At 61.2% G+C, this 228,342-nt stretch carries 217 protein-coding genes, 1 tRNA gene, 2 pseudogenes and 2 riboswitches (2 of these 222 cut by a window edge); of the genes and pseudogenes, 88 read left to right on the plus strand and 132 right to left on the minus strand.

Annotated elements, in window-relative coordinates; all coding sequences use genetic code 11:
* The 10 genes from FHX10_RS22515 to soxR all read right to left on the minus strand — a co-directional run.
* Window positions 1–125 carry the beginning of an OFA family MFS transporter gene (locus FHX10_RS22515; RefSeq protein ID WP_028756023.1) on the minus strand. The gene continues 1,531 nt to the left of window position 1, outside the view, so only the first 125 of its 1,656 coding nucleotides appear in the window; its start codon is at window positions 123–125; the stop codon falls past the left edge of the window.
* Window positions 126–339: 214 nt separating this feature from the next.
* Window positions 340–576, minus strand: a complete 237-nt coding sequence (locus tag FHX10_RS22520) for a formate dehydrogenase subunit delta (RefSeq protein WP_028756024.1) — start codon at window positions 574–576, stop codon at window positions 340–342.
* Window positions 566–1,390, minus strand: a complete 825-nt coding sequence (fdhD, locus tag FHX10_RS22525; protein WP_028756025.1) for a formate dehydrogenase accessory sulfurtransferase FdhD — start codon at window positions 1,388–1,390, stop codon at window positions 566–568. Before fdhD ends, FHX10_RS22520 begins: the two co-directional genes overlap by 11 nt.
* A 37-nt stretch (window positions 1,391–1,427) precedes the next feature.
* Window positions 1,428–4,307: a formate dehydrogenase subunit alpha gene (gene fdhF, locus FHX10_RS22530; RefSeq protein WP_028756026.1), complete on the minus strand. Its 2,880-nt coding sequence runs from the start codon at window positions 4,305–4,307 to the stop codon at window positions 1,428–1,430.
* Window positions 4,308–4,364: 57 nt separating this feature from the next.
* Window positions 4,365–5,921, minus strand: a complete 1,557-nt coding sequence (locus FHX10_RS22535) for a formate dehydrogenase beta subunit (protein ID WP_028756027.1) — start codon at window positions 5,919–5,921, stop codon at window positions 4,365–4,367.
* On the minus strand, window positions 5,918–6,397 hold the full coding sequence (locus FHX10_RS22540; protein WP_028756028.1) for a formate dehydrogenase subunit gamma: 480 nt from the start codon (window positions 6,395–6,397) through the stop codon (window positions 5,918–5,920). The genes FHX10_RS22535 and FHX10_RS22540 overlap by 4 nt, the downstream gene beginning before the upstream one ends.
* A gap of 134 nt (window positions 6,398–6,531) precedes the next feature.
* Window positions 6,532–7,425: a LysR family transcriptional regulator gene (locus FHX10_RS22545; protein ID WP_028756029.1), complete on the minus strand. Its 894-nt coding sequence runs from the start codon at window positions 7,423–7,425 to the stop codon at window positions 6,532–6,534.
* 70 nt (window positions 7,426–7,495) lie between these two features.
* Complete coding sequence (locus FHX10_RS22550; RefSeq protein ID WP_028756030.1) at window positions 7,496–7,837, minus strand: ArsR/SmtB family transcription factor; 342 nt, start codon at window positions 7,835–7,837, stop codon at window positions 7,496–7,498.
* Between the two features lie 102 nt (window positions 7,838–7,939).
* Complete coding sequence (locus FHX10_RS22555; protein ID WP_174824499.1) at window positions 7,940–8,764, minus strand: SDR family NAD(P)-dependent oxidoreductase; 825 nt, start codon at window positions 8,762–8,764, stop codon at window positions 7,940–7,942.
* 79 nt (window positions 8,765–8,843) lie between these two features.
* Window positions 8,844–9,308 (minus strand): redox-sensitive transcriptional activator SoxR, encoded by a 465-nt coding sequence (gene soxR, locus FHX10_RS22560; RefSeq protein WP_028755831.1) that lies wholly within the window; start codon window positions 9,306–9,308, stop codon window positions 8,844–8,846.
* Window positions 9,309–9,391: 83 nt separating this feature from the next.
* Here soxR and FHX10_RS22565 point away from each other — a divergent pair, with 83 nt between their 5' ends.
* The 7 genes from FHX10_RS22565 (at window position 9,392) to FHX10_RS22595 (ending at window position 16,027) form a co-directional block, all read left to right on the plus strand.
* Window positions 9,392–9,967 (plus strand): NADPH-dependent FMN reductase, encoded by a 576-nt coding sequence (locus tag FHX10_RS22565; RefSeq protein WP_063473458.1) that lies wholly within the window; start codon window positions 9,392–9,394, stop codon window positions 9,965–9,967.
* Between the two features lie 188 nt (window positions 9,968–10,155).
* Window positions 10,156–10,269, plus strand: a riboswitch (TPP riboswitch).
* Complete coding sequence (locus tag FHX10_RS22570) at window positions 10,260–10,892, plus strand: YkoF family thiamine/hydroxymethylpyrimidine-binding protein (RefSeq protein ID WP_028755833.1); 633 nt, start codon at window positions 10,260–10,262, stop codon at window positions 10,890–10,892. It overlaps the preceding riboswitch by 10 nt.
* 90 nt (window positions 10,893–10,982) lie before the next feature.
* Entirely contained in the window at window positions 10,983–11,789 is an 807-nt protein-coding gene (locus FHX10_RS22575) for an ABC transporter permease (protein WP_063473457.1), read from the plus strand.
* Entirely contained in the window at window positions 11,786–12,586 is an 801-nt protein-coding gene (locus tag FHX10_RS22580) for an ABC transporter ATP-binding protein (protein WP_063473456.1), read from the plus strand. Before FHX10_RS22575 ends, FHX10_RS22580 begins: the two co-directional genes overlap by 4 nt.
* An 80-nt stretch (window positions 12,587–12,666) precedes the next feature.
* On the plus strand, window positions 12,667–13,677 hold the full coding sequence (locus FHX10_RS22585) for an ABC transporter substrate-binding protein (protein WP_047615541.1): 1,011 nt from the start codon (window positions 12,667–12,669) through the stop codon (window positions 13,675–13,677).
* Between the two features lie 224 nt (window positions 13,678–13,901).
* Complete coding sequence (locus FHX10_RS22590; RefSeq protein ID WP_028755837.1) at window positions 13,902–15,122, plus strand: acyltransferase family protein; 1,221 nt, start codon at window positions 13,902–13,904, stop codon at window positions 15,120–15,122.
* 167 nt (window positions 15,123–15,289) lie between these two features.
* The gene (locus FHX10_RS22595) at window positions 15,290–16,027 is read left to right on the plus strand and encodes a sugar transferase (RefSeq protein ID WP_028755838.1); all 738 of its coding nucleotides are present in this window, start codon (window positions 15,290–15,292) and stop codon (window positions 16,025–16,027) included.
* Between the two features lie 148 nt (window positions 16,028–16,175).
* Here the strand turns inward: FHX10_RS22595 and FHX10_RS22600 are convergent, their stop codons facing one another.
* From FHX10_RS22600 to FHX10_RS22660, 13 genes are all read right to left on the minus strand, one after another.
* Window positions 16,176–16,583 carry a F0F1 ATP synthase subunit epsilon gene (locus tag FHX10_RS22600; RefSeq protein ID WP_028755839.1) on the minus strand — a complete coding sequence of 136 codons (408 nt, stop codon included), beginning with the start codon at window positions 16,581–16,583 and terminating at the stop codon, window positions 16,176–16,178.
* Window positions 16,583–16,822, minus strand: a complete 240-nt coding sequence (locus FHX10_RS22605; protein WP_027682592.1) for a hypothetical protein — start codon at window positions 16,820–16,822, stop codon at window positions 16,583–16,585. The genes FHX10_RS22600 and FHX10_RS22605 overlap by 1 nt, the downstream gene beginning before the upstream one ends.
* Entirely contained in the window at window positions 16,822–18,258 is a 1,437-nt protein-coding gene (atpD, locus tag FHX10_RS22610; RefSeq protein WP_028755841.1) for a F0F1 ATP synthase subunit beta, read from the minus strand. The genes FHX10_RS22605 and atpD overlap by 1 nt, the downstream gene beginning before the upstream one ends.
* 23 nt (window positions 18,259–18,281) lie before the next feature.
* Window positions 18,282–19,166, minus strand: a complete 885-nt coding sequence (locus FHX10_RS22615; protein WP_063473455.1) for a F0F1 ATP synthase subunit gamma — start codon at window positions 19,164–19,166, stop codon at window positions 18,282–18,284.
* A gap of 28 nt (window positions 19,167–19,194) precedes the next feature.
* Window positions 19,195–20,724: a F0F1 ATP synthase subunit alpha gene (gene atpA / locus FHX10_RS22620; RefSeq protein ID WP_028755843.1), complete on the minus strand. Its 1,530-nt coding sequence runs from the start codon at window positions 20,722–20,724 to the stop codon at window positions 19,195–19,197.
* Window positions 20,724–21,290: a F0F1 ATP synthase subunit delta gene (locus FHX10_RS22625; RefSeq protein WP_028755844.1), complete on the minus strand. Its 567-nt coding sequence runs from the start codon at window positions 21,288–21,290 to the stop codon at window positions 20,724–20,726. Before FHX10_RS22625 ends, atpA begins: the two co-directional genes overlap by 1 nt.
* A 255-nt stretch (window positions 21,291–21,545) precedes the next feature.
* Window positions 21,546–21,935 (minus strand): DUF4345 family protein, encoded by a 390-nt coding sequence (locus tag FHX10_RS22630; protein WP_028755845.1) that lies wholly within the window; start codon window positions 21,933–21,935, stop codon window positions 21,546–21,548.
* A 78-nt stretch (window positions 21,936–22,013) separates the two neighbouring features.
* Entirely contained in the window at window positions 22,014–24,230 is a 2,217-nt protein-coding gene (locus tag FHX10_RS22635; RefSeq protein WP_028755846.1) for a primosomal protein N', read from the minus strand.
* Window positions 24,231–24,336: 106 nt separating this feature from the next.
* Entirely contained in the window at window positions 24,337–25,227 is an 891-nt protein-coding gene (locus tag FHX10_RS22640; RefSeq protein WP_047615555.1) for an ABC transporter ATP-binding protein, read from the minus strand.
* Window positions 25,224–26,258: an ABC transporter ATP-binding protein gene (locus FHX10_RS22645; RefSeq protein WP_028755848.1), complete on the minus strand. Its 1,035-nt coding sequence runs from the start codon at window positions 26,256–26,258 to the stop codon at window positions 25,224–25,226. Before FHX10_RS22645 ends, FHX10_RS22640 begins: the two co-directional genes overlap by 4 nt.
* A 4-nt stretch (window positions 26,259–26,262) precedes the next feature.
* Window positions 26,263–27,120 (minus strand): ABC transporter permease, encoded by an 858-nt coding sequence (locus tag FHX10_RS22650; protein WP_028755849.1) that lies wholly within the window; start codon window positions 27,118–27,120, stop codon window positions 26,263–26,265.
* A 6-nt stretch (window positions 27,121–27,126) separates the two neighbouring features.
* Window positions 27,127–28,131, minus strand: coding sequence for an ABC transporter permease (locus tag FHX10_RS22655; RefSeq protein ID WP_063473454.1), 1,005 nt, complete (start codon window positions 28,129–28,131; stop codon window positions 27,127–27,129).
* Window positions 28,132–28,198: 67 nt separating this feature from the next.
* Entirely contained in the window at window positions 28,199–30,100 is a 1,902-nt protein-coding gene (locus tag FHX10_RS22660; RefSeq protein ID WP_063473453.1) for an ABC transporter substrate-binding protein, read from the minus strand.
* 349 nt (window positions 30,101–30,449) lie between these two features.
* Between FHX10_RS22660 and FHX10_RS22665 the strand changes: the two genes are divergently transcribed.
* Window positions 30,450–32,075, plus strand: coding sequence for a GH39 family glycosyl hydrolase (locus FHX10_RS22665; RefSeq protein WP_063473452.1), 1,626 nt, complete (start codon window positions 30,450–30,452; stop codon window positions 32,073–32,075).
* A 59-nt stretch (window positions 32,076–32,134) separates the two neighbouring features.
* On the opposite strand, the gene FHX10_RS22670 is transcribed toward FHX10_RS22665, so the two are convergent.
* A complete protein-coding gene (locus tag FHX10_RS22670) occupies window positions 32,135–32,806 on the minus strand; it encodes a GntR family transcriptional regulator (RefSeq protein WP_028755853.1) in 672 nt (223 codons plus the stop codon).
* 28 nt (window positions 32,807–32,834) lie between these two features.
* Entirely contained in the window at window positions 32,835–33,860 is a 1,026-nt protein-coding gene (locus FHX10_RS22675; protein WP_063473451.1) for a Gfo/Idh/MocA family protein, read from the minus strand.
* 243 nt (window positions 33,861–34,103) lie between these two features.
* Here FHX10_RS22675 and FHX10_RS22680 point away from each other — a divergent pair, with 243 nt between their 5' ends.
* From FHX10_RS22680 to FHX10_RS22690, 3 genes are read left to right on the plus strand one after another with little or no spacing between them, the layout of a single operon-like run.
* Window positions 34,104–35,813, plus strand: coding sequence for an IlvD/Edd family dehydratase (locus FHX10_RS22680; protein WP_063473450.1), 1,710 nt, complete (start codon window positions 34,104–34,106; stop codon window positions 35,811–35,813).
* Entirely contained in the window at window positions 35,813–36,685 is an 873-nt protein-coding gene (locus FHX10_RS22685) for an amidohydrolase family protein (protein ID WP_063473461.1), read from the plus strand. Before FHX10_RS22680 ends, FHX10_RS22685 begins: the two co-directional genes overlap by 1 nt.
* A gap of 14 nt (window positions 36,686–36,699) precedes the next feature.
* A complete protein-coding gene (locus FHX10_RS22690; RefSeq protein ID WP_047615565.1) occupies window positions 36,700–37,632 on the plus strand; it encodes a dihydrodipicolinate synthase family protein in 933 nt (310 codons plus the stop codon).
* On the opposite strand, the gene FHX10_RS22695 is transcribed toward FHX10_RS22690, so the two are convergent.
* The gene (locus FHX10_RS22695) at window positions 37,613–38,077 is read right to left on the minus strand and encodes a GNAT family N-acetyltransferase (protein ID WP_063473449.1); all 465 of its coding nucleotides are present in this window, start codon (window positions 38,075–38,077) and stop codon (window positions 37,613–37,615) included. The genes FHX10_RS22690 and FHX10_RS22695 overlap by 20 nt on opposite strands.
* A 14-nt stretch (window positions 38,078–38,091) precedes the next feature.
* Window positions 38,092–39,042 (minus strand): GNAT family N-acetyltransferase, encoded by a 951-nt coding sequence (locus FHX10_RS22700; RefSeq protein WP_063473448.1) that lies wholly within the window; start codon window positions 39,040–39,042, stop codon window positions 38,092–38,094.
* 139 nt (window positions 39,043–39,181) lie between these two features.
* Here FHX10_RS22700 and FHX10_RS22705 point away from each other — a divergent pair, with 139 nt between their 5' ends.
* On the plus strand, window positions 39,182–40,117 hold the full coding sequence (locus FHX10_RS22705) for a tyrosine recombinase XerC (protein WP_047615569.1): 936 nt from the start codon (window positions 39,182–39,184) through the stop codon (window positions 40,115–40,117).
* 101 nt (window positions 40,118–40,218) lie between these two features.
* Window positions 40,219–41,295, plus strand: a complete 1,077-nt coding sequence (locus FHX10_RS22710; protein ID WP_063473447.1) for a TraB/GumN family protein — start codon at window positions 40,219–40,221, stop codon at window positions 41,293–41,295.
* 12 nt (window positions 41,296–41,307) lie between these two features.
* Here FHX10_RS22710 and FHX10_RS22715 read toward each other — a convergent pair whose 3' ends face one another.
* From FHX10_RS22715 to sdhC, 18 genes are all read right to left on the minus strand, one after another.
* Complete coding sequence (locus tag FHX10_RS22715) at window positions 41,308–41,808, minus strand: cytochrome b (RefSeq protein WP_047615571.1); 501 nt, start codon at window positions 41,806–41,808, stop codon at window positions 41,308–41,310.
* A 105-nt stretch (window positions 41,809–41,913) separates the two neighbouring features.
* On the minus strand, window positions 41,914–43,320 hold the full coding sequence (lpdA, locus tag FHX10_RS22720) for a dihydrolipoyl dehydrogenase (protein WP_047615572.1): 1,407 nt from the start codon (window positions 43,318–43,320) through the stop codon (window positions 41,914–41,916).
* A gap of 97 nt (window positions 43,321–43,417) precedes the next feature.
* On the minus strand, window positions 43,418–44,170 hold the full coding sequence (locus FHX10_RS22725; protein ID WP_063473446.1) for an SDR family oxidoreductase: 753 nt from the start codon (window positions 44,168–44,170) through the stop codon (window positions 43,418–43,420).
* Window positions 44,167–44,694: a hypothetical protein gene (locus FHX10_RS22730; RefSeq protein WP_063473445.1), complete on the minus strand. Its 528-nt coding sequence runs from the start codon at window positions 44,692–44,694 to the stop codon at window positions 44,167–44,169. Before FHX10_RS22730 ends, FHX10_RS22725 begins: the two co-directional genes overlap by 4 nt.
* Entirely contained in the window at window positions 44,691–45,440 is a 750-nt protein-coding gene (locus FHX10_RS22735) for a DUF4241 domain-containing protein (RefSeq protein WP_063473444.1), read from the minus strand. Before FHX10_RS22735 ends, FHX10_RS22730 begins: the two co-directional genes overlap by 4 nt.
* 13 nt (window positions 45,441–45,453) lie before the next feature.
* Window positions 45,454–46,716, minus strand: a complete 1,263-nt coding sequence (odhB, locus tag FHX10_RS22740) for a 2-oxoglutarate dehydrogenase complex dihydrolipoyllysine-residue succinyltransferase (RefSeq protein ID WP_047615577.1) — start codon at window positions 46,714–46,716, stop codon at window positions 45,454–45,456.
* Between the two features lie 39 nt (window positions 46,717–46,755).
* Complete coding sequence (locus FHX10_RS22745) at window positions 46,756–47,064, minus strand: YciI family protein (RefSeq protein WP_047615578.1); 309 nt, start codon at window positions 47,062–47,064, stop codon at window positions 46,756–46,758.
* A gap of 15 nt (window positions 47,065–47,079) precedes the next feature.
* A complete protein-coding gene (locus FHX10_RS22750) occupies window positions 47,080–50,064 on the minus strand; it encodes a 2-oxoglutarate dehydrogenase E1 component (RefSeq protein WP_063473907.1) in 2,985 nt (994 codons plus the stop codon).
* Window positions 50,065–50,236: 172 nt separating this feature from the next.
* Window positions 50,237–51,139 carry a succinate--CoA ligase subunit alpha gene (sucD, locus tag FHX10_RS22755; protein ID WP_063473779.1) on the minus strand — a complete coding sequence of 301 codons (903 nt, stop codon included), beginning with the start codon at window positions 51,137–51,139 and terminating at the stop codon, window positions 50,237–50,239.
* 13 nt (window positions 51,140–51,152) lie between these two features.
* Window positions 51,153–51,644: a DUF1579 family protein gene (locus FHX10_RS22760; RefSeq protein WP_063473780.1), complete on the minus strand. Its 492-nt coding sequence runs from the start codon at window positions 51,642–51,644 to the stop codon at window positions 51,153–51,155.
* Between the two features lie 8 nt (window positions 51,645–51,652).
* Window positions 51,653–52,846 (minus strand): ADP-forming succinate--CoA ligase subunit beta, encoded by a 1,194-nt coding sequence (sucC, locus tag FHX10_RS22765; protein WP_063473781.1) that lies wholly within the window; start codon window positions 52,844–52,846, stop codon window positions 51,653–51,655.
* Between the two features lie 34 nt (window positions 52,847–52,880).
* Window positions 52,881–53,843 carry a malate dehydrogenase gene (mdh, locus tag FHX10_RS22770; protein ID WP_007822364.1) on the minus strand — a complete coding sequence of 321 codons (963 nt, stop codon included), beginning with the start codon at window positions 53,841–53,843 and terminating at the stop codon, window positions 52,881–52,883.
* A 177-nt stretch (window positions 53,844–54,020) separates the two neighbouring features.
* A complete protein-coding gene (gene zapE / locus FHX10_RS22775) occupies window positions 54,021–55,184 on the minus strand; it encodes a cell division protein ZapE (protein WP_047615585.1) in 1,164 nt (387 codons plus the stop codon).
* Window positions 55,185–55,231: 47 nt separating this feature from the next.
* Window positions 55,232–55,750, minus strand: coding sequence for a protease inhibitor Inh/omp19 family protein (locus FHX10_RS22780; protein WP_063473782.1), 519 nt, complete (start codon window positions 55,748–55,750; stop codon window positions 55,232–55,234).
* Window positions 55,751–56,127: 377 nt separating this feature from the next.
* The gene (locus FHX10_RS22785) at window positions 56,128–56,907 is read right to left on the minus strand and encodes a succinate dehydrogenase iron-sulfur subunit (protein ID WP_003567268.1); all 780 of its coding nucleotides are present in this window, start codon (window positions 56,905–56,907) and stop codon (window positions 56,128–56,130) included.
* An 18-nt stretch (window positions 56,908–56,925) separates the two neighbouring features.
* Window positions 56,926–58,767, minus strand: a complete 1,842-nt coding sequence (sdhA, locus tag FHX10_RS22790; protein WP_047615587.1) for a succinate dehydrogenase flavoprotein subunit — start codon at window positions 58,765–58,767, stop codon at window positions 56,926–56,928.
* A gap of 7 nt (window positions 58,768–58,774) precedes the next feature.
* The gene (gene sdhD / locus FHX10_RS22795) at window positions 58,775–59,155 is read right to left on the minus strand and encodes a succinate dehydrogenase, hydrophobic membrane anchor protein (RefSeq protein WP_047615588.1); all 381 of its coding nucleotides are present in this window, start codon (window positions 59,153–59,155) and stop codon (window positions 58,775–58,777) included.
* 10 nt (window positions 59,156–59,165) lie between these two features.
* Window positions 59,166–59,561: a succinate dehydrogenase, cytochrome b556 subunit gene (sdhC, locus tag FHX10_RS22800; protein WP_047616030.1), complete on the minus strand. Its 396-nt coding sequence runs from the start codon at window positions 59,559–59,561 to the stop codon at window positions 59,166–59,168.
* A 315-nt stretch (window positions 59,562–59,876) separates the two neighbouring features.
* Between sdhC and FHX10_RS22805 the strand changes: the two genes are divergently transcribed.
* Window positions 59,877–60,371, plus strand: coding sequence for a hypothetical protein (locus FHX10_RS22805; RefSeq protein WP_047615589.1), 495 nt, complete (start codon window positions 59,877–59,879; stop codon window positions 60,369–60,371).
* Window positions 60,372–60,531: 160 nt separating this feature from the next.
* On the opposite strand, the gene FHX10_RS22810 is transcribed toward FHX10_RS22805, so the two are convergent.
* From FHX10_RS22810 to FHX10_RS22835, 6 genes are all read right to left on the minus strand, one after another.
* Window positions 60,532–60,885: a RidA family protein gene (locus FHX10_RS22810; protein WP_097543624.1), complete on the minus strand. Its 354-nt coding sequence runs from the start codon at window positions 60,883–60,885 to the stop codon at window positions 60,532–60,534.
* A gap of 175 nt (window positions 60,886–61,060) precedes the next feature.
* Window positions 61,061–61,930, minus strand: a complete 870-nt coding sequence (locus FHX10_RS22815; RefSeq protein ID WP_184390351.1) for a LysR family transcriptional regulator — start codon at window positions 61,928–61,930, stop codon at window positions 61,061–61,063.
* A 132-nt stretch (window positions 61,931–62,062) separates the two neighbouring features.
* The gene (locus FHX10_RS22820) at window positions 62,063–63,127 is read right to left on the minus strand and encodes an ABC transporter ATP-binding protein (RefSeq protein ID WP_063473783.1); all 1,065 of its coding nucleotides are present in this window, start codon (window positions 63,125–63,127) and stop codon (window positions 62,063–62,065) included.
* A gap of 10 nt (window positions 63,128–63,137) precedes the next feature.
* Window positions 63,138–63,977, minus strand: a complete 840-nt coding sequence (locus FHX10_RS22825; protein WP_047615593.1) for an ABC transporter permease — start codon at window positions 63,975–63,977, stop codon at window positions 63,138–63,140.
* The gene (locus tag FHX10_RS22830; RefSeq protein ID WP_063473784.1) at window positions 63,974–64,858 is read right to left on the minus strand and encodes an ABC transporter permease; all 885 of its coding nucleotides are present in this window, start codon (window positions 64,856–64,858) and stop codon (window positions 63,974–63,976) included. Before FHX10_RS22830 ends, FHX10_RS22825 begins: the two co-directional genes overlap by 4 nt.
* A gap of 93 nt (window positions 64,859–64,951) precedes the next feature.
* The gene (locus FHX10_RS22835; RefSeq protein ID WP_063473785.1) at window positions 64,952–66,028 is read right to left on the minus strand and encodes an extracellular solute-binding protein; all 1,077 of its coding nucleotides are present in this window, start codon (window positions 66,026–66,028) and stop codon (window positions 64,952–64,954) included.
* A gap of 260 nt (window positions 66,029–66,288) precedes the next feature.
* On the opposite strand from FHX10_RS22835, the gene speB reads away from it, so the two are divergent.
* The 5 genes from speB to FHX10_RS22860 all read left to right on the plus strand — a co-directional run bounded on the left by speB (window position 66,289) and on the right by FHX10_RS22860 (window position 70,815).
* Window positions 66,289–67,350: an agmatinase gene (gene speB, locus FHX10_RS22840; protein ID WP_063473786.1), complete on the plus strand. Its 1,062-nt coding sequence runs from the start codon at window positions 66,289–66,291 to the stop codon at window positions 67,348–67,350.
* 84 nt (window positions 67,351–67,434) lie between these two features.
* The gene (locus FHX10_RS22845) at window positions 67,435–68,232 is read left to right on the plus strand and encodes a transporter substrate-binding domain-containing protein (RefSeq protein ID WP_047615601.1); all 798 of its coding nucleotides are present in this window, start codon (window positions 67,435–67,437) and stop codon (window positions 68,230–68,232) included.
* Window positions 68,233–68,373: 141 nt separating this feature from the next.
* Window positions 68,374–69,042, plus strand: coding sequence for an amino acid ABC transporter permease (locus FHX10_RS22850; RefSeq protein ID WP_063473787.1), 669 nt, complete (start codon window positions 68,374–68,376; stop codon window positions 69,040–69,042).
* Window positions 69,039–69,686 (plus strand): amino acid ABC transporter permease, encoded by a 648-nt coding sequence (locus tag FHX10_RS22855; RefSeq protein WP_063473788.1) that lies wholly within the window; start codon window positions 69,039–69,041, stop codon window positions 69,684–69,686. The genes FHX10_RS22850 and FHX10_RS22855 overlap by 4 nt, the downstream gene beginning before the upstream one ends.
* A 157-nt stretch (window positions 69,687–69,843) precedes the next feature.
* Window positions 69,844–70,815: an ornithine cyclodeaminase family protein gene (locus FHX10_RS22860; RefSeq protein ID WP_063473789.1), complete on the plus strand. Its 972-nt coding sequence runs from the start codon at window positions 69,844–69,846 to the stop codon at window positions 70,813–70,815.
* Window positions 70,816–70,951: 136 nt separating this feature from the next.
* Here FHX10_RS22860 and FHX10_RS22865 read toward each other — a convergent pair whose 3' ends face one another.
* Complete coding sequence (locus FHX10_RS22865; protein WP_063473790.1) at window positions 70,952–71,635, minus strand: GntR family transcriptional regulator; 684 nt, start codon at window positions 71,633–71,635, stop codon at window positions 70,952–70,954.
* Between the two features lie 112 nt (window positions 71,636–71,747).
* On the opposite strand from FHX10_RS22865, the gene FHX10_RS22870 reads away from it, so the two are divergent.
* From FHX10_RS22870 to FHX10_RS22915, 10 genes and pseudogenes are all read left to right on the plus strand, one after another.
* Window positions 71,748–72,401, plus strand: coding sequence for a GntR family transcriptional regulator (locus FHX10_RS22870; RefSeq protein WP_176707326.1), 654 nt, complete (start codon window positions 71,748–71,750; stop codon window positions 72,399–72,401).
* Between the two features lie 115 nt (window positions 72,402–72,516).
* Window positions 72,517–73,353 (plus strand): ABC transporter substrate-binding protein, encoded by an 837-nt coding sequence (locus FHX10_RS22875; RefSeq protein WP_063473792.1) that lies wholly within the window; start codon window positions 72,517–72,519, stop codon window positions 73,351–73,353.
* 77 nt (window positions 73,354–73,430) lie between these two features.
* Window positions 73,431–74,123 carry an amino acid ABC transporter permease gene (locus tag FHX10_RS22880; protein WP_063473793.1) on the plus strand — a complete coding sequence of 231 codons (693 nt, stop codon included), beginning with the start codon at window positions 73,431–73,433 and terminating at the stop codon, window positions 74,121–74,123.
* A gap of 15 nt (window positions 74,124–74,138) precedes the next feature.
* Entirely contained in the window at window positions 74,139–75,029 is an 891-nt protein-coding gene (dapA, locus tag FHX10_RS22885) for a 4-hydroxy-tetrahydrodipicolinate synthase (protein ID WP_063473794.1), read from the plus strand.
* Window positions 75,026–77,974, plus strand: coding sequence for an FAD-dependent oxidoreductase (locus FHX10_RS22890; RefSeq protein ID WP_088930325.1), 2,949 nt, complete (start codon window positions 75,026–75,028; stop codon window positions 77,972–77,974). Before dapA ends, FHX10_RS22890 begins: the two co-directional genes overlap by 4 nt.
* On the plus strand, window positions 77,971–78,699 hold the full coding sequence (locus tag FHX10_RS22895) for an amino acid ABC transporter ATP-binding protein (RefSeq protein WP_063473796.1): 729 nt from the start codon (window positions 77,971–77,973) through the stop codon (window positions 78,697–78,699). Before FHX10_RS22890 ends, FHX10_RS22895 begins: the two co-directional genes overlap by 4 nt.
* Before the next feature lie 11 nt (window positions 78,700–78,710).
* A complete protein-coding gene (hydA, locus tag FHX10_RS22900; protein ID WP_063473797.1) occupies window positions 78,711–80,144 on the plus strand; it encodes a dihydropyrimidinase in 1,434 nt (477 codons plus the stop codon).
* Window positions 80,141–80,554, plus strand: coding sequence for a DUF3830 family protein (locus FHX10_RS22905; protein WP_063473798.1), 414 nt, complete (start codon window positions 80,141–80,143; stop codon window positions 80,552–80,554). The genes hydA and FHX10_RS22905 overlap by 4 nt, the downstream gene beginning before the upstream one ends.
* 476 nt (window positions 80,555–81,030) lie before the next feature.
* Window positions 81,031–81,201: pseudogene (locus FHX10_RS22910) on the plus strand (ornithine cyclodeaminase family protein); the annotation flags it as partial.
* Between the two features lie 163 nt (window positions 81,202–81,364).
* Window positions 81,365–83,167: an adenine deaminase gene (locus FHX10_RS22915; protein ID WP_063473799.1), complete on the plus strand. Its 1,803-nt coding sequence runs from the start codon at window positions 81,365–81,367 to the stop codon at window positions 83,165–83,167.
* An 83-nt stretch (window positions 83,168–83,250) separates the two neighbouring features.
* Here the strand turns inward: FHX10_RS22915 and FHX10_RS22920 are convergent, their stop codons facing one another.
* Genes FHX10_RS22920 through tsaD form a run of 5 tightly spaced genes read right to left on the minus strand, consistent with a single transcriptional unit; the run spans window position 83,251 to window position 86,745 of the window.
* Window positions 83,251–83,898 (minus strand): class I SAM-dependent methyltransferase, encoded by a 648-nt coding sequence (locus tag FHX10_RS22920; protein ID WP_063473800.1) that lies wholly within the window; start codon window positions 83,896–83,898, stop codon window positions 83,251–83,253.
* On the minus strand, window positions 83,895–84,326 hold the full coding sequence (locus FHX10_RS22925) for an EVE domain-containing protein (RefSeq protein WP_020051996.1): 432 nt from the start codon (window positions 84,324–84,326) through the stop codon (window positions 83,895–83,897). The genes FHX10_RS22920 and FHX10_RS22925 overlap by 4 nt, the downstream gene beginning before the upstream one ends.
* A 2-nt stretch (window positions 84,327–84,328) precedes the next feature.
* Entirely contained in the window at window positions 84,329–84,622 is a 294-nt protein-coding gene (locus FHX10_RS22930) for a YciI-like protein (protein WP_063473801.1), read from the minus strand.
* A 9-nt stretch (window positions 84,623–84,631) separates the two neighbouring features.
* Window positions 84,632–85,615 carry an NAD(P)H-dependent glycerol-3-phosphate dehydrogenase gene (locus FHX10_RS22935; protein WP_063473802.1) on the minus strand — a complete coding sequence of 328 codons (984 nt, stop codon included), beginning with the start codon at window positions 85,613–85,615 and terminating at the stop codon, window positions 84,632–84,634.
* Window positions 85,612–86,745, minus strand: a complete 1,134-nt coding sequence (gene tsaD / locus FHX10_RS22940) for a tRNA (adenosine(37)-N6)-threonylcarbamoyltransferase complex transferase subunit TsaD (RefSeq protein ID WP_063473803.1) — start codon at window positions 86,743–86,745, stop codon at window positions 85,612–85,614. The genes FHX10_RS22935 and tsaD overlap by 4 nt, the downstream gene beginning before the upstream one ends.
* Window positions 86,746–86,817: 72 nt before the next feature.
* Between tsaD and hemC the strand changes: the two genes are divergently transcribed.
* The 6 genes from hemC to FHX10_RS22970 all read left to right on the plus strand — a co-directional run bounded on the left by hemC (window position 86,818) and on the right by FHX10_RS22970 (window position 92,669).
* Window positions 86,818–87,747, plus strand: coding sequence for a hydroxymethylbilane synthase (hemC, locus tag FHX10_RS22945; protein ID WP_063473804.1), 930 nt, complete (start codon window positions 86,818–86,820; stop codon window positions 87,745–87,747).
* A gap of 8 nt (window positions 87,748–87,755) precedes the next feature.
* Complete coding sequence (locus FHX10_RS22950) at window positions 87,756–88,463, plus strand: uroporphyrinogen-III synthase (RefSeq protein WP_063473805.1); 708 nt, start codon at window positions 87,756–87,758, stop codon at window positions 88,461–88,463.
* Between the two features lie 68 nt (window positions 88,464–88,531).
* Window positions 88,532–89,803, plus strand: coding sequence for a COG4223 family protein (locus FHX10_RS22955; RefSeq protein WP_174824502.1), 1,272 nt, complete (start codon window positions 88,532–88,534; stop codon window positions 89,801–89,803).
* A gap of 4 nt (window positions 89,804–89,807) precedes the next feature.
* The gene (locus FHX10_RS22960) at window positions 89,808–91,424 is read left to right on the plus strand and encodes a heme biosynthesis protein HemY (protein WP_063473807.1); all 1,617 of its coding nucleotides are present in this window, start codon (window positions 89,808–89,810) and stop codon (window positions 91,422–91,424) included.
* A gap of 17 nt (window positions 91,425–91,441) precedes the next feature.
* Complete coding sequence (locus tag FHX10_RS22965) at window positions 91,442–91,927, plus strand: TerB family tellurite resistance protein (RefSeq protein WP_028757788.1); 486 nt, start codon at window positions 91,442–91,444, stop codon at window positions 91,925–91,927.
* Window positions 91,896–92,669 carry a glutamine amidotransferase gene (locus FHX10_RS22970; RefSeq protein ID WP_063473808.1) on the plus strand — a complete coding sequence of 258 codons (774 nt, stop codon included), beginning with the start codon at window positions 91,896–91,898 and terminating at the stop codon, window positions 92,667–92,669. The genes FHX10_RS22965 and FHX10_RS22970 overlap by 32 nt, the downstream gene beginning before the upstream one ends.
* Window positions 92,670–92,691: 22 nt before the next feature.
* On the opposite strand, the gene FHX10_RS22975 is transcribed toward FHX10_RS22970, so the two are convergent.
* Complete coding sequence (locus FHX10_RS22975; RefSeq protein WP_097543593.1) at window positions 92,692–93,927, minus strand: MFS transporter; 1,236 nt, start codon at window positions 93,925–93,927, stop codon at window positions 92,692–92,694.
* Between the two features lie 140 nt (window positions 93,928–94,067).
* Between FHX10_RS22975 and FHX10_RS22980 the strand changes: the two genes are divergently transcribed.
* Together FHX10_RS22980 and FHX10_RS22985 are read left to right on the plus strand one after the other, a co-directional pair.
* The gene (locus FHX10_RS22980) at window positions 94,068–94,358 is read left to right on the plus strand and encodes a YggT family protein (RefSeq protein ID WP_028757791.1); all 291 of its coding nucleotides are present in this window, start codon (window positions 94,068–94,070) and stop codon (window positions 94,356–94,358) included.
* Window positions 94,355–94,666, plus strand: a complete 312-nt coding sequence (locus FHX10_RS22985) for a DUF167 domain-containing protein (protein ID WP_028757792.1) — start codon at window positions 94,355–94,357, stop codon at window positions 94,664–94,666. Before FHX10_RS22980 ends, FHX10_RS22985 begins: the two co-directional genes overlap by 4 nt.
* Window positions 94,667–94,670: 4 nt before the next feature.
* On the opposite strand, the gene ppa is transcribed toward FHX10_RS22985, so the two are convergent.
* From ppa to FHX10_RS23005, 4 genes are all read right to left on the minus strand, one after another.
* Window positions 94,671–95,207 carry an inorganic diphosphatase gene (gene ppa, locus FHX10_RS22990; RefSeq protein ID WP_028757793.1) on the minus strand — a complete coding sequence of 179 codons (537 nt, stop codon included), beginning with the start codon at window positions 95,205–95,207 and terminating at the stop codon, window positions 94,671–94,673.
* Window positions 95,208–95,389: 182 nt separating this feature from the next.
* The gene (locus FHX10_RS22995) at window positions 95,390–95,896 is read right to left on the minus strand and encodes a GNAT family N-acetyltransferase (RefSeq protein WP_047615619.1); all 507 of its coding nucleotides are present in this window, start codon (window positions 95,894–95,896) and stop codon (window positions 95,390–95,392) included.
* A 205-nt stretch (window positions 95,897–96,101) separates the two neighbouring features.
* Window positions 96,102–97,922, minus strand: a complete 1,821-nt coding sequence (typA, locus tag FHX10_RS23000; protein WP_018243938.1) for a translational GTPase TypA — start codon at window positions 97,920–97,922, stop codon at window positions 96,102–96,104.
* 157 nt (window positions 97,923–98,079) lie between these two features.
* Entirely contained in the window at window positions 98,080–100,167 is a 2,088-nt protein-coding gene (locus FHX10_RS23005; protein WP_047615622.1) for a M3 family metallopeptidase, read from the minus strand.
* 229 nt (window positions 100,168–100,396) lie between these two features.
* Here FHX10_RS23005 and FHX10_RS23010 point away from each other — a divergent pair, with 229 nt between their 5' ends.
* The gene (locus FHX10_RS23010; RefSeq protein ID WP_028757796.1) at window positions 100,397–100,828 is read left to right on the plus strand and encodes a hypothetical protein; all 432 of its coding nucleotides are present in this window, start codon (window positions 100,397–100,399) and stop codon (window positions 100,826–100,828) included.
* Between the two features lie 126 nt (window positions 100,829–100,954).
* Here FHX10_RS23010 and FHX10_RS23015 read toward each other — a convergent pair whose 3' ends face one another.
* The 3 genes from FHX10_RS23015 to FHX10_RS23025 form a co-directional block, all read right to left on the minus strand.
* Window positions 100,955–101,596, minus strand: a complete 642-nt coding sequence (locus FHX10_RS23015) for a LysE family translocator (protein WP_028756608.1) — start codon at window positions 101,594–101,596, stop codon at window positions 100,955–100,957.
* Window positions 101,597–101,832: 236 nt separating this feature from the next.
* A complete protein-coding gene (locus tag FHX10_RS23020) occupies window positions 101,833–102,336 on the minus strand; it encodes an SRPBCC family protein (protein WP_028756607.1) in 504 nt (167 codons plus the stop codon).
* Window positions 102,320–102,676, minus strand: coding sequence for an ArsR/SmtB family transcription factor (locus FHX10_RS23025; protein ID WP_063473810.1), 357 nt, complete (start codon window positions 102,674–102,676; stop codon window positions 102,320–102,322). The genes FHX10_RS23020 and FHX10_RS23025 overlap by 17 nt, the downstream gene beginning before the upstream one ends.
* A gap of 315 nt (window positions 102,677–102,991) precedes the next feature.
* On the opposite strand from FHX10_RS23025, the pseudogene FHX10_RS35700 reads away from it, so the two are divergent.
* A pseudogene (locus FHX10_RS35700) lies at window positions 102,992–103,069 on the plus strand (IS3 family transposase); the annotation flags it as partial.
* A 67-nt stretch (window positions 103,070–103,136) separates the two neighbouring features.
* Here FHX10_RS35700 and FHX10_RS23030 read toward each other — a convergent pair.
* The gene (locus FHX10_RS23030) at window positions 103,137–104,360 is read right to left on the minus strand and encodes an argininosuccinate synthase (protein ID WP_063473811.1); all 1,224 of its coding nucleotides are present in this window, start codon (window positions 104,358–104,360) and stop codon (window positions 103,137–103,139) included.
* Window positions 104,361–104,537: 177 nt separating this feature from the next.
* Between FHX10_RS23030 and FHX10_RS23035 the strand changes: the two genes are divergently transcribed.
* Both FHX10_RS23035 and FHX10_RS23040 read left to right on the plus strand, forming a co-directional pair.
* Window positions 104,538–105,389 carry an SDR family NAD(P)-dependent oxidoreductase gene (locus FHX10_RS23035; protein ID WP_028756604.1) on the plus strand — a complete coding sequence of 284 codons (852 nt, stop codon included), beginning with the start codon at window positions 104,538–104,540 and terminating at the stop codon, window positions 105,387–105,389.
* A gap of 85 nt (window positions 105,390–105,474) precedes the next feature.
* Window positions 105,475–106,116 carry a LysE family translocator gene (locus FHX10_RS23040; protein ID WP_028756603.1) on the plus strand — a complete coding sequence of 214 codons (642 nt, stop codon included), beginning with the start codon at window positions 105,475–105,477 and terminating at the stop codon, window positions 106,114–106,116.
* 33 nt (window positions 106,117–106,149) lie between these two features.
* Here FHX10_RS23040 and FHX10_RS23045 read toward each other — a convergent pair whose 3' ends face one another.
* The 5 genes from FHX10_RS23045 to FHX10_RS23065 form a co-directional block, all read right to left on the minus strand.
* Window positions 106,150–106,944, minus strand: a complete 795-nt coding sequence (locus FHX10_RS23045; RefSeq protein ID WP_028756602.1) for an ABC transporter ATP-binding protein — start codon at window positions 106,942–106,944, stop codon at window positions 106,150–106,152.
* Window positions 106,941–107,819 (minus strand): ABC transporter permease, encoded by an 879-nt coding sequence (locus FHX10_RS23050; RefSeq protein ID WP_028756601.1) that lies wholly within the window; start codon window positions 107,817–107,819, stop codon window positions 106,941–106,943. Before FHX10_RS23050 ends, FHX10_RS23045 begins: the two co-directional genes overlap by 4 nt.
* A 122-nt stretch (window positions 107,820–107,941) precedes the next feature.
* Entirely contained in the window at window positions 107,942–108,895 is a 954-nt protein-coding gene (locus tag FHX10_RS23055; protein WP_028756600.1) for an ABC transporter substrate-binding protein, read from the minus strand.
* A 93-nt stretch (window positions 108,896–108,988) separates the two neighbouring features.
* On the minus strand, window positions 108,989–110,215 hold the full coding sequence (gene rlmN / locus FHX10_RS23060) for a 23S rRNA (adenine(2503)-C(2))-methyltransferase RlmN (RefSeq protein WP_028756599.1): 1,227 nt from the start codon (window positions 110,213–110,215) through the stop codon (window positions 108,989–108,991).
* A 348-nt stretch (window positions 110,216–110,563) separates the two neighbouring features.
* Complete coding sequence (locus tag FHX10_RS23065; RefSeq protein ID WP_028756598.1) at window positions 110,564–111,073, minus strand: invasion associated locus B family protein; 510 nt, start codon at window positions 111,071–111,073, stop codon at window positions 110,564–110,566.
* A 336-nt stretch (window positions 111,074–111,409) separates the two neighbouring features.
* On the opposite strand from FHX10_RS23065, the gene FHX10_RS23070 reads away from it, so the two are divergent.
* Window positions 111,410–111,970 (plus strand): sigma-70 family RNA polymerase sigma factor, encoded by a 561-nt coding sequence (locus FHX10_RS23070; protein ID WP_028756597.1) that lies wholly within the window; start codon window positions 111,410–111,412, stop codon window positions 111,968–111,970.
* A gap of 21 nt (window positions 111,971–111,991) precedes the next feature.
* Here FHX10_RS23070 and FHX10_RS23075 read toward each other — a convergent pair whose 3' ends face one another.
* Both FHX10_RS23075 and FHX10_RS23080 read right to left on the minus strand, forming a co-directional pair.
* Complete coding sequence (locus FHX10_RS23075; RefSeq protein WP_018072065.1) at window positions 111,992–112,384, minus strand: YkvA family protein; 393 nt, start codon at window positions 112,382–112,384, stop codon at window positions 111,992–111,994.
* 66 nt (window positions 112,385–112,450) lie between these two features.
* Window positions 112,451–112,756, minus strand: coding sequence for a 4a-hydroxytetrahydrobiopterin dehydratase (locus tag FHX10_RS23080; protein ID WP_028756595.1), 306 nt, complete (start codon window positions 112,754–112,756; stop codon window positions 112,451–112,453).
* Between the two features lie 35 nt (window positions 112,757–112,791).
* Here FHX10_RS23080 and FHX10_RS23085 point away from each other — a divergent pair, with 35 nt between their 5' ends.
* Complete coding sequence (locus tag FHX10_RS23085) at window positions 112,792–113,292, plus strand: low molecular weight protein-tyrosine-phosphatase (RefSeq protein ID WP_080759901.1); 501 nt, start codon at window positions 112,792–112,794, stop codon at window positions 113,290–113,292.
* Here FHX10_RS23085 and thpR read toward each other — a convergent pair.
* Both thpR and FHX10_RS23095 read right to left on the minus strand, forming a co-directional pair.
* Window positions 113,199–113,792, minus strand: a complete 594-nt coding sequence (thpR, locus tag FHX10_RS23090; protein WP_028756593.1) for an RNA 2',3'-cyclic phosphodiesterase — start codon at window positions 113,790–113,792, stop codon at window positions 113,199–113,201. The two genes, FHX10_RS23085 and thpR, sit on opposite strands and share 94 nt — an antisense overlap.
* A gap of 68 nt (window positions 113,793–113,860) precedes the next feature.
* A complete protein-coding gene (locus tag FHX10_RS23095) occupies window positions 113,861–114,505 on the minus strand; it encodes an arylesterase (RefSeq protein WP_063473813.1) in 645 nt (214 codons plus the stop codon).
* Between the two features lie 72 nt (window positions 114,506–114,577).
* On the opposite strand from FHX10_RS23095, the gene FHX10_RS23100 reads away from it, so the two are divergent.
* The 4 genes from FHX10_RS23100 (at window position 114,578) to FHX10_RS23115 (ending at window position 119,399) form a co-directional block, all read left to right on the plus strand.
* Complete coding sequence (locus FHX10_RS23100) at window positions 114,578–115,285, plus strand: ABC transporter ATP-binding protein (protein ID WP_028756591.1); 708 nt, start codon at window positions 114,578–114,580, stop codon at window positions 115,283–115,285.
* Window positions 115,282–117,825: an ABC transporter permease gene (locus FHX10_RS23105; RefSeq protein ID WP_063473814.1), complete on the plus strand. Its 2,544-nt coding sequence runs from the start codon at window positions 115,282–115,284 to the stop codon at window positions 117,823–117,825. Before FHX10_RS23100 ends, FHX10_RS23105 begins: the two co-directional genes overlap by 4 nt.
* A gap of 180 nt (window positions 117,826–118,005) precedes the next feature.
* Window positions 118,006–118,734, plus strand: coding sequence for a Bax inhibitor-1/YccA family protein (locus FHX10_RS23110; RefSeq protein WP_028758043.1), 729 nt, complete (start codon window positions 118,006–118,008; stop codon window positions 118,732–118,734).
* Window positions 118,735–118,841: 107 nt separating this feature from the next.
* On the plus strand, window positions 118,842–119,399 hold the full coding sequence (locus FHX10_RS23115; protein WP_183845235.1) for a GNAT family N-acetyltransferase: 558 nt from the start codon (window positions 118,842–118,844) through the stop codon (window positions 119,397–119,399).
* A gap of 6 nt (window positions 119,400–119,405) precedes the next feature.
* On the opposite strand, the gene FHX10_RS23120 is transcribed toward FHX10_RS23115, so the two are convergent.
* The 3 genes from FHX10_RS23120 to acnA all read right to left on the minus strand — a co-directional run bounded on the left by FHX10_RS23120 (window position 119,406) and on the right by acnA (window position 123,946).
* Complete coding sequence (locus tag FHX10_RS23120; RefSeq protein ID WP_003582910.1) at window positions 119,406–119,807, minus strand: DUF2794 domain-containing protein; 402 nt, start codon at window positions 119,805–119,807, stop codon at window positions 119,406–119,408.
* A gap of 383 nt (window positions 119,808–120,190) precedes the next feature.
* Window positions 120,191–120,931 carry a DUF1223 domain-containing protein gene (locus FHX10_RS23125; protein WP_028756587.1) on the minus strand — a complete coding sequence of 247 codons (741 nt, stop codon included), beginning with the start codon at window positions 120,929–120,931 and terminating at the stop codon, window positions 120,191–120,193.
* A gap of 324 nt (window positions 120,932–121,255) precedes the next feature.
* Entirely contained in the window at window positions 121,256–123,946 is a 2,691-nt protein-coding gene (gene acnA, locus FHX10_RS23130; protein WP_168333362.1) for an aconitate hydratase AcnA, read from the minus strand.
* Window positions 123,947–124,208: 262 nt separating this feature from the next.
* On the opposite strand from acnA, the gene ccmA reads away from it, so the two are divergent.
* From ccmA to FHX10_RS23155, 5 genes are read left to right on the plus strand one after another with little or no spacing between them, the layout of a single operon-like run.
* Window positions 124,209–124,856, plus strand: coding sequence for a heme ABC exporter ATP-binding protein CcmA (ccmA, locus tag FHX10_RS23135; protein WP_028756585.1), 648 nt, complete (start codon window positions 124,209–124,211; stop codon window positions 124,854–124,856).
* A gap of 52 nt (window positions 124,857–124,908) precedes the next feature.
* Window positions 124,909–125,568 carry a heme exporter protein CcmB gene (gene ccmB, locus FHX10_RS23140; RefSeq protein WP_028756584.1) on the plus strand — a complete coding sequence of 220 codons (660 nt, stop codon included), beginning with the start codon at window positions 124,909–124,911 and terminating at the stop codon, window positions 125,566–125,568.
* A gap of 48 nt (window positions 125,569–125,616) precedes the next feature.
* Window positions 125,617–126,378 carry a heme ABC transporter permease gene (locus FHX10_RS23145; RefSeq protein WP_063473908.1) on the plus strand — a complete coding sequence of 254 codons (762 nt, stop codon included), beginning with the start codon at window positions 125,617–125,619 and terminating at the stop codon, window positions 126,376–126,378.
* A gap of 3 nt (window positions 126,379–126,381) precedes the next feature.
* Window positions 126,382–126,549 (plus strand): heme exporter protein CcmD, encoded by a 168-nt coding sequence (gene ccmD, locus FHX10_RS23150; protein WP_028758040.1) that lies wholly within the window; start codon window positions 126,382–126,384, stop codon window positions 126,547–126,549.
* Window positions 126,546–127,154, plus strand: a complete 609-nt coding sequence (locus FHX10_RS23155) for a DsbE family thiol:disulfide interchange protein (RefSeq protein ID WP_047616047.1) — start codon at window positions 126,546–126,548, stop codon at window positions 127,152–127,154. The genes ccmD and FHX10_RS23155 overlap by 4 nt, the downstream gene beginning before the upstream one ends.
* Window positions 127,155–127,166: 12 nt before the next feature.
* On the opposite strand, the gene FHX10_RS23160 is transcribed toward FHX10_RS23155, so the two are convergent.
* The 6 genes from FHX10_RS23160 to FHX10_RS23185 all read right to left on the minus strand — a co-directional run bounded on the left by FHX10_RS23160 (window position 127,167) and on the right by FHX10_RS23185 (window position 132,535).
* A complete protein-coding gene (locus tag FHX10_RS23160; RefSeq protein WP_028756580.1) occupies window positions 127,167–127,754 on the minus strand; it encodes a DUF2585 domain-containing protein in 588 nt (195 codons plus the stop codon).
* A complete protein-coding gene (locus tag FHX10_RS23165) occupies window positions 127,751–128,395 on the minus strand; it encodes a septation protein A (RefSeq protein WP_047615640.1) in 645 nt (214 codons plus the stop codon). Before FHX10_RS23165 ends, FHX10_RS23160 begins: the two co-directional genes overlap by 4 nt.
* 78 nt (window positions 128,396–128,473) lie before the next feature.
* Window positions 128,474–130,039 carry a signal recognition particle-docking protein FtsY gene (ftsY, locus tag FHX10_RS23170; protein ID WP_063473816.1) on the minus strand — a complete coding sequence of 522 codons (1,566 nt, stop codon included), beginning with the start codon at window positions 130,037–130,039 and terminating at the stop codon, window positions 128,474–128,476.
* A 16-nt stretch (window positions 130,040–130,055) separates the two neighbouring features.
* The gene (gene mtaB, locus FHX10_RS23175) at window positions 130,056–131,330 is read right to left on the minus strand and encodes a tRNA (N(6)-L-threonylcarbamoyladenosine(37)-C(2))-methylthiotransferase MtaB (protein ID WP_183845234.1); all 1,275 of its coding nucleotides are present in this window, start codon (window positions 131,328–131,330) and stop codon (window positions 130,056–130,058) included.
* Window positions 131,327–132,232 carry a diaminopimelate epimerase gene (gene dapF / locus FHX10_RS23180; RefSeq protein ID WP_097631151.1) on the minus strand — a complete coding sequence of 302 codons (906 nt, stop codon included), beginning with the start codon at window positions 132,230–132,232 and terminating at the stop codon, window positions 131,327–131,329. Before dapF ends, mtaB begins: the two co-directional genes overlap by 4 nt.
* A 78-nt stretch (window positions 132,233–132,310) precedes the next feature.
* Window positions 132,311–132,535, minus strand: coding sequence for a hypothetical protein (locus FHX10_RS23185; protein WP_028756611.1), 225 nt, complete (start codon window positions 132,533–132,535; stop codon window positions 132,311–132,313).
* A 492-nt stretch (window positions 132,536–133,027) separates the two neighbouring features.
* Between FHX10_RS23185 and ffh the strand changes: the two genes are divergently transcribed.
* The 13 genes from ffh to FHX10_RS23245 all read left to right on the plus strand — a co-directional run bounded on the left by ffh (window position 133,028) and on the right by FHX10_RS23245 (window position 142,482).
* Window positions 133,028–134,611 carry a signal recognition particle protein gene (gene ffh, locus FHX10_RS23190; protein WP_028756610.1) on the plus strand — a complete coding sequence of 528 codons (1,584 nt, stop codon included), beginning with the start codon at window positions 133,028–133,030 and terminating at the stop codon, window positions 134,609–134,611.
* 16 nt (window positions 134,612–134,627) lie between these two features.
* Window positions 134,628–134,948: a chorismate mutase gene (locus FHX10_RS23195; protein ID WP_027682490.1), complete on the plus strand. Its 321-nt coding sequence runs from the start codon at window positions 134,628–134,630 to the stop codon at window positions 134,946–134,948.
* Window positions 134,949–134,997: 49 nt separating this feature from the next.
* Window positions 134,998–135,369 carry a 30S ribosomal protein S16 gene (gene rpsP, locus FHX10_RS23200; protein ID WP_028756609.1) on the plus strand — a complete coding sequence of 124 codons (372 nt, stop codon included), beginning with the start codon at window positions 134,998–135,000 and terminating at the stop codon, window positions 135,367–135,369.
* Between the two features lie 115 nt (window positions 135,370–135,484).
* Window positions 135,485–136,054, plus strand: coding sequence for a ribosome maturation factor RimM (gene rimM / locus FHX10_RS23205; RefSeq protein WP_028758033.1), 570 nt, complete (start codon window positions 135,485–135,487; stop codon window positions 136,052–136,054).
* A gap of 4 nt (window positions 136,055–136,058) precedes the next feature.
* On the plus strand, window positions 136,059–136,760 hold the full coding sequence (gene trmD / locus FHX10_RS23210) for a tRNA (guanosine(37)-N1)-methyltransferase TrmD (RefSeq protein WP_132574361.1): 702 nt from the start codon (window positions 136,059–136,061) through the stop codon (window positions 136,758–136,760).
* 214 nt (window positions 136,761–136,974) lie between these two features.
* On the plus strand, window positions 136,975–137,526 hold the full coding sequence (rplS, locus tag FHX10_RS23215; RefSeq protein WP_132574363.1) for a 50S ribosomal protein L19: 552 nt from the start codon (window positions 136,975–136,977) through the stop codon (window positions 137,524–137,526).
* 164 nt (window positions 137,527–137,690) lie between these two features.
* Window positions 137,691–138,488, plus strand: a complete 798-nt coding sequence (locus tag FHX10_RS23220; RefSeq protein WP_063473818.1) for a basic amino acid ABC transporter substrate-binding protein — start codon at window positions 137,691–137,693, stop codon at window positions 138,486–138,488.
* Window positions 138,489–138,509: 21 nt separating this feature from the next.
* The gene (locus FHX10_RS23225; protein WP_132574365.1) at window positions 138,510–139,322 is read left to right on the plus strand and encodes an amino acid ABC transporter permease; all 813 of its coding nucleotides are present in this window, start codon (window positions 138,510–138,512) and stop codon (window positions 139,320–139,322) included.
* A 70-nt stretch (window positions 139,323–139,392) separates the two neighbouring features.
* On the plus strand, window positions 139,393–139,758 hold the full coding sequence (locus FHX10_RS23230) for a hypothetical protein (protein WP_132574367.1): 366 nt from the start codon (window positions 139,393–139,395) through the stop codon (window positions 139,756–139,758).
* The gene (locus FHX10_RS23235; protein WP_132574369.1) at window positions 139,755–140,108 is read left to right on the plus strand and encodes a hypothetical protein; all 354 of its coding nucleotides are present in this window, start codon (window positions 139,755–139,757) and stop codon (window positions 140,106–140,108) included. Before FHX10_RS23230 ends, FHX10_RS23235 begins: the two co-directional genes overlap by 4 nt.
* Before the next feature lie 100 nt (window positions 140,109–140,208).
* Window positions 140,209–140,334 carry a hypothetical protein gene (locus FHX10_RS35490; RefSeq protein ID WP_281413926.1) on the plus strand — a complete coding sequence of 42 codons (126 nt, stop codon included), beginning with the start codon at window positions 140,209–140,211 and terminating at the stop codon, window positions 140,332–140,334.
* A gap of 72 nt (window positions 140,335–140,406) precedes the next feature.
* Window positions 140,407–141,816, plus strand: coding sequence for a 3-isopropylmalate dehydratase large subunit (leuC, locus tag FHX10_RS23240; protein WP_028757783.1), 1,410 nt, complete (start codon window positions 140,407–140,409; stop codon window positions 141,814–141,816).
* A gap of 312 nt (window positions 141,817–142,128) precedes the next feature.
* Window positions 142,129–142,482, plus strand: a complete 354-nt coding sequence (locus FHX10_RS23245) for a hypothetical protein (protein WP_047616056.1) — start codon at window positions 142,129–142,131, stop codon at window positions 142,480–142,482.
* Between the two features lie 81 nt (window positions 142,483–142,563).
* On the opposite strand, the gene FHX10_RS23250 is transcribed toward FHX10_RS23245, so the two are convergent.
* The gene (locus FHX10_RS23250; RefSeq protein ID WP_063473819.1) at window positions 142,564–143,394 is read right to left on the minus strand and encodes an aldo/keto reductase; all 831 of its coding nucleotides are present in this window, start codon (window positions 143,392–143,394) and stop codon (window positions 142,564–142,566) included.
* A 131-nt stretch (window positions 143,395–143,525) separates the two neighbouring features.
* Complete coding sequence (locus FHX10_RS23255) at window positions 143,526–144,047, minus strand: L,D-transpeptidase (protein ID WP_063473820.1); 522 nt, start codon at window positions 144,045–144,047, stop codon at window positions 143,526–143,528.
* Between the two features lie 166 nt (window positions 144,048–144,213).
* Between FHX10_RS23255 and FHX10_RS23260 the strand changes: the two genes are divergently transcribed.
* The gene (locus FHX10_RS23260) at window positions 144,214–144,897 is read left to right on the plus strand and encodes a response regulator transcription factor (protein WP_003582964.1); all 684 of its coding nucleotides are present in this window, start codon (window positions 144,214–144,216) and stop codon (window positions 144,895–144,897) included.
* Window positions 144,898–144,994: 97 nt separating this feature from the next.
* On the plus strand, window positions 144,995–145,450 hold the full coding sequence (locus FHX10_RS23265) for a cyclic nucleotide-binding domain-containing protein (protein ID WP_028757779.1): 456 nt from the start codon (window positions 144,995–144,997) through the stop codon (window positions 145,448–145,450).
* 33 nt (window positions 145,451–145,483) lie between these two features.
* Here FHX10_RS23265 and FHX10_RS23270 read toward each other — a convergent pair whose 3' ends face one another.
* The 6 genes from FHX10_RS23270 to tesB all read right to left on the minus strand — a co-directional run bounded on the left by FHX10_RS23270 (window position 145,484) and on the right by tesB (window position 153,100).
* Window positions 145,484–146,287: an exodeoxyribonuclease III gene (locus FHX10_RS23270; protein ID WP_028757778.1), complete on the minus strand. Its 804-nt coding sequence runs from the start codon at window positions 146,285–146,287 to the stop codon at window positions 145,484–145,486.
* A gap of 133 nt (window positions 146,288–146,420) precedes the next feature.
* A complete protein-coding gene (locus tag FHX10_RS23275; RefSeq protein WP_028757777.1) occupies window positions 146,421–147,089 on the minus strand; it encodes an outer membrane lipoprotein carrier protein LolA in 669 nt (222 codons plus the stop codon).
* 139 nt (window positions 147,090–147,228) lie between these two features.
* On the minus strand, window positions 147,229–149,919 hold the full coding sequence (locus tag FHX10_RS23280) for a DNA translocase FtsK (protein WP_028757776.1): 2,691 nt from the start codon (window positions 149,917–149,919) through the stop codon (window positions 147,229–147,231).
* 280 nt (window positions 149,920–150,199) lie between these two features.
* Window positions 150,200–151,627 carry an ammonium transporter gene (locus FHX10_RS23285; protein WP_028757775.1) on the minus strand — a complete coding sequence of 476 codons (1,428 nt, stop codon included), beginning with the start codon at window positions 151,625–151,627 and terminating at the stop codon, window positions 150,200–150,202.
* A gap of 27 nt (window positions 151,628–151,654) precedes the next feature.
* A complete protein-coding gene (locus FHX10_RS23290) occupies window positions 151,655–152,005 on the minus strand; it encodes a P-II family nitrogen regulator (protein ID WP_003543684.1) in 351 nt (116 codons plus the stop codon).
* 210 nt (window positions 152,006–152,215) lie between these two features.
* The gene (gene tesB, locus FHX10_RS23295) at window positions 152,216–153,100 is read right to left on the minus strand and encodes an acyl-CoA thioesterase II (RefSeq protein WP_047615662.1); all 885 of its coding nucleotides are present in this window, start codon (window positions 153,098–153,100) and stop codon (window positions 152,216–152,218) included.
* A gap of 84 nt (window positions 153,101–153,184) precedes the next feature.
* Here tesB and FHX10_RS23300 point away from each other — a divergent pair, with 84 nt between their 5' ends.
* Complete coding sequence (locus tag FHX10_RS23300) at window positions 153,185–154,399, plus strand: ubiquinone biosynthesis hydroxylase (protein WP_047615665.1); 1,215 nt, start codon at window positions 153,185–153,187, stop codon at window positions 154,397–154,399.
* Window positions 154,400–154,480: 81 nt separating this feature from the next.
* Here FHX10_RS23300 and FHX10_RS23305 read toward each other — a convergent pair whose 3' ends face one another.
* The 4 genes from FHX10_RS23305 to FHX10_RS23320 all read right to left on the minus strand — a co-directional run bounded on the left by FHX10_RS23305 (window position 154,481) and on the right by FHX10_RS23320 (window position 157,179).
* Complete coding sequence (locus tag FHX10_RS23305; RefSeq protein WP_003589705.1) at window positions 154,481–154,669, minus strand: Trm112 family protein; 189 nt, start codon at window positions 154,667–154,669, stop codon at window positions 154,481–154,483.
* A gap of 9 nt (window positions 154,670–154,678) precedes the next feature.
* A complete protein-coding gene (locus tag FHX10_RS23310) occupies window positions 154,679–155,365 on the minus strand; it encodes an LON peptidase substrate-binding domain-containing protein (RefSeq protein WP_025554693.1) in 687 nt (228 codons plus the stop codon).
* A gap of 169 nt (window positions 155,366–155,534) precedes the next feature.
* Entirely contained in the window at window positions 155,535–156,509 is a 975-nt protein-coding gene (gene trxA, locus FHX10_RS23315) for a thioredoxin (RefSeq protein WP_184390353.1), read from the minus strand.
* Between the two features lie 160 nt (window positions 156,510–156,669).
* Window positions 156,670–157,179, minus strand: coding sequence for a prolyl-tRNA synthetase associated domain-containing protein (locus FHX10_RS23320; protein WP_025554689.1), 510 nt, complete (start codon window positions 157,177–157,179; stop codon window positions 156,670–156,672).
* 256 nt (window positions 157,180–157,435) lie between these two features.
* Here FHX10_RS23320 and FHX10_RS23325 point away from each other — a divergent pair.
* Window positions 157,436–157,510 (plus strand) — tRNA-Gly (locus FHX10_RS23325).
* A 194-nt stretch (window positions 157,511–157,704) separates the two neighbouring features.
* A complete protein-coding gene (locus FHX10_RS23330) occupies window positions 157,705–158,262 on the plus strand; it encodes a DUF3489 domain-containing protein (RefSeq protein ID WP_210294452.1) in 558 nt (185 codons plus the stop codon).
* Between the two features lie 229 nt (window positions 158,263–158,491).
* Here the strand turns inward: FHX10_RS23330 and FHX10_RS23335 are convergent, their stop codons facing one another.
* The 4 genes from FHX10_RS23335 to FHX10_RS23350 all read right to left on the minus strand — a co-directional run bounded on the left by FHX10_RS23335 (window position 158,492) and on the right by FHX10_RS23350 (window position 164,760).
* Window positions 158,492–159,532 (minus strand): hypothetical protein, encoded by a 1,041-nt coding sequence (locus tag FHX10_RS23335; protein WP_184390355.1) that lies wholly within the window; start codon window positions 159,530–159,532, stop codon window positions 158,492–158,494.
* The gene (locus FHX10_RS23340; protein WP_184390358.1) at window positions 159,532–160,269 is read right to left on the minus strand and encodes a lysozyme; all 738 of its coding nucleotides are present in this window, start codon (window positions 160,267–160,269) and stop codon (window positions 159,532–159,534) included. Before FHX10_RS23340 ends, FHX10_RS23335 begins: the two co-directional genes overlap by 1 nt.
* Before the next feature lie 2,081 nt (window positions 160,270–162,350).
* Window positions 162,351–164,162 (minus strand): AAA family ATPase, encoded by a 1,812-nt coding sequence (locus FHX10_RS35615; RefSeq protein ID WP_184390360.1) that lies wholly within the window; start codon window positions 164,160–164,162, stop codon window positions 162,351–162,353.
* A 217-nt stretch (window positions 164,163–164,379) separates the two neighbouring features.
* Window positions 164,380–164,760 (minus strand): HEPN domain-containing protein, encoded by a 381-nt coding sequence (locus FHX10_RS23350; RefSeq protein WP_246781254.1) that lies wholly within the window; start codon window positions 164,758–164,760, stop codon window positions 164,380–164,382.
* Between FHX10_RS23350 and FHX10_RS23355 the strand changes: the two genes are divergently transcribed.
* Complete coding sequence (locus tag FHX10_RS23355; RefSeq protein WP_184390365.1) at window positions 164,739–165,170, plus strand: sigma factor-like helix-turn-helix DNA-binding protein; 432 nt, start codon at window positions 164,739–164,741, stop codon at window positions 165,168–165,170. The genes FHX10_RS23350 and FHX10_RS23355 overlap by 22 nt on opposite strands.
* Window positions 165,171–165,294: 124 nt before the next feature.
* On the opposite strand, the gene FHX10_RS23360 is transcribed toward FHX10_RS23355, so the two are convergent.
* Together FHX10_RS23360 and FHX10_RS23365 are read right to left on the minus strand one after the other, a co-directional pair.
* On the minus strand, window positions 165,295–166,626 hold the full coding sequence (locus tag FHX10_RS23360) for an ATP-dependent helicase (RefSeq protein WP_184390368.1): 1,332 nt from the start codon (window positions 166,624–166,626) through the stop codon (window positions 165,295–165,297).
* A complete protein-coding gene (locus FHX10_RS23365) occupies window positions 166,623–168,455 on the minus strand; it encodes an ATP-dependent endonuclease (RefSeq protein ID WP_184390370.1) in 1,833 nt (610 codons plus the stop codon). Before FHX10_RS23365 ends, FHX10_RS23360 begins: the two co-directional genes overlap by 4 nt.
* A gap of 439 nt (window positions 168,456–168,894) precedes the next feature.
* Between FHX10_RS23365 and FHX10_RS23370 the strand changes: the two genes are divergently transcribed.
* The 10 genes from FHX10_RS23370 to FHX10_RS23415 all read left to right on the plus strand — a co-directional run bounded on the left by FHX10_RS23370 (window position 168,895) and on the right by FHX10_RS23415 (window position 181,875).
* Window positions 168,895–169,431, plus strand: coding sequence for a hypothetical protein (locus tag FHX10_RS23370; protein WP_184390372.1), 537 nt, complete (start codon window positions 168,895–168,897; stop codon window positions 169,429–169,431).
* Window positions 169,432–170,002: 571 nt separating this feature from the next.
* A complete protein-coding gene (locus FHX10_RS23375) occupies window positions 170,003–171,445 on the plus strand; it encodes a M81 family metallopeptidase (RefSeq protein WP_184390375.1) in 1,443 nt (480 codons plus the stop codon).
* Between the two features lie 200 nt (window positions 171,446–171,645).
* A complete protein-coding gene (locus tag FHX10_RS23380; protein ID WP_184390378.1) occupies window positions 171,646–172,377 on the plus strand; it encodes a FadR/GntR family transcriptional regulator in 732 nt (243 codons plus the stop codon).
* A 90-nt stretch (window positions 172,378–172,467) separates the two neighbouring features.
* Window positions 172,468–173,976, plus strand: a complete 1,509-nt coding sequence (locus FHX10_RS23385; RefSeq protein WP_184390381.1) for an ABC transporter substrate-binding protein — start codon at window positions 172,468–172,470, stop codon at window positions 173,974–173,976.
* 63 nt (window positions 173,977–174,039) lie between these two features.
* Complete coding sequence (locus FHX10_RS23390; RefSeq protein WP_025554961.1) at window positions 174,040–174,987, plus strand: ABC transporter permease; 948 nt, start codon at window positions 174,040–174,042, stop codon at window positions 174,985–174,987.
* The gene (locus FHX10_RS23395) at window positions 174,984–175,859 is read left to right on the plus strand and encodes an ABC transporter permease (protein WP_047615675.1); all 876 of its coding nucleotides are present in this window, start codon (window positions 174,984–174,986) and stop codon (window positions 175,857–175,859) included. The genes FHX10_RS23390 and FHX10_RS23395 overlap by 4 nt, the downstream gene beginning before the upstream one ends.
* 21 nt (window positions 175,860–175,880) lie before the next feature.
* Window positions 175,881–177,665, plus strand: coding sequence for a gamma-glutamyltransferase family protein (locus FHX10_RS23400; RefSeq protein ID WP_097595959.1), 1,785 nt, complete (start codon window positions 175,881–175,883; stop codon window positions 177,663–177,665).
* Window positions 177,666–177,667: 2 nt separating this feature from the next.
* The gene (locus FHX10_RS23405; RefSeq protein ID WP_184390383.1) at window positions 177,668–178,423 is read left to right on the plus strand and encodes a DUF1028 domain-containing protein; all 756 of its coding nucleotides are present in this window, start codon (window positions 177,668–177,670) and stop codon (window positions 178,421–178,423) included.
* 24 nt (window positions 178,424–178,447) lie between these two features.
* Window positions 178,448–180,286 (plus strand): ABC transporter ATP-binding protein, encoded by a 1,839-nt coding sequence (locus FHX10_RS23410; protein WP_184390386.1) that lies wholly within the window; start codon window positions 178,448–178,450, stop codon window positions 180,284–180,286.
* Between the two features lie 254 nt (window positions 180,287–180,540).
* On the plus strand, window positions 180,541–181,875 hold the full coding sequence (locus FHX10_RS23415) for a glucoamylase family protein (protein WP_047615682.1): 1,335 nt from the start codon (window positions 180,541–180,543) through the stop codon (window positions 181,873–181,875).
* Window positions 181,876–181,974: 99 nt separating this feature from the next.
* Here the strand turns inward: FHX10_RS23415 and FHX10_RS23420 are convergent, their stop codons facing one another.
* From FHX10_RS23420 to FHX10_RS23445, 6 genes are all read right to left on the minus strand, one after another.
* Entirely contained in the window at window positions 181,975–183,012 is a 1,038-nt protein-coding gene (locus FHX10_RS23420) for an ABC transporter ATP-binding protein (RefSeq protein ID WP_184390389.1), read from the minus strand.
* Window positions 183,009–184,676: an ABC transporter permease gene (locus FHX10_RS23425; RefSeq protein WP_063473828.1), complete on the minus strand. Its 1,668-nt coding sequence runs from the start codon at window positions 184,674–184,676 to the stop codon at window positions 183,009–183,011. The genes FHX10_RS23420 and FHX10_RS23425 overlap by 4 nt, the downstream gene beginning before the upstream one ends.
* Before the next feature lie 63 nt (window positions 184,677–184,739).
* Window positions 184,740–185,756 (minus strand): iron ABC transporter substrate-binding protein, encoded by a 1,017-nt coding sequence (locus tag FHX10_RS23430; protein ID WP_028757756.1) that lies wholly within the window; start codon window positions 185,754–185,756, stop codon window positions 184,740–184,742.
* 202 nt (window positions 185,757–185,958) lie between these two features.
* Window positions 185,959–187,497: an aldehyde dehydrogenase family protein gene (locus tag FHX10_RS23435; protein ID WP_063473829.1), complete on the minus strand. Its 1,539-nt coding sequence runs from the start codon at window positions 187,495–187,497 to the stop codon at window positions 185,959–185,961.
* Between the two features lie 25 nt (window positions 187,498–187,522).
* Entirely contained in the window at window positions 187,523–188,806 is a 1,284-nt protein-coding gene (locus tag FHX10_RS23440) for an NAD(P)/FAD-dependent oxidoreductase (protein ID WP_063473830.1), read from the minus strand.
* A 67-nt stretch (window positions 188,807–188,873) separates the two neighbouring features.
* A complete protein-coding gene (locus FHX10_RS23445) occupies window positions 188,874–190,307 on the minus strand; it encodes a VOC family protein (RefSeq protein WP_063473831.1) in 1,434 nt (477 codons plus the stop codon).
* Between the two features lie 84 nt (window positions 190,308–190,391).
* Here FHX10_RS23445 and FHX10_RS23450 point away from each other — a divergent pair, with 84 nt between their 5' ends.
* The 3 genes from FHX10_RS23450 (at window position 190,392) to FHX10_RS23460 (ending at window position 192,929) form a co-directional block, all read left to right on the plus strand.
* A complete protein-coding gene (locus FHX10_RS23450; protein ID WP_063473832.1) occupies window positions 190,392–191,300 on the plus strand; it encodes a LysR family transcriptional regulator in 909 nt (302 codons plus the stop codon).
* 68 nt (window positions 191,301–191,368) lie between these two features.
* Entirely contained in the window at window positions 191,369–191,605 is a 237-nt protein-coding gene (locus FHX10_RS23455) for an Lrp/AsnC ligand binding domain-containing protein (protein ID WP_003543721.1), read from the plus strand.
* 145 nt (window positions 191,606–191,750) lie between these two features.
* Window positions 191,751–192,929, plus strand: coding sequence for a glycosyltransferase family 4 protein (locus FHX10_RS23460; RefSeq protein ID WP_047616077.1), 1,179 nt, complete (start codon window positions 191,751–191,753; stop codon window positions 192,927–192,929).
* 13 nt (window positions 192,930–192,942) lie between these two features.
* Here the strand turns inward: FHX10_RS23460 and FHX10_RS23465 are convergent, their stop codons facing one another.
* The 9 genes from FHX10_RS23465 to epmA all read right to left on the minus strand — a co-directional run bounded on the left by FHX10_RS23465 (window position 192,943) and on the right by epmA (window position 205,902).
* Window positions 192,943–196,254 (minus strand): oligosaccharide flippase family protein, encoded by a 3,312-nt coding sequence (locus tag FHX10_RS23465; RefSeq protein WP_063473909.1) that lies wholly within the window; start codon window positions 196,252–196,254, stop codon window positions 192,943–192,945.
* Window positions 196,255–196,444: 190 nt separating this feature from the next.
* Entirely contained in the window at window positions 196,445–197,623 is a 1,179-nt protein-coding gene (locus FHX10_RS23470) for a glycosyltransferase family 4 protein (RefSeq protein ID WP_063473833.1), read from the minus strand.
* A gap of 94 nt (window positions 197,624–197,717) precedes the next feature.
* Entirely contained in the window at window positions 197,718–200,192 is a 2,475-nt protein-coding gene (locus FHX10_RS23475) for a glycoside hydrolase family 2 protein (RefSeq protein WP_063473834.1), read from the minus strand.
* Window positions 200,193–200,208: 16 nt separating this feature from the next.
* On the minus strand, window positions 200,209–201,171 hold the full coding sequence (locus tag FHX10_RS23480; RefSeq protein ID WP_063473910.1) for a DUF1839 family protein: 963 nt from the start codon (window positions 201,169–201,171) through the stop codon (window positions 200,209–200,211).
* 8 nt (window positions 201,172–201,179) lie between these two features.
* A complete protein-coding gene (locus FHX10_RS23485; protein WP_063473835.1) occupies window positions 201,180–202,088 on the minus strand; it encodes an amino acid--[acyl-carrier-protein] ligase in 909 nt (302 codons plus the stop codon).
* Window positions 202,089–202,093: 5 nt separating this feature from the next.
* A complete protein-coding gene (locus tag FHX10_RS23490) occupies window positions 202,094–203,275 on the minus strand; it encodes an acyl-CoA dehydrogenase family protein (protein ID WP_047615710.1) in 1,182 nt (393 codons plus the stop codon).
* Complete coding sequence (locus tag FHX10_RS23495; RefSeq protein WP_028757744.1) at window positions 203,275–203,526, minus strand: acyl carrier protein; 252 nt, start codon at window positions 203,524–203,526, stop codon at window positions 203,275–203,277. The genes FHX10_RS23490 and FHX10_RS23495 overlap by 1 nt, the downstream gene beginning before the upstream one ends.
* A gap of 265 nt (window positions 203,527–203,791) precedes the next feature.
* A complete protein-coding gene (locus tag FHX10_RS23500; RefSeq protein WP_063473836.1) occupies window positions 203,792–204,844 on the minus strand; it encodes a lysine-2,3-aminomutase-like protein in 1,053 nt (350 codons plus the stop codon).
* A complete protein-coding gene (gene epmA, locus FHX10_RS23505) occupies window positions 204,841–205,902 on the minus strand; it encodes an EF-P lysine aminoacylase EpmA (RefSeq protein ID WP_047615719.1) in 1,062 nt (353 codons plus the stop codon). The genes FHX10_RS23500 and epmA overlap by 4 nt, the downstream gene beginning before the upstream one ends.
* A gap of 147 nt (window positions 205,903–206,049) precedes the next feature.
* Here epmA and efp point away from each other — a divergent pair, with 147 nt between their 5' ends.
* Window positions 206,050–206,619, plus strand: coding sequence for an elongation factor P (gene efp / locus FHX10_RS23510; RefSeq protein ID WP_028758989.1), 570 nt, complete (start codon window positions 206,050–206,052; stop codon window positions 206,617–206,619).
* Between the two features lie 109 nt (window positions 206,620–206,728).
* On the opposite strand, the gene FHX10_RS23515 is transcribed toward efp, so the two are convergent.
* From FHX10_RS23515 to metA, 6 genes are all read right to left on the minus strand, one after another.
* Window positions 206,729–207,457 carry an SIS domain-containing protein gene (locus tag FHX10_RS23515; protein WP_063473837.1) on the minus strand — a complete coding sequence of 243 codons (729 nt, stop codon included), beginning with the start codon at window positions 207,455–207,457 and terminating at the stop codon, window positions 206,729–206,731.
* Window positions 207,458–207,474: 17 nt separating this feature from the next.
* Complete coding sequence (nagA, locus tag FHX10_RS23520) at window positions 207,475–208,626, minus strand: N-acetylglucosamine-6-phosphate deacetylase (RefSeq protein ID WP_063473838.1); 1,152 nt, start codon at window positions 208,624–208,626, stop codon at window positions 207,475–207,477.
* Entirely contained in the window at window positions 208,626–209,657 is a 1,032-nt protein-coding gene (locus tag FHX10_RS23525; protein WP_063473839.1) for an SIS domain-containing protein, read from the minus strand. The genes nagA and FHX10_RS23525 overlap by 1 nt, the downstream gene beginning before the upstream one ends.
* Entirely contained in the window at window positions 209,654–210,427 is a 774-nt protein-coding gene (locus FHX10_RS23530; protein ID WP_028759060.1) for a GntR family transcriptional regulator, read from the minus strand. Before FHX10_RS23530 ends, FHX10_RS23525 begins: the two co-directional genes overlap by 4 nt.
* Window positions 210,428–210,557: 130 nt before the next feature.
* On the minus strand, window positions 210,558–211,580 hold the full coding sequence (locus FHX10_RS23535; protein WP_063473911.1) for an aldose epimerase family protein: 1,023 nt from the start codon (window positions 211,578–211,580) through the stop codon (window positions 210,558–210,560).
* A gap of 226 nt (window positions 211,581–211,806) precedes the next feature.
* Window positions 211,807–212,730 carry a homoserine O-succinyltransferase gene (gene metA, locus FHX10_RS23540; protein ID WP_028759058.1) on the minus strand — a complete coding sequence of 308 codons (924 nt, stop codon included), beginning with the start codon at window positions 212,728–212,730 and terminating at the stop codon, window positions 211,807–211,809.
* Window positions 212,731–212,778: 48 nt separating this feature from the next.
* Window positions 212,779–212,856: riboswitch (SAM riboswitch) on the minus strand.
* 114 nt (window positions 212,857–212,970) lie between these two features.
* On the opposite strand from metA, the gene FHX10_RS23545 reads away from it, so the two are divergent.
* Window positions 212,971–214,860: an ABC transporter ATP-binding protein/permease gene (locus FHX10_RS23545; RefSeq protein ID WP_184390393.1), complete on the plus strand. Its 1,890-nt coding sequence runs from the start codon at window positions 212,971–212,973 to the stop codon at window positions 214,858–214,860.
* Between the two features lie 73 nt (window positions 214,861–214,933).
* On the opposite strand, the gene FHX10_RS23550 is transcribed toward FHX10_RS23545, so the two are convergent.
* From FHX10_RS23550 to FHX10_RS23565, 4 genes are all read right to left on the minus strand, one after another.
* A complete protein-coding gene (locus tag FHX10_RS23550; RefSeq protein ID WP_028756518.1) occupies window positions 214,934–215,563 on the minus strand; it encodes a DUF5666 domain-containing protein in 630 nt (209 codons plus the stop codon).
* Between the two features lie 119 nt (window positions 215,564–215,682).
* Complete coding sequence (locus tag FHX10_RS23555) at window positions 215,683–217,503, minus strand: ABC-F family ATP-binding cassette domain-containing protein (protein WP_028756519.1); 1,821 nt, start codon at window positions 217,501–217,503, stop codon at window positions 215,683–215,685.
* Window positions 217,504–217,505: 2 nt separating this feature from the next.
* Window positions 217,506–218,156, minus strand: a complete 651-nt coding sequence (locus FHX10_RS23560) for a thiamine diphosphokinase (protein ID WP_028756520.1) — start codon at window positions 218,154–218,156, stop codon at window positions 217,506–217,508.
* Window positions 218,157–218,219: 63 nt separating this feature from the next.
* The gene (locus tag FHX10_RS23565; protein ID WP_028756521.1) at window positions 218,220–218,747 is read right to left on the minus strand and encodes a MarR family winged helix-turn-helix transcriptional regulator; all 528 of its coding nucleotides are present in this window, start codon (window positions 218,745–218,747) and stop codon (window positions 218,220–218,222) included.
* 116 nt (window positions 218,748–218,863) lie between these two features.
* On the opposite strand from FHX10_RS23565, the gene FHX10_RS23570 reads away from it, so the two are divergent.
* Together FHX10_RS23570 and FHX10_RS23575 are read left to right on the plus strand one after the other, a co-directional pair.
* Window positions 218,864–220,402, plus strand: a complete 1,539-nt coding sequence (locus FHX10_RS23570; protein WP_028756522.1) for an MDR family MFS transporter — start codon at window positions 218,864–218,866, stop codon at window positions 220,400–220,402.
* 387 nt (window positions 220,403–220,789) lie between these two features.
* Window positions 220,790–222,334 carry a M48 family metalloprotease gene (locus tag FHX10_RS23575; RefSeq protein WP_028756523.1) on the plus strand — a complete coding sequence of 515 codons (1,545 nt, stop codon included), beginning with the start codon at window positions 220,790–220,792 and terminating at the stop codon, window positions 222,332–222,334.
* Window positions 222,335–222,487: 153 nt separating this feature from the next.
* On the opposite strand, the gene FHX10_RS23580 is transcribed toward FHX10_RS23575, so the two are convergent.
* The 5 genes from FHX10_RS23580 to FHX10_RS23600 form a co-directional block, all read right to left on the minus strand.
* Window positions 222,488–223,351: an RNA polymerase factor sigma-32 gene (locus FHX10_RS23580; protein ID WP_018244054.1), complete on the minus strand. Its 864-nt coding sequence runs from the start codon at window positions 223,349–223,351 to the stop codon at window positions 222,488–222,490.
* Window positions 223,352–223,729: 378 nt separating this feature from the next.
* Window positions 223,730–224,302 carry a CarD family transcriptional regulator gene (locus tag FHX10_RS23585; protein ID WP_003543775.1) on the minus strand — a complete coding sequence of 191 codons (573 nt, stop codon included), beginning with the start codon at window positions 224,300–224,302 and terminating at the stop codon, window positions 223,730–223,732.
* Window positions 224,303–224,969: 667 nt separating this feature from the next.
* The gene (gene fdxA, locus FHX10_RS23590; protein WP_007632346.1) at window positions 224,970–225,308 is read right to left on the minus strand and encodes a ferredoxin FdxA; all 339 of its coding nucleotides are present in this window, start codon (window positions 225,306–225,308) and stop codon (window positions 224,970–224,972) included.
* Window positions 225,309–225,501: 193 nt separating this feature from the next.
* The gene (locus FHX10_RS23595) at window positions 225,502–225,906 is read right to left on the minus strand and encodes an RNA-binding S4 domain-containing protein (RefSeq protein WP_028756524.1); all 405 of its coding nucleotides are present in this window, start codon (window positions 225,904–225,906) and stop codon (window positions 225,502–225,504) included.
* A 2-nt stretch (window positions 225,907–225,908) separates the two neighbouring features.
* Window positions 225,909–228,342: the 3' portion of a helicase-related protein gene (locus FHX10_RS23600; RefSeq protein WP_028756525.1), read on the minus strand. 776 nt of this gene lie beyond the right edge of the window; the window shows 2,434 of its 3,210 coding nt (coding positions 777–3,210); its start codon lies off the right edge, out of view; its stop codon occupies window positions 225,909–225,911.

The raw sequence follows: 228,342 nt of genomic DNA on the forward strand, positions 1-228,342 counted from the left end.
AGGTGGATGGCGAGTGCTGCCGGCGGCACCAGCCACCGATTGAACCCAGGCCGTGCAACGATCCTTTCACGATCGAGCAGGCCCGAGCCCGCCACCCCGTCTGTACGTGTTTCGGCTGCAGTCATGAACAACTCCTCCTTGATTCAGACCTGGCTTGATTCAGACTTGTTATCACCGGCACATGCGCAGGCAGGTTGCTCCTGCCTTCCCTCCCGCATGGACCGATCCTGGCTAATCGGACCGAGAGCAATTCCAGGAAAAGTGGGAAACGGTTTTCCGTCCGAAATTGCGTAAAAACAAAAGGTTTGAAATAAAGACCTAAAGCGCGAGGAACGCGCTTTAGTGTGTCGCAGGCTCCGGCTTTCGGATCAGAGGCGCGGCCTGCAGCACCAGCGCATCCAGGCCGTTCTCCTCATTCTCCAGAATTTCGAACAATTGCCGCCGCATGCGCGGATCCCAGAATTTATTGATATGGGTGGCGACCCCCTGCGCGGCTTCGCTTTCCGGCTGGCTCTTGAAGAAGGTAGCGATTTGATTTGCCATATAGACGAGCTTGGTCTTGGTATCATGCGACATCGGCAATGCTTCCAGGCGAGATACGGTGCGGGTGGGTGAAAATCTCGAAATCCTCGCCGCGCACCAGCGCGACGAGCGTCATGCCGGCCGCTTCGGCCGTGCGGATGGCCAGAGCCGTCGGCGCCGAAATGGCGATGAGCACCGGGCTGCCGAGGATCGCCGCCTTCTGCACCATTTCGACAGAAAGCCGGCTGGTGACGACGACCGCGCCGTCCCCGCCTTTTTCGCCGGCGCGGATGACGGCGCCGCAGAGCTTGTCCAGTGCATTGTGCCGGCCGACATCTTCGCGCACGGCAATCAGTCCCCCGCCTTGACGATAAAAGCCGGCGCCATGCACCGCCCGCGTCTCACGATGCAGCGGCTGTGCCTCGTTCAGAAGCGAAACGGCGCGGACGATATCCGCATGCGACAGCGCCAGCAGTGATGGCGAGACATCAGGCACCGGCCGCACTGCCTGTTCGATCGATTCGATGCCGCAGAGCCCGCAACCGACCGGCCCCGCCATGCTGCGGCGGCGTGCCCGCAGCAGATCGGCGACGTCATCGACAAGGCTTACCTGCACATCGATGCCCTGCTCACCCTCGACGACTTCGATGGCCGATATCTCCGCCGGCCCGGCAATGATCCCCTCGGTCAGGCTGAACCCGACGGCGAAATCCTCGAGATCCGCCGGCGTTGCCATCATCACCGCATGCGAACTGCCGCCATAGGAAAAGGCGATCGGCACTTCTTCCGGGACGATGCGCGAACCGGTCTGCACGATGCCGTTGCGGCGGGCGGTTTCGAGAGCACGGGCAGTGACGGTGAAGGTCATGACGCGCGTTCCTCCTGACAGGGCCACCCCCGCATCGTCACTCCGCTGCCTCGAGATTGCCGGCGATGCGGCGCGATTGCCGCGCCTGCTCGTCATATTCGAGCTGCCATTCACTTGGCCCGTTGGAAGGCGAGACCTGCACCGCCGTCACCTTGTATTCCGGGCAGTTGGTCGCCCAGTCGGAGAAATCGGTGGTGATGACGTTCACCTGCGTATTGGGATGATGGAAGGTCGTATAGACCACACCGGGCGCGACGCGATCGGTGATCAACGCCCGGAGCGTCGTGTCGCCGGAGCGGCTGCCGAGCTTCACCCAGTCGCCGTCGCGAACGCCGCGCTGCTCGGCATCGTGCGGATGGATTTCCAGCCGGTCTTCCGCATGCCAGACGACATTCTCGGTCCGCCGCGTCTGCGCCCCGACATTGTACTGGCTTAGGATGCGGCCGGTCGTCAGGAGCAGCGGGAAGCGCGGGCCGGTGCGCTCGTCGGTCGCCACATATTCGGTGCGGATGAACTTGCCCTTGCCGCGCACGAAGCCGTTGACATGCATGATCGGCGAGCCGAGCGGATTCTTTTCGTTGCAGGGCCACTGCACCGAGCCCATTTTATCGAGATAGTCGTAGGAGACCATTGCGAAACTCGGCGTCGTCGCGGCGATCTCGTCCATGATTTCCGATGGATGGGTGTAATTCCAGTCGAGCCCCATCGCCTGGGCAAGCTTCTGAGTCACTTCCCAGTCGCCATAGCCGTTGCGCGGCGACATGACCTTGCGCACGCGGTTGATACGCCGCTCCGCATTGGTGAAGGTGCCGTCCTTTTCGAGGAAGGTCGAGCCCGGCAGGAAGACATGGGCGTAATTGGCGGTCTCGTTGAGGAACAGATCCTGGACGACGACGCATTCCATCGCCGCAAGCCCGGCGGCGACGTGTTTGGTATCGGGATCGGACTGGAGAATGTCCTCGCCCTGGATATAGATGCCCTTGAAGGAACCGTCGACTGCCGCATCCAGCATGTTCGGAATGCGCAGGCCGGGCTCGTTGTTGAGCTTCACGCCCCAGAGTTTTTCGAAGATATCGCGCGTCGCATCGTCGGAAATGTGCCGGTAGCCCGGCAATTCGTGCGGGAAGGAGCCCATGTCGCAGGAGCCCTGCACGTTGTTCTGGCCGCGCAACGGGTTCACGCCGACACCAGGGCGGCCGATATTGCCGGTCGCCATCGCCAGGTTGGCGATCGCAATGACCGTGGTCGAACCCTGGCTGTGTTCGGTGACGCCGAGGCCATAATAGATCGCGCCGTTGCCGCCCTTGGCATAGAGCCTTGCCGCACCACGCAGATCCGCCGCCGGCACTCCGGTGAAGATCTCGGTCTCTTCGGGACTGTGGTGCGGTTCGGCAACGAAGGCAGCCCAGTCCTCAAACTCCGACCAGTCGCAGCGCTCGCGGATGAAGCTCTCGTCATAGAGTCCTTCGGTGACGATCACATGAGCCAGCGCCGTCATGACTGCGACATTGGTGCCGGGCTTCAGCGGCAGGTGATAGGAGGCCTCGACATGCGGCGACCGGACGATATCGGTGCGGCGCGGATCGATGACAATGAGTTTGGCGCCCTTGCGCAGCCGCTTCTTCAACCGTGAGCCGAACACAGGATGCCCGTCCGTCGGATTGGCGCCGATGACGACGACGACATCCGAATGCTCGACACTGTCGAAATTCTGCGTGCCTGCCGACGTGCCGAATGTCTGGCCGAGACCGTAGCCGGTCGGCGAATGGCAGACGCGGGCGCAGGTATCGACATTGTTGTTGCCGAAACCGGCGCGGATCAGCTTCTGCACCAGATAGGTTTCCTCATTGGTGCAGCGTGAGGAGGTGATGCCGCCGATCGCCTCGCGGCCGTATTGATACTGGATGCGGCGGAACTCCAGCGCCACATGCGCGAAGGCCTCGTCCCAGCTCACCTCCCGCCAGGGATCGCTGACCTTTTCGCGGATCATCGGGTTGAGGATGCGGTCCTTATGGGTGGAATAGCCGTAAGCGAAACGTCCCTTGACGCAGGAATGGCCGCGATTGGCCTGGCCGTCTTTCCACGGCACCATGCGCACCAGTTCCTCACCGCGCATCTCCGCCTTGAAGGAACAGCCGACGCCGCAATAGGCGCAGGTGGTGACCGCCGAATGTTCCGGCTGGCCGATCTCTATCACCGACTTCTCCGTCAGCGTCGCCGTCGGGCAGGCCTGGACGCAGGCGCCGCAGGAGACGCATTCGGATTCGATGAAATGCTCGTGCATGCCGGGGGAAACGCGCGAACCGAAACCGCGTCCTTCGATCGTCAGCGCGAAGGTGCCCTGCACTTCCTCGCAGGCGCGCACACAGCGCGAACAGACGATGCATTTGGAGGGGTCATAGGTGAAATAGGGATTGGACTCGTCTTTCGGCATCCATTTCAGATTGATGCCGCCGTTGTTGCGCGCCTTGACGTGATTATCGCCCTCGTAGCCGTAGCGCACGTCGCGCAGGCCGACGGCGCCCGCCATGTCCTGCAATTCGCAATCGCCGTTGGCCGCGCAGGTGAGACAGTCGAGCGGATGGTCGGAAATATAGAGTTCCATCACGCCGCGGCGAATATCCTTCAGCCGCCCCGTCTGCGTGTGCACCACCATGTTTGCCGCCACCGGCGTCGTGCATGAGGAGGGCGTGCCGTTGCGGCCCTCGATCTCGACGAGGCAGAGCCGGCAGGAGCCGAAAGCATCGACCATATCGGTGGCGCAGAGCTTCGGCACCTTGATGCCGGCCTCCATCGAGGCGCGCATGATGGAGGTGCCCTCCGGCACGCTGATCCGCTGTCCATCAATGGTGAGCGTCACCATGGTCTCTGATGTCGAAGCCGGAGTGCCGTAGTCGATTTCATGGATGAGAGACATGGTCGGTCTCCTTGCTTGAGATGGTGAGGTCAGCGCAGGCGTTCCATGAACAATTCGTCATTCCGCCGCCTCCACCAGAGGTGCCGGCGAAAAATCCTTCGGGAAATGCGTCATGGCGCTCATCACCGGATAAGGCGTGAAACCGCCCAGCGCGCAGAGCGAGCCGAACTTCATCGTGTTGCAGAGATCGGCAAGCAGCACCCGGTTCTTCTCCGGCTCGATGCCCTGAGCGATCTTGTCGGCCGTCTCCACGCCGCGTGTCGAGCCGATGCGGCAGGGCGTGCACTTACCGCAGCTTTCGACGGCGCAGAATTCCATGGCGAAACGCGCCTGCTTCAGCATGTCGGCCGTGTCGTCGAAGACGACGATGCCGGCATGGCCGATGAGCCCGTCCCTGGCGGCGAAGGCTTCGTAATCGAAAGGCGTGTCGAACAGCGCCCGCGGGAAATAGGCACCGAGCGGCCCGCCGACCTGCACGGCCTTGACCGGCCGTCCCGTCGCCGTCCCGCCGCCGATCCTGTCGACGATATCTCCGAGCGAAAGGCCGAAGGCCGTCTCAAAGAGACCACCATATCTGACATTGCCGGCAACCTGCAGCGGGATGGTGCCGCGTGAACGGCCCATGCCGAAATCGCGGTAGAAGGCGGCACCCTTTTCCAGGATGACCGGCACCGAAGCCAGAGAGATCACGTTGTTGATGACGGTCGGACAGTTAAACAGCCCCTTATGCGCCGGCAGCGGCGGCTTGGCACGCACGATGCCGCGCTTGCCTTCGAGACTGTTGAGCAGGGCCGTCTCCTCGCCGCAGACATAGGCGCCGGCGCCGGTGCGCACCTCGATATCGAAGGCACGGCCGGAGCCGAGCACCGATGATCCGAGAATGCCGGCCTGCCGGGCGATGCCGACGGCTTCGGTCATTACCGCGATCGCGTGCGGATATTCCGAACGCGTATAGACGAAGCCCTTGGTCGCGCCGGTGGCGAGCCCTGATATCGCCATGCCCTCGATCAGCACGAAGGGATCGCCCTCCATGATCATCCGGTCGGCAAAGGTGCCGCTGTCGCCCTCATCGGCATTGCAGACGATATATTTGCGGTCGCCGGCAGCATCGAGAACGGTCTTCCACTTGATGCCGGTGGGAAAACCGGCACCGCCGCGTCCACGCAGGCCGGAATCGGTGACTTCCTTGACGATATCGGCTGATGTCATCGAAACGGCGCGTCGAAGACCGGCAAGGCCGCCATGCGCCTCGTAATCCGCAAGCGAAAGCGGATCGGTAATGCCGCAGCGGGCAAAGGTCAGGCGGGTTTGTTCCTTGAGGAACGGGAGGTCTTCAACCTCCCCGAGACAGAGCCGATGCTCGCCGCCGTTCATCATCCCGGCATCGAACAGAACAGCCACATCCCCGGCCTTTACCGGGCCGTAGCCGATGCGCTTGCCGTCAAGCTCGACCTCAACTAGCGGCTCCAGCCAGAACATTCCGCGCGAGCCGTTGCGCACGATCTCGGCATCGAGGCCGCGGGCGGCGATCTCCTGGGCAATCGCCTTTGCCACCTTTTCGGCCCCGAGCGCCAGCGCTGCGGCATCGCGCGGAACATATATCCTGACCGTCATCGGCGTGCCTCCGCAACGAGTTCCGCCGCCATCTGATCGTCGATCCGGCCATAGACCTCGCCGTCGAGCATCGCCGCCGGCGCGCAGGCGCAGAGCCCGAGACAGTAGACCGGCTCCAGCGTCACGCCGCCATCGAGCGTCGTCTGATGAAAATCGATACCGAGCAGCGTCTTGACGCGCTCAGCCAAGCCATCGCCGCCCATCGACTGACAGGCTTCGGCGCGACAGAGCTTCAGCACATGCCGGCCGGCGGGATGGTCGCGATAATCGTGATAGAAGGTCACCACGCCATGCACCTCGGCGCGGGAGAGGTTCAGTTCCTCCGCGATGACGGGCATGGCCTCCTGCGGCACATAGCCGAATTCTTGCTGGACCTCGTGCAGAATGGGAAGCAGCGGCCCTTCGAGAAAGCGAAGATCGGCGACGATGGCACGTGTGCGCGCTGCAATATCGCCTTCGGCGATATGAATGGTCATAAGGCAGCCCTCCCGGCGGCTCGCTCGTTGCGGAATGGCAGGCTCCCCCGGCCGAGTGCCATTCCGCAAGCAGCATCTCAGGGAAGCAGCCGGCGATCAATAAAGCTATCACGTTGCACGATAGTTTTTTTCTATCAGAGTTCCTCGTCTTGTACGAGCACTCTCGCCTCGTGCAGCAGGGCCGAGACAAGCGGCGTGAAAGGCTCGCGATAAGGGGCAACGAGGCCGACCAGATGATGCGCCTCCGGCTCGACGATCGGGATCATGCGGATTTCCACTGGAAATCCAAAGGATTTGGCGACGTTGCGCGGCATGATGCTGGCCCAGCGTCCGGTCCTGACATGCGAGAACAGCACGATCATCGAGTTGGATTCGAGTGTCGGATGCACGGTGGCGCCGGCTTCCGTCAAGTGCCGGTTGATGATGCGGCGGTTCTGCATGTCGGCGGTCAATAGACAAAGCCGAAGATCGCCGACCTCTCGCCAGGTCACGTTGTCGCGATCCGACAGTGGGCTGCCGGCTGCCGTGATCAGATGATAACGCTCGGCATAGAGGGGAACGGTCGTGACGCGGCCGAGCGGCTCGTTTTCGAGATAGGTGATGCCGGCATCGATTTCGAGATTCTCGAGCATGCTCAGCACCTGCAGCGAATTGCGCGAGACGATCGAGAAGGTCACGCCGGGATGCCGTTCCTGGAAGGGCGTGGTGATGCGCGAAAGCATGGCGAGCGCGGTCGGAATGGCGGCAAGACGAATATGGCCGGAAAGGCCGCGGCGTGCGGCACGCATCTCCTCGCGCATGGTGCGGGCGTCGCCGACGATGCGCCGGGCCCATTCGAGCACGCGCTGCCCCTCCGGCGTTAGCCCCTGGAACCTTGAACCGCGCTGTACCAGCATGACGCCGAGTTGATCCTCGAGCTGCCGGATGGCCGCCGAAAGCGTTGGCTGCGAGATGCCGCACTCCTCCGCGGCGCGGCCGAAATGCTTTTCATTGGCAAGCGCGATGAAAAATTCCAGCTTGTCGATCATCCGGCCTCCCGCGCCATTTCGCGTCCGGACCTATCTTCGACATAGCAGCCGTGCTCCGCAAGGGCGGTCGCTAACAGTTTTCTGCAATCGGAAAAAGCTCGAACAGCGATTCGAGGAAGGCGAGCACGCTGACATTGCCGATGCTGTAATAGACCAGCCTGCCCTGACGGCGCGTATTGACCAGGCCTTCGAGCCTCAAGCGCGCCAGCTGCTGCGAGACCATTGCCTGCTGTATGCCCAGAATATGTTCGATTTCACTGACCGTCCGCTCCTCATTCGCCAATATGCAGAGGATGAGAAGTCGGGTCTGGTGCGCCAGCGCTTTCAGCAGGTCGCTCGCTTCATGGGCTTTTGCAGCGAGTGTGTGCAATTCCTGGCCGGTCATCCCCGGCTTGGGTTTGGGCAACGGCATGCGGTATCTCGGAAGGGAGGCGATGAGGTAGATCAGTACAATAGCATATTCGCACAAGCGAATTGGCCAAAATGACGAAATGCCAAAAAAGGTCCAAGCAAATCAGCAGATAAGCTGACCGCCATTGATCTCGATCACCTGGCCGGTGATGTAGCCCGAGAGGGAGGGAGCCGCCAGGAACAGATAGGCGGGAGCGCAATCCTCCGCCGTGCCGAGCCTTTGCAGGGGGATGGATTTTCTTGTCTGCTCCAGCTTTTCGCGGGAGGAATAGCGCTCATGGAAATCCGTCTCGATCGTTCCCGGTGACACGCAATTGACCCGGATTCCATCCGGTGCGAGCTCACGGGCAAGCGCCTTGGAATAGGTCGCAACGAAGGCTTTCGAGGCCGAATAGATCGAGGAACCGGGGCTGCCGCCGGTCAGCGCCGAAATCGAAACCGTGTTGACGACAGCGGCGCCTTCAGCCGCCTTTAATGCCGGCAACAGTGCACGTGTCAGCGCCACCACCGATGTCTGGTTGAGCCGCACGATCGCCTCATATTCTGCGTCGGTGAGCGTGGCCGCGGGAAACCGGCCAAGCATGGTGCCGGCATTGTTCACCAGCACATGCACCCTGTCGAAGAAGGCGAGAACGTCTTCGGCAAATTGCGCCGCCCCACCGGCCGCCGAGAAATCGGCGTGCAGCAGCAGCGCCCGTCTTTCGGATTCAGCCGTCAGCAGGAAATCCGGCAGCTCGCGTCCCGGCTTGCGCCCGGTATGGACGATCACTTTTGCGCCGCAGTCCAGGAACTGCCGGGCCACTTCGAGGCCGATGCCGCGGCCGGCGCCGGTCACGACGACATTGCGATTTTCGAACAGTCTGGGATGAAACACGAAGCCGTCCTCCTCGCGGACAGTGCCGCCGGTTGCGTCACTCGCCCTTAACATATGAGCGCGCCGACCGAAAGAAAGGCAGGTACCGATCTTTCCCGGGAGACGCAGCCAAGTCTCCCTCTGGGGAAGGGCTCTAGCTTTCGGTCTCCAGAAGCCGCGCACCCGACCCCTCTTTGCCGAGCCGATCGCAGGGATTGCGCAACGGACAGCTTTCGATCGACAGGCAGCCGCAGCCGATGCAGCCGGTCAGACGGTCGCGCAGCAGGCTCAGCCGCCTGATTCGCGCGTCGAGATCATCCTTCCAGCGCGCCGACAGCACCTGCCAGTCGGCGACGGTGGGCGTGCGTCCTTGCGGCAGCGACTCGAACGCCGCCTGGATTTCCGAAAGCGGAATGCCGACACGCTGCGCCACCTTGATGATGCCAAGCCGGCGCAGCACGTCACGGCCGTATCGCCGCTGGTTGCCGCGGGACCGGATGCTCGAGATCAGCCCCTTGGTCTCGTAGAAATGCAGCGCCGAGACGGCAAGGCCGCTGCGCTCCGCCACTTCGCCAACCGTCAGAAGTCTGCCGAGCGGCGTTGCAGGAATCGTATCCATCGGCTCTTGACCTCAATATTAGTTGAGGTTTTATAACCCGTGCTTCGATAATCGTAAAGTCCAATCGCGACAAGGAGCAACGCATGAAAACACCCACCAGGCTGGCGGTCATCTATGGCAGCACGAGAGAGGGCCGCATCTGCGACCGGGTGGTCAAATGGCTGACGCAGGAGCTCGTCCGCTTCCCGCAATTTGATATCGACATCATCGACCCGCTCGATTTCGCGCTGCCGGTAAGCCGTGACGTGGCACACCCCGAAATCGACAGGCTCGCCGGGCGGCTTGGCATGGCCGACGCCTTCATCATCGTCACCCCGGAATACAATCACAGCTTCACGGCCTCGCTGAAGTCGATCATCGATTTCTTCTTCGAGCCCTGGCAGGGCAAACCTGTCGCCTTCGTTTCCTATGGCGGCATATCGGGCGGCCTGCGCGCCGTCGAACAGCTGCGCCTCGTCTTTGCCGAACTCCACGCGGTCACGATCCGCGATTCGGTGAGCTTTACAGCACCTTGGAACCGCTTCGACACCGAGGGACGGCTCGACAATCCCACCGACGCGATGCGTCTGCTCGACCGGATGATGGCGAGGCTGGAATGGTGGACACGGGCGCTCGTCACTGCCCGCAGCGATTGCCCCTATGCCGACATCGCCGCCTGAGGCAGCAAGCTCCGGTTCCGTTCCCGGCAGGTACGGAACCTCGAGGGACACCCGGGCAGGACCTCCGTCCGGGTGTTCTCAACAGTAAGGCATATCAGGCGATACCGGGCATGGCAGGCTCATCCCGACCGCATGGACGGGTTCGCAACTTTGCAGTTGCGGGGAGAAAACCCCGGTGATAGTTTCCGCGCCATTAACGGGGGAGCTCCGTATTGCCGGGGCTGAGATGTGAGGTGCAAGCCTCTGGACCCTTCAAAGCTGATCTGGGTAATGCCAGCGGAGCGAGGTTCAGATGTTTTCAGGCGCACAAGTGTCACTCTATCCGATGTCCGGCGATTTCGTCGGCATCATTCTCGATGCCGTCAAGGCGCTCGATCCCTATCGCGACCGGCTGCGCATCGAGACCGATGACATCTCTACGCTGCTGGTCGGCCCGCCTGACATTCTTTTCGCCGCCATGCACGATCTTTTCGTCACCGCCGCAAAGACCGGCGAACATTGCGTGCTGTCCGCCGCCGTCTCACGCGGCTGCCCCGGTGAGCCCGACGAGGCCATCTGCGGCGTCAACCCCTCCTCCGGCCAGGCAGAGCCGCTTGCTGACCGTATAGCGGCCGCCCTTGCCGCCGTTGAAATCACCGCCGAGACCGGACAGCCGACCGCTGCCCAATTCTCGCTCTACGTCATGGGAACCGGCACCCATATGGACGAGATCTATGGCTGCATCGACTTTCTCAAACGCTCCGGCACTTTCGACCGCGCCAAGAATTTCTGCACCAGGCTTTCTGGCGATGCCGGCGCCGTCTTCGCAACCATTCGTGAGGCCTTCTATCGCTTCGGTGACCCCGAGGGGCATGTGACCCTCGATATCACGGTGTCAGCCAATACAGCGCCGCGCGTCTTTTCAGACGCGCAAAGGACGCTGTAACACTTTAAATTGCTGCATAATTTTATCCTTAAATCGATTCCGATTTAAGGAATTATGCAGTGCCCGACGAAAGCCTGAAATCGAACGCCGATGACACCGCTACCACCACTGGGTTCGCGCCTTGCCGCGCTCCGCGCCGCTCTCTACCGGGGCATACCTGCCCTGCTCGCCGGCTGCGCCTTTTTGGCGGCATGGGAACTCTATGTCGATCTTTCCGGGATCAAGCCCTCCATCCTGCCGGCGCCGTCGCGCATCGTCATCCAGGGCTGGCTGAACCGCGAGGCGCTGATATCAAACACCTGGCCGACGCTCGGCGCGACGCTTGGAGGTTTCGCGCTGTCGCTGGCTTTCGCCTTCGTAGCCTCGATCCTCATGGATTTCGTGCCCTTCATGCGCCGGGCATTGCTGCCGATCTTCATCGCCAGCCAGACCCTGCCGCTGGTGGCGATCGCGCCCCTCGTCGTCCTCTGGTTCGGCTTCGGCCTGCTGCCGAAAGTGTTGCTGGTGGCGCTCGTCACCTTCTTTCCGCTGCTCGTCGCCCTGCTGCAGGGCTATGAATCGACCGACCGCGACATCGCCGAATTGCTGAATTCGATGAAGGCGAGTCGCTGGCGGATTTTCTGCCTGGCCCGGCTTCCCTCCTCGCTGCCCTATTTCTTCGCCGGCCTCAGAATCTCGATCACCTATGCCGTCGTTGGCGCGATTTTTGCCGAATATGCCGGCGCCGCCCGCGGCCTCGGCATCTATATCCTCAACGCCAAGAACAATTTCCGTCCCGATCTCGTGCTCGCCGCCGTCGTCGTCAGCGCCGTGCTCACGCTCGGCCTCTTCGGGCTGACGCTGTTGATCCAGCGCCTCGTCATGCCCTGGCAGCCAACCGGGGAGCGGCGCCGATGAGCGATACAATGGTTGAACTCGGTAGTATCTCGAAGTCCTTCGACGGCATGAAGGTGCTGGGCGACATTTCGCTCGCCGTCGCAGACGGCGAGTTCGTTTCGATCGTCGGACCGTCCGGCTCCGGAAAATCGACGGTGCTGCGGCTGCTGACACAGGCGCTTCGACCCGATTCCGGCACCATGCTTTTCAACGGCGTGCCGCTGGAACAGGCACCGCATTCCTTCGCCTTCATGCCGCAGCGCGATGCGCTGATGCCCTGGCGCCGGATCATCGACAATGCGGCACTCGGCCTCGAGGTGAAAGGCATGAGCCGCCGCGCGGCCCGCGCCGCCGTCGCGCCTTTGTTCGAGAGCTTCGGCCTTTCCGGCTTCGAACACCACTATCCTTCCGAACTATCCGGCGGCATGCGCCAGCGCGCCGCACTGCTGCGCACCGTCGTCCAGACGCAGGACATGCTGCTGCTCGACGAGCCCTTCGGCGCGCTCGACGCGCTGACGCGCACGCAGATCCAGGAATGGCTGCAGGGCATGTGGACCGAGCACCGCTGGACGGCGCTGCTGATCACCCATGACGTTCGCGAGGCCGTGTTCCTCTCCGACCGGATCTACGTGCTTTCGGCCCGTCCGGCGCGTATCATCCGCGAATTCCGCGTTCCCCTGCCCCGTCCGAGAAGCATCGCCGACCTCGGCTCGCCGGCGGCCCAGGCGATCGAAACCGAAATCCTGCAAACCCTGCTTCATCCGCAAGAACAGGATGATTTTAGGCCGGTCGGCCCAAAATCTGAATCGCTGTTCTAATTTATAGAGTTAGAGCATGATGTCGTCCGAAACCGCCGACACTTTTCGGCATCATGCTCTAGAGACCTGAGGAGGTCACCATGCTGCTTCTCACCCGCCGCCAGACGATTTTCGCCGCCATCGCGGCAAGCCTTGCCGGCCGCACCGCCTTCGCCCAATCGGCGCCCGCAAAGGTTCGCATCGCGCTCGACTGGACGCCCAACACCAACCATATCGGCATCTATGTCGCCAAGGCGAAGGGCTTCTACGCCGATGCCGGACTCGATGTCGAGATCCTTCCCTTCACCGATACCAGCGCCGGAACACTGGTGTCGAACGGCGTTGCCGATTTCGGCATCAGCAGTGAGATCGAGACCCTCACGCAGCGCGCCGGCGGCGGTGACGTGAAGATGGTCTACGGCGTCGTCCAGACAGAAACCGCACGCCTGATCTTCAAGGGCGGACGCGACGACATCAAGAGCCCGAAAGACCTCGACGGCAAGACCTATGGCGGCTTTGGCGGCACCTGGGAGAGCGCGCTGATCTCCGCAATGATCCGCAATGACGGCGGCAAGGGCGACGTCAAGACCGTCACCCTCGGCACCTCCGCTTACGAGGCGCTGGACAATGGCTCGATCGATTTCACGCTGGAGATCTACACCTGGGAAGGCATAGCCGCCGAACTGGAGAACCGGAAGATCGGCCGCTTCCACTATTCCGATTATGGCATTCCGGACGAGCAGACGACGGTCATCGTCTCCAGCGACGCCTATCTCTCGGCAAACCGGGAACACGCCCGCGCCTTCATCCAGGCCACGCGCCAGGGTTATGCCTATTCCGTCGACCATCCCGACGAAGCCTGCGATCTGCTGATCTCTGGAAGCAATGGCGCACTGATGAATACGGAACTGGTAAAGGCGTCTCAGAAGGCATTGATCGAGGGGCACTTCCTGAAATCCGAGGCCGGCGTGATCGGTAAGCTCGATCCGGCAAAGGCCGAAGCCCTCGGCGGCTTCCTGCTCGAGAATGGGATTCTGGTCGACGCCAATGGCGCCGCACTCAAGGAGAAGCCGGACTTTTCCACCTATTATACCAACGAACTTCTCGACTGAGCCCAACGCCTGCCTTGCCCGTCGGGGCTTTCCGCTGCAAAGTCCGAGACCCGGAGCATGATGTCGTGCGAAAACCGCTCACACTTTTCGGCATCATGCTTTAGAGCGCCGCGCGTCCTTTCGGATGCGCAAAGGACGCTCTAACACTTAGAATTTAGGCATCGTGCTTTCCGAAAATCGATTCCGATTTTCGGGCCGATGCGCTAGGCAAGGCGGGGGATAGGATGCGACAACAGGAGAGACTGGCCGGAGCGGACTTTCTGCGCGCGACGGCCTGTCTGCTGGTGCTTGCCCACCACTTCGCGCTGCGGCTGGATATGCGCAGAATCCCCGACGAACTCGGACCGACCGCACATGTCCTCCGCTTCGGCAATTTCGGCGTTGCCGTGTTCTTTGTGCTCAGCGGCTTTCTTCTTGCCCATCCCTTCTGGCGCGCGCTCGACGCGGGCAGCAACCTGCCGAGCCTGCGGCATTACACGATCCGCAGGGCAGCGCGCATCGCTCCGGGCTTCTGGGTTGCCGCCACCATCAGCTTCGCCCTCAGCCTGACGCTGCTTGCCCTGCCGCTGACACCGGAGCTTGCACTCCGCTATGTCTCCGGGCTGCTGTTCATGAGCCAGTGGCACTGGCGCACCTTCTTTCCTGTCGAAGCCGACGGGCCGCTCTGGTCCATTCCCTTCGAGGTCACCAGCTATGTGCTCCTGCCGGTCTGCTTTCTCCTGCTGTTTCGTTTGCCCATCCTGAGACAACGCCCGCTGCTTGCGCGCTTCGCCTGGCTATGCGTCATCACAGGCGTACTCCTGGCCCATCTGCTGATCCTCACCCTGTTTCCGCTCGGCGACATCGGACGCGGTTGGCAGTACGGCCTGCAGGGTGGGGCGAAGGAATGGATGCCGAGATATAATCCGATCGGCTTCTTCGCCGTCTTCGCGCTCGGTGCGCTCGCCGCCGGCCTCGAGACCATGCTCCCACGAAGACGCTCTTCCTGGTTCGATGCCGCAGCGCTTCTCGCCCTCGCCATTGCCGGCTACCGCCTCGTGATATCGCCCGGCGGCTCCGCCGAGGGTTACGGCTGGCTCGAAATCCCCTATGGCTTTCCGGTCTTCCCGCTGGCGGTCGGGGCGGCCCTCGTTTCGCTCAGCCATTCGCAACGGTTGGGCAGGCTGCTCGACAACGCGCCTGTCCGCTACGTCGCGAAGATCTCCTTCGGCATCTATATCTGGCAGGAGATTATCCTGCTATTGATCCAGAAGCTCGACCCGGGCTCGTTCGGCGCTTCCTCGGAAAATGTTGTGACCGGCTGGCTGCAGTCTTGCGGACTGGCGGCAGCGCTTATCCTTCTGGTAGCAAGCCTCAGCTACCATCTGCTGGAGAAACCGGCGATCGATTTCGGAAACCGGCTGACAGCTCGCCAATCCAATCGGGCTACTCCTTTCAAAGTATAAGTTTCCGGATAGCGCAACTACAGGCATTAAGGTTAACGCGAAATACTCCCATTTTTGGTGTCTTTAGGGTTACGGAATTCTTATTTATACCGATGACAAACGATACGTGACCATGTATCTGTCTCCTTGCTGTTCAGTATCGCATCTAAACTTGTGGACCTTGCGTAATGAATGCTTTTACTTCGAAGACGAATTCACGCTTCGATCCGTCTCAGCGTCAGGACAAAACCAAGACCCTGGTTATCGCGAACTCCAATATTCGCCAGCCGGATAGCTTTTCCCCTGTCGAAAGAAAAATGGCTGTGCGACTGAGCGTGAAGCGGTTGATCGACATCGTCGCCTCACTCAGCGCCCTCGTCGTGCTGGCGCCGATTTTTCTGGCAATCGCTCTTTTCATCAAACTCGATGATGGCGGTCCGGTGTTTTTCCGCCAAATCCGCTGGGGGCTGAACGGCCGGAAGATCACGATCTTCAAATTCCGATCGATGCGCGCGGAAGCTTGTGATCCCAGCGGCGTTCAACAGACCGTCAAGGGTGACAGCCGAGTGACCGGCATCGGCGCGGTGCTCCGCAAGACCAATATCGACGAGCTGCCGCAGCTCTTCAATGTCATCAGGGGCGACATGTCGCTGGTCGGCCCGCGCTGCCATGCCATCAACATGCGGGCAGCCGGCCGGCTCTACGAAGAACTGGTGCCGGACTATCATCACCGCCACATCATGCGTCCCGGCATCACCGGTCTTGCGCAGACGCGCGGCTGGCGCGGCCCGACGGCGCGACGGCTGGAAGCCCGCGCCCGCATTGCCTGCGATATCTATTATGTCAGGAATTTCAGCCTGCTGCTCGACTTGAAGATATTGTTCAAGACGATTGCCATCGAGCTACGCGGCGGCACCGGCTTCTGAGCCGAAGCCGGCCACTCGGTACACATCGGCAAAGCGGCCCCATCGGGCCGCTTCTTCATTTCAAGCCGCCCGCGCTATCGCGACAGCTGAACAGGCACAAAAAAGGGCGGCTGTTGCAGCCGCCCTTGATCGTCGCAGTCGATGGCGATCAATCCTGTTGGACGATGCCGCTCAGATGCGTCAGTTCCATGATGAAATGCTCGAGCTTCGACTTGTGCTCGTGCAGCTCGGCATGCTCGAGCTCCTGGCGGGCAGCCTCGATGCGGCGGGTCAGCTCGTCCTTGTGGAGTTCCTCGACCGGAACCGCGGATTCGGCAAGCAATGTGCAACCGGTCGGCAGGATATCGGCAAAACCGCCGAACACCACATAGTCCTGCTTCTTGCCGGAGGCCGAACGCACGCTCACGACACCCGGCTTGATCGTCGTCATCGTCGGCGCATGATTCGCCATGACCGTCATCTCGCCTTCAGTCGCGGGAATGACCACCTCGGTCACCATCTCCGACAACAGCAGACGCTCCGGCGAAACGAGCTCAAAGTTGAAATTGTCAGCCATCAGTGACTTACCTTCTCGGCTATGGCTTTCGCATCTTGCAATTTGGTCCCGCAGAACGGGCAGTGCATTATCGCTTGGTCGAGATAACCGAGGCCTTCCTCGCTCTGGACCAGACCCACCACCATCATCAGCACGCCGTTATCGGCGCGATAGATAGTCGGCGCGGCTGGTTCCGGAAGATCCGCCACGACCCCTTTCAGGGAGTCGCAGCAGAATATCTCGTCCAGCGCGTCGCTCATTAAGCAGCTGTGAGCTTCTTGGCCTTTTCGACCGCTTCTTCCATCGATCCGACCATATAGAAGGCAGATTCCGGCAGGTGATCATATTCGCCGTTAACGAGGCCCTTGAAGCCCTTGATCGTATCTTCGAGAGCAACGAGCTTGCCCGGCGAGCCGGTGAAGACTTCGGCGACGAAGAACGGCTGCGACAGGAAACGCTCGATCTTGCGGGCCCGGGCAACCGCGATCTTGTCCTCTTCGGACAGTTCATCCATGCCAAGGATCGCGATGATGTCCTGCAAGGCCTTGTAACGCTGCAGCGTCGACTGGACCTTGCGGGCGACTTCGTAATGCTCTTCGCCGACGACCAGAGGGTCGAGCATGCGCGAGGTGGAGTCGAGCGGATCGACGGCCGGATAGATGCCCTTTTCGGCGATCGAGCGCGACAGAACCGTCGTTGCGTCAAGGTGCGCGAACGAGGTTGCCGGAGCCGGGTCGGTCAAGTCGTCGGCCGGGACGTAAATGGCCTGGACCGAGGTAATCGAGCCGGTCGTCGTCGTGGTGATGCGCTCCTGCATCTGGCCCATGTCGGTTGCGAGCGTCGGCTGATAGCCGACGGCCGACGGAATGCGGCCGAGCAGAGCCGACACTTCGGAACCTGCCTGCGTGAAGCGGAAGATGTTGTCGACGAAGAACAGAACGTCCTGGCCCTGGTCGCGGAAATGTTCAGCGACCGTCAGGCCGGTCAGGGCGACACGGGCGCGGGCGCCCGGCGGTTCGTTCATCTGGCCGTAAACCAGCGCAGCCTTCGAACCTTCGCCGCCGCCATGCTTGTTGACGTTCGATTCGATCATTTCGTGATAGAGGTCGTTGCCTTCGCGGGTACGTTCACCGACGCCCGCAAAAACCGAATAACCACCATGCGCCTTGGCGACGTTGTTGATCAGTTCCATGATCAAAACGGTCTTGCCGACGCCAGCGCCGCCGAACAGGCCGATCTTGCCGCCGCGTGCATAGGGAGCGAGAAGGTCAACGACCTTGATGCCGGTGACGAGAATCTGCGATTCCGTCGACTGCTCGACATAGGACGGCGCATCCTGGTGGATGGCGCGCTTGTGAGCGGTGACCAGCGGACCGGCTTCGTCGACCGGCTCGCCGATGACGTTCATGATGCGGCCGAGCGTCTCGTTGCCAACCGGAACCATGATCGGAGCGCCGGTATCGGCGACTTCCTGGCCGCGCACGAGACCGTCGCTCGAATCCATCGCGATGGTACGGACGACGTTTTCGCCAAGGTGTTGCGCAACTTCGAGAACCAGGCGGTTGCCATTGTTGCTGGTTTCCAGCGCATTCAGGATCTTCGGCAGTTCGCCTTCGAAAGCAACGTCGACGACGGCGCCGATAACCTGGGTGACTCTGCCGACAGAGCCGATCTTGGGGGTAGCTGCCTCAGCCATTTTCTGACCCTCTTTTCCTAGCCTCAGAGCGCTTCCGCGCCCGAAATGATTTCAATGAGTTCCTTGGTGATCTGCGCCTGACGCTGGCGGTTGTAGCTCAGCGTCAGCTTATTGATCATCTCACCGGCATTACGCGTCGCATTGTCCATCGCGCTCATCTTGGCGCCCATTTCACCCGCGACGTTCTCAAGAAGCGCGCGGAAGACCTGGACGGAGATGTTGCGCGGGATCAGATCTTCAAGGATCGATGCCGGATCCGGCTCGTATTCGTAGACAGCGCCTGCATGGGCGGCATCTTCGGCCTGCACAGCTCCCGTTGAAGCCGGGATGAGCTGCTGCGCCGTCGGAATCTGGCTGATCACCGATTTGAACTCGGAATAAAACAGCGTGCAGACGTCGAATTCGCCGGCAGCATACATCTCGATAAGGCGTTTACCGATCTGATCCGCATTCTCGAAGCCGACCCGCTTGACGTCCCGCAATTCCTTGCGCTCGATGATCAGCGAAGCGAATTCGCGGCGAAGGATGTCGTAACCCTTCTTGCCGACGGTGAAGATTTTCACCGTCTTGCCCTCGGAAACCAGCTTGCGCACATGTTCGCGCGCGAAGCGCGCAATCTGCGAGTTGAAACCGCCGCAAAGACCGCGTTCGGCCGTGCACACCACCAGCAGATGAACCTGGTCCTTGCCGGTGCCGGTCATCAGCGCCGGCGCGCCATCGGCGTCGGTGACAGCCTTGGCGATATTCGCCAGAACTGCACCCATGCGCTCCGAATATGGCCGAGCGGCCTCGGCCGCCTCCTGCGCGCGCCGAAGCTTCGCCGCGGCGACCATTTTCATCGCCTTGGTGATCTTCTGCGTCGCCTTGACGGAGGCGATCCGGTTTTTCAGATCCTTAAGTGAAGGCATCCGTTATCCGTCCTAACTTAGGGCCCGATTACGAGAAAGACTTTGCGAAGCTATCGAGAGCAGCGGTAAGCTTGCCCCTGGTATCGTCGCTGATTGCCTTTTCCGTGCGGATCGCGTCGAGGATGGCGGAGCCTTCCGAACGCAGATATGAGAGGAAGCCCTGCTCGAACTTGCCGACCGAAGCGACCGGCAGCTTGTCGAGATAGCCGTTGACGCCTGCAAAGATCACGGCGACCTGCTCTTCCGTCTTCAGCGGCGAGAACTGCGGCTGCTTCAGGAGTTCGGTCAGGCGTGCGCCGCGGTTCAGCAGGCGCTGCGTCGCAGCGTCGAGGTCCGAACCGAACTGGGCGAAGGCGGCCATTTCGCGATACTGGGCGAGTTCGCCCTTGATCGAGCCGGCAACCTGCTTCATCGCCTTGATCTGTGCCGCAGAGCCGACGCGGGAAACCGACAGACCGACGTTCACGGCCGGGCGGATACCCTGGTAGAACAGGTCGGTTTCAAGGAAGATCTGACCGTCGGTGATCGAGATCACGTTGGTCGGAATGAAGGCCGATACGTCGTTGCCCTGCGTTTCGATAACCGGCAGAGCGGTCAGCGAACCGGCGCCCTTGTCGTCGTTCATCTTCGCAGCGCGCTCGAGCAGGCGCGAGTGCAGGTAGAAAACGTCGCCCGGATATGCTTCGCGGCCCGGCGGGCGGCGCAGCAGCAGCGACATCTGGCGGTAGGATACGGCCTGCTTGGACAGGTCGTCGTAACCGATCAGCGCATGCATGCCGTTGTCACGGAAGTATTCGCCCATGGCGCAACCGGCAAACGGAGCCAGGAACTGCATCGGCGCCGGATCGGACGCGGTGGCGGCGACGATGATCGAGTACTTGAGCGCGCCGCGCTCTTCGAGCACCTTGACGAACTGCGCGACGGTCGAACGCTTCTGGCCGACAGCGACGTAGACGCAATAAAGCTTCTCGCCTTCCGGACCGTTGTCGTGAATAGCCTTCTGGTTGAGGAAGGCATCGAGAAGGATCGCGGTCTTGCCGGTCTGGCGGTCGCCGATAACAAGCTCGCGCTGGCCGCGGCCGACCGGGATCAGCGCGTCGATGGCCTTGAGGCCGGTCGACATCGGCTCGTGAACCGACTTGCGCGGAATGATGCCGGGAGCCTTGATGTCGACGCGCGAACGGCGCGTCGCGTTGATCGGGCCCTTGCCATCGATCGGATTACCGAGCGCGTCGACCACGCGGCCGAGCAGCTCAGGGCCGATCGGAACGTCGACGATGGCGCCAGTCCGCTTGACGGTGTCACCTTCCTTGATGTCGCGGTCGGCGCCGAAGATGACGACACCGACATTGTCGGCTTCAAGGTTCAGCGCCATGCCGCGGATGCCGCCCGGGAACTCGACCATTTCACCGGCCTGGACATTGTCCAGACCATAGACACGAGCGATACCGTCACCGACGGAGAGAACCTGGCCGACTTCCGAGACTTCTGCCTCTTTGCCGAAATTTTTAATCTGGTCTTTGAGAATTGCGGAAATTTCCGCGGCGCGGATATCCATCAGCCAACCTCTTTCAATGCGAGCTTAAGGGTAGAGAGTTTGGTACGAAGAGACGTATCAATCTGACGGGACCCGACCTTCACGATCAGACCACCAAGAATTGACGGATCAACCGTGACGGCAATCGTCACGTCTTTGCCGGTAACGCTCTTGAGTGCCACCTTCAATTCGGTTTCCTGCGCTTGTGAAAGCGCATGCGCCGAGGTGACCTCGGCGGAGATTTCACCGCGATGGTTCGCGGCGATGATGCGGAAGGCCTTGATCATGCCCGGCAGGGCGAACAGGCGGCGATTGCGCGCCACGACCTTCAGGAAATTGGCGAAGAAACCGCTGATGCCAGCCTTCTCGCTGATGGCGACGATCGCCTTCAGCTGGTCGTCGGCGGAGAAAACCGGGCTTACGACGAAGCGCTTAAGATCGGCGCTCTCATCCAGCATCGCCTGGAAACGGTCAAGATCTGCGGTTACGCTGTCCACGGCGCCCTGCTCGAGCGCCAGTTCGAAAAGCGACGAGGCATAGCGCTCGGCAACGCCAGAAGTAAGCTGGGACGTGTCTGCCACTGGCACAAATTTCCCTGATTTCAACCCAAAATCCGGCTCTCGGCGGGCGCCGAACCTATGATCTTGAATTCGTTTTGATTTCCCCCAGAAATCACAAGAGAAGCCTCTTGCTTCTTCCGAAATTCGGGGTCCGTCTAACATAGGATGTTCGGACTCGCAACACGCGTAATGCCCGAATACGCCTTTCACATGAATTTCTGTCCGCAAAATTGCGCAATGGCCTGAAAGCAGGCCACGGAAGCCGTCTGCCGGCAGCAAGAGTTACGTCTGGGTGAAGCCGAAAACGTAGAGCAGTGGTAACGCGGCCAAAGCGATCTGCACAACCAGGAGTAAATAGTTGACGATATTACTCCCCTTATCGGACAGGATCGAGATGATCCGGGCAAAGGCAGCCATGGCGAAGGAGGCACCGAGCGCCATGTAGATCCAGTCCTGGGCGAGCATGATCGCCGACAGGCCGAAGCCGAGATAAAAGCCGCCCATCGAGCGTCCCTCGCCGAAGCCTTCCGGCCGCCCCTCCTGTGCCTGCAGACCGAGGAGACGGAAAGTTTGGCCCGGGGCGAACATCATGATGAAGCCGGCGAGCGCCGTGAAAGCGGCGGAGCAAAAGGCAAGCTGCTCGCCAAGCTCGGTCGGAAAATAAAACTCCATGCGTCAGCCCCAAATCACCCGGATGAATCAGTGTTTTATGGCATGCGCCGAAAAAGGAGGAAATGGCGACGTTCTGTTTTAGAGAAAACTCTGCGGATCGATATCCAGCTGCACCTGCACCGATCCGCGCTCCTTGGGCGATTGCGACAGCATCACCCGCAAGAACCCCTGCATGTCGGAGTTCCGCCGCCCGTGCACCAGCAGGCGGAAACGGTGGCGGCCGCGCACCAGCGCGAGCGGCGCTTCGGCCGGGCCGAGGACCGAGATGCCCGACACCTGAGGTGCGGCGTTGCGCATGCCGCGCGCATGGTTTTCGGCGTCGTGGCGGGTTTCGGCCGAAACGATAATCGAGGCGAGCCGGCCGAAGGGCGGCAATACGGCGCGTTCGCGTTCGGTGATCTCGCGCTCATAGAAGGCGTCGGAATCGCCTGACACGATCGCCTGCATGACCGGATGCTGCGGCTGGTAGGTCTGCAGCAGCCCATGGCTCTTGAGGCCGGTGCGCCCGGCACGGCCGGTCACCTGCGACAAAAGCTGGAAGGTGCGCTCGGCCGCGCGCGGGTCGCCATTGGCAAGGCCGAGATCGGCATCGACGATGCCGACCAGTGTCATCAGTGGAAAATTATGCCCCTTGGCGACGAGCTGGGTGCCGATGACGATATCGGCCTCGCCCTTGGCGATCGCGTCCAGCTCCAGCCGCAGCCGCTTCACCCCGCCCATGATATCCGAGGAAAGAACGATCGTTCGCGCCTCCGGGAAATGCCGCTCCACCTCCTCGGCGATGCGCTCGACTCCCGGCCCGCAGGCGACGAGATGGTCGAGCGTACCGCATTCCGGGCACGCTTCCGGCGTGCGCTCGGCATGGCCGCATTGATGGCATTGCAGCTGCTTGCGGAAGCGATGCTCCACCAGCCAGCTCGAACATTGCGGGCACTGGAATCGGTGACCGCAGACCCGGCAGAGCGTCAGCGGCGCATAACCGCGCCGGTTGAGAAAGAGCAGTGCCTGTTCGCGCTTCTCCACCGTCTTGCCGATCGCCCGGATCAGCACCGGCGACAGGAAGCCGCCTCGCTCCGGCGCATGCCGGCGCATATCGATGAGATGCAGGTCCGGCAGCGCCGCATCGCCGAAACGCGTCGGCAGGTGAACGGTGCTGTAGCGGCCGCTCTGCCCGTTGACCTGGCTTTCGACCGACGGCGTCGCCGACACCAGAATGACGGGAAAATCGCCGATGCGGCCGCGCACGACGGCCATGTCGCGGGCATTGTAGAAGACGCGATCCTCCTGCTTGTAGGCGGGATCGTGTTCCTCGTCGACGATGATCAGACCGAGATCCTCGAAGGGCAGGAAGAGCGCCGAACGGGCGCCCGCCACCACGCGCACTTCGCCGGTCACCGCCTGGCGCCAGACCTTTTCGCGCATGCGCGGCGCCAGATCGGAATGCCATTCGGCCGGCTTTGCCCCGAAACGATCCTGGAAGCGCTCCATGAAACTTGCCGTCAGCGCGATCTCCGGCAGCAGGATCAGCACCTGCTTGCCGCGCTTCAGCGTCTCGGCAATCGCCTCGAAATAGACCTCCGTCTTGCCGGAGCCGGTCACCCCGTCGATCAGCGACACCGAAAACTCGCCCTTGCGGACGTCGGAAACGATCTCCTCGGCCGCCTGCTTCTGGGGTCCTTCGAGACGGGCTGCGGCAAAATCCGGATCCGGCATCGCCACCACCGGCGGCGGCGGCAAAAATATCGTCTCGAAGATGCCGAGCGTGATCAGCCCATCGACGACGCTCGTCGAAACGCCCGCCGCATGCGCCAGGCCGCTGCGCGTCCAGGAAAAGCCGTCGGAGGCCGTGTCGAGCACCCGGGCGCGCGCCGGCGTCATCCGCTCCGGGTCGCCGCCGACGAACTTCAACCCCTCCACCATCGGTTCCGGCTCGAAGGCGTTCGGCGCCCGCAGCGCCATGCGCGCGACGAGGCCGGGCGGCGAGAGCGTATAGGTGGCCACCCAATCGATGAAATCCCGCATCTCTTTGGAAAGCGGCGGGCAATCGAAGACATGGCTGATCGGCCGGAGCTTCTTCGGATCGACGCCGTCCTCGCCGCCGTCCCAGACGACGCCGATCACCTGCCGCGGGCCGAGCGGCACCTGCACGACCGAGCCGGGCTCGACCGCCATGCCATCCGGCACCGAATAGGAATAGGGCTTTGGCGCCGGCATCGGCACCAGCACCGGAACCGTTCGGTTCGCGGGCGGTGCCTCGAAAAGCGCGCCAAAGAGATCGGACGAATCTGTGCTCATCGGGCGAGACCATGCCCGCAAATCGATGGAATTGGAACCGCAAAGACAGAGCGATGGGTTCCGGGGCGTCGCGACGATTTGACGACCGAAGCTCAGAGCGCCAGCTTCATCTGGCCAAGCGGTCGCCATCGCCGGAATAGGCTTCATTTGTCTCGCCGTTGCGCTGCCGCAGGCGGATGATCGCCGACGCGTCGCGAGGATTGGGCGGTAGCACCGCGTTCTTCAAGGCGATCGAATAGGCGTGTTTCGGATGTTCCAGCACGTCCCTGGCATCTCCGCTCTCCACCACCACACCCTTGCGCATGATCACCACGCGATCGGAAATGTAATAGGCGGTCGCAAGATCATGGGTGATGTAGACGATCGAGACGTTGAGAGAGTCGCGCAGATCGCGGAAGAGATTGACGATCGACATGCGAAGCGATGCGTCCACCATCGAGACGGGCTCATCGGCGACGATCAGCTTCGGCTCCGGTATCAGGGCGCGGGCGACGGCAATGCGCTGCAACTGACCGCCTGAAAGCTCATGCGAGAAACGACCTTTTATCTCCGCCATCGAAAGGCCGACGCGCTGAAGGGCAACGTCGGCAAGCGCCTCTTTCTCGGCGCGGCTCTTCGCGCCCTTGAAGCGATGGGCGGTGGCCAGCAGATACTCGTCGATCCGGGTCAGCGGATTGAAGGCCTCGAACGGATTTTGGAAGACCGGCTGGACCTTTGCCATGAAAGCCTCGCGGTCCCTGCGGGAATGCACCGACTTCACATCAGCGCCGTCGAAGCGGATGCTGCCCCGATCGGCCTTTTCATTACCGAGGATCATCTTTGCCAGCGTCGATTTGCCGGAACCGGATTCACCGACGATCGTGAATATCTCGGGCTTGTCGGCGGCAAGGGCGAAGCTGACATCGTTCACCGCCTTCATCTTTTCGCGCGAGAAGAAACCGCCGATCGGAAAGAGCTTGGTCACATGGTCGAGTTCGAGGAGGAAATGGCTGCTCATTGGATCTGGTACTCCCCGGCGCGGAAGCATGCGACCCGCCCGCCTGTGGCGCTCGGCAGCATGGCCGGCACTTCACGGGCGCATTTGTCGATCGCAATCGGACAGCGTGGATGGAACCGGCATCCTGAAGGCGGATCCGAAAGCGCCGGCGGCTTGCCTTTAAGGCTCTTTCGCGTCGAGACGTCGCCGATGCGCGGCAGGCTGCCGATCAGATGGACGGTATAGGGATGCTGGGGATTGTCGAAGATCGCCTGCGTCGGCCCCTCCTCCGCCAGCCGGCCCGCATACATGATGGCCAACCGGTCGGTGATGGCGGCATGCACGGACATATCGTGCGTCACGAAGATGACCGAGGACTGCATGCGCATCTGCACTTCCTTGATCAGCGCCAGCACGTCCTGCTGGACGAGCACGTCGAGCGCCGTCGTCGGCTCGTCGGCGATGATGAATTCCGGCTCGCAGACAGTTGCAAGGGCGATCGTCAGACGCTGGCGCATGCCGCCCGAAAGCTGGTGCGGAAAGGCATCGAGCACATGGGGATCGAGATGCAGCCGGGCAAGATGTGCTTCGACACGGGCGTGGAAGGCAGCGGGATCGAGGTTCATATGGCGGGAGGCGAAATCGGTGAAGGCGTGTTTGACCCTTCTGACCGGGTTCAGCACGTTCATCGAGCCCTGCATGATGTAGGAAAGGTGGCGCCAGCGTGCCGCCTTCATCTTGTCCGGTTCGGCATAGACATCGATGGGCCCGTCGGCAAAATTGAATTTCACCGTTCCGCCGACGACGCGCATCGGCGGGCGGATGGCGCCGGCCAAAGTCTTGATCAGCGATGTCTTGCCGCTCGAGGATTCGCCGGCAATGCCGTAGATCTCGTTTTTGCGGATGGTCAGGCTGATATCGTCGACGGCGCGGATCTCCCGCCGCACGCCGAAATAATCATTGACGTAGTAGCATTTCAGCCCATCGATCGTCAGGGCGTCCATGGCGTTTTCGGCAAGGGTCAACGGCCGCCTTCTCATCAGATTCTGCATCTCCTCAAGCTCCCATCCGGGCCAGGCGCGAACGCGGGTCGATATATTCGTTCACCGACATGGCGAGCATGAACAGGCCGAGGAACAGGATGACGACGAAGAGCATCGGGAAGGCGACCCACCACCATATGCCCGATACCATTGCGGAATGCGCATTGGCCCAGTAGATCATGCCGCCGATCGTCGGCCGGTTGATGTCGGAAAACCCAAGCACCGAGAGCGTCACCTCGAGGCCGATCGCCCAGATCAGGTTGTTCATCGTCGTGAAGAAGACGATCGGCATCACATAGGGCAGATGCTCGCGGATGAGGATCTGCCGTGTGCGCATGCCCGAGAAGACCGCGTGCCGGGTGAATTCCCGGTGGCGGAGAGACAGGGCGACGGAGCGGATCAGACGGCTGTCATGCGTCCATCCAAGCAGCGCTGCGGTGATCGCCAGCATGAACCACGTCATCTGGTCGCGAAGCACGAAAACCAGAAGCAGCAGGATCGGAATATTCGGCAGGGCGCCGAGCGTATCGTTGACCGCCATGATGATCTGGTCTGTCCGGCCGCCGATATAGCCCGAGATCAGCCCCACGGCGATGGCGATGATGCGGCTGACGAAAGCGACGATGATGCCGAAGAACAGCGTGTTGCGCATCGAGGCGGCGATCTGCCAGAAAACCTCCTGGCCGCGCGAGGTGGTGCCGAGCCAGAATTCGGCCGAAGGCGGCATGTCGGGCGCGACGACATAGATGGCGTTCTCGTCATAGGGCGAGAAGAACGATGCCACGATCAACGCCAGGATGAGGCAGATCAGGACGGTTCCGAGCAGGAACTCCTTGTTGTAGCGCAGCAGGTCTCTGAGGACTTTGAACATCACGGATTATCCCAGTTTCACGCGCGGATCGATCAGCGGATAGATGATGTCGATCACGAAAACCGCGGCGGCGACGGCGATGATGGCGATTGTGGTGACGCCGAGCACGAGGCTATAATCGCCGGAATAAATGCCGGAGATCAAAAGCTTGCCGATCCCGGGATAATTGAAGACGAACTCGACGATGACGGCGCCGCCGAAGACGTTGCCGAGACTGAGCGCCAGGCCGGTGACCTGCGGCAGCATGGCGTTGCGCGCGACATATTGTGAAAAGATGCTGCGCGAGCGCACGCCGCCGAGTTCAGCGTAAACGACATGATCGTCGGTGACGATGTTGGATACGAGCGAGCGCATCGAGATGAACCAGCCGCCGATGCCGACGAGCACGAGGGTCAGGGCCGGCAAGATGCCATGCTCGATCACCGAGCTGATGAAGGCCCAGTTGAAGCCGGGCGGGAGATTGACCTGTGCGCCGTCGCTGATCGGCAGGATAGGCCAGATGAAACCGAAGAGGATCACCAGGCTGAGGCCGATGATGTAGGTCGGGATCGGCTGTAGCGCCATGATGACGACACCGGCGACCTTCAGCAACTTACTGCTGTGGAAATAACCGGCAAGCGCGCCGAGGAAATTGCCGATGATCCAGGAAATGATCGTTGCGAGCGTCAGAAGCCCGACCGTCCAGGGAAGAGCCCGGCCGATCACGGTCATGACGGGGGTCGGGAAGGAAGAGAGCGACGGACCGAAATCGCCGGTCAGGACGCGGCCCCAGAAGGTGACGTACTGGTCCAGCAACGGCCCGCCGGTGCCGTAGAGTTCACGCAGCGATTCGCGAAGGATCTCGACGGCCTGCGGATCGGTGGAGCCGAAGCTCGTCAGCAGCGACACGGTCTGCTCGATCGGATCGACCGGCGAAAAATGCGCGATCAGGAAGGCCAGCGTGATGCCGGTGAAGACCACGAAGAGAAATTGCAGAAAACGTTTTGCCGCATAGATCAGAAAGCCATTCATGACATCGACCCTTCAATAGCAGAACGGAAACAGCCGGCGGCCGGCTGTCTCCCTTATGGTGCCCCGATCAAGGCTTCGGCGCATCAGGGTTGGCCTTCAGCCCGACCACCATGTAGCGGATGTTCGACCAGTTCGGACCCGAGGCCGAATAGGGATTGTCCGCGCTTGGATAATTGGTCCAATAGGTCGTATCGAGCGGCGCGAACTTGTTGTAGGCCATCAGCGGGATCATCGGCATTTCCTCGACGGCGAGCTTCAGGAAGTCCTGACCGAGCTTGGCGACATCCGGCGAATCGAAGGCGATCGATCGGTTCTTCTCGATGAGCAGGTCGAGACGCGGATCCTGCCAGCGCTGCAGATTGCGCGGCGGCTGGATCTGCCCGAGCGGCTTGATGAACTCCGAATGATAGCTGTCGAGGAAGAAGGAGAGATCGGGATGACCGCCCCAGGTCTCGATGCTCCAGTAGATCGCCGTCTCGAAATCGCCTGTGCTGAGGCGTTGACCGTTGGTTGGGCCGGCGACATCGACCTTGGTCGCGATGCCCGCCTGCGTCCATTGCTGGGCAATCACCGTGCCGGCGCGGGCCAGTGTCGGAATGGCATCGCCTTCCACCTGCAGACGGATCGTAAAGGGCGTTCCGTCAGGCTTTACCCACTGGCGACCGCTCTTCTTGAAGCCTGCCTTCTGCAGCAGTTCGGTGGCGGCCTGAACGTCCTTCTTCCACCAGCCGAAGCCGAATGTACGCTGTAGTTTGGCCGGATCCGTCGGGATCTGATCGGCCCATTGGCTGCGCACCATATTGGCGATCTGCGCCGAGATGTTCGGATCGTAAGGCTTGATCTTGCGGGAACCGGTGTCGAGCTCGAAATTCGTCAGCCAGTCTTGCATCGGTGCGTAATAGTCGTCAGGGGCAGAACCCGTCGGCGGAGTGGCTAGGGCTGCGATATTGGCCGCACCGCGATAGGAGCCGAGCGCCACTTCGCGGATATCGATCAGCAGCGCGAGAGCCCAGCGAACATCCTTATTGTCGAAGGGCGCCTTCTTCGTATTGAAGAGAACGGAAGGCAGCGTCGGATCCGGATGCGCGAAAGGGAAACCCTTCAGCCACGAGGCCGTACTCTTGCTGTCACGCATGATCGAGAACATGCCCTCGGGCGCCATGTCGTTGATGACATCGAGATTGTGGTTGCGCTGTTCGATAACGCGGGCTTCCGGATTGCCGGCGGCGCGATAGACGACATATTTGACCTCAGGCGGCTGTTTCGCAGCCAGGCCGATCGACGTGCGCTGCCAGTCGTCGCGCAGCCTCCAGATCGTCCAGTTGCCGCCCTTGTCATAGCTTTGCAGCTGATAGGGCCCGAGCGAGACCGGCGGGTTGTTGTTGTACGACAGCGGATCTGCAGCCTTCTCGAAGACATGCTTCGGCATGATCCAGGCGGCATTCCAGCGCACGGTGAAAAGCGTGTGGAAGCGCGAGTTCGGTTTCTTCAGATGGAAGACGACCGTTTGCGGATCCGGATTTTCCATGCTCGCGACATTGACGGTGAAGGGCGCGCTCCAAGCCATGCCGGGATGATCGATCTGCGTCTGCACGGTATAGACCACATCGTCGCTGGTGAATTCGACACCGTCGCTCCAGAAGATGCCCTTGCGCAGCTTCACCGTCATCTCGGTGAAATCGGCGTTGTAGCTCGGGGGCTCGCTGGCAAGGGCGTTCTGCCAGGCGTCCTTGCCGCCTTCGGGATTGATGAACCATAGCGTATCGGTGGTCAGCTGCTGCAGGCCGTTGAGGTTTGCCGCCGCCCCGCCCCCAGGAGCCCAGAGGTTGAACCAGTCGGCATTCTGCTGCGGCGTGCCTTGGATAATCAGCGTTTCGTTGCGCGGTATGCCGGCAATGAAATCCTGCGCAAATGCCGGAAGGGCCATAAGAGACATTAGCGCGATGGCTGCATATCTACGGAACTTCATCGGATGTTCCTCCTCCTCAACTCGCCACGGCGAGCGCTTCCCATAATCAATTGACGATGCGTCCAGCGAACCCCTGCCTGCGCGTGCCGCAGGGACACATGCACTCCTCGACGGCGGGCGAGCTCACGCCACAGTTATCGACAATTTTTCAAGAAACGGCAACCGATAATTTTGATGGCTATAAAAAATAGCGCATTTTCAGGCATTTTTGACGCTCAATGATAAAGCATATTTTTATATTATTGACAAAGCGAGCATTTGGCTTAGCTTTTGCGGCGAGCGCGGCGCCCTCCCAAGAGGCCGTACTTCATCACCAGACAGGTCGGCCGCTTTCGGGAGGGGCTTTGGCATGATCGTTCAAGAGGACACTACGATGAGCAGCCCTTATGACGTGACGATCTCCGTTCACGCCAACCGGCCGACCGGCAAATACGAACCCTTGTGGAACTGGTTCGGCTATGACGAGCCGAATTACACTTACTCCCCACACGGCAGGAAGCTGCTCAAGGAACTCACAGAACTCAGCCCCGAACCGCCCCGCATCCGCGCGCACAATCTTCTGACCAGCGGCGACGGCCTGCCTGCCCTCAAATGGGGTTCGACAAATGCCTATACCGAGGATGCTGACGGCAATCCGGTCTACGACTGGACGATCATCGACAGGATCTTCGACACCTATGTCGAAGCCGGCAACATTCCGCTGATCCAGATCGGCTTCACACCGGAAGCTCTCTCCGATTTCGACGGTCCTTACCGTCACGAATGGGAGCCGGCCGATAAATACGCGACGATCACCACCGGCTGGACGGCTCCACCGAAGGACCTGAAGAAATGGAGCGACCTGATCGAAGCATGGGCGCGCCATCTCGCCGAAAGATATGGCGAGGCCGTCGTTTCAAGCTGGCCGTGGGAAGTCTGGAACGAGCCGGACGGTCACTACTGGATCGGCACCATCCCGCAATTCTGCGAAATGTATGATGTCAGCGCCAAGGCTCTGAAGCGTGCCTTGCCGAATGCCCGTGTCGGCGGACCGCATACCTGTGGCGCCTTTGCCAACGAAAAGGCCCAGACCTTCCTGCGTGCCTTCCTCAAGCATGTCGTCGAAAACAAGTCGCCAATCGATTTCCTCGCTTTCCACGCCAAGGGCAATCCGGTGATCTATGAGGGTCACGTTCGGATGGGCCTGCACAAACAGCTCCGTGACATCGAGACAAACCTTGCCATCATCAATGAATTTCCGGAACTCCGGCACCTGCCCGTGGTAATCGGCGAATCCGATCCGGAAGGCTGCGCGGCCTGTTCTGCACGCGTCCATCCCCAGAACGGCTATCGCAATGGTCCGCTCTACGGCGTCTATATCGTCGAGAGTATGATCCGCACCTATGAGCTTGCAAGACGCGCCAACATCCATATCGAAGGGGCGGTCACCTGGGCCTTCCTCTTCGACGACCAGCCCTATTTCGACGGTTTCCGCGATCTTGCGACCAACGGCGTCGACAAGGCCGTTCTCAATGGCTTCCGCATGCTCGGCAAACTCGGCGGCGAGTGGCTGGAATCGGAAAGCGATTATCGCCGCGACATCGAGGACATCATGAACCACGGCGTGCGCGGCAAGCCCGATGTCAATGTCGTGGCGACCCGCGACGATAAGGGCGTTTCCATTCTGCTCTGGCATTATCACGACGATGATGAAGCCGGGCCGTCCGCAGACATTTCGGTCAATCTCGACGGCTGGGGCGACAAGTCCGCGTCACTCAGGCATTTCAGAATGGACGAGGAACATTCCAACGCCTTCGGCGTCTGGACGGCGATGGGCAAGCCGCAGAATCCGACCGGCGAAGGTTATGCCAGGCTGGAAGCGTCGGGAAAGCTCGCCGAGATCGACGAGGCATCGGTCAAGGTTGATGGCGGCAAGATCGTCCTCAAGGTCTCCCTACCGCGTCAAGGCGTGTCTCTGCTGCGCCTCGATTGGTGAGCCGGTAGGCGAAGGGAGCGCAATCGAACGATGCGCTCCCCTTCAAACGGCTAGCCGCGTCAATGATCGCTGACATAGGCGAGATAACGTTTCTTGCTGGGCTGCAGATGGTCGACACAGAGCTGGGCGAGAACCCAGTTGTCAGTGCCGCGCAGCATCTCGATCATCAGCCGGTGATGCTCATGCGAGATGCGCAGCGACTCCTTGCTCGACATCGAATTGGCGCGCACGGGCAGGCTGAGACGCATATAAAGCTCGATTGATTGCACGAGATGCGCATTGCCGCAGGCGCCGAAAAGCGTCAGGTGGAATTTGTCGTTGGCCTCGTGCACGCCTCTGAGATAACCGGATTCGACGTGACGGCCATGCTCCTCGTGCAGCGCCAGCAGTTCCTCGATCAACGCTTCAGGTGCCGGCAGCTTTATCCACAGCGCAGCCTGCCGTTGCAGCAACTCACGGACATCGTAGATTTCCTGAACCTGGCGAGCAGTCAGCGAGCGGACGGTCGCCCCTTTGTTGCGCTCCCGAACCACGATACCCATCGTCTCGAGCTGCACGATCGCCTGGCGGGCGAAATGGCGCGTGACGTGAAAGCGGGCTAGAAGCGCGTCTTCGGTCAGACGGGTCCCGGGCGCAAGCCGGCCGAAAATAATGTCCTCCTCCAGCGCGCGGGCAATGCTTAGATCATCATGCTCGATGCCGTCTTCGCGGCTTTCGTTGAGCGTCTGCAATGTCATCTCCTCTGACGGGCGCGCCATGTTACCGTGGATTGCGTTCCGGGTCGAACCGGCTCAAGCGATAGATATCCTCGACAAGAGCAAGCGTCTTCATGTTATCGCCCGGCGATGTTTCCATCGCGACCTTTCCATCGAGACTGTCGAGGAAATGCGCAATGGTCGCGTCATAAGCGCCTTGGTAGGTCTCGTCGAGATCGAAGCTCTCCCGGCGCTGCTCCGCACCCTGCGCTAAGAGCAGATTGCCTTGGAGTTCGAGCGTGCCGCGCGTTCCGAAGATGCGTAAGTGATCACGCGGCACCGGCGGAGCACCATGCGCGGCGAGATTGGCGTTGACGGTGACAAGAACGCCGTCGCCCAGCCGGCGCAGGACGACGCATGCCACATCCTCCGCGACGATATCGCGATTGCTCCTCTCAAGCCGCGCACCGACCACCTCCATCTCGCCCAGAAGATATCTCAGCGTATCGAGATGATGAATCATGACCTCCATGACCAGCAGCCGCTCCTGCGTCCGGAAGAAGGGTTGGCGCACCAGCGCCGGCCTTCGCCCCTCTGCATCCGCTAGCATGCCGCTGGACAGGAATTCGAACTGCGCCTGACGGACATCGCCTGCAAGTCCTTCGTCGAGCCATGCCTTCAGCCGCCGATAATAGGCGCGGAACCGCCAGTTCTCGTGGATCATCAGCCTGCCCTTGCCGGAAAGCTCTGCCAACAGGTGAACAGCCTCGTCGTAGGAAGAGGCGAGCGGCTTCTGGCAGATAATATCGAGCCCCCTTGCCGCCGCCAGCCGGACCAGTTCGGCGTGAAACTCCCGCGGCGCGCAGATATCGACGGCATCGAGCTGCTCGGCTTCCAGCATCGCCTCAGCGCCCGCATAGTTGCGCGCGACCTCGAAGGCGGCCAGCCGGGCCTCGATCGTGCTCCGCGACGGGTCGGCGATGGCCACGACCTCGGCGCGATGCAATTGCCGCCTCCATGCCGATAGATGGTAGGCGCTGACCCAGCCGGCGCCGACCATTCCGATACGCCGTCGTCTCGTCCCCGTCATGGCGCTTCCCTCTGCTTCAAGTTCATTTTATCAATAATCTATCCGGCTTCTTCATGAAAGCCAATCATCGACTCATCAAAATAAGGCGACGATCGATCGATATTTCCTTGGAAACTTATGGGTATCGCTGAAGATATCCAAAAATACGATATGGTGACGCCATCTTATTTATTGACAATCCTCCATATCCCACTACGCTGACAGCACATTGGCCATGGTCAAGTTGGCGAGGGAGGAACAGGTTTGTCGAACGGTCTTCGTCGCAAGCTGACGAGTTATGGCGATCAGGGATTCTCCCTTTTCCTGCGCAAGGCATTCATCAAGGCCATGGGCTATTCTGACGATGCACTCGACCGTCCCATCGTCGGCATCGCCAATACTTACAGCGATTTCAATCCCTGTCACGGCAATGTGCCGCAACTCATCGAGGCCACCAAACGCGGCGTTATGCTGGCGGGCGCGATGCCCATGGTGTTTCCGACCATCTCGATCCACGAGAGCTTTGCCTCGCCGACCTCGATGTATCTGCGCAATCTGATGGCGATGGAAACGGAAGAGATGATCCGCGCCCAGCCGATGGATGCCGTCGTGCTGATTGGTGGCTGCGACAAGACCTTGCCGGCCCAGATCATGGCGGCTGCCAGCAGCGAGATACCGGCGATCTTCCTGCCGACCGGTCCGATGGCCGTCGGCCACCACAGGGGCGAACGGCTTGGTGCCTGCACGGATTGCCGCCGTTTCTGGGGGCGCTTCCGCGCCGGAGAGATCGACGAGGCCGAGATCACCGAGGTCAATAACAAGCTGGCCAGCTCGATCGGCACCTGCACGGTGATGGGCACGGCGAGCACAATGGCGAACCTGACCGAAGTCATGGGTCTCTGCCTTCCCCGCGCCGGTTCGGCACCCGCCGTCGAATCCGAACGCGTCCGCCTTGCCGAGGAGACCGGCCGTGTCGCCGCACGGCTCGCCGTGGATGAGGCCGCCCCGACGGTGCGCGAGATCCTGACGCCACAGGCGATCCGCAACGGCCTCGTGGCGTTGCAGGCGATGGGCGGCTCGACCAATGCCGTCGTGCATCTTGCCGCAATCACCGGCCGCCTCGGCCGTCGCCTCGACATGGCCGAACTCGACCGGCTGGGCCGGAGCATACCCCTGCTCGTCGACTTGCAGCCGTCCGGCCAGCATTATATGGAGCAGTTTCACGAGGCGGGCGGCGTCCCGGCGCTGTTGAAGGCGGTGCGTCATGAAATCGATGGCAGCGCCCCGACGGTCTACGGCAGGACGATCGGCGAGATTATCGACAACGTCGTCGACGAGCCGGGCCAGACGATCATCCGCACCGTCGAGAAACCGTTAAAGCCGATCGGCACGATCGCCGTCCTGCACGGCAATCTTGCGCCGCGCGGCGCCGTCATCAAACAATCCGCCGCCTCCAAGGATCTTCTCCAACATATTGGCCGCGCCGTCGTTTTTGATTCCGTCGAGGATATGACGCTGCGCATCGACAGCGACGATCTCGACGTCAAGGCCGACGATGTTCTGGTCCTGCGCAATGCCGGGCCGAAAGGCGCGCCCGGCATGCCGGAAGCCGGCTATCTACCCATTCCCCGCAAACTCGCCCGGCAGGGCGTGAAGGACATGGTGCGGATTTCCGATGCCCGGATGAGCGGCACGGCTTTCGGTACGATCATCCTCCACATCGCGCCTGAAGCCGCCGATGGCGGCCCGCTGGCGATCGTCCGTACCGGCGATCGCATTCGCCTCGATGTCGAGGGCCGGCGCATCGACATCGATATCGACGAGGCGGAATTCGATCGCCGCATGCTGGAGATCATCGACCGACCCTCCCCTGCCCCGTTGCGCGGCTATGCAAAACTTTATCAGGAACGCGTGCTCCAGGCTGACGAAGGCGCCGATTTCGATTTCCTGCAAAGCGACGAGCTCGACGCATGATGAGTACCGCTGATATAGAGGCCCCGCTTTGCCTGCCCCGCCGGCAACTGGCGCGCTTGCCGCGGCCGGCACTGCGGCAAGGCACGGTCGATACGCATTTCCACGTCTTTCGCGCCGACGCTCCGCTCAACACCCCGCGCAGCTATACGCCTGACATCGCGACGATTGCCGACTGGATCGAATTCTCAGAAAACCTTGGCATCGCCAAGGGCGTATTGGTACAGCCAAGCGTCTATGGCCTCGACAATAGCGTGCTGCTGGAAGCGCTCGCCGCCTTTCCGGGCCGTTTGCGCGGCATCGTCGTCATTGATCCCGAAACTGGAGAGACCGAGATCGAGCGGCTCCACCGGCACGGCGTGCGCGGAGTGCGGATCAACACACGCAACAAGGGCGGCCTTCCCTTGGCTACCGCCAGGACACTGGCGGAAAGGATTGCGCCTTTCGGCTGGTCGCTGCAACTGCAGATCAATCCCGAACAGCTTCCCGATCTTCCGGCAACATTATCCGGCATCCGCCTGCCCATCGTTGTCGATCATCTCGGCTTCATTCCGCTTGCCACAGAGACGAGACCACGGCATGTCGATGCGCTGAAAAGGCTGATGGACGCGGCTGATGCCTATGTCAAAGTGACCGCGCCCTATCGGTTGACGAAGGAGACGAACGACCAAGGCTTCGCCGAGGTCACCCGCACGCTTGCCGCGAGCCATGGGGAGAGGCTGCTCTGGGGCAGCGATTGGCCGCACACCGAATTATGGGATGGCATGCCCGATGACGCCGAGTTGATCGAGGCCATGCAGGCCGCCATCGACGATCCCACGGCTGCCGAAAAGATTTTTGTTCGAAATGCCGAAGTGCTGTTCTTCGGCCGCTGAATGGGAGACCACGAATGGCCAGACTGACCGAAGATGCCAAGGGCGTCTATGTGATCGCCGTAACCCCCTTCACCGATGATGGCTCTCTCGATCTCGCCAGCATCGACAGCATGGTCGATTTCTACGAAGGCGCCGGCGTCACCGGGCTGACGGTGCTTGGTCAGCTCGGCGAGGCCCCGAAATTGACCGCCGAGGAATCGAGGGCCGTGGTCGAACGGGTGCTGAAGCGCCTTGACGGGCGCCTTCCCGTCGTTGTCGGCGTCTCGGCGCCCGGACTTGCGCCGATGCGCGAACTCGCCGAAGCCGTCATGGGGGCGGGTGCTGCCGGCGTCATGGTCGCGCCGCCCTGGACCGTCAAGACTGACGATCAGGCTTTCGCCTTCTACCAGTCGGTCGGCGAAACCCTTGGCGATACGCCCTTCGTGCTGCAGGATTATCCGCTCACCACCAATGTGACGATCGCGCCCAAGGTCATCGAGCGCATCGTCAACGAGGTGCCGAATTGCGTCATGCTCAAGCACGAGGATTGGCCGGGTCTTTCGAAAATATCAGCGCTTCGCGCTGCCAGCGACAGGGGCGCCATGCGGCGCATATCCATCCTTTGCGGCAATGGCGGGCTTTTCCTGCCCGAAGAGATGGGCCGCGGCGCCGATGGCGCCATGACCGGCTTTTGTTATCCGGAGATGATGGTCGGCGTCGTCGAGGCCTATGCGGCCGGAAATCCCGATCGCGCCCATGCGATCTTCGATGCCTATCTGCCGCTCGCCCGCTATGAACAGCAGCAGGGCATCGGCCTTGCCTCGCGCAAATACGTGCTCGCCAAGCGCGGCGTGATCAGGTCCGCCGCCCTGCGCAAGCCGGGCGCCGGGCTGTCGGCGCTCGATATTGCCGATGTCGAGCGGCTGCTGGCGCGCCAGGCCATCCGCCTCAACGAGATCGGGGCGTGAAGCTCGACCCATGCAGATCGAAACGATGTGTGTGTCCGCACTGCCCGTTGGCCTGAAATCCGAGCGACTCCCAGAATTTCGCCGCGCCATCGTTTCCCGCATGAACGGTGACGATGCAGCAGCACGACCGCGCATGGTCGAGCAGTGCCAGGGCAAGCATCCGGCCGATGCCGCGCCCGCGCATTGCGGGACTGATATAGAAACGCCGCATCCGCAACGCCCTCGACATGGCCGCTTCGACGGTCATGCCCCCGACGCCGGCAAGCACCGCATCGACATAAGCGCCGAGCAGCCTTTCGCCGTTACCCTCGAACCTGACATCGCCGGCCGACCATTCGTCGATAAGGCGGGTGATATGGCGATAACCTTCCTGCCGGGCCTCGCTTTCGAGATCTGCGATCTGCTGCGGCAATCGATCGCGGATCATGCGGATATCGATTGTCATGGTGGTGCGCGAATCTAGGCTGCAGGGACCGGAATCTCGCGGCGCACTGCCGCATCCGGCAGGCCGACCGGAGCGAAGGTCGCATCACCATCGACCGCCATGTCACGCACCGTATGTTTCTCCAGCGCTTTCGTCACCTCGGTGAGGTCGCCGTCCAGATGTTCGGCCGGGATGAGATTGCCGATCACGAAATCGAAGCGATCGCCGCGTTTGTTCAGCAGCTCGTGAAACACCGTCATGTCGCGAAGCTCGGTCGACCATTTCGCCAGCCAGTAGAACAGGCCGGAATTGCGCGCCGTCATATGGACGGGAAGGATCGGCAGATTGTATTTGCGCGCCAGTCCGACGGCCGAGGTCTTCCATGGGCGTTCGTTCAGCCGGCCGTTCGCCCAATAGGCGATGCGGCCTGAGGGAAAGAGCACGGTCGCCTTGCCCTCCTTCACCGCATGGTTCGTCAGTTGCAGCGTCTCGCGCGCCTTCAGCTTGCTCTTGTGCTCCTCCCGCCATTCGACGGGAATGATCATCTCGGCAAAGCGCGGATTGACGCGGATGGCATCGCGATTGGCAAAGAACATCATATCAGGCCGGCGTGCTTTCAGGAGATCGAACACGGCAACACCGTCGGCGATGCCGGTCGGATGGTTGCTGACGAGGATGAAGCCGCCGGTTTCCGGAATGCGTTCGCCATTGACGATGCCGATGTCGAGTTTCAGCACGTCGCTCAGATATTCGAACGACTGGAAGCCCGGCATTTTCGCAACCGCATTGGCGAATTCGAGCGCCTTGTTGTAGCGCAGCAGCGTGTAGAGGAACGGTCGCATCACCGGCCAGAGTGGATTTTTGACGATCCTCTGGCCGCGTTCGGCAATCAGCGTGTCGACGATATGACCGGGCTTTCCCTGTGAAACGAGAGCGATCGCTTCCGCGAGCTGTCCGAAAGCCGTCATGGAATCGCGCCGTGCCATGAAAGATCCTGTCTATGGGGTATAAGCTATCGCAGTACAATATGATCGAAGGATGACAAAGGCTTGGCCGGCATTAGCAATTCCATAACCGTTCCTGCTTCAAATTGGCGGACTTGAAGGCAAATTCAAGGCTCGCGACGTGAACGAACTGCTTGTTATCGCCGATCCGCGCCTGATGGCGGAGCGGGCCGCATGGCTCGAAAACCTCGCCCGCGAGCGCCGTCTTTCCGAGCACACGCTGGACGCTTACGAACGCGACACCCGCCAGTTTCTGACCTTTCTGACCGGCCACCTCGCCGGACCGGCGACGCTTGGCGACATCAGGGAATTGCGCCCCGCCGATTTCCGCGCCTTCCTGGCCGCCCGACGCAAGCAGGGTTCCGGCGCCCGATCGCTCGGCCGCAATCTCGCCGGCCTTCGCTCGCTGCTGCGCCATCTCGAAAAGAAGGGCCTGGTCAATGCCGCCGGTGCTGCCGCGATACGCTCGCCGAAACAGCCGAAATCATTGCCCAAGCCACTCTCGGATACCCAGGCGATCACCGTCGTCAGCGACGAAGCCCAGCTCCATGACGAACCCTGGATCGCCGCGCGCGATGCGGCTGTGATGACGCTGCTCTACGGCTGCGGCCTGCGCATCTCCGAAGCGCTGGATCTCGTTCCCGCCGACCTGCAGAAGGGCGCGACGACACTGCGCATCACCGGCAAGGGCAACAAGACGCGGCTGGTGCCGCTGCTGCCCGTGGTCTTCGACGCGGTCGAGAAATATCGCGCGCTCTGCCCATATCACCTCGAAAGTAGCGAACCGCTGTTTCGCGGCGCCCGCGGCGGCAGGCTGCAGCCGGCGATCATTCAGCGGACCATGCAGAAGATGCGCAGCGCCTTCGGCCTGCCGGAGACGGCGACACCGCATGCGTTGCGCCATTCCTTTGCCACCCACCTGCTTGCCGGCGGCGGCGATCTGCGCACCATTCAGGAACTGCTCGGCCATGCCAGCCTTTCCACAACGCAGGTCTATACCGGCGTCGATGCGTCGCGGCTGCTCGAGGTGTATGATCGGGCGCATCCGCGCGCGTAACTTTTCGTTCGCAACTTTTCGTTAACGCATTCTCTTAAAGGAATATGCGCAAGCCGGGCGTAGAGCATGAAGCCACCAGAGCATGTGACGGAACACCCATCATGACGACATCAATCGGCCGCCGGACGTCTTACCTCGCAGTGCCGGCTCATCTGTTGCTCTGGCTGATTGCAGCCTTTCACATGCTGCTTCTTGCCGCGCTGTTTGTCGCTTTCCTGGCTGCAAGGCCGGCGGCGGCCGAAGAGGCGGCCTGCGCCGGCCGCAACCTGATGGTCGAGCTGCAGCAGAACGATCCCGCCCGCTACGCCGAGGCGCTGAAGGAAGCCGACGCCACGCCGAATGGCAAGGGCATTTTCTGGAAGATCGAAAAGCCGGGACTGGCACCCTCGTGGCTGCTCGGCAGCATGCATGTCACCGATCCGCGCGTGCTGGCTCTGCCGCCCCGCGCCCAGGCCGCCCATGACGCCGCCGGCACGATCATCATCGAATCCGACGAGATCCTCGACGAGCGGAAGGCAACCGCAGCCCTGCTCGCAAAGCCTGAATTGACGATGTTTACCGATGGCACGACGATCGACAAGCTGCTTTCTCCCGAAGATTACAAGCGCCTTGAAGCCGGGCTGAAGCAGCGCGGCATTCCGCTCGGTGCCGTTTCCCGCATGCGGCCCTGGATGATTTCGAGCGCCGTCGCCCTGCCGGCCTGCGAAATCGCCCGCAAGGCGAAAGGCGTGCAGTTCCTCGACCAGAAGATCGCCACCGACGCCGTTGCTCAGGGCAAACAGGTCAAGGGGCTGGAAACCCTTGCCGAGCAGATCCAGGCCATGGCCGATCTGCCGATCGAATTCCATCTGAAGTCGCTGATCGAGACGTTGGAACTCGGCGACAAGATGAGCGATGTCGTCGAGACGATGACCGACCTCTACCTCTCCGGCGACATCGGCCTGACGATGCCGATGTTGAAAACGGTAACACCGGAAGACAAAGGCGAAACCAACGATTATGCGGCCTTCGAGCAGCGCGTCATCCTCGACCGCAACAAGGTGATGGCCGAGCGCGCCGCTCCCATCCTCGACGGCGGCAACGTCTTCATGGCCGTCGGCGCCCTGCACCTGCCCGGCAAGGACGGCGTCATCGAACTGCTGCGCCAGCAAGGCTTTACCGTCACCGCGATAAACTGAACCCGCCGACGGTCAGCCGAGCGTCATGCGGCGCAGCACGTTGCTTTTCCAATAGAACTGATGGACGAGGGCGCCGGCGACATGCGCCACGATCAGCGCCCAGAGAATAACCTTCATGATATCCGCGTGGAACGAACCGGCGGGAACGATGCCGAAGTAGTAGGCGGCGATGCCAGAAAGCGGCATCGCGAAGATCAGGATGTAGAGGCCGGCATGGGCAAGCCTGGCGGCAAGACGGAAGATCGCCGGCTCCTGCGCGACCTCGGCCGGCACGCCCTTGCTAAAACGCAGTCCCAGCCTGAGAACGGCAAGCAGCAGGATGGCGATGCCGACATAGGCGTGGATATTCGCCGACGAAATCTGTTCCGGCGTCGGCACCTCGCCTCTGCGTATCAGCCGACGCCAGGTATTCATGCCATCGGGAAACAGCAGGTTGAAGAAAATCAGCAGCGCGATCGCCCAGTGAAGAAAACGCTGGCTCAGGCTGTAACCCGCAATGGACGGCTGCTCCATTTTTCCTCACCTTCGTCCGATATTTGAATTCTGCAATGCGCAACAATTAAAACAGCCGCCTGCCTCACGGCAAGCGGCTGCATGCTTTGTTACGAATATGTAAGATTACATATGGATCGGCTTGAAGAAGGTCGCGAGCGCAGCCTCCTTGACCGCTTCCGACATTGTGGGATGCGCGTGGCAGGTCCGGCCGAGATCTTCCGACGAACCGCCGAACTCCATCAGCACGGCAATCTCGTGGATCATCTCGCCGGCGCCGAAGCCGACGATATGGCCGCCGAGCACCCGGTCGGTTTCCTTGTCGGCAAGGATCTTGACGAAGCCGTCGGTTGCCAGCATCGCGCGGGCGCGCCCGTTCGCAGTGAAGGGGAACTTGCCGACCTTATAGGCGACGCCTGCCGCTTTCAGCTCTTCCTCGGTCTTGCCGACGGAAGCGATTTCCGGCTGGGTGTAGACGACGCTCGGAATGACCTCGTAGTTCACATGGCCATGTTGCCCGGCGAGGATTTCGGCAAGCGCCACGCCCTCGTCTTCCGCCTTGTGCGCGAGCATCGGACCCTTGACCACATCGCCGATCGCATAGATGCCGTCGATATTGGTCTTGAAGTGACCGTCGATCTCCACGCGGCCGCGATTGTCGAGCACGACACCGGCCTCTTCCAGCCCGAGACCCGCCGTATAGGGCTTGCGGCCGGTGGCGATCAGCACGACTTCGGCGTCGAGTGTCACCTTGTCGCCGCCCTTGACCGGCTCGAACGTGACCTTGGCGCCCTTGTCGCCCTTTTCGACGCCGGTGACCTTGGCGCTGAGATTGAAATCGATGCCCTGCTTGGCGAGCATGCGCTGGAACTGCTTGGAGACTTCGCCGTCCATGCCGCCGAGGATGGTGTCGAGATATTCGACCACCGTCACCTTGGCGCCGAGGCGCGACCAGACCGAACCGAGCTCGAGGCCGATGACGCCGCCGCCGACGACGATCAGCGTTTCCGGCACCTTCTCCAGCGCGATGCCGCCGGTGGACGAGATGATGGTCTTTTCATCGATCTCGACCTGCACACCGGGAATGCCGGCGACGTCCGAGCCAGTGGCGATGACGATGTTCTTACCCTCGATCTCCTGCACCTTGCCGTCGTCGGCGGTGACGGAAACCTTGCCGGCCGAAACGACCTTGCCGGTGCCCTGGAAGGCATCGATCTTGTTCTTCTTGAAGAGGAAGGCGACGCCGTCGACATTCGCCTTCACCGTCGCATCCTTGTGGGCCATCATATTGCCGAGGTTGAGCGTCGGCGCCGAGACGTCGATGCCGAGAGCGCCCATCCCGTGGCCGGCTTGATGGAACATTTCGGAGGCATGCAGCAGCGCCTTCGACGGAATGCAGCCGACGTTCAGGCAGGTGCCGCCATAGGTCGCCCGCTTTTCGACGACGGCGACCTTGAGGCCGAGCTGGGCTGCCTTCACAGCGCAGACATAGCCGCCCGGGCCGGTTCCGATAATGATCACATCGTAGGACATTGTTTCTTTCCCTTTGGATTTTTCGTTTAATCGGCCGCGCGCGACGTCAGGCCGAGGAATTCGAGAATATGCTGCATGCTGTTTTCACCCTGTCGCTCTAACGGCCGCCGCTCACATTGAGGATCGCGCCGGTGATATAGGAAGCCGAAGGTGACAGAAGATAGAGGATCGCATCGGCCACCTCCTCGGGCGTGCCCGCCCGCTGCATCGGGATCGACGGCGCCAGCTCGCGCGGGCGATCCGGCAAACCGCCGGAAGCATGGAGGTCGGTTTCGATGACACCCGGCCTTATGGCATTCACGCGGACGCCCTCGGCGGCAACCTCGCGCGCCAGCCCGACGGTGAACGTGTCGATCGCCGCTTTCGAGGCGGCATAATCGACATACTGCGTCGCCGAACCGAGCACCGCCGCCATCGACGAGATATTGACGATCGCGCCGCCCTGGCCGCCATGCCGGCTCGACATGCGGCGTATCGCTTCTGCGGCGCAGAGGATGGAGCCGGTCACATTGACGCGCAGCATGCGCTCGATCCGCTCCACCGACATCTCGTCGACCCGCTGGGGATAGTCGACGATGCCGGCATTGTTGACGAGCCCGTCGAGGCGGCCGAAATGCCGGTCGACCGCCGCAAATATCGAGACGATATCCGCTGCCTTGCCGACGTCCCCCAGGATCGCCACGGCCTCGCCGCCGGCCCCCGTGATCGAAGCCACGACGGCATCCGCGGCTTGACGGTTGGCGGCGTAATTCACCGCGACACGCCAGCCCTGGCGCGCGGCGAGCCGTGCGGCGGCGGCACCGATACCCCGGCTTCCGCCGGTAATGAGAACAACGGGGGCATCGCTCATGTCGCACACTCCTTGAAAATCAGCACGTCCCAGGGGGCTACCATAGCCTTGCCCTCGCCCCAGGCGCTGGATTCGCGAATGGCGGGACCAAGGCCGGGGAGAACGACCTTTTCGGCCGCCGCGGCGCCCTCGGGCTGCAGATTGTCCATCTCGCCCTCGGCATCCATGCCATAGACGGCGCCCTGCCAGACCGTGCAGGCATTAAGATCGGCGCCGGTCGCATCACCCTCTGGGCAGTTGAACATCAGGATGCCGATGGCCCGCACCGGATCATCCGATGGCATGACATAACCTTCCATCACGACTGACGTCTTGAGCGCGCTGATCTTGAATTGGTTGCTGGCGGCAGCCGACGGAGAATTCAGCGGCGCAAAGCGCAATTCATAGGCGCCGTCGCGATCGACGTAGACGGCTCGTTCCTGCTTGCAGGCGGCAGCAAAGGCGGACACCGGAGCGGCGAAAAACACTGCGGCTGCGATTGCAGCCACGCCTTTCCCCGCCGTGATCCCGATCTTTCCGCTCATTGCAGCTTTGGCTCCTTCCGCCCGTCGGCATTCTCGACAACGCTGAAATCCGTCAGCAGCACCAGCGCGCGACCGTCCTTGTCGAGGCCCCAAAAGACAGGATAAAAACCGTCGCCCCAGCCGCTCCAGAACACCGCAACATTGCCCTTCTTGCCGGCAACCGGCCGATGCAGCGCATAGGCGCCCTTGTTGGCATCGAGGTCCGAGGCCAGCACGTCGTCGTAATAATTGACGTCGGCATCGGTTTTTTGCGCCTGCGCCTGCGCTTCGCGCTCTCCGATCAGATCAAGCGTATCGGCATCCATGTAGCAGCCGAGGCCGGCATCGACGGGATAGCCGAAAATCTCTCCGTCCTTCAGCGTCGCCGGATCCTGCCCGGCCAGGACCGCAAGCTCCCAATGATCCGGCTTGCCCTCGGCAAACCGCATGCTGGCGGCAGCGATGCGCCCGAACGCCTGGTAGAGCGTCACCGGATATTCGCCCGGTGCAACCGTTCTGGCGAGCGCCGGACGATCGGGCTGGGCGAGCGGATCGGCCGCGACGATGCGCCCCGACGTCAATTCGACATTGCCCATATGGATCACGCCGATCGATCGGCCGGAGAGTTCGGCATCGGTGAGCGCCACCAGGTCGAAATTGCTGCTTGCCTTGCTGATGTCCCAGCCGGCGGCCGATGCGGAGACCGGGACATGCGAGGCGGCAGCGCAAAGAAGAAGGCGCGCCGCTCGCATGATCCGGTTCCGCATCGAAAGCGCTCCCTTAGAGATCGAGAACCAGACGTTCCGGATCTTCCAGGCTTTCCTTGACGCGCACGAGGAAGGTAACCGCTTCCTTGCCGTCGACGATGCGGTGATCGTAGGACAGCGCCAGATACATCATCGGGCGGATGACCACCTGGCCGCCGATCGCCACCGGCCGCTCCTGGATCTTGTGCATGCCGAGAATGCCGGACTGCGGCGCGTTGAGGATCGGCGAAGACATGAGCGAGCCGTAGACGCCGCCATTGGTGATGGTGAAGGTGCCGCCCTGCATGTCGGCCATGGAGAGCGAGCCATCACGGGCTGCCTTGGCAAGACGCCCGAGTTCCTTCTCGATTTCGGCGATCGACATCTGGTCGGCGTCGCGGATGACAGGAACGACGAGGCCCTTGTCCGTGCCGACGGCCATGCCGACATGGCAATAGTTCTTGTAGATGACGTCGGTGCCGTCGATCTCGGCATTAACAGCCGGCAGTTCCTTCAGCGCATGCGTCACCGCTTTGGTGAAGAAGCCCATGAAGCCGAGCTTGACGCCGTGCTTCTTCTCGAAAATGTCCTTGTACTTGTTGCGCAGATCCATGACCGCCTTCATGTCCACCTCATTGTAGGTGGTGAGCATGGCGGCAGTGTTCTGCGCGTCCTTGAGGCGCTTGGCGATCGTCTGGCGCAGGCGCGTCATCTTCACGCGTTCTTCGCGCGAGGCATCCTCGACCGTCGACGGGCCGCGTGCAGCAGCAGGGGCGGCGGGTGCGGCCGCCGGAGCGGAAATGCCCTTGGCGACGGCGGCGATGACATCGCCCTTCAGCACCTGGCCGCGCTTGCCGCTGCCGTCGACCTGGTCGGCGGAAAGATTGTTTTCAGCCAGCATCTTCGAAGCCGCCGGGGCCGGCGGCATGGTGGAGACGGAGGCGCTTGCCGACGATGCCGCCGCAGCGGCAACCGGTGCCGGCTGAGCGGGAGCAGCCGGGGCCGGCTGGGCAGGCGCGGCGGCCGGTGCAGCAGCAGCCGGCGCGGCAGCAGCGGCAGCGCCTTCGGCGATCTGGCCGAGCAGTGCGCCGAGACCGACGGTTTCGCCGGCGGCAGCGACGATTTCCGAAAGCGTGCCGGAGGCAGGTGCCGGAACTTCGATGGTCACCTTGTCGGTTTCAAGCTCGAGAATCGGCTCGTCGGCCTTGATGGCGTCGCCGACCTTCTTGAACCAGGTGCCGACGGTTGCCTCGCTGACGGATTCACCGAGAGTTGGAACGCGGATTTCTGTGGCCATTGTTCAGATCCTGATTTCGTGTGTTTTCGTTTATGCGTTTCAGACGGCGGGTGGCCGCGAGATGATCGAGGGCATCGGCAGGATATCGAAACGGAAACCGAAACCGGAAGCGATGATCGGATCGCCGTCGGCGAGGGCCTGTGCCGCCGCCTGATCCTCGACTTCGACGATTGCCATGCCCCAGGCGCCTTCACCCTCGAAGACGGGGCCGACTATAACAGCCGATCCCGCAAGGGCGTGCCGATGCCAGTATTCGACATGGCGTTTCATCGCCGCCATTTCCTCCCCGGTCCCGTCATGCGGGAAAGTGGGGCGCGGCGGCAGCAGTCTCAGAAAGAAATAAGCCATTGCGCCCCCCTAATTTTAGCCGCCCAATGCATCCTCGAGGAATGCGGCGAGCTGCGACAGATGCTTGGACATCAGGCCCGTCGCCGGCGAGGCGGCGGCCGGACGGCCGGTATAACGAACGCGCTGATACTTCGCGTCGATATGGGCGAGCACCCATTCGAGGAAGGGGTCGATGAACGACCATGCGCCCATGTTTTTCGGCTCTTCCTGGCACCAGACCATCTCGGCATTGCGGAAGCGCGACAGCTCGTTGATCAGCGCCTTTGCCGGGAACGGATAGAGCTGCTCGACACGCAGGAGATAGATGTCGTCGATGCCACGCTTCTCACGCTCTTCCAGAAGATCGTAATAGACCTTGCCGGAGCACATGACGACACGACGGATCTTGTTGTCCTTCTGCAGCTTGATCGGGCCGTCCTTGATCACCTCGGCATCATCCCAGAGCAGGCGATGGAAGGCGGATTCGCCGGCCATTTCGGCAAGGGTGGAGACTGCCCGCTTGTGGCGCAGCAGCGACTTCGGCGTCATCAGGATCAGCGGCTTGCGGAAGTCGCGCTTCAGCTGCCGGCGCAGGATGTGGAAGTAGTTCGCCGGCGTCGTGACGTTGGCGACCTGCATGTTGTCTTCGGCGCAAAGCTGTAGGAAACGCTCGAGGCGGGCCGAGGAGTGTTCCGGACCCTGGCCCTCATAGCCGTGCGGCAGCAGGCAGACGAGGCCCGACATGCGCAGCCACTTGCGTTCGCCCGACGAGATGAACTGGTCGAAGACCACCTGCGCGCCGTTGGCGAAATCGCCGAACTGCGCTTCCCAGAGCGTCAGCGCATTCGGGCGGGCGAGCGAATAGCCGTATTCGAAACCGAGCACGGCCTCTTCCGAAAGCATCGAATTGATGACTTCGTAGCGCCCCTGCGTCGGCGAAAGATTGGCGAGCGGGATGTAGCGCTCTTCGGTTTCCTGATCGTAGAGAACCGAGTGGCGCTGCGAGAAGGTGCCGCGTTCGCAATCCTGGCCGGACAGACGGATCTTGCTGCCTTCGACACAGAGCGCGCCGAAAGACAGCGCTTCGGCCATCGCCCAGTCGATGCCCTCGCCGGTGGCGATCATGTTGGCGCGGTTTTCCATGAAGCGCTGGATCGTCCGGTGCACATTGAAGCCGGCCGGGATCTCGGACAGCTTGCGGCCAATCTCCTTCAGAGTCTTCATCGGCACGGCGGTCTTGCCGCGGCGCTGCTCGTCGGCATTGTCGGCCGTGCGCAGGCCCGACCACTCGCCGTCCAGCCAGTCGGCCTTGTTAGGCTTATACTGCTGGCCAGCCTCGAACTCCTGCTCGAGATGGAGGCGCCAATCAGCCTTCATCTTCTCGACTTCGCCTTCAGTGAGCAGGCCCTCGGCGACGAGGCGGGCTGCATAGAGCTGCAGCACGGTCTTGTGGGCGCGGATCACCTTGTACATCTTCGGCTGCGTGAAGGACGGTTCGTCGCCTTCATTGTGGCCGTAGCGGCGATAGCAGAACATGTCCAGCACCACAGGCTTGTGGAACTTCATGCGGAATTCGGTGGCGATCTTCGCGGCATAGACCACCGCTTCCGGATCGTCGCCGTTGACGTGCAGGATCGGCGCCTCGATCATCTTGGCGACATCGGACGGATAGGGCGACGAGCGCGAGAAGGCCGGGTTCGTGGTAAAGCCGATCTGGTTGTTGATGATCACATGCATGGTGCCGGCGACGCGGTGGCCGCGCAGACCGGAAAGGCCGAGGATTTCGGCAATGACACCCTGACCGGCAAAAGCCGCGTCGCCGTGGATCAGCAGCGGCAGAACCTTGGCGCGTTCGGAAAGCGGGATGATGTCACCGTCCCAGACCGCGGCATTCATGTCCTGCTTGGCGCGGGCTTTGCCCATGACGACGGGATCGACGATTTCGAGATGCGACGGGTTCGCCGTCAGCGAAACGTGGATCTTGTTGCCGTCGAATTCGCGGTCGGAGGAGGCACCGAGATGGTACTTGACGTCGCCCGAGCCCTCGACCTCGTCGGGAGCGGCCGAACCGCCCTTGAATTCGTGGAAGATCGCCCGGTGCGGCTTGCCCATGACCTGGGAGAGCACGTTCAGGCGGCCGCGATGGGCCATGCCGAACACGGCTTCCTTGAGGCCGAGATGGCCGCCGCGCTTGAGGATCTGTTCCAGCGCCGGGATCAGCGATTCGCCGCCATCGAGGCCGAAACGCTTCGTGCCCTTGAACTTGACGTCGAGGAACTGCTCGTAGCCTTCGGCTTCGACAAGCTTGGCAAGGATCGCCTTCTTGCCTTCCGGCGTGAAAGCCACGCCCTTGTCCGGTCCTTCGATGCGCTCCTGGATCCAGGCCTTTTCTTCAGGATTGGAGATATGCATGAATTCGACGCCGAGCGTCGAGCAATAGGTGCGCTCGAGGATTTCGATCATCTCGCGGATGGTCGCATATTCCAGGCCGAGCACGTTGTCGATGAAGATCTTGCGGTCGTAATCGGCGGCCGTGAAGCCGTAATTCTCCGCCGACAGCTCGCGATAATCGTCGACCGGAGCGGCGATGCCGAGCGGGTCGAGCTTGGCATGCAGGTGGCCGCGCATGCGGTAGGCGCGGATCATCATGATGGCGCGCACGGAATCGCGCGTCGCCTGCAGCACCTCGGTGCTGTCGGCAGGCTTGCCCGCAGCTTCGGCCTTGGCCTTGACCTTGGTCTCAATCACCTTCTCGACGATGCCCCAGTCGCCATCGAGCGCCGAGACGAGATCGCCGCTTGCCTGCAGCGGCCAGTTCTTCTTGCGCCAGGAAGCGCCCTTGGCCGCCTTCTTCACATCGTTCGGATCGTCTTCCAGCGCCTTGAAGAAGGACCGCCACTGATCGTCGACCGAGTTGGGATCGTCTTCATAACGGGCGTAGAGCTGCTCGATATAGGCAGCATTGGCGCCATCCAGAAACGAGGTGATCTGAAATTGCTCGTTGGCTTCTTGCCGTGCCATGGTGATATGCGGACGCTTCCGTCCGCCTCCTGACTTTGATGAATTTGCCGGCTCGATCGCCGGCTGCCGCATTCCGATTGCCGCCTGTCCGCGGCGCATCTGCTGGTCTCGTACCGTCAAGGCCGGGCGGAAGGCGCAGATGCCGTTCCTCCGCCCGGGTCTTTAAGTGGTTTTAGCCTTTGAGGACTTCAACCAGCGTCTTGCCGAGGCGGGCCGGAGACGGCGACACTTTGATGCCTGCCGATTCCATCGCCGCGATCTTCGATTCCGCATCGCCCTTGCCGCCGGAAACCACAGCGCCGGCATGGCCCATGGTGCGGCCCTTCGGCGCCGTACGGCCGGCAATGAAGCCAGCCATCGGCTTCTTGCGGCCCTTCTTGGCTTCGTCCTTGAGGAACTGCGCAGCATCCTCTTCAGCCGAACCGCCGATTTCGCCGATCATGATGATCGATTGGGTAGCTGCGTCGGCCAGGAACATTTCCAGGACGTCGATGAACTCGGTGCCCTTGACCGGGTCGCCGCCGATGCCGACGGCCGTCGTCTGGCCGAGGCCTTCGTTTGACGTCTGGAAGACGGCTTCATAGGTCAGCGTGCCCGAGCGGGAAACGATACCGACCGAACCCTTGCGGAAGATCGAGCCCGGCATGATGCCGATCTTGCACTCTTCCGGCGTCAGGATACCCGGGCAGTTCGGGCCGAGCAGGCGCGACTTGGAGCGGTCGAGGCGCGCCTTGACACGCACCATGTCCATGACCGGGATGCCTTCGGTGATGCAGGTGATGAACGGGATCTCGGCGTCGATCGCCTCGATGATCGCATCGGCGGCACCTGCCGGCGGAACATAGATGACCGTCGCATCAGCGCCGGTCTTTTCCTTGCCTTCGGCAACGGTTGCGAAGATCGGCAGGCTTTCGCCCTTTGCGCCGGTCCAGGTTTCGCCGCCCTTCTTCGGATGGATGCCGCCGACCATCTGGGTTCCGTAGTAAGCGAGCGCCTGTTCGGTGTGGAACGTGCCGGTCTTGCCGGTTAGGCCCTGAACGAGAACCTTGGTGTCTTTGTTGACGAGAATGGACATGCGAGGCCTTTGTTTAGGAGAGGTTGGAAGACGTGGAGGACGCGCGACGATAGACGCCGCTGACGACCTCCTGCCAAGTATCGCTGCCTGCAGGCGAAAAGCTGACGCCCATCCGGTAGCAGTCTTCATTTTCAAACGTGAATACGGTGCGCTGGCTGCCGCGCGGCGAAGTCTTCATCAGCACAAGCTCACTGCCGTTCCACTCGCCGGACGCCGGTACGGGCGGCGCAAAACCTGCGGTGTCGAACTGGTAGAGTTTGTAGGTCTGGTCCGAAGCATCGAAGCCGAAAATATTTCGCGCCTCGAACGAAACAGCACCATCCCGCGTCTGGCGATAGCGCTGCTCGAGGAAGAATCCGCCGAACAACGCCTCGCCGGAAAACTCAGCACTGGCCTTGCCTTCGCTCGTCCACGCCGACGCCGCGACGCGCTCGTCCCCTTCCCACACGCCGGCGAAGGCGTTGAGGCGGAAATGAGCAGCGGAGGGCGTGGACTGGAAGGCCATGATCGTCCTCAGCCGTTGATCGCCGCGACGATCTTCTTGGCCGCATCGTCCAAGTCGTCAGCCGCCGTGATCGCGAGACCCGACTCGTTCAGGATCTTCTTGCCGAGCTCGACATTGGTGCCCTCAAGGCGCACGACGAGCGGAACCTTGAGACCGACTTCCTTGACCGCGGCAATCACGCCCTCGGCGATGACATCGCATTTCATGATGCCGCCGAAGATGTTGACGAGAATACCTTCGACCTTGGGGTCCGCGGTGATGATCTTGAAAGCCGCTGCCACCTTCTCCTTGCCGGCGCCGCCGCCGACGTCGCAGAAGTTGGCCGGCTCCTTGCCGTAAAGCTTGATGATATCCATGGTCGCCATGGCAAGGCCGGCGCCGTTGACCATGCAGCCGATATTGCCGTCGAGCGCGACATAGGCGAGGTCCCACTTCGAGGCCTCGATTTCCTTGGCATCTTCTTCGGTCTCGTCGCGCAGCGTCTTGACGTCGTCGTGACGGAAAAGCGCGTTGCCATCGAAAGACATCTTGGCATCGAGGACGCGCAGATGGCCATCCTTCATGACGATCAGCGGATTGACTTCCAGGAGAGCCATGTCCTTTTCGCCGAAAGCCTTGTAGAGCGCCGGGAAGAGCGCCTTCGCATCTTCGGCGGCAGCGCCGTCAAGCTGAAGCGCCTTGGAGATCGCGGCAACGTCGGCAGCCGTCACGCCGGCTTCCGGATCGATGGCGATCGTCTGGATCTTTTCGGGTGTGTCGTGGGCGACGGCTTCGATGTCCATGCCGCCTTCGGTCGATACGACGAAGGCAACCCGGCCGACCGAGCGGTCGACCAGCAGCGAGCAATAGAGCTCGCGGGCGATGTCGGCGCCGTCTTCGATGTAAAGGCGGTTGACCTGCTTGCCGGCTTCGCCGGTCTGCGCGGTCACCAGCGTGTTTCCGAGCATTTCCTTGGCGTGGGAAACGACTTCCTCGATCGACTTGGCGAGGCGAACGCCGCCCTTGGCATCCGGACCGAGTTCCTTGAACTTGCCCTTGCCGCGGCCGCCGGCATGGATCTGGCTCTTGACCACGTAAAGCGGACCGGGAAGCGACTTGGCGGCAGCCTCGGCTTCTTCGACCTTGAGAATGGCCACACCCTCGGCAACCGGCGCGCCATAGCCCTTCAGCAGAGCCTTGGCCTGATATTCATGAATGTTCATGGGTCTATCCCTGTTTCGATTACTTCAGCGCCGATTACTTGAGGGCAGGCGCGATGTTGATGCAGGCCTCGCAGAGACCGGCGACGGCGCCGACGGACTTGTCGAAGGCTTCCTTCTCGGTCTTGTTGAGGTCGATCTCGATGATGCGCTCGACGCCGCCGGCGCCGATGACGGTGGGAACGCCGACATACATGTCCTTGACGCCGTACTGGCCGGTGAGATGGGCCGCGCAGGGCAGAACGCGCTTCTTGTCCTTGAGGTAGGATTCGGCCATCTCGATCGCCGAGGCGGCCGGCGCATAATAGGCCGAGCCGGTCTTCAGCAGGCCGACGATTTCGGCGCCGCCGTCACGGGTGCGCTGGATGATTTCTTCGAGGCGTTCCTTGGTGACCCAGCCCATGGTGACGAGATCGGTGAGCGGAATGCCGCCGACCGTCGAGTAGCGGGCGAGCGGCACCATCGTGTCGCCATGACCACCGAGCACGAAGGCCGTGACATCCTGGACGGAGACGTTGAATTCCTTGGCAAGGAAAAGACGGAAACGCGAGGAGTCGAGAACGCCGGCCATGCCGACGACCTTGTTGGCCGGAAGGCCGGAGAATTTCTGCAGCGCCCAGACCATGGCGTCGAGCGGGTTGGTGATGCAGATCACGAAGGCGTTCGGCGCATACTTCTTGATGCCGGCACCGACCTGCTCCATGACCTTGAGGTTGATGCCGAGAAGGTCGTCGCGGCTCATGCCAGGCTTGCGCGGAACACCGGCAGTGACGATGCAGACGTCAGCGCCCTCAATCGCCGAATAGTCGCTGGCGCCGGTCAGATTGGCATCGAAGCCTTCGACCGGAGAGGACTGTGCGATGTCGAGGCCCTTGCCCTGGGGAATACCGTCCGCGATGTCGAACAGGACGATGTCGCCCAGTTCCTTCAGGCCGGCGAGGTGCGCCAGCGTGCCACCAATCATGCCAGAACCAATGAGTGCGATCTTGTTACGCGCCATTTCGCTGTTTCCTTTGCGATCAAATTCGTCGGACGGACGCAACAAGGCACCGCCCAATGACGCAATCGCATAGACCCAAAGCCAAAAAATGGCAATCCATTAATTTTGATGCAGCGTTTTCAATCGTTTAGATACAAAAATTCTTACGTAAACGTAAAACATTCTGTCACCGGATTGTTACTCGGCGGCGCGTTTCTCATGGTGCAGCGCAAGATATTCAGCACTGCGCATCTCGAAAAGCCGCGACGTCGTGCGGTCGAATTCGAAACCTTCGGTACCCTTGCGGTGCACCAACAGTTCCTCCGGCATCGCCGCTGCGGAGATGTAAAGCCGCACGGCATGATCGTAGAGCGTATCGACCAGAATGATGAACCGTTTGATCTGGTTCCGCTTTTCCGGCCCGAGCAACGGAATGTGATCGACGAAGACCATATCGAAGCGTTCGGCGATTGCCAGAAAGTCGGCTGCTCCGAGCGGCTTGTCACAAAGATCGGCGAAGGAAAACCGCGCCATCCGGTCGACGGCGAGCGGCACATGGATGTGGCGCCCCTTCATCGGGATATCCAGCGGCTGCGCCTTGCGCCCATGCAGCGCCTGCGTCCAGGACGCATCCATCGCCATGTCATTATGCTCGTTGATCGGCACCAGATAGACCGGCTGGCTGTTCAGCTTCTCCATCCGGTAATCGGTGGGCGAATCCAGCGTTACGACATCGACATGCTGCTTGAGTAAGGTGACGAAAGGCAGGAAGAGGCCGCGATTGAGGCCATCCTTATAGAGATTGTCGGGCTCGACGTTCGAGGTCGCGACCAGCACGCATCCGCGTGCGAAAAGCTCGGAGAACAGCCGCGACAGGATCATCGCATCGGCGATATCGGTGACCGTGAACTCGTCGAAGCAGAGAAGCTCGGCTTCCTCGTAAAGCGCGGCGGCGACGGGCGGCATCGGATCGGCCTGCTTCGTCTCGCCGTTCTTGAGCTTCAGCCGGTGCGCGGCGATGCGGTTATGCACATCCGCCATGAATTCGTGGAAATGCGCCCGGCGCTTCTTCCTGCACGGCGCCATCGAGAAGAACATGTCCATCAGCATGGTCTTGCCGCGCCCGACGCTGCCGTGGATGTAAAGCCCCTTGTGGCCGTCGACGGATTTCTTCTTGGCGGCAAACAGCCAGCCAAGCGCGCTCGATTTTGCCGCCGGCCGCCGTTGCTTGAGCCCGGCAAGCACCCGGTCGAGGCTCTTTGCCACGTCCATCTGTGCGGAATCGACCTGAAGTGCCCCCGATGCGGTCAGCGCTTTAAGCTGTTCGCAGACGCTGAGCGCATAATCCGGCATTGGTTGCATGAGGGCATATCCGCCTGTCAGTCGTCGCAGCAGAGCTGCCGGAACATTTACCGGCTGAGGCTGATCGGCTGACCCGTGTTCGTCTGTCCGTCAAAGCGGTTGTCGGCCGTCTTGTAGACGCTGCCGATCTGGTTGCCCGAACGGTCCTTGAGCAGCACCTGCTTGCCGGAAACTTCCCAGGACCCCATTGCCGTCAGCTCGCCGACGCAGCCGCGGGTACCACCGCGCGAACCGCTGCCGAGATTGGTCAGCGTCAGGAACATGTCGCAGCCGCCGTTGACGCGCCAGCTTCCGACCATCGATTCCTTGGTGACATCAAGCGCATTCGCCGCCATTGCGCCAGGCTGAGCGCCCGGCATCGGCGCCGTCGCCGTCGGCGCGGCCGGAAACTGCGAACTTCCGGTCGGTGGCGGAAGCTGCCCCCCCTGTACCGAGGGCACCGGCTGCGCCGTCAGCGGCGCCGGCGTGGCACTGGCGTTGTTGGAGCTGTAATCATATGCCGTACGCTGACAACCGGCTAGCGACAGAACCACCACCAGACCTGTCATCGCATATCGCAACTGCATCATCATACTCCTGAATTCGGCTATCGCCGTAGAGAAACGGGCGTGAGACAAGTCCGATTATCGTAATTCGCTTTGGTTAATCAAGTCGGGCTGCACAAATTGCCCGTGACAACAACTAACCGAAAAACGATACAGTTCAACTGTCCCGCTGCAAAACTTCCTGCACATAGAATTTGTCAGCAAGGTGTTGCGCGCGTTCATCTCTGTCAGGATGCCTGTCGAACTCGCGCAATGTCTCGGAAGAGCGCTCCAGCGAACTCAAGAGAATTGCACCATGATGCGAATGCCCTGTTCGTGCACAGATGCAAAGCCGCGACCTGATCTCTGTGACGGCTTCGGGATCGAAGCCGTCTATTCCGTCGTGGCATGCATGCTGATCAAACCCGGCGCTCGACCATCATCTTCTTGATTTCGGCGATCGCCTTGGCCGGGTTGAGGCCCTTCGGGCAGGTCTGCGCACAGTTCATGATCGTGTGGCAGCGATAGAGACGGAACGGATCCTCGAGATTGTCGAGGCGTTCGCCGGTCGCCTCGTCTCTGGAATCGATCAGCCAGCGATAGGCCTGCAACAAAACGGCCGGACCGAGATAACGGTCGCCATTCCACCAGTAGCTCGGACAGGAGGTCGAGCAGCAGGCGCAGAGGATGCATTCATACAGGCCGTCGAGCTTCTGCCGGTCCTCGTGGCTCTGCTTCCATTCCTTGGCCGGCGCCGGCGACACCGTCTTCAGCCACGGCTCGATCGAACGATGCTGGGCATAGAAGTTGGTGAGGTCGGGAACCAGATCCTTGACGACGGGTAGATGCGGCAGCGGATAGATCTTCACCGCGCCCTTGATATCGTCGAGGCCCTTGGTGCAGGCGAGCGTGTTGGTGCCGTCGATATTCATCGCGCAGGATCCGCAGATGCCCTCGCGACAGGAACGGCGCAGCGTCAGCGTCGGGTCGATCTTGTTCTTGATGTAGAGCAGACCGTCGAGCACCATCGGCCCGCAATCGTCGACATCGATGTAGAACGTATCGATCGACGGGTTCTGGCCGTCATCCGGGCTCCAGCGATAGACGCGAAACTCGCGGGTGTTCTTGGCACCCGCCGGCTTCGGCCAGACCTTGCCTTCGCGCATCTGAGAATTCTTGGGGAGAGCGAGTTCAACCATAGCGGGTTCCTCTTGAGATCAGTACACGCGAGCCTTCGGCGCGATCTTCTGCGGATCGATGCCTTCGGCGATGAGCTCGGTGTGAACCGGCCGGTAGTCGAGTTTCACGTCGCCGGCCTCGTTGACCCAGGCGAGCGTGTGCTTGCGCCAGTTGACGTCGTCGCGGCCGGCGAATGCACCCTCGGTATAGTCCTCGCGCGCATGCGAACCACGGCTCTCCTTGCGGGCCTCGGCGCCGTAGATCGTCGTGATGGCGTTGGCCATCAGGTTCTGCAGCTCGAGTGTTTCCACGAGATCGGAGTTCCAGATCATCGAACGGTCGGTGACCTTCAGATCGCCCATTTCCTGCCAGATCGCCGAAATGCGCCGGCAACCGGATTCCAGCGATTCCTGCGTGCGGAAGACGGCGGCGTCTTCCTGCATGGCGCGCTGCATCTTCTCGCGCAGTTCCGCCGTCGGCGTGGCGCCGCTGGCGTGGCGCAGACCGTCGAAGCGGTCCATGATCCTGTCGCAGGCTGCGACGTTGAGATGCGGGACCGGCGCTGCGCGGTCGATCACCTCGCCGGCGCGGATCGCAGCGGCGCGGCCGAAGACCACGAGGTCGATCAGCGAGTTGGAGCCGAGGCGGTTGGCGCCGTGCACCGAAGCGCAGCCGGCTTCACCCACGGCCATCAGGCCGGGGATGATCCGTTCCGGATTGGCGCTGTCGGCGTTCAGCACTTCGCCCCAATAATTCGTGGGAATGCCGCCCATATTGTAATGAACGGTCGGCAGAACCGGGATCGGCTCGCGCGTGACGTCGACGCCAGCGAAGATCTTGGCGCTCTCGGAAATCCCCGGCAGGCGTTCATGCAGAACGGCCGGATCGAGATGGTCGAGATGCAGGAAGATGTGGTCCTTGTTCTTGCCGACGCCCCGGCCCTCGCGGATCTCAAGCGTCATGCAGCGCGAAACGACGTCGCGCGAGGCAAGGTCCTTGGCCGAAGGCGCGTAACGCTCCATGAAGCGCTCACCCTCGGAGTTGACGAGGTAACCGCCTTCGCCGCGGGCGCCTTCGGTGATCAGACAGCCCGAACCATAGATGCCGGTCGGGTGGAACTGCACGAATTCCATATCCTGCAGCGGCAGGCCGGCACGCGCCACCATGCCGCCGCCGTCGCCGGTGCAGGTGTGGGCCGAGGTTGCCGAGAAATAGGCGCGGCCGTAACCGCCGGTCGCCAGCACCACCATCTTGGCGGCGAAGCGATGGATCGTGCCGTCGTCGAGGCACCAGGCGACGACGCCGGTGCAGCGGCTGCCGTCTTCCGACATGATCAGGTCGAGCGCGAAATACTCGATGAAGAATTCGGCATTGTTGCGCAGCGACTGACCGTAGAGCGTATGCAGGATGGCGTGGCCGGTACGGTCGGCAACGGCGCAGGTGCGCTGGACCGGCGGGCCTTCGCCGTAATTCTGCATGTGGCCGCCGAACGGGCGCTGGTAGATCTTGCCTTCCTCGTTGCGCGAGAACGGCACGCCGTAATGCTCGAGCTCATAGACCGCCTTCGGCGCTTCCATGGTGAGATACTGCATGGCGTCGACGTCGCCGAGCCAGTCGGAACCCTTGACGGTGTCGTAGAGGTGCCACTGCCAGCTGTCCGGCGTCATGTTGCGCAGCGAGGCGGCGATGCCGCCCTGGGCCGCGACCGTATGCGAGCGGGTCGGGAATACCTTGGTGATGCAGGCGGTGCGGAAGCCCTGCTCGGCCATGCCGAGCGTGGCGCGCAAGCCGGCGCCGCCGGCGCCGACGACGATCACGTCGTAGGAGTGATCGACATACTTGTAGGCCTTGCCATTCTGGGCGGGTGAAGTCGGTGCCATATCAAGCTTATCCTACGAATGCGATTTTCAGAATGGCGAAGAGACAGAGGCCGGCGATCAGGATCGCAAAGAACGTGTTCAGCATCAGCAGCGCGATCTTGCCGAACTCGCCATGCACGTAATCCTCGATGATGACCTGCATGCCGAGTTTCATGTGGATGACGCCGGAGATCACCATCAGCCCCATGACAACAGCGACGAAGGGGTTCGACAGCGCGCGAACCACATCCGCATAAGGCGCGCCGGCATAGACGAGCATGAAGATGAGAAAGAAGAGGATGAGCGGAACATTGGCGACGGCCGTCAGCCGCTGGCGCCAGAAATGGTCCGTGCCGTCCTTGGCGGAGCCGAGCCCGCGAACCTTGCCGAGGGGGGTGCGCATATCCATGAGAGGACCTTCAGAAGCGAATGAGGAAGCCGATCACCCAGACCAGCACGGTCAGACAGAGCGACCCGATGATGTTGGCGATGGCGAGCTTGGTCGAGAATTCCTTCCCGAAACCGTAACCGAGATCCCACATGAAGTGGCGAAAGCCGCCGAGCATGTGGTGCAGCAGCGCCCAGGTGTAACCGAGAAGCACGAGCTTGCCGAGAAGGCTGCCGAGCACCCAGTTGGCCCAGTCATAGGAGCCCTGGCCGCTTGCCGCCGCGATCAGCCACCAAGCGACGAGCAGCGTGCCGACGTAGAGCGCGCCACCGGTAATGCGGTGGACGATGGACATGATCATGGTGGGAATAGGTTTGTAAATCTGCAGATGCGGCGATAGGGGCCGGTTATTTGTCACGTTCGCCATCAGAACCTCGCGGCGGCTTCTCTGCGCTCCCGGATTTCGGAGCATGCTCAGTCAACCACACGAATGACAAAATTCTCTGTGTGCGTTGCATCAATTGCGACGTTTAATCACCGGAAACGCCGACGACAAGCACAATCGCTGTCTGCTTTTAATTTAATCGATTCGCGTTACCGGGAAGTTTGCAGGCTAAAGAAACTGGTCTCTTCCGCTCAAATTTGATGCCGATGCTCGGACCTGAATGGACAAGCTTCGGCTTTTGGCGCAATCTGGCGTTAACGATTTGTTAAGGATCGGAATTCCGGAGGCCGGCCACCCATGTTTCGCAGTTTGTCCGCAGTCACCCTGCTTGCCCTGTCCGCACTTGCCGCCTTGCCCGCCGAAGCCGGCGACCGCCGCAGCGATCATCGCTTTCCCGGCCATCGCCACGCTGTCCACGGCGGATTGTTCCTCGGCGAACGTGTCGGTTGGCGCGATCGCGGCATCCGTTTCGACAATGCCTATCGGTATCGCAACCGCAAAGAGCGGATGCCGTTCCTGAAACAGTTTTCATCGCCGGCGACAAATCGCATCGCCCGCAGCAATCTCATCTTCGTCCTGCCCCAAGCGCAGGGTGGCGACAGCGGCGGCACCTATGCCGGCTCTTCCTATGCCTATCAGGTCGATGGCGGAACCTATGTCGGCGGCGACGGCTATGGTTTCTATCCGGCCCCGCGGCCTGAACAGCTGGCGCCGAAGGCGAAGGTCATCGACGTCGCCGTGCAGGACGATCCCTGCGCCTACGAGGCCAATGTCTGCATCATCCGGCCTTAATGCATGTCGCCCAAAAGTGTACAGCGGTTTTGGGACAACGACATGCATAAAACAATGACTTAAAGCGCGTCGCATGATTCCGATTTGACGCGACGCGCTTTAGAGCCTTTCCCTGGTCAGCTTTGCTGACAGGAATATGAAGATGACGAACGCCGGCGGCTCAAATTTGCCCGGCCCCACTCTTTCGCGACGCGGCTACGTCAATACGGATGGCGCACATCGGCGGGAGATTCTTGTCCTCAAACGTCGCCCGCCGTGGCGTTCCGCTATCCGGCATCCAAGCATCCCAGGCTCTGTTCATTTCCTCGAATGAGGCAAGGTCGCTGAGCCAAATGTTGGCGAGAATGATCTCCGCCTTATCGGTCCCTTCGCGCAGCAGCATGTCATCGATGCGCTCCAGTATTTCGTTGGTTTGCGCCGTCACGCTCGCTCCTCTCGTCAGGTTTGCGACCTGACCGGGCAGATAGGCGGCATCTGCGAGGAGAGTTTCGTCAACTTTGGCTTGCCCCATCATCGTATTCGCGACTTCCATGAATGCTTGAGATTGGGCCGTTCGACCCTTCATTGGAATCACTGTGGGGCTTGGCTGGCCATTCCGGTAGAGGGAATTAAGTTGAGCCGATATAATAGAAGCTGAACGCTCCTAAAGCCTTCCTGGTCAGATTGAAGCATTCTGTTGGCTCAAGGCTTTAGCTGGACAAAATGGCCGTATGCCGCGAAATGAAGTCCACAAGGTAGCGCGCGCCCTCGGCCGTCTCGGACTGAGCATAGAGACCGATCTCGATGCGCACCGGCCCGGGCAGATCCGCCGATTTGTCAAGCGTCCGGCAGCCCTCCGGTTTCGTGTTGAGCATCATCGGTGCGATACCGATACCGACGCGAACCGCGGTCGCCATGGCCACCAGCGTCGATGCGACGCACGCCGTCTTCCACTTGATGTTCCGCTGAGACAGAGCGGCAATCGTCGGGAGCGTCCAGGGACACTCCTCCTCAAACATAATGATGGGAAGCGGTTTTTCCGCATCCGCCACAGAGTCGGATCTGACCGTCCACATCAAATATTCGGTCCAGATCAGGGTCGGTTTTCGCGAGAGGCAGGTGATGTCGCAAACCACGAGATCCAGCTTCCTGTCTTCAAACAGGCTGGCGAGGCGTCGATTCGGCTCGACGATGATATCGATCTCGACCTTCGGGTTCTGGGCTCTGAAGTCGCTAAGAATGTCGATCAGGTGGCCGGCTGCGAAGTCCTCAACGACGCCGAGGCGGATGCGGTCCTCGATCATCTTGCCTGTCAGCCTTTTCTCGACCTCGTCGCTGAGGGCGACCATTTCGCGGGCATAAGCCAGCATGATCTGCCCATGGCTCGTGAGCTCGAGGCCTTTTGACGAACGCGAAAACAGCGTAACGCCGACAAGCTCCTCCAGCTTGCGGATCTGCATGCTCACCGCCGCCTGCGTTCTGTTCAGCTTGGCGGCTGCTCCATTGACGGTGCCGATCTCCGCGACGGTCAGAAATGCACGAAGCAGATAGGAATCAAGATCAAGCATCAGGAGCCGCATTCCATACTTTGTGGCGCTCGAGAGCCGAGGGCCTCTCTGCCGATAAGCAGATATTGGACGAACCATGTTCTTACGGCAACCGGCGATCCTTTGCCCGGGGCGCAGCGCAAGCTGCGTCCCGTCAATGCCAGCTTATCGCGCGAAGAGGACGCATGCCTCCGGCGGAATGGAAACGCTGATCTCCTGCCCGCGAGTAAAGGCTATGTCTGGACGGTTAGGGCAAGCCGAGATTATGCGGTCACCGCTGACGAGGTCCAGAACGATATGCCTGAACGCACCGAGTGTCACAACGTCGGCAACGCGTCCGGGCATGGCCCCGGCTCCCGGAGCGCCGGACGATATCTCGACGCTTTCCGGCCTCACGCAAATCTCGGCGGCACCGGAAAGGCTTCCCGTGGACGCGACCGGAAACTCCCAGCCGGATTCGGAGCGAAATTTGCGCGCCGATCCGCCCGCGGCCAAAATCGAGCCGTGAATCCAATTCGTCCGTCCCATGAAATCCGCGACGAAACGCGAGTCTGGACGCCAATACACATCATCCGGCCTGCCGGATTGCATGATTGCTCCACGGTTCATCACGAATATGCGCTCTCCCAGGCTCATCGCCTCTTCCTGGTCGTGGGTTACCACGATTGCGGTCGAGCCGACCGCGGCGAGCACATCCTTCAATTCGGTGCGCAACTCATGCCGAAGCTTGGCGTCGAGGGCCGACAAGGGCTCATCCAGAAGAACAAGGCTCGGATGGGTGGCAAGCGCCCGCGCCAGCGCAACACGCTGCTGCTGGCCGCCGCTCAACTGGTGCGGCCGCCGCTGTCCGAAACCGACGAGCCGGACGAGCTCAAGCATCTCGGCAATGCGGCGAGGTATTTGCTCCGGCGGATGGTTGCGATGGCGAAGTCCGTAGCCGATGTTCTGTTCGACGGTCATATGCGGGAAAAGAGCGTAATGCTGGAACAGCAGCCCGACATTGCGCTCATAGGGTTTCAATCCGGCCATCGGCTCGCCGTCGATCAAGATCGAGCCTTTGTCGGGCCGCTCGAATCCGGCAATGAGCCGAAGAATGGTGGTCTTGCCGCAGCCGCTTGGTCCGAGCAGTGCGATTGTTTCACCTGGATTCACCGAGAAGGAGATATTACCGAGGGCGACGGTTTCGCCAAAGCGCTTGCTGACCCCTTGAAATTCCACGGCAGAAATCATCGTATTGTCCTCAAGAACGAAACAAACCCTGGCCGACGACAGTGTCGAAGCCGACGACCCGGTCCAGCACGACGATCAGCAACGCGGTGACGGCAATCAGGACCACGGCCGCCGCAGCGATCGTCAGGTCGAAAGCCGCCCGCATGTTGCTGACCAGCGTAACAGGCAAGGTCGTTGCGGACGGATCGCTCAGAAAGAGACTGATCGATACGTCATCTATTGAAATGGCGAAGGCGAAGATCGCCCCGGTGACGACGCCCGTCCGCATGAGCGGCAGGGTAATGGTCCAGAAGGCCTGGCGCTCGGTGGCGCCGAGAACCATTGCGGCTTCCGTCAATCGTTGATCGCTGCCGAGAAGGCTGGCGAGACTGGTCCTTATGCAATAGGGCAACGTCACGATCACGTGGCCGAGGAGCAGGCGCGCCATACCATTCGTGATGCCGGCCTTGGAAAGAAAAAGCAGCAGGCCGAATCCAATGACGACGGGCGGGACGATGAGTGGCGAGAGAAAGGCCGAAGTCAGCGCCGCCTTTCCTGGAAAATTGCCACGGGCAAGGCCAACAGCCGCCGCAGTTCCAATCGTGACGGACAGAACCGTCGTGAGTACCGCCAAGATGAGGCTGGTGCGTAGGCTGGTAAGGATATCCGCCTGGGAAACCAGCCGTTCGAACCAGTGAAGCGACAAGGCAGGTGGCGGCATTGGACCAAGGTAGGTCCTGGCGTCGAAAGCCATGATGCATGTTATCACCAACGGGATGGCGAGGAACGCCAATCCAAGGCCGATGACACCGTAGGCAAGGGAAACGGCGATCCGGTCTCCGGTTCGCGCTGCAAGAGACTGTCTGCTCATCGGGAAACCTTCCAGGCCTGCGCAAACGTTATGACAGCGACCACCGCCAACGCCGCCGCAAGCATGACGAGCGAGATCGCCGCGCCGCTCGGATAGTTGGCGATATCGCTGAACCGGGTGTAGATGACGTTCGATATGAAAAGCACCCGGCCCCTCCCGAGCACCATGGGAATGACGAAGGCGCTGATCGCGAAAGTCAGCGAGACAAGCGTGCTTGAGATCAGAGCCGGGAAGCTCAGGGGAAGCGTGATCGACAGATGGGCTTTCCATCCCGGCGCGCCGAGCGACTGGGCTGCATCGAGCAGACGCGGATCGATCGATTGCATCGCGCCAATCAGCGTCAGCGTTGCGACCGGTATGATCGAGTGAACCAGACCCGCAGTCACGACGATATTGATATATTCGCGGCTGTTGGGCGAAAGGCCAAGTGTCAAGAGGAAGGGGCGGAAGATGCCGACCGACCCGAAGGTCAGTTCGATCGCATAGGTCTTGATCAGGACGCTGGAGAGAACAAGCGTAATCAAAAAGCCGAGAGTGAGCGCCCGCATCCGCGGGGAAATGCGCCGTACGATGAAGTAGGCCAGCGGGAATGCCACGAGCTGGCCGATGATCGCGGCAGCTCCACCGATCCAGAAAGTCGTCAGCAGGACGCTCGCAAACGCCTGGTTTGCCAGCTCATAGTAGTTTTGAACTGTCGCCGCGGCATTTTCAACGGAACCGACGCGCCCCGGCGTAAACTCCTTCAAGCTTTCGATTGCCAGATTGACTAATGGCGACAGAAAACCGAAGGCGAACACCAGCAGGGCTGGTCCGAGCGTCAGGGCGACATCTCGGCGATCAGGAATAGAAATGGCAACGGGTTGCCGCCTTGCTTTGGTCATGGTGGAACAGCCTTTTCCTCGCCCTTGCGGGGCATGAGAAAGGGAGGTTATCGAAGCCCGCGTCGCGCCTTCGATAACCTGCCGCGAGGTGCCTTAGAGCAACGGAGCAATGTCCTGTTCCCAGCGTTTGGACCAGGCATCCTGCTGTTCGAGAACGACATTGTAGTCCGGCACATAGACGAAGCTCGAAAACTCGTCCGGCGTGAAGGAGAGATGCTTGAGATTGTCGGGGGTGACCGCCTTGCTGTTCAACGGCGCTTCGCCCGCCACCTTGGCGTAGAGCGAGTTCATGTCCGGGCTGATCGCGAAGTTGACGAAATCGAGCGTTGCCTTGGTGTTCGGCCTATTCTTCAACACGCCGAAACCGCTCTGGTAGAGGAAGGCCTTGAAGTTACTGTCCTTGGTGAAACGCGTAACCGGGAAGTTCTTCGCCACGGCCGCCCAGCCGGGCTCAGCGAAGAAGCCGACGGAGGTCTCGCCCGACGTCAGCGAATTGGTGAAATCGATATCGGTGATGGCGACGCGGCCGATATTGCCGGACTTCGCCAGTTCCGTCATGAGCTTCCATCCGGGCTCCATATTCGTTTCACTGCCACCGGCGTGAAGGGCGAGCGCGACGATCTGGAGCATCATGCTCTGCGTCGGGCCTGGCCAGCAGATCGCCCCCTTAAGATCGGGGCTCAGCAGATCATCGATGGTCTTCACAGCGATCGGAGCCGTGTCGGTTCGGGCGCCGAAATACATGCCGCCAACGGCGCGTGGGACCGCTTTGATATTCCCCTTGCCGTCCCGAATGATGATTTTCTCGGGAATATTCGCAAGGTTGGGAATATCGGCAGGATTGATGGTCTCGAGCCAATCCTCCTTCACCATGCTGTTGAATGAGCCTTCCCAGCCGGCGACGTAGTCGTAGTCGACATTCGGCCAGACGGCCTTGATCTTTGGCAGGATCGCGCCCGCGCCACCCTGATGGAGAACCCAGTTGAACGTCGCCGCATTCTGGTCGGCGGCAATCTGCTTCATGGCTTCGACGACATCGCCGCCCCATTCGACGGCGGTGAGATTGCCGCTGCCGGCTGCGGCGGATCGCGCAAACCCGGTCATCGTGCCGGCAATCCCCGCGGCAGCGGCGGATCCGAGGAAGCGGCGGCGTGTCATATCGTGCAACATGGTAGGTTCCCTTTGTTGTCGGCCCTCTGCCGGACCGTTCGTATCGGAGACTGCTGGGAGGTTGCCGACCGCGGTAGTGGGAAAATTCTCGCCGGGTTATAAAGTTTTCTGAACATACCGATGAATGCACGACCCGCATCGCGGCGCCTCGGCGGATCCGAGCTATCAGCAATCGTTATATCCCCTCTCGAATTTTCGCGGTTCCAAGAGAAGCGTGCGGCGCTGATGATGACGGCTGCATCAATACGTGGGAGCCTGCCTTGACCATTGATCGGGATTTTCTGGAAAACTTGAGAAAGCGCTTCGGCAGCGCCGCAGGCGGGGAGATGGAAGATCCGCACTTCCGCGCCGTGGCGGCGAGCGTGTTCAAGGACGGCGACAGCCGCAAATGGCCCTTTGCCGATCCTGCGACCTTTCTGGACGCCCGTTTCATCGAGAACGGCTTGCGGCCCGAGGTGCTTGAGGCGCTTGACGTGGCTCTGATCGGCGTGCCGATGGACCTCGGCGTCACCAATCGCGCCGGCGCGCGGCTGGGGCCGCGGGCCGTCCGGGCGATCGAGCGTGTCGGCCCCTACGAGCATGTTCTGCGTGTCGCGCCGATGGGAGGGTTGAAAGTCGCCGATGTCGGCGACGTGCCGATGCGCAGCCGGTTCGGCCTGGCCGAATGCCATGCCGATATCGAGGCCTGCTACCGGATGATCGCGGCAACCGGGGTTATTCCGCTGTCGGTCGGCGGCGACCATTCGATCTCCGGCGCCATTCTCAAGGGCCTGGCGGCCAGCCGGCCGGTAGGCATGATCCACATCGACGCTCATTGCGACACCGCAGGTCCCTATGAGGGCTCCAAGTTCCATCACGGCGCGCCGTTCCGCGAGGCGGTTCTGGCGGGCGTGCTCGATCCGAAGCGGACGATCCAGATCGGCATCCGTGGCGGCGGCGAATATCTCTGGGAGTTCTCCTTTGCCTCCGGCATGACCGTCATCCACGCAGAAGAGGTGGCGGAGATGGGTCTCAAGGCCGTGATCGCAAAGGCTCTGGAGGTTGTCGGCGCCGGTCCGACCTATCTCAGTTTCGACGTGGACAGCCTTGATCCGGCCTTCGCTCCGGGAACCGGCACGCCAGAAGTGGGCGGGCTTCAGCCGAGGGAGGCCTTGACCCTGCTGCGCGGCTTCAAAGGCATCAACCTCATCGGCGGCGACGTCGTGGAAATCGCGCCGCAATACGACAACACCACCAACACCGCGCAGATCGCCGCGCAGGTCCTGTTCGAACTCCTGTGCCTCGCGATGTTCAGTCCCGCGGCCAGGACAAACGTGACCTGAGAACCAGCTTCACACCGGCAGCGTGCCTCGTGTCCGCTGCCATCCATCACCTGTCGCACAAGACGTCTCAAAAAGGGGAACGACATGACTGCTCTTATGAAATTGCGCTACGCCGCCACCGCAGCAATTGCCGTGTTCGGCATCCTGGCAGGGGCCGCACAGGCCGACGAACTTGCCGATATCAAAGCTGCAGGCGAGATCAACATCGGCATCTTCTCCGATTTCCCGCCCTTCTCTTCGGCAAGCGCCGATATGAGCATCAAAGGCTATGACGTCGACGTCGCCCAGAAGATCGCCGACGGGCTCGGCGTGAAACTCAATCTCGTGAGCGTGACTGGTCAGAACAGGATCGCCTACCTGAACGACGACCGCGTCGATCTGCTGATGAGCGTCGGCTATTCGAAGGAGCGTGCCGAGGTTATCGATTTTGCCGCCCCGTACGCCCCCTACTATATCGCCGTCATCGGTCCGGCTGCGCTGAAGGTGAGCGGCAAGGAAGACCTTGCCGACAAGACCGTCGCCGTCAATCGCGGGACGCTCGAAGACACCTCGCTGACCGCCGCCGCCCCCGGTTCGGCCGCGATCCAGCGTTTCGAGAACTACAATTCGGTCATCCAGGCCTTCATATCCGGCCAGACCCAGTTGATGGTCGTCGGCAACGATGTCGGTGCTCAGGTTCTGGCACGACAGGACGAACTGAAGCCGGAGCAGAAATTCCAGCTCCTCAGCTCGCCCTCGCACATCGCACTCCGCAAGGGCGAGGAAGGCCTGAAGAAGGCCGTCAATGATAGCGTCGCCGCAATGATTGCCGATGGTTCACTCGACGCAAGCTCGAAGAGCTGGCTGAAAGCACCGCTCAACCCTGAAAACCTGAAGGACTGAGGTCGGCCTCCCCCTCACCAGAGCATGATGTCGAAAACCGCAAGCGATTCCGGCGGCATCATGCTCCAATTCTTTGGTTGAGAGGCGGATCGAGATTTCGGGCCGACCCAGCCCAGGTCATCCGGCTCCAAAGGACAAGCGATGAGATACAGCCTCGATTTCAATTGGCTATGGGACGGAATGGGCGCTCTGGCTTATGGCGCGGGCACGACGCTTGCACTGACGGCCTCCACATCGGTCCTCGGGATCGTTCTCAGCGTTCTCGGCGCGGCCGCGCGCCGGGGACCTTATCCATGGTTGCGCAAGGCCGTCGGCCTGTATGTGGAAGTCATGCGCAATACGCCATTCCTGGTGCAGCTGTTCTTCATCTTCTTTGGCTTGCCCAGCCTCGGCATTCGCCTTGATCCGATCTCTGCCGCAGTTCTTGCCATGACCCTCAACATGGCGGCCTACACGATCGAGGTGGTCGGGGCCGGGCTCGATGCCATACCGAGAGGCCAGAAGGAGGCGGCACAGGCACTCGGCCTCAGACCTCGGCTGGTGTTCTTCAAGATCATTCTGCCGCAAGCGCTCGCCATCATTTTTCCGGCGCTGACGAGCCAGATCATCATCATGATGCTGGAATCGGCGGTGGTTTCGCAAATATCCGTCCGCGAGCTGGCGCAGGAGGCCGATCTGCTTCAGTCGCGCACCTTCCGCTCCTTCGAGACCTATCTGGTGGCGACGTTGATCTACCTTTCGATGTCCGCCGCACTTCGCCGGCTTCTTTTCGCCGGGAAACGCCGTTTTCTGGGAGCCGGTCTGGCATGATTGAGTTCACCTTCTGGGACATTCTGCGCAATCTTGTCTTCGCAACACGCTGGACCCTGCTGCTTTCGCTCGCAGCCTTTGCCGGCGGCGCCATCGTTGGCCTGGCGATCCTCTCTGCACGGATATCGAAAACGCGCTGGTCGCGCAGCTTCGCGTCCGGCTACATTGCCCTGTTTCAGGGAACGCCGCTCCTGATGCAGCTCTTTCTGATGTTCTTCGGCCTGCCGATGCTGGGTTTCCGCATCGAGTCATGGACTGCCGCCGTCTGCGGCCTGACGTTCTATGCCAGCGCCTATCTGGCCGAAATCTGGCGGAGCGGCGTCGAGGCGGTGCCGCGCGGACAATGGGACGCCGCAGCCAGCCTGGGTTTGCACCGTCTCCTCGAACTTCGCCTTGTCATCCTGCCGCAGGCTTTCCGGATCACGCGCGCGCCGACCGTCGGGTTCTTGGTTCAGTTGATCAAGAGCACCGCACTGGCCTCGATCCTCGGCTTCGAAGAACTGCTGAAGACCGCAAACGCCATCAACAACGCGACCTTCGAACCGTTCAAGGTCTACGGTCTCGTCGCCGTGATCTTCTTCGCCCTGTGCTATCCGCTGACGCAATACGCCAGAATTCTGGAGAAGAAGGCGGCGTTTGGCTGAGCGGTGCCGAGTTGCCCCGCATTCCGATCGCAACGGAGTGTCCAAAGGGCCGATGCCGGTTGAAAAGCTGGTGCGCCGCGCAGCGGCGACGCGGCCTCGTTCAATCACACAGAACTCGCTTTATCCAGCAGTCAGAACTCACTGAGAGATCGCTTCAATGACCGACACACAAATCCGTATTCTCGATGCCCGGACAACGGGCGAGTTTCTGCCTTTCGACGCGCTGGTTGCGACTTTGCGGCAAGCATTTGCCGAAGGCTGTGTTGTGCCGGTACGGCATCACCACACGATAGCCAATAGCGGCGAGCCGGATGCGACCCTGCTTCTGATGCCGGCCTGGCATGAAACGCACCGGTCGGAGCGCTACCTTGGCATCAAGATCGTTACCGTCTTTCCCGGAAACACGGCGCGCGGCATTCCCGGTTTGACCTCGACCTACATGCTCTATGATGGCCGGACCGGGATGCAGCTTGCGCTCCTTGACGGTAACACGATCACGGCGCGCCGTACGGTGGCGGCATCGGCCCTTGCCGCGGATTATCTTGCCCGAAAGGACGCGCACCGTCTGCTGGTGATCGGCGCAGGCCGCGTCGCGAGCCTCATACCCGATGCCTACCGCGCCGTCCGGCCGATCGCGCATGTCGATATCTGGGATATCGATCCCGCCAGCGCGGAACGGCTGGCGCAGAGCCTCCGACGACGCGGCCTCCAGGCCACCGCCGTCACGGATCTGGAAGCCGGGACGCGGCAAGCCGATATCGTCAGCGCAGCGACGCTGGCGACCGCACCGCTTATCCGAGGCGAATGGCTGAAGCCGGGCACCCATGTCGATCTGATCGGCGGCTTCACGCCGGCGATGCGCGAGGCCGATGAAGAAGCGCTTCGGCGCTCCTCGGTCTATATCGACACGCACGAAGCCCTTCACGAAGCGGGCGATCTGGTTCAGCCGATCAGGGCTGGCGTCATGTCTACAGATGCAGTGCGTGCGACACTTGACGAGCTGTGCCGCCGGGATATTCCGGCGCGGACGTCCAACGACGAGATCACGCTCTACAAGGCAGTCGGAACGGCGTTGGCTGATCTTGCCGCCGCGACGATGGTCTATGAAGCCGCCTTGATCGCCGGCTGACGTCTTTTGGTCCGGGCGATGCCCAGCGAAAAGAAGATGGCTGATCGAGGCATCGAGGACTTTGACTCGAACAAAAGCCTCTGATTGAGGCTCCATCATCGTTTCACCGGGCTTGCTCCTACGGTCCACTCGATCGCTAGAGGTCAGCGACGTGTAGATGCATCCGGGTAAATGCGATTAAGCTTTCGATGTGGTGGGCGACAGCTCGGCGAGTTTCCTCGACGTCGCCCCGGTCGATCGCCTCGATGATAACGAGGTGTTCCGTGGAGTCCGGCTTCAGGCGATCTTTCAGGCGGTCAATTTCGAAGAGACGCGTGGTCGCCCGAAGCTCCCGTAGTACCTTGGCCATTACCGCGTTGCCGCAATGATCGATGATCATATTATGGAGATTGTCGTCCGAGAACCAATGGGCGTCTGTGTGATACGCCGTGGCGTCCAGAAGGTCGTGGATTTCCTGCCGGACGCTCATCAAAAGTCGTCGCGGAATAGCGTTTATCGACAGTACTGCTGCTTCAGGTTCGATCAACAACCTCAGTTTCAAGCTTTGAAGATACTCGCCGACATCCACCTGTCGCACGACGTAGTTTCGGCCGTCGCCCTTGCGAACCAGGCCTTCGCCCTCCAACCTCTGCAGCGCTTCCCGCAGCGGCGTCCTCGAAATCCCAAGTGTCTCGGCAAGCCTTGCCTCAACGATGACATGCCCGCCTTTCAGCCGGCGATGCCGGATCATGTCGGACACGGCCTTGTAGGTCAGCGATGCAAGATTATGCTGCCCTTTCTCCGCAATTTTCCGACCCGAGGCCTCTAAGGCGTCTGTCACCGTTTGCCATTTCCTTGTTCTTTAGGTCGTTGGCCGCTCGACGCGGCATCGTGCTTTCCTTACGCGATCACTTGTTACATATGATAGCCGATTTGGAAAAGGACTGGAACGAGTGCAGATGGACGATGGTCTGAATGAAGTTGGCGACTCCAGCCTTGCTGACGAAACCTACCGTTCCCTGCTGGCCGATATTCTATCAGCCAGGCTCGCGGGGGGATCGGTCGTCCAGCAACGTCGCCTGGCGACCAAACATGCTGTTTCGCGTTCTCCTATGCGTCACGCGCTGGGACGTCTCGAAGGGGAAGGACTTCTTGTCAGAAACGAAAAAGGCGTTCTCTCGGTCAGGGTCATCAGTCTCAAGGACTACCTTGACAGCCTCACCATGAGGATGCTGCTCGAACCAACTGCGGCCGCGCTCGCCAGTCCCCACGTTTCGCGACTTGAACTGGACGCTTTGACAAGGATGCTTGACGAGATCGAGGACGACCCCGAACCTGACCCTGAGGTAGTCTGGGCGTTTGACGATGCGCTTCACAACTATATCGCAAGCGAGAGCCGCAACCCCTTTATGGCAACCACGATCGCGGAGATGCGGCGCTACACAACGATCTTCGAGCGACAGCTGCCTGTCGTACGCGCGAAGCCGGGCGTGCGAGAACATCGAGCGATCCTGCTTGCCTTGGCCTCCAGCGATGCCGAGGCGGCTCGCCAAGCCATGACCGATCATCTCGAAGTCGTACGTCAGGGCGTCCTAGCAAACTACTGAATCGATGAATTGAGAATGCACTTGCATCAACGGTGAACTTTTGTATAAAAGTGGGATCCCACTTGAATGCAAGGTTGGGATCCAACGATAAAGAACCGAACTCCAGAGGCTCTCCATGCTCCGTTCACACTTCTCTCGCAGCATTCTTTCCGCGTCCTTCCTGTCGATCACAGCGTCTTTTGCCTTCGCTCAATCCTGCGAACCAAAAGTGGCGGCAGGCGAGTTGATCAAGCCCGGCACGCTCGTCATGTCGACCAATCCAACGCTTCCGCCGCTCCAATTCATCGACTCCACGGGTGATCTGAAGGGCATGCGCATCGACCTCGGCAAAGAGATCGCCAAGCGCCTTTGCCTTGAGCCCGAATATGTCCGCATCGAATTCTCCGCGATGGTTCCGGGCCTGCAGGCTGGCCGCTGGGACATGATCAATACGGGCATTTTCTTCACCGAAGAACGCGCCAAGATCATGCAGATGATCCCCTATGAAGATCAGGCCATCAGCATCTCCGTGGCACCAGATTCGAAGAAAAACGTCGCCGCAAAAGATGATCTGGCCGGCATGACGATCGGTGTCGAAATTGGTGGTTTCGAGGAAACAAAGACACGCCTTCTCGACAAGGAACTGCGTGACGCTGGCAAAGAAGGCTTGACCATCCAGACGTTCGATAATTTCGCCCTGGCCTACCAGGCTCTGCGGGCGGGCCAGGTGCAGGGTGTCGTGTCGATCGACGCCGTCGCCAAGGAGTACGATTCTCGCGGGGACTTCAAACGGGCAATCAGTGGCCTCTACCCCGCTCCGGTTTCTGTCGCATTCAAAAGCCCGGCTTTGGCTGATGCCGTGTCTGCGACGTTGAAAGACATGAAGGCGGATGGATCTCTGAAGGCGCTCTTTGACAAATACGGTCTGCCGATGGTCGCGGGTGACTATTCGGTCAAAGGCCCCGGTCGCTGAACTGATTTCAAAGATCGTTTAGAGATGAGGCGGGACGCGACCACGTCGCGCCAAACCTCTCGCAGAAAGTCGTCTTCATGTCGCTTTGGAACTGGTCTGGTTTTTTCGGTTATCTGTTCAACCCCTTTATACTTGGCGGGGTGTTCACGACCGTTTGGCTCACCATCGTCTCGTTGGTTGCGGGGCTTATTCTGGGCTTTGCTCTTGCATTGATGCGGCGATCGTCGCGGCGGATGCCATACTACATTGCCAAGGCGTATATCTGGCTTTTTCGCGGCACGCCGCTTCTCGTACAGTTGATTGCGATCTATACGGCGCTTCCGCTGTTCGGCATCAAGTTCACCGTCATAGAAGCGGCGTTGCTCGGATTGGCTCTCAACGAGGCAGCTTATCTCGCGGAGATCATTCGCGCCGGTATCGAAGCCGTGCCGGAAGGCCAGACCAGGGCAGCGCGCGCGCTCGGCATGACGGAGCGTCAGATCATGCGCTACATCGTGATGCCGCAAGCCTTCAAAGTGATTGTTCCGCCTCTCGGCAATTCGGTGAACGGTCTCTTGAAAACGACTTCTGTCACCTCCGTCATCTCGGTCGAAGAACTCCTTCGCCGGACTCAGGTTCTCATCCAGGAGCGGTTCATGGTGCTCGAACTGTTTGCTGTCGCGGCGATTTATTACCTCCTCCTCACAACACTCTGGGACTTCTTCCAGAGCCACATCGAAAAGCGTCTCGGTCAAGCCGGATCTCGGCTTTCCATTAACGAGAAGCGCTAGAACCAGGATTTTCAAATGCAGAAGACGTTCCGCGGTGTCTACACCGTGATGATTACGCCCTTGGATCCCAGCGGCGCGGTAGATCTGAAGGGGCTGGCTGCCTTTACCGACTGGCAGGTCAAGGAAGGTATCCATGGCCTGATCCCTCTTGGATCGACGGGTGAGTTTCTATCGCTCAGCGAGGATGAGCGCGATAGTGTGGCGAGGATCGTCATAGAAACTGTCGCGGGACGAGTGCCTGTTCTGATCGGCACGGGAGCGGAAGATACGCGGGAGTCCATTCGCCTTAGCGTCAAGGCCGAGGCAATGGGAGCTGACGGTGTCATGATTATTCCGCCGTTCTATTCCACCCCAACGGATGACGAACTCGTTCATCACTACAAGAGCATTGCGTCTGCCGTGGCCATCCCGATTATGGTCTACAACAATCCCGCGACCGCAAACGTCGACCTGACGCCGGAGTTGGTCAAGCGCATCGCCGAAATCGACGGCTGCGACTATATCAAGGAGTCCACCCTCGAAGTGACACGCGTGCGCGATATCATCCGGCTGGCTGGCGACGATATGACTGTGTTTGGCGGTATTCTCGGGTTTGAGTCTTTCGTTATGGGTGCGCAGGGCTGGGTGGCAGTGGCTTCAAATGTTGCGCCAGGACCGATGGCGCGGATCTTCGAACTTGTTGCAAATGAGAAAAAGTTCGATGAGGCAAGAGAGCTTTACCTCAAATGGTTGCCCGTCATTCAGGCGGTCGGCGGCCAGGCCTATGTCGCAGGAACGAAGTCACTGCTGACCCACATGGGATTTGGCGCAGGCCTGCCGCGGCCGCCGCGCCTACCGTTGCCGCCCGCGCAGGACGCCGCCATGAAGACGCTGGTGGCCGATTTCGGTCTGACGTTCGGCGCCTGAGGAATTCCATGATGCCCGTCGCTTCCATAAACCAGAGCTTGAGACCCGACGATGCGCGGGTCAGGCTCTCGGTCGACGGTCTGCAGATATTTGCCGAAAAGGGCATGTCTGTTGCCGCTGCCATCGAGGCGACGGGGCGGCATGAATTTTCCCGAGGCATCAAAGGCGAAGGCCGTGGCCTCTTCTGCGGAATGGGTGTCTGTCACGATTGCCTCGTGACGATCGACGGGAAAGTCAGCCAGCGGGCCTGCATGACCATCGTCGGTGAGGACATGCAGGTCCTGCGTCCTGCTGCGCGGCCCGACCTTGCCACTGGTCAGATTGCCGATCTCTGCAGTGTGCCGCATTCCTTAGCGACAAGGACGATGGACGTTCTCATTGTCGGAGCGGGGCCTGCGGGACTGGCCGCAGCTAAGGTCCTTGCTGCGGCCGGCGCCAAGGTGACTGTCATTGATGAACGGCCGTCTGCCGGCGGGCAGTATTTCAAGCAACCCTCGACACGCAGCGCCGCCGAGCGATTGAGTGGCGACGAGCAGGCTTTATCCGGCGCAGCGCTTATAGGGGAAGTGCGCGACCATGACGTGACATTTCTAACCGCTACAGTGGTGTGGGGTGCCGCACGTGACGACGACGGTTCGCCTATTATCGCCTGCTATGGGTCCGGCCATGCGTTTTACTGCAAGCCGAAAATACTCATCATCGCGACGGGGGCCTACGAACGCCCAACGCCAGTGAGGGGTTGGACACTTCCTGGTGCGATGACAACAGGGGCCGCCCAGACGTTGCTGAGGAGCTATGGAACCGTTCCCGGCCGAAGGATCATCATCGCCGGAAACGGTCCTTTGAATATGCAGGTCGCAAACGAACTTCGAAAGGCGGGAGCCTCCATAGTCGCTTTGCTGGAAGCAGCACCGCCACCGTGGTCTCGGCCTGTCGCAGCCCTCGGCCTTCTGACAACGGATCCCGCTCTCGCCCGTCACGGATTGCGCCAGATATCAACGCTCAGGTCCGCGGGCGTCAAGATAGGCTGGAATAGCGTGCTTACCTCGATCAACGGTTCTCAGTGTGTGGAGAGCGTCACCTTCGCCGGACCAAGCGGTGAGACCAATCTCGAAGCTGACACGGTCCTTATCGGCGGCAATTTCGCATCCTCCAATGAGCTGTCCCGGCTGCTCGGCTGCGGCCATGAGGTCGTCGGCGGCGATCTGCGGGCAGTGCGAGATCTCGACGGTCAGACAACGCTTGCAAACGTGCATGTTGTCGGTGAAGCGGCGCATTTCGGCGGCGCGCATGTTGCGATGGCAGAAGGGCAGATCGCCGCCGCGGCGATTGCGCGAAAACTGGGCCTCCTTGTCCAAACTGACGAAAGCGTGGTGAAAAGGCTTGCCCGCCATCGACGGTTTCAAGAAGCCCTTTGGCAGGTCTTTGCGCCGAAGGACGATGCAGGGACAAAGACGGCAATTCTGCCAGACGATGCATTGATCTGCCGTTGCGAAGGGGTGACTTACGGTGTCTTGAGGACGCTCAGCGCAAATAGTGCGCAGGACATTTCGACATTAAAGCGCCTGTCGCGTGCGGGCATGGGGCGATGTCAGAGCCGCTACTGCGGCAAAGCGATCGCTGACGTCACGAAAGAACGGCACCTCACTGGCGAAACAAGCGGTTTTCTGGCTCCGCAAATGCCACTTCGACCTATTCCGCTGGCGGCGCTTGCGGTCGAAAAGCCGGAATGGGGCGGCCACAAGCGCGCACTTTTGCCGGAAAAACCCCCAGTGGCGAATTCTCAAGCTTTGCCGGTGACGGAAACGTCCACGCTGGTAATCGGCGCAGGCATTGCGGGCCTTTCGACGGCGCTCTTCCTTGCCAGGGAAGGCGAGGACGTTGTGGTGGTGGAGCGCGCTTTTGCGAACTCGCTGGCATCTGGAGGTAATGCAGGAAGCCTTCATGCCCAGTTGCTTTCCTTCGACCACGGTGCCCGTGCCGAAGGTGGCGGCGGAGCGGCCGCTCAAACGCTTCCCCTCCAGCGTGATTCAATCGCTCTTTGGGCCGCGCTGCAAAGCGAGATCGGACAGGATTTCGAGATGAAGGTTACAGGCGGCCTCATGGTGGCCGAAACCAATGACCACATGCGTTTTCTGGCGGAAAAGGTCAGGGTGGAGTGCGCGGCCGGGATCGATTGCCGCTTGATCGGGCAAGAGGAACTGCGCTGCCTGGAGCCTGCTCTGTCTTCTCATTTCGTCGGCGCTGCCTACTGCTCCCAGGAGGGCAAGATCAATCCTCTCGTCGCTACGCAATATATATTGGAGGCGGCACGGCGAGACGGCGCGCAAGTCTTCGAAAATTGCGAGGTCACCGGAATAAGAACCTCGGACGACGGGTTCGAGGTCAAGACATCGAGGGGCATCTTGCGGACAAGACGCATCGTCAATGCAGCCGGAGCCTTCGCTTCAAGGATCGGCGCGATGCTCGGTGTCGACGTGCCGGTCTTTGGTGCTCCGCTGCAGATGGTGGTTACCGAGGCCGCAGCACCTTTGATCTCGTGTCTCGTCGCCCATGCCGACCGCCATTTGACCCTGAAGCAGGCGGCAAACGGGAACTTCATCATCGGCGGTGGCTGGACCGCAGGCCTCGATCCCGTCCATCAACATCCACGCCCGCTGCTGTCGAGCCTTGAGGGGAACCTTTGGGTTGCCCAGCACGTCGTTCCTGCTCTGCGCAAACTTCACGTCATCCGAAGCTGGGCGGCGATGAACATCAACATCGACGGTGCGCCGATCCTCGGCGAACATCCGTCAATGCCGGGGTTCTTCAACGCCGTCACTTCAAACGGCTATACGCTCGGCCCGATTGTCGGCCAGTTAACATCTCGGCTCGTTCTCGGTCGCGAGACCGATAGAGCCTTGCAACCCTTTTCCATCGCGCGTTTCCAGAAAGGCCGGGCATGATTGAGATCACTGGCGTTACCAAATATTATGGACAGTTCGCTGTCCTTAAGAACTGCTCGGTGAACGTCGAACGCGGTGAGGTCGTGGTTGTCTGCGGTCCCTCGGGGTCGGGCAAATCGACATTGATCAAATGCGTCAATGGGCTCGAGCAGTTTCAGGAAGGTTCGATCCGGGTGCATGGTATCGAAGTCGGCGACCCGAAGACCGACCTGCCGAACCTTCGCACGCGGGTAGGTATGGTCTTCCAGAACTTCGAGTTGTTTCCTCATCTGACGATCATCGACAATATCATGCTGGCGCAGAAGATTGTCATTGGCCGCAGCGAAACGGCAGCTCACACCAAGGCCATGGCGCTTCTTGATCGGGTCGGGCTGACGGACCACGCGAAAAAATATCCAAGCCAACTCTCCGGCGGGCAGCAGCAGCGCGTGGCGATCGCGCGGGCGCTCGCGATGGATCCGCTCGCCATGCTCTTCGACGAGCCGACCTCCGCGCTTGATCCAGAGATGATTTCCGAAGTGCTCGACGTCATGACCGGACTGGCAAAGGACGGCATGACGATGATGGTCGTCACCCATGAGATGGGATTTGCCCGCCGGGTGGCGACACGCGTGATTTTCATCGATCAGGGCGAGATCGTCGAGGATCGTCCGAGCGAGGAGTTTTTCGCGGGAAAACACAACCCACGAACCGAAGCCTTCCTTGGCAAAATCCTGCAACACTGAAGGTCAGGCTTGTGAGCAACTACGATCTCATCATTCAGAACGGCACGGTGGCGACTGCTGCGGATGTTTTCCAGGCGGATATCGGCATTAAAGACGGCAAGATTGTCCAGATCGGGCAAAGCCTGTCGGGCGCTGCGCACACGATCGACGCCTCGGGCAAATATGTCCTTCCAGGCGGCATCGACAGCCATGTCCATATCTCCCAGCCTTCGGGCGACGGGATCGAGATGGCGGACGACTTCGAGAGCGGAACGCTGTCGGCGGTGTTCGGCGGCAATACGACCGTCATGCCGTTCTGCCTTCAGGAAAAGGGCAAGTCGCTGCGAGAGGTGCTAACGGCCTATCATGCGCTCGCAGAGGGCCAGTGTTATACCGACGTCAGTTTTCATCTGATCATATCCGACCCGAGCGACGCCGTGCTGGGGCAGGAGTTGCCAGCGCTTGTGGCCGACGGCTATCCGTCGCTGAAGGTTTTCATGACCTATGAGAGCCTGCGCCTTGATGACGCACAGATCCTGAAGACGCTCGATGTCGCGCGACGGACGGGCGCCACCGTCATGGTCCATTGTGAAAACGAGGACGCAATCAGGTTCCTGATCGAAAAACACGAGCTGGCGGGCGACGTTGCCCCACGCGCTCATGCCTCCACCCGTCCGGTCGCCGTCGAACGCGAAGCTACGCACCGCGCCCTGACGCTGGCCGAAATCGTGGACGTTCCCGTTGTCATTGTGCATGTCTCGAACGGCGAGGCCATGGAAGAGATCGCTCGCGCAAGGATGAGAGGCGTCAAAGTCGTCGGGGAAACCTGCCCGCAATATCTGACGCTCACCGCCAAGGACCTCGACGGCATGGATTGGGAGGGCGCCAAACTTGTCTGCTCTCCGCCGCCGCGCGATGAAGATGCCCAGAAGGAATGCTGGCGCGGGATCGAGACCGGGGCATTCGAACTCTTTTCATCCGATCATTGTCCATTCCGTTACGACGACCAGCACGGGAAGCTTAATCCCAAAGGTCGCATGAATTTCAGGCACATCCCCAATGGCATTCCAGGCGTCGAAACCCGCCTTCCCATCCTATTTTCGCAAGGGTTCATGGCCGGGCGCATCGATCTGCCGCGCTTTGTCGCCCTGACATCAACGAACCATGCAAAGACCTATGGCCTCTATCCACAAAAGGGAACGATTGCCGTAGGGGCGGATGCAGACATCGCGATCTGGGATCCAACCATCGAGCGGACCATCCGTCATGCGGAACTGCATGATGGCGCAGACTATTCGCCCTACGAGGGGATCGAGATCACCGGCTGGCCGATAACGACAATTGTCGCCGGAAAGCCTGTGGTCGAAAACGGCGTCCTAGTGGGTACTAAGGGCCACGGGCAATATCGGAAAGCCGCGGCGAGACAAATCAACAAACGGTCAAATCTAACAAGAGCGACATCATGAAACTGAAAATTACAGCAGGGCCATTCATCTTCGACGCTGTCCTGGAAACTGCCAGAGCGCCCAAAACCTGTGACGCATTCATCAAGCAGATGCCGTTCGATGGTAAAATCGTGCACGTTCGCTGGTCTGGCGAGGGCGTTTGGATTCCGCTTGGCGACCATGATTTCGGCGTCGGTTATGAGAACCATACGAGCCATCCGGCCCCCGGTCATATCATCCTTTACCCAGGAGGCATTAGCGAAACGGAAATCCTGCTTGCCTATGGAGGTGTCGATTTTTCATCGAAAATGGGCCAACTGGCTGGCAATCATTTCATCACAATCACATCCAATCTCGACCAACTCGCCGAAATAGGGCGCCTCACGCTGTGGGAAGGCGCGCAATCCATTCGATTTGAGGCCGTATCCTAGAGCATGATGCCGAAAAGTGTGGGCGGTTTTCGGATGACATCATGCTCTAACTATCTAATTTAGAACAGGATTCAGATTTTAGGCCGACGCGGCCTAAAATCATTCTGTTCTAGGCGCAATAGCGCGAGACGACAGGGTTGACGCCGGCGTGCCAGCACCGCCTAACGTAGCGGTTGGCACGTTTCCTGCATTCTAGTCTTCGAGATTTCCAAATGGTGGACGAGGCCCGAAATGTCTTTTGATTTTGACTTCGAACTTGCGAAAAGAGCGGCGCAAGAACTGCCTCCGCCGCAGAAGCAGCCAAAACCGCGTAAGATGTCTCTTCTACAGAGACTCATGGCTTCGCCGCCAAGTCCTCCTCGTCCGTCTCTCAGCATTCCGCGCCCATATAGAGGTGGTGATGCGCGATGACGCTGTGATACCCCTGTTGAGCAGATAAGGCGGTGCTGTGCACACGGTTCTATTCCCGTCAAGGCGGTGTCCTTTCCACAGATGTGGTGCGTGCAACACTTGACGAGCTGTGTCGCCGGGATGTTCCAGCGCGGACGTCCAACGACGAGATCACTCTCTACAAGGCAGTCGGAACGGCGTTGGCTGATCTTGCCGCCGCGACGATGGTCTATGAAGCCGCCTTGATTGCCGGCTGACGCCTTCTGGCCCGGGCGATCGCGCATGATCGGAACGCGGCTGTTGCCCGGTTCCAGCAGCCAGGGACCCGCGCCAGAAGCAAGAACTATTCGTGCTTCCCTCCCCCGACGGCGTTCCCTACACTCTGGCCTGTCCTCCCCGAGTCCTGGAAATGAGGTTTTCATGAGCACGCTTACCCGCTTCTCCGTTCAGCCGCTCTCGACCATGACCCGCCGTCTTGCGGATGTCGCCTCAGCTCGTCGCGAACCCGACCTGGTCATCCAGGGCGCGCGCGTCCTGTCTACCTATTCGGAGCGCTTTCTCGACGGACGCGAAATCTGGATTTCGGGGGGCCGCATTGCAGCCGTCAAGCCGGCCGGCAGCTACAGAGGCGGGAGCGCCAAGCTCTACGACGCCAGAGGCGGCATCATCGCCCCCGGCCTGGTCGATCCGCATATCCATATCGAATCCTCGATGGTCACGGCCTGCGCCTATGCGGAAGCGGCACTCCTCAACGGCACGACGACGATCTTCTGCGACAGCCACGAGATCGGCAACGTCATGGACGTCGCCGGCGTCGAGGCCATGCTCGAGGATGCGCGGCAGGCGCCGCTGTCGATCTTCCTGACCGTGCCGAGCACCGTGCCGGCGACGACGCCGGACCTGGAAACAGCCGGCGGCGACCTGACGCCGGACAAGATCGCCGCCCTGTTCGACAAATGGCCGGAAGCCGTGGCTCTCGGTGAGAAGATGGATTTCGTCCCCGTTGCGATGGGCGACGAGCGCAGCCATGCGATCCTGGCTGCAGCACTCGAGCGCGGCAGGCCGGTGTCGGGCCATGTCTACGGACGAGAGTTCGTTGCCGCCTATGCCGCATCCGGCGTTACCGACACGCATGAAGCCATCGACCGCGATATTGCCGACGACCTGCTGGAAGCCGGCGTGTGGATCTTCCTGCGCGGCGGCCCGCCGACGACTCCCTGGCATTCGCTGCCGCAGGCGATCAAGACGATCACCGAGCTCGGCGCCTCCCACAAGCGCGTCGCCGTCTGCACCGACGACCGTGATGCGGAAGATCTGCTCGCCTTCGGCCTGGACTGGGTAACGCGCGAAGCCGTGAAATACGGCATGAGGCCGGAAGAGGCCTGGGCGATGGGTTCGCTGCACGGCGCGACGCGGTTCGGCATGGAAGGCGAAATCGGCGGTCTGGGCGGCGGGCGCCGGGCCGATCTGGTGCTTCTCAGCGACGACCTTACGCCGGTCAGCACCTGGTATGGTGGCGAACTCGTCGTCGACGGCAAGAAGATCACGCCGATCCTCGACGAAGCTATGTCGAAACCGTACCGCTATCCGGATGCCGCCTACCACACGGTCAAGCTGCCCAAAAATCTCAAGCTGACACCGGACCTGCCGACGGAGACGGTCGTCGCTCATACGATCAAGCCGGAGCTGCCCGGCATTACCCTCGGCCACGTCACCGTCACGCTGGAGCCGGCCAATGACTGGCAGGCGCATTTCGACAGGCACGACCTCTGCTTCGTGACGGTGGTGGAGCGCCACGGCAAGTCAGCCGGCAATGTCGCCCACGGACTGCTCAACGGCTTCGGGCTCAGACAAGGCGCGGTCGCATCCTCGGTCGGCCACGACAGCCACAACATCATCGTCGCCGGCACCAATGCCGCCGACATGCAGGTGGCGCTGGACGCGATCGAAGAAAGGCAGGGTGGCGTCTGTATCGTCATGGACGGCAAGGTGACGGCCATGGTGCCGCTGCCGATCGCCGGGCTCTTGTCCGACCAGCGCGTGCACCAGGTCGCGGACGAAGTAAAGGCCTTGAAGCTCGAATGGGAAAAGGCAGGCTGCACCATCGCCTATATGGGCTTCAACCTCATCCCGTTGTCGGTCATCCCGGAAATCCGGATAACCGACAAGGGCCTGGTGCTGGTGCCGGACATGGTGATCTCGCCGCTCTTCGAAAAGGCTTGACCGGCAAAAACCAGCCGGCGAGTGCTTGCTGGAATGCCAACATAGAATAGCCCGCGTGATCGAAACCTGAATGTCGGCCCGACCTAGGGAGCGAAACGCCACACCGTCGTCCTCTTGATTTCGCTGTCCTCTAGCGCCCGCGTCACCGGCACCTCGTAAACCGCGCAAAATTCCAGCCGATCCCGCGGCAGGTAACTGCGTCCGGGATCGCCGACCAGCACCGCCTTGCCCTCGGCCGCCAGCATCGCGAACCAGGGAACGAGCGCATCGGCGAAAGCGCGGTCGTAGAAGACGTCGCCGGCAAGCACGATATCCGCATCGACGGCCTGGCCGATCAGATCGGCGCCGGTAAATCCGAGCAAAACGCGATTGGCCTCGGCATTCATCCGGACTGCGGCTAGCGCCCAGGGATCGATATCGCAGGCGGTGACCTTGCGGGCACCGGCCATCACAGCCGCAATGCCGACAAGGCCGGAACCGCTGGCGAAATCGAGCACGCGCTTGCCGCGCACCGTTTCCGGTTGGTCGAGGATGTAGCGCGCCAGTCCCTGACCGCCCGCCCAGGCAAAAGCCCAGAAGGGTGGCGGCAGACCGATCGCCTCCAGCTCCTCCTCCGTCTTCAGCCAGAGTTCATGCGCCTCGCTCGCCAGATAGAGCGAAATCTCCGGCACATGCGGCGGCGGCATCAGGCTGGTATTGGCGCGGATGAAGGCTTCGGGATCGGTCTTCAACGCGGCGGATTGTCCAGCCCGCCCATGCGGCAGACTTCGAGATATTCTTCTTCCGTCACCGGCTGCACCGACAGCCGCATCGAGGTGACGAGCGCCATCTTGGCAAGCTTCTCGCTCGCCTTGACATCCTTCAGCGTCACCGGCTTAGGCAAGTCCATGACGGCTCGGATATCGACGCAATCCCACTTCGGATCGCCCTTGGCGGAGGAATCGGGATGGGAGAGGGCGCAGACTTCGACGATGCCGACGATCTCCAGCCCGTCATTGGAATGGTAGAAGAAGCCTTTGTCGCCGATCTGCATCGCCCGCATATTGTTGCGCGCCAGATAGTTGCGGACGCCGGTCCATTCTGTGCCCTTTTCGCCGGCAGCCTTCTGCTGCTCCCAGGACCAGGAGGCGGGTTCGGATTTATAGAGCCAGTGCGCCATGTTCACGCCTCCGGTTTGTTGAAGACCCAGTTGTAGGCCTGGACCTCGACGCTTTCGAACAGTCCGGCCTTGGCGTAAGGGTCGGCATCGGCAAACGCCCGCGCCGCCTCTTTCGATTCCGCTTCGATGATGATCAGGCTGCCGCAGGGCTTGCCGTCATCGTCGAGAAATGGGCCGGCGATCTTCAGCGTGCCCTCGGCATTCAGTCTGTTCAGATGCTCGATATGTGTCGGACGCGTATCCATGCGCACGTTCAGATGTCCCGGTTTGTCCTTGCAGAGAAGGGCGAAAAGCATGTCTGTCTCCTATTCGGTGGTGATCGGACGCGTCATCAGCTGCTCGATCGCCTCTGATATATCGAGCCTGCCGTCGATAATGGCGGAAACGGCATCGGTGATCGGCATGCTGACCTTCAATTCCGCCGCCAGCCGCGAGGCGACGGAGGCGGCAAACGCGCCTTCCACCAGCGCGCCATGCAGGGGATCGGTCTTGTCGCCGCGCCCGAGCGCGATGCCGAAGCGCAGGTTTCGCGATTGATGGCTCGTCGCCGTCAGCACCAGATCTCCGAGCCCGGAAAGCCCGCGCACCGTATCCGCCTGGCCGCCCATGGCGACGACGAAACGCGACATTTCCGCAAGCCCGCGCGCAATCAGCGCCGCACGCGCAGAATCGCCGATGCCGCGGCCTTCGACGATGCCGCAGGCGATCGCCAGCACATTCTTGAGCGCGCCGCCGAGCTGCACGCCGATCCGGTCGCTGGAGGCATAGAGCCGGAAGGTCCGGCCTGATATCGCCTGCGCTAGCCGCTCAGCCGTCTCCATGTCGGCTGCCGCAATCGCCATCGCCGTCGGCAGGCCTTTGGCGATATCGGCGGCAAAACCCGGGCCTGAGAGCACCGCGACGGAATGGTCCGGCAGTTCCCGTTCCAGCATGTCGGTCAGAAGATTGCCCGTCGCCCGCTCGATGCCCTTGGCGCAGGTGACGACGACAGCGTCTTTGGAAAGATAAGGTCCGTATTGCCGCGCCGCATCGGCCTGCGCCTGCGACGGCATCGCAAAAAGCACGATGGAGGCGCCGGTGATTGCATCCGCCTCGGCGGAAAATTCCAGCGTGTCGGGCAGAGAAATGCCGGGCAGCACCGCATCATGCAGCCGCTCGCTCTTCAGATCTTCCATCAGCGCCGGATTGCGCCCGACAAGCGTCACCGCACTGCGCCCGGCAAGGGCGATGACGGCGGCAAGCGCCGTGCCGAAAGCCCCCGATCCGACGACGGCGATGTTTTCGCTCATGCCTTGGCTCCTCTTTTTCCGAAACCGACCAGCGTTTCCGCGTTGGAATCGAGCGGCCAGCGCGACCGCGGCTGTACGTCGAGCGCATCCGGTGCGGCACCCGCCGCCATCCGCTCCAGTCCCGCCCAGGCGATCATCACGGCATTGTCGGTGCAGAGGTGCAGCGGCGGTGCAATAAAACGGAAGCCATTCTTGTCGCACAGCGCCTGCAGCGTGCCGCGCAGTTCGAGATTGGCGGCGACGCCGCCGGCAACGACGAGCGCAGGCTTTTCGCCAGCAGCAGAGCCGGTAGCAGGCCCAGGAGTAGGCAATGTCGCCGGAAATTCCGTCTTGAACCGCTGCAGGCCGCGGCCGATGCGATCCTTCAGCGTCCGCGAAATCGCCTTCTGGAACGAGGCGCAGATATCCGCCACGTCCTGATCGCTGAGCGGCGCGATATCCTGTGCCGCCTGCCGCACGGCCGTCTTCAATCCGGAGAAGGAGAAATCGAGCCTTGCCTCACCGACCAGCGGCCGCGGAAAATTGAAACGATCGGGATTGCCGTCCCGCGCCATGCGCTCCACCGCCGGTCCGCCGGGATAGGGCAGGCCGAGCAGCTTTGCCGTCTTGTCGAAGGCTTCGCCGAGCGCATCGTCGATCGTCGTGCCCCAGCGCTCGTATTGCCCGACGCCGCGCACCAGGATGAGTTGGGTATGGCCACCGGAGACGAGCAGCATCAGATAGGGAAAGGACAGTCCGTCCGTCAGCCGCGCCGTCAGCGCATGGCCTTCGAGATGGTTGACCGCATAGAGCGGCTTGCCAGCGGCTCTGGCAATCGCTTTGCCGGTCATCAACCCGACAAGCAGCCCGCCGATCAACCCCGGCCCCGACGTGGCGGCAATGGCGTCGACATCGCCCAGCGACACATTGGCGCGCTTCAGCGCCTCTTCGATCAGCTCGTCCAGCGCCTCGACATGGGCGCGCGCGGCGATCTCCGGCACCACGCCGCCATAGGCGCTGTGCTCGTCGAGCTGCGACAGCACCACGTCCGACAGCACGTTGGAATGCCCCTCCGCATCGCGCTCGACGACGGCGGCGGCGGTCTCGTCGCAGCTTGTTTCGATGCCAAGGATGCGTAGAAAGGGAACCATGAAGCCTGTTCGTTGATTGCGATGGGATGGAAACCCGTTTACGAGAACTCCGGTAACAACGGAATTGAGCGGATGCAAACAAAACCTTTCCGGATCGGCACGCGGGGTAGCCCGCTGGCGCTTGCCCAGGCGCATGAGGCCCGCGACAGGCTGATGGCGGCGCATCATCTGCCCGAAGAACTGTTCGAGATCGTCGTGCTGACGACCAAGGGCGACCGCATCACCGACCGGTCGCTTTCCGAGATTGGCGGCAAGGGCCTCTTCACCGAAGAGCTCGAACAGAAGCTTGCCGCTGGCGAGCTGGATTTCGCCGTGCACTCCGCCAAGGACATGCCGACGCACCTGCCCGAGGGCCTTCATCTTTCCGCCTATCTGCCGCGCGAGGATATCCGCGACGCCGTCATCGGTCGCACCGCGCGCAAACTGATCGACCTGCCGCATGGCGCCACCGTTGGTTCCTCGTCGCTGCGCCGCCAGGCGCTGATCCGCCGCATGCGGCCTGACATTAACGTCATCACCTTCCGCGGCCTAGTGGAAACGCGCCTGCGCAAGCTCGAGGAGGGCCAGGTGGACGCGACCCTGCTGGCACTGGCCGGCCTGAAGCGTCTCGGCAAGGTCGATGTGCTGACCGATATCCTCGATCCCGACACCTTCCCGCCCGCCCCGGCGCAGGGGGCGATCTGCATCGAAAGCCGCATCGGCGATGCCAGGGTCGACGATCTGCTGGCACCGGTCAACGATATCACGACTTTCGACACCGTCTCCTGCGAACGCGCCTTCCTCGCCGCACTCGACGGCTCCTGCCGCACGCCGATCGGTGGTTATGCCATCTGCGAAGGCGACCTGATCCGCTTCTCCGGCCTCATCATCACCCCCGACGGCCGCAGCCAGCATGCCGTGACGACCGACGGCCACCGCCGCGACGCGGCGGCACTCGGCACCCGCGCCGGCCAGGACGTGCGCGCAAGGGCCGGCAGCGCCTTTTTCGACGATTGGCACTGAGGCCGCTGATGCGCGTGCTCGTCACCCGCCCCGCCCATTCGGCGACGAGAACCGCACAACGTTTGCGCGATATGGGCCACGAGCCCTTGCTGCTGCCGCTGCGCCAGCCGGTCCACGACAACACCGCCGCCGTAGCCGCGCTGGCGACCACCAGCGGCGCAATCGCGGTGACCAGCGCCGAAGCGATCAGGGTCGTTTCCGCCCTCGGTGAGCAGCTTCGTCCGCATCTTACCCGCCCGTTTTTCGCGGTCGGGGAGACGACGGCGGGAGAGGCGCGCAGCCTTGGCTTCCGATATGTCGCCGCATCCGCGGGCAACGGCCGCGATCTTGCCGATCTCATCGCGGTGCAGGGAGCCGACGGGTTGCTCTATCTTGCCGGCACCCCGCGCGCCGAAACTTTCGAAGGAAGATTGCGCGAGCTTGGCATCCAATTTTCCGTCGCCGAATGTTATCGCATGCAATCGGCCGTCCCCGATTCTGCCGAGGTCGACGCGATCTTCGCTGACGGTGGCCCGGACGTCATCCTCTTCTATTCCCGCCAGACGGCTGAGGATTTCTTTCGCCTGCCGGAGCCGCGGTCCGCCCTACTGAAGCGCAGCACAATTCGCCTCCTTTGCCTGAGCGAGGCGGTGGCGGGAGCCGTTCCGGCAGTACTTCGAAAAAACGTGACGATTGCGCCGATGCCGGATGAGAGAAGCCTTTTGTCGCTGCTTTGAAGGCTCTAACTGCCCAAATTTGATCTAACCTCTTCCCTTAACTGGGATCACTGTCTAGTTTCGTTGCAATGCAGGATAAAGAGGACCTCATGGTATCGGGAAACCCGCCACGCCATTCGAAGAGCGCCGACGAGCCGGTCACGATCGACCTCGATGCACAGGAATTCGCCTCCGCAGCCGATACCGAAAAGCCGGTAGAGAGCCCAGCCGGTGATGCCGACACTACCGCCGCCACGGACGACGGCCTGACGCCCGAAACCGAAGCTGCCTCGCATGCCGAATATGAAGAAAAGCCTGCGGCGGAGGCGCTTGAGGAGGAACCGGTAGCTTCGGAACCGTCCTACACCCCTCCTCCCGAACAGCCCGCGCCGAAGAGCGCCGGCACCTCCGGTCTCATTGCCGCCGGCATCTTCGGCGGCCTCGTGGCGCTGCTCGGCGCGGGCGCCATCCAGTATGCCGGTTACCTCCCGAGCTCGTCTGCGCCACAGGCGACCTCGCCGGAGACCGCCGAGCTTTCCGGCGAGATCGACGGCCTGAAACAGGCCGTCGCCAACCTTGCCGCCAACCCGGCGAGCACGGATGACGGCGCGCTCGAGAAGCGCGTCGCTGCGCTGGAATCGGCGGCGAAGGCTCCCGCAGCCGGTGCACCGGCCGATTCGGCAAATGTCGAGGCGCTCAACCAGAAGATTGCGGAACTGACCGGCCAGGTCGATCAGCTGCGCGCCACACTTGCCCAGTCTTCCGAACAGCAGACGACGAACGGCGCCGATATATCCAAGCGCCTCGAAGAGGCCGAAAAGAAGCTGAACGAGCCGCGCGAGGACGTCGCCGTCGCCCGGGCGATCGCGGCCGCCGCCCTTAAGGCGGCGATCGATCGCGGCGGTCCGTTTGTGGCCGAACTCGACACTTTCGCCGGCGTCGCGCCCGACGATCCTGCTGTCGCCGACCTCCGCGCCTTTGCCGAGACCGGCATTCCCTCACGCGCCGAACTGGTGGCAGCGGTTCCCGATGTCGCCACCGCGATCGTCGAAGCCGTCAACCAGCCGGATCCGAACCAGAGCTGGTCGGACCGGCTGATGTCGAGCGCCAAGTCGCTGGTGAGCGTTCGCCCCGTCGGCAATATAGAGGGTGAAAGCGTCGAAGCCATTGCTGCCCGCATGGAGGACAAAGTGAAGAGCGGTGACCTGCCCGGCGCTTCCGCCGAATGGAACAATCTGCCCGCCCTCGGCAAGCAGGCGTCGACCGCCTTCAAGCAATCACTCGAAGCGCGCATCCGCGTCGAGGAACTGGTCGGGGGCGCGCTGTCGAAAGCCGTTTCCGGCACCGGCAAGGAAGGATAAGACCATGCTGATCCGCCTTGTCGCCTTCGCCCTCTTCGTGCTGCTTCTCGCCTATGGCTTCTCCTGGCTTGCCGATCGCCCCGGCGATCTCTCGCTGATCTGGGAGGGCCAGATCTACCAGACGAAGCTGATCGTTGCCGCCAGCGCCATCATCGCTCTCATCGCCGCCGTGATGATCGCCTGGTGGTTCGTCCGCCTGGTCTGGACTTCGCCGCATTCGGTGACGCGATATTTCCGCGCCCGCAAGCGCGACCGCGGTTATCAGGCGCTGTCCACCGGCCTGATCGCCGCCGGCGCCGGCAATGCCCTGCTTGCCCGCAAGATGGCCGCCCGCTCGCGCGGCCTCATCCGCGCCGATCAGGAGCCTCTGATCAACCTGCTCGAAGCTCAGGCGGCCCTGATCGAAGGCCGCCATGACGAGGCGCGCGCCAAGTTTGAGGCCATGGCCAACGATCCCGAGACGCGCGAACTCGGCCTGCGCGGCCTTTATCTCGAAGCCCGCCGTCTCGGGGCCAACGAGGCGGCCCGCCAATATGCCGAAAAGGCGGCCGACAACGCGCCCTATCTGCCCTGGGCAGCCCAGGCGACGCTCGAATATCGCAGTCAGGCCGGCCGCTGGGACGATGCGATCCGCCTGCTCGAACAGCAGAAGGCTGCCCGCGTCGTCGAAAAGGCCGAAGCCAACCGTCTGCATGCCGTCCTGCTGACGGCGCGCGCCGGCGAGAAGCTGGAAAGCAACCCGGCCGGTGCTCGCGACGACGCCCAGCAGGCGCTGAAGCTCGCCCCCGATTTCATTCCGGCAGCTCTCGTCGCTGCAAAGGCGCTGTTCCGCGAAGGCGGCGTGCGCAAAGCCGCCTCGATCCTCGAACAGGCCTGGAAATCGGCACCGCATTCGGAGATCGGCCAGGCCTATGTCAGGGCCCGCAGCGGCGATTCCACGCTCGACCGACTGAAGCGTGCCGAGCGGCTGGAAGGGCTGCGCCCGAACAATGTCGAATCCCTTCTCGTCGTCGCTCAGGCGGCACTCGACGCGCAGGAATTCGCCAAGGCGCGCACCAAGGCGGAAGCGGCGGCGCGCATGCAGCCGCGTGAAGCCGCCTTCCTGCTCTTGGCCGACATCGAAGAGGCCGAGACCGGCGACCAGGGCCGCGTGCGCCACTGGCTGGCCCAGGCGCTCAAGGCGCCGCGCGATCCGGCCTGGGTGGCGGATGGTTTCGTCTCCGACAAATGGCTGCCGATATCGCCGGTGACCGGCCGTCTCGACGCCTTCGAATGGAAGGCGCCTTTCGGCCAGATCGAAGGTCCGCTCGAAGACGGTTCGACGCCGGCCTCGATCGAAACGGCTCTGAAGACGCTGCCGCCGCTGCGTGACGTCAGGCCGGAAAGCCCCGTCAACGACCATCGCATCATCGAGCTGGAACGCGCTGCGACGATTGCCGAGGCTGTGCGCCCCACGCCGGCACCAGCGCCGGCAAAATCGAAACCCGTCGAACCGGCCGCGAGCGATAAAGCGCCGGCGCCGAATGAGGCAAAACCTTTCTTTGGCGGGTTGCCGGATGATCCCGGCGTTCGCGATCCCAGGGTGGAACCGGAACCCAAGACACGGCTCCGCCTTTTCTGAAATGGAACGAAAACCGCATGTTCGAACGCTTTCAGGCATTCTTCCAAAAGCTCACCGCCGACCACCCGAAGAAAGGATTTGCCCCTGATGATCCGCGCATCGCAGTGGCAGCGCTCTGCATGCAGGTCATGGAGGCCGACGGTCAGATCAAAGCCAGCGAGAAGAAGCGGCTGCGCAAGCTCCTGAAGGAGCAGTATGCCCTCGACGGCAAACAGCTCGATGCTCTGATGGCCGCCGGTCTGGAGGCCGAAAGCACCGCCGTCGATTATTATCGCTTCACCGCCGACCTGAAACGCCATCTCAATACCGAGCAACGGCTGGAGCTGATCGGCATCCTCTGGGACATCGTCTATGCCGATGGCGAACGCAGCGAGATGGAAGACCATGTGATCTGGCGTATCGCCGATCTGCTCGGCGTCTCCTCGCGCGAGCGCATCCAGAAGCGGCAGGAGGCCGCCGCCAGGGTGACGGATGTCCAGGTTGCGCAAGATGATGCCGACTGAGCAGAACCCGAACCGCGACGGGCGCCCGATCCTTATCATCCTGCATCAGGAGCGATCGAGCCCCGGCCGTGTCGGCCAATTGCTCGTCGAAAAGGGCTACCGCCTCGATATTCGTCGCCCGGTTCTCGGCGAGCCGCTTCCGACGACGCTCGAAGACCATGCCGGCGCCGTGGTCTTCGGCGGGCCGATGAGCGCCAATGATCCCGATGACTTCATCAAGAAGGAGATCGACTGGATCGATATTCCGCTGCGGGAAAAACGCCCCTATCTCGGCATCTGCCTCGGCGCGCAGATGCTGGTGCATCATCTCGGCGGCAAGGTGCAGCCGAATGCCGACGGCTCGACGGAGATCGGCTGGTATCCGCTGCACCCGACCGAGAAGGGCCGGCTGCTGATGCACTGGCCGAAGATGGTCTATCATTTCCATCGCGAGGGTTTCGAACTGCCGCGCGGCGCCGACCTGCTGGCCGAAGGCGATGCCTATCCGAACCAGGCCTTCCGCTACGACGGCAACGCCTGGGGCCTGCAGTTCCATGCCGAGCTCACTCGGGTGATGATGCATCGCTGGGTCGTGCATGGCGCCCATCGCTTCATCCTGCCGAACGCCCAGCAGGGCCGCGAACATCTCGAAGGCCGCATGCTGTTCGACGCGCCGCTGAGAGCCTGGCTGACCGAATTCCTCGACATCGTCTTCGAGGGAAAGGCGGCGAAGGCGACGTCTTCTATCGCTCTTCGCGCATAATCGGTTTCGAAATCGATCCCGACTATGCGGTGGGCGCGTCGAGCGTATCGATCTGCCGCAATTTCGGGAAACTCGAAGCCCAGATCGCCGCCACAGCAAGCGTTCCGATCCCGCCGATAACAACCGCCGGCACAGCACCGAAGATCGATGCCATCGTGCCTGCCCTGAATTCCCCGAGTTCGTTTGAAGCACCGACGAAGACCATGTTGACGGCGTTGACCCGGCCGCGCAGATGATCCGGCGTCCAGAGCGCAATCAGGCTCTCGCGCACATAGACCGACACCATGTCGGCCGCCCCCATCAGCGCCAGCGCCGCGATCGAGACCTCGGTGTTGGTCGACACGCCGAAAATGATCGTTCCAAGGCCGAACAGGGCGACGCCGATGAACATGTAGATGCCGGCGCGGTGTTTGAGCGGGTAGGCGGCCAGGAAGATCGCCATGACGATGGCGCCAAGGCCGGGTGCGGCACGCAACAGCCCGAGCCCCCAGGGACCGAGTGTCAGAATATCACGCGCAAAAATCGGCATCAGCGCCGTCGCGCCGCCGAGCAATACGGCGAAGAGATCGAGTGAGATCGCCCCGAGCACCACCCTTTCGGCGCGGATGAAGCTGAAGCCACCGAGGATCATTGCCCAGCTCTTGGTTTCGCCCGTCGTCTTCTGCTCCGGCTTCGGGATCATGTAGAGAAGGGCCGCACCGAGCACGGAAAAGATCACCGCCACACTATAGGCGGTCGTCGCGCTGACGCCGTAGAGCAGGCCGCCGAGCACCGGCCCGGTGATCGCCGCAAGCTGCCAGGACGACGAATTCCAGGCGATCGCATTGGAAAGAGCCTGCTCCGGCACGAGATTGGGCGCCAGCGACTGCACCGCCGGCGACATGAAGGCACGTTCGATGCCGAAGATCAAAAGGACGGCGAAAACAGGCAGAGGTGTAAAGGTGCCCATGATAGTCATGACCAGCAGCGCCAGTGTGCAGAGCGCGCTCACCAGCGAGCAGAGCGCGGCGATCGCCCGGCGATTATACCGGTCGGCCACCGAGCCGGTGACGAGCATGAGCAGCAGCGACGGCAGGAACTGCACGAGACCGATCAGGCCGAGATAGATCGCCTTGCCCGTCTGGTCGTACATCTGCCAGCCGACGGCAACGCTGACGATCTGCTGCGAGAAGGAAAGCAGGAAGCGCGCGAAGAAGAACCGCGTGTAGGACGAATGCCGAAACGCGGCAAAACGGTCTCCGGTGGGCGCAAACGACATGGATGTTTTCCGAGGAGACGGGCGCCGCAATAGCTGCAGAGCCGCCCGTTAAACATGATTCACCGCGCGTCTCCACACGGCACTTGCTCGTTTAGTCACCAATGTCTACATGTCTGTCAACAACGAATTTGGAGATGACGATGTTTGCGCTGTTTCAAACCATTGATTTGGCTTTGAATATTTACACCTGGATCCTGATTGGCAGTGCCATTTTTTCCTGGCTCTATGCCTTTAACGTCATCAACTCCAGCAATCAGTTCGTCAATTCGGTCGGCACTTTTCTCTATAACGTCACCGAACCGGCGCTGAAGCCGATCCGCCGCTTTCTGCCGAACCTTGGCGGCATCGACATTTCGCCGATCATCCTGCTGCTGATCATCTTCTTCCTGCGCACCTTGCTGTGGACCACGCTGTACCCGCTGGTCGCTTGAGCCGTCCCTGGCGCCTTTTCGATGACCATCTGCGCCTCGCCGTCCGGCTGACGCCGAATGGCGGGCGTGACGCAATCGATGGCATCGAGGCCGACGGCGAGGGTGAAGCCCTCCTGAAGGCGCGCGTCACATCGGTCCCGGAAAAGGGCAAGGCAAACAAGGCCCTCATCCTGCTGATCGCGCAATCGCTGCGCATTCCCAAATCCAGCGTCAGCTTTGTCTCCGGCGAGACCGCACGCAAAAAAATCCTCCGGATCGACGGCGACCCGGAGGATTTGGCAAGAAAGCTCGAAGCGTTTCTTCGCTGAACGATCAGCCCTTCGTCGTCTTGGCGCGCTCGACGGCTTCGAGGATCAGTTCACCGGCTTCCTTGGAGTCGCCCCAGCCGAAGATTTTCACCCACTTGCCGGGCTCCAGATCCTTGTAGTGCTCGAAGAAGTGCTCGATCTGCTTCAGCGTGATCTCGGGAAGATCGGTGTAGTCCTTCACCTTCTCGTAGCGCAGCGTCAGCTTCGGCGACGGCACGGCGATGATCTTCTCGTCCTTGCCGGAATTGTCTTCCATCTTCAGGACGCCGATCGGGCGGACATTGATGACGCAGCCGGGAACCAGCGGGCGGGTGCTGGCGATCAGCACATCGATCGGGTCGCCGTCTTCCGACAGTGTGTGCGGCACGAAACCATAATTGCCGGGATAGGTCATCGGCGTATAGAGGAAACGATCGACCACCAGCGTGCCGGCTTCCTTGTCCATCTCATACTTGATGGGATGACCGCCGACCGGAACCTCGACGATAACGTTGACGTCCTCAGGTGGATTATTACCGATGGAAATAGCGTCGATGCGCATAGGAAACTCCCGCGAGGTTGAATTTGTTCGCAGCCAGATAATCAGTTTCATGTGGCAACGCAACATCGCACAGCGCCAATGCTTGACTGCAGCGGCGCACATTCACATCAAAAACTTCCGGTAGGAGATAGGCGAAGGCCGACTCTAGCGCCGTGCGTCTTTTCAGACACGCTAGGGATCGATCAGCTCCAGATGAAGCCGATCTTCTTCAATTGCCTGTGGTCGAAACTTTCCATGCCTTCGCAGAAATCGACACCGCCGTGATGGCGGTAGAAGCGGCCGGCAGTCTCGTTTTCCTCGAGGCACCAGACCACCAGCCCGTTGCAGCCCAGCGACTTCAACAGCCGGCGCGCCTCGCCGAACAGCATCCTGCCGAGGCCGATGCCCTGATATTCGGGCCGAAGGTAAAGCTCGTAGATTTCGCCTTCCTGCGGTAAAGCGCGGGCGCGGTTCAGGCCAAGCGTCGCATAGCCGGCGACGGTGCCGGCAACATCGAGAACCAGCAGCGTTGCCGGCCCGCGCGTCGCCTTGCGCCACCAGCTTTCGCCGCGCCGCTCGATCATCTGCGTCAGCGCACGATGCGGAATGATACCCGCATAGGTATGCTGCCAGGCGAGCCTGTGTGTTTCCGATATAGCGCGGGCATCATGCGGCTCGGCCCGCCGGACATCGATCGACAACGTCTTCATAACGTTTACTCTGGTCCCGCCAGAGGCAATTAACCATATGCGATACCGCATTCCGGTCCATTGCCCACAGACTTAACATGTGGACGATGGTCAAAAGTTAACGCTTTTTTAACGATTGTCACAAGATGGAATCGACGCGGCGCACAACAAAAACCCCGGCGCGAGGGCCGGGGTTTTAAGGACTTCTCTAAACTGCGCCAGGCTCTCAGAGGGCCGCCTTCGACTTTTCGAAACGCTTGCGATCGTTTGCGTCGAGATACATCTTGCGCAGACGAATATTCTTCGGCGTCACTTCCATCAGCTCGTCGTCCTGGATCCAGGAGAGTGCGCGATCAAGCGTCATGCGGATCGGCGGCGTCAGCTTCACCGCTTCGTCCTTGCCGGCGGCGCGGATGTTGGTGAGCTGCTTGCCCTTCAGGACGTTGACTTCAAGGTCGTTGTCGCGCGAATGGATGCCGATGATCATGCCGGCATAGACCTTTTCGCCCGGCTCGATGATCATCGGGCCGCGATCTTCCAGGTTGAACATCGCATAGGCGACGGCTTCGCCGGGAGCGTTGGCGAGCAGCACGCCGTTGACGCGGCCACCGATCACACCCTTGTAGGGCTGGTAGTCGTGGAACAGGCGGTTCATGATCGCCGTGCCGCGCGTATCCGTCAGCAGCTCCGACTGGTAGCCGATCAGGCCGCGGGTCGGTGCGTAGAAACGCAGGCGGAGACGGTTGCCGCCCGACGGACGCAACTCGACCATTTCGGCCTTGCGCTCGGACATCTTCTGCACGACGACGCCGGAATGTTCTTCGTCGACGTCGATGACGACCTCTTCGACCGGCTCCAGAAGCTGGCCGCTTTCATCCTTGTGCATCACGACACGCGGACGCGACACGGCAAGCTCGAAGCCTTCGCGACGCATGGTTTCGATGAGGACGGCGAGCTGAAGTTCGCCGCGGCCGGACACGTAGAACGAATCCTTGCCTTCGGCTTCTTCGATCTTCAGGGCGACGTTGCCCTCCGCTTCCTTGAAGAGGCGGTCGCGGATGACGCGGCTCGTCACCTTGTCGCCTTCGGTGCCCGCCAGCGGGCTATCGTTGACGATGAAGGACATGGTGACGGTCGGCGGATCGATCGGCTGCGCCGGCAGCGGTGCTGTGATCGAAGGATCGCAGAAGGTGTCGGCGACCGTGCCCTTGGAAAGGCCGGCGATCGCAATGATATCACCTTGATGCGCTTCTTCGATCGGCTGGCGTTCGATGCCGCGGAAGGCGAGGATCTTGGAAATGCGGCCGGTTTCAATCGTCTTGCCGTCGGCGTGGAGAACCTTCACCGCCTGGTTCGGCTTGATGGAACCGGAATTGATGCGGCCGGTGATGATGCGACCGAGGAAGGGGTTGGCTTCGAGGATCGTGCCGATCATCGTAAACGGACCTTCGTGGACGGTCGGCTCCGGAACATGCTTGAGCACCAGGTCGAGAAGCGGGGTAAGACCCTGATCCTTCGGACCTTCTGGATTGACGTTCATCCAGCCGTCGCGGCCCGAACCGTAGAGGATCGGAAAGTCGAGCTGCTCGTCGGTCGCGTCGAGGTTTGCAAAGAGGTCGAAGACTTCGTTGATGACTTCTTCGTGGCGGCCGTCCGGACGGTCGATCTTGTTGATCGCGACGATCGGGCGAAGGCCGACCTTCAGCGCCTTGCCGACGACGAATTTCGTTTGCGGCATCGGGCCTTCCGAGGCATCGACGAGAACGATCGCGCCATCCACCATCGAGAGAATGCGCTCGACTTCACCGCCGAAGTCGGCGTGGCCGGGGGTGTCGACGATGTTGATGCGGACACCCTTCCATTCCACCGAGGTCGCCTTGGCGAGAATGGTGATGCCGCGTTCCTTTTCGAGATCGTTCGAGTCCATCACGCGTTCAGCGACACGCTGATTTTCGCGGAACGAGCCGGACTGCTTGAGAAGCTCATCCACCAGGGTCGTTTTGCCATGGTCAACGTGCGCGATGATCGCGATATTGCGAAGTGCCATATGTGAAATCTCTGAGGCTGGGGCGCACGCTCTAGAGGACGCGCCTATTAGTTTGGGGCGTCCATACAGTTTTTTTTGCGTTTGCGAAAGGGGGGAACGCGCAAAAGCTGCGGCAAGGCTTTCGCCCCGCCGCATCACAGCGTGTCATCAAATTGTCTTAGGCGTCGCTGCCTGTCAATTCCTCGAAGGTCGAAAGTCCTTTTTTCAGAAGCATCGCATCCGGGCTCGGCAGCTTGCCGCGGAAGGCCTTATAGGCATCCTCTGGATCGACCGAGCCGCCGACGGAATAGATATTCTCCTTGAGCTTGCGCGCCATCTCGCCGTTGAAGGCGTCGCCCGTCTCCTCGAAGGCGGCGAAGGCGTCGGCGTCGAGCACCTCCGACCACATGTAGGAGTAATAGCCGGCCGAATACCCGCCGGAGAAGATGTGCTGGAAGTGCGGCGTTGCGTGGCGCATGACGATAGACTTCGGCATGCCGATCTCGGCCAGCACCTCCGCCTGCACCGCCATCGGGTCCTCGACGGTCGTTCTCGTGTGAAACGCCATATCGACCAACGCCGACGAGGTGAATTCCACGGTATTGAAACCGGCATTGAACGTTCGCGCGGCCAGCACCTTGTCGAGCAGGGCCTGCGGCATCGGCTCGCCGGTCTCGAAATGCACGGCATAGCGCTTCAGGATAGCGGGCACCGTCAGCCAGTGCTCATAAAGCTGCGACGGCAGCTCGACGAAATCGCGCGAAACACTGGTGCCGGAAACGGAAGGGTAGGTAACATTCGACAGCATGCCGTGCAGCGCGTGGCCGAATTCGTGGAACAGTGTGCGCGCGTCGTCGAGCGACAGCAGCGCCGGCTTGCCTTCCGCCGGCTTGGCGAAGTTGCAGACATTATAGATGATCGGCAATTCGCCGTGGCGGCCGTTCTTCAGCTCAAGCCGGTGCTGCGATTGCAATGAGCTCATCCAGGCGCCGGAACGTTTCGAGCTGCGGGCGAAATAATCGCCGAGGAACAGGGCGACCAGCCGGTCCTCGCGGTCCCTGATTTCGAACACCCTGACGTCAGGATGATAGGCGGCCACACCCTTCTTCTCGACGGCGCGGATGCCGAACAGCCGCCCGGCCACATCGAAGCAGGCCTCGATGATCTTCTCGAGCTGCAGATAGGGCTTGAGTTCGGCCTCGGAGAAATCGAACTTTTGCGTCCGGATCTTTTCGGCATAGTGGCGCCAGTCCCAGGGCATCACCTCATGGTTCCGGCCCTCGTCTGATATCAGCGCCGCGATATCGGCCTCCTCCTCGCCGGCGCGTTTCACCGCCCGCGCCCAGACGGCTTTGAGCAGGCCGTTCACCGCCTCCGCCGTCTTCGCCATCGTGTTGTCGAGCTTCAGCTCGGCGAAATTGCCGTAGCCGAGCAGCGTCGCCACCTGATGGCGCAGCGCCAGCGTTTCCTTGATGACGGCGCGGTTGTCCGTCTCCCCGTCATTTTCGCCGCGCGCCACCCACGCCTTGAAAGCCTGCTCGCGCAGATCGCGGCGCTCCGAAAAGGTGAGGAACGGCTCGATGATCGAGCGTGACAGCGTCACCGCATATTTGCCCTCTTCGCCGCGTTCGCGCGCGGCCGCCGCCATCGCGTCGCGAAGGAATTCCGGCAGCCCGGCGAGCTCGGCGCCGTCGGAAAGCAGCAGTGCCCAGGCCTTCTCGTCGGCCAGCACGTTCTGGCCGAATTGCGTCCCGAGGCCGGCAAGCTTTTCGTTGATCGCGGCGAGCTTCTCCTGCTCGGCCTTGTCAAGCTTGGCGCCCGACTTGACGAAGCCTTTCCAATGGCGTTCCAGCACGCGCGTCTGTTCGAGCGTCAGGCCAAGGCTCTCGCGTCTCTCCCAGAGCGTATCGATGCGGGCAAAAAGCGCAGCATTCATCCCGATCTTGGAATAGTGGCGCGACATTTTCGGCGAGATCTCCCGCTCCAGCGCCTGGATCACATCATTGGTATGGGCGCCCGCCTTGTTCCAGAACAACGCCGAAACGCGCGACAGTGCGTCGCCGGCAATCTCCAGCGCCACGACTGTATTGTCGAATGTCGGCGCATCGCCGTTTCCGGCGATCTCGTCGATCTCCCTTTCATGCGCAGCAAGGGCGGCTTCGAAGGCGGCGGCAAAGTCGCCGTCATCAACGGCATCGAAGCGCGGCAGGCCGTGAAGACCGTCCCAGCTTACCAGCGCCGGATTGAAATCATGTGGAGAAGGCATTGGAAAATTCCTTTTTGGCATGCAGGTGGATCGTCAATATAGGAGAGCAACCATGGAATTGGTATGTTGGCGGGGAAGACCTTTTGCCTCGTCCACCAAATCTGGCGAACGCCTGCCAAATCCGGTGGACAAAAGTTGACGCGTGACAATTAACCAATCGTTAACGATTGACGCGAATCACGCGCAAGCGCTAGTTTTCAGGTGTTCTTCTTGTAAGGGGACATGCGCCATGGAAATTTTTTCTGTGCGGTCTTCTCAGAGTTTGCTATTTAAAAACAATCCTAATAACGCAAAAAGTTCGAAGACCTCTGATATTCAAATCGAGACCAAAGCTCCGGCCCCGGCCTCGTTCCAGATCGAAGACAATGTTGACGAAGGGCCTGATTTTACCGCGGTCAGCCCTGGAGAGTTGCGCAACTACGCGCGCCAGAGTTTCGACAGCGGCCTGATCGATCAGAACACCTATGCCGCGATCTCCGAGCCGCTGCCGATGCATGCGATCGATCCGCTCGGCAACGTCATCGATCTCTCCAGCGTCACCGACGGCACCAGCTTCAATTTCCTCGATTATTACAAGAACCAGCTCCAGGTCGCCATGTCGATCGGTGATCCCAACGAGGTTCAGACGCTGAAATCGATCGTCAATTTCCTGGACGGCTGATCAGAGCATGATGCCTGTTCTAGAGCAATTCCAGGAAAAGTCCGAAGCGGTTTTCCGTCCGGAATTGCGTAAAAACAAAAGGATAGAGCGGTTCTGCGTTTCCGTTAAAAGCTGAACCGCTCTAGGTCAGGCCTTGCGCCAGCCGAGCAGGCCGGGTGTGGCATGCCAGAGCGCCTGGGCTGCAAATCCCATGAAGAGTACGCCGGAGCAGCGCACGATCAGCCGCTCATGGGCGCGGTAGAAGCGGCGGACCGCGCCTGCGCCGATGACGCCGATCAGGATGATATCGGCAGTCACGAAACCGACGAACGATACGCCGAGAAGCACCGGCAACGCCTCGAAATCGAGCGCGCCGGCCGAGCCTGCGACCAGCGCCGTGAAGGTCGCGAGCGCCACCGGATAACCCTTCGGATTGGTGACGCCGAAGATCAGACCGCGGCGAAACGGCCGCTCGACCACAACAAGCGCCTGCCCCTCCGCTTTCGGCTTGGCATTGATGGCGCTCCAGCCGATCCAGGCGAGGTAGAAACCGCAGGCAAGTCCGAGCAGGTCGAAGACGAAGGTTCCGATCGTCTTGGCCCCGACGATCGCGATCAGCGCCAGCGACGACCAGATGAGATCCCCGACCAGATGCCCCATCATGAAGAAGGCGCCGGCCTTCCGGCCCTGCCCGGCGCCGATGCCGAGCAGTTGCAGGAAAGCCGGTCCCGGAATGAGCACGTAGAAGAGCGCCGCCAGAAAGGCGCCGAAGAGCAAGGACTGCGTCATGGAAATGCTCCGGAGGATGATAACGGCAGACTAAGCGATCACAGCCATCCGTCAAGGGTGGTGCACCGCCGTGAAAAATGGATCAGGTAGCAAAGGCGACCAGAGGCGGCTTTCGACACGAAGCGGACATCTCATCGTTGAAGGATGCGGCTGCTTTGCGCCCTGCTCCCGCCGGAAAGGCCGGTGGAGTCACTTCCCAAGAGCAGAGTCCCGCGAGGCGAGTTTCCCGACCCGCGCTACTCGCCCAAGCTGGAAAGCAATTCGTCGAGCTGCTCCAACTGCTCCGGCAATGCGACCGCCGAGCCCTGTAGTGCCTCCTCTAGCGCCTCCTTGGACGGGTAGACTTCGTGGAAAATCAGCAGCGTCTTCCCGCCCTGGTCCTCGAAGGTCACGGTCGTGACCGCGCCCTCTTCGCCTTCGTCGTTGGTCCAGACGATGCGCTCGTTCGGCACCACCTCAAGATACTTGCCGTAGAAGGCCATGGTGTCCGCACCGCCGGCGCCGAATTCCAGCCGATATTTGCCGCCGGTACGGACGTCCATATCGCACGATACGAGCGAAACGCCGGATGCCGATTTTGGCACCCACCAGCGCTGGAACAGCTCGGGCTGGCTCCACGCCCTGTAAACCGTGCTCGGCGGCGCATTGAATGTCCGCGTTACGACGAGTTCGCGATCCCCTCTGCGCTCGACTGACGTGCGGTTCTGTGCACCACCTTCACCGTCAACTTGCTGATTCATCGCTTCCATCCTGTTTCATTTCGCTGATGATTTCGTCCAATGCTTCGAAGCGGGCCTCGAAGAGCTTGCGATGCGCCTCGATCCAATCGGCCTCCGCCTTGAGACCGCGTTTCCCAAGCTTGCAGGTTCTCACCCGTCCGACCTTCTGCGTGACGACGAGCCCCGCCCGCTCGAGGACCTGGATGTGCTTCTTCATGCCGGTCAGCGTCATCTGGAACTTATCCGCGAGACTGGTGATCGACTCGTCCGCTCGGCCAAGCTGATGGATGATCCCGCGGCGGGTCGCATCGGACAGCGCCGCAAACGAGCGATCGAGGCAATGACTTGGATACTGAACCATGTAGTTCAGTATATAACCTGCTCGCGCAGGAAGCGCAAGCCTCCCGAACTCTTCCCTGCCGTCGACCGGTCATTCGAGGTCATGCACCGCGGCGGCGGCAGCAATAATCGTCTGCTGCGGCTCGATACCGTTGAAGAAGGCTCTCATCCCGCGCGTCGTCGGATGAAAAACGGCCGGAGGCCTGCGCCTCTTCAGCGACGGGCAGGGGCGCTGGCCGGATCAGCTTAGCGAGTTTACGCAGGCTCTTCCGCTGACGCCGTGAGGGCACGTAGGTGTCGGTTTTTGCGATGTCGCGGGCCACGTCCCGGCGGCTTCGAGCGCATCAAGTTGAAACTCAAAGGGCTGAGCCCTGTCCAGTACAGAACTCAGCCCTTAAATCTAACCAGCCTTTAATCCGTCCAACTTATTGGGATCAGTTCAATGACGGCTGACTCTTATGCGGCTCGAAAATGAACCTTGATCAATTCATGAGATTGCGCTTGCCGAGCGTGCGCAGGCGCAGCGCATTGAGCTTGATGAAACCGGCAGCATCCTTCTGGTCGTAGGCACCCTGATCGTCCTCGAACGTGACAAGCTTGTCGGAATAGAGCGACTTTTCGCTCTCGCGGCCGATGACCATGACATTGCCCTTGTAGAGCTTCAGCGTCACTTCGCCTTCGACATGCTCCTGGCTCTTGTCGATCAGCGCCTGCAGCATTTCGCGCTCCGGCGAGAACCAGAAGCCGTAATAGATCAGCTCGGCGTAGCGCGGCATGATCTCGTCCTTGAGATGGGCAGCACCGCGGTCGAGCGTGATCGATTCGATGGCGCGATGCGCCGAGAGCAGGATCGTGCCACCTGGCGTTTCGTAGACGCCGCGGGACTTCATGCCAACGAAGCGGTTCTCGACGAGGTCGAGACGGCCGATGCCGTTGTCGCGGCCGTAATTGTTGAGCGTCGCGAGCAGCGTTGCCGGCGACATCTCGACACCGTTGATCGAGACCGCATCGCCCTTGCGGAATCCGACCTTGATGGTGGTCGCCTTGTCGGGCGCAGCCTCAGGCGAGATCGTGCGCATATGCACATATTCCGGCGCCTCCTGGGCGGGGTCCTCGAGAACCTTGCCCTCGGAAGAGGAATGCAGAAGGTTGGCGTCGACGGAGAACGGCGCTTCGCCCTTCTTGTCCTTGGCAACCGGGATCTGATGCTGTTCGGCAAAGGCCAGCAGGTCGGTGCGGCTCTTGAAGGCCCAGTCGCGCCACGGCGCGATGATCTTGATGTCGGGGTTCAGGGCATAGGCGGACAGTTCAAAACGAACCTGGTCGTTGCCCTTGCCGGTGGCGCCGTGGGCGATCGCATCCGCGCCCGTCTTGCGGGCGATGTCGATCAGATGCTTGGAAATCAAAGGACGGGCGATCGAGGTGCCGAGCAGATAGACGCCCTCATAGACGGCATTGGCGCGGAACATCGGGAAGACGAAATCGCGCACGAATTCCTCGCGCACGTCCTCGATGTAGATCTCCTTGATGCCGAGCATCTCGGCCTTCTTGCGCGCCGGCTCCAGCTCTTCGCCCTGGCCGAGATCGGCGGTGAAGGTGACGACTTCGGCGCCGAGTTCCGTCTGCAGCCACTTCAGGATGATCGAGGTGTCGAGGCCGCCGGAATAGGCGAGCACGACTTTCTTCACGTCTTTGTATGATGCCATGATGATGAGGTCCGTTGCATAATAGGCCGGCGAAAACCCGGTGTCGCGGCACTTTTAGCGAGATTGGCGCGTGACGCAAGGCCAAGTGCGACAGCGACCGTGCCGATACCGTTTGACAGCGCGAAAGCGGAGCCCATATTCGCCAGCGTCCGCAAATGCTCGAGGAGAGGCTGCCCCGTGACGAATATTCAAGACATTTTCAAGAAGTCCAATGTTGCCGTCATCACCGGCGGCGCTTCCGGCATCGGCCTTGCCGCGGCGAAATATTTCGCCGCACGCGGCATGAGCGTCGCCATCGCCGATCTCGGCGGCGACCGGCTGGCCGCGGCCGCCGACGAACTCAAGGCCATTGCCGGCGAGGAAAATGTGATGGCGGTCGAGACCGACGTCGCCGTCAAGGAATCCCTGGAAGCGCTCGAACGCGCCGTGCTCCAGCGTTTCGGCCGTGTGCACGTGCTGATGAACAATGCCGGCATCGGCCCGGAAACCTCAATCTTCAGCCCGCAGGCGAACTGGGACCATATCTTCGCCGTCAACCTGATGGGCGTGATCAACGGTACGCGCACCTTCGGCCCGAAGATGCTGTCGCATGGCGAGCCCGGCCTCATCATCAACACCGGCTCCAAGCAGGGCATCACCACGCCGCCCGGCAACCCCGCCTACAATATCTCCAAGGCGGGTGTGAAGGTCTTCACCGAAGCCTTGCAGCATGAGCTTCGCAATACCGAAGGCGGAAAGATCTCCGCCCATCTTCTGATCCCCGGCTTCGTCTTCACCGGCCTCACCAAGGGCGACCGCGCGGAAAAACCGGCCGCCGCCTGGACACCAGAGCAGACGGTCGATTTCATGGTCGAAAGCCTCGAACGCGGTGATTTCTATATTCTCTGCCCCGACAATGACGTGGCGCGTCCGGTCGACGAACGCCGGATGGCCTGGGCCGCCGGCGACATCATCGAGAACCGTCCGCCGCTGTCGCGCTGGCACAAGGACTACGCCGACAAATACAAAGCCTTCCTCGAACAGAAGTGATCGGCGCCATCATCAGGTTTGATTGGTAATTTTCCGAAAGCCGGGTAAGAGATCGTCAGGTCTTTCCCGGCTTTCAGAGAGTGCCATGGATTTCCTGCCCAGCCTACCGACCCTTCTCGCCTTTGCCGCCGCGACGCTGCTGCTCGCGGCGACCCCAGGCCCCGACATGACGCTGTCGATCAGCCGTGCGCTCGCCCAGGGCAAGAAGGCAGCCCTCTTCGTCGTCGTCGGCACCAGCCTCGGCATCGTCGTCCACACCATGCTGGTCGCTTTCGGCATTTCGGCGCTGATCACCGCCTCGCCGACCGCTTTCCTGATCCTGAAGACCGGCGGCGCCGCCTATCTGTTCTGGCTGGCGGTGCAGGCGATCCGCTTCGGCTCCAAGCTTACGGTCGCCAAGGTCGAGGAGCAGAAGGGCACGGCACTTTCCAACATCTCGTCGGGCTTCTGGGTCAATCTCCTGAACCCCAAGGTCATCATCTTCTTCATGACCTTCCTGCCGCAATTCGTCAGCGCCGGCGATCCGGCCGTCACGCACAAGCTGCTTTTCCTCGGGCTTTGCTTCATCCTGATCGGCATGCCGGTCAATGCCAGCGTGGTCTTTGCCGCCGACTGGCTGGCCTCATGGCTGCAGAGCAACAAGAAAGTGCTGCGTGGCATGGACTATACCTTCGCGGGCGTCTTCTCGATCTTCGCCGCGAAGATCCTGCTCACCCAGGCGAAATAATCAGCGGTCGGGTACCGAACCGCCGCTGTCGCCTCAGCCGATCAGCAGCGCATCGTCATCCAACGTCTGGCCGCGCATCTTGCGGAACATGGCGATCAGGTCCTCGACCTGCAGGTTCTTCCTGTTGTCGCCCGCGACATCGAGAACGATCTCGCCGCCATGCAGCATGATCGTGCGGTGGCCGTAATCCAGCGCCTGGCGCATGGAATGCGTCACCATCATCGTCGTCAGCTTGCGTTCGGCGACGATCTTCTGCGTGAGGTTCATCACGAACTCAGCCATGCCGGGGTCGAGTGCCGCCGTATGTTCGTCGAGCAGCAGCACTTCCGATCCCGCAAGCGTCGCCATGACGAGCGAAACGGCCTGCCGTTGGCCACCGGAGAGAAGATCCATGCGGTCCTTCAGCCGGTTCTCCAGCCCAAGATTGAGCTCGGCGATCCGTTCCTTGAAATAGTCGCGCCTGTTTCCGCCGAGCGCCGATGCCAGCCCGCGCTTCTCGCCGCGCCGGGCAGCCAGAGCAAGGTTCTCCTCGATCGACAATGCGCCGCAGCTTCCCGTCAGCGGATCCTGGAAGACACGCGCCACAAGGCCGGCGCGCGCCGCCGTCGACTTGCGCGTCACGTCGCTCTTGCCGATCAGCACCTGCCCTTCGCTCGGAATGACGTCGCCGGCGAGCACGCCGAGCAGCGTCGATTTGCCGGCGCCGTTCGAACCGATGACGGTGACGAAGGAGCCTTGCTCGATGGTCAGGCTGACGCCGTTCAGCGCCTGTTTCTGCAGCGGCGTGCCGCGTCCGAAAACGACTTTGATGTCCTTGACGCTGATCACGATGCGGCACCTCCGCGAAGACGGGGAAGGATGAGCGCCACGGTCACCAGCACGGCGGTCACGAAATTGAGATCGGACGCCTGCAGACCGATGACGTCGCTGGAAAGCGCCAACTGAATCGCGATGCGATAGAGGATCGAACCGAGCACGCAGCCGACGAGCGCGATCAGCAACCCGCGCCGCCCAAGCAGCGTCTCGCCGATGATGACGGCGGCGAGACCGACGACGATCGTGCCGACGCCCGAGGTGACGTCGGCAAAGCCGTTCGTCTGGGCAAACAGCGCGCCGCCGAGCGCCACCAGCGCATTGGAGATCGCCATGCCGAGATAGATCTGCCGGCTGGTATCGACGCCCTGGGCGCGGGCCATCCGCGCATTGGCGCCGGTCGCCCGCATGGCAAGCCCGGCATCGCTTTCCAGGAAACGCCAGACCAGGATAAGAGCGACGACGACCAGAACCCCGACAAAGAGCGGCCGCACGTAGAAATCGCGAAGGCCATGGCCGAAAAACGGGCTGATCATCGTATCGGCATTGATGAGCGCGACATTGGGTTTGCCCATCACCCTCAGATTGACGGAAAACAGCGCGATCATCGTCAGGATCGAGGCCAGCAGGTTGAGGATCTTGAAGCGCACATTGAGCAGCGCCGTCACCATGCCCGCCGCGGCCCCGGCCGCCATGGCGATCAGCGCCGCAAGCCAGGCATTGACGCCGGCAATGATCAGCACGGCCGTCACCGCCGCGCCAAGCGGAAAGGAGCCATCGACCGTCAGGTCGGGAAAGTCGAGAACGCGAAAGGCGAGATAGACGCCGAGAGCGACGAAAGAATAGACCAGGCCGAGCTCGACGGCCCCCCAGAATGCGATTTGGCTCAAGGCTTTCAGCCCCTTTTGATTTCTGTTTCGCCCGTCGCGAAACCGCAGCTTTTTAATACGAAGAGCCGCCCCCGTGCAAACAGGAGCGGCTGTATCCAACTAAACGTTGAAGGGACGGCCGATTATTCAATGACCTTGTTGGCGCGGGAAAGCACGCTCTCAGGCAGGGTGACGCCCATCTTCTGAGCCGCGGCCTTGTTGACGACGAGATCACTGCCGGCAGCCGTCTTGACGGCGATATCGCCAGGGTTTTCGCCCTTCAGCACGCGCACGACGATCTCGCCGGTCTGCTTGCCGACATCGTAATAGTTGAAGCCGAGGGCAGCGATCGAGCCGCGCGAAACCGAATCCGTATCGGCGGTGAAGAGCGGCAGCTTGCTCTCTTCGGCCACCGCGACGGCGCCTTCGAGCGCGGAGATGATGGTGTTGTCGGTCGGAATATAGATCGCATCGGCGCGGCCGACGAGGGCGCGCGCCGCACCCTGAACCTCGGCCGACTTGGTGGCGGCTGATTCCACCACCTTCAGGCCGGCCTTTTCGGCCTCGGCCTGCAGGACGGCGAGCAGCGAAACGGAATTCGCCTCGCCGGAATTGTAGAGATAGCCGATGGTTTTCACATCAGGCAGGATTTCCTTGATCAGCGCCAGATGCTCGGCGACCGGCGACATGTCGGAAAGACCGGTGACATTGCCGCCGGGCTTGTCCATGTTCTTGACGAGCTGGGCGCCAAGCGGATCGGAGACAGCCGTGAAGACGACGGGAATGTCACGCGTCGAAGAGACGACCGCCTGGGCCGAGGGCGTCGAAATCGGAACGATGACATTGGGCTCGTCGCCGGCAAACTGGCGGGCGATCTGCGCTGCCGTCGCCGGATTGCCCTGCGCCGATTCGAACACGAATTTCAGGTTCTCGCCCTCTTTATAACCCGCGGCCGTCAGCGCATCGAGAACGCCCTTGCGCGCTGCATCCAGCGCCGGATGTTCGACGATCGCCGTCACGGCGACGGTCACGTCATCAGCCTTTGCGGGCAGGGAAAGCGCCAAACTGGCGGCGAGAGCGAGCAGAACCGAACGCATGGGTATCCTCCTGAATGATTTTGGCGGCACTATTAGGAAAAGCGCATGCTTAAATCAATGCAGGAGAATTGTAGCGAGGATCAAACTTGCTGATCAGTCGTCGGCGCCGTGATTGGCGATCATCATCGCTTCGAACGCCAGGCGTTCGGTCTTGCGCATGCGTTCGGATTCCGATTTCAGCTGGCCGCAGGCGGCAAGAATGTCGCGGCCGCGCGGCGTGCGGATCGGCGAAGCATAACCTGCCGAGTTGATGAAATCGGCGAATTTCTCGATCTGCTCCCAGTCCGAACACTGGTAGTTGGTGCCGGGCCAGGGATTGAACGGGATGAGGTTGATCTTTGCCGGCACGCCCTTCAAGAGCTTGATCAGCCCCTTGGCGTCTTCCAGGCTATCGTTGACGTCCTTCAGCATCACATATTCGAAGGTGATGCGCCGTGCGTTCGAAAGACCGGGATAGGCCCGGCAGGCTTCGATCAGTTCCTTCAGCGGGTACTTCTTGTTGATCGGCACCAGAATGTCGCGCAGGTCGTCGCGCACCGCATGCAGCGAGATTGCCAGCATGACGCCGATTTCTTCGCCGGTGCGGAAGATCTCCGGCACGACGCCGGAGGTGGACAACGTCACCCGGCGCCTGGACAGCGACAGGCCGTCGCCATCCGTGGCGATCAGCAATGCCTGCTTGACGGCATCGAAGTTATAGAGCGGCTCGCCCATGCCCATCATGACGATGTTGCTGACCTTGCGGCCCTCGGCAGGCATGATCGTACCCTGCGGCGCTTCACGATCCGGGAAGTCTCCAAGCCGGTCGCGGGCAAGCAGCAGCTGGGAAAGAATTTCCTCCGCCGTCAGGTTGCGCACCAGACGCTGCGTGCCGGTATGACAGAAGGAACAGGTGAGCGTGCAGCCGACCTGGCTGGAGATACAGAGCGTGCCGCGGCCCTCTTCCGGAATGTAGACGGCCTCGATCTCGACGGGACGTCCGGCGCCGCGGGCGGGAAAGCGCAGCAGCCATTTGCGCGTGCCGTCGTTGGAGACCTGCTCCTCGACGATCTCGGGACGTGCGATGGTGAAATGCTGCTTCAGCATCTCGCGCATGTCCTTGGCGACATTGGTCATATGGTCGAAATCGGAGACGCCGCGCACATAGATCCAGTTCCAGAGCTGCGAGACGCGCATCTTGATCTGCTTCTCGGCCACCCCTTTTTCCCGCAGTGCCGCCGCCATCTCTTCGCGCGATATGCCGATCAACGACGGCTTCTCGAGGCTGGCGGACGTGCGCGCCTGCGGCTTGGTCACATCTATCGCATCCATGACGGACATAGGCATTCATCCCGAATTCGAACACGTAACCGCCCCGCAAGCCCTGCGAACTTCAGGGCAAAGCCGGAAGACTGGCGGGTGCATGACGGCACATTGGCAGAAATTGAATGGCGGAACGGCGACTGAAATCGCGATCTGTCCGCTGTTGCGCGGCCTTTAGCATCATTTTGCCCGCGCGTCACTATCAAGCATGTCGCGCAAAACTGTGCAGCGGTTTTGCGACGACGACATGCTGAAATCAAAGACCTAAAGCGCGGCAGGCAGATCTGAAAGATCGCCGCGCTTTGGATGGAAACGACGAAGGCCGGCGCAAGGCCGGCCCTGGAAGCTCTGCGAACAAAAAAACGCTTATTTGCAGGTTTCGATCTGCTTCAGCGCAGCCGAGATACCCGAGAGCGAATAGCTGTAGGAGGTGCCGGTGCCCTTGCGCGAAACGGCATTCACCGTCATCGAATGACCCGTTTTCATCGCCGCGACGAGGGCTGGCTCCTGGGCAGCATTCTCGACCCAGCCGGCCTTGTCCTTGGTGAACATCACGAAGGTCTTGTTGTCGATGACCACGTTGATCTTTGAATTTTCCTTCACCGTATAGCCCATCATGGCCTGCGGCTCATAGGAGATGTTCTGGCCGGGGCGCTGCGAGACGATGAAGAAATTGTCACCGTGATCGACGCTTGCCGGCTGCTTTGCCGTCGGAACGGACAACACGTAGCACACGGTGCTCTTGCCCGACTTGTAGGAATAGGCGCCCCATGCCTGGAACTGCTGGATGCGGTTCGGCGCGGCCTGCTGCGCTTCCGCAACTCCGGCCATGGTCAGGGTGAGTGCGAGAGCGGATACGATACTTTTTACAAACATGGATTCCTGCCGATTCTTGCGATTCAAGGCCCGAAGCGATCATAGCGGGCGCCGCATAATCACGATCTGCTTTATTTTGACTTAATTCAGGTTACCAAATGGTCAACAATAGCTGCGATTTGTATCTGCCTGTGTCATTTCAGCTCGAGTGTCAATTTTCGCACCTTTGACGGTATAGGCCGCGACATCGTGCCCCGATGGCACTGGCCGTCCGTTCGGGTGAATTTAAGACACAAAGATTCAGGCAAGAGTTTGACCTTTCCCAAATCCGTTGTACCTCATTAAGACTTGGAAATCCGGGACGAAATTATTGCCGCAGGGGGCTTGTGAGGAGACATGGATGCCGAGGAAAGACAGCGTTTCGCTGCCCTCGCCAAGGCCGTCGCGGACGATCGCGACCAGCAGGCCTTTTCCATCCTGTTCGACTATTTCGCACCCCGCCTGAAGGCCTGGCTGATGCGCCAGAAGATGACACCCGGCGAGGCCGAGGAACTGGTCCAGGAGATCATGATCGTGCTCTGGCACAAGGCGGATCTCTATGATGCCACGCGATCTTCGCTCTCAACCTGGCTTTTCCGCATTGCCCGCAACCGCCGCATCGACATGCAACGCCGCGCCAATACCCGCATCTTCGACGAGACCGACCCGGCCCTGCAGCCGCCCGCCGATATCGGCGCGGAGGAAATTATCGCCAATGACGATCGCGACGCCAGGATACGCGCCGCCGTCGGGCAGTTGCCGGAGGAACAGCGCGACATGCTGCGCGCCGCCTTCTTCCTCGGCCAATCGCATTCGGAGATCGCCGAATCAACCGGGCTGCCGCTCGGTACGGTGAAGTCGCGCATCCGGCTTGCCTTTGGCAAGCTCCGCAAGGTGCTGGAACGCGAAATCGCCTGACTCTTTAATTTAGAACGGGATTCAGATCGTCTTCATCGCTTCTTCCGGCCGGTCGGCAAGAACGCGGTCGGCCGCTTCGTAATGGCCCGGCCTTATATGGCCACGCACCATAGCGAAGGCGGCCGAAAGCACGGCGATGTCGTCGGAAAAGCCGATGACGGCGAAAACATCCGGGATCATGTCGATCGGCATGACAAAATAGGCGAGCGCCGCGAGCAGCACGCCGCGCACCTTCGTCGGCGTCTGCGGATCGAGCGCGCAATAGAAACCGGCAACCACATCGCGCGAGAACGGGATCTGCCGCACGGCCCGCCGGAAGGTCGGCCAGAATTTCTGCCTTACGGTCTTCTCGCGCCGGCTCTGGGTGTCCTCGTCGCCCGGCAACAGGATTTCCCCGAATTTAACCTCGTCCATCCCTGCATCCCTTTCGTCCAAGCGAACATATGGTGATGGCGGACCGGCTTTCAATCGGCCCCGCTGTCAAACGATACGGCGCGCCGCAGCCTTCTCCATGGCTTTGGCGAGCTTGAAATCCAGCTCCGTCAGTCCGCCGGCATCATGTGTGTTCAGCGTCACCTCCACCCTAGAATAGACGTTGAACCATTCGGGATGATGATTGAGCTTCTCGGCCGCAAGTGCTGCCTCCGTCATGAACCCGAAAGCCTCGATGAAATTTGCGAACTTGTACGTCTTCGAGATCGAAGAACCCGCATCATTGAGCGCCCAGCCTGCAAGTCCAGCCAGTTGCGCCTCGGCCGCCGTCCGTTCCAGTCTTTCCATTTTCATGCCATGGTCCTCTTCTCTGTCCGACAGGTTTACCGATGAAACGCATCAGCATCCTCTTCGTTTGCATGGGCAATATATGCCGTTCTCCGCTCGCGGAAGGAATTTTTGGCCATCTCGTCGCCGAAGCGGGTTTGACCGGCGATTTTACCATCGATTCCGCCGGCACCGGCGGCTGGCATGAAGGCGAGCCACCCGACCGGCGTTCGATCGCCGCTGCGAAAAACCACGGCATCGACATATCGGGGCAACGCGCCCGCCGCATCCAATCGAGGGATTTCAGGGATTTCGATCTGATCCTCGCCATGGACCGCGACAATGTGGCGGCGCTCGAAAAAAGCGCGCCGCATGGGGCGAATATCCGCCTTTTCGGGGATGCCGCGCTCGGAACCGGAGAGGATATCCCCGATCCCTATTATGGCGGCCCGGGCGGCTTCGAGCTGGTCTACACCAGGCTCTTGGCCGGCTGCAGCAGCCTGCTCGATACGCTGGGCGTCGAACGGGCCTCATGCAGCGGGAACACTTCCTCGGTGAGGTAGGGCCCGCCGCCGACCGATTCGCGCGACGAAAGCAGCACGAAGCGCGGCGCGGTGAAAGTTGCGGTGTGGAAGTTGCCGCGTCCCGCCAGATATTGCACGACATCGTCGAGCCGCGAGGATTTGAGCCGCGCCAGCGTCACATGCGGCATGAACTTGCGGGGATCGGGCGGCAGGCCGATGCGCTGGCAGATGCGCTCGATCTCGCCCTGCAGGGCATACATTTCAGGCGATTGCGAAACGCCGGCCCAGACCGAATGCGGTTTCTTCGAGCCGAAGGAACCGATTCCTTCGAGCCGGAACTGGAATTCCGGCCGATCGATCCGGTCGAGGCGTTCAACGATTTCATCGGCCGTGCGGCCGTCGACATCACCGATGAAACGCAGGGTGATGTGGTAATTCTCCACATCGATCCATCGTGCTCCGGGGAGGCCACCGCGCAGCAATGAAAGGCTCATCGCCGCATTGCGCGGAATTTCGAGGGCGGTAAACAGTCTCGGCATCACGAGCACTCCCCGAATCTTTTGCAGGTGCTCACACGGAATCACGCAATCAACAACCGCGCAAGCCCCTATTTCTTCACAGAAGAAATCGTTTCGACGAAATTTGTGACAGCAGGCTCCATCTTTTCGACCATGACGTCGATGCCTTTCGCATTTGGATGCATGCCGTCTTCAAGCTTCAGCCCGGCTTCCAGCGCGACGCCGTCGAGGAAGAAGGCATAGAGCGGAAGCCCATGTTTTTCCGAAAGTTTCTGGTAGATCGGGTTGAATCGTGCGGCATAGTCCGCCCCCATGTTCGGCGGCGCCATCATGCCGGCGAGCAGCACGGCAATCCCGCGCTCCTTTAGCCGGATAATCATCTGATCGAGATTCTTCTCGCTCTCCTCGGGTGGGATGCCGCGCAGCGCATCATTGGCGCCGAGCTCCAGAATGACGCCGTCGGTGCCGTCGGGCACCGACCAGTCGATGCGCGCAAGACCCGCTGCCGTCGTATCGCCGGAGACCCCGGCATTGGCGACGGTGACCTCGAGCCCCTTCGCCTTCAGGGCTGCCTGCAGCTTTTCCGGAAAGCCGTCGCCGGCCGGCAGTTGATAGCCCGCCATCAAACTGTCCCCAAAACCGACCAGATTGATCGTCCGGGCATTGGCTGTAGCGGCAAAGATCAGCGAGACGGCAATGACGGTGAATTGAAGGGCGGCAACTTTAAATCTCATTCTGGCTTCCCTAGATTGGCGAAGTGCCGTTATGCGGCCATTCTGTTGGGGATTTATATAGGGCGATTTCTGTTGGCAAAAACCATTATCGAGTTGAAGAGCGCCGATCTGACCCTTGGCAGCGCAGCCGCCTCCGTCCACGTGCTGAAGGGCATCGATCTCGATGTCGCGGCCGGCGAATCCGTCGGCATCGTCGGCCCTTCCGGCTCCGGCAAATCGACCCTGCTGATGGTGCTTGCCGGGCTGGAGAAACTCGACAGCGGCGAGATCAATATCAATGACACGCCGCTCCATAGCCTCAGCGAGGATGAGGTCGCCGATTTCCGCGGCCGCAACATCGGCATCGTCTTCCAGTCCTTCCACCTGATCGCCAACATGACGGCGCTGGAAAACGTCGCCGTGCCGCTCGAGCTCGCCAATGTCCGCAACGCCTTCGAGATCGCCCATCGCGAGCTGAAATCGGTCGGCCTCGGTGAACGGCTGAACCACTATCCCGGCCAACTTTCCGGCGGCGAGCAGCAGCGCGTGGCGATCGCCAGGGCGCTCGCCCCCTCGCCCGCCCTGCTGATCGCCGACGAACCCACAGGCAATCTCGACACCGAGACCGGCCGCCAGATCGCCGACCTTCTGTTCTCCAAGCAGGCCGAACGCGGCATGACCCTGCTTCTCGTCACCCACGACGTCGCCCTGGCAAACCGCTGCTCACGCCAGATCCGCGTCCGCTCCGGCAGGATCGAGGGCGACAGCACCGCCCGCCACAGCGAGGCGGCGATCGCATGAGAATGATCACCCCGCGCGTCTCGCTTGCTTTTCGCCTGGCGCTCCGCGAGTTGCGCGGCGGCATTCGCGGCTTCTACATTTTTCTTGCCTGCATTGCGCTCGGCACCGGCGCAATTGCCGCCGTCAATTCCGTCTCGCAGTCGATCACCGACACGATCGCCTCGCAGGGGCAGGAACTGCTGGCCGGCGACGTCCGCTTCGAACTCAACAACCGCGAAGCCACGCCTCAGGAGTTGGGCTTCCTCGAAAGCCTCGGCACGGTTTCGGTTTCAACGGGCCTGCGCTCGATGGCCCGCAAGCCTGACGGCTCCGATCAGGCGCTGGTCGAGGTCAAGGCCGTCGACGACGGCTACCCGCTCTACGGCAGATTCGTGGCCGAACCGGACTATCCGCTTGCAGCGCTGCTTTCGGGCCAAGGCGGCACCTATGGTGCGGTGGCAGCGCCCCTGCTTCTCGATCGTCTCGGGCTTGCCGTCGGCGACGAACTGCTGCTCGGCAACGTCAAGCTCAGCATCACCGGCACGGTGAAAACCGAGCCGGATGCGCTGTCGGAAGGCTTCGGTTTCGCGCCGCGCCTGCTGGTCAGCCGCCAGGCGCTCCAGGCCTCCGGGCTGATCCAGACGGGAAGCCTGGTCGAACATGCCTACAAGATCCGGCTGGAAGACAATGGCGCGATGTCGGGCATCCAGGCGCGCGCCTCCAAGGAATTCCCTTCCGCCGGCTGGGCGGTCCGCACCAGCGATCGCGCAGCGCCCTCGCTCACCGAAAACATTACCCGCTTCTCGCAGTTCCTGACGCTGGTCGGTCTCACCGCGCTGATCGTCGGCGGCGTCGGCGTGGCCAATGCCGTGCGCGCCTTCCTCGATGCCAAGCGCACGACCATCGCCACCTTCAAATGTCTCGGCGCCCCGGCCCAGGTCGTCGTCCTGATCTATCTTTTCCAGATCGCCATTATCGCCCTCGGCGGCATCCTCATCGGCCTCGTCATCGGCGCGTTGTCGCCGATCTTCGCCGCGCAGTTCCTGGCGCAATTCCTGCCGGTCTCCACGACGCCGACCCTCTATCCCGGCGCCCTGCTGCTCGCCACGCTCTTCGGTATCCTGACGACGCTGGCCTTCGCCATCCTGCCGCTCGGCCATGCCCGCGAAGTGCCGGCGACCGCCCTCTTCCGCGAGCAGGGCTTCGAGGCCCGCCGCCTGCCCTCCTGGCCCTATATCCTACTTGCCACGCTCTTCATGGCCGCCCTTGCCGGCCTTGCCATCCTGACCGCCTATGACCGTTTCATCGCCGTCGTCTTCGTCGGTGCGATCGTCTTCGCCTTCGTCGTCCTGCGCCTCGTCGCAGCAGCGATCGCCTGGCTCGCGCGCCGCAGCCCGCGCGTCAATTCACCGGCCTTGCGGCTGGCGATCGGCAATATCCACCGCCCCGGCGCACTGACGCCCTCGGTCGTGCTGTCGCTCGGCCTCGGACTGGCATTGCTGGTGACGCTGACCCTGATCGACGGCAACCTGCGCCAGCAGCTGACCGGCCGCATGAACGAGGGCGCACCGAACTTTTTCTTCGTCGATATCCAGAGCGCCGAGGTCGGCGCATTCCGCGATCTCGTCCAGGCGCAGGCGCCTCAGGGAAAGCTCGTCGAAGTGCCGATGTTGCGCGGCCGGATCGTCGCCTTCAACGGCGAGGACGTCAGCAAACTGACCGTGCCGGCGGCCGGTCGCTGGGTGCTGAACGGCGATCGCGGCATCACCTATGCCGAGACCCTGCCGGAGAACGCCGCCCTCACCGAAGGCAGCTGGTGGGACAAGGATTACGGCGGCCAGCCGCTCGTTTCCTTCTCCTCGGAAGAGGCGCATGAGCTCGGCCTGAAGATCGGCGATACCGTCACCGTCAACGTGCTCGGCCGCAACATCACGGCGAAGATCGCCAATCTGCGCCGCGTCGAGTGGGAATCGCTGTCGATCAATTTCGTCATGGTCTTCTCGCCGAACACATTTCGCGGCGCTCCGCATGCCTGGCTGGCGACGCTGACCGATCCCTCGTCGACGCCCGCCGAAGATGCGGCAATCCTAAAATCCGTCACCAACACCTATCCGACGATCACCAGCGTGCGGGTCAAGGACGCGATCGATATCGTCAACCAGCTGGTCGCGCAGCTGGCGACCGCGATCCGCGCCGCCGCCTCTGTCGCCCTCATCGCCTCGATCCTCGTCCTTGCCGGGGCGCTTGCTGCCGGAAACCGGGCGCGCACCCACGACGCGGTGGTGCTGAAGACGCTCGGCGCCACGCGCGCCATGCTGATCCGCGCCTTCAGCTACGAATATCTGATCCTTGGGCTTGCGACCGCGATCTTCGCGCTGATCGCCGGCAGCGTCGCCGCCTGGTTCATCGTCGCCCGCATCATGCGTCTGCCGTCGACCTTTCTGCCCGACGTGGCGGGGCTGACGCTTGTGACCGCGCTCGTCCTGACCGTCGGCATCGGCCTGATCGGCACCTGGCGCATCCTTGGGCAAAAGGCGGCCCCCGTTTTGCGCGAGCTTTGACCGGGCAGCGGCACTCAAACCCTTCACCTTACGGCGATTTAACCGGCCGAGCCTTTGCAAGCCTCTTGTTTGCAATGGGCGAAAGCCTCATATTATCCGCAGGCATGCTGGAGCTCCGCAGCGGCGCCCGGGTCGAAAACCCCGACACCGTATTTCCATCGGAGCTTGTAAGAGGAAACTATGGCTGATCTTCGTAACTATCAAAGCCGCGCTCAGACCGGCGAGATGATTGATCAAGGCCTGCGCGCTTATATGCTCAAGGTCTACAACCTGATGGCGCTGGGTCTGGCGATCACCGGTGTGGCCGCATATCTGTCGTTCCAATTCGCCTTCGCCAATGGCGAGCTGACCGCTTTCGGTCAGGCGATCTATGTGAGCCCGCTGAAGTGGGTGGTCATTCTGGCGCCGCTGGCTCTGGTGTTCTTCCTGAGCTTCCGGATTCATACCATGACGGTGGCCGCCGCCCAGACGACCTTTGCAGTCTACGCCGCGCTCGTCGGCCTGTCGCTCTCGTCGATCTTCCTGATCTACACCGGCCAGAGCGTCGTTCAGACCTTCTTCGTCACCGCCGCCTCCTTCGGCGCGCTGTCGCTTTACGGCTACACGACGAAGCGTGACCTGTCGGCGATGGGCTCGTTCCTGATCATGGGTCTGTTCGGCCTAATCATCGCTTCGCTGGTTAACATCTTCCTGGCTTCGTCGGCTGTGCAGTTCGCGATCTCCGTTCTCGGTGTTCTGATCTTCGCAGGCCTCACCGCCTACGATACGCAGCGGATCAAGGAACTGTACCTGGAAGCCGATGACGTTGCCGTGGCCGGCCGCAAGGCGATCATGGGTGCGCTGACGCTCTATCTCGACTTCATCAACCTCTTCATGTTCCTGCTGCAGTTCATGGGCAACCGTAAATAAGCAGGGCAGACTGAGTTCGAAAAGGCGGCTTCGGCCGCCTTTTTTGTTGCGCAGGCTTTCGCGGAGTGGTCTTAGGAAACCTTACTTTTCCCGATGGATGCCGCCGAATGTCATTCCGCCTGCGCGATGCCTCCCAAGCCGATATCCCCGCCATTGCCGATATCTATCGCGAATCCGTCCTCAACGGCGTCGCGAGCTACGAGATCGTGCCGCCTTCCGAGGCCGAGATGGCGCTGCGCTTTTCGACGATCATCAGCCAGCAATATCCCTACATCGCGGCCATCGGCACGGACGGAACCCTGCTCGGCTACGCCTATGCTTCCGCCTTTCGCACGCGTTCGGCCTATCGCTGGATGGTCGAGGACTCGATCTATCTCGTGCCTGAGGCCCGCGGCCGGGGCATCGGCAAGGCGTTGCTTGCCGAGCTGATCGAGCGCTGCACCGGCCTCGGCTTTCGGCAGATGACGGCCGTCATCGGCGGCGCCAGCCCCGCCTCGATCGCGCTTCACAGGAAGGCCGGCTTCGAGGAGGTCGGTCTGATGCGGGGCACCGGCTACAAGCACGGCCGCTGGCTGGATACGATGTTGATGCAGCGTGGCCTCGGCGAGGGGATGACGACCGATCCGGATCCGTCCGCCTATCCCGGCACGCTGTTTACCGGTTGATGCGGCTTATTTGTCGACCAGCTTCAGGGCCTTGTCGAACACCTTCAGCACCTGGTTCAGCTCGTGACCGCGCTTCAGGATCGTGCCGTGGACGTTGATGACGGAATAGGCGCCCTGCTTGGCGGCGAGCTTCGGGTTTTTCTCGATGCGGAAGAGCGGCATTTCGCCGGAACGCTTGAAGACGGAAAAGACCGCCCTGTCCTTCAGGTGATCAATGGCGTAGTCGCGCCATTCACCGTCACCGACCATGCGGCCGTAGATCCAGAGGATCGCGTCCAGTTCGCGCCGGTGGAAGGTCACCGGAAGCGGGTCCTTGCTTTGCTTGTATTCCCTGAGATCGACGACGACTGAGGAACTATTGTCGACGGAGCGGCTTTCGCCGTGTCGCAAATCCGGCTGATCTGTCATCAGTCTCCCAAGGCCTCCGCATGTGACAGGAGAGTGACAGTTTGCCCGAGCCGCCGCAAATTGCAAGAGCGCCAGCCGTCACATTCGGCCGCACCACAGCGCCGCGCGTCTCTCGCGCAAAGACGCTGCAGCACTTTGAATCTGCGCATCATGCCTTCTAAAAGTTGGGTCCGAATTCGGAAAGCATGATGTCCTGGATAGGCTCACGCTTTCTCCGCAGCGCCGCATTTCAGTCAAAACAGCGCCTCATTTGCAGGAGATTTATGAATTCCAGTTTGGCGCCAGCGCGCCAAAGGGCCCGGCGGAGCGTATCGACCTTAACCCCAGCCCCGAATACGCTCGGCCGGGCCGCCCCAGCACTTCATCCACTACCGGATGAAATCTCAGATATTTTTGCCAGCCATGACAACGGTCGCGCCGAGGATCGCAGCCGGATCGCCGTCTGCGGTCGCCGATTGCAGCAGGATCGCGCAGCCCTCGAGCTGCGGCCGCTGCAACACGCTGGCCGGCAGCGTCAGACTGGTTGCCTTGCCGTCCCACATGCCGATGGTTTCGACATTGGTGACGCTGTGCAGGTAGGAAAGCTTCCGGCCGCTGTTCTCGCCCTTTTCGACGTCGATGGTCTTTTCCTTGTCGAAATAGACCATCACGACATTGGCCTTGCCCTGTCCCGCACCGATCTTGATCTCCAGCTCGTCGCCGCGCATCGCGGCGTTGATCGGAACGGTCAGCCCGTTGCCTTCGCTGCTGTAGGTGTCGATCTTGCTGTTGATGCCGTTGAGATCGGCGCCGGCCAGATGGCCGCGTCCGTTGACGATCGCCTGCGGCGTGTAGACGTTGCTGCGGCCCATCGTTCTGGCATAGCCATATTGCCGTTCGGTGTTTTCCTTGGAGCTCAGCGTATCGGCCCAGCCGAGATAATTCCAGTAATCGACATGATAGGCGAGCGCGATGACATCGCCCTGATTCACCAGCGTGCGGAAAGCCGCATCAGCCGGAGGACAGGAGGAGCAGCCCTGCGCCGTGAAGAGTTCAACGACACCTTTCGGCGTGCCGTCTTCGGCCTGCAGCGGGCCTGACAGAACAACGCCAGCGATCAGCGGAATCAAAAAACGGGGGGACATTCACCTGCACCTCTTTTTCAGCGCCGACAGCGTGTTGGAACCGCAGGCCCTGACATATGAACGTACGAATAATCCTTCCGGGTCCAAACGAAAAGTCACGAACAGGTGAGACGGAGCTCCACCGGAACTTGCGGAAAACAAATCATCGTGAGCCCGTCCGAATACTGTCGCCACACAGAAAAGCCGCCGGAAACTGCTCTCCGGCGGCCATTATCAATCAAGTCTCCTAAATCCGGATGAATCTGAATCCGGATCTATATCAAAGAAGAAGAGCATGATGTCGTCCGAAAACCGCTCACACTTTTCGGCATCATGCTCTGAAAATCAGGCAGCGAGATCGCGCAGAACCGTCTGCAGGATGCCGCCATTGTTGAGGTAGATCACTTCGTCGAGCGTATCGACGCGCGACAGCAGCGGAACCTCCTTCACGGTGCCGTCGCCATAAGTGATCTTGGCGATCTTCTTCTCGCGCGGCTTGATCTTTTCCAGACCTTCGATGGTGACGAGTTCATCACCCTTGAGGCCGAGGCTCTGCCAGGTCGTGCCCTCTTCGAAGACGAAGGGAATGATACCCATGCCGACCAGGTTCGAACGATGGATGCGCTCGAAGGACTGGGCGATCACCGCCTTGACGCCGAGCAGGTTGGTGCCCTTGGCAGCCCAGTCGCGCGAAGAGCCGTTGCCATATTCGACACCGGCGAAGATGACCAGCGGCACGCCTTCCTGCTTGTACTGCATCGCCGCGTCGTAGATCGAGGTTTCGTCCTTCGACGGATAGTGGATGGTGTAACCGCCTTCCTTGCCGTTCGGGCCGAGCATGTGGTTGCGGATGCGGATATTGGCAAAGGTGCCGCGCATCATCACTTCATGGTTGCCGCGGCGCGTGCCGTACTGATTGAAGTCGGCAACGGCGACGTCGTGACCGAGCAGATAGGCGCCTGCCGGCGATGCCGCCTTGATCGAACCGGCCGGCGAGATGTGGTCGGTGGTGATCTTGTCGCCGAACAGGCCAAGCACGCGGGCGCCCTTGATGTCGGAAACGCCGGTGCCCTTCTTGCCCATGCCGACGAAGTAAGGCGGGTTCTGGACATAGGTCGAATTGTCGTCCCAGGCATAGGTCTGGCCCGGCGGAACCTGGACGGCTTGCCAGTTGACGTCGCCCTTGAAGACGTCGGCATATTTGCTTTCGTAGAGTTCGCGCGTCACGTATTTCAGGATGAACTCCTGGACCTCCTTCGAGGTCGGCCAGATGTCCTTCAGGTAAACGGGATTACCGTTCTGGTCCTCGCCGATCGGCTCCTTGGTCAGATCCTTCTGCACCGTACCGGCCAGCGCATAAGCGACGACGAGCGGCGGAGAGGCCAGATAGTTCGCCTGTACGTCGGGCGAGATACGGCCTTCGAAGTTGCGGTTGCCGGAGAGAACGCCGGAAACGATGAGGCCCTTGTCGTTGATCGTCTTCGAGATCGGCGCCGGCAGCGGACCGGAATTGCCGATGCAGGTGGTGCAGCCGAAGCCGACGAGGTTGAAGCCGAGCTTGTCGAGGTCGGCCTGCAGGCCCGACTTGGCGAGATATTCGCCGACGACCTGGCTTCCCGGTGCCAGCGAGGTCTTCACCCACGGCTTCGTCTTCAGGCCCTTGGCAACAGCGTTGCGGGCAAGCAGGCCGGCAGCGATCAGGACCGACGGATTGGAGGTGTTGGTGCAGGAGGTGATGGCAGCGATCGCCACGTCGCCATGGCCGAGATCGAAATCCGTGCCTTCGACGGCATAGCGGTTCGAAAGCTGACCGGGCTTCTTGTAGTCCGTGTCCATCGAGCCGGCGAAACCGGAAGCGATGTTCTCCAGCGAAATGCGGCCTTCCGGACGCTTCGGGCCGGCCATCGACGGCACGACGTCGCCGAGATCGAGTTCCAGCGTGTCGGTGAAGACGAGTTCGGAGCCGTCGCCCTCGCGCCACATGCCCTGCGCCTTCGAATAGGCTTCGACGAGCGCGATACGGTCCTTGGTGCGGCCGGACATGTTGAGATAGTTGATCGTCTCGCCGTCGACCGGGAAGAAGCCGCAGGTGGCGCCGTATTCCGGGCCCATATTGCCGATCGTCGCACGGTCGGCGAGCGGCATGTTGTCCATGCCCGGGCCGAAGAATTCGACGAACTTCGAAACGACGCCCTTCTTGCGCAGCATCTGCACGACGGTGAGAACGAGGTCGGTCGCGGTGACGCCTTCCTTGAGCTTGCCGGTCAGCTTGAAGCCGATGACCTCAGGCAGCAGCATCGAGACCGGCTGGCCGAGCATCGCCGCTTCCGCTTCGATACCGCCCACACCCCAGCCGAGAACACCGAGACCGTTGATCATCGTCGTGTGGCTGTCGGTGCCGACGCAAGTATCGGGATAGGCGATCGTCTCGCCGTCCTCTTCCTTGGTCCAGACGGTCTGACCGAGATATTCGAGATTGACCTGATGACAGATACCGGTGCCGGGAGGCACGACGCGGAAGTTCTTGAAGGCCTGCTGGCCCCACTTCAGGAAGCGGTAGCGCTCGCCGTTGCGCTGGTATTCCAGCTCGACGTTACGGGCGAAAGCCTGAGGCGTTCCGAATTCGTCGACGATGACGGAGTGGTCGATGACGAGATCGACGGGAACGAGCGGGTTGATCTTCTCGGGATCGCCGCCGAGCGACACCATCGCGTCGCGCATCGCGGCAAGATCGACGACGGCGGGAACGCCGGTGAAGTCCTGCATCAGCACGCGCGCCGGGCGATAGGCGATTTCGTTTTCGACCGCACCCTTGTTGTTCAGCCATTCGGCGACGGCCAGGATGTGCTGCTTGGTGACCGACTGGCCGTCTTCGAAGCGCAGCAGGTTTTCGAGCAGCACCTTCATCGAATAGGGAAGCTTCGACACGCCGGCCAGACCGTTTGCCTCAGCCTTGGGCAGGCTGTAATAGACATAGTCCTTCCCGTTCACGGAAAGCGTGGAACGACAATTGAAACTGTCAAGAGATTTAGACACGAGAGACCCCGTTTCTGATAGCCAACACAGTCGTGCGAACGCCTATGCACTTAATGCACATCAGGATGCGGGTACGGCCATTTCCGCTGTCCGCACGTGGAACAGACGCTCCAAGTTCGGCGCAAGGATGAAATTCACGCCGACCGCTGGCGTGGTTGCAGGTCTTATAGATAATTTCCTAAAAACTTGCCATACCCGAAAACAGTCAAAATCGGACATTTTTTGACCCCGCCGCAAGCCGAAACCAAGAAAGAGCCGACGCATGCATTTCACCGCCGAAAATCTGGCTGCAAGGCGCGGTGAGGATCTGATTTTCGTAAACATTTCCTTTCACTTGGCGGCCGGCGAGGCGCTTGTCCTCACGGGAAGAAATGGATCGGGAAAATCCACATTGCTGCGCGTCGCCGCCGGCCTCCTGAGACCGGAAAAAGGCACTGTCATCTTCCGCGACGAAAAGGGCGGGGAAGACCGCCATCCGGGCGAGGTCAGTCACTACCTTGGTCATCGAAACGCAATGAAGAATGAACTTACGGTTGCAGAAAACCTCGACTTCTGGCGCGCCTTTCTCGGCAATCCAGGCGGTGCTGCCGGCCTCTCCGTCGAGGACGCCGCCGACGCCGTCGGCCTTTCGGGAATCACCCATCTTCCCTTCGGTTATCTCTCCGCCGGCCAGCAGCGCCGGATGGCCTTCGCCAAGCTGCTCGTCGCCCACCGCCCCATCTGGATCCTCGACGAACCCACAGCGGCGCTCGATGCCAGCGCTGACCGGCTGTTTGCCGAATTGATTGCCGCACATCTGACCAAGGGCGGCATCGTGCTGGCGGCAACACATCAGCCGCTGGGGGTGGAGAATGCGCGGGAATTGAAGATGACGGGCTTTGCCGGCGTGGATGCGGGGGTATGGGGGTGATGTTTCTCGACGTGGGTGCCTCATCCATCGCACATGCAGAAAGCCGCCGCGCATGACCGCCCTCTTCCTTCGCGACCTGAAACTTTCCATCCGCGCCGGCGGCGGTGCGCTGATCGGCGTGCTGTTCTTCCTGACCATCGTCGCCGTCATCCCTTTCGGCGTCGGTCCCGATCTCAAGCTGCTGTCGCGCATCGGTCCCGCCATCGTCTGGATCGGCGCACTGCTTGCCGCCCTGCTCGGCCTCGACCGCCTGTTTCAGGCCGAGCGCGATGACGGATCGCTCGACCTGATGCTGATGCAGGAAACGCCGCTTGTCCTCACCGTGCTGGTCAAATGCGTCGCCCACTGGACGGCCACCAGCCTGCCGCTCGTCATCGCCTCGCCGCTGCTCGGCCTGTTCATGAATATGGACGAGACTGCGATTGCTGCTACCATGCTGACGCTGCTCGTCGGATCGCCCGCCATCACCTTCATCGGCGCCGTCGGCGCCGCCGTCGCCGTGGCGCTGCCCCGCGGCGGCCTGCTGGTCTCGATCCTCGTGCTGCCGCTGACCATTCCGGTGCTGATCTTCGGCGTCAGCGCCGCCTATGCCGCGGTCGAGGATCCCGCCCCGTTCCTGCCGCCCTTCCTCATCCTGATTGCGCTGACGCTCTTCTTCGCCGTCATCGGTCCGGCCGCCGCCGCCCTGGCGCTGCGAAACACAGCGGATTGATGGGCCATTCGATTGCGGGAAAAGCCGGATCAAGGTATGGAAGCGGACATGAGCGAAACGAGCCTTGCCATCAGCAAATTCAGCGATCTCGCCAACCCGACGCGGTTTCTGGCGCTGGCGGCGCTCGCCATTCCATGGCTGGCCGGCATCACCGCCCTCTGTTTTATCGTCGGCCTCTATCTGAGCTTCGCCACCGAAGGCGACTACCAGCAGGGCGAGACCGTCCGCATCATGTATGTACATGTGCCCTCGGCCTGGCTTTCGATGATGTGCTATACGATCATGAGCGTCTCGGCGATCGGCACGCTGGTCTGGCGCCATCCGCTGGCCGATGTCTCTGCCAAGGCTGCAGCCCCGCTCGGCGCCGCCTTCACCCTGCTCGCCCTCGTCACCGGCTCGCTGTGGGGCAAGCCGATGTGGGGGACCTGGTGGGTCTGGGATGCTCGGCTGACCTCCGTCTTCGTTCTCTTCCTGATGTATCTCGGGCTGATTGCGCTCGGGCGCGCCATCGACGACCCGTCGAAGGCCGCACGCGTCAGCGCCGTGCTCATCCTCGTCGGCTTCGTCAACATCCCGATCATCAAATTCTCGGTCGAGTGGTGGAACACCTTGCACCAGTCGGCAAGCGTGCTGCGCCTCGACGGCCCGGCGATCGATCCGGAATTCCTGCGGCCGCTCTTCATCATGGCGATCGCTTTCACGCTGCTCTTCTTCACGCTGCACATCATGGCGATGAGGAACGAGATCTGGCGCCGCCGCATCGCCGCCCAGCGCCGCCTTGCCGCCCGCATGGCCAGCCGGGAGGAATAGACTGTGACGCATGCCTTCTACGTCTACGCCTCCTATGGCTTCGCAGCTCTGGTGACGGTCGCCGTCACGGCCTGGACCTGGGCCGACGGTCGCGCCCGCCGCCGGGAACTTGCTGCCCTCGAGGCCGCCGGTATCCGCCGCCGCTCGGCGCGTGTAAGGGATGGCGAATGAGCGACACGCCGGAAAAGACGACCGACAAGCCACGGGCGCTTGGTCGCTACACCTTGGCGCTTCTGCCGCTGATCGTCTTCGGCGGCATTGCGGCCACCGCCGCCAAGATGCTCTACGACCAGGATTTCCATGGCAAGAACATCACCGAAATCCCCTCCGCCCTGATCGGTACCAAGGCACCGGCGCTGAACCTTCCGCCGCTCGACGGCGCCAACCTGCCGGCGCTGACCGATGCCGCCATCAAGGGCAAGCTGACCCTCGTCAACGTCTTCGCCTCCTGGTGCCTCCCCTGCCGGGACGAACACCCCGTCTTGAAAGAACTGGCGAAGGACGGACGGCTGAACATCGTCGCCATCAACTACAAGGATCAGAGCGACAACGCCCTGCGTTTCCTCGGCGAGCTCGGCAACCCCTACAAGGCAATCGGCATCGATCCGAATGGCAAGGCGGCGATCGACTGGGGCGTCTACGGCATTCCGGAAAGCTACCTGGTCGGCCCCGACGGCACGATCCTCTACAAGCGTGTCGGCCCCTTCGACGATACCAGCCTGAAGGAAGGGCTGTTTCCAGCGATGGAGAAGGCGCTCGGCAAGCCCGCTTCGTAGCGGGGTCTATCCTTACACCCCGCCTTGCCAGACCTTGATCGCCTCGACCGGCCAGATCAGCATGACAACGTTGAGCGTCAGGTTGTCGCGGATCATGTAGCCGGTGAAAATCTCGAAGAAGATGGCGATCGCCACCGTCAGCGCCACCGGCGCGCGCCGCGCGAAGAAGAAGCCGATGCACATGAAGACGGTGTCCATCGCCGAATTCAGGATGCTGTCGCCGTAATAATCGAGCGCGATCGTCGCGGTGCGGTAGCGGTCGATGATGAGCGGCGAATTCTCGAGCAGCTCCCAGCCGGATTCGATCAACAGCGCCAGCAGCAGCCTTGCCGCCAGCGGCTTGCCGCGCAGCAGGAGATGCGCGAGCCCGTAGAACAGGAAGCCGTGGATGATATGCGACGGTGTGTACCAATCCGACAGATGCTGCGAATTGCCGCTGGTATTGACCCCGCCCTCCCAGAGCTTGACGTAACCGCAGGCGCAGATCGGCACGCGGCCCATCATATATTCAGCGGCGATCTGAATGATCAGCACCGCAAGGCAGGCGACAAACCAGAAGGTCTGGTGCTTTACGCGGTATTCGGCCTCTGCAGCGCTCACTTTTCGCCGTCCGTTTCCAGGTTGATGCTATGCTTCAGCACCAGCGGCATCTGCGCCAGCGTGAAGATGATGGTGATCGGCATCGTGCCCCAGACCTTGAAGGCGACCCAAGTATCGTCCGAAAAATTGCGCCAGACGACTTCGTTCAGCACGGCGAGGAAGAGAAAGAAGATGCCCCACCGGATGGTCAGCTTGCGCCAGCCTTCGGCATCGAGCTGGAAGGCGGCGTTGAAGACATAGCCGAGCAGCGACCTGCCGAAGGCCAGCCCGCCGAGCAGCGCCACTCCGAAAAGCGCGTTGACGATGGTCGGCTTCATCTTGATGAAGGTCTCGTTCTGCAGCCAGATCGACAGCGAGCCGAAGATGACGACGACGATGCCGGATACGAAGGGCATGATCGGCAGATGGCCGAGCACGATCTTCGAAACGATCAGCGAGAGGATCGTCGCCGCCATGAAGAGCCCGGTCGCCACGAACAGCGGTCCGCCGAGTTCGGAAAGAGCGGGAAACTTCTCTACCAGCCACTGGCCGCGCAGATTGGCGAAGAAGAAGATCATCAGCGGCCCGAGTTCCAGCGCCAGTTTCAGCAGCGGATGATGCCGGTCGGCGGCGCTCGGGGTGATATCGCTCTCTGTGCTCATGCGTTCTTCAAACCTGTTTTTCCTGGGAACCTGTTTCCCGGCCGTGCCCTGCAGGCTTTCGGCGGCATATCTGTGGCATCATTGCCCAAGTCCGGCAATGGCATGGGCAAAATCCTCGGCCTCGAACGGCTCCAGATCCTCGACACCCTCGCCGACGCCGATGAAATAGACCGGCAGCTTATGCTTGGCGGAGATGGCGACGAGAATGCCGCCGCGCGCCGTGCCGTCGAGCTTGGTCATGATCAGCCCGTTGACGCCGGCGACGTTGCGGAAGATCTCGACCTGGCTCAGCGCATTCTGCCCCGTCGTGGCGTCCAGCGTCTGCAGCACGGTGTGCGGCGCATCGGGATCGAGCTTGCCGAGCACGCGCACGATCTTCTCGAGCTCGGCCATCAGCTCGGCCTTGTTCTGCAGGCGGCCGGCGGTATCGACGATCAGCACGTCGCATTTTTTTGCCTTTGCCTGTTCGAAGGCGTCATAGGCGAGGCCTGCGGCATCGGCGCCGAGCTTGGTGCCGATGAATTCGGATTTCGTCCGGTCGGCCCAGATTTTCAGCTGCTCGATCGCCGCCGCACGGAAAGTATCGCCGGCAGCCAGCATCACCTTCAGCCCGGCGCCGGAAAGTTTCGCCGCAAGCTTGCCGATCGTCGTCGTCTTGCCGGTGCCGTTCACGCCGACAACGAGGATGACATGCGGCTTGTGCGAAAGGTCGAGCTGCAGCGGCTTGGCGACCGGCTTCAGGACCTTGGCAATTTCGGACGCCATGATGCGGCTGACATCCTCGCCGGTGACATCCTTGCCATAACGCTCGGAAGAGAGCGTATCGGTGACGCGCATCGCGGTCTCGACGCCGAGATCGGCCTGGATCAGCAGGTCTTCGAGATCCTGCAGCGTCTCGTCATCGAGCTTGCGCTTGGTGAAGAGCGCAGTGATCTGGCTGGACAACTGCGAGGAGGTGCGCGCAAGACCGTTGCGCAGGCGCTGGAACCAGCTGAGCCTCGGTTGCGGGACAATCGGCTCCGGCTCGACGACCTTCGGACCGGTGGCAAAGCCTTTTGGGAGGATGGGAGAGCCGGTCTGCGGTTCTGCCGCGGGGTTTCCTCCTTCTGTCCTGCCGGGAATCTCCCCCGCAGGGGAGGAGATCGGCTGAACGGAGATGTCTTGCTCTACGTCGGTCTCAGGTGAAAGCCCTTCGGGAAGCACTTCGGCGATCTCTTCGATCGAAGCCGGCGCGTCAGTCTCCGGATGATCTCCTCCCTTGTCGGGGAGATATCCCGAAGGGACAGAGGGGGGGGCTTCCGCAACGTTGCCGGCGGCCGGCCGGGTTTCCGTCTCCGCTTCCGCGGCCGCCTCGGCTTCCAGCAATGAAAGCGGCACGACGCCCATATCGCTCAATTGGTCGGCCGCGGGCAGGATTGCGGATTCGTCATCATCTTCAGCAACCGGCGCATCCACTGCGCCCTCGTCGATATCGGCAGCCGGCCCGCCGGCCGTATCCATTTCCTCGGGTAGAACAGGATCATCCGCGATTGGCAGATCTTCGTCGCGCGAACGCGGCTCCAGCTCCCTTTCCACGGCCGCAGGCACAGCTTCTTCAGCCGGCTTGCCGAAGGTGAAGACCTTTTTGATGAAACTGAGCGCCATGGGGATTCCGTGAAAGTCAGGCCGCGGCTGCGGCCGTCAATTGCATGTCGAGATGCTTGCCATTGTGGCCGTTGATCGTGACCGGCACAAGTTCGCCGGGACGAAGGCCGGGCGCGGCAACCAGCGTGAAGTTCTCCGTATGCGCCAGGCCGTTGTTTTCAACAAGCAGCCATTGCCGGGTTCCGATCATCCGATCGAGATGGGACTGATGCAGCATATGTCCAGCGGCGCGCAGCCTGGCGGCGCGATCCTTGACCAGCGACCGGTCGAGCTGCGGCATGCGGGCAGCCGGCGTGCCGGGACGCGGGCTGTAGGGGAAGACGTGCAAATGCGCGATATCAGCCTCTTCAGCCAGCCGCACGGCATTGTCGAACATCTCTTCGGTTTCGGTTGGGAAGCCGGCGATCATATCGGCGCCGAAGCTCATCTCGGGTCGAAGACGGCGCGCCTCCTCGATGAAACGCAGCGCGTCGGCGCGTAAATGCCGCCGCTTCATGCGCTTCAGGATCATGTCGTCGCCATGCTGCAGCGACAGATGCAGATGCGGCATGAAACGCGGCTCGTCGGCAATCAGATCCATCAGGTGGGCATCGGCCTCGATGCTGTCGATCGAGGAAAGCCTGAGGCGGCGGATATCGGGGAGCTGCTTCAGCAGTGTCTTGGCCAGGAGGCCGAGCGTCGGGGCGCCGGGCAGATCGCCGCCATAGCTGGTGGCGTCGACACCGGTCAGCACGATCTCGCGATAACCACCGGCGACGAGATTGCGGGCCTGGTCGACGACGGCGCCCATCGGCACGGAGCGGGAATTGCCGCGACCATAGGGAATGATGCAGAAGGTGCAGCGGTGATCGCAGCCGTTCTGCACCTGGATGAAAGCGCGCACATGGCCGTCGATATGCCTGACCATCTGCGGCGCCGTCGCCTTGACGCTCATGATGTCGTTGACGCGGAGCTTCTCTTCGGCCGAGACGCCGAAATCCGGCAGGCTGCGATAGGAGGCGCTGGTCAGCTTCTCCTCATTGCCGAGCACGGCATCGACCTCTGCCATGTCGGCAAAGGCCTGCTTTTCCGTCTGCGCGGCGCAGCCGGTGACGATGATGCGGGCATGCGGATTGTCGCGCCGCGCCCGGCGGATCGCCTGGCGGGCCTGGCGCACGGCCTCGCCGGTGACGGCACAGGTATTGACCAGGATGGCATTGTTGAGCCCGGCCTTTTCAGCCTGCGCCTTCATCACTTCGGATTCATATGTGTTGAGGCGGCAGCCGAAGGTAATGACCTCGATACCGCTCACTGCGCCTCCGCCTCTCGGGTACCATCGCGCGACCAGAGACCCGTCGAAGGATCGAGTCTGCCCGACCATTCCCATTCGGCCGGGCCGGTCATGATGACGTGATCGTCGCGCTCGCGCCATTCGATGGAAAGTGCGGCCGGCGGCTTGGCGCTTGCCACATTGATCGTCACCTTGCGGCCGGTGCGGCCGGTGCGCGCAGCGCTGACGGCAGCCGAACAGGCGGCCGAGCCGCAGGCGAGCGTCAGTCCCGCGCCCCGCTCCCAGGTGCGCGTCGTCAGGGATGTCGGCGAGGTCACCTGCGCCAGCGTGATATTGGCGCGCTCGGGAAACATCGGATGATTTTCGAGCAGCGGTCCGAAACGGGCAAGATCATAGGACATCACGTCCCTGTCGACCCAGAAGATCGCATGCGGATTGCCCATCGACATCGCCGATGGCGAATGCAGCACCGGATTGTCGATCGGGCCGATCTGCAGTTCGATGCGGCTGGTGTCGTGGAATTCTTCCGCCAGCGGAATCCTGTCCCAATCAAAGACCGGCCGGCCCATATCGACCGAGATCGTCCCGTCCTCGTGCTCGACGGCATTGAGGATGCCGGCGACCGTCTGGAAGGTGAAGACCTTCCGGCCGGTTTCGGCGGCAAGCGCCTGCACGACGCAACGTGTACCGTTGCCGCAGGCCTGCGCCTTCGAGCCATCGGAATTCAGGATATCGATGAAGGCATCGGTGCCCTCGGCCTTCGGATCATGGATCGCCATGATCTGGTCGAACTCGGTCTGTGGATCCGCATTGAGCGCGACCGCCGCCGCCGGCGTCACCTTATCCGGCCGGCCGCGCATGTCGACGACCAGGATCTTGTTGCCAAGTCCGTTCATCCTCGCGAATTCGACCGTTGCACTCATGGTATCGTTCCGTCTGTCTTTCCGGTGTATATGGCGGAAATGCGCGGGAATTACCAGTGGGTGAGTGCCGGGCAGGCGTTACCGCTGCACACCGTCGCGATCGAAGGACGCAGCATGGGCTTCGACGATCGCTGCGGTGATGACCTTCCTCAACTCGTAGACCAGCGAGCGGGACCGTTTGCGATCCAGATCCTGTGCCGCCTTCGCAAGATTCAAGCCTTCGTTCAGAACAATATGATGAGCCCGCGCCAGCGCCCAGCTCTCAATATCAGGATCTATCATTCGATATCTCCGCCGATTCATTCGGCATCAAGGATATTCACGAATCATTTTACAGGAGGCACTTAAGTAGAAAATAGAATCATAAGCGGAATATTTTGCAACTGGCCCGCCCAGGGAATCCAGGCCGACAAGCGGAATTTTTGCCGGCAAAATCGGAAGAACCAAGCGGAACGCGCAATGCTATACACAAGTCGACTTGAACATGTACTTTCATGCCCTGTCCGCCGGCACATCCGCCGCGCCCACGTCAAACGGCCTTTGAAAAGCCGCCACGCGGTCATTTGTCCGCATTCACCTTGACTTTCGTGCAGCTTTCCTGTTTATCGCGCCCAATCCGCGACGAGCCGCATGACTCCGAGCCGCCGACCGGGACCCTGAGATCCCGGAGGTCAACACCCGACAGCGCGATGCGCCCTCGGGTGCTTTTTGGCTTTGCGTCTTGTTTTCGTCAAGGAAAAGCACGACGTTTCCGGGCATATCCCAACCCGCCCGAAACGTATCAAGGAAGAGCCGATGTTTGAAAACCTCCAGGACCGTCTTGGATCCATTCTGAATGGACTGACAGGCCGTGGCGCGCTTTCGGAAGCCGATGTTTCCGCAGCGCTGCGCGAGGTTCGCCGTGCGTTGCTGGAGGCCGACGTCGCGCTCGACGTCGTGCGTTCCTTCACTGACCGCGTGCGAGAAAAGGCCGTCGGCGCCGAGATCCTGAAGTCGATCAAGCCCGGCCAGATGGTCGTCAAGATCGTCCATGACGAACTGATCGAGATGCTGGGCGGCGAAGGGGTCGGCATCGACCTGCATGCGCCCGCCCCCGTCGTCGTCATGATGGTCGGTCTGCAGGGCTCCGGCAAGACGACGACGACGGCGAAGATCGCCAATCGCCTGTCGACGCGCGAGAAGAAGAAGGTGCTGATGGCGTCGCTCGACACGCGCCGTCCGGCAGCCCAGGAGCAGCTTCGCCAGCTTGGCGCCCAGGCCAATATCGATACGCTGCCCATCATTTCAGGCCAGTCGCCGACGGATATTGCCGCGCGCGCCGTACAGGCGGCCAAGCTCGGCGGCCATGACGTCGTCATCCTCGATACCGCCGGCCGCACGCATATCGACGAGCCCTTGATGGTCGAGATGGCCGACATCAAGAAGCGCTCGAACCCGCATGAAATCCTGCTGGTCGCCGACAGCCTCACCGGCCAGGACGCCGTCAACCTCGCCCGCAATTTCGACGAACGCGTCGGCATCACCGGTCTGGTGCTGACCCGCATGGACGGCGACGGCCGCGGTGGTGCGGCCCTTTCGATGCGCGCCGTCACCGGCAAGCCGATCAAGCTGATCGGCGTCGGCGAGAAGATGAGCGAGCTGGAGGAATTCCATCCCCGCCGCATCGCCGACCGCATCCTCGGCATGGGCGACATCGTCTCGCTCGTCGAGCGCGCTGCGGAGAATATCGACGCCGAGAAGGCGGCCGCCATGGCCGCCAAGATGGCCAAGGGCAAGTTCGACCTCGACGACCTCGCCGATCAGCTGCGCCAGATGCAGAAGATGGGCGGCATGGGCGGCATCATGGGCATGATGCCCGGCATGGCCGGCATGAAGGACAAGATGGCCGCAGCCGGCCTCGACGACAAGCTTTTCGGCCGCCAGATCGCCATCATCCAGTCGATGACCAAGGCCGAGCGCGCCAATCCCGACCTGCTCAAGCATTCGCGTAAGAAGCGCATCGCCGCCGGTTCCGGCACCGATGCCGCCGCCATCAACAAGCTTCTGAAGATGCACCGCCAGATGGCGGACATGATGAAGATGATGGGCGGCAAGGGCAAAGGCGGCATGATGAAGCAGATGATGGGCGGCCTTGCCGGCAAGATGGGACTTGGCGGCTTGGGCGGCATGGGCGGCGGCATGCCCGATCTCTCGAATATCGATCCCCGGCAGCTCGAGGCCCTGCAGAAGCAGGCGGAAGCGGCGGGACTTGGAAAACCGGGTGGGGGTATGCCCGGTCTCGGCGGTCTGCCGGGTGGTTTGCCAGGCCTCGGCGGCGCCAAGCTGCCGGGCCTTGGCGGTGGGTTCCCGGGATTGCCCGGATTGCCGAAGAAGAAGTGAAAGGATCGCTTGCCCCATGATTGATCCAAACGTCAAAGCCCAGCTCGCGAGCTATCGTCAGTCGATCGACAATATCGATGCCGCTCTCGTGCACATGCTGGCCGAACGCTTCCGCTGCACCAAAGAGGTCGGCGTGCTGAAGGCCAAATACAATCTGCCGCCGGCCGACCCGGCGCGCGAGGAATACCAGATCGAACGCCTTCGCCAGCTGGCGAAAACCGCCAATCTGGATCCGGATTTCGCTGAGAAGTTCCTGAACTTCGTCATCAAGGAAGTCATCCGGCATCATGAGCAGATCGCTGCGGATCACGCTGAACAGAGCGCTGCAGCCCGATAACCCGTACCACCGAACCAGGTGGTCAAGAAAAGCCTAAGGAGTAAAGAACATGGCACTGAAAATTCGTCTCGCCCGCGGTGGCTCCAAGAAGCGCCCGTACTACCACGTCGTTCTCGCCGATGCGCGCAGCCCGCGTGACGGCCGCTTCCTGGAAAACCTCGGTTCCTGGAACCCGATGCTTGCCAAGGACGACGAGAAGCGCGTTCAGCTGAACGCCGAGCGCATCAAGCACTGGATCGAAAACGGCGCCCAGCCGACCGACCGTGTTCTGCGCTTCCTCGATGAAGCCGGCGTTGCCAAGCGCGAAACCAAGAACAACCCGATCAAGGCAAAGCCGGGCAAGCGCGCCCAGGAGCGCGCCGCCGAAAAGGCTCAGAAGGTTGCCGACGCAGCCGCTGCTGCTGCCGACGCCGCGGAATAATCGGGACTTCCCTCGATCGAGCGGGCGGCATGGCGACATGCCGCCCGTTTTCGTTTCCAATCTTGCGCACTTCGTTTATGAGAAACCTGTCTTTCGGCTTCACATGAAGGAACCCATGACAAAGCTTGAAAACCCCGTTCTGATGGCGACGATCGGTGGCGCGCAGGGCCTCCGGGGCGAGGTGCGCGCCAAGGCCTATACGGCCGATCCCAGCGCGCTTGGCGACTACGGCCATCTCCACAGCATGGACGGCCGCAGTTTCGAAGTCCTCGAAATCCGCGAGACCAAGAATGTCGTCGTCGTCCGTTTCCGCGGCGTCAACGACCGCAATGCCGCCGAGGCGCTGAACGGACTTGAGCTCTATATCGAACGCGACAACCTGCCGGACGAGGAACTGGAGGACGACGAGTTCTACTATGCCGATCTCGAAGGGCTCGAAGCGCTAGATGACAAGGGTGTCAGCTACGGCACGGTCACCGGCGTCTTCGATTTCGGCGCCGGCGATCTCCTGGAACTCAAAGGCCCGGGCAAGCGCCCAGTGCTGATCCCCTTCTCCGAAGCCTCGGTGCTGGAGATCGATCTCGAGGCCGGCACACTGCTGATCGATCCGCTGGCGGCGGGACTGGTCGACGATCCCGAAGAGCTTTCGAAATTCACCGCGGACAAGCCGAAAAAGAAGAAGTGACGCCATGGCTTTCCGGGCGAGCGTGCTGACACTCTATCCGGAGATGTTTCCGGGACATCTGGGCTTCTCGCTCGCCGGCAAGGCGATGGAGCGCGGGCAATGGTCGCTGGACGCGGTGCAGATCCGCGACTTCGCCACCGACAGGCACCGCAGCGTCGACGACACCCCTGCCGGCGGCGGCGCCGGAATGGTGCTGAAACCCGACGTTCTCGCCCGTGCGATCGACAGCGTCTCGGAAAACGATACCCGCCCGCGGCTGCTGATGAGCCCGCGCGGCCGGCCGCTGACACAGGAGCGTGTGCGCGCGCTCGCGGCAGGCGACGGCGTCATCATCGTCTGCGGCCGTTTCGAGGGTGTCGACCAGCGGGTGATTGAGGCGCGCGGACTGGAAGAGGTCTCGATCGGCGACTATGTGCTGTCAGGCGGCGAGCCGGCCGCATTGATCGTCCTCGATGCGATCATCCGCATCCTGCCAGGCGTCATGGGCAACGATCTTTCCGGCCTGCACGAAAGCTTCGAAGGCGGACTGCTGGAACATCCCCATTATACCCGGCCGCAGGAGTGGGAAGGCCGCGAAATTCCCTCCGTCCTCACCTCGGGCAACCACGGCGCCATCGAGAAATGGCGGCACCAGGAGGCGGTGCGGCTGACCGAGCTGCGCCGCCCGGATCTGCTCGAAAAGGCCAGAAACGAGAAAAACGGCTGATTTCGCGGCCCTTTTCACAAAAATGCCGTCCAAGGGATGACAAGCCCTGGCCTTTCGTGTATTGGCGCACGCGGAAATGGGGTTTATCCCCGTCTGCCAGCAAACAAAGAATGGCGAATCCGCTCCCGCCCTTGATGGGCAAAGTCCTGAGGCCAGTTCCGAAGGATCAGTGTCGAGCGCTCTGGCTGTTTCAGAAGAACCAAAGGTTAAGACGATGAACATCATTCAGCAGCTTGAGGCCGAACAGGCCGCCAAGATCGAAGCCAAGCGCACGCTTCCCGAATTTTCCCCGGGCGACACCGTCCGCGTCAACGTGAAGGTCACGGAAGGCAACCGTACCCGCGTTCAGGCCTATGAAGGCGTCTGCATCGCCCGCTCCGGCGGCGGCCTGCAGGAAAACTTCACGGTCCGCAAGATCTCCTACGGCGAAGGCGTCGAGCGCGTATTCCCGGTCTACTCGCCGATGATCGAAAGCGTCGACGTCGTTCGCCGCGGTAAGGTCCGTCGCGCCAAGCTCTATTACCTCCGCGACCGTCGCGGCAAGTCTGCCCGTATCGTTGAAGACACCGGCGTCCGCGCCCGCAAGCTCAACGACGCCGAGCGCGCCGCCATTGCCGAGGAAAAGGCACGCATCGAAGCTGAAAAGGTTGCAGCAGCCCAGGCGCTCGCCGCCGAGAAGGCAGCAGCAGAAGCTGCGGAAGCCAAGGCCGCTGCTGAAGCAGCAGCCGCTGCCGCTGCCGCTGCAGCGGAACCGGCAGCAGAATAAGATCTGCACCACGCAAAATTCTTTGCTTGAAGCAAAATTCTTCGCTTGGAAAGGCGGCCTCCGGGTCGCCTTTTCTATTTTTTGTTTGGCCACGCAGCTGGCGGCCTTGCCTCGGGCCTATCTTCCGTGACAGTTTTTGCCGTTCAATTTTTAGGAACCATTCAATGTTGTTTCGTCGTACCGTTCTTGCGAGCTTCGCCGCCCTTGCTCTTGCCCCCCTGGCCGCATCGGCCGCCGAATTGCCTGATCTCGGCGGCAAGAGTGTCGTCGTCGTGACCGAGAATGCCTATCCACCGCTGCAATTCGTCGATCCGAAATCGGGCAAGGCGATCGGCTGGGAATATGATGCGATGAACGAGATCGCCAAGCGGCTGAATTTCAAGGTCGAATACCAGAACACCAGCTGGGACGCGATGATCCAGGCAGTGTCCGACGGCCAGTACAACATCGGCATGACCGGCATCACCATCAAGGAAGACCGCAAGCAGAAGGTGGATTTCTCCGACCCCTATATGCGCTCGCAGCAGTTCATGCTGGTGCGCGGCGACGAGAAGCGTTTCACCGATGCCAAGTCCTTCGGCGAATTCAAGGATGGCCTGGTCGGCGCGCAGCCCGGCACCACGCCCTTCTACACCGCTGTCTATGAAGTGCTGGATGGCAACGAGCAGAACCCGCGCATCAAGCTCTTCGAAACCTTCGGCGCCACCGTCCAGGCATTGAAGGCCGGCGACGTCGACGTCGTGCTGACCGATGGCACCGCCGGCAAAGGATATGTCGATGCTTCAGGCGGCGCCCTGAAGCTGATCGGCGAGCCGCTCGGCACCGAGGATTTCGGCTTCATCTTCCCGAAGGGGTCCGATCTCGTCGCCCCCGTCAACGCCGCCATTTCAGCACTCAAGGCCGACGGCACGCTGGATGGGCTGAACAAGAAGTGGTTCCTCGACTACAAGATGGGCGAATGATGCCGAGCAGCCGCTAGACGAATGGCCCTGCAAACATCTTCCCACAGACCCGTCAAGGACGACTATCCCTGGTGGCTGGTCGCGCTCGTCGCGATCGGCATCGTCCTTGCCGTTGTCATCATCACCAACGATATCTATGCTCAGGTCTTTCGCACCGTCGTCAACGGTGTCGGCATCACCGTCTTCGTGACGCTGGTCGCCTTCGTGCTCGCCACCGTGCTCGGCCTCGGCATCTGCCTGCTCGGCATGGCCGACAGCCCGGTGTTGCGCCAGATCGCACGGTTCTACATCGAGATCATCCGCGGCATCCCAATCCTCGTGCTGCTGTTCTATGTCGCCTTCGTCGGTGCGCCGGCACTGGTCGCAGCCTATAATTTCCTGATTTCGCCGCTGGTGACGTCAGGCATGGCCGAGCCCATCCTGGTGCGCGATCTCTCACTGATGTGGCGGGCGGTCATCGCGCTGACGATCGGTTATTCCTCCTTCATCGCCGAGATCTTTCGGGCCGGTTTCCAGTCGGTCGATATCGGCCAGATCGAGGCGGCCAAGGCGCTCGGTCTCTCGCGCTACCGGCGTTTCCGCTCCGTCGTCTTTCCGCAGGCGATCCGGGTGATCTTCCCGCCGCTCTCCAACGATTTCGTTTCGATGGTCAAGGACAGCTCGCTCGTCTCCGTGCTCGGCGTCGCCGACATCACCCAGATGGGCAAGGTCTACGCCGCCGGCTCCTTCCGCTTCTTCGAGACCTATTCGATCGTCACCTATATCTACCTGATCCTGACGATCGGCCTGTCGCTGGTCCTGCGGCGGACGGAGAAGTGGCTGAAGTCGCGGTGAACGAAGCCAACTTTTTGCCTGCGTCTTTTTCAGGAGCAATTTCTAGGTTGCAAAGTCTTGGAGTCTTTAGATGACCGCGCCTCTCCCGTTTTTCTTGGCGATCGTTGTTTTTGCCAGCACGATATCATTTCCGGCTGAAGCCACCGAATTTCCCGCGTTTCAAGGGGAATTTTGTACGGAAGTCGCAAAGCAGCCGATAAAGCCCGCCGACCGCTTCCTTGCTCTTATACAATGCAATCGCTCCGAAAATCGCTTTAAGGAGCAATTGCAGAAACATTGGTTCCTGGTTACCGACGATGACATGAAATTCTGTATGAAATCTAAGGGAACCATGGATGAGATTAAATCCTATCAGCAGCTCATGGGATGCCTTTCATCTATCGTTGGTCAAAAATGCTATTCGGGAACACTGACTTGTCGCGGAAAAACGCTGTGACGATACGATTCCTAGAGTTTTCGGTCGCCGCGCTTCTTTTGGTAGCCACTATTGGAGAACCGTATTCTGTAGAAGCAGCAGAGTTGCCTGAATATGACGACTCATACTGTGTCCGGCTAACCTCAAAGATGCTGAATGCGGATGAAAAAAACATCGAGACAAACAAGTGTCTTCAGGATGAGGCTGACGCAAAGAAGAAGCTCGCTGAGCACTGGACGATCGTCTCGGAAAAATCATTCGCCTACTGCCGCACTTTGGGCCAGGGATCTTATCGGCCGCTCCTACGCTGCTTGGCAGGCAATGTCGGCTATCGTTGCTTTGAAGACGAACTAAGCTGTAACTGGAATTGAGGCCGACAGTTCACCCAGGGATATTCGACTCTGTAATCCGATTTATCCACTGGAGCATGTGACTTAGCAGAACATTGCTCAGGCGGTGGAAAGTTGATATATGCAGGCGATGGAATCCAAGTTCAGATGCACTGGCGCGCATATTTTCGTGCTGCAGGACCATTATCGCCTGCCGGCGCGGTTTTTTGCCTGCGTGTCCGGTGCGCTCAACAGCCGACTTCGTTGATCGAATGACGGCCGCGGAGCCTGATCCGCATTCTCGATTTTCCAAAGCTTCCAAAAAAACGGACTTAACGCCATGAGCGCACCGCGTACCCTCTACGACAAGATCTGGGACGATCATCTGGTCGACGAACAGGCAGACGGCACCTGTCTTCTCTACATCGACCGCCATCTGGTCCACGAAGTCACCTCGCCGCAGGCGTTCGAAGGCCTGCGCATGACCGGCCGCAAGGTTCGCGCCCCGGAAAAGACGCTGGCCGTCGTCGACCATAACGTCCCGACCTCGCCCGATCGCCACCTCGGCATCAAGAACGAGGAAAGCCGCATCCAGGTGGAGGCGCTCGCCACCAACGCCGCCGAATTCGGCGTCGAATATTATTCGGCAAGCGACAAGCGCCAGGGCATCGTTCACATCGTCGGCCCGGAACAGGGCTTCACCCTGCCCGGCATGACCATCGTCTGCGGTGACAGCCACACCTCGACGCACGGCGCCTTCGGCGCGCTGGCGCATGGCATCGGCACCTCCGAGGTCGAGCATGTTCTGGCGACCCAGACGCTGATCCAGAAGAAGGCGAAGAACATGCTGGTGCGTGTCGACGGCCTGCTTCCGCCGCACGTTACCGCCAAGGACATCATCCTTGCCATCATCGGCGAGATCGGCACCGCCGGCGGCACCGGCCACGTCATCGAATTTGCCGGCGAAGCGATCCGCGCGCTGTCGATGGAAGGCCGCATGACCATCTGCAACATGACGATCGAAGGCGGCGCCCGCGCCGGCCTCATCGCGCCTGACGAAAAGACCTTCGAATACATCAAGGGCAAGCCGCGCGCGCCGAAGGGCGAGGCGCTGGAACAGGCGATCGCTTATTGGAAGACGCTGCAGACCGACGAAGGCGCTCACTATGACCGCGTCGTCGTCCTCGACGCCGCCAGCCTGCCGCCGATCGTCTCCTGGGGCTCCTCGCCCGAGGACGTCATCTCCGTCCAGGGCATCGTTCCGAACCCCGACGATATCCAGGACGAAACCAAACGCACCTCCAAGTGGCGCGCGCTCGACTATATGGGCCTGAAGCCGGGCACCAAGATGACCGACATCACGCTCGACCGCGTCTTCATCGGCTCCTGCACCAACGGCCGTATCGAGGATCTGCGCGAAGTCGCCAAGGTCGTCGAAGGCAAGACGGTTGCCCCGACCGTCGACGCGATGATCGTTCCGGGCTCAGGCCTCGTCAAGGAACAGGCGGAAGCCGAAGGTCTCGACAAGATCTTCAAGGCCGCCGGTTTCGACTGGCGCGAGCCGGGCTGCTCCATGTGCCTTGCCATGAACGACGACCGCCTGAAGCCGGGCGAACGCTGTGCCTCGACCTCGAACCGCAACTTCGAAGGCCGTCAGGGCTTCAAGGGCCGCACGCATCTCGTCTCGCCGGCAATGGCAGCGGCAGCCGCGATCGCCGGACACTTCGTCGATATCCGCGAGTGGAATTGATCCGTCAAAACGGATGACAGTCCGAAGCCCCCGATGCCTCCTGAAGGCATCGGGGGCTTCGCATTTTATGGTACCCTGTCTCATCGGGCGATGCCCCATATCCGTGTCAGTGCATGACCCGAGTTCCCGATTTCACCCGTTCGGGCAATCGACATCGAAGAATGCCTGTGGCTTCATCGACATGGCGCTTTCAGGCGCAACTCGCGCGACGTTCGACAGGCACCGCTTTCGGGCGTCCGTTACCGGCCTCGGCGATCAACTGGCCTGGCTGCACCAGGAAAGCTCCGCGTTGTGTGATCTGGGAGAATAGCCATGAGACCGAAAATGGCAGGACGCCTGCCGCGAACCATCCTGGGCGTATTCGTATCGCTGGCATCGATCGATGTCGCTGCTGCCGCGCCGATCCATCCGACACCGCCGCCGGTGATCTCTTCCGCCCTGCTGCAACAGGTCGCGCAAAGCAAGATACCGTCCCTCAACGGGTATCGCGGCTACAGCAGCGCCCGGGCTGGCTATATCAGGAGCTCGAACGGCTACTGGTATCCCGCGCGCGCTTTCAATGCTTCGGACGAATATACCGGCTCGATCGGACGGCCGCAGCGCCTGAACAATGCCTGCAACTTCGGTTTTACCCCGACCAACGGCTCGTCCAAATGTAATTATTGATGCGACCGCCATACAAAGGCCGCCGCGGGCGATCTCTCCCGGGGCGGCCGCTGATTGGCTTAGCAATGATTGGGACGGCGATCAGAAGGTTGCTGTGTGCGGATCCGGTCCCATGCGGGCGTCGGCGCTGTCGAGCTTGGCGATCGCCGCCATGTCATCGGCATCGAGCTTGAAGTCGAACACCTTAAAATTCTCCTCGATGCGCGATGGCGTCACCGATTTCGGGATGACGACGAGGCCGGTGTCGATGTGCCAGCGGATGATCACCTGTGCCGGCGTCTTCTGATGCTTTTTGGCGATCTCGCCGATCACGGCGTTCGAGATGAACTTGCCCTGGCCGAGTGGGCTCCAGGATTCGGTGACGATGTTAAGTTTCTGATGAGCCTCCTGCGCCGCCTTCTGCTGGAAGTCGGGGTGCAGCTCGATCTGGTTGATGACGGGAACGACGCCGGTTTCGCCGATGATGCGCTCCAGATGTTCGGGATAGAAATTCGACACGCCGATCGAACGGGCGCGGCCCTCTTCCCGGATGCGCACGAAAGCTTTCCAGGTCTCGGTATAAAGACCGCGATGCGGCGACGGCCAGTGGATGAGATAGAGATCGACATACTCCGAACCGAGCTTCTTCAGGCTGCCGTCGAAGGCGCGCAGCGCATTGTCGTAGCCCTGGTCGGTATTCCTGAGCTTGGTGGTGACGAAGATGTCCTTGCGGTCGAGGCCGGAGGAGCGAATGCCTTCGCCGACGCCCTCTTCATTGTCGTAGCCGGAAGCAGTATCGATATGGCGGTAGCCTGCGGCGATCGCCGTCCGCACGGTCGGAGCGGCGATCTCCTGCGGCGTCTGCCAGACACCGAGGCCGACCTGGGGAATGGAATGTCCGTCATGGAAAGTGATGATGGGTTGAGCGGTCACACTATATCTCCGGGAGTTTGAAGAATTGGACGAGGCATGAATTGCGTCCGCACCTGCGGGCGTCCCGGAACGCATTTCAGCCGGAGCGTTCGGTCACCGAAAACATATAGGCGGCCGCATCCGGAAGACAATCAGACGACCCGGACAATCGTTCCCTGTCGAAGGTGCGGCAGCAGGCGGCGCATGTCGCGCAGGCTCACCGCGACGCAGCCGGCCGTCGGCTCATAGCCTGGCCGGATCAGATGGAAGAAGATCGCCGAGCCGCGATTGCGCGCACGCGAGGAAATGTTCCAGTCCATCACCAGGCAGATATCGTAGAGCCCGTCGCTGCGCCGCATCTCCTCATGACTTGCGCCGAACGGCGCCCTGACGAGACGGTTGTAGCTGGCATTGCCGGACTGATCGCACCAGAGCATGTCGGCACGTATGCGGCGGATGGGAAGCGGCGTGACGAGCCGGCCGTTCCGCTCGCCCCGCCGGAAGCCTGATATCAGCCTCATCGAGGCGATCGGCGTGGCGCCGTCGCCCTCGCGTTTCATGACCGTGCGGCCGGAACGGCCGATCGCGGCAGGCACGGTGATCGCGCCAAGCCGGACGATCGCCCGGCTCTTACGCCCCGGCGCAGGGCGCACCACGATCGTCGATGGCGTCATGCCCCGTCCCTGCCTTGTTTTTTCCATTTTTCTCGCATGTCTTGCATTGTCTGGGGCTTTGATTGAAATCATATGAAAACCTGCGCGGCAACAGCCTGCGCCCGATCCTTGCCAAACCAGGAATTTGGCGTAGGACTAGGGGACTTAACATGAGGAAAGCAAGGGCATGACCGCACGCACCATTCTTCTGGTGGATGACGACGATGACCTTCGTCAGACCCTGACGGAGCAATTGTCGCTGTATGAGGAATTTTCGGTTTTGCAGGAAGCCAACGCCGGCAAGGGTGTTGCGACCGCCCGCTCGACACCGGTCGATCTGCTGATCATGGATGTCGGCCTGCCCGATATGGACGGCCGCGAGGCGGTGAAACTGCTGCGCAAGGGCGGCTTCAAGGCGCCGATCATCATGCTGACCGGCCACGATACCGATTCGGACACGATCCTCGGCCTCGAAGCCGGCGCCAACGACTATGTCACCAAGCCCTTCCGTTTCGCCGTTCTGCTCGCGCGTATCCGGGTGCAACTGCGCCAGCACGAGCAGAGCGAGGATGCGACCTTCACCGTCGGCCCCTACCTCTTCAAGCCGAGCCAGAAGTTGCTCACCACCGACAATGGTCAGAAGATCCGGCTGACGGAAAAGGAAGCGGCGATCATCCGCTATCTCTACCGTGCCGAACAGAAGGTGGTCACCCGCGACGTGCTTCTCGAGGAAGTCTGGGGCTATAATTCCGGCGTAACGACGCATACGCTGGAAACCCACGTCTACCGCCTGCGCCAGAAGATCGAGCGCGACCCCTCCAATGCCGAAATCCTCGTCACGGAAAACGGCGGCTACAAGATCATACCCTAGAGCATTTCCGTTTTCTCCGAATCACCGAAATGCTCTATCTCTGCGTTTCACGCAATTCCGGACGCAAAATCGCTCCGTACTAAGGCGAAAAGCCCGCATGGCGCTGACCGACGATATCAACCTGCTCGCGCAGCTTCCTCTGTTCAAGGACATGAACGAGGATCAGCTGCGGTTGATCGCCTTCGGCGCCGACCGGCGCATGATCGCCGCCGGCCAGATGCTGTTTCGCCAGGGCTCGCCCGCCGAGAGCGCCTACGTCATCCTCAGCGGTAGCCTGGAACTGAGCGCGACGAGCAGCGACGGCATGCAGAGGACAGAGGGGGTCGCCGGTCCCGGAACGCTGGTTTCCGAGCTGGCACTGGTCACCTTGGTGGAGCGCAAGTTCACGGCCATCGCGCGCGAGGACACCAGCATCATCCGCATCACCCGTGCCCTCTTCCACCGGCTGATCGAGGAATATCCGGACGCAGCCCGACTGATCGAGAACCGCATCCGCGACAATCTCGCCGAACTTGCGGCAAAGGCCGCAAGCCAGTTCTACCGCTTCAGCTAAGACTGATAGAGACAGCGCGTCCGAAAGGACGCGCTAGAAATCGAAATGCGCCGTCACCGGCACGTGGTCGGAGGGCCGGTCCCAGCCACGCGCCTCCTTCAGGATCTCGATCCGCTTCAGATGCGGCCCGAGATCCGATGACGACCAGATATGGTCGAGACGGCGGCCGCGATCGGCGGCCTCCCAGTCCTTGGCGCGGTAGCTCCACCAGGTGTAGAGCTTCTCGCTGGCCGGCACATGCTGGCGCATGAGATCGAGCCAGGCGCCGCGCTTCATCACCTCGAGCAGCCCCTCGGTTTCGACGGGCGTATGGCTGACGATCTTCAGAAGCTGCTTGTGCGACCAGACGTCGTGCTCCAGCGGCGCGATATTGAGGTCGCCGACGAGGATGGCCGAGGTATTGGCCTCGCCATTGGCTTTCAGCAGCTTCATCTCCTCGATGAAATCGAGCTTGTGGCCGAATTTCGGATTGATCGTCCGATCAGGCTCGTCGCCGCCGGCCGGGACGTAGAAATTGTGCAGCCGGACGCGGCGATTGCCGTGCTCGAAGATCGCCGAGATGTGGCGGGCATCGCCGACGCCGCAATAATCCTGGCGGTGATCCTCGGTCAGCGGAATGCGCGAAGCGATCGCCACGCCGTGATAGCCCTTCTGACCGTGGATGATGATGTGGTTATAGCCCATCGCCCGCAGCGGTGCCGCCGGAAACAGCTCGTTCGTCACCTTGGTTTCCTGCAGGCACAGGATATCAGGCCTGTGCTTGAGGACGAGTTGCTCGACGATCGGCATGCGCAGCCGCACCGAGTTGATGTTCCAGGTGGTGATCGAAAAACCCATGCCCGATGCCCTCTCGCGTCCAATGCCCGCGTGTCGGCCGAGCTGCAGCTCGACGCGACGCGCTTTCATGAAAGGGCTTTAGAATAAACGCGGACGCGAGGGAACCGGCCGCGTGCGAAAGCAACCGAAAAGCTCAGTCGCGCGACTGAGGCGTGCCTGGGATGCTCTCATACGGCACGCGGAAGACGCGATCATCGAACTGCATGCCCGTCTTGACGTTGAAGATCATCACCGAGGTGTCCTTGCCCTGATTGTCGGTGATCGTCCATTGACGCAGGTCGTAGGTCTTCGGGTCGAACATCATGGTGATGGTCGAGTTTCCAAACACCGTATTGTTGCCGAGCGCGATCGTCGTCAGGTCCGACTCCTCCTTCACGCCCTTCACCATGCCGGCCGACAGGTCGATGCGCTGCGCCAGGAGCAGGCTGAGCGGGGTCTTGGAGAGCGGATAGAGATCCCAGGTCTTGAGCTTCGTATTGCCGATGGCGACGTTCTTGCCGTCAGCGATCACCCGCATCGGCGACGGGTCGTCATAATTGAAGCGCAGCTTGCCTGGGCGCTGGATGAAGAACTTGCCGCCGGTCTGCTCGCCGCGCGGGCCGAACTGCACGAATTCGCCCTGCATCGTCGTGACGCCGGAAAAATGGTCGGCGATTGCCTGCGCGGTGCCGGAGGCGGGAGCCGCCGCCTGAGCGTAGGCGCCGAGGGGAATGGCGCTCGCCACCGCAGCGACGGCAAAGGCGCCGAGCAGATCGCGGCGCGTTACCGTCAGGCCGGAGAGGAAGGTATCGGAGTGACTCATCTAAATCTCCTTTATGCGATCTGCATGCTGCCGAAAGGCGGCGTCTTCAAGGCATTGCGATCGGCCTGCGAGAGGTAACGGCTTCGATGCTGTCAGGTTTCCGCAAAAGCGGCTGCATCGGAAATATATGGCTGTTCTGTCAGCGGTCGAGGATGTCGCCTTCGGTGGGAACGAGAATCTCGCGTTTGCCGGCATGGTTGGCCGGTCCGATGATGCCTTCCTTCTCCATGCGCTCGACGAGCGAGGCGGCACGGTTGTAGCCGATGCCGAGCCGGCGCTGGACGTAGGAGGTCGAGGCCTTGCCGTCGCGTAGCACGATGGCGACCGCCTGGTCGTAGGGATCTTCCGAATCGGACAGGTTGGAGGTGCCGGCCGGACCGCCGCCACCGCCGCCGTAATCGCCGTCGTCATCGTCATCGGCAGTGATCGCATCGAGATATTGCGGCGAGCCCTGGGTCTTCAGGTAGGAGACGATCTCTTCCACCTCGACATCCGAAACGAACGGGCCGTGCACGCGCTGGATACGCCCGCCGCCCGCCATATAAAGCATGTCGCCCATGCCGAGCAGCTGCTCGGCGCCCTGTTCGCCGAGAATGGTGCGGCTGTCGATCTTCGAGGTCACCTGGAAGGAAATGCGGGTCGGGAAGTTTGCCTTGATCGTGCCGGTGATGACATCGACCGATGGGCGCTGTGTCGCCATGATCACGTGGATGCCGGCGGCGCGCGCCATCTGCGCCAGCCGCTGCACGGCGCCTTCGATGTCCTTGCCGGCGACCATCATCAGGTCAGCCATCTCGTCGATGATGACGACGATATAGGGCATCGGCCTGAGATCGAATTCTTCGGTCTCGTACATCGCCTCGCCGGTATGGCGATCGAAGCCGGTCTGCACCGTGCGCGAGATCGCCTCGCCCTTCGACAGCGCCTGCTCGACGCGGGTGTTGAAGCCGTCGATGTTGCGCACGCCGATCTTCGACATCTTCTTGTAGCGCTCTTCCATCTCGCGCACGGTCCATTTGAGCGCGACGACGGCCTTCTTCGGATCGGTGACGACAGGCGAAAGCAGATGCGGGATGCCGTCATAGACGGAGAGTTCGAGCATCTTGGGGTCGATCATGATCAGCCGGCACTGTTCCGGCGTCATGCGGTAGAGCAGGGACAGGATCATCGTATTGATGGCGACCGACTTGCCCGAGCCGGTGGTGCCGGCAACAAGCAGATGCGGCATCTTGGCGAGGTCGGCGATGACGGCTTCGCCGCCGATCGTCTTGCCCAGCGCCATGGCGAGCTTCGCCTTGCTGCCTTCGAAATCCCGGGAGGCGATGAGTTCGCGCAGATAGACGGTCTCGCGCGTCTGGTTGGGCAATTCGATGCCGATCGCGTTGCGGCCGGGCACGACAGCGACACGGGCGGCAATGGCGCTCATCGAGCGGGCGATATCATCGGCAAGGCCGATGACCCGCGACGACTTGATGCCGGGCGCCGGCTCCAGTTCGTAGAGTGTCACGACAGGGCCGGGGCGGACATGGATGATGTCGCCCTTGACGCCGAAATCTTCGAGCACGCCTTCGAGCATCCGGGCATTCTGCTCCAGCGCGTCGGCCGAGAGCGTGGAATCGCGCACGACATTCTTGGGTTCGGCGAGCAGATGCATCGAGGGAAGCTGGAAACCCTCGGGACGGATGAACGAGCCCTGTGCCTCCCGCTCGATGCGGGCGCTGGGCTTCGGACGCGCCACCACGGGAACGACGCGCGGCTCCGGCTTGCCGGCGGGTTTTGCCGGCGCGCGGATCATCCAGTCGTCGTCATCGTCGTCGGGCAGGATATCGGCCGGGCGCGGCGGCATGTCGGCATCGAAGGGCAGATCGTCGTCATCATCGTCGTCATCGATGGAGAGCGACGGCGCAGAGACGATGCGGCGCGGTGATGCCGCCCTTGCCCCCATCGATGGCTCCATCGACGGTTCCATACGCTCGCCGCGGACGGTTGGCGCCTTGGCGCGCACGGGTTCGTTCAGCGTGCCGAACTCGTCATCGTTGAAATCATAGGGTGATTCGTAATCACCCTGGCGCCGCTTGCGCGGCCCCATGCCGAAGAGCCGGCGCAGCCGGCCCTGGCTCATGTACCAGGCATGCGTCATGGCGCCGCTGAAAGCCACCCAGCGGGACTCATCGTCCTCCTCGTCCTCGTCTCCGACGACGCGGGCCTTGCTACGCGTTTCGACGTAATCCTCCTCGATTTCCTCGTCTACGTCGCTGCGACCGACAAGGCCCGATGCAAAGAGCATCAGCCAGGCGGTCGGCGCGGCGAAGATGCAGCCGACGACCATGGCGAAGGTGCCTGTGGGATAGGTGCCGACGAAAAGTGCGGGAAAACGCAGGATCATATCGCCGACGACACCGCCGATGCCGTTCGGGATCGGCCAGGTGAGCGGCGGCGGAAAACAGCCGAGGACGGCGCAGGAAAGCACCGAACCGCCGAACCAGGCGCCGGCACGGGCGGGAATACGGCTGAAGCGACGGCCCGAGATCAGCGTCAGCGCCCAGGCGACGATCGGCAGCATCGAAACGACGCTGGCAAGGCCGAGGAACTGCATGACGATATCGGCAAAGGCCGCACCGCTATAACCGAGAATATTCGTCGGCAGGTTGGCGGTCGCGTAGGAATAGCTCGGATCCGCGACATTCCATGTCGCCAGCGCCGCGACGCAGAACGCCAGCAGCAGAAAGATCGCAAAGCCGATGAGCGCCTGGATCTGCCGCAGCATGAATGCCGAGAAGGAGAACCGATCCGGACGGCCATCCATTGCCGGCGACGTGCTTCTTGCCATGTGTCTAACCCGTCCAATGCCTGAGGACACGCGAATCGCTGAAGCTTCGTCGTGCCAAAATGCGTCCGCTCTACCTAATCAGAGCCGGGTTAAAGCGATGTTAACCATGCATGCCTGGACGACAATTCCGGACGGGGAAATGAAAAAGACCCGAACCTTGGAAGGTTCGGGCCAAATGCGGTCTATGGCAGCTTTTCCGGGTCTAACCCGGAAAAGCTCTAGATAGGCCGCGACGGGCCATTCAGCGGCGCCCTTTTGCCGGGCGCCGCAAACCCTGTGATCAGGAAGAGTGGTAGGCGGCTTCGCCGTGGGTCGAAAGGTCGAGACCTTCGCGCTCGGCTTCGACGGTGACGCGCAGGCCGATGACGACGTCGACGATCTTGTAGAGGATCGCCGAACCGATACCCGACCACAGCAGCGTCGTCAGCACGCCCTTGGCCTGGTTCAAGACCTGGGTTGCCGTACCGGCATAGGAGGCTGCGAAATCGGCTGTCGAATAATCGACGATGCCTGCACCGCCGAGCGCCGGGTTGACGAGGATACCGGTGCCGAGAGCGCCGATGATGCCGCCGACGCAATGGACGCCGAAGACATCGAGGCTGTCATCGTAGTTGAACTTGTTCTTTACGACGTCGACGAAGAAGTAGCAGACCGGCGAAACGATGAGGCCGAGAACGATCGAACCCATCGGGCCGGCAAAGCCTGCCGCCGGGGTGATGGCGACGAGACCGGCGACGGCGCCGGAAGCACCACCGAGCATGGAAGCCTTGCCGCGGGTGAGGGTTTCGACGATGCACCAGGACACAGCGGCGGCAGCCGTTGCGACGAAGGTGTTGATAAAGGCAAGCGAGGCATAGGAATTGGCTTCGAGGTTGGAGCCGGCATTGAAGCCGAACCAGCCGACCCAGAGCAGCGAGGCGCCGACCATGGTCAGCGTCATCGAATGCGGAGCCATGATTTCCTTCTTATAGCCCGTGCGCTTGCCGAGCATGATGGCGCCGACGAGGCCCGCGATACCGGCATTGATGTGAACGACCGTGCCGCCGGCAAAGTCGATTGCGCCATAGGAGAAGATCAGGCCGGCTGGCGACGTGTAGGAGCTCGGACCGCCCCAGAACCAGACCATGTGCGCCATCGGGAAGTAGATGAAGGTGACCCAAAGCACGACGAAGAGCATGACGGCCGAGAACTTGATGCGCTCGGCGAATGCGCCGACGATCAGGCCGGGCGTGATGCAGGCGAAGGTCATCTGGAATACGATGAAGGTGTATTCCGGAATGGCGACGCCCTTCGAGAAGGTTTCGACGAGCGACGTGGTGTTGACGCCGGCCAGGAACGCCTTGGAGAAGCCGCCGACGAAGCTGTTCAGCGAGCCGCCATCGGTGAAGGCGAGCGAATAGCCGTAGGTCACCCAGATCAGCGCCACGACGGCGGTGATCATGAAGACCTGCATCAGCACGGAGAGCATGTTCTTGGCGCGGACGAGACCGCCGTAGAAAAGCGCAAGGCCGGGGATGGTCATCAGCAGGACGAGCGCCGAGGAGACGAGCATCCAGGTATTGTCACCCTTGTCCATGGTGAGAGCAGGAGCGGCAGCAGCGGCAGCGGCTGGCGCAGCCTCCTGCGCAAAAGCCACAGCCGGCGCCAGAAGGGCAGCCGTTGCTGCGCAAGTCAGCGCAAAGGCGGAAGAAAACTTCGAAAGTGACATTGGAAAAAGCTCCTTGATCTGCCGTTCTTACAGCGCTTCTGAATCGGTTTCGCCCGTACGGATGCGCACGGCATGGTCGATCGAATAGACGAAAATCTTGCCGTCGCCGATCTGACCGGTCTTGGCCGATGCCGCGATGGCTTCGACCGCCCTGTCGACGAGTTCCGATGCAACGGCGATTTCGATCTTGAGCTTCGGCAGGAAGCTGACCGCATATTCGGTGCCGCGATAGATTTCGGTATGTCCCTTCTGGCGCCCGTAGCCCTTCACTTCGGTCACGGTCAGCCCCTGAATACCGATCGCCGTAAGAGCTTCGCGGACCTCATCGAGCTTGAACGGCTTGATAATGGCCATCACAATTTTCATCTGGTTTCCCATCCTTCGTTATCCTCGGCGCGGAGCCGACTCTCCTTGCCGCTGACGTTCCTGAACAGCGACCGGCGATATACATTCAAGGGGCGTGCCAGATTCGAGGCAACTTATAAGTTATTGAAAAATAAAGGTTATAATAAGGAATGCCAATAAACAGGCAATTGACCGGCCAATAAGCGCACAAATAATGCGCAAATTTACAAATATGCACATTATTTATTCATTTGCCTTTTTCCGAATCAGACCTTCCTGCGCAACGGAGGCGATCAGCTCACCCGTTCGGGTAAACAGGCAGCCCCGGGTCAACCCCCTGGCGCCCGAAGCCGACGGGCTATCCTGCGTATAGAGCAACCAGTCGTCGAGCTTGCAGGGTCGGTGGAACCACATGGAATGATCGAGGCTCGCCACCTGTAGGCTCTGGTCGAAGATGGACGTGCCGTGCGCATAGAGCGACGTATCGAGCAGCGTCATATCCGAGAGATAGGCAAGCACCGCCGCCTGATAGAGTCGGTCGTCGGGAACCGGGCCGGTGGCGCGCACCCAGACATCTTGCCTGGGATCGAGCTTCTTGTCGGAAAAATAATGCGTCAGCGAGACCGGGCGGATCTCGATCGGCCGCTCGCGCTGCCAGTATTTTCGGATCGCCTCCGGCGCATGCGCAAGATATTCTTCCTTGATCTGCTGTTCGCCGAGCAGCGCTTCGGGCATTTCGACCTCGGGCATTGCGATCTGGTGCTCGAAGCCCGGTTCCTCCACCTGGAAGGAGGCCGACAGCGCAAAGATCGCCTTGCCGTGCTGGATGGCGACAACACGCCGCGTGTTGAAGCTCGATCCGTCGCGAATGCGCTCCGCCTGGTAGACGATCGGCACCGAGGGATCGCCGGGGCGCATGAAATAGGCATGCAGCGAATGGACGAAACGCTCGCCTTCGATGGTGCGCTGCGCCGCCATCAGCGCCTGGCCGATCACCTGCCCCCCGAAGACCCGCTGCCATCCGACCTTGGGACTGCGACCGCGGAAGATATCGACCTCGATCGGCTCAAGGTCGAGCGTCGAAAGCAACGTCTCCATCGCCGAAGGTCCTGATGTCTCGCGCGTCATTTTCTATGTCTCCCGGCGGTAGGAAGTGAAGTTGCGATGATCTATATAGATCACATCTGAGGCACAAGGTACGGGAGCGGCGCGATGCTGGACATGCTGGTTGTGGGCGGGGGTTATGTCGGCCTGTCCGCTGCTGTCGCGGTCAAACAGGCAGCACCCCATCTGAATGTCGCGGTCGTCGAGGCGGCTCCCGAGCATGTCTGGAAAAACGATACGCGCGCCTCCGCCATCATCGCGGCGGCGGCAAAGATGCTCGAGGTCTTTGGCATCTGGGACGAGATCGAGCCGGAGGCCCAGCCGATCACCAAAATGATCGTCACCGACTCCAGGACTTCTGATCCGGTGCGCCCGGTTTTTCTGACCTTCGACGGCGAAGTCGCCGAAGGCCGGCCCTTCGCCCACATGATCCCGAATGTCGCAATGGTCGCAGCGCTGCGCGGCGCCTGCGAGCGGCTCGGCATCGACATCCGCCACGGGCTCGGCGCCACCGAGCTGAAGACCCACGACACCCATGCCACCGTCACGCTTTCGGACGGCAGCGCGCTGGAGACCCGGCTGCTGGTTGCCTGCGACGGCGTGCGCTCGACGTTGCGCGATCTTGCCGGCATCAGGACCGTCACCTGGGACTACGGCCAGTCCGGCATCGTCGCGACCGTCGAACACGAGCGGCCGCATGACGGATGCGCCGAGGAGCATTTTCTGCCGGCCGGCCCCTTCGCCATCCTGCCGCTGAAGAACAACCGCTCCTCGCTCGTCTGGACGGAGCGGACGCCGGATGCCAACCGGCTGGTGGCCGCCGACGATCTGATCTTCGAGGAGGAGCTCGAACGCCGCTTCGGCCACAAGCTTGGCAGCCTGAAAGTCATTGGCGACAAGCGCGCCTTCCCGCTCGGCCTCACCCTGGCGCGCTCCTTCGTCGCGCCGCGTTTCGCGCTGGCCGGCGACGCCGCCCACGGCATCCATCCGATCTCGGGCCAGGGCCTCAATCTCGGCTTCAAGGATGTGGCGGCGCTTGCCGAAACCATTGTCGACGCCGATCGCCTCGGCCTCGACATCGGCTCGATCAACATCCTCGAACGCTACCAGACCTGGCGGCGCTTCGACACGTTCCGCATGGGCGTGACCACCGACGTGCTGAACCGGCTCTTTTCCAACGATGCAACGCCGATCCGCATCGCCCGCGACGTCGGCCTCGGTCTCGTCGACCGGCTGCCGCGCCTCAAATCCTTCTTCATCGGCCAGGCGGCCGGAACGACGGCAAAGGACAATCCGCGCCTTCTGGCCGGCGAGATGATTTAACCTTTGTTTTTACGCAATTGCCGGCAAAAGCGCTTCGCGCTCTGCCTGGGAAACCGCTTCGCACTTTTTCCTGGAATTGCTTTATTCGTCGAGGCGGCGGGCTTCGGACACCAGCATGATCGGAATGCCGTCGCGGATCGGATAGGCCAGCCGCGCCTTTTCCGAGACAAGCTCATTGTGCTCGCGATCATAGGAAAGCCGCCCCTTGGAGAGCGGGCAGACCAGGAGATCGAGCAGCTTCGGATCGACGCGGCTGAGTTTTTCGTCCATGGCTGAAGTCTACTGCAGAACCGTGTCGGAGTCACCGAAGACACGCGCCAGCACGATTTCGGTAATGGCGATCAGCGTCTCGGCCCGCGTCTTCAGGTCGGGCGCCTCGAGCAGCGCCTGTTTTTCCGCCGGCCCGAAGGGCGACATCATCGCGAGGGAATTGACAAGCGTCAGATTGCTCGCCCGCTCGACGCTCTCCCAGTCGGCCTCCAGCTTGTTGGCATCGAGATAGGCCTTGAAGGCAGTCAGAAGCGCAGCGCGGTCGACCGCGTCCTCCTCGTTCGCGGCCGAGAGATCGGCGATGAACGGGGCGATCCGGAAGGTGCGGAAGGGATCGCTGGTGGCTTTCTCCTCCAAGAGCCGGAAGCGGCAGACACCGGTCAGTGAAACGATATAGCGCCCGTCGCCGGTCTCGGCGAAGGAGGTGATGCGGCCGAGGCAGCCGACAGCGGCAAGATTGGGCTCGCCGCCCTTGTCCTCGTGTTCGCCGAGCGCCGGCTGCACCATGCCGATCAGCCGGTTTCCGGTCAGTGCCGCATCCAGCATCGCCAGATAGCGCGGCTCGAAAATGTTGAGGGGGAGCTGCCCGGCCGGCAGGAGAAGGGCGCCGGTCAGGGGGAAGACGGCGATTGAATCAGGCAGATCGCCCGGCTTCAGGTATCTGGCATTCCCGACTTGCATGAAACCGTCCCGCATTCTTGTAACGGGCATGCCCGTTCTGACGAGAATGTGGTGCCCCCGTCCGAAAACGCAAGGGCAGATACTCGAAACTTAGCGCTAACCCCAAAAATCGGGGTCGATATTGCCCGGCGCGTCCTGCCGGACACGCCGCGCTCCAAAGCAATTCCAGGAAAGCCGAGCCGCCCTAGGAGAACAGCATCGCCGAAAGCTTGCGGCGGGCGGCAACCGTCGCCGGATCCTTGAAGCCCCAGACCTCGAAGAACTGCAGCAGTTGCCGACGGGCGCCATCATCATCGAAGGCACGATCCTTGCGCATGATCAGAAGCAGATGTTCGGCCGCTTCGTCGCGCCGGCCTTCGACATTGAGGATCTTGGCGAGCTTCAGCCGCGCCGCGTGATCATCGGGATTGGCGGCAAGGTCGCGTTCGAGCGCAACGGGATCGCCAAGCTTGCGGGCCTCCTCGATCTGTTCGAGCTTCTTCAGCACCGCCTGGATGCCGGCTTCTTTCGACAGCTCTTCCGGCAGCTCGGTCAACACCTGGCGCGCCCGCTCATGCTGGTTTGCGGCGATCATGCATTCGGCCATGCCGGCGAGCGCCTTGGCATTTTCGGGATCGGCCTGCATGACGGCGCCATAGAGCTGGGCGGCTTCGTCGATATTGCCGGCGGCAAGCAGTTCTGCCGCTTCCGCAAGCACGGCTTCGATCTCGGCCGCCTCATCGGCGCCGGCCGGACCGGCGATGCGGTCGATGAACTGCTGGATCTGGCTTTCCGGCACCGCACCCATGAAGCCGTCGGCCGGACGGCCGTTGACGAAGGCGATGACGGCCGGGATCGACTGGATGCCGAGCTGGCCGGCGATCGAGGGATGATCGTCGATGTTCATCTTGACCAGCCGAACCCGGCCCTTGGCTTCGTTGATCACCTTTTCCAGGACCGGCGTCAGCTGTTTGCACGGACCGCACCACGGCGCCCAGAAATCGACCAGCACCGGCTGCTTGCGCGATTCCTCGATGACGTCCTTGCCGAAATTCGCGGTCGTCGTTTCCGTGATGTAGCTGCCGGCCGCAGCTGCGGGTGCCGTTGCTGCGCCGAAGCTTGTCGTCGCCGTCATCTGATTTCCGAAGGAACCGTTATAGGGGTTGTCGCTGCCGCTCATAGGTATCTCCCGCCGCGCCGATCCTGCCGGCGTCTTTGCCAAAGCATGTCGCGCAAAACTGTGGTGCGGTTTTACGACAAGGACATGCGCAAAACCAAAGACTAAAGCGCCGCAAGCCAATCTGAAAGATCACGACGCGCTTTAGCGCTAAAATCGTATGTCAGGACGTCACTTTCAAGACAAGCGGCTTGTGCCCGGTCGCCTCCATGAAACGGATGAGATCGCTGCTCGCAATCGAGGTCGTCGCATCGTTGGACAGCGGATGGCAGTTGACGATCTCTTCGCGCATCAGATCGGCATCGAGCACGAAGGTGACATTCTCCGCGGTATCGTTGATCGCGCCGAACGCGGTGACGGCCCCGGGAATGACGCCGAGATATTCCATCAGCTTTTCCGCCCTGCCGAAGGAAACCCGGCCGGACCCGCCGATCAGATTGTGCACCTGTTTGAGGTCGACCTCGGCATTTTCCTCCACGGTCAGCAGAAAATACCTGTCCTTCTTGTCCTTGATGAAGAGGTTCTTGGTGTGACCGCCGGGGATCTCGTCACGAAGGGCAACCGATTCGGCGACGGTGAAAACCGGCGCATGATCGACCGTCTTGTGGGCAATGCCGAGCCCGTCGAGGAAGGCAAACAATTCGTCTCTTGTCTTGGGGGTATTTTCGGACATCGGGCAATCCATTCGGCGGAATAACAAAATCGAGGCGCCCTGCTTAAGTCCGTCCACATCGTTTGGCAATCTTCGGAACCGACGCTCTACCCCCACATTTGCGGCCTTTCCGCCCGTCCTCCTCTGACACCAGAATTTTTTCTTCGCTTCTCCGTCATTTCCCTGTTGCATTTGAAAACCCGTTAGGCCATATAGCGCCCGTCGCCACGAGGCGGCGCCCACGGTCCAACAACTACCCCGGACCGATGTGGATTGAGCGGGTGTAGCTCAGGGGTAGAGCACAACCTTGCCAAGGTTGGGGTCGAGGGTTCGAATCCCTTCGCCCGCTCCAAATTTCCTAGCATTTTCAACAAGATATGAAGTGCCCTTCTGGGCGCTTCCGTATTTGGTTTTTCCGAGGGACCAAATAGGTACCGTAAGTCGATTACCGCCAGGATACAGGAGTTCTCCAGCGGCCCCTACCGGGGCCGGGTGATCACCAAGGGTTAACTGTTCGAAGAATTCCGTGGATGGTCGGATGGACATATGAACTGGAGTCGAGGTTCATGCCGTGCGTCCGTAGGCTTGTTCGATGCATTGGAGCCGGTCACCACGGGCGACCTTGAGCCGGTGGCGGAACCACTCGTGTTTGATGTCGCCACCATCGCGAGCCGTCCGGAGCTTCGGAAGGTTGCCGAGTCCATCACGCCGGAAGCCCGCACCATGGCGGCCGCCGCCGACTTGCCGCCGCCGGTGGCATCGACTCGAGAAGCGATTGACGCCCGCCGCGCTCTTCGCCGCCAGCGCATCGAAGTCGAGAAGGCCGAAGGCGCGCGGGACGCCCGTGGCAATAAGGTGGCTGCGGCAAAGATCAGTAAGAAAAAAATCTTGCTTGATCTTATGCGGCGTGAGGATGGCGCCACGCAAGCCGAGCTTGAAACCGCTACCGGCTGGCAACGCCACACCTTGCGCGGCTACATAGCGGGAACCCTTCGCAAGCAACTCGGCGCCATAGGCTACGCGATTGAGTGCGCGTGCGGCCGTAATGATGTGCCAACCCGCTACTTCATCGAAGCCGCCAAGGCCAAAGGCGGTGTCGCTTGAACCACACCGCCCCTATCGAGACGATGAGCTAAGACGCGGCGAAGACGTGGAAGGTGGACCACGCCACGCGTGAACTGGTGTTGGAAGCGCTGGACGCCACCGCTCGGCATTTCCGGGAAGGCGGTGGCGCAAGGCAAAGCGCCCCCGCCTCAGTCTACGAGGGGGTCCGAAAAGCGCCTACCGGCCCAAACGGAAGGTACGCCACCGACCAGCTTCCTTGAATATGGGTTTAGCTGGCACAAGCATCCACCTCAGTTGTCCACCATCGGCAGACCTTCATGCATGAGAGCTGTTCGACTGTTAGGGGCTTCCAATCTGCGGAGAGGTCTGTTTCCGCCTCGATGGTTATCCTGCGATGAGCATTAAGCTCTGGGATGGCTTTATTGATCCAATATATTTCAACCCCGGCGTTGGTAAGGTCCATCGCCAATTCCCTTACGGCCTTGAAATCGAAATCCGGAGTACAGGTAATTCCGTTAGATTTTATCGAATATTTAGATTTCCGCGTCTGATACGGAATGTCATTTTCTTTCAGAACATTGATAACCTGATCGTTGTCCGCATCCTTAAAGAAGTATAGCACGCTGGCACCCTTGTACAACGGCGCGGTTATCACCCCATTGCAATTCTTGTACCCCACTTCTGCCCACTTTAAACTTTGATCTACACGCGGATAAACTTCCGATGGGACGCTTCGAAGCTCTTCGATAACGGCTTTAAGGGGCCCCCACGGTCGATTCATGCGGGCGACCGCGCAAGCGCCGGCGTAATCAGCCTCTAGCTCCTTCTGAGTATCGGGGATGGTTTTTTGGCGCAGCGTCGCATGGTGGTTTATAAGGTGACCAAATTCGTGACCAAGCACGAAATCTAGCTCCGTTTTTCCAGTATTAATTCTGCTAAACAGCCATGTTTTATTATAAATAATATAATTAATACTTGTGTAATCGTCCGGAAGGCCATCATCTTTACTTGATACATAAGCGTTAGCGTTCTCCGAAAAACCACATGGGACAAGCTTGACCTCGAAAAGGACTCCCGACCGTAGCTTAATACTCTCGATTTCGGATTTTGCCTCACCTTCACCCACACCCAGCAGAACATCGCCTTCCTGCAGATCTGCGACGGTTTGGTCTAAATTGAAAGCTTGCTTGATGCAAATAATCGCTTCGACGGGCGACAAGGCAAGCGCCGCGTTAGGGGCAAAAGCAGTGAGTAGTAAGCCGAGCGCCAGCACTGCCGTTGACCTAACAACTGATACCTTTAGGGACATTATTCGACCTCCCCTGTAGCTACATCAACCTCTTGAAGGTTCGTTGGTGCGACTCCGGAAGCGGCGTTGCACTTGCTGACATCGAGAAGGCCGTTTCCTCGCAACTGGCCGTATCCGCGAAACAAGTTTTGTTCGCAGTAACGCCTTCGCACCAAGCCATTTAGGACAACGCCCTTTGCGCGAACCCACCTAGGAAATTCTCGGGCCGCCGCCTCGTAGTCGCCTTTGTTTAAGTGCTTCAACATCGTGGATTTGCTGAAATTCTTTGCCCCGACGTTATAAACAAAGGCCATCAACGCTCCGAACTGCCGGTTCGTCAGGTTCACCTCAACAAGGTTTTGAACTATTCGCCTCGCGGGAATCGTGTCTCGGATAAGAAGCTCAGTACCTCGCGCTACAGTTAGCTCTGGCGAAAAGTCGCCAAGACCGTAGTCTGTGAGCGTACCGCAACGTGCCTTAGCGATGAGATGCCCAAAGCCAATCGTACAGTACCCCACAGGATCGTCGTAAACATTTGGGTCCCACCCTTCGAAAGTCTTCACCAGTCCGATGGCAACGTTGAGGATTCTGCGGGGAGGACCACTTTGGGCAACCGCAGGAAGCTGCCCATCAATAGACTCGAGCTGCACTTGCGACTGAGTCTGCTCGTCAGCTCTAAACGGCTCGAGAGCCTCCTGGGATAATGCTGAAACCGTAGAAAGCAGGATAATGCTAACAGTAATTCCACAGCGGCGCATCGTTGATCCCCCGACTAAAGCAAAGATTTTGTTGTGCTCTTTGGAATTTCCCAGCTTTTATTAGCCCCCGTTAATATATACCAATAGACTTGACCCGTTGCAAGCTGAAGTAGACAAATATTCAACCTAAAAACAACTGCGCCGTTTGTGGGGAAAGCAAAATCTGGAAGAGGCAATATGCAGATTGCATATTTCATAACCACCCCAACAGATTCTGCGGCTAGCCGCGATGTGCGCGGCCACGCTCCCCGCATGACGCCACCCTATGGGAAGGACCCGTGAATTGTCTCGCTGCGTCGGTGACGGGAGTTGCGCCGCCGCATCAGGGTCACTGTTCGCCCCGTTAGGCCGATTATTGCGGAAGTCCTTAAGCTGCAACGCCAATCAGTTCGCGACCCTCGTCGCACCGCCGTGGATGTCTAACTGAACGTCGTCCCACCTTGTCCCAAGGTTTGTCCCAGTTTTTGTCCCGCGCTTCTACTTGTTTTTATTAGAAAAATTCGAACAGCAACTGAATGGGACAGGCGGGACGGGAAATTAAGATACAAAGTTTTGGCATCGGCGCTTTGGGTTGTGTACGCTATATATCTACTCTGTCTGTCCCAATGATAAATATATATAATAGTAACAGCTATTTAGGCGGGACAGGAAGCGGGACAAACCCTGGGACGTGGTGGGACAGGCTGTCCCACTTCGAGCGATAGCGCGCTTTAACCGGGTGAATTGAGCGCTTCGACAAACAAGTCGAACTTATGGGGAAGATGAATTTGAGATAGTTTAGCGACAACGCGAAACGCAGACGTCTTCGTCGAGGCGATTTGCCATATTTCGCGGATATACGATCGAAATCACTTAGCGACCTTTTGCGCGTTTCTCAGTGACTTTAATGCGCGTGCAATTAAACGCGCTAGCGAACACAATCACTTTATCCCACATATACGGCTGAGCGTTCGTCAAGTTTTTAATTGACGCTAATGTCATTCTGACTGATAGTTGAATTGCTTCTGCGGTCAAATTCCGTTTGACCTCGCAATCGAAAGCTCGCCAGGTGTGGTAGCCTGACGAGCTTTCTTTTTATCCGCTGACTATTGCGGCGGTTCGTTCTTACGTCGGAACCTGTCGTAGATTTGGATAACTGCCACTGCTGCGGCGGGTATCCCTAGGACTATTAGAGTAATTGCTTCTGCGCTCAAATTACGTTTCACCTCACTTTCGCTCGTCGTTTCAACCAATCCATCGAAACCGGTGGTAGACGGCTCAATGGACATTTTGTCCGCTGCCTCGATGAAGGCATAGACCCCAGCGCGATCTGTAACCAGATCACAAACCTTTTTCTTTCAACCTACCTCAAAGCCGGGCATTGTTTAGATTACCTGGCTTACTAAGAACGAAACGTTAACCATTGTCTCACCCTTCTTGGTTCCTTTCAACCGGGGGGTTGTGCATTGCGTTACGGAAGCGTTGAATTCCTTTTAAGTCCTAATCGAGAATACAATAGTCTGCCTTTTGATCCTTTGCATCAACATTCGCCTGCATCAGAAGGGCAGAGAGAGTCCGGCTCTATTCAATAGCTTCAGGTCAAAACTAACTTAGCGCAAGGGCAAGTTTGCTAACCACAAAATCTTGTTGATGCGCTGCGAAAAACAATATGGTCGAAACCTCTCCCAAAACCAATAAGTCCAGCTGATTTATCAAGTCCACATGTCCCGAACCTCACACCAATGAAATCCTTTCTCGACGAATTGCTTCACATTCACTCAGCGTCCCGACCGAAGACGCCGAATAGCCTCTTGATTCCAAGGTGCCTGTTGAGACTGTGCAGAAATTGATCTTGAAGTCGTAAAACCTCGGCACGCAAAAACATGTCGCTGCCACCGACCACACCTTCTTCTAACCAACAGACCGGCGGTCCGAACCAATTAGCGAAACGGCACACATTGGAATATCTAGGTTGGGTATTCGGCGTGGTGGCGTGCGTTTGCACGGCGGCCGCCGAGGCTTGAAGGTGGAGACTTTGTGGCCAGCATGCCTAGCGGCGGAAACGATGACATTTTACGGTAGGCGCAACTACAGGATTTTGCTCATACTTGTGTCCTCGACAGGGCGACTAGCTCTTTGACGAACTTCACCAAGCCATCGACGTGAAGGCGATCTGTCGCCAGGATTTCTTTCAAGATGCCGAAAGCGTGAGTGCGCTTCGAGAACGATAGCCGAGCGTTGGAAAGGCTATTGAATAAGTCGTTTAGAAGATTGGCGGCGTCCACCTTCGATAGCCACTGCTCGTCCTTACAATCGCCGTTCCATTCCCCGCCGGCTTTGTATTTGGCCGCGCCACCTTCCGCGATCAGAAACGCCTCGACCGCTTCGATCGAAACTGGCGCGTCATCGAGTGATGCATTCATGACTGACGCAATCGCAGCTGGGTGAAGCAAGTAGCACTCGAACATCCGCCGCGGCAGAAACAGCAGCCGGCCTTTGGCCCGCTTCGAAAGATCCTTCATCTGCCCTTCGTTTAGCCCTTCCGCATCAAAGGCAAATGCCGCCGCGCTAGAGAGAACTGACGCCGCGCTGCTCAAGCGATCGTAGATATCGAAGACCAGGTCGGGCCGAGTGCGTTTCGCAGTAAAGTCGCCGGTGGCAACGACGGCCGTAAATTGCGGCGCCCGCTGTTGGCGCTCGTTCGAGCTGTCGTCTCGCGTTTCCTCGAAAATGAACGGGAAAGCCAATTCTTCGGTTGGCCCCTCGACCCATATGATCCGGTCTGACGCGAATACGTCTGTCATCGATACGCCAAGCTCGTTGGTAAGAGCGCGCAAATGAGCGATATTTTCAACGTTGATGGGCACCACAGTCGAAGTGAAATCGGTCTTCGTTACCAGATGGATTGTCGACGGCGTGCAGGCTGACAGCACCTCTGGAGAATGCGTTGAGATGATGTATTGATGGCCGCCATAGCGGCTTTCAAGAATTCGGACCAAAGCCTTAGCTGCCGCCGGATGCAGGAAGCTGCTTATCTCGTCGATTACGATGACGGCTTCATCCATCATCATCGCAACGGTTAGGATAGCAAGAACTTGAGAAAGGCCAGTGCCGCTTTCGTTCAAAGGTGTGGCCAGTTCCCGGTGTTGCTGCTCAAGCACGGGCCACACGAGAATTTCGAGGTCTGATGACCCGCTCGGGCTCGAAATGCTTAAGTTTCTGACCGTGGGAAAAATGTCTCGCATGTGCTGTTTAAGCGTATTGAAGAGGTCCCCGCGGTTACCCTGCATGCGCATTAAGACTGCCGGCAAATTCCCTGCATCGGGCTGCAGAACCTCAGACAAGTTGATCGCGCATCGACCAACATTGTAACGCTGTGCGTCGAAATAAAAGACGGCTTCAGCCCACCGCCCATTGATAATTAAGCTTAAATCATTGCCTCTGTCATAGGCGACGAATTGAGGGCCTGTAAGCGTTGGTAAAAAGGCACCGCGCCTCAAATTCTCCCCGTTCGGGGCTGGCGGGTTGTTTATTATAGTGCCGTTTTCACTCCGTTGAATTGCTAAGGCCCACCTTTCCTGCGAGAAGAGAGCACGTGCGGTCGGCTCAAAGTTCAGGGTAGGGCCACCTACATCCCACGCGATCTCCCAACCGTTTTTTCGCCAGGTTCCATACAATTCCGGTCCCGAAAACTGTACCGTCGCAAGTTGCACGGACGGGGTAAGAAGTTCGGCACGAAAGGTCGTCGCATTGCGATGAGGACTTTGCTGAAAGTTCGACCGGAAGCTCCGCAATAAAGCTGACTTGCCTGTGTTATTCTGGCCGACGAAAAAGTTGATCCGTGGCCCCAGCTTGAGCACTTCGGTGCTCGCGAAGCTTGCATATCCATTAAACTGTATTTCAGTGAATTTCACGACTCGCTGCCCCATCCTGAGTGTTCAAACGGAACACCGAGTCGCTTTTAGCTGTCAATTCCGCCAGATGCCGTGAGATCGTCGCACATGGCTGATCATTGAACGGCAATTTTCTCTGCCGCCCTTCTAGAGCCGAAACTATTGCACTGGGAAACAAGCATGTCTTTTCCTCAATCAGGAAGGGGATAAGTCTCAGGTTTAGGCTCGGATACGCCGACTAGCGCTCCCTCCGCGCCGCCTTTTCTTCAGCGACGAGAGCCTTCAGCTTTTCAACGTTCTGTTGATACTGGTAGGTGAAATTACCAAAAGGATGGAACATCCCAGTTTGGGAGCGCCAACCTCCCAGGTTCCAGCCGCCCTTGATAAACTCGGGAGCCACGTAACAAAACTCTAGTGCTCTAGTCAAAAATGTAAACATGTCGAAATTTTGGAAATAATCAAAGTCAGGCTCCCCGCCGTGAACAAAGTAGTTTCTGCAATTTACTGCACGATCAATGACATAGTCCAAGTCCTTGTAAGAAGGACTGGTAGTTTCCGTTAAGCAAGATACCCAATACTTTATTTTCGATTTTAGCTTTGGCTTTGAAAGGCGCGCCAGTTTCCGATATTCTCAACCGCTCCGTCAATGGCCAGAAGCTTGCTGAGATCGCCGATCAGCTAGGCATCACTGAAGATGCAGTACAGAAACGCCTCACAAGAGCCCGCGATAAAATCGAGCCGGTCGTCAAAGAAGTCTTTACCGAATATAAGCATGAAGTGGGTAGTTGGTCGAATGGGGCGAAGGATATTTTCATGGATTTCGCTGCTCTTCTTGCACTGGCTCTTTTTCTCGTATCGGCCTGGTTCGGGCTTCCGAACCTGGCAGCCGATATCGAGAAGCAAATGGGAGCAGACGCAAGAAAGTACGAAAATTCCCGCTCGACGGCCAATAGCGAATACGAAGCCCTGCAAAGGCGTGCGATTGCTGCAGCGGCGGCTAAGAACACATCGCGGTACGTGACGCGATAGCGTCAAAGGCCTGGTGGCGACTGAGCATCAGTTGCCCCCGCTAGCCTGCCAGGGATCGTCACCCGCTGGGCCGAAACCGCTCTGTGGTTACCAAATACCGGAGCAGACAGGAGCCGATCGCCCGTTAGAGGGCCGTCGGAGCAAAAGGCGGCGCATTCAAGCGTCCCTGCCCTATCACAATGACCGTACAATGAACCTGGGCACGTGTAATCCCATTGTAGAGGAATCTGCGTAAGTGCTCGTGGCTGCCTGTCACGTTCTGCGGCCATAGCACAATGACATTCGCAAACTCTCGGTTTTTGGCTCGCTGGATTGTCATCGCCTGACGACCTCGATGTCGTCGGGGACCCAGACGGGCATGGTTGCGCACTGCGTCACGAACAAACTCCGTGACCTGGGCAGCACCAAACTCCGCCTGCCCCGTTACGCGGCGGAGACGGTCCATACGCTTGATCGCTTGCGCGACAGCGGCATACCCGGCTGCCGGAGCGAGAGCTGACCGAAAATCGGACAAGGCCGCCATGTCGGGCAAATTGATATCCGTAAGTAGAGCATCAGCTTCTTCAGTATCGTAACGATCCCACATAAGCGGAAACGGACCAAAGGTTTGGCCGTTTCGCGTTGTCCAGGTCCGATTATGCACGTCGGCAAGGGCATTGCGGACCAGCTGATGGCTCAAGTTCGGACTCACAATCGTCACATCACCCGTCCGATAGAAAATCTCATCGGCGATGGTGCGGGCAACGATGCCGGCGTTCGTGGCGAATGATTCAACCAGCCGAAAGCCATTCCCGGACCAAGTTGGCCTTTGTCCCTGGCCTTGCGTCAGGACCGCCTTGATATCTTGACCTTGCCGCACCGCCAAGGCGGCTGCCAACAATCCTTGGCGCTGGGTGCGCCGGGGCTGCACGAGATGGTGCACTTCTCCCGCACCTTCCAGCCAGCCCATCAAGGGCACGGTATCGCGGCCATCATGAAGGCATTGGAAGGCATCAGCAGCCGCGACAATGCTGCAAGACTGGGAAAGCCCCTGGAGAATGCGCATACGGTGCTCGTCGAGATCCTGCGCCTCGTCGATCAGCACGAGCGGAAAACTCCTGGCTACCCAATTTCGGACGGCATCATATTCCAAAAGACCGGCCGCCAAGTTGCAGGGGCCGTCAAATTGATCTAGGGGAGCGACCTGTTCTTGCATCGCCGGCGTGATTAAACTCCGTCGCCTTGCCGCAATCATTCGGGCGAAGACGTCAAACGTTTGGCAATCAAAGCGCCGACGGAACGCCTGGTTTTCGCCAAGTCGCGCATCAAGGCGACGCCGCGCACCGTTCATAAAGGTGAGCGCGAGAAGCTTTTGGCCACTGCCCAGTGCCCCGTCTTGAACGAGTTCATCGGCCCTATCTACTAAATTGTGGGTCTTGCCGGTGCCTGCGGCGCCTTCAAAAAAATCGAATGTCATGACGGCACAAACCGGAAGACATGCATATTGGCCGTAGAAGCTTCGGCCACAGGTTCGAAAAGCTGCGTATTCGCATTCTCCGGGTTGCGAAGTACTTCGCACAAACCCTTTAGCAACTGCATGGCGACCAACCGGCAAGCTGCATTGGCCATGAGGGCGACCGCAACGGTTTCGTGGGTCGGCGCGTAGGATTTTCTTGTGAGTAGGTAATCGGTGAACGCCTGCCGATCCGCGAAAGGCGACCCCAATGCCGTTTCAAGAATGCCCAGCATCACCGCCTCGTCCGCGCCTGCGATCCACGAAACGACGTGCTCCATCGCCCATCCTTGCGGCCAAAAGACAACACACCGGGGCGGTGGATTGCTGTTCTTCACAGCGTCGAAGTAGCCCTCTCCGTCGCTGTCGCCATCCACAAGAATGCACGACCGCGCATGTACCGCGTTGACCAGTGCGAACGTATCAGCAATCTTGGCATCGATGGTCGGAACGATACCGACGAAAGTGGAAAGCAGCGGTTCGTCGTCGGTAGCGTTCCCCCAGCCCTGATGCTGTTCAAGCGCGGTTTGCAGCGTCTCAAGCCATGCGACATCCGACACGCCTTCGGGGATTAGAACACATTCGAGCATGAGGGCTGCTACCAGTTTTTGCCGCCACGCAAAGAGCAAATGCTGCTGATGATTGCTCGGCTGGGCCGGCACGGTATTCATAAGCGGACGAGCGTTCAAAACACCATCGCGCGTTTCAACAAACAGCGTGTCGGGCGCGGGAAACATCGCGGCCACGATAGGCGAGTGGGTGGTAATGATCGTCTGGTCGCACAGTGCATTTAGACGATTGACCAATCGTTTTTGTTGGGATGGCTGGATATGCAGCTCCGGTTCTTCGACGGCCAGCACAAACGACTGGCCGGCCTGCGCCCGCGCCCTACCGAACTGCATGAGCAGAAGAAGACTTTGCAAAGATACAAGCCCGGTCCCCTGACGTACCGAGGGAAGGGTCGGGCCGGTCCCTTGGACGAAATGGGGGATGACGCTTTCCAGAACGGAATCGCTGTCCGTCGCGGTCAGGCGCAATTGTAGTCGCGGTGCGCTCGCCATAAGCGCCCGCAATTCCGTATTGGCGGCGTTTACGATATCGGAAAGTCCCGCCTGGTTTTCGAGCTGTTCCGCCTCGGGTGGATTCCAAAGCCGCTGGCGCTCAGCGCGAACGGCCTGCGCGGGAACTTCCCCGCGTGTGGCCACCACGCGGCGGAACAGTTCAGATGAGAAGGAAATCCAGCGGTCCCAGGTACGAGACGCCGGAACCAAGAAGAAGCCCAGCTCCTGCAGTACTTTGGCGTGGATGGTGCGCAGATGCGCCTCTTCCGCAAACGGATCGCCGAGAGTGACTTCGTCATCGACGAAGAAGCGGATGGTTTCGGCTTCCAGCTCGTCCAGATCGAAGCGAGCGGCAAATCCGATCTGCACCGCAAGATCGGTGTGCTGGGCGGTCGGCGCGTCGCTGAGGGTCTTCGCATCGGGGTCGAGCCATTTCTCGACGCCGCGCTCGGCGCTGAACCAGGAAGGATGGTGATGAGGATCGTTGGGACCAAAACCCGTCACGGTGGCGATGCAAAGAATCCGCGACATTTCATTGGGTGCGCTGCCATGGAAATCGTGTTCGGTAAGACGGCGTACCAGCCGGTCGCGGCCGAAAAGCAAAGCCAGCGCTTCGATAACGGTAGTTTTGCCAGCGTTGTTCGGGCCGACAAGCACGGTATGGGAGCCGAGCGCAACATCCGCTGAACCCACTCCCCGGAAGCCGGATATTTTCAGGCGTACGACATGCATTTGCGTATCTCCCCTCTCCACCGGCAGCGAGCGTCAGGTTCCCCGTACCTGATATACCCTCCATCCCTGGGATTTTCGCAGGCCTAGTGGGAGTCTTACGCGAAGTGCAAGTAATCCGAGCTTATATAAGGTTGTACTTGGGCGCACTAGAGGACGCGCACTAGTGATTTCCGGTGTTTCGTAATGCGCGTGCAGAGGATATGGAGCCGGGCTGCGGCCGCACGAACTCGCTATGCGTTCTGTGTCCGGTTTTCGACCAAGAGGCAGAACCTTGCCTTCCAACTCGAGGCATTAGAGTGTGCGAAACTGCGACGCAGTTTTGAGGCGGCGAACTGAGGGTGTTGCAGCGGAGATCAGTTTGTCGTTTGGCGATGGGAACGTTTGAACCAGAAGAGCGTGCATCTGATATCGAAGGTATATGCGCTCAAGGGACGAAGAAATGAGCAACTCAAAATATGCAAACGTTGAGACAAATCTATTTCCAGCTCTTGGTGATGAATTCCGGGCAACAGGAAAACTCGACCCGGTCGATTTTCTTGCAATCCTGACGTGGAAGGCAAACAGATCTAAAACCAAGCATCTGCGTCGGCTGCAGAAAGACAGCGCGTCATTCGCCGAGGCCGTCGAATCTATAGCAACTGACGTCTTCGGCGCTGAGGACGACGCGATGCGTCTCAAGACCCTGATGAGCGGTTGGGATTTCCGTCTTGCTACCGCGTCAGCGATTTTGACGGTCCTGTATCCCGACCGTTTCACCGTCTACGATGTCCGCGTTTGTGATGAAATTAAAGCGTATCATCACCTCAAAGGCCGACGCTATACCTCCTGGCTATGGTCGCAATTTCTTGCGTTCAAGGAGGCAGCGATCGCCGCCGCCCCGGCTGGCCTAACGCTTCGAGAGGTCGATCATTTCCACTGGGGCAATTCTTGGTATCGTGATGCGATGAAAATCATCGAACTTCAGCGATCGCACTAACAGATTGTCGCAGGTAGCCTCTAAAGTGCATAGCCGCATCGACTTTCTGTTCGGCGAACCTGTCGAGCGCTTCGCTGAATTCATCAGCCAGCCGGACCCCCACCATAATCTATATAGCACTTCGGAATCCCGAAATTGGTTGCGGTATTGAAATCATTGAATGTTTCCCCGCGGCAACACCGCCCAAAACGTGACGAATTTCGGAATCCCGAAGCGGGATTTTTTCGTTATGGCGACGCGGCCCGCGTTTGTCGGCAGCAATCGGCGCGGCATCCGACGGAAGAAACCGAGCCAGTCGGAGGCTCACCGATTACGGCACTCTCGACCTCGACACCGGCATAGAAGATCAAGATTGTAATTTATTTTGGTTGATTGGTTCGTTTGTAAACCTATTGTCGAAGCAAAAGGACGCGTCTTCGGATCGGATCCCGAATGTTCAGTTTATCGCAGCACAAACGCCTTCGAGTGACACCAATCCGCACCCGGCGTGTCGATGCCGGCGCTCGGGCCGGGGTGCCGGCAACGCCGACCATAACGTCCTGATTGCTCCCAACATCATTTGAGGTTTCCCATGCGCATCGCCGTCGGTGGCATTCATATCGAGTGCAGCACATACAACCCCGTCCTGAACGAGGAGAAGGATTTTCGCGTGCTGCGCGGGGAGGCGCTGCTGGCATCACCTTACTTCGCCTTCCTCAGGGATTACGATGCCGAGTTCCTGCCGACGATCCATGCCCGGGCCATTGCCGGCGGCCCGGTTTCGCGTGCCACCTACGAGTCCTTCAAGGGCGAGTTTCTCGAGCGGCTGAAGCCGTTGCTGCCGCTTGACGGTCTCTATCTCGCCATGCATGGCGCCATGTATGTCGAAGGCATGGAGGATGCCGAAGGCGACTGGATCAGTGCGGCGCGGGCGCTGGTCGGCGAGGATTGCACGGTTTCGGCCAGCTACGACCTGCACGGCAACGTCACCCAGCGCATCATCGATGCGCTCGACATCTATTCCACCTATCGCACCGCGCCGCATATCGATATCGAAGAGACGATGCGCCGCTCGGTCTCCATGCTGGTCAGGAGCCTGAAAACCGGCGAGAGGCCGGTCGTTCTCTGGGCGCCAATCCCTGTCGTGCTGCCCGGCGAGCGCACCAGCACCGTCGATGAGCCGGCGAAAAGCCTCTATGACATGCTGCCTGGGATCGATGCGATCGACGGCGTCTGGGATGCATCGCTGATGGTCGGTTATGTCTGGGCCGATGAACCGCGCGCCACCGCCGCCGCCATCATGACCGGCACCGACCGCACCGTGCTGGAGCGCGAGGCCAAACGCCTCGCCAAGGCCTATTGGGATGTGCGCGAAGACTTCGTCTTCGGCTGCGAGACCGGCTCGCTCGAGGAATGCGTCGCGAGAGCAATCGCAAGCCCGACCGCCCCTGTCGTGCTGGCCGAATCCGGCGACAACCCCACAGGTGGCGGCGTCGGGGACCGGGCCGACGTGCTGGCCGAACTGATCGCCAGGGGTGCTGCCGGCACCGTCTTTGCCGGCATCGCCGACAAGGCGGCGACCGAGGCCTGTTATGCCGCCGGCATCGGCGCGGAACTGGAGCTCAGCGTCGGCGCCTCGCTCGACACCAAGGGCAGCAAGCCGGTTCAAGGCCGCTTCACGGTCAAATTCCTGCACGAAACATCGGATGCCGCCGACCGCCAGGCGGTGGTTACGATCGGCGGCATCGATCTCGTGCTCTCCGCCAAGCGCCGGCCCTATCACAATATCGTCGATTTCACCCGGCTCGGACTCGACCCGCATCGGGCGAGCATCATCGTCGTCAAATCGGGCTATCTCTCGCCGGAACTGGCGCCGATCGCCAACCCGAACCTGATGGCGCTATCAACAGGTGTCGTCGACCAGTTCGTCGAGCGCCTGCCGCGGCTGCGCAAGCAGCATCCGACCTACCCGTTCGACAAGGATTTTGCCTTCGAGCCGCAGGTCTTTCTCTCCGCACGCTCGGTGCAGGCCTGAGCTTCACCTGAACCAATTGCGTTTTCCTGGATGATATTGTCGATCGCGGCGCCGCCCTGTCGCCACGATCGACTGTTTTCCCCATAGCCGGAATTGAGCAAAAAACGGGCAGATTTCGATTTGCACAAAAAAGCGCTTGACGGTCGGGGCAATTTGGTTTGCACTGAACCAATAGAAAATTGGTACGGACCATTTAGCGAATGCCGATGGATGAGACGCAGGGCAATTCGAATTATGCGCTGGAGAAACTGCGGGCTCTCCTGCAGTCCGACAGTCTCGACGCCGACGGCAAGCTGCCGACCGAGCGCGCCCTTTCGGAAATGCTTGGCGTCGGCCGCCGTGCCGTCCGCCGCGCCCTCGAAGTGCTGGAGGCCGAGGGCCGCATCTGGCGCCGCCAGGGCTCCGGCACCTATGCCGGCCCGCGCCCCGACGGCTGGAGCGATCATGTCGGCTCCATCGTCGCCGACACCGATCTCATGGAAGTCATGGAGGTGCGCCTGCGCATCGAGCCGCAGCTTGCCCAGCTTGCCGCCATGCGCGCCAAAGCCGCCGATATCGAGCGCATGTATGATCTGGTGAAGAAGATCTACGAAAGCACCGATGCCGACGGGCGCGAACTCTGGGACGGGGCGCTGCACCGCCAGATCGCCCAATGCGCCGGCAACGGTTTCTTCCTCACCATCTTCGACGTCATCAACCGGGTGCGTCAGGATGAGGCCTGGCAGACGATCCGTGAGCGCGCCCGCAGCGCCAGCCGGACGCGGCCTGTCACCTTCGGCCAGCACACGGCGATCGTCGATGCCATCGCCGCTCATGATCCTGCCAGGGCGGGCGAAGCCATGCGCCAGCATCTGCTGACGCTGCAGGAAAGCCTCATCCGCATCACCTCGCTCGATCACAGCGAAACGGAGGTCGACAAGACCCTCGCCTGAACCGGGAGGTGAGCAGGGAGAAAAACAGAGCGGGCCATAACCGCCGGTATGGAAGCAAAAACCAAGCAAAATAGAACAGAGGAGAATGGAATGAAGATCGCCAAATTGCTGACCTCCACCGTTGCCGGCGCCCTGTTTGCGCTTCCTGCCTTCGCCGTCGACCTGAAGATCGGCCTGCAGGACGATGCCGACGTGCTTGATCCCGCGCAGTCGCGCACCTTCGTCGGCCGCATCGTCTATACCGCGATGTGCGACAAGCTGGTCGACGTCTCACCGGACCTGAAGATCGTGCCGCAGCTTGCCACCGAATGGAGCTGGTCGTCCGACGGCAAAGAGCTCACCATGAAGCTGCGCCAAGGCGTCAAGTTCCATGACGAAACGCCTTTCAACGCCGAAGCCGTCGTCGCCACCATCGAGCGCAACATCACCCTGCCGGAATCACGCCGCAAGAGCGAGCTCAGCTCGGTCGCAAAGGTCGAGGCGACAAGCGAATACGAGGTCAAGTTCACCCTCAAGGCGCCTGACGTCACCCTTCTTGCCCAGCTTTCCGATCGCGCCGGCATGATCGTTTCGCCGAAGGCCGCCAAGGAACTCGGCGCCAAGTTCGGTGATCACCCGGTCTGCGCCGGACCGTTCAAGTTCGTCGAGCGCGTCCAGCAGGATCGCATCGTGCTCAAAAAGTTCCAGGACTACTGGAACAAGGACAAGATCTTCATCGACAAGCTCACCTATCTGCCGATCCCGGATACGACGGTGCGCCTCGCCAATCTGCGGTCCGGCGATCTCGACATGATCGAGCGCCTGGCGGCGACCGACGCTGAAGCCGTGAAGGCGGATTCGAGCCTCGTCTATGCCGACGCCGTCGGCACCGGCTACATGGCCCTCTATACCAATATCGGCAATGGTGCGCGTGCCGACAATCCATTCGGCAAGGATAAGCGCCTGCGCCAGGCCTTCTCGCTGGCGATCGACCGTGATGCCGTCAATCAGATCGTCTATGAAGGCACGGCCGTCTCCGGCAACCAGCCCTTCCCGCCAAGCAGCCCGTGGTTCGACAAGGATATTCCCGTCCCTGCCCGCGATCTCGACAAGGCCAAGGCCCTGATCAAGGAAGCCGGCTTCGACCGCGTGCCGATCGAGCTGCAGATCCCGAATAATCCCGTTGCCATGCAGATGATGCAGATCATCCAGTCGATGGTCGGCGAAGCCGGCTTCGACGTCAGCCTGAAATCGACCGAATTCGCCACGCTGCTCAGCGAGCAGACGGCCGGCAACTATCAGCTCAGCCGTTCCGACTGGTCCGGTCGTGTCGATCCCGATGGCAACATCCATCAGTTCATCACCTGCAAGGGTGGCATCAACGACACGAAATACTGCAATCCCGAGGTGGACAAGCTGCTGAACGAAGCCCGTGCCTCGACCGACGATGCCGTGCGCAAGCAGAAGTATGATGCCGCCGCCGTCATCCTGAACGACGATCTGCCGATCATCTATCTCGGCCACCAGTCCTGGATCTGGGCGCTGCACAAGAACATCACCGGCTTCACTCCCTCGCCGGATGGCATGATCCGTCTCGTCGGCGTCAAGAAAGCCGACTGACCAGAAGCCGATCATGCGGCGGAAACCCTCCGCCGCATGATCCCAGTCGTGTCAGGATCGCCCATGTACACTTACATCGCCAAACGGCTCTTGGTCGCCATACCGACGCTTTTGATCATTTCGATCTTCGTCTTCTCGCTGCAGAAGCTGCTGCCCGGCGATCCGATCCTCGCCATGGCCGGTGAGGAACGCGATCCGCAGGTTCTCGAATTCCTGCGCGAGAAATACCGGCTGAACGATCCCGTGCCCTATCAATATTTCCATTGGCTGGGTGCGGCCCTTCAGGGCGATCTTGGCATCTCGCTGCGCACCAACCAGCCGGTTCTGCAGCTCGTCGGCGAAAAGCTGCCGGTCACGATCCAGCTCGCCATCATGTCGATGATCTTCGCCTTTGCGATCGGCGTGCCGATGGGCATCCTGGCGGCCGTCAAGAGGAACACGATGATCGACTATATCGCCAACATCATCGCGCTGACCGGTCTGTCGATCCCGAATTTCTGGCTCGGCATCATGCTGATCCTGCTGGTCTCGGTCAATCTCGGCTGGCTGCCGGCATCCGGCTACGAACCCTTCTTCAGCAATCCGCTGCGTTCGCTGGAAACCATGCTGATGCCCTCCTTCGTGCTCGGAAACTCGCTGGCCGCGACCCTGATGCGGCACACTCGCTCGGCCATGCTCAGCGTGCTCAGCGCCGATTACATCCGCACCGCCCGCGCCAAGGGCCTGCCGGAAAGCACCGTCGTGCTCGAACACAGTTTTCGCAATGCGGTGCTGCCGATCGTGACGTTGACCGCCCTGCTTTTCGGCGAACTGCTCGCCGGCGCCGTGCTGACCGAGCAGATCTTCACCATTCCGGGTTTTGGAAAGCTCATCGTCGACGCCGTCTTCAACCGCGACTACGCCGTCGTCCAGGGCGTGGTGATCTGCACCGCGATCGGCTTCATTCTGATGAACCTCCTGGCCGACATTCTCTATGTCCTGCTCAACCCGCGCATGAGGGCCGCCCTATGACCGCGATCGGAGAGACCGGCATTCCGGCCGCGATCGACCGCACGCCGAGCCGCGCCTGGCGCAAGCTGAAGGCCAACAAGGGCGCCCTCGTCGGCCTTGTTATCATCGCCTTTTTCGCGATCCTGGCGGTCGCCGCCCCCCTCCTTCCAATTCCCGATCCGAACGCCACAAGCTGGTCGGCGATCCGCAAGGCCCCGTCCGCCGCCCATTGGCTCGGCACCGACGACATCGGCCGCGACATTCTTTCCCGGATGATCTGGGGCGCGCAGGCGTCGCTGATGGCAGGCGTCTTCTCGGTGGCGATCGCCGTTGTCATCGGCGTGCCCTTCGGCCTTATCTCCGGTTATTTCGGCGGCTGGATCGACATGGTGATCTCCCGCATCACCGAAGCCTTTCTCGCCATGCCTTTCCTCATCACCGCGATCGCGCTTGCAGCCTTTCTCGGTCCGAGCCTGACCAATGCGATGATCGCCATCGGCCTTTCGGCCATGCCCGTCTTCGTACGGCTGACGCGCGGCCAGGTGCTCTCGGTCAAGACCGAGGAATATGTCGAGGGCGCCCGCTCGATCGGTCTCCGGTCTTCGAGCATCATCACCCGCTATATCCTGCCGAACGTCTTTGCACCGATCCTCGTGCAGGCGACGTTGACCGTCGCCACCGCGATCATCGCCGAGGCGAGCCTCTCCTTCCTCGGCCTTGGACAGCAGCCGCCGGCCCCGAGCTGGGGCTCGATGCTGAATGTCGCCAAGAACTTCCTCTCCCAAGCACCATGGATGGCGATGTGGCCGGGTGCCGCGATCTTCCTCGTCGTCATCGGTTTCAATCTTTTAGGCGATGGCCTGCGCGATGCGCTCGATCCGCGCGAAGCATGATTTCTTGAAAGGACATTTGACATGACCGCATTCACGACCCGTCCAGAAATCCTCGGCACCTTCGGCGTCGTCACCTCCACGCACTGGATCGCCTCGGCGGTCGGCATGAGCATTCTCGAAAAGGGCGGCAATGCCTTCGACGCGGCGGTGGCGACGGGCTTCGTGCTGCAGATCGTCGAGCCGCACCTTTGCGGTCCGGGCGGCGACCTGCCGGCGGTGATCTATTCGACGAGGAAGGACAAGGTCGAGGTCATCTGCGCGCAAGGCCCCGCACCCGCTGGCGCAACGATCGAACACTATACGGCGGAAGGCCTGAGCCTGATCCCCGGCGACGGGCTGCTTGCGACCGTCATCCCCGGCTCCTTCGATGGCTGGATGCTGATGCTGCGCGACTACGGCTCGATGAGCGTGCGCGATGTGCTGGAACCGGCGATCTATTACGCCGAGCGTGGTCATCCGATGCTGCCGCGCGTCTCCGCCACCATCAAGGGGCTCGCCGCCTTCTTCGAGAAGGAATGGCCGACCTCCTACGAGACCTGGTTGCCGAATGGCAGCGTCCCCGAAGCGCATGCGAATTTCAGGAATCCGGTGCTTGCCGAAACCTGGAAGCGCATCATCGCCGAGGCCGAGGCGAAAAGCGGGCGGGAAGCGCAGGTCGAGGCGGCCCGCGACGCCTTCTATCGCGGCTTCGTCGCCGAGAAGATCGACGACTACCTCAAAACCGCCGAGGTGATGGATGCGAGCGGCAACCGCCACAAGGGCGTGCTGACCGCGACCGACATGGCAAGCTGGTCGGCAACGATCGAGGAGCCGCTGACCTATGATTATCATGGCTGGACGATCGCCAAGATCGGTCCCTGGGGCCAGGGTCCGGTCTTCCTGCAGACCCTGTCGATCCTCAAAGGCTTCGATCTCGCCGCGATGAACCCCACCGGCGCCGATTTCGTCCATACCGTCGTCGAGGCGATGAAGCTCGCTTTCGCCGATCGCGAAGTCTATTACGGCGATCCTGATTTCTCGGAAATCCCCGTCGCGCACCTGCTGTCGGAGACCTATGCCGCCGAGCGCCGCAAGCTGGTCGGCGCAGACGCCTCCTTCGATCTTCGCCCCGGCATCGTGCCTGGCTTCGAGGCGCAGCATGATCTGACGATGACGATGCTCGGCGCGGATTCCAAGACCGGCGCCGTCTACGAGCCGACTATGGCGCATCTTTCCGAAAAGCGCGGCGACACCGTGCATATCGACGTGATCGATCGCGACGGCAACATGGTCTCCGTCACGCCGTCCGGCGGCTGGCTGCAATCCTCGCCGACCGTGCCCGGCCTCGGCTTCTGCCTCAATTCCCGCGCCCAGATGTTCTGGCTGAAACCAGGCCTGCCGACCTCGCTTGCCCCCGGCAAACGGCCGCGCACGACGCTGACGCCGTCGCTCGGCCTTTATGAGGGCCGCCCGACGCTGGCCTTCGGCACACCCGGCGGCGACCAGCAGGAGCAGTGGCAGCTCTCCTTCTTCCTGCGCTACGCCCATCACAAGCTGAACCTGCAGGCGGCGATCGACCAGCCGCTGTTCCACACCTCGCATTTTCCAGGCTCCTTCTATCCGCGCACCCGCGAACCCGGCAGCCTGATGGCGGAAGCGAATTTCGGCCCCGACGTCCTTGATGCCCTGCGCCGCAAGGGCCACAAGCTGACGGTCGCCGATGTCTGGACGATCGGCCGGCTGACTGCCGCAAGACGCGATGCCGATGGGCTGTTGCGTGCCGCAGCCACCCCGCGCCTGATGCAGGCCTATGCGGTCGGGAGATAGACATGACCTGGTCAATCGTCGCCCGTGACCCTTTGACCGGTCATCTCGGCATTGCCGTCGCGACCCGCTTCTTCGCCGTCGGCGCTCTCGTGCCGCATATTCGCGGCGGCATCGGCGCCGTTGCGACCCAGGCCTTTGTCAGCCCGCTTTACGGCGTCGACGGCCTGTCGCTGCTGGCCGCCGGCAGGGCGCCCGAGGAAATCATCGCCGAACTGACCGGGCGTGACGCCGGCCGTAATCAGCGGCAACTGCACCTCATCGATGCGAAGGGACGCAACGCCGCCTTCACCGGCGCCGCATGCATCGACTGGGCGGGACATCTGATCGATGAAAACGTCTCGGTTGCCGGCAACATGCTCGCGGGACCTGACGTCGTCACCAAAACGCTTGCCACCTACAACAAGGCGCTGGACAAGCCCTTGGCCGAACGCCTGCTCTTGGCGATGCAGGCAGGCGAAGATGCCGGCGGCGACAAGCGCGGCAGGCAGTCCGCCGCCCTCGTCATCCACCGCGATCAGGATTATCCGTGGCTGAGTATCCGCGCCGACGATCATCCCGATCCGCTCGGCGAACTTGTCCGCCTCCATGCAGTGGCCAGTGAACGCTACCTGCATGTCGCGGAGACAATGGCGACGCGACAAAATCCGAACGGCATGACCGACAGGCGCGAGATCGATGAAAAGATCGCGACGCTGGAAGCGGCCCGCATCGCGGCAGACAGGCCCTCCGCCTCCTTCGCCACGCCTTTGAAGACGTAACCCAGAGAAAACCAAGGGAACGACATGAGTGATGTTTCTTCAGCACCCGCCTCTCCTGTTCTCTCCGTCCGGAACCTGACGACCTCCTTCCTCGTCGATGGTGACTGGAAGCCGGTGGTGCGTGATGTCTCCTTCGACGTCATGCCAGGCGAAACGGTGGCAATCGTCGGCGAAAGCGGCTCGGGCAAGAGCGTCACCTCCCTTTCGATCATGCGGTTGCTTGCCAAGGGATCGAGCCGCATCAATGGCGCCGTCACCTTGAACGGCAAGGATGTACTCGCCCTTTCGGAAAAGGAGATGCGCCGGGTGCGCGGCAACGACGCCGCCATGATCTTCCAGGAGCCGATGACGTCCCTCAACCCGATCTTCACCATCGGCCGCCAGATCTCCGAAGCGCTCACCTGCCATGGCGAGATCGGCAAGGCGGAGGCGCGGGCCGAAACCGTCCGCCTGCTGGAAAAGGTCCGCATCCCCAACGCCGCCGCGCGCTTCGACGAATTTCCGCACCAGTTCTCAGGCGGCATGCGCCAGCGGGTGATGATCGCCATGGCGCTCGCCAGCCGGCCGAAATTGCTGATCGCCGACGAGCCGACGACGGCGCTCGATGTGACGATCCAGGGCCAGATCCTCGATCTGATCAAGATGCTGCAGGAAGAAGAGGGCATGTCCGTGCTCTTCATCACCCACGACATGGGTGTCGTCGCCGAAATCGCTGACCGCACCATCGTCATGTATCGCGGCGAGGCGGTGGAAACCGGCACGACCGACGATATCTTCCGTCGCGGCAGGCATCCCTATACCCGCGCTTTGCTCTCCGCCGTGCCACGCCTCGGCTCGATGGCCGACCGGAAGTGGCCGCTGCGTTTTCCCGTCGTCGACACCACGACCGGCGAACGCCGCGAGCCGATCGAGGTGGCCGATACGGTCGACCGCCGCCAGACGCCGATCCTCGAAGTCAAGAACCTCGTTACCCGTTTCGATATCCGCGGCGGGCTGCTCGGCCGCAAGACGGGCGCGATCCACGCGGTCGAGGACGTCTCCTTCGATCTCTTCCAGGGCGAGACATTATCGCTCGTCGGCGAATCCGGCTGCGGCAAATCGACCACCGGTCGCTCGATCACCCGCCTCGTCCAGCCGAACGGCGGCAGTGTCAGCCTCGACGGCTATGACGTGCTGAGCCTTGACGCGGTCAGCCTCAGACGGATGCGCCGCAGCATCCAGATGATCTTTCAGGACCCCTTCGCCAGCCTCAACCCGCGCATGACCGTCGGCGCCGCCGTCGCCGAACCGATTACCGAACACCGCCTCGGCACAGGTGCCCAGGCCCGCGACAAGGCGGCCGATCTTCTCGAACGCGTCGGGCTTAAACCCGACATGATGAAACGCTATCCGCACGAATTCTCCGGCGGCCAGCGCCAGCGCATCTGCATCGCCCGCGCGCTCGCGCTCGATCCGAAGGTCATCGTCGCCGACGAAAGCGTTTCGGCCCTCGATGTCTCGATCAAGGCACAGGTCTGCAATCTGCTGATGGACCTGCAGCAAAACCTCAACCTCGCTTTCCTGTTCATTTCCCACGATATGGCGGTGGTCGAACGTGTCAGTCATCGGGTCGCGGTGATGTATCTCGGCGAAATCGTCGAGATCGGCCCGCGCGCGGAATTGTTCAGCAACCCGCAGCACGCCTACACGAAGAAGCTGATGGCAGCCGTCCCCGTGCCCGACCCCTCGCGTCGCGGCATCAAGCGCAACCTCGGAACCGACGAGCTCAACAGCCCCGTTCGCCCGGTTGGCTACGTCGCGCCGCCACGCCGATACCGGGAAGTGACGGCAGGCCATCTGGTGCGGGTCGATGAAGCCGCGTGAGCGTGCAAAACCCACTCTTTAAGCATCTGAAAAACAAGTATTGCGGGAAAATAACCCGTGCCGGTGGCGCGCGGGCCACCCTTTTTGCTGCACCGCTTATATGACTTTTGCTAGATATTATTTCATCGATAATTCTTAACGACCGATTCCACCGATTTGTGTTCTCTTATCCCTACGAATCAAAAAGGTTTGATTTGCCCGGGGACGGCCACCATGTTGAAGCATGGGGCGATGCAACAGTTGGGTAGGAGCCTATGCTGCAACGGATCGAAGACATTGATGCAGCGCTCGTCGACAGGCTGCAGCATTCGGCGTTCAAGTACTTCCTGAAATATTCCAATCCCGAAAACGGCCTGGTGGCGGACACCTCGATCGGCGGCGTGCCGGCGAGCATCGCGGCCGTCGGCTTTGCGCTGTCCTCCTATCCCGTCGGTGTCGAGCGTTGCTGGATCAGCCGCGAGGAAGCAGCCGAGCGCACGGTCAATACGCTGCGTTTCTTCGCCGAGGCGCGCCAGGGCGAGGAGCGCCACGCGACCGGTCACCGCGGCTTCTTCTACCACTTCCTGCATATGGATACCGGTCATCGCGCCTGGAACAGCGAACTTTCGACCATCGATACCGCCCTGCTTGTCGCCGGCATTCTCACGGCTGCGCAATATTTCGATCGCGAAGACGACGAAACGGAGACTGAAATCCGTGAACTCGCGACCTTCATCTATGAGCGCGTCGACTGGCGCTGGGCGCTGAACAAGGGGGACACGATTGCCATGGGTTGGAAGCCCTCTTCCGGCTTCCTGCGCTGGCGCTATCACGGTTTCGACGAGGCGATCATCCTCTACACGCTGGCGCTTGCCTCGCCGACGCATCCCATCCCGCAATCAAGCTATGACGCCTTCACGTCAAGCTATTCCTGGATGCTGCATGGCGAGCAGTCCTATCTCTATGCCGGGCCGCTCTTCATCCACCTCTTCTCGCATGCCTGGATCGATTTCCGCACCATTCAGGACAAGCCGATGGCGGAGCGGAACTGGGACTATTTCCGCAACACGCAGGTGATGATCAACGTCCAGCGTGACTATGCCGAGCGCAATCCCGGCCAGTTCGTCGGCTATAACAGGAATATCTGGGGATTCTCCGCCTGTGACGGTCCGCCGCCGACACGGCGCATGCGCGGCGGTCGCCAGCCGAAGGTTCTGGGTTATGCCGCGCGCGGCGCTCCGCTCGGCCCGGATGACGGCACGATCGCACCCTGGGCAGCCCTTGCCTGCCTGCCCTACGACAAGCAGGCCGCTCTCGACGGCACCAAGGCGCTTCTGACCACCTATCCGAACCTGCTCTTGGAAGGCGGCTTTCCCGGCGGCTTCAATCCCACGGTCAAGACCAAGCGTCCGGAAGGCTGGGTCGACGACCGCACCGTCGGTATCGATCAGGGTCTTGTCGTCATGACCGTCGAGAACGAACGCTCCGACTTCATCTGGAAGCTGATGCGGCAATCGCCGGTCATCCGCCTCGGGCTCGAGCGCGCCGGCTTTACCGGCGGCTGGCTCGAAGGCATCGAGCCGGCAGAAGTAGTGCGCAAATTCGGCTAGCGCATAAGCCCGGAAATCGAAATGGATTTCCGGAAAGAACGACACGAAAACGAAAAATGATAGAGCCCGCGCGTCCAACAGGAGGTGCGGGCTCTTGGTTTAGTTCTCGAAGACATGCGCCTTGCCGGCGATATCGAGGCGAACGAGGTCGCCTCGCGCCGGAAGCGCGACGCTCGAGGTTTTGATCAGGATCGGCGGCAGCGCAACGCCGTCGAGCGAAACCGCAACGGTGCAGACCGCGCCGCCGAATTCCACCTCGACGACACGCCCGCCATAGTCGCGATCGCTTTCATCGGCGACGACGCGGATCTGCTCGGGCCGCAGCATGATCTCCGCCTTGCCCTGACGATTGCCCTCGACGGCGACGCGGCCAAGGGCGCAGTCTGCCAGTCCGTTGCGGATGATGGCGGGAAGCAGCACGGCATCGCCGAGGAACAGCGCCGTCTCACGGTCGCGCGGATGCAGATACAATGATTGCGGCGATCCTGCCTGGATCAGCCGTCCTTCCCTGAGCACCGCCACCTGATCGGCAAAGGTCAGCGCCTCTTCCTGGTCATGCGTGACGAGAATGGTGGTGATGCCGGCCGCCTGCAGCACGCGCGCCACCGCCTTGCGCATGTTTTCCCGCAGGCCGGTATCGAGTGCCGAGAAAGGTTCGTCGAGCAGCATCAGCCGCGGCTTGCGGCCGAGCGCACGGGCGAGCGCCACGCGCTGCTGCTGCCCGCCGGAAAGCTGATGCGGGCGCCGCGCCAGCATGCCGCGGTCGAGTTCGACCATGTCGAGCAGCTCGAGGATGCGTTTCTCGCGATCGGCCGCACCGCGTTCGAAGCCGAAGCCGATATTCTCGGCTACGCTTAAGTGCGGAAACAGCGCGCCGTCCTGCGAGACGATGCCGATGCCGCGTTTGTGCGCCGGCACCGCAGCCGGACCGTCCGCGAGCAGGTCGCCATCCAGCGTCACCCTGCCGACATCCGGTTGCTCGAAGCCGGCAATGATACGCAGCAGCGTCGTCTTGCCGGAGCCGGAAGGGCCGACGACGGCGGTGCGGCTGCCCGCCGAAACATCGAGCGAAATATCCTTCAGCGCCTGGACGGGACCGTAGCGCTTGCTGATGTTCTCGATCGTAAGCAGCGTCATTGGCCGGCAGTCCGTTTCGATTGAGTATAGAGCATAAGGGTGAGCGGCAGCGACAGCACGACCATCATGAAGGCGTAAGGAGCAGCCGAGACATAATCGATCTCGCTGGTCAACGACCAGAATTTCGTCGCCAGCGTATCGACGCCGTTGGGCGACAGCATCAGTGTCGCCGTCAGTTCATTGGTAATGCCGAGTGCAGCCAGCGCGACGCTGGCGGCCGCTCCCGGTGCCGCAAGGCGCATGGTGATCTGCCGCACCGCCTGGCCCGGGGTGCGGCCGAGGCCCATCGCAGCGCGTTCCAGCTCCACCGGCGCCTGGGCGATGCTGGCGCGCAGCCCGACCATGGCGCGCGGCAGGAAAAGCAACACATAGGCGACGAGCAGCGTTGCGAAGGTTTGATAGAGCGGCAGCACGAGGCGCACGGTGATCGTCACCAGCGCCAGCGCCACGACGACGCCCGGCAGCGAGCCAACATAATAATGGCAGGCCTCGAGCACGCGCTGGAGGCGGCCGGGTGCCCGCACCGAAAGCCAGGCCATCGGCGCTGCGGCGATCGTCGCCAGCACGCCGCCGACAATGGCAAGTACGATCGTCTGCAGAAAAGCGCTGCCGACTTCGATGCGCCAGATATCGGTGCCGCCGAGATAGAGCCAGCGGCCAAGCGTCACCAGCGGCACGCCGAGCGTCAGTATTGCGAGGATGACAGGCAGCAAGACGGCCGGCACCACGAACCAGCCGAGCCGGCGGCGGTCCGCCGGACGGGGCGAGCCGGAGCCGACGCGGGCGTAACGTTCGTTGCCGCGCACCAGCACCTCGAAGCCGAGCAGAAAAAGACAGCAGGCGACAAGCACGCCGCCGAGCATGTTGGACGCCGGGCTGTTGTAGGAAGACTGGAACTGGTCGACGATCGCCGTCGCGAAAGTGTCGAACCGGATCATGACGAACAGGCCGTATTCCGAAAGCAGATGCAACGCGATCAGCAGCGAGCCGCCGCAGATGGCAAGCCTGAGCTGCGGCAGCACGGCGCGGAAGAAGACCCGCCAGGGATTGAGGCCCAGCGAGGCCGCGGCATCTTCGATGGCCGGATCGAGACGGCGCAATGCGGCGGCGACCGGCAGGTAGAGGAACGGATAATAGGCGAGCACCGAGACGAAAACGCCGCTCTGCAGGCCGCGCATGCCGGGAATGAGGCTGACCCAGGCATAGCTGTGGACGAAGGCGGGCACGGCGAGCGGAGCGATCGCCAGCCAGGCCCAGAGCCGCGCCAAAGGAATGTCCGTCCGTTCGGTCAGCCAGGCGAGCGTCACCGCAAGCGCGATCGACAGCGGGATGGTGATCGATTCCAGGAGAATCGTATTGACGAGGAGTTCGCCGACACGCGGTCGGAAGACCAAGGCCCTCACCGTTTCCCAGCCGACATCATAGGTGACCCAGCCGATGAAGCCGAGCGGCACAAGACTGAAGATCGCGACCACGGTTGCAAGCAGGATCACGGAAGCGTGCGGCATGCGTCCGCGCGGCAACACCATGCGCGCGGCCCTTAGCGCGACCGGCGCCTCGTTGCCGGATGCGAGCAATCTGTTGTCCTGCAGCAAGGCCGATGCCTTTACACGCTGAAAAAGGAAGGCAACCGCCTTTGAAGGACGGTTGCCGGATATCGTCATGCCCTAAGGTTTTCTTGAGCCAAAAGCAACAGTTTTGGCCGAGGCAAGCCTGCGGCAGAAAAGTTAGATCAGGCCGGCGGCGGTCATCAGCTCCACGACCTTCTTGCTGTCGAGGGTAGAAGCTTCGACCTTCGGAGCATTGAGGTCGGCAAGCGGAGTGAGCTTGTCGTTGGAGGGCGCATCCTTGCCGATGGCATATTCATAAGAGGTGCCGTCCTTGAGAATTGCCTGGCCAGCCTTGCTGGTGAGGAACTTCAGGAAAGCCTGGGCTTCCTTCATGTGCTGCGTGGACTTCAGGACGCCACCGCCCGAAACGCTGACGAAAGCGCCCGGATCCTGGTTCTTGAAATAGTGCATGCCGACATTCTTGCTGTTCTCGCCGGTTTTGGCCTGATCGCCGAACCAGTAATAATGATAGATGACCGCACCTTCGACTTCGCCGGCGTTGACAGCCTTCATGGCGACGCTGTTGCCCTTATAGGGCGTGGCGTTTTCCTTGAGACCCTTCAGCCAGTCGGCGGTCGACTGCTCGCCCTTCAACTGCAGCAGGGCAGCAACGATGGCCTGGAAGTCGGCGCCGGCGGGTGCCGCACCCCAGCGGCCCTTCCAGGCCGGATCTGCGAGGTCGAGCAACGACTTCGGCAGCTTGTCTTCGGTGAGCTTCGTCTTGTCGTAGGCAAAGACCGTGGTGCGGGCGGCAATGCCGGTCCACATGCCGTCAGCCGGGCGATACTGCTCCGGAACCTGATCCAGCGTTTCCTTTTCGATGGGGGCAAACAGGCCCGCGCCATCGACCAGCGTCATTGCCGGCGAATTCTCGGTCAGGAATACGTCCGCCGGCGAGGCATCGCCTTCCTGGATGATCTGGTTGGCGAATTGCATGTCGCTGCCCTGGCGCATGGTGACCTTGATGCCGGTCTCCTTGGTGAAGGCATCGATCCATTCGCGGCCGAGGCTTTCGTGCTGGGCATTGTAAACGACGAGACCTTCGTCCTGCGCATTGGCGCTGCCTGCAAGCGCGGTGGCGGAGAGAAGCGAAGCGGCGAGCGCGAGGGAAAAGCGGTTAAGAGCAATGTTCATGATGGCCTCCGTAGCAATGTCACCCGAGCTCTCCAAGGGCGATGAGAGGCGTATATTTTTCCTGACTGCCAATTTCAAGTTTCGCTTGGCCGGAAAAGTCATCACAATATCTTGACTAAATATTTCATATTACAGGGGAATAAATCTCGATTTGGCCAAAAAGGCGGCACTCCCCGAGCGCCGCCCCTTCTTTGCAGCCGGCTTATTCGACGTCGAACTTGACGCCCTGCGCCAGCGGCAGCGTTCTGCCGTAGTTGATGGTGTTGGTGGAGCGGCGCATATAGGCCTTCCAGGCATCCGAGCCGGATTCACGGCCGCCGCCGGTTTCCTTCTCGCCGCCGAAGGCGCCGCCGATCTCGGCACCGGATGGCCCGAGATTGACGTTGGCGATGCCGCAATCCGAACCGCGGGCCGAGACGAAGGTTTCGGCCTCGCGCATGTCATTGGTGAAAATCGACGACGACAGTCCCTGCGGCACGGCATTGTGCAGCGCCAGCACGGCGTCGAAGTCGCTGTATTTCATCACATAGAGGATCGGCGCGAAAGTCTCGTGCTCGACCGGTCCGGTCTGATCCGGCATTTCGACAAGCGCCGGGCGAACGTAGAAGGCGTCAGCCGAGCCATTGTCGACGCGTTCGCCGCCGGTCACCTTGCCGCCGGCCGATTTGGCCTCACCCAGCGCTGCCTGCATCTTCTCGAAAGCCTGGCCGTCGATCAGCGGTCCGACCAGCGTACCGCTTTCCAACGGATTGCCGATGGTGACGGAGCCATAGGCCTTCTGCAGACGCGGCACCAGCTGGTCGTAGACGCTGTCATGGACGAAGAGACGGCGCAGCGTCGTGCAGCGCTGTCCGGCCGTGCCCATGGCGGAGAACGCGACGCCGCGCAGCGTCAGGTCGAGGTCGGCCGACGGGCAGACGATCGCCGCGTTGTTGCCGCCGAGTTCGAGAATGGCGCGGGCAAAACGCTGCGACAGGCGCGGACCGACGGCGCGGCCCATGGCCGTCGAGCCGGTGGCGGAAACCAGCGGGATCTTCGGATGATCGACCAGCACTTCGCCGACCTCGCGGCCGCCGATGATCAGCGTCGACAGATTGGCCGGTGCGGTACCGCCCTCGGCGACGAAACGCTTCAGCGCCTTTTCGAACAGTGCCTGTACGGCAAGCGCCGTCAACGGCGTCTTTTCCGAAGGCTTCCAGACGGTGGAATTGCCGCAGACCATCGCCAGCGTGGCATTCCACGACCAGACGGCAACCGGGAAGTTGAAGGCCGAGATGATGCCGATCACCCCGAGCGGATGCCAGCTCTCCATCATCCGGTGCTCGGAGCGTTCGGTGGCGATCGTCAGGCCGTAGAGCTGACGGGAAAGGCCGACCGCGAAATCGCAGATGTCGATCATCTCCTGCACTTCGCCCAGACCTTCCGAAGTGATCTTGCCGACCTCGATCGAAACGAGACGGCCGAGCGCCGCCTTGGAGGCGCGCAGTTCCTCGCCGAGCAGGCGGACCAGTTCGCCGCGCTTCGGCGCCGGCACGGCACGCCATTCGAGGAAGGCCTGGTGCGCCGCTTCGATCGCCGCCTTCGTTTCGGAAACGGAATGTTCCCTGAGTTTGCCGATTTCCTTGCCGGTGACCGGCGAGGTGACGGAAAGCGTGCCGCCGTGATAGCGGCCGGCATCGACGCCGAGTTCGGCAAGCAGCTTGGCAGTTTCGGTGGCGAGATCGAGGACGGCGATGGTCATTGTCGTGTTTCCAATCTTATAATTCTCAGAAGCGGGCATCGGCGAAATGGGCGACCTGAGCGCCGGCTTCGTACCATATTTCCTTGAGTGCACGAAAGCTCGGCTCGGTGGGCGACGTCAGCGGCAGCGGCAGATCGGCTTCCGGAAGCCGGCCGAGGATATGCTCCGCCAGCGTACGGCCGAAGACCGTACCGGGGGCAATGCCGCGGCCATTGTAGCCCGAAAAGCCGATGACACCAGGCGCGAATTTGTGGAAGCGCGGCAGCGCATTGTCGGTCATGCCGATCTGGCCATACCATTCACACTCGAATTCGACATCACCGATAATGGGGAAGAGCCGCTTCAATGCGCGCTTGGCCCAGCCCTTGTGTACGGCAAGTCCGGTATTGCGTAGCGCCCCGACACTGCCGAAAACGAGGCGGCCGGCCTGGTCCATGCGGAAGGAGGAGAGGATTTCCTTGGTATCCCATGCGCCTTCCCGCCCGGGCAGGATCGACTGGCGCAGATTATGGCCGAGCGGCACGGTGGCGAAATTGAAATAGGGCAGATGCACCTGTTCGTTGCGCACCTGCTCCCATGGGCCGGTGCTGTAGGCATCCGTCGCGACGATGATCCATTCGGCGCTGACTTCGCCGCTTGCCGTCTTCACGGTCCAGCTTCTGCCATTGCGTTCCGTTGAAACGACCGGGCTGGACGTATGAACGGCGACGCCAGCCTTGACGGCGGCATGGGCAAGGCCGCGTGCATAGGCAAGCGGCTGCAGGGTACCGGCGCGTTTGTCGAGCAGCGAACCGGTATAGGCATCGCTGCCGATGCGTTTGGCCGTTTCCGCCGCATCGAGCAGCGTCACGGCTGCGCCGCGGGCGGCCCATTGCGCGGCGCGATTCTCGATCTCCTTCAGCCCGTTTTCGCCGACCGCGCAATGCAGCGTGCCATTGCGTTCGAGTTCGCAGGCAATCTGATGCTTGTCGATCAACTCCATGACGAGCTTCGGCGCGTTGCCGAGCAGATCGAGCAGACGTTCGCCATGCACCGGACCGAGCACGCCGGGCAGATCGTTGGGCATCACCCACATGCCGGCATTGATCAGGCCGACATTGCGGCCGGCGCCGCCGAAGCCGATCTCCTTCGCCTCCAGCAGCACCACCTTCGACCCGGCTTCGGCAAGATGCAGCGCGGAAGAGAGGCCGGTGTAGCCGCCGCCGACAATGACGACATCGGCCGATACGGCGCCTTCGAGCGACGAGGTCGCCGGCGGTTCGGGTGCGGTCTTTTCCCAAAGTCCGTGGGAGCGCGGATCATTCAGCATGGCTCAGTCCGATCGGATCGAAATCGCGCTACTTTAGTGCATAAAACCAAGACTTGAAGCGGCCCTTTCAGGCAACGGTCTTCAGCAGCAAGCCGGCGAGACCGAGCGCCTCCATCGCTGCATCCAGCGATGCCGCCTGACGTTCGGCATAAAGCGCCAGCTCGTCCTGAACGGTCGCACCCAGGGCCGCCTCGAAGGCGTCGCGGTTCGAGCGGGTTGCGTAGTTCTGCTGCTGATCGGTGCCGAGGTTAGACTGGAAGATTCCGGCTGCGCTGACGGGCAGGAAGTCTTCATAGACGATCGGGGCAAAGGCGAGATAACCCTTGGCGATCAGCGCCTCCGGATCATTCGGCAGCGTGCCGCCGGCCGCGGCGGCAATGCCCGCAGGCGTCGCGGAATAGCGGAAGAAGGCCAGACCTTGCCCGCGCAACTCGTCCCAGCTGTCCGGCAGCGCCTTGAAACGCTCGGCAAGTTCCTGGTCGTAGGCACCGGCCTTGGCGCCACCGGCGCCCACCTGCACCTCGCCGCGAACCGAGGCGAGCAGCCGGTCGTAGAGCGCCCGGCCCTTCGCCGTCAGCGCCACGCCGCGCTGTTCGATCTCGCCGAAACGCGCGGTATGCGTTCCTCGAACCGCGCCGTCGTCATCACCGGAAAAGGCGATCGTTTCTTCGAGCGCCTTGAAGCTCGTCTGCCGCAGCAGGATATCGCAATTGCGGCGCGGCGGCCCTTCGATGACGGCCTTCGGCGTGATGCCGCGCTCCGGCATGCGGGCCTGGACCGCGTCGATATCGAGCGTGCGCGGCGTCAGGTGGTTGATATGCGGTCCCTTGAAGCTGACGACGTCGGCGATCAGCCGATGGGCGTCATGCAGCCGCTTGTAGGTTTCGGCGCTGACCGTCGCTTCGCCATGCCAGCGGAAGGTTTCAAGCGCCTCGGCGACGAACTCCGTCGCTTCCGCCTCGGTCAAGCCGCCGTTTCGCTCGTGGCGCTCGATCAGCGCGACGGCGCGCGGCGCATAGATCCGCCGCTGAGCCAAGATGGTTTCGGCTTCGCCACGCAGCTTCTCGTCCTCGATCAGCTCCAATCGCAGCAACGAGGTGAAGACCCGGAATGGATTGACGTTGAGCGCCGCCTCGTCGATCGGCCGAAAGCTGGTGGAATGAACCGGCACGCCGGCGACCGAGAGATCGTAGTAGCCGACCGGCTGCATGCCCATGACCGCAAACAGCCGGCGGATGGTGAAAAGCTCCTCTGCCGTGCCGAGCCGGATGGCGCCGTGGCGCTCGACATCGATGCGCTCCAGCTCGCCGGCTTGGGCCAGGCGCTGGCGCAGATCGGGATCGTTTTCGAGGCAGCCGGCATTCACGTCCGCCACCAGTTCGATCAACGTGCCGTATTGCGGCACCTCGGCCCGGTACATCTGCGACATCGCCTCGGTGAACAGCGATCGGATGCGGTCTGTGGAAACGAAGGCTTGCGGCATCGGGAAACTCCGGATCATTCCGTTTTTGCAGGATGAGTCTCTTTACACGCGTGACAAAGCCGAAAATATCGCTATTTCGGAAATAGCCCATTCTGAAATGGAATGACCATGCTGACATCTCGACGTTTTCTGCCATCGATTTCGCATCTTGCCGCCTTCGAGGCGGTTGCCCGCACCGGCAGCGTGACGGCAGCGGCGCGCGAACTCGATCTGACGCAGAGCGCCGTCAGCCGCCAGGTGAGCGCGCTGGAGGAGCAGCTTGGCGTCGAGCTCTTCCTGCGCGAACGCCAGACCATGCGGCTGACGCTTGCCGGCGACGGATATGCCCGCGAAATCCGCGAAGCGCTGCGGCGCATATCGAGCGCTTCGCTGAATCTGCGCGCCAATCCGCATGGCGGCACGCTCAATCTCGCCATCCTGCCGACCTTCGGCACGCGTTGGCTGGCGCCGCGCCTCGGGCGCTTCCTCGCCGCCAATCCCGGCGTGACCATCAATCTGGTGACCCGGCTTTCGCCCTTCGATTTCCGCCTCGATTCAATCGACGCCGCCATCCATTTCGGCCATCCCCACTGGCCGGGCGCCGAACTCGTCTTCCTGATGTCCGAGCACACAGTGCCGGCCTGCAGCCCTGATTTTCTGGAGCGATACGCGATCAAGACGCCGGAGGATCTGCTTGCCGTTCCGCTTCTGCATTTGACGACGCGCCCTGACGCCTGGGAGCAATGGTTTGCCGGCAACGGCGTTTCCTTCGAAAACGTCCACGGTATGCTCTTCGACCAATTCGCCACCGCCGCGCAGGCGGCGATCGCCGGCCTCGGCATCGCCCTGCTGCCGACATTCCTGATGCAGGAGGAGGTCAGGCGCGGCGATCTCGTCGCCGCTGTCGACCGTGAAATGGAAAGCCGCGAGCGCTATTATCTCGCCTTTCCCAGAGAGCGCGCCGACTATGCGCCGCTTGCGGCCTTTCGCGACTGGATCGTCGCGGAAGCCGCCGCCAATCCGGCTGCGTGACGAACGGCTTGCATCGGCATGGCGCTTTCGACCATTATGCCGGCCAAACAACTTTGCAGGAAATCTCCATGAAGCCGATCTTCGTCCAGCTCCAATGCGCACCCGGCAAGACCTATGATGTCGCCGACGCCATCTACCAGACCGAACTGGTCTCGGAGCTCTATTCCACAAGCGGCGACTACGACCTGCTGCTGAAGGTCTATATCGAGGAAGGCCAGGATATCGGCAAGTTCATCAACGACAACATCGCCAATATTCCCGGCATCGTCCGTTCGCTGACGACACTGACGTTCAAGGCCTTCTGAAAGCCCATCAGATACGGTTAACCTTTTTCGCGAAGAATCGCCCTCTCAACAGGCCGCTTAAACCGCGCCTTAACGCCGGGCATATCTGGTCGTTGCTAGTATAAGCCCGCGTCAACACGGGCCGGCGGGCAGCGATAGGTGAAAAATGGCGATCGTCGAGGCAGATAGGGTGCGCGAGAACCCGCAGTTGGGAGAGGCCCCGCTGATCGTCCATGTCGTGCGCCAGTTCCTGCCCAATCGCGGCGGTCTGGAAGACGTGGTCGCCAATCTCGGCCGCCAGACCGTGCGCCGCGGCTATCGCGTCCGCGTCGTCACGCTCGATTCGCTCTTCACTGCGCCGCAGGACAAGCTGCCGCCTCGCGAAAATATCGACGGCATCGAGGTGGTGCGCATCCCCTGGTCGGGCAGCAGCCGTTATCCGCTGGCGCCTGAGGTTTTCCGCCATCTCGGCGATGCCGATCTCGTGCATGTCCATGCCATCGACTTCTTCTTCGATGCGCTCGCCTGGGGCCGGCTGCTGCATCGCAAGCCGATGATCGTCACCACCCATGGCGGCTTCTTCCACACGCAGAAATACGCGGCGATCAAGAAGATCTGGTTCCGGACGCTGACCCGCGCTTCGGCGATGGCCTACCGCCGCGTCGTCTGCTGCAGCGCCTCCGACCTCAGGCAATTTTCCGAGATCGTGCCCGATAGCCTGCTGATCGAAAACGGCGCCGATATCGGTAAGTTCGCCGACATCGCTTCGCGCCGGCCAAAGCGCCGCATCGTCACGATCGGCCGCTTCTCGGTGAACAAGCGGCTCGACCATCTGCTCGATGCGATGGCCGCGCTGACGACCCGCGACCCCGAATGGCATCTAGACATCGTCGGGGCCGAATCCGACCTGAACCGGGCCGATGTCGAAGCCGCGATCGAAAGCCGCAGCCTTTCCGGCCGCGTTACCCTGCATGTATCACCCGACAACGGCGCCATCCGGCGTATCATCACCGAGGCCTCGCTCTTTGCCTCCGCCTCGGAATATGAAGGTTTCGGCCTGGTGGCGCTGGAGGCGATGAGCGCCGGTCTCCTCCCGGTGCTGAACGCCAACGATGCCTTTGCGACGCTTGCCGACCGGCATCCTGTTATCGCGCTTGCCGACTTCACCAATGCCCAGACCGCGGCGACAGTGATCGAAACGGCCTATGAAGACCTTTCGCGCCAACCGGACGCCGTGCGCGCCGGGCTTCTCGACGCCGCGCGCGGCTATTCCTGGGATATCGTGGCCGGACGTTATATCGATCTCTACAGATCGCTGGATGTCGTCGCCGCGGAAAACATCTGAGCTGCAATTCCGGTCATGCTCTGGCGAGACGGATGATCTCGTCGAGCACGAATTTGCGCGATTGTGGCGGCGTCAGATTGTGATCGGCATCCGGCAGCATCAGCAACCGCACGTTCGGATAGCGCGAAAGCCGACCGCCGCGCGGCCCGAAGTGGAAATAGACGTGGTCGAGCCCGACATCGCCCTCGCTGTAGATCAGCGTCAGCGGCACCTTGCGCTTGCCGAACAGCGCAAAGGAGTGCCGGACCTCGCGGGCGATATGGCGCCGGTCGGGAAGCAGCTCGAGCAGCGGCGCGATCCACGGCGATAGCCGGCGGCCGGCGGCGATGACGATATTCTGCAGGGCCGCAACGACGTCCACCTGGCCGCGCAACAGCCGCTTCAGCGTGTCGAGCCGCGCCATGCGCTGGCCGTAGTCGTCAAGGCTGCGTGGAACGGAGACGACATGCTCCCTACGCACGGGCATCTTCGGATCCCAGTAATAGACGAAGGGATTGATCGACACGACAGCCTTCAAGCGCTCGTCGGCGACGCCGGCCCGGAAGGCGACGTAACCGCCGCTGCATCGGCCGGCGACCATCACGGGACCGGCGACCACACTTTCGAGCAGATCGAGCGAGGCGACCGCATCCGCCGTCTGCGTATCCGAATAGAGCACCTGTTCCGGTGCATCCGGCCGCGGCGGGCTGTCACCGACATTGGCGGAATCGAAGCGCAGCGAAACGACGCCCTGGCGGGCAAGCGCGCGCGCCATATCCACCGTCGTCCGTCCCCAGCCGGCATGCCGGTCATAGGCTGTCGACAGGAAGAGCACGGCATTGCCCTTGATCTCACCGAGTGGCCGGCTGACGACGCCGATCAGATGATTGTGGCTGCCGAAACGCACCGGCGTTTCGGCAAAACCCTCGCCGGCAAGCGGCGGATTCTCGATCACATCAGGCGAATGCGCCGCAGATGTCTCCGTCGTCGTCGCCTCCAGCCAGGTCGTCAGCAGCTCGACGACAGCCATCGGCGTCTTGGCAAACAGCGGATTGGTGGCGAGCTCGTCATAGCCTTCGAAAGCCTTCTGCTCGACATCGGCGCCAAGCGCCTTCAGCGCATCGGCAAAACCGGTATCCTCGGCCTTCGCGGGACGTTCGAGGATCAGATAGCGGGAGGCTGCGAGCCCCTGTGGCGAGGCGATGGTAAGCTTGCCGAGCTCGGCGGCAATCTCTTCGGGCATGACGAGCCCGGCGATCTGCACCTTCGCGGTTTGAACATGTTCCTTGCCGAGGCCGAGATCGGCATCGATGATCTTCGACCACATGTTGAGTTCGCGCAGATAGGCCCGGCCGCTCAGCACCGGCGCCAGCATGACGAGGCTGTCGACGCCTTCGATCGAGGAACCGATGCGATGGGCAAGCGTTGCGCCGAGGCCCTGTGCGATGAGGATGATACGGTCGCAGCCGCTCAGCGATTTCAGCTTGACGGCGGCGGCACGAATCGAATTTTCCCAGGTTTCCAGCCGTGCTGGCAGCGCATCGAAATCGAGCGCATCGCCGGTGCCGCGATAGTCGAAGCGCAGGCTCGGCACGCCGATATCGGCGAAATGCTCGGCCGCGACGCGGAAGAATTTGCGGCTGCACATCTCCTCGAACCCCCAGGGGCTGACGAAAAGCACGGCGGCCGAACGTTTCTTCACGAGAGGATTCTCCGGCATGAACAGCCCGATCGTGCCGTCGAAGACGACGGGCAGGGCAGCACTGCGTCCCGCGCCCTCGGCTGGTTCGAGCGAGAATTCGCCGGGCGCGACCTTGGCGCGATCGGGATCGCCGGGAAGCCGCGGCGCGATGAAATTGATCGCGTGGCCGAACGGCCGGCGCAGCAGGGACGGCATCTTGTCGAGAATGGAGTGCATGACGTCGACATCCTCGCCCGGCACGGCGCGCAGCACGCGCAGTGCCGCGAAATAGCAGAACGCACCGGCAATGATCGCGCCGACGAGACCGGCCGGACCCCCGACGAATTCCAGCACCGAAATCGCTCCGCAAGCACACAGCACGGAGGCGAGCGTCACCTTCGTCAGGCTTGCGTAGAGACCCGATAGTTGGGATCCGAATCCTGTCTGTCTGATCATCATCACCGACATCGCAACGAAGACGAGGATGCGCACGAGTGCGGCACCCTCGGCGGCAAGCCTAGGTACGATCAGTAAACAACCCGCTACCATCAGTAGGCCACCTATGACACTGATATTCAGGCGGGAGCGGGCCCTGTCCATCGACAGCAAATAGAGGCTGAGGATCTGCATGAAGGTATAGGCGGGCGCGACCAGCGCAAGCAGCGCCACCACCGTCCCACTGCGGCGGAACGCTTCGCCGAACACCACGATCACCAGTTCGCTGGAGATCGCCGCAAGCCCGAGGCTCATCGGCAGCACGATATAGGCCATGGAGCGGGTGACGGCGGCGAAGACCTCGACCGGCAATGTCGAGTCGTCGCTGTTATGCCGCCGCTCGGAATAATAGGGCAGCAGGCTGCCGGTCATCTGGATCGGCAACTGCAGCGCAATATTGGCGATCGACAGGCCGACGGCATAATAGCCGACCATCTCCACCGACCAGAACTGCTGCAGGAAGAGCAGTTCGAGCCGGTTGAGGAAGATGGAATCGATGATGAACTGGATCGACAGGATGGCGGAGGAGGAGGCGAGATATTTGAGCGAGACCCCGCACCAGTCGCGCCGCGCAAGAAGGATCGGCAGCGTAGCGAAAAACAACACGAGCTGGCCGAGCGCATAACCGACGAGGACGCCTTCGACGCCATAGAGAACGGCGCCGACGGCAACGCCGGCAAGCTGCACGATCGAAACGGCGACCGTCAGCCGGAAGAAGGCGCCGAGTTTCTTCTCGCCGATCAGGTAGAATTTGACGAAGGAACCGATCGCCTGGACGAAAAACAGCACGCCCGTGACCAGAGCGACGGATGGCGCGGTCTCCGCCCAGTGCATCTTTTCCGAGGTCAGGAAGAACAGCGCATAGAGCGCCAGCAGCGCGACGGTCGAGAACATCATGAAGCTGACGAGGATCGCGGCAAAACCCCGCCGGCGGCGTGTATCGTAGCCCTCCGCCGAAAGCTGCGGCAAGGTCTTCAGCAGCGTGATGCTGGAACCGAGTTCGGCGATCGAGGCGCCCGTGACCACCAGCCACAGCGAGAAAGCGACGATGCCGTTGGCTTCCGGCCCGAGCAGCCGCGCAGTTATGATCGAGGAAACGAAGCCCGTCAGAAGCAGCAGCATGCCTGCCGCCGCATTCATCACCGAGTTTGCGATAATACCCTTCGACATCCATCCATCCGTCAGCATCGGCCTAAAGCGCGTCACGATCTTCAGATCGCTTCTCGCACTTTAGGTTTTTGTTTTTACCCATGTCGTTATCGCAAAACCGCTGCACACTTTTGCGCGCCATGCTCTAAAGTCGCATACCCGCCATCTCTAATGCGAAAATGTTAAAATAAAGCGGAGTGACGACCTCACCTTAGCTGGCTTGCATCGCCGACAGCCTCTGGAGCGCCTTCTCATAGCTGTTCTCTGCGAGGTATCTCAGCAGGAACTCCCGCGCCTTCTCGGCCTTCTCTCGTGCACGCTGGGGCGCGAGGAAGATGTCCCGCAAGTGCGCAGCCGCCGCCTCTGGAGAAGGGTCAGCCCAGACCGCGCCTGCGAGCCCGGCAAATTCGGGATGTGTATCGACGACCGGAATGAGTGGAGAGGCGACCAGCCAGCTATTATCGGGATCGCAGAAATCCACCGTGCCCGACCAGGCGGTGGAAATCACCGGCGTGCGCTGCATGATCGCCTCGGCCACCGTCAGCCCGAAACCCTCGGAACGATGCAGCGAAAGATAGGCGTCTGAACAGCGGATGAGGCCGTTGATATCGGCGTCCGACAGCCTGTCGGTGACGATCTTGATCCGGGGGTTGCCGGCGACCGAAGCGATCAGTTCGCGCAGGCCTTCATCCCTATCGATATTGCCACTGGCCTTCATCAACAGGAAGGCGCTTGGGGCTTCGGCGACGAAGATCCTGAAGGCCTCGATGATGGCCTGCGGATTCTTCCGGTTGATCGAGGAGCCGGCACTGAAGATGAAGCTGACGAGAAAGGCGTCTTCCTCGATGCCGAATTTCTGGCGCATGCCTTCCGTCGCCGGCTTCTCCGTGACGGGATGCGGAACCACGATGACGGGTGCCGCGGTCAGCGGCGCAATCGTCCGCCGGGTGAATTCCGACGGCACAAAGACCGCATTCATGTAATGCATCGCATTGCGCCATTCCGCCGGCACAACTTCGAGCTCCCAGGCGAAATAGCCGATGTTGAAGGCGCGGGTGAAATTTCCAACGCCCTTCTTCAGGATGGCGCGCGGCAGCATCGGCGGATTGAGATGCCAGATCCGGCTTCCCGCGGGTTCGGTGGAAAGGTGCGACGGCATCCATCCGGCGAAGGCATTCTCGTCGGGATGCGTGCTGACGTCGGAAAGCGCAATCGCCCGCCCCGCCTCCGACAACGCGCCGGCGCAGAGCCTTGCCGATTCGCCGACGCCGACCGCCATCGAGAGATAGCCGACGATCTCCACCGGCTTGCGCGGATTGAAGGCAAGACGCGCGCGTGGAATCAGCCGCTGCAGGACATGGGCGCGCAGAAAGCGGTATATCGTTCTCAAATCACGGTCTTTCCAAATGGATCGGCATCAGCCCCAGAGCATGATGCCGAAAAGTGTGCGCGGTTTTCGGACGGCAGCATGCTCTATCTCTTTTCTAGAACGCGACACGATGCGAACTGCCTAGACTTCTGATCTCACCCGTAGGCGGAACATCGCTTTCCGCGCTCAGGAGCGCATGCAGCTTCACGCGCCGCGCCACGCCGGGAGCGAGATGGAACCAGTCGTCGTCGGCCCGATAGCCTTCGACGTCGATATGCACCGATTGCGCCAGCCGGTCGGTCCTCAAATCGACGAACCAGTCGTCGCCATCTCTGCCGAGTGACGCTTCGATCCCTGCGTCATGGAGCGCCTTCCCCCGGCCGCACGGGAAGTGGAAGCTTTCGGCGAGAATGGCGCCATCTGCCAGCGAGCGCAGACGCGCCACGCTTGCGTCGTGCGATGGTGGTCCAAAACGGAAGGCATAGGTCGTATCGAAGAAGGCGCCGAACAGCGTTGTGCAGGCAAAACGCTCCGTGCTCCTTGCCGCCAGCTTGAAGGCCATGCTGCCGCTGACGACCTGTTGCTTGCCGTCCCGCAGGCAGACAACTTCGAGTTCCACGTCGAGCGCGGCGTCCGCCTCGTTGACGACATGCACGTCGAGACCGTTGGTTCCCTCGTCGGTGAAGACCACTTGCACCGGCCGGAAGGCACGGCGCATCGCATACCAGACGGGCTTCGGCTCTCCGGTGGAATCGATCACCCCCCAGCCGGGACCGGGCAACAGGTCTTGCAGCGTCCAGACGAGCGCGCCGTTGCAGCTGGAGTCTTTGCGCCGCCATTCGGCAAAAGCCTCCTCGATCACCTCGCCGGTGACGGCGCGGGAGAGATCGAGATAGTGTTCCGGATCCTCACGGCGCAATTGGGCCGGATCGAACCCGTAGAGAAGCTGCAGATAGAAGTCGCGAACATCCTCGAAATCCCACGATGCGCTGCGGTCGCGCGGCACGCGGGCCTTCCAGAGCGGGCTATGGACGGCGGGCACGTCGAGATGACGCTGCAGCGTCCTTTGCTGCGGCACATGCGCGAAGGCGAGGCTTTCGGAGGCAAACCGCACATCGGCGCGGCGCGCATCGGCAATCGGCCGCATATAGGCGCCGACGCCGTAATAATGCGCAATTCCGGCATTGGGTGAAAAAGGCATGGCCCCGCCATAGGGCGAATTCGGGACATAGGGCACGTCGGGACGCATGCGCGCGACGACCGCCGGGATGATCTCGTCGGTGACCGGCCCGCTCCAGAATTCCGCCGGCAGGCCGAGCATCGCCGCCTGCTGGTGGATTTCGCTGCCGCCGCAGAGCACGGCGAGGGAAGGCGACGCCTGGACACCGTGCAGAAATTCCTCGACCTCCGCATGCACATGGCCAAGAAAGGCCTTGTCGTTGCGCGGATAATCGAAATTGGCGAACATGAAATCCTGCCAGACGAGCAGGCCGAGTTCATCGCAGACCGCGAAGAAATCCGGCGTCTCATAGGCCATGGTGCCGCCGATGCGGATCATGTTCATCCCGGCCTCCGCGGCAAGCCGCAGGAAGGGTTCGTAATCCGCCCGGCCGCCCGGCAATCGCACGATATCGGCCGTCGTCCACACCGCGCCGCGGCAGAAGATGCGTTCGCCGTTGACGGTGAGCGCGAAGTCGTCGCCATCGCCACCGCGGTCGACATCGATCCGTCGGAAGCCGGTCGTGCCGAGCGGATATTCGACGCCGTCGGAAACCAGTGTCAGCTCGTAGAGACGCGGAGCGCCGTGGGTGTGCGGCCACCATGGCTCGATGTCGGGAAGCTTGAGAATAGCCGAGTAATGACTGTCGCCGACCTTCTCGAAAGGCTGCTCCATTCCGCCGCAGCGCAGCAGCATGGCGGGATCCTCGGCATTGCTATGCAGCGATACGCTGAGACGGCCGGCGCCGCTCTCCTCCAACTGGGCGCGGATGGAGACGTTGTCGATCGAGACGGGATTGCGCCGCACCATGGAAATCGGTCGCCACGGCCCGATGGCATGAATATCGGGGCACCAGCCCGGCATATGGCCGAGCAGCGTCGTGCGAAAATTCTTCAGGCCCGCCGGCGTGATCATCTGCGGCCGCCAGCGCGCGCGCGGGCCGGGCTCCGACAGACGGGGGCCGAGCGCCCGGAAGCAGAGCGCCAGTTCGTCGCCGCCCGACAGCGTCACCGGAATCTCGTGCGCCGTGAACATGCTCTCGGAAAACAGGATTTCCTGGCCGTTCAGGAAGACATGGCAGAGCGTCGCGAGCCCTTGGAAATGCAGGATCGCTTCGCCGGGCTCGGCATCGAAAAGCCGGCAGAGATACCAGGCATCCCGCGTGTTCAGCGGCTCGGGATTTCCACGGTCGAAGAGCCCAGCCTTTTCGAGCGCCGCGGCGACAGTGCCGGGAACGGGCGCGGGAATGAACTGGGCGGAAAGGTGAATGTCGTGCGGCACGGCGCAGGCGCCCGGCTCCGTCAGGATCAGGTTCCAGCCTTCGGAAAGCAGGCTTTCCTCGGCACCGATGCTTGCCAAACGCCCCCGCATGGTCAGATCTCCGGCTTCAGATTCGCCCCGCAAGCGACGCCATCATGGAATCCCATGCATCGGCGGCCGGATCAAGTGCTGCCTGCAACGGCTCGAACTTCCTGCGGGTGACGGCGCGGGCAAGCTGGAACTGCACCGATTTCGCCACCTCGGAAATGCGCCTGGCATGCTCGGCGGCAGCCGCGAATTCACCGGCGGAAAGCCAGGTGAGGTAATCGGCCGCCAGCTCGAAATTGGCGCCTACCTGGCGAAGCGTGTTGAAGGCGTATTTGTGGAAGAAGCCGAACGGCCGTTCCGCTACCGCTTCGACCTGCTGCGGAAAGACGCTTGCAAAGGCGCGGATCGGGTTTTCGCGGGGACGCCTGATGAAATGAAAGCCGGCAAGCTGCCGCGCGGTCTTCCGCAGATGCGTTTCATCAGCCGGCTTTTCCGGAAACCGCGCAAATTCCGTATAGGGCAGGAACGGCGGATCGTTCTCCGTCAGATGCAGCTGGAACAGCCCGTCGAAATCCTCGCCTTCCAGGCGGAAATAACCGGCATTGTGAAAATAATCGACGCGCTTGGCCGCAACATCCAGCCGGTTGATCGCCACCGTCGTCTTGCCGTGCTCCTGCCGGTAGGCGGTGCCGCGCGTGTCCGGCATGTAGAAGGAATCCATCTCGATCAGGCAGAGACGGGCACGGGCGATCTGAACCTCGACATGGCGTTCGACACGGTCGTAGATGGCAAGCTCGGTGGCGCGAATACCGTAGAGCGCTTCGAGATCCTCGAGCGGCACCTTGAAGAAGGTGAACTGGTCGCCCTCGAAATCCTGCGTCAGGGTAAAACCCAGCATCGCCTCGGGCGCGACACCGGATGATGCCAGCACCTCGATCCAGAGATCGACATAGCAATTGGTTTCCGGCCAGGCGCGCTCACTGGAATGCAGCGCATGCGCCCGGTAGGTTTCCGGGTCGATTCCCGAAAATACCGATGTCATGGATGTGCTCAGCCCCACAGCGCTTTCCGTACGCTGGCCGGCCATTGCTTCACATCGAGCCCGTGATGGTGGAAGAGGGCAAGCGCGATGCGCTCCAGCCCGAAGCCGACGCAGGCGGTGTGCGCGACGCTGCCGTCTTCGAGATTGAGACCCCATTTCGTGCCGAAGGCATCCTGATGGTAGTTGAAGCTCATGCAGGCGGTCGGACTGGCAGCCGAGGTGATCGGGATCAGCAGCTCGAATTTCAGGTTCTGGTCGCGCTGATTGTTGGCGAGCATCTTGCCGGCGCGGCCGAAGAACGGATCGTTGGCGACGTCGATCGTCACGTCGAGACCGACGGCCTTCATCATCTCGACGCCGCGATCCATCCAGCGCTGGCGGAAATCGGTGACGTGCTGTTCAGTGCCCATGCAGACATATTCGCGCATGCGGAACAGCTGCTGGCGGGCAGGATCCTTCGACGGCTCATGGCGGAAGCAATAGGATTGCAGGTCGAAGAGGCCGCCCGTCTTTGGCAGATTGCCGCGCTTGGCGATCGTCGGATAGAGCGGATAGCAGGCAGCCGGCGTCAGCACGATGTCGGTCGCCTCCTGCCCCTTGGTCCAGTCCTCGCCGACTTCCATGCATTGCAGCAGGCTGACATGATCGAGTTCGCTGCCGCAGAAACTGTGCACCGTGCCAGCCAGTTGCGGGAAGCTCTTCATGTAACCGCTCTTTTCGAAAAAGGCGCGGTTCATGCCCGGCGGGAAGCGCATCGCCTCCGCGCCGTCGGCGCCGCCGAACCTGTCGATCAGCCGCTCGAAGGCAGCGATCACGTCTTCGAACTGGCCGCTGCGGCCATAGAGCCCGTCGATGCCGGTATCGATCAGCAGGCCGGATTCGAAAAGCCGGTCCAGAAACGAGGTCTGCATATCCATGACTGTCACCCCAGTAGGCTAGTGTCCTGCTTATGGACAAGAAGCATGCTCGACGTGTTGCCGAGGATGCGGTCGTTCGAGATCATCAGCTGTGCGGAATGCGCGTCGCGCAGATGGCGTCCGAGGCTGAACGGCGTGCCGTTCTTGTAGCCCATGATGCCGCAGATCAGCATGGCATGGTTGACGATCTCCAGGATCGTCTCGGACGAGGCGATCTTGACGTTGTTCATCGCCACCGCAAAGCCCATCGAGGACAGCCTGTCGACATCGGCCTTGGCATCCTCGTAGGCCTTTAGGCCGGCAACCACATTGGATTTCACCATCTGCAGCAGGTTCGAAACCTCGGCGAGGCGCAACGCGCCCGGCGGCTGGGCATCCGGCGCCTTGCGGGCGGCGGCGCGCACGAAGGCCTGGGCACGTGCGACGGCATCGACTGCGATGCCGTACCAGACGCCACTCCACAACAGGTGCGAGGAGGCGAGCATGGATTGCGCCGCGATCTCGGCGAAAGGCTTCGGCAGGATCTGATGTGCCGGCGCCTCGCCCTTGAACAGGAAGCCGTCGGAGCAGGTGCCGCGCATGCCCAGCGTATTCCAGACATGCGTCTTCTCGAGCGTATACTGATCCTTGAGGAAGGCCGTCAGCACCTGATCGGAGGAAGCCGCCTGCGCGTGGGCACGCGACGTGATGAGGATCGCGTCGGCATGCGAGCCGTAGGAAATGACTGTCGCATCCTTTTCGAGGCGGCAAGTATCGCCATCGACCTCGACCGCGCAGATGCTGTTGCGCAGGTTTCCGCCGATGCCGCCTTCGGTGGTGGCGGAAGCAATCAGCAGCTGCTCTGCGGCGATGCGGCGCATGAAGCTGCGATGCCATTCGCTGTCGGCGCCGTGTTCAACGAGGCTCGACAGCTTGATGTGATGCATGGCGAAGACCATGGCGCTTGCCGCGCAGGCCTGGCCGAGCATCGAGCACAATTCGGCGATCTCGGTGATCGAGGCGGATTCACCGCCGAGATGGCGCGGCACCTGGATGCCGAGCAGCCTTTCGGCCTTCATCGCCTCCACGGCTTCGCGGGGAAAGCGGCCTTCGACATCGACGGCATCGGCGTGCTTTGCCGCGATTTCGGCGACGCGGGCCACTCTTGCGACAAGACCGTCCTGCATGATCTTGACGGGGAAATTCATCAGGCGACCTTCCGGCTGTCCCGGATGAGATCGACGGTCCTGGCGATGGCCGAGATGCTCGCGAAGGATTTGCGGTTCAGGAGATTGTCGGGAAATTCGATGTCGAAGGCCTCTTCGATGCCAAGCATCAACTGCACGGAAGCAAAGGACGTCAAACCTGCCGCATAAAGATCGGCATCGTCGCCAACCTGGTCGATCGACACAGGAAGCTTGCCGAATTTGGCTACGAGGTCGCGGATTGTCGTATTCATCCCATCACTCCAAGATTCTCATGATCCCGAACCGGCGTTCATCGCCTTGTCATGAGCGTTCTTTTAGTGCGGAAAACAGAACATTCCGCTAATTTGTTGGGTTAAATATGACTAAGGCTCATAGTTAGGATTTTAGTGATCATTCCGGCATTATCGTAAACAACGATTTTCTATCAAAGACTTGGGATAATCTTGACGCTGCGACACACAATAGCTTCTGGCGTGACGAGTACAGAAATGACACGCAAACGCGCCGCTTTTTGTCTCAATCGGCCGGCGGATAGGAATGCTCGCCGCCGCGATAATCGGTGATGGAATAACATCCGTCGCCTGTCGCCCGGATAGCGCTCCCACTGATGACGGCCTTGCCGTGACCGCCTGGAATATCGAGAATGTAAGTCGGCTGGCAGAGACCGGAAATCCGCCCGCGCAACGCCGCGACGATCTTCTGCCCCTCCTCGATCGTCACTCTGAAATGACCGGTGCCGGGCGCCAGATCCGGATGATGCAGGTAATAGGGTTTGACGCGGATTTCGACGAAGGCCTTCATCAGCGCCGCAAGCACGTCGGGATCGTCGTTGACGCCCTTGAGCAGCACCGACTGGCTGAGCATGGCGATGCCGGCATCGACGAGGCGGGCGCAGGCTGCGCGCGCTTCCATCGTCAGTTCCCTGACATGGTTGGCGTGCAGCGCCACATAGACCGTCTTGCCGCTTGCTTTCAGCGCGGCGACCAGCGCCGCATCGATCCTCTCCGGATCGACGACCGGAACACGCGTGTGGAAACGCACGATCTTCACATGGGCGATCCCGGCAAGCGTCTCCATGATGTCGTGGAGACGGCGCGGGGAAAGCACCAGCGGATCGCCGCCGGTGAGGATGACCTCCCAGATCTCCTCATGACCCCGGATATAGTCGAAAGCGGCCTGCATCGCCGCGGCATCGAGCGTGCCGAGGCCCTGCGGCCCGACCATTTCGCGCCGGAAGCAGAAGCGGCAATAGACCGGGCAGACATGCACGGCCTTCAGCAACACACGATCGGGATAGCGGTGAACGATGCCTTCGACGGGGCTGTGGGCATGATCGCCGATCGGATCGGCGCGTTCCTCGCTGGCGATCGTGAGTTCGGCGATATCGGGCACGAACTGCCGGGCGATCGGATCATCGGGATCGGTGCGGTCGATGAGCTTGCTGATCACCGGCGTCAGCGCGATCGCATAGCGCGCGGCAACCTCTTCGAGCGTTGCGCGATCGGCAGATGCGGCGAGCCCTGCCTTCACAAGATCGTCGACGCTCTTGATCGGTTTGACGACATTCATCTTCCATACTCCGCAACCGGCGCCCAGAGCACCTGGTCGATGCGCGATGCTCCCGTTGCCAGCATTACCAGCCGGTCGAAACCGAGCGCGATGCCGCTTGCCTCAGGCATCAGCGCCAGCGCGGCGAGGAAATCCTCGTCGATCGGATAGGTCTCGCCGTAGACCCGCGCCTTCTCGGCCATCTCGATCTCGAACCGTCGCCGCTGTTCGGCAGCGTTGGTGAGCTCGCCGAAGCCGTTCGCAAGCTCGACGCCGCAGGCATAGAGCTCGAAACGTTCCGCGACCCTGGGGTCGCGTGCCGAGGGACGCGCAAGTGCCGCCTCCGAGACCGGATATTCGTCGAGGATGGTGATGCGGCCGAAGCCGAGATGCGGTTCGATCTTCTCGACCAGCACCCGGCTGAAGAGATCGGCCCAGCCATCGTCATCGGCAACCCGCATGCCGACGCGCCTGAGTTCGGCTGCCAGATGGTTGCGATCGGTCGAACCATCGGCGGCGACCGAGGCAAGAAGATCGATGCCGGCATGCCGCTCGAAGGCTTCGGCAACGCTGAGCCGCTCCGGCCCGGCGAAGGGATCGCTCGCGACGCCGCGATAGGCAAGCGTCCCCGCCTTTACCGTTTCTGCCGCCAGCGCCAGGATCCGCACGCAATCCATCATCAGGCTCTCATAGCTTTCGCCCGCCCGATACCATTCGAGCATGGTGAATTCGGGATGATGCAGCGGCCCGCGCTCGCGATTGCGATAGACATGGGCAAAACACGAGATCCGTTCCTCGCCCGCCGCAAGCAGCTTCTTGCAGGCGAATTCCGGCGAGGTGTGCAGGTAAAATGGAGCCCTTTGCCCGTCCGTCGTCAGCGCTTCCGTCGCGAAGGCATGCAGATGCGCCTCATTGCCCGGAGAGACCTGCAGCACCGCCGTATCCACCTCGATGAAATCCTCGCGCGCGAAAAACCCGCGCAACGCCGCCTGGATCGCATTGCGCCCGATCAGGAACGGACGGCGATCGGCATGTACGGACGAGGTCCACCAGGGGGACGCTTTGGCCGAAGAGTTCATTCCAAGCTTTCTTCGCCGGAGAAGCCGGTATGGGGTGGCTATTTCCCGGATTTTAGGTTAGTTGCGCCCCCAAAGAAAAACATTTGCGTCTTCGGGGCGTCTCGACAGTCCTCTACGACGCCGAAAGCCGAGTTACAAGGAAGTCTTATGGTCAAGGTCATCGCCTCTTCGGTCCGCAAGGGCAACGTTCTCGACGTCGACGGCAAGCTCTACGTCGTCCTCACCGCCCAGAACTTTCATCCGGGCAAAGGCACGCCGGTCACCCAGGTCGACATGCGCCGCATCGTCGACGGCGTGAAGGTTTCCGAGCGTTGGCGCACCACCGAACAGGTCGAGCGCGCCTTCGTCGAAGACGTGAACCATCAGTTCCTCTACGAGGACGGCGAAGGCTTTCACTTCATGAACCCTGGAAACTACGATCAGGTCGTCGTCGATGTCGAGACGATGGGTGACGACAAGGCTTATCTGCAGGAAGGCATGACCTGCGTTCTCTCAATGCATGAAGGCATTGCGCTGGCGATCCAGATGCCGCGTCACGTCACGCTCGAAATCACCGAGACGGAACCGGTCGTCAAGGGCCAGACGGCGTCGTCTTCCTACAAGCCGGCCATGCTGTCGAACGGCGTGCGCACCATGGTGCCGCCGCACATCAATGCCGGCACCCGCGTCGTCATCGCCACGGAAGACAATTCCTACGTCGAACGCGCCAAGGATTGATCCTGAGTTACAACTCTTGAAGAGACCGGCTTATGCCGGCCTTTTTGTATCCGCCTTCTTTGCAGCATGATGTTGTCCGAAAACCGCTCACACTTTTCGGCATCATGCTCTAGAGATGCGGGTTGCGCGGCCGGTATTTCTTGACGAGCTTCTGGTTGATCTCGGCCGCACCCGGCATGTTGGCGCTGAGATAAATTGGCGCATCGCCGGATTTCGAAAGCTGCGAGGCGACTTCGGCGAAGACCGCATTGATCACCGTTACCCCGACCACCGTCGAGACTGGCCCAACCCGAAGCCCCGTGCCTTCGAGATCGACAACGGCATCACCCGGTGGCAGCCCGTTGTCGAGCACCACATCGGCCACGTCGGCGAGCCGCCGGCGACCATTGGCGATCGCTGAGGAATAGGCGATCGACGTGATGGCAATCACCTTTGCGCCGATTTCGCGCGCATAGTCGGCCGCCTCGATCGGCGCGGCGTTCACGCCCGAATTGGAAGCGATGATGATGACATCGCCCGGCTGCATGCCGTAGCGCTCCAGCATCGGCCGCACCAGGCCCTGCGTGCGCTCATAGACCGAACTGATGACCGCACCCTCATGCAGCATGGCCGAGCCGACGAGCACCGGCACGGTGAAGGCGAGCCCGCCGGCACGATAGTGCACCTCTTCCGCCAGCATATGCGAATGGCCGGTGCCGAAGACATAGACGCGCTTGTCGCCGTGGGCAGCATCGAGGATGACGGCCGCGGCCTGCGCCATCGGCTCGGCAAGCGCCTGCTTCAGCTCTTCCAGCCGGCCGATGAGGTTAGTGAAATAGGCATCGGTAATGTCGGTCATCCCACGTCTCCTTGATGTCAGGCCGCTTCGCTGCCGAGCCAGGTGGCGGTGACGGCAAGCGCATCGGTGAGATGCACGAGATCGGCACGCATGCCCGGCGAGAGATGACCGCGATCGGCAAGCCTGAGGAAGCGGGCGGGATAAAGGGTCGCCATGCGCAGGGCCTCGGCGAGCGTCAGGTCGAGATAGGTGACGCCGTACCGGATCGTCGAGATCATATCGACGTCGGAACCGGCGAGCGTGCCGTCGGAAAGCACCAGCTTCGAGCAGAAGCCACCCCTTTCTCGCCGGACGGTGCGCCCGTTCAGCGTGAACGAGTCTTTCTCCGAGCCGACGAGCGACATCGCGTCGGTGACGAAGAACAGCTTGCCTTCGCCGCGCTTGGCGCGCAGGGCCGTGCGCAAGGCCTTCGGATCGACGTGATGGCCATCGGCGATGATGCCGCACCAGGTCGAGGGATGGTCGATTGCCGCGCCGACGAGGCCGGGTGTGCGGTGTCCCAGCTGGCTCATGGCGTTGAAGAGATGCGTGACGCCGCGTGCGCCGGCATCGAAGCGTTCTTCCGCCGCCTCGCTCGAACAATCGGAATGCCCGATGCTGACCGTGACGCCGGCTTCCGCAAGCTCGCGCACCTGGGCAACCGTCACCTGCTCGGCCGCCATGGTGACGAGCAACGTGCCGATCTCCTCGCGTGCTCGGATGAAGGTCTTGACGTCACGTTCCTCCACCGGCCGCATCAGCTCTGCCAGATGCGCGCCTTTTCTCGCCGGCGCCAGATGCGGGCCTTCGAGATGCAGGCCAGCGACGCCGCGGCTCGCCTTGACCGCCTCCTTGGCCGCCTCGATCGCGGCAATGGAGGCTTCCGATGTATCGGTGATCAGCGTCGGCAGCAGCGACGTCGTGCCATAGGGCCGGTGTCCTCCGGCGATGATGTCCATCGAAGCGGCGGAAGGCTCGTCGTTCAGCATTCGCCCGCCGCCGCCATTGACCTGCGCATCGATGAAACCGGCCGACAGAACCCCGCCCGCAAGTGTCACGATCTCGCCGTCCGGCAGATCGTTTCTTGCGACGATCGCTTCGACTCGGCCGCCGGCAGTGATGAGCGCCTTGTCGTCATGGAAGCGTTCGCCGTCGAAGATGCGGGCGCCAAGGAAGATCTTGCGGGCCATCAGACCGTCTCCGTCACCTTGAGCAGGTTTGCCGGTCTGTCGGGATCGAAGCCCTTGCGTCGCGTCACCGACTCGATCAGCCGGTAATAGACGAGCAGCGACACCAGCGGATCGACGAGGCCGCTGCCCGTGGTCGGCACGCGCAGATGGACGCCGGACAGCGGCTGCGCCGAGAAGCCGACGGTGGTGGCGCCGAGCTTCTGCAGGCGCTCCAGTGCCTGGACGTTGTTGGCGAAGGCGGCATCGTCGGGCGTAAAGGCGACGATCGGAAAGCCCGGCTGCACCAGGCGCATCGGACCATGCATCAGTTCCGCCAGCGAGAAGGCCTCGGCATGCAAGCCGGAGGTCTCCTTAGCCTTCAGCGCCGCTTCGAGCGCGATCGCGAAAGCTGGGCCGCGGCCGGCCGTATAGAGCGAGGTTGCGTTGAAGAGCACCTCCTCGGCCGCCGCCGTGTCGATCCCGGCTGTTGCCGACAGCGCCTCCGGCAGCTTGTCGAGCGCAGTCTGCAGATCGGATGCGCCGCCGATCGCAGCCGTCACCCCGGAAAGGGCGGCGACCGAGGCAATGAAGGATTTCGTCGCCGCGACACTCTTTTCGGCACCGGCATTGAGGCCGAGAACGATATCGGCCTGTTTCGCAAGCGGGCTGTCGGTGACGTTGACGACGGCGATCGTCGTCGCTCCGCCCTTCTTCGCCGCATCCTGCAGCGCAACGATATCGGGGCTGGCGCCCGACTGCGAGACGGTGAAATGGACGCCGCCCTTCAGATGCAGCGCGGCACCATAGACGGAAGCGATTGACGGACCGACTGAGGCGACCGGAACGCCGCAGGTGATCTCGAAGAGATACTTGAAGAAGGTGGCGGCATGGTCGGAGGAGCCGCGCGCCGCCGTGGTCACCACGCTCGGGCGGGCGGACGAAAACAGCCGGGCGATCTCGGCAAAGACCGGCTTTTCCTTTTCGAGAAGCGTGGCCACCACCTCTGGCGACTGGCCGGCTTCCTGCAGCATCAGCGACTGGTTCTCACTCATAGGTCATCTCCAATTCTCAATTCGGCAACGAAATCATAGGCATCGCCGCGATAATGCGAGCGGGTGTATTCGACGACGCGCTGGTCTTCCAGGCGCGAGACACGTTCGATCAGAAGCGCCGGCGCGCCTGATTTGACGTTCAGGATCGCAGCAGAAGACGGGTCGAGCGTGACCGCAGTGAGCCGCTGCAGCGCGCGCACGGGCCTGTGGCCGCTGGCCGTCAGCGCATCGTAGAGCGATCCCTCGCCACCGGCATCGTGCCCAAGGAACTTGATCGGCACCACGGCGCGTTCAATCGCCAGCGGCAGGCCATCGGCAAGGCGCAAGCGGTCGAGTCTCAGCACCGGCTCGTCGCCGCCGAGGCCGAGCAAGAAGGATTCCTCCGGCGACGGCGTATTGACCGCCCGCGACAATACCCGCGCAGCCGGCAGACGCCCGCGCGAGCGCATGTCGGCGGAGAAGGAGGAAAGCCGCCAGAGCGACTGCTCCATGCGTTCCACTCTGCTCGAGACGAAAGTACCGCTTCCGTGGCGCGATTCCAGCGCCCCTGAAGCCATCAGATCGCGATAGGCGGTGCGCACGGTGACGCGTCCGAGCTTCAGTGCCTCGGCAAGGTCGCGCTCGCCCGGCAGCGCAGTGCCGGGCTTCAGCAATCCTTCCTGAATGAGACCGGTCAGCGTCTGCGCCAGCCGCTTGTAGAGCGGCCCGGTCAGCGCCTCGTCACGCAGGCCGCGGTTCTTCAGTTCCGCTATCAGACTGGTTCTATCCATGGGCGCACAATAGAACCTATCTAGAACCAATCGGCAAGACGGAATCGAGCATAGAAAGAAAAAACCCTCACCGGTGGACCGGCAAGGGTTTCATAGCAATCAAATTTGACAGCCGTGCGTGCGCAGAAACTCAGTTCTTGGTGAAGATATAATCCGTCTCCTGGCGAAGCACCTCGCCGGGACGCAGGACGGCATTCGGAAAACCTTGGTGATTGATGGCATCCGGCCAGACCTGCGTCTCGAGGCAGAACCCGGCGAATGGACCATATTTGCGCCCGCCGATGCCGAGCGCCTCGGTATTAAGCTTGAAGCCGGCATAGAACTGCACGCCCGGCTCGGTGCTGCGCACTTCCAGCGACACCCCGGAATAGAGGCTGCGGGCAAGCGCGACGCTCCGCTTGGCGGTGCGCTCGGCGGACAGGCAGAAATTATGATCGTACAACACTTGTTCGCTGCCGACGAAACGCTTCATCGGCGCCATCTCGCGGAAATCGAACTCCGTGCCCTCGACGGAACGGATCTCGCCGGTCGGCACCTGCCTCTCGTCCGTCGGCAGATAGTGATCGGCAGCAATCATGATATCGTGGCCAAGCGCATCTTCGCGGCCGTCGAGATTGAAATAGGCGTGCTGGCAGACATTGGCGAGCGTCGGCTGGTCGCTGGTCGATTCGTAGGTGATCGACAGTTCGCCATTGCCATGCACCCGGAAAGTCGCCTGGATGGTGCAATTGCCGGGATAGCCGGCGCGGCCATCGGGATCGACGATCTTCAGCACCACGCGGTCGACGTCGTGCTCGACGATCGTCCAGTTGCGTTTGGCAATATTGTCGCTGCCGCCATGCAGATGCGTCACGCCATTTTCGTTCAGCTCGAGCTGATGGTCCTTTTCGTCAAGCGTGAATTTGCCGCCGCCGACACGGTTGGCGCAGCGGCCGGGGGTCGCGCCGAAGTAGGCCGAATAAAGGGGATAGCTGTCGAAATCGTCAAAGCCGAGCTGCAGCGGAGCGTCATGTCCCTCAAGGCGCAGATCCTGGATGACCGCACCCCAGGTCATAATCTTGGCCGTCAGCCCGCCGCCCTTGATCTCGACGCGATAGACGGTCTCGCCCGCCTTCGTCTGCCCGAAAACATCCCGCTTCAACTTATCCGACATCATCGACCGTCCATTCTATCCCGGCTGCCTATTCCTCATCGAAATCGATTTAGGAATTTCAGCGATTCAAACTGTTGCAGCGTCCTTGCACGGCTGACAAAGACGCGCGGGCGCTGTGGCGTTCCGGACCGGAACCTGCCCGCATTTGTTCCAAACCGCAACCGGGCGGAGTAGAAAGAAATGCTGCAGCAGCGATGCGGCATCGGCTCAAGGCGCGATGGTGCCCTCAGAGGTCCATGCCGATCTCTTCCACGTCATAGGGCGTCGTCTGGTAGATTTCGTTGATCCAGTTGCCGAACAGCAAATGCGCATGGCTGCGCCAGCGATTCTGCGGCGCAAGCGCCGGATCGTTATGCGGGAAGTAGTTGTGCGGCATCTTGATCGGCACGCCGGCATCGACGTCACGGAAATACTCGTCGGAGAGCGAGGTGGAATCATATTCGACATGGTTGAACATGTAGAGCCGCCGGCCCTTCTTCTCGTGCACGAGGCACACGCCCATCTCGGCTGATTCCATCAGGATCTCCAGATCTTCGGATTTCTCGATATCGGCGCGGCGCACTTCGGTCCAGCGCGACACCGGCACTTCGAAATTGTCGGAAAAGCCGTTGAGATAGATGGAGGAAGGCTTCAGGTTCCGGTGGCGATAAACCCCGAAGGCCTTCTCCTTCAACTCGTATTTCGGAACGCCGTGGAAATGATAGATCGCAGCCATCGCGCCCCAGCACACGTTCATCGTCGAATGGACATTCGTTTCCGTCCAGTCGAGGATCTGCTGCATTTCCGCCCAATAGGTGACGTCCTCATAGGGCAAAAGCTCGATCGGCGCCCCGGTGATGATGAAGCCGTCGAACTTGCGCTGCTTCACCTCTTCCCAGGTCTGATAGAAGGAAAGCAGATGGTCTTCGGAGGTATTCTTCGCCTTGTGGCCTCCGATGCGGATCAGCGACAGCTCCACCTGCAGCGGCGAGGCGCCGACGAGGCGGGCCATTTGCAGCTCGGTCTTGATCTTGTTCGGCATGAGATTGAGCAGCCCGATCTGCAACGGACGGATATCCTGACGGATCGCCATCGTCTCGGTCATCACCCGCACACCTTCCTGAACCAGGGTTTCGAAGGCGGGCAACGTATCGGGGATCTTGATGGGCATTGCGGTCACTCGATCAAAAACAAAAAACCGGCGGCGAAAAAAATCGCTACCGGTCCGCACGCGGCCCTTTAGCGACTTTTTTAACGTGGCTGCAAGCCGGCCGGCCAAATCACCACGGAGCACTTTAATTAGCCCCAGTCGGACCGCGAATCAATGGCGAAAGCATGCAGGCACGGCCCATGCAAGCATCATCACACTTTAATGACTGATAGAATCTGTTGATAGACCGGTAACGCCACCATGTTAATAATGGGGGCATGGGCGGTGTGGAAAAGTGTAATGGCAGATAAGATCGAGAGGAGGCCGGGAATCCGGAGGCAGGATAGGGTAGGGTATGATCTCAGCCTGACATATCGCCTCGGGGTGATGTTCTCAGCATTCTGGAATTCGGAAGTGCGTGGCAAGGTGCTGTTTCTGGCGACCGTGCTGATTCTCGTCATCTTGGTGACGTCCTACGGCCAAGTCATCCTCAATGAATGGAATGCTCCGTTCTACGACTCGCTGGAGCGCCGCGACCTCGGCGAATTCTTCCACCAGCTTGAAATCTTCGCGATGATCGCCGGCACGCTGCTGCTGCTCAACGTGCTGCAGGCGTGGCTGAACCAGATGACCGCGCTCTATATGCGCGAAGGTCTGTCGCGTGATCTCGTCGACCAATGGCTGAAGCGCAAGCGGGCGCTGCGGCTTGCTTCCAGTGGCCTGATCGGCGTCAATCCGGACCAGCGCCTGCACGAGGATTCCCGCAATCTCGCCGAAAGCACGACAGGGCTCGTTCTCGGCCTGCTGCAGTCGACCATTCTTCTGGTGAGCTTCATCGGCGTGCTCTGGGAGCTTTCGAGCGGCTTCATCTTCCGCATCAGCGGCCATAGCTTCTCCATTCCGGGCTACATGGTCTGGGCGGCGATCTTCTATGCCGCTTCCGCCTCGGTGCTGAGCCAGGTCGTCGGCCGCAAGCTGGTGAAGCTCAATGCCGACCGGTTCTCGAAGGAAGCCGAGCTTCGCTTCACGCTGATGCATGCCAATGAGAACATGCCGGCGATCACCGTCGCCCGAGGCGAGGAAAACGAGCGTCGGCGCATCAACACCGATATCAGCTCGGTACTGAGGGTCGTCAAGCGGCTCGCCATGGCCAATACCAACCTCACCTGGGTTTCGGCCGGCTACGGCTGGCTGGTGATCGTCATCCCGATCATCGTCGCCGCCCCCGCCTATTTCTCCGGCGGCCTCACCCTTGGCCAGCTGATGATGTCCGTCGGCGCCTTCAATCAGGTCAACACGGCATTGCGCTGGTACGTCGCCAATTTCGGCCCGATCGCCGAATGGCGCGCCACGCTGATGCGCGTCACCGATTTCCGTCAGGCGCTGCTCGACATGGACGAGGACTTCGACCTGAAGGACAGCATCGCCTATGAAAGCACCGCGCCCGATACGCTGACACTGAAGGATGTGGTGATCGTCGCCAAGATCGGCGAAGACATCGACGAATGCGGCGGTTTCCGCCTGCGTGAAACCAATGTCGTGATCAAGGCCGGCGAAAAAGTCATGATCAACGGCGATCACAGCGTCAATCGCAAGCTGCTGTTCCAGGCGATGGCCGGCCTCTGGCCGTGCGGCAGCGGCACGATGGGGCTGCCGCCGGTCGACGACATGCTGTTCGTGCCGCAGATCGCCTATGTTCCCGGCGGCACACTGCGCGAGGCGCTGGCCTTTCCCGAAAGTCCTGATGCCTACGAGAAAGCCGCCGTCGAGGCTTCCCTCGAGAAAGCCGGCCTGCATTCGCTGATCGCCAGGCTCGATACCCGCGCCCGCTGGGACAAGCTGCTCGACAGCGACGAGCAGAAGGCGATCGGCTTCGCCCGCCTGCTGCTCGTACGCCCGCGCTGGATCATTTTCGACGAGGTGCTGGAAGGCATGGAGCCGGAATGGCAGGAAACCATGGCCAAACTGCTCACCACTCTGCCCGAAACCGGCATGATCTATATCGGCCGCTCCGAAGCCTATCTCGAGGTGCTGAAGCCGCGCGTGCTGCATCTGCAGGCGTTGCCGTCAAGATCCGAGGAACCGCCTGTCGCCCAGACCGGCGGCAGCGCCAGTGCAGGCGCTGCCGCCGTGCCCGCGCCGGCGCTTTGATCCGTGCCGCCCCAAAGTGTGGAGCGGTTTTGGCATAACGGAATGCGTTAAGATAAAGATTTGAGCCGGCCGCTCACATCGGCGGCGTGATGCCGTTGAGGCCGACAGCCACCTGGCTGGCCGAGATACTGCCGTCAGCCGCCTTCTCGCCGGTGACGATAACCCCGGCGCCAGTCTTCAAATCATCCTTGGTCGCCGGCGCCAGTGTCACGATCGGTGTCGCATCGGCGATCGTGATGGTCTTTTCCTTGCCCTGATAGGTCAGCGTGATCGTGTGGCCTTCGACGGATTTGACGGCGTTGCTGACGGTCGCGTTGGTCATCTGGCTGTTCGGCTGCGCATCCCAGGGACGGTTCCCCTCGCCGGTCCCTTTCATCGACGCCGGAAAGATCAGCACTTCGATCGCCCCATCCGGGCCGTTGCCCTTCGGAAGCGAGGCAACGCCAACGAAATCGCCGGGCTTGATATCCTCGACCGAGGCTTTCCGGATACCGCCGACTTTCCAGCCGGCTTTCAGCGTGATCGTCGCATCGCTGCCTTCGCGCGTCTTGACAACGAGTTGATCACCGCTGAGGCTTTCGATGGCGCCGCGAATGCGGACGCGCTGGCTATCCTGCGCCTCGACGGCGTGCGATAGGGCAAGCGCGACAATGCCGCCGGCGGCAAGGGTTGTGAAAATTTTGGAATTGGGCTTGCGAGACATATGACTTTTCCTTGTCGCCATTGCGATCGGCAATATCCCCGGCTGCCGGGCGGCACTCTATGCCGCACGACGATCAACTGGCGAATCAAGGAAAGGTGAGCCGGCGCGTTTGGGAAGCCTCAGCCTTCCAGCTCTTCGCGCAGCATTTCGAGCTCCAGCCACTCCTCCTCCATTTTGGTCAGGCTGGAGCGCAGTTTTTCCATCTCGGCGGCAAGCCGGTTGAAGGCCGCGGCATCGCGCGTAAACAGATTGGGATCGGCCATCGCCTGTTCGCGCTTGGCGATCTCGGCTTCGGCTTTCGCCATCTCCTTCGGCAGATTGTCAAGCGCGAATTTCTGCTTGAAGGAAAGCTTGGTCTTGGCACTTCCTGCGGACGGCGCTGCCTCTTGCGTCTTCGGCTTCTCCGCCGCTTTCTCCGCCCTCTTGCGCTCCTCAAGCGCGCCCTTGCGCTGCGCAAGCATGTCGGAATAGCCGCCGGCATATTCGATCCAGCGACCGTCAGGCGCATCCGGCACGGCAGGCGCGATCGTCGAGGTCACGGTGCGGTCGAGGAAATCGCGGTCGTGGCTGACGAGAATGACGGTGCCGGGAAAGCCGGCGACGATTTCCTGCAGCAGATCGAGCGTTTCGATATCGAGATCGTTGGTCGGCTCGTCGAGGATCAGGAGGTTCGCCGGACGCGAGAGGATACGTGCCAGCATCAGCCGGGCGCGCTCGCCGCCGGAGAGGCTTTTGATCGGCGTCCGCGCCTGTTCCGGTTGGAACAGGAACTCCTTCATATAGCCGGTAACATGACGCTGCTCGCCGTTGACGAGCAGGTTTTCGCCGCGCCCGTCCGTCAGGTAGTTGGCAAGCGTATTCTCGGGATCGAGATCCTCGCGCTTCTGGTCGAGCGTCGCGATCTCCAGATTGGTGCCAAGCTTTATCGTGCCGCTATCCGGGGAAAGCTGCCCGGTCAGCATCTTCAACAGCGTCGTCTTGCCGGCGCCGTTCGGCCCGACCAGACCGATGCAGTCACCGCGATGCACGCGGATCGAGAAGGGCATGACGATTGTCCGGTCGCCGAAGCTCTTGGTGATCTTGTCGGCCTCGATCACCAGCTTGCCGGATTCCTGCGCGTCCGAAACGGTCGCCTGCACGCTACCTTGTGGCCCTTTGTGGCCACGATATTGCGAGCGCATCGTCTGCAGTTCACCGAGGCGGCGCATGTTGCGCTTGCGTCGCGCCGTGACGCCATAGCGCAACCAGTGCTCCTCGCGCTCGATCGCCTTGCCGAGCTTGTGCTGCTCCAACTCCTCGGCCTCCAGCACCTGGTCGCGCCAGGCTTCGAAATGCGCAAAGCCCCTGTCGAGCCGGCGTGAGGTGCCGCGGTCGAGCCAGACGGTTGCGGTCGAGACCTTTTCGAGAAAACGCCGGTCGTGCGAGATCAGCACCAAAGCGCTGCGGGTCTTCTGCAACTCGCCTTCCAGCCATTCGATTGTGGGAAGGTCGAGATGGTTGGTCGGTTCGTCGAGCAGGAGAATGTCGGGCTCCGGCGCCAGGACGCGGGCAAGGGCGGCCCGGCGCGATTCGCCGCCGGAAAGGGTCTTCGGATCTTCCTCGCCGGTCAGCCCGAGATGGGAGAGCAAATAGGTGACGCGGTAAGGATCATCGCCCGGCCCGAGACCGGCCTCGGCATAGGCCTGAACCGTGTTGAAGCCGGCAAAATCCGGCGCCTGTTCGAGATAACGCACCGTCGAGGACGGATGGCGGAAGACCTCGCCGGACTGTGCCTCGACCAGGCCGGCGGCGATCTTCAGCAGCGTCGATTTTCCCGAGCCGTTGCGGCCGACGAGACAGATCTTGTCACCAGGCTCGATCTGCAGCGCCGCCCCCGCGAGGAGCGGTGCACCGCCGAAGCTCAGGAAGATATCGTCGAGTTTCAGAATGGGAGGGGCCAAAATCAGACTCCGGAAAGATCATAGGGCCTGGCGAGCACGATCGCCTGGCCGCTGCGGAGCGAAAAGCGAACCTTGCCTTCCGCGACGTTGGAAATGGTGCGCGACGAGCCGAAAGGCAGATGAAAATCGGCCAGCGGATAACGCGCATTCTCGATGGAAAGCCCGATCAGCTCGCTGAACCCGGGCACGGAAAACAGGCTGCCCTTGGGAAGGTCCAGTTCGATCGTCCCGGCAATCAACGGCACGGCCTCTTCCTTGCCCGAGGTCAGCAGCACGTCGAAGCCCTCTTCCGCCAGGCTGACGGCCGACAGCAGATGCTGAAGCGCATGGTCCGAGCGTTCGCCGCCGAGCGCACCGGCCAGAATCAGCCGCCGCGCACCGCGCGCGATCGCTTCCGACACTGCGATTTCGCCATCGGTCGCCGCCTTCGCTGCGGGATAAGGCTGTTTCGGCACATCGGGAAATGCATCCTCGAGATCGGCGGGCGTCGAATCGAAATCGCCGACCCAGAGCTCGGGCATAATGCCGAGTGCTGCCGCATGCCGCATCCCGCCATCGGCCGCAATGAAGCGGCTGTCGCCGATGGCATGCCTCAGGCGCTCCGTCAGGCTGAGTTCGCCGCCAAGGAGAATGGTGAAGGTGGATTGGCTCATGGGCACTGCCCTTAGCGCAAACGGGGGGTCGAGGGGAAGGGGCGCCGAACGACGTGCCTCGCCTCAGCCCGGCGTATCCTTGTCGCGCGACAGGAAGACCGCCTCGTAACCGCCGATGAAACGCTCGAAAAGTATCGCGAAGCGATCGATATCTTCCTGCGGCCAGTCGGCGACGATCTCGGAGATGATCGCGAGCTTCTGCGCGACGATCTCGGCAAGCAGAGCCTGGCCGACCTCGGTCATGACGACAACGATCCGCCGCGCGTCGGCCTGCGAGGCCTCGCGGCGCAGGACGTTGCGCCCGACCATGTCGGCCACCACGCGGCTTGCCCGTGACGGATCGATGCGCAGCATCTCCGCGATCATGCCGACCGTGACCTCGCCGGCAGGCTGCGCCCTCCGCACGGCATCGAGCACATCGAGATGCGAAAGTTCAAGGCCCGGTGCGGCACTCTGGATCGCCAGCCGACCGATCAGCCGCCGACCGGTCATCAATCGCATGCGCGCCATGCTGCGGCCGATACGAGGCACGTTTTCCTCATTCGGCGTGGCGGATTGCGCGGAAATGGTCTTGGTCAGCACGTCACTCATGACGAGACCATAACAGAGCCGATGCGGAATTTGAACATGCTGATGTCAATAATGTGCTGTTGACAATTATATGCTGTTAGCACATAAAAGCTCATCAAACCCGGAATGACGCTCCCATGGACATGCAATTCGTGCCTGCGCCGCTCGTGACCGATCCTCGTCGCCGGCTTATCCTGTTCTTCTTCCTGATGACGGCCATGTTCATGGCGACGCTGGACAATCAGATCGTCTCCACGGCGCTGCCGACGATCGTCGGCGAATTCGGCCATCTCGAGCGCTTCGGCTGGATCGGTTCGGCCTATCTCCTGTCGCTGAGCGCCGTCATGCCCCTTTACGGCAAGCTCGGCGATCTCTTCGGCCGCAAATATGTGATGATGACGGCGATCACGATCTTCACCGTCGGCTCAGCGGTCTGCGGCCTTGCGGTCTCGATGGACACGCTGATCGCCGCCCGTGTGCTGCAGGGCCTTGGCGGCGGCGGCATCATGGTGTCGATCTTCGCCGTCAACGCCGATCTGTTCGAGCCGCGCGAGCGGGCGCGCTATCAAAGCTATTCCAGCCTCGTGCTGATGGCATCTGGTGCGATCGGCCCGGTGCTCGGCGGTACGATGAGCGATCTCTTCGGCTGGCGCTCGATCTTCCTCGTCAATGTGCCGATCGGCTTCATCGTACTTGCCGGCCTTGCTTTCATGTTGCCGTACCGAAAACCGCATCGCCGACCGAAGATCGACTATGCAGGTGCACTTCTGCTTGCCATGACGACGACAAGCATCGTGCTTGCCACCGACAGCAGCGAACTGTTCGGCGCATTGATCTCACCCCAGAGCGTCGGCATCGTCGCCTTCGGTGTGATCTGTGCCGTCATCTGGGTTTTCACGGAGCGCCGCGCGCCGGAGCCGATCGTTCCCCTGCAGCTCTTTCGCAATTCGACCTTCAGCCTGCTCCTGGTGATCTCGATCATGGGCGGCGCCATCGCCATCGGCATGGTCAATTATCTCGCCCTCTTCCTGCAGACCACCACAGGCCTTTCACCGTCCGCCGCCGGCCTGCTCTTCATCCTCCTGACCGGCGGCCTCGTCTGCGGATCGTTGACGGCAGGCCGCATCATCTCGAGGACGGGGCGCTACAAGCCCTTCGCCATCGCAAGCCTCACCTGCAGCGCCACCGCCTTTGCGCTATTGTCGCAGGTCCATGCGGGAACGCCGATCGCCTTCATCGGCGCGATCATGATGCTGCACGGTATCGGCATCGGCCTTGCCCAGCAGGTTCCCATCATCGGCGTGCAGAATGCAGCACCGGCGCGCGACGTCGGTGCGGCCACCGGCTCGGTGACGCTGTCGCGCATGGGAGGCGCTTCGATCGCCATCTCGATCTACGGCGCGATCATTGCCTCTGGGCTCGGCACGGTCGGCATTTCCATTCCCGGCGTCACCGATATCGAGCAACTGACGCCAAAGATGATGGCTGCCCTTCCCGAGCCAAGCCGCCAGGCCGTGGCCGATATCTATGCTGCCGCTTTCTCGCCGCTCTTCATGACCTCCTGCGCCATTGCACTGATCGGCCTTGTGGCTGCCATCATGCTGAAGCCAGTGCAATTGCCCCGCGCCGGCGAGACGGAGAAGCCGCAAGCGGCGACGGCGGAAGCTGCCGAATAGTCGAATCGCCCCGCGGAAATGCCTCACCAAGAGGCGCTCCCTCACAAAGAACATATTTCTGGTTGCGCTTTTCGCGCATGGCTGTCGCGGCCGCGCCGGTTAATTCAATCGGCCCGTTCTTTTTCCGCGCCGTTGACGAATCTCCGCTCTGTGACGGAACTTTCGCCATAATTTCATCCGAGCGAAGGGAGGCCTCAATGCCCGAGGCTTGCCAAAATGCAACGGCGCCACATTTAAACAGAGTCTCGCTATGCAACCGATGCGTAAATCAGCTACAGCAAGGACTTGTATCGGCCGATTGTGCAGCGCGAGATCAGGGGTGCGCACCTGTTGAATTCCCCTTGCCACGGTCGGTTTGAATCTGCGGCAAACCGGCAAAACAGCGACATGATGCGGAGAAACAGACTGGACAGCTTGACGACGTGGAAATCGCCCGCGCTTTCCAGTGATGCCATCTCCACGCCGCGGCGCTTCGCGCGTCGCCTAATGCTGCTTTCAGCCCTCGCAATGGCGCTGAATGGCTGTCAATCGCTGATCGACCAATCCTATCAGCCGAGTGTTTCGCCTTCTTCCAATCCGCAGATCGTCGACGAGGTGCAGAAGAACGACCCGCGCGCGGCGATGGGCGCCCGTGAGCATCCGCGCATCGTGGCAAGCTACGGCGGCGAATACAAGGATGCCAAGACCGAACGCCTCGTTGCCCGCATCGCCGGCGCGCTGACGGCGGTGTCGGAAAATCCGAGCCAGTCCTACCGCATCACCATCCTGAATTCGCCGGCGATCAACGCCTTTGCGCTGCCGGGCGGTTATCTCTATGTCACCCGCGGCCTGCTCGCCCTTGCCAACGACGCCTCGGAAGTCGCCGCCGTGCTGTCGCACGAGATGGGCCATGTGACGGCGAACCACGGCATCGAGCGGCAGAAGCGCGAAGAGGCTGAGGTCATCGCCAGCCGCGTCGTCGCCGAGGTGCTTTCCAGCGACATCGCAGGCAAGCAGGCGCTGGCCCGCGGCAAGCTGCGGCTCGCCGCCTTCTCCCGCCAGCAGGAGCTGCAGGCCGATGTCATCGGCGTGCGCATGCTCGGCGAAGCCGGCTACGATCCCTATGCCGCAGCCCGTTTCCTCGATTCGATGGCGGCATACAGCCGCTTCATGTCGGTCGATCCCGAAGCCGACCAGAGCCTCGACTTCCTGTCGAGCCACCCGAACTCCGCCCAGCGCATCGAGCTTGCCCGCACCCACGCCCGCGCTTTCGGCCAGGAAGGTTCCGTCGGCGACAAGGGCCGCGATTATTATCTCGATGGCATAGATGGACTGCTCTACGGCGACAGCCCGGAGGAAGGCTATGTGCGCGGCCAGACCTTCCTGCATGGCGGTCTCGGGATCCGCTTCGACGTGCCACCGGATTTCCACATCGACAACAAGGTCGAAGCCGTGATGGCCACCGGCCCGAACGACATCGCCGTCCGCTTCGACGGCGTCGCCGACAATCAGAACCAGAGCCTCACCAACTATATCTCCAGCGGCTGGGTGACCGGTCTCGACCCCTCGACCATCCAGCCGATCACCATCAACGGCATGGAAGCAGCCACCGCGCGCGCAAGCGCCGACCGCTGGGATTTCGATGTCACCGTGATCCGCAACAATTCGCAAATCTTCCGCTTCCTGACCGCCGTGCCGAAAGGCAGTGACGCCCTTGAGCCGACGGCCAATGTCCTGCGTGCGAGTTTCCGGCGTATGACGCCGGCAGAGGCAGCCTCGCTGAAGCCGCTGCGCATCCGCGTCGTCACCGTCCGGCCGGGGGAGAACATCTCGACGCTCGCCGCCCGCATGATGGGCACCGACCGCAAGCTCGATCTCTTCAAGCTCATCAACGCCCTGCCCACGGGCGCAGCCGTTTCACCGGGCGACCGCGTCAAGATCATCGCCGAATAAAAGAGGCCCGGCTTACGCCGGGCCAGTCTGTGCTGCTGGAGGGGACAAAGCATGTCGCGCAAAACTGTGCAGCGGTTTTACGATAACGACATGCGTAAAACAAAGACCTGAAGCGCGAGGAGCGAATCTGAAGGATCGCGACGCGCTTTGGGTTCAAGCATAGGCGGCCATATGCGGATCGGCGCTGACGAGCGCGCTGCGAAGCTTCTCCATCGCCCGGCTTTCGATCTGACGCACGCGTTCCTTGGAAATGCCGAGGTCGGCGCCGAGTTCTTCGAGCGTGGCTCCGTCCTCCGCCAGACGCCGGGCACTGATGATCTTCATCTCGCGTTCGTTGAGATGTTTCAGCGCCGAGGCGAGCCAGACGCGGCGGCGCTCGCCGTCGATCATGTTGGAAACCTGCTCATCCGGCAGGGGATCGTCACTGACGAGGAAATCCATCTTCTCCGCACTCTCGGCATCGCCGGAAACCGAAGGCGCCTGCAGCGAGGCATCGTTGCCAGAAAGCCTGGCATCCATGGTCTGTACATCGGCGAGGCTGACCCCGAGGGCAGCGGCGATTTCCTGGTGAATGGATTGCAGCGTCAGCTGCGTGTCACCCTTGGCGAGCTTGGCGCGCAGGCGACGCAGATTGAAGAACAGCGCCTTCTGCGCCGAACTCGTGCCGCCGCGCACGATCGACCAGTTGCGCAGGATATAATCCTGGATCGAAGCCCTGATCCACCAGCTTGCATAGGTCGAAAAGCGCACGTCGCGTTCCGGTTCGAAGCGGGCGGCGGCCTCCAGCAGCCCGACATAGCCCTCCTGCACGAGATCGCTCATCGGCAGGCCGAAGTTGCGGAACTTGCCGGCCATAGAGATGACCAGGCGCATATGGGCCATGGCGATCTGGTTGCGGGCACCGCGATCGTCGTGATCCTTCCAACGAGTGGCAAGATCGTGCTCTTCCTGACGGGCGAGATAGGGGGCGGCCATCGCGATTTTGATCATGCGCCGATCTGCAGACATGTTCTTCATTTCGATCTCCTGAAACAGGCCTCTCGCCCTAAAATGAACAATAAAACGCACCTTCCGGAACATCGCTGTTCCAGACTGAATGGGGTTCTGAATGCATAAAGGCCTCGCCCCTGGACTTTTCAGGGGGAGGCCCTATTTCTCATCATGTGCCGCTAAGACGGCCGGGCTGGACCTGTTTCTTCACGTTGCCGGATGGGCAATATTGAAAAGGCATGATCCGCTCCTCATCGAACATTGACGGAATAGCAGTTCGCCCGTCGAGGCCATTGCCCGCGAGCAGTCCGCAATTACGTGTGTTAAACGCGGCAGTCGGGAAAAAGTTCCAATAAAAAAACCCGGCGCGAAGGCCGGGTTTTTTGACAGGAAAACAGGCTCGCCTTATGCGGCTTCGTCCTGCGAATCGTCTTCTTCGATTGCCTTTCCGCGCTTCGGACCCTTGTTGAGATTGGTCTCGACGAGACGGACGGCTTCGGTTTCCGACATCTTGTTGACGGCGGCGATTTCGCGCGCCATGCGATCGAGCGCAGCCTCATAAAGCTGACGCTCGGAATAGGACTGTTCGGGCTGGTTCTCGGCACGATAGAGATCACGCACGACCTCAGCGATGGAAATCAGGTCGCCGGAATTGATCTTGGCATCATATTCCTGGGCGCGACGGGACCACATGGTGCGCTTGACGCGCGCCTTGCCCTGCACGACCTTCAAAGCACGCTCGACGAAATCCGTTTCCGAAAGCTTGCGCATACCGATGCTCATGGCCTTCGCGACCGGAACCTTCAGACGCATCTTGTCCTTCTCGAAATCGATAACGAAAAGTTCGAGCTTCATGCCGGCAACTTCTTGCTCTTCGATAGCGGTGATGGTACCGACGCCATGAGCGGGGTAGACGATCGATTCACCGGTCTTGAAGCCGTGACGTGCTGTAGAAGGCTTTTTCTGCTGAGTCGTCATTCTATTCAAAAACTCCCTGTTACGCATCCGGCGGCGGCCGGAGCCGGGTCAGTCAGGCCCGGGTGAGACGGTAGTATCCGTCGGGTGACTTCACTCTGGTCCTATCGGGCAAAAGCAAAGACTTTTTGCGCACGATCTTGGGACCCGGCGCTCAAAGCGTTGATATGTCACGGAAACCGCGTACGGATTTGTTTTGCTTTCGTGATGGTTTTGGGCATGCGTCATGCCACAAATGGAACAGTAGACGAAACCTATCATAAAAATATGAGGAAATCAATAATTTGCTTCGCTTGAGTCATGCGGGCAACACATGTCACCCATATGCCTCACGCAGCTTTTAGAGCCTTTCCTGGTCAGATTGAAGCATTCTGTTGGCTCAAACGGAGTCGGATGGTGACCGGCCGGCGCGCGTCGTAGCCCAGATCTACGGCCAACCCGGCCGATCGATCAGACGGCCCGCTTCAGCCAACCCTCTTGCAGATTTGCTTGGCAAATCTGCAAGACCTTAGAATCGCCGGACGCACCTGTTGCTTCGCATGGCGAAGCAGTGCGGCCGGTGGGCCGGGCATCTCTATGCCAGGTCAGAATGCTGCAATCTGACCAGGAAAGGCTCCAAACGTTTCGCCCCGCCACCGCCCGAATCCGGAGGCCGAATGTGGGCGCTGTCTCAATCGCCGGAACCGGGCTTCTCGGAGAAATACTTCTCGAATTTTCCGGTCTCGCCATCCATTTCCTTGGCCTCAGGCAACGGCTCCTTCTTGACCGTGATATTCGGCCAGATCGTCGCATATTCGGTATTGATCTTCAGCCATTTATCGAGACCCGGCTCGGTATCGGGCTTGATCGCCTCGGCGGGACATTCGGGTTCGCAGACGCCGCAATCGATGCATTCGTCGGGATGAATAACGAGAAAGTTCTCGCCCTCATAGAAGCAGTCGACAGGGCAGACTTCCACGCAATCGGTGTATTTGCACTTGATGCAATTGTCGGTCACGACATAGGTCATGAAGAACTCCAGGATTTCCATGCGATGGGGCCGGGCAACCTGGAACGTCGCGCCTATCCCCGTGCCGGAGGAAAAGCGTGGGCAGGCTTGGGCGGCAAGCACGCTTCCGGCAGGTTGACAGTGACCTATCGGCTTTGGCGCCGGATTTCAAGGATAAACGATCTGCAAAAGCCGCCAGCGCAGACAGAGTTTTCTAATCCTCGTCCGACATCAGCCTGTCGATTGCACGTCTTTCCTTTTTGGTCGGACGGCCGGTACCGGTCGCCCGGATCGCCTGTTCGTAGGGCGTGAGACGTTTTGCCTCATCAGGCGGCGGCGATTGATCGTCATACAGCAGGCGCGCCTCCTCGTAAGGTCCCCGCCGCTCACCGGCGAGGCGCACCACGAGAACGACGTCGCGCCGTTCCAGCGTCATCTCGATACGGTCACCCGGCTTGACCATCTGGCTCGGATGGCTGCAGCGTTCGCCGTTGATGCGCACATGGCCGGATTGGATTTGGCTCTGCGCCAATGAACGCGACTTCACCATGCGCGCGAAGAACAGCCACTTGTCGATGCGCTGGCGCGAACCGCTTGTCGGCTGTGTCTCCGCGCTCATGATTACTTCTTCATCTGCTCCTTGAGAGCCGCGAGCTTGGCGAAAGGCGAATCCGGATCGATCGGCTTCTCCTTGCGCGGCGGCTTGGCCTCGAAGCGCAGCGGCTGCGAGCCGCCGCGATTGTTGTTGCGGTCGTTACGATCGTTGCGGTCACCGCGATCCTTGCGGTCACCACGGTCCTGCCGGTCGCCGCGCGGCTGATCGCCCCGTGGCTGATTGTTGCGATCGCCCCTTGCCTGCTGCGGCCGGCCGCCATCGCGACCGCCGCCGTCCTTGCCGCGATTGTTGCGATTGTTGTCACGGCCTTCGCCGCGATTGCCCTCGCCGCCTTCACCGCCGCCCGGCCGACGATTGCGGTCGCCGCGTTCCTGGCCCTGGCCGCCACGGCGTTCGCCATGCCCGCCGCGCGCCTGGCGCTGATTGTCGTTGCGGCCGCCGAGACGCCACAGAAGAACCGGCTTCGGTTCGACCGGCTCGCCGGCGTCCTCAGCAGCGGATACCGCCGTCTCGGCAGACGCTTCCACCGAAGCGGCTGTCTCGGCTGCTTCGACAGGAGCAGGGGTTTGGACCGTTTCGGCCACGGGCGCGTCGGCAGCCACGGGCGCCGCCTCGGTTGCGGGCGCTTCGGCAGCAGTCTCTTCCGCCGCCCCGTCGGCATCGTCGTGATCGGCCTTTTCGGCTGTCTCATCCGCCGACGTTTCCGCGGTGGCGGCGGGCACTGAGGCCGCATCCTGCGCCGCAAGATGTGCCGATGCCTCTTCCGCCTTCACGGCATCGGCGCGATAGCCGAGACCCTTGAGGATTTCTTCCATGTCCTCGAGCGTCGCACCAAGAATCGACAGCATAGCCGTCGTCGTCGTGAAACGGCGGCCGTCATAGGCGCCCTCCGGACGATTATTCTGACCGGGCTTCCACTGCAGCAGCGGACGGATGATGTCGGCAAGCCGTTCCAGGATGTCGATTCGCACGGCACGCTTGCCGAGGAACCGGAAGCCGGCGAGCTTATAGAACATCCGCTCGAAGCTCGGGTCGGTGACGACGGAGGTGCGGCCGGCGGCAAGCACGGGAATGAGATCGCCGTAGCCCGGTTTGTCGAGACCGTCGTTCTTCAGCGCCCAGAGCAGCGTGATGAGCTCGGCCGGCGCCGGCTTCAGAAGTGCCGGAACGAAGATATGATAGGCGCCGAAACGCACGCCGTAGCGGCGCATGGAGGCGCGGGCATCCTGGTCCAGCGACTTCACCTCCTCGGTCACGTCGCGTCGGAACAGCACGCCGAGATTTTCGACGAGCTGGAAGGCAAGCCCCTTGGCAAGACCCTGCAGATCCTCGGCGCGCGACAGATCATCGAGCGGTTTCAGCACCGTGCTGATATGATGGTTGACGAAGCGTTCGATGCGGGCCGCAACGTGATCCCGGGCATTGCCCGTCAACTGCTCGTCGGCCAGCAGAAGCACGCGCGGACGCATGACGTGATCACTGCCCGAAAGCCGCGCCACCGGGTCGCCCAGCCAACGAATCAACCCATCCGAGCCGATCGCCAGATCACTATTGCCGGCGGCATGCATCCGCGCCGCGCGGGCTTCGAATTCGAGCGCGAGCGCCTTCTGCGACGCAGCCTGAACCGCCTTGGCATCCGGTCCGTCCGTTCCCGCCACCGGCGTGAAACGGAATCCGCTCAATTGCCCTACATGATGTCCTTCAACGAAGACATCACCATTCACACTGATTTCAGCTTCCAGCATCGCATTCTCTCTCAGGCGCTTCATGAGCACAGATGTCCTGCGATCAACAAAGCGTTTCGTCAACCTTTCATGTAACGCGTCGGACAATCGATCTTCGATTTCCCGCGTCTTTTCCTGCCAGTGTGTCGGATCGGCAAGCCAGCCAGGCCGATTCGAAACGTAGGTCCAGGTCCTTATCTGCGCGATTCGCGCCGAAAGCGTGTCAATTTCCCCATCTGTCCGATCGGAGCGATGCACCTGCTCCGCGAGAAACTGCTCATTCACCGTGCCATAGCGGACGAGATCGGAAAAGAGGGTCGAGATAAGATCGGCGTGTTGCGCAGGAGTGATACGCCGGTAATCGGGAAGCGCGCAAGCCTCCCAGAGTTTTTCGACGCGCGCCGGCCTGTCGGCGAGATCGATGACCTCTGGATAACGCGAAAGCTGTTCCAGCGCCTGCTGGTCGACAGCAGGCAGCGCTCGCGTCAGTCCCGGCACGCGCGGTCCCGCCTCAAGGCTTGTCCGCAAGGATTGAATCGAGGAGAAGTCCATCTCCGTCGTGCGCCATTGCAAAACCTTGACGTTGTCGAATTCGTGCCCCTCGATACGTTGCACCAATTCATCGTCGAAGGGCGAGACCTGTCCGGTGACGCCGAAGGTCCCGTCCCGCACGTGCCGCCCGGCGCGCCCGGCGACCTGGCCGAGTTCGCCCGGA

Origin of the sequence: Rhizobium sp. BK591 (genome assembly GCF_014195045.1) — a bacterium.
Lineage (GTDB): Bacteria > Pseudomonadota > Alphaproteobacteria > Rhizobiales > Rhizobiaceae > Rhizobium > Rhizobium anhuiense.

Coding starts and splice junctions, on each gene's coding strand:
- FHX10_RS23375 (WP_184390375.1), top strand. CDS start 170,003: ATGCGCATCGCCGTCGGTGGCATTCATATCGAGTGCAGCACATACAAC.
- FHX10_RS22555 (WP_174824499.1), bottom strand. CDS start 8,764: ATGTTAAGGGCGAGTGACGCAACCGGCGGCACTGTCCGCGAGGAGGAC.
- fdhF (WP_028756026.1), bottom strand. CDS start 4,307: ATGTCTCTCATCCATGAAATCGACTACGGCACTCCGGCTTCGACATCA.
- FHX10_RS22700 (WP_063473448.1), bottom strand. CDS start 39,042: ATGGCACGGCGCGATTCCATGACGGCTTTCGGACAGCTCGCGGAAGCG.
- FHX10_RS22580 (WP_063473456.1), top strand. CDS start 11,786: ATGAGCGATACAATGGTTGAACTCGGTAGTATCTCGAAGTCCTTCGAC.
- FHX10_RS23400 (WP_097595959.1), top strand. CDS start 175,881: ATGACCGCATTCACGACCCGTCCAGAAATCCTCGGCACCTTCGGCGTC.
- rplS (WP_132574363.1), top strand. CDS start 136,975: ATGAACATCATTCAGCAGCTTGAGGCCGAACAGGCCGCCAAGATCGAA.
- FHX10_RS23265 (WP_028757779.1), top strand. CDS start 144,995: ATGGCGCTGACCGACGATATCAACCTGCTCGCGCAGCTTCCTCTGTTC.
- FHX10_RS22955 (WP_174824502.1), top strand. CDS start 88,532: ATGCAGGATAAAGAGGACCTCATGGTATCGGGAAACCCGCCACGCCAT.
- FHX10_RS23185 (WP_028756611.1), bottom strand. CDS start 132,535: ATGAATCGGCGGAGATATCGAATGATAGATCCTGATATTGAGAGCTGG.
- FHX10_RS22650 (WP_028755849.1), bottom strand. CDS start 27,120: ATGTTCAAAGTCCTCAGAGACCTGCTGCGCTACAACAAGGAGTTCCTG.
- FHX10_RS22965 (WP_028757788.1), top strand. CDS start 91,442: ATGTTCGAACGCTTTCAGGCATTCTTCCAAAAGCTCACCGCCGACCAC.
- FHX10_RS22570 (WP_028755833.1), top strand. CDS start 10,260: ATGTTTTCAGGCGCACAAGTGTCACTCTATCCGATGTCCGGCGATTTC.
- FHX10_RS22930 (WP_063473801.1), bottom strand. CDS start 84,622: ATGCTTTTCGCCCTTCTCTGCAAGGACAAACCGGGACATCTGAACGTG.
- rimM (WP_028758033.1), top strand. CDS start 135,485: ATGACAAAGCTTGAAAACCCCGTTCTGATGGCGACGATCGGTGGCGCG.
- atpA (WP_028755843.1), bottom strand. CDS start 20,724: ATGGATATCCGCGCCGCGGAAATTTCCGCAATTCTCAAAGACCAGATT.
- FHX10_RS23465 (WP_063473909.1), bottom strand. CDS start 196,254: ATGTCGAAGGGTATTATCGCAAACTCGGTGATGAATGCGGCGGCAGGC.
- FHX10_RS23230 (WP_132574367.1), top strand. CDS start 139,393: ATGACCGCGCCTCTCCCGTTTTTCTTGGCGATCGTTGTTTTTGCCAGC.
- FHX10_RS22640 (WP_047615555.1), bottom strand. CDS start 25,227: ATGAGCAGCCATTTCCTCCTCGAACTCGACCATGTGACCAAGCTCTTT.
- ccmA (WP_028756585.1), top strand. CDS start 124,209: ATGCATTTCACCGCCGAAAATCTGGCTGCAAGGCGCGGTGAGGATCTG.
- FHX10_RS23105 (WP_063473814.1), top strand. CDS start 115,282: ATGAGAATGATCACCCCGCGCGTCTCGCTTGCTTTTCGCCTGGCGCTC.
- FHX10_RS22590 (WP_028755837.1), top strand. CDS start 13,902: ATGCGACAACAGGAGAGACTGGCCGGAGCGGACTTTCTGCGCGCGACG.
- rlmN (WP_028756599.1), bottom strand. CDS start 110,215: ATGTCCGTCATGGATGCGATAGATGTGACCAAGCCGCAGGCGCGCACG.
- FHX10_RS23110 (WP_028758043.1), top strand. CDS start 118,006: ATGGCTGATCTTCGTAACTATCAAAGCCGCGCTCAGACCGGCGAGATG.
- FHX10_RS23575 (WP_028756523.1), top strand. CDS start 220,790: ATGATGCGGAGAAACAGACTGGACAGCTTGACGACGTGGAAATCGCCC.
- FHX10_RS23525 (WP_063473839.1), bottom strand. CDS start 209,657: ATGAGTGAGAACCAGTCGCTGATGCTGCAGGAAGCCGGCCAGTCGCCA.
- sucD (WP_063473779.1), bottom strand. CDS start 51,139: ATGTCCATTCTCGTCAACAAAGACACCAAGGTTCTCGTTCAGGGCCTA.
- metA (WP_028759058.1), bottom strand. CDS start 212,730: ATGCCCATCAAGATCCCCGATACGTTGCCCGCCTTCGAAACCCTGGTT.
- FHX10_RS22995 (WP_047615619.1), bottom strand. CDS start 95,896: ATGAAGACGTTGTCGATCGATGTCCGGCGGGCCGAGCCGCATGATGCC.
- FHX10_RS23070 (WP_028756597.1), top strand. CDS start 111,410: ATGGATGCCGAGGAAAGACAGCGTTTCGCTGCCCTCGCCAAGGCCGTC.
- FHX10_RS22750 (WP_063473907.1), bottom strand. CDS start 50,064: ATGGCACGGCAAGAAGCCAACGAGCAATTTCAGATCACCTCGTTTCTG.
- leuC (WP_028757783.1), top strand. CDS start 140,407: ATGAGCGCACCGCGTACCCTCTACGACAAGATCTGGGACGATCATCTG.
- FHX10_RS22850 (WP_063473787.1), top strand. CDS start 68,374: ATGAGATACAGCCTCGATTTCAATTGGCTATGGGACGGAATGGGCGCT.
- FHX10_RS23065 (WP_028756598.1), bottom strand. CDS start 111,073: ATGTTTGTAAAAAGTATCGTATCCGCTCTCGCACTCACCCTGACCATG.
- FHX10_RS23055 (WP_028756600.1), bottom strand. CDS start 108,895: ATGCGTTCGGTTCTGCTCGCTCTCGCCGCCAGTTTGGCGCTTTCCCTG.
- FHX10_RS22615 (WP_063473455.1), bottom strand. CDS start 19,166: ATGCCTTCACTTAAGGATCTGAAAAACCGGATCGCCTCCGTCAAGGCG.
- sdhD (WP_047615588.1), bottom strand. CDS start 59,155: ATGGATATGCGCACCCCCCTCGGCAAGGTTCGCGGGCTCGGCTCCGCC.
- FHX10_RS23480 (WP_063473910.1), bottom strand. CDS start 201,171: ATGACATCGGTATTTTCGGGAATCGACCCGGAAACCTACCGGGCGCAT.
- FHX10_RS22710 (WP_063473447.1), top strand. CDS start 40,219: ATGACGACATCAATCGGCCGCCGGACGTCTTACCTCGCAGTGCCGGCT.
- FHX10_RS22925 (WP_020051996.1), bottom strand. CDS start 84,326: ATGGCGCACTGGCTCTATAAATCCGAACCCGCCTCCTGGTCCTGGGAG.
- FHX10_RS22575 (WP_063473457.1), top strand. CDS start 10,983: ATGACACCGCTACCACCACTGGGTTCGCGCCTTGCCGCGCTCCGCGCC.
- FHX10_RS35490 (WP_281413926.1), top strand. CDS start 140,209: ATGCAGGCGATGGAATCCAAGTTCAGATGCACTGGCGCGCATATTTTC.
- FHX10_RS22760 (WP_063473780.1), bottom strand. CDS start 51,644: ATGGCCTTCCAGTCCACGCCCTCCGCTGCTCATTTCCGCCTCAACGCC.
- FHX10_RS23495 (WP_028757744.1), bottom strand. CDS start 203,526: ATGAATACGACAATCCGCGACCTCGTAGCCAAATTCGGCAAGCTTCCT.
- FHX10_RS22735 (WP_063473444.1), bottom strand. CDS start 45,440: ATGCGGAACCGGATCATGCGAGCGGCGCGCCTTCTTCTTTGCGCTGCC.
- FHX10_RS23515 (WP_063473837.1), bottom strand. CDS start 207,457: ATGACCGACATTACCGATGCCTATTTCACTAACCTCATCGGCCGGCTG.
- FHX10_RS22960 (WP_063473807.1), top strand. CDS start 89,808: ATGCTGATCCGCCTTGTCGCCTTCGCCCTCTTCGTGCTGCTTCTCGCC.
- FHX10_RS23380 (WP_184390378.1), top strand. CDS start 171,646: ATGCCGATGGATGAGACGCAGGGCAATTCGAATTATGCGCTGGAGAAA.
- FHX10_RS23360 (WP_184390368.1), bottom strand. CDS start 166,626: ATGACATTCGATTTTTTTGAAGGCGCCGCAGGCACCGGCAAGACCCAC.
- efp (WP_028758989.1), top strand. CDS start 206,050: ATGGTCAAGGTCATCGCCTCTTCGGTCCGCAAGGGCAACGTTCTCGAC.
- FHX10_RS23490 (WP_047615710.1), bottom strand. CDS start 203,275: ATGAATTTCCCCGTCAAGATCATGCAGGACGGTCTTGTCGCAAGAGTG.
- thpR (WP_028756593.1), bottom strand. CDS start 113,792: ATGCCGAGACTGTTTACCGCCCTCGAAATTCCGCGCAATGCGGCGATG.
- FHX10_RS23300 (WP_047615665.1), top strand. CDS start 153,185: ATGCTGGACATGCTGGTTGTGGGCGGGGGTTATGTCGGCCTGTCCGCT.
- rpsP (WP_028756609.1), top strand. CDS start 134,998: ATGGCACTGAAAATTCGTCTCGCCCGCGGTGGCTCCAAGAAGCGCCCG.
- FHX10_RS23445 (WP_063473831.1), bottom strand. CDS start 190,307: ATGATCCGGAGTTTCCCGATGCCGCAAGCCTTCGTTTCCACAGACCGC.
- FHX10_RS23435 (WP_063473829.1), bottom strand. CDS start 187,497: ATGACCATCGCCGTCCTCGATCTCGCCACCGAAACTGCCAAGCTGCTT.
- FHX10_RS23595 (WP_028756524.1), bottom strand. CDS start 225,906: ATGAGCGCGGAGACACAGCCGACAAGCGGTTCGCGCCAGCGCATCGAC.
- FHX10_RS23475 (WP_063473834.1), bottom strand. CDS start 200,192: ATGCGGGGGCGTTTGGCAAGCATCGGTGCCGAGGAAAGCCTGCTTTCC.
- FHX10_RS22895 (WP_063473796.1), top strand. CDS start 77,971: ATGATTGAGATCACTGGCGTTACCAAATATTATGGACAGTTCGCTGTC.
- FHX10_RS23195 (WP_027682490.1), top strand. CDS start 134,628: ATGATTGATCCAAACGTCAAAGCCCAGCTCGCGAGCTATCGTCAGTCG.
- sdhA (WP_047615587.1), bottom strand. CDS start 58,767: ATGGCACCGACTTCACCCGCCCAGAATGGCAAGGCCTACAAGTATGTC.
- FHX10_RS22605 (WP_027682592.1), bottom strand. CDS start 16,822: ATGAGCGACGCGCTGGACGAGATATTCTGCTGCGACTCCCTGAAAGGG.
- FHX10_RS22715 (WP_047615571.1), bottom strand. CDS start 41,808: ATGGAGCAGCCGTCCATTGCGGGTTACAGCCTGAGCCAGCGTTTTCTT.
- FHX10_RS22935 (WP_063473802.1), bottom strand. CDS start 85,615: ATGAGCGAAAACATCGCCGTCGTCGGATCGGGGGCTTTCGGCACGGCG.
- FHX10_RS23260 (WP_003582964.1), top strand. CDS start 144,214: ATGACCGCACGCACCATTCTTCTGGTGGATGACGACGATGACCTTCGT.
- trxA (WP_184390353.1), bottom strand. CDS start 156,509: ATGAGCGGCAGCGACAACCCCTATAACGGTTCCTTCGGAAATCAGATG.
- FHX10_RS23455 (WP_003543721.1), top strand. CDS start 191,369: ATGAAGCCGATCTTCGTCCAGCTCCAATGCGCACCCGGCAAGACCTAT.
- FHX10_RS23450 (WP_063473832.1), top strand. CDS start 190,392: ATGACCATGCTGACATCTCGACGTTTTCTGCCATCGATTTCGCATCTT.
- FHX10_RS23545 (WP_184390393.1), top strand. CDS start 212,971: ATGTTAATAATGGGGGCATGGGCGGTGTGGAAAAGTGTAATGGCAGAT.
- FHX10_RS22550 (WP_028756030.1), bottom strand. CDS start 7,837: ATGCCGTTGCCCAAACCCAAGCCGGGGATGACCGGCCAGGAATTGCAC.
- ppa (WP_028757793.1), bottom strand. CDS start 95,207: ATGCGCATCGACGCTATTTCCATCGGTAATAATCCACCTGAGGACGTC.
- FHX10_RS23280 (WP_028757776.1), bottom strand. CDS start 149,919: ATGGCAAGAAGCACGTCGCCGGCAATGGATGGCCGTCCGGATCGGTTC.
- FHX10_RS23255 (WP_063473820.1), bottom strand. CDS start 144,047: ATGACGCCATCGACGATCGTGGTGCGCCCTGCGCCGGGGCGTAAGAGC.
- dapA (WP_063473794.1), top strand. CDS start 74,139: ATGCAGAAGACGTTCCGCGGTGTCTACACCGTGATGATTACGCCCTTG.
- FHX10_RS22685 (WP_063473461.1), top strand. CDS start 35,813: ATGAGTACCGCTGATATAGAGGCCCCGCTTTGCCTGCCCCGCCGGCAA.
- FHX10_RS22695 (WP_063473449.1), bottom strand. CDS start 38,077: ATGACAATCGATATCCGCATGATCCGCGATCGATTGCCGCAGCAGATC.
- FHX10_RS22815 (WP_184390351.1), bottom strand. CDS start 61,930: ATGCGGCTCCTGATGCTTGATCTTGATTCCTATCTGCTTCGTGCATTT.
- FHX10_RS23340 (WP_184390358.1), bottom strand. CDS start 160,269: ATGCGCCGCTGTGGAATTACTGTTAGCATTATCCTGCTTTCTACGGTT.
- FHX10_RS23460 (WP_047616077.1), top strand. CDS start 191,751: ATGGCGATCGTCGAGGCAGATAGGGTGCGCGAGAACCCGCAGTTGGGA.
- FHX10_RS23005 (WP_047615622.1), bottom strand. CDS start 100,167: ATGCCTTCTCCACATGATTTCAATCCGGCGCTGGTAAGCTGGGACGGT.
- trmD (WP_132574361.1), top strand. CDS start 136,059: ATGGCTTTCCGGGCGAGCGTGCTGACACTCTATCCGGAGATGTTTCCG.
- FHX10_RS22835 (WP_063473785.1), bottom strand. CDS start 66,028: ATGTTGCACGATATGACACGCCGCCGCTTCCTCGGATCCGCCGCTGCC.
- FHX10_RS23425 (WP_063473828.1), bottom strand. CDS start 184,676: ATGACGATATCCGGCAACCGTCCTTCAAAGGCGGTTGCCTTCCTTTTT.
- FHX10_RS23095 (WP_063473813.1), bottom strand. CDS start 114,505: ATGAGATTTAAAGTTGCCGCCCTTCAATTCACCGTCATTGCCGTCTCG.
- nagA (WP_063473838.1), bottom strand. CDS start 208,626: ATGGCCCGCAAGATCTTCCTTGGCGCCCGCATCTTCGACGGCGAACGC.
- atpD (WP_028755841.1), bottom strand. CDS start 18,258: ATGGCTGAGGCAGCTACCCCCAAGATCGGCTCTGTCGGCAGAGTCACC.
- FHX10_RS23585 (WP_003543775.1), bottom strand. CDS start 224,302: ATGACGACTCAGCAGAAAAAGCCTTCTACAGCACGTCACGGCTTCAAG.
- FHX10_RS23560 (WP_028756520.1), bottom strand. CDS start 218,156: ATGAGCCAATCCACCTTCACCATTCTCCTTGGCGGCGAACTCAGCCTG.
- FHX10_RS22645 (WP_028755848.1), bottom strand. CDS start 26,258: ATGCAGAATCTGATGAGAAGGCGGCCGTTGACCCTTGCCGAAAACGCC.
- FHX10_RS22635 (WP_028755846.1), bottom strand. CDS start 24,230: ATGAGCACAGATTCGTCCGATCTCTTTGGCGCGCTTTTCGAGGCACCG.
- FHX10_RS23080 (WP_028756595.1), bottom strand. CDS start 112,756: ATGAAAATGGAAAGACTGGAACGGACGGCGGCCGAGGCGCAACTGGCT.
- FHX10_RS22725 (WP_063473446.1), bottom strand. CDS start 44,170: ATGAGCGATGCCCCCGTTGTTCTCATTACCGGCGGAAGCCGGGGTATC.
- FHX10_RS22545 (WP_028756029.1), bottom strand. CDS start 7,425: ATGATCGACAAGCTGGAATTTTTCATCGCGCTTGCCAATGAAAAGCAT.
- FHX10_RS23155 (WP_047616047.1), top strand. CDS start 126,546: ATGAGCGACACGCCGGAAAAGACGACCGACAAGCCACGGGCGCTTGGT.
- FHX10_RS23310 (WP_025554693.1), bottom strand. CDS start 155,365: ATGCGGGACGGTTTCATGCAAGTCGGGAATGCCAGATACCTGAAGCCG.
- FHX10_RS23145 (WP_063473908.1), top strand. CDS start 125,617: ATGAGCGAAACGAGCCTTGCCATCAGCAAATTCAGCGATCTCGCCAAC.
- sucC (WP_063473781.1), bottom strand. CDS start 52,846: ATGAACATTCATGAATATCAGGCCAAGGCTCTGCTGAAGGGCTATGGC.
- fdxA (WP_007632346.1), bottom strand. CDS start 225,308: ATGACCTATGTCGTGACCGACAATTGCATCAAGTGCAAATACACCGAT.
- FHX10_RS22540 (WP_028756028.1), bottom strand. CDS start 6,397: ATGACCATTCATATCGCCGAAGGCGATATTGCAGCGCGCACACGTGCC.
- FHX10_RS23330 (WP_210294452.1), top strand. CDS start 157,705: ATGAACTGGAGTCGAGGTTCATGCCGTGCGTCCGTAGGCTTGTTCGAT.
- FHX10_RS23415 (WP_047615682.1), top strand. CDS start 180,541: ATGCTGCAACGGATCGAAGACATTGATGCAGCGCTCGTCGACAGGCTG.
- FHX10_RS23335 (WP_184390355.1), bottom strand. CDS start 159,532: ATGTCCCTAAAGGTATCAGTTGTTAGGTCAACGGCAGTGCTGGCGCTC.
- ccmB (WP_028756584.1), top strand. CDS start 124,909: ATGACCGCCCTCTTCCTTCGCGACCTGAAACTTTCCATCCGCGCCGGC.
- FHX10_RS22845 (WP_047615601.1), top strand. CDS start 67,435: ATGACTGCTCTTATGAAATTGCGCTACGCCGCCACCGCAGCAATTGCC.
- FHX10_RS23125 (WP_028756587.1), bottom strand. CDS start 120,931: ATGTCCCCCCGTTTTTTGATTCCGCTGATCGCTGGCGTTGTTCTGTCA.
- FHX10_RS23570 (WP_028756522.1), top strand. CDS start 218,864: ATGGACATGCAATTCGTGCCTGCGCCGCTCGTGACCGATCCTCGTCGC.
- FHX10_RS22655 (WP_063473454.1), bottom strand. CDS start 28,131: ATGAATGGCTTTCTGATCTATGCGGCAAAACGTTTTCTGCAATTTCTC.
- FHX10_RS23580 (WP_018244054.1), bottom strand. CDS start 223,351: ATGAAGAACATGTCTGCAGATCGGCGCATGATCAAAATCGCGATGGCC.
- FHX10_RS23040 (WP_028756603.1), top strand. CDS start 105,475: ATGGATTTCCTGCCCAGCCTACCGACCCTTCTCGCCTTTGCCGCCGCG.
- FHX10_RS23365 (WP_184390370.1), bottom strand. CDS start 168,455: ATGCATGTCGTACGCCTGAAAATATCCGGCTTCCGGGGAGTGGGTTCA.
- FHX10_RS23225 (WP_132574365.1), top strand. CDS start 138,510: ATGGCCCTGCAAACATCTTCCCACAGACCCGTCAAGGACGACTATCCC.
- FHX10_RS23165 (WP_047615640.1), bottom strand. CDS start 128,395: ATGAGCACAGAGAGCGATATCACCCCGAGCGCCGCCGACCGGCATCAT.
- FHX10_RS23305 (WP_003589705.1), bottom strand. CDS start 154,669: ATGGACGAAAAACTCAGCCGCGTCGATCCGAAGCTGCTCGATCTCCTG.
- FHX10_RS23410 (WP_184390386.1), top strand. CDS start 178,448: ATGAGTGATGTTTCTTCAGCACCCGCCTCTCCTGTTCTCTCCGTCCGG.
- FHX10_RS22665 (WP_063473452.1), top strand. CDS start 30,450: ATGATCGTTCAAGAGGACACTACGATGAGCAGCCCTTATGACGTGACG.
- FHX10_RS22950 (WP_063473805.1), top strand. CDS start 87,756: ATGCGCGTGCTCGTCACCCGCCCCGCCCATTCGGCGACGAGAACCGCA.
- FHX10_RS22970 (WP_063473808.1), top strand. CDS start 91,896: ATGTCCAGGTTGCGCAAGATGATGCCGACTGAGCAGAACCCGAACCGC.
- epmA (WP_047615719.1), bottom strand. CDS start 205,902: ATGAACTCTTCGGCCAAAGCGTCCCCCTGGTGGACCTCGTCCGTACAT.
- FHX10_RS23390 (WP_025554961.1), top strand. CDS start 174,040: ATGTACACTTACATCGCCAAACGGCTCTTGGTCGCCATACCGACGCTT.
- FHX10_RS23395 (WP_047615675.1), top strand. CDS start 174,984: ATGACCGCGATCGGAGAGACCGGCATTCCGGCCGCGATCGACCGCACG.
- soxR (WP_028755831.1), bottom strand. CDS start 9,308: ATGGATACGATTCCTGCAACGCCGCTCGGCAGACTTCTGACGGTTGGC.
- FHX10_RS23030 (WP_063473811.1), bottom strand. CDS start 104,360: ATGGCATCATACAAAGACGTGAAGAAAGTCGTGCTCGCCTATTCCGGC.
- FHX10_RS23405 (WP_184390383.1), top strand. CDS start 177,668: ATGACCTGGTCAATCGTCGCCCGTGACCCTTTGACCGGTCATCTCGGC.
- FHX10_RS23320 (WP_025554689.1), bottom strand. CDS start 157,179: ATGTCCGAAAATACCCCCAAGACAAGAGACGAATTGTTTGCCTTCCTC.
- ffh (WP_028756610.1), top strand. CDS start 133,028: ATGTTTGAAAACCTCCAGGACCGTCTTGGATCCATTCTGAATGGACTG.
- FHX10_RS23010 (WP_028757796.1), top strand. CDS start 100,397: ATGGAAATTTTTTCTGTGCGGTCTTCTCAGAGTTTGCTATTTAAAAAC.
- FHX10_RS23500 (WP_063473836.1), bottom strand. CDS start 204,844: ATGAATGTCGTCAAACCGATCAAGAGCGTCGACGATCTTGTGAAGGCA.
- FHX10_RS23120 (WP_003582910.1), bottom strand. CDS start 119,807: ATGACAGATCAGCCGGATTTGCGACACGGCGAAAGCCGCTCCGTCGAC.
- FHX10_RS22585 (WP_047615541.1), top strand. CDS start 12,667: ATGCTGCTTCTCACCCGCCGCCAGACGATTTTCGCCGCCATCGCGGCA.
- FHX10_RS22880 (WP_063473793.1), top strand. CDS start 73,431: ATGTCGCTTTGGAACTGGTCTGGTTTTTTCGGTTATCTGTTCAACCCC.
- FHX10_RS22980 (WP_028757791.1), top strand. CDS start 94,068: ATGTTTGCGCTGTTTCAAACCATTGATTTGGCTTTGAATATTTACACC.
- FHX10_RS23115 (WP_183845235.1), top strand. CDS start 118,842: ATGTCATTCCGCCTGCGCGATGCCTCCCAAGCCGATATCCCCGCCATT.
- FHX10_RS23485 (WP_063473835.1), bottom strand. CDS start 202,088: ATGGATATGCAGACCTCGTTTCTGGACCGGCTTTTCGAATCCGGCCTG.
- FHX10_RS23550 (WP_028756518.1), bottom strand. CDS start 215,563: ATGTCTCGCAAGCCCAATTCCAAAATTTTCACAACCCTTGCCGCCGGC.
- FHX10_RS23290 (WP_003543684.1), bottom strand. CDS start 152,005: ATGGGAAACCAGATGAAAATTGTGATGGCCATTATCAAGCCGTTCAAG.
- FHX10_RS22875 (WP_063473792.1), top strand. CDS start 72,517: ATGCTCCGTTCACACTTCTCTCGCAGCATTCTTTCCGCGTCCTTCCTG.
- FHX10_RS22975 (WP_097543593.1), bottom strand. CDS start 93,927: ATGTCGTTTGCGCCCACCGGAGACCGTTTTGCCGCGTTTCGGCATTCG.
- odhB (WP_047615577.1), bottom strand. CDS start 46,716: ATGGCCACAGAAATCCGCGTTCCAACTCTCGGTGAATCCGTCAGCGAG.
- FHX10_RS22805 (WP_047615589.1), top strand. CDS start 59,877: ATGTTTCGCAGTTTGTCCGCAGTCACCCTGCTTGCCCTGTCCGCACTT.
- FHX10_RS22520 (WP_028756024.1), bottom strand. CDS start 576: ATGTCGCATGATACCAAGACCAAGCTCGTCTATATGGCAAATCAAATC.
- FHX10_RS23015 (WP_028756608.1), bottom strand. CDS start 101,596: ATGACGCAGTCCTTGCTCTTCGGCGCCTTTCTGGCGGCGCTCTTCTAC.
- tsaD (WP_063473803.1), bottom strand. CDS start 86,745: ATGGTTCCCTTTCTACGCATCCTTGGCATCGAAACAAGCTGCGACGAG.
- FHX10_RS23075 (WP_018072065.1), bottom strand. CDS start 112,384: ATGGACGAGGTTAAATTCGGGGAAATCCTGTTGCCGGGCGACGAGGAC.
- FHX10_RS22905 (WP_063473798.1), top strand. CDS start 80,141: ATGAAACTGAAAATTACAGCAGGGCCATTCATCTTCGACGCTGTCCTG.
- FHX10_RS22690 (WP_047615565.1), top strand. CDS start 36,700: ATGGCCAGACTGACCGAAGATGCCAAGGGCGTCTATGTGATCGCCGTA.
- FHX10_RS23420 (WP_184390389.1), bottom strand. CDS start 183,012: ATGACGCTGCTTACGATCGAGAACATCAGCAAGCGCTACGGTCCCGTC.
- FHX10_RS23430 (WP_028757756.1), bottom strand. CDS start 185,756: ATGAACATTGCTCTTAACCGCTTTTCCCTCGCGCTCGCCGCTTCGCTT.
- FHX10_RS23440 (WP_063473830.1), bottom strand. CDS start 188,806: ATGCTGAATGATCCGCGCTCCCACGGACTTTGGGAAAAGACCGCACCC.
- FHX10_RS22600 (WP_028755839.1), bottom strand. CDS start 16,583: ATGGCTGACAATTTCAACTTTGAGCTCGTTTCGCCGGAGCGTCTGCTG.
- tesB (WP_047615662.1), bottom strand. CDS start 153,100: ATGACGCGCGAGACATCAGGACCTTCGGCGATGGAGACGTTGCTTTCG.
- fdhD (WP_028756025.1), bottom strand. CDS start 1,390: ATGACCTTCACCGTCACTGCCCGTGCTCTCGAAACCGCCCGCCGCAAC.
- FHX10_RS22565 (WP_063473458.1), top strand. CDS start 9,392: ATGAAAACACCCACCAGGCTGGCGGTCATCTATGGCAGCACGAGAGAG.
- FHX10_RS22730 (WP_063473445.1), bottom strand. CDS start 44,694: ATGAGCGGAAAGATCGGGATCACGGCGGGGAAAGGCGTGGCTGCAATC.
- FHX10_RS22860 (WP_063473789.1), top strand. CDS start 69,844: ATGACCGACACACAAATCCGTATTCTCGATGCCCGGACAACGGGCGAG.
- mdh (WP_007822364.1), bottom strand. CDS start 53,843: ATGGCGCGTAACAAGATCGCACTCATTGGTTCTGGCATGATTGGTGGC.
- sdhC (WP_047616030.1), bottom strand. CDS start 59,561: ATGGCGAACGTGACAAATAACCGGCCCCTATCGCCGCATCTGCAGATT.
- FHX10_RS23270 (WP_028757778.1), bottom strand. CDS start 146,287: ATGGGTTTTTCGATCACCACCTGGAACATCAACTCGGTGCGGCTGCGC.
- typA (WP_018243938.1), bottom strand. CDS start 97,922: ATGGCACTTCGCAATATCGCGATCATCGCGCACGTTGACCATGGCAAA.
- FHX10_RS23285 (WP_028757775.1), bottom strand. CDS start 151,627: ATGTCACTTTCGAAGTTTTCTTCCGCCTTTGCGCTGACTTGCGCAGCA.
- FHX10_RS22915 (WP_063473799.1), top strand. CDS start 81,365: ATGAGCACGCTTACCCGCTTCTCCGTTCAGCCGCTCTCGACCATGACC.
- FHX10_RS22675 (WP_063473451.1), bottom strand. CDS start 33,860: ATGACGGGGACGAGACGACGGCGTATCGGAATGGTCGGCGCCGGCTGG.
- FHX10_RS22820 (WP_063473783.1), bottom strand. CDS start 63,127: ATGATTTCTGCCGTGGAATTTCAAGGGGTCAGCAAGCGCTTTGGCGAA.
- FHX10_RS22855 (WP_063473788.1), top strand. CDS start 69,039: ATGATTGAGTTCACCTTCTGGGACATTCTGCGCAATCTTGTCTTCGCA.
- FHX10_RS22785 (WP_003567268.1), bottom strand. CDS start 56,907: ATGGTTGAACTCGCTCTCCCCAAGAATTCTCAGATGCGCGAAGGCAAG.
- FHX10_RS22780 (WP_063473782.1), bottom strand. CDS start 55,750: ATGCAGTTGCGATATGCGATGACAGGTCTGGTGGTGGTTCTGTCGCTA.
- FHX10_RS23565 (WP_028756521.1), bottom strand. CDS start 218,747: ATGAGTGACGTGCTGACCAAGACCATTTCCGCGCAATCCGCCACGCCG.
- FHX10_RS22810 (WP_097543624.1), bottom strand. CDS start 60,885: ATGATGGGGCAAGCCAAAGTTGACGAAACTCTCCTCGCAGATGCCGCC.
- FHX10_RS23535 (WP_063473911.1), bottom strand. CDS start 211,580: ATGTCGGATAAGTTGAAGCGGGATGTTTTCGGGCAGACGAAGGCGGGC.
- FHX10_RS23220 (WP_063473818.1), top strand. CDS start 137,691: ATGTTGTTTCGTCGTACCGTTCTTGCGAGCTTCGCCGCCCTTGCTCTT.
- FHX10_RS23020 (WP_028756607.1), bottom strand. CDS start 102,336: ATGAATCAGCAAGTTGACGGTGAAGGTGGTGCACAGAACCGCACGTCA.
- FHX10_RS22830 (WP_063473784.1), bottom strand. CDS start 64,858: ATGACCAAAGCAAGGCGGCAACCCGTTGCCATTTCTATTCCTGATCGC.
- FHX10_RS23530 (WP_028759060.1), bottom strand. CDS start 210,427: ATGGATAGAACCAGTCTGATAGCGGAACTGAAGAACCGCGGCCTGCGT.
- FHX10_RS22825 (WP_047615593.1), bottom strand. CDS start 63,977: ATGAGCAGACAGTCTCTTGCAGCGCGAACCGGAGACCGGATCGCCGTT.
- dapF (WP_097631151.1), bottom strand. CDS start 132,232: ATGAGTGCAACGGTCGAATTCGCGAGGATGAACGGACTTGGCAACAAG.
- FHX10_RS22535 (WP_028756027.1), bottom strand. CDS start 5,921: ATGACGGTCAGGATATATGTTCCGCGCGATGCCGCAGCGCTGGCGCTC.
- zapE (WP_047615585.1), bottom strand. CDS start 55,184: ATGCAACCAATGCCGGATTATGCGCTCAGCGTCTGCGAACAGCTTAAA.
- hemC (WP_063473804.1), top strand. CDS start 86,818: ATGCAAACAAAACCTTTCCGGATCGGCACGCGGGGTAGCCCGCTGGCG.
- FHX10_RS23275 (WP_028757777.1), bottom strand. CDS start 147,089: ATGAGTCACTCCGATACCTTCCTCTCCGGCCTGACGGTAACGCGCCGC.
- FHX10_RS22660 (WP_063473453.1), bottom strand. CDS start 30,100: ATGAAGTTCCGTAGATATGCAGCCATCGCGCTAATGTCTCTTATGGCC.
- FHX10_RS23370 (WP_184390372.1), top strand. CDS start 168,895: ATGAGCAACTCAAAATATGCAAACGTTGAGACAAATCTATTTCCAGCT.
- FHX10_RS22745 (WP_047615578.1), bottom strand. CDS start 47,064: ATGGCTTATTTCTTTCTGAGACTGCTGCCGCCGCGCCCCACTTTCCCG.
- FHX10_RS23385 (WP_184390381.1), top strand. CDS start 172,468: ATGAAGATCGCCAAATTGCTGACCTCCACCGTTGCCGGCGCCCTGTTT.
- FHX10_RS23085 (WP_080759901.1), top strand. CDS start 112,792: ATGAAACGCATCAGCATCCTCTTCGTTTGCATGGGCAATATATGCCGT.
- FHX10_RS23245 (WP_047616056.1), top strand. CDS start 142,129: ATGAGACCGAAAATGGCAGGACGCCTGCCGCGAACCATCCTGGGCGTA.
- FHX10_RS22630 (WP_028755845.1), bottom strand. CDS start 21,935: ATGGAGTTTTATTTTCCGACCGAGCTTGGCGAGCAGCTTGCCTTTTGC.
- FHX10_RS23025 (WP_063473810.1), bottom strand. CDS start 102,676: ATGGTTCAGTATCCAAGTCATTGCCTCGATCGCTCGTTTGCGGCGCTG.
- lpdA (WP_047615572.1), bottom strand. CDS start 43,320: ATGTCCTACGATGTGATCATTATCGGAACCGGCCCGGGCGGCTATGTC.
- FHX10_RS22595 (WP_028755838.1), top strand. CDS start 15,290: ATGAATGCTTTTACTTCGAAGACGAATTCACGCTTCGATCCGTCTCAG.
- ftsY (WP_063473816.1), bottom strand. CDS start 130,039: ATGGCGCTCAGTTTCATCAAAAAGGTCTTCACCTTCGGCAAGCCGGCT.